Genomic DNA, 230686 nt, shown 5'->3' on the forward strand with positions numbered 1-230686 from the left:
GCAGTCTTGTGAGCACAAGCCGTTCTTTTGCTCGCAAGGACCTGTTGTGCTCGTTTTGCTCGCGTTAGAACTGCGGAGCCGAAACACGGGCTTAACGCTCGTCGGCCTCGAAGGGAAGGCCTGATGATTGACGTCCTGGTGGTCGACGACGACTTCCGCGTCGCTGAGATAAACGCGAAGTACGTGGGAAAGGTTCCCGGGTTCCGGGTGGCCGCCCGCGCGCACAGCGCCGCCCAGGCCCTGGCCGCCGTCGAACGCGGCGGCATCGACCTGGTCCTGCTCGACCACTACCTGCCGGACCGGACCGGCCTCGAACTGGTCCATTCCATGCGGGAGCAGGGCCACGGCACCGACGTCATCATGATCACCGCGGCCAGTGACGTGACGACCGTCCAGCAGGCGATGCGTCTCGGCGCCCTGCACTACCTGGTCAAACCGTTCACCTTCGCCGCACTGCGCTCCCGGCTCGATTCCTACGCCGCGCTGCGCCGCACCGTCGACCGGGTGGGCGGCCGGGGCCTGACGGGCCAGGAACAGGTCGACCGGATCTTCGGCGCCCTGCGGACGGCCCCCGCCCCGTCCGCACCGGGCCTGCCCAGCGGCCACTCGGAACCCACGACGGACCTGATCTGCGGTGTCCTGCACCACTCCGAGCATCCGTTGTCGGCCCACGAGGTGGCCGCCCGCACGGGCCTGAGCCGGTCCACGGCGCAGCGCTACCTCCGCCACCTGGAACAGGCGGGCCGCCTGCGCCTCTCCCTCAAGTACGGCGACACCGGCCGGCCGGAGCACCGGTACGCCTGGGTGGCACCCTAACCCTCCCGCGTCCCGCGTGGCCGGACGCCGCTCTACACGGCTCCGGCGCCGGTCAGCGACCGGACCTCGGTCTCGGCGTACTTGGCCTCGTCCGCGACCTCGTCCGAGGTGACCGTGCCCAGCCAGCCGGCCAGGAATCCGAGCGGGATGGAGACGATCCCCGGGTTCTGCAACGGGAAGTACTGGAAGTCCACGCCCGGGAACAGCGAGCCGGGGCTGCCGGACACCACCGGGGACAGCAGCACGAGCCCGAGCGCAGGGAGCAGCCCGCCGTAGACCGACCACACCGCACCACGCGTGGTGAAGTGTCGCCAGAACAGGGAATACAACAGCACCGGCAGGTTGGCCGACGCGGCGACCGCGAAAGCGAGCCCGACCAGGAAGGCGACGTTCAGATCGCGCGCCAGCAGTCCGAGCGCGATCGCGACGACGCCGATACCGACCGCCGCGAACCGGGCCACCGCCACCTCGCTGCGCGCCTTGCCGCGCCGTCGCCGCAGCGACGCGTACAGGTCGTGCGCCACCGAGGCGGACGAGGCCAGCGTGATGCCGGCGACGACCGCGAGGATCGTGGCGAAGGCGACCGCGGCGACGACCGCGAACAGAACCGTTCCCCCCGTGGAACCCGTGCCGCCGCCGAGGTCGAGGGCGAGCAGGGGCATCGCGGTGTTCCCCGCCGCGTTCGAACTCCGCAGGGCCTCCGGTCCCACGACGGCCGCCGCCCCGAACCCGAGGACGATCGTCATCAGGTAGAAGCCGCCGATCAGACCGATGGACCACACCGTCGAGCGCCGCGCGGCCCGGGCGGTGGGGACGGTGTAGAAGCGGGACAGGATGTGCGGCAGGCCTGCCGTCCCCAGCACCAGCGCCAGCCCGAGGCTGATGAAGTCCAGCCGGGCGGTCCAGCTCCCGCCGTACTTGAGGCCCGGCGCGAGGAACGCCTTCCCCTCACCGCTGCGCTCGGCCGCCATGACCAGCAACCGGTCGAAGTCGCCGTGGAAACGCAGCAGGACGAGGACGGTCAGCACGACCGTCCCGCTGAGCAGCAGGACCGCCTTCACGATCTGGATCCAGGTGGTGGCCCGCATTCCCCCCAGCGTCACGTAGACCACCATGAGCGCCCCGACCCCGATGACCGTCCAGGACTGGGCCGCACCGCCCGTCCGGCCCAGCAACAACGCCACCAGGCTGCCCGCGCCGACCATTTGCGCCACCAGGTACATGACGGAGACCGCGACCGAGGAAGTTCCCGCCGCGATCCGCACGGGGCGTTCACGCATCCGTGCGGCCACCACGTCGGCCAGCGTGAACCGTCCGCAGTTTCGCACCAGTTCGGCCACCAGGAACAGCACGACCAGCCACGCCACGAGGAAGCCCACGACGTACAGCAGCCCGTCGTAGCCGTACAGCGCGATGAGCCCCGTCACCCCGAGGAAGGATGCCGCCGACATGTAGTCGCCCGCGACGGCAAAACCATTCTCCATCGGGGAGAACAGCCGCCCACCAGCGTAGAACTCCTCCGCCGAACCCTGCCGCCTGCGGCTCACCCACGTGGTGATCCCGAGGGTGACGGCCACGAAACCGCTGAACAGCAGCAGCGCCAGCGTCTGATGGCCTCCGGTCACGAGGCACCTCCCTGCACACCGCGCGCCAGCTCCTGGGTGTCCCAGCGCAGCTCCAGCGCCGCCCGGTCCCGACACAGCCGCGCGTGCCGCGCGTAGGCCCACGTGAGCAGGAACGTGGTGAGGAACTGCCCGAGCCCCGCGAGCATGCCCACGTTCACCGCCCCCACCACGGGCCGGGCCATGAGTCCGGGCGCGGCCGTCGCCGCGACCACGTACGCCACGTACCAGACCAGGAAGGCGACCACGCCCGGCACCACGAACCGCCGGTACCTCCCGCGCACCTCCTGGAAGGCCGCGCTGCCCTGCACCTCGACGTACACGTCGCCTGCCCGCAGCGCCGAAGCGCTCTGCTCCCCCCGAGCCGGGGGCACGGCCGGCCCCGGCATGCCCGGGCCGTCCAGTTCACCCCAGCCGGACGCCAGCGCGTCGTACCAGGGATCTTCGTACCTCACGTCGCGTGCGGGCGCTCCGTGGTCTTCCCCGCGCTCGGCCGGGCTCTCGGGACCGTCCCCTGCTCCGCCGGAACGATCGTTGCTTGACTGCATGCCCAAGGATGGACAGATCGGGAACATCCCCGACTCTTCTTCCCGAGCAAATCACCCCATCTAGTGATTCACCCCGCAGGAGGCCGCACCAGGCCCTTGCCGTAGGCGTAACGCACCGCCTGCGCCCGGTCCTTGAGGCCGGCCTTGGCGAAGAGGTTGTTGATGTGTGTCTTCACGGTCGCGGTGGAGACGTGCAGCGCGCGGGCGATCTCCTGGTTGGAGAGGCCCTCGGCGATCAACACCAGCACCTCGGTCTCCCGGGCCGTCAGCCCGTCGGGCGGCTCCGCGGCGGCCGGTTCGGACGCCGGCGGCTCGGGCCGCGAAAGCCGCTCCAGCAGACGGCGCTGCACACTCGGCGACAGACCCGCGTCCCCTGACAGCACGCTCTCCACGGCCCGCACGATCTCGTCGCCGCCCGCGTCCTTGGTCAGATAGCCGCGGGCGCCGGCCCGCAGCGCGGGGAACAGCGACTCGTCGTCCCCGAACGTGGTGAGCACGACGACCTGCGTACCGGGGTACTGCGCCCGGATCCGCCGCGTGGCCTCCACCCCGTCGCACCGGGGCATCCGGAGATCCATCAGGACGACGTCCGGGGCCAGTTCGCCGACCAGCCGTACCGCCTCCTCGCCGTCCCCGGCGGCACCCACGACCTCCAGGCCCGGCAGCAGCCCGAGCAGCATCACGATGCCCTCCCGCACCACGGTCTGGTCGTCGGCGACCACCACCCGTGCGGGCTTCTTCTCCCCCTCATCTCCCGTCATACGGGCACCTTCAGCGTCACCACGAACCCTTCGTCGTCCGGCCGCGCGTCCAGCGAACCGCCCAGCAGCTCGGCGCGCTCCCGCATACCCAGCAGACCGTACCCGCCGCCGGTGCCCGCGAGTTCGTCCGTCCGACCCCCTGAGTCCCTGACATTCAGCGTGACTTCGTGGGCGCCGTAGTCGAGTCGCAGGTGCACCTTGGCGCCCTGGGCGTGCTTACGGACGTTCGTCAAAGCCTCCTGCGCGACCCGGCGCACGGCCTGGGACGCCTCGGCCGGCAGAGCCCTGCGCTCACCCGTGACGGTGACCGCCGCGCCGTCGGCCGTGCTGACGAGCTCGGCGAGGAAGTCCTCCAGCGGAGTCAGGTCACCCCGCAGCGCGGACAGAGCCTGCCGGGTCTCCGCCAGGCCGTCGCGAGCCATGCCCCGTGCCGCCACCACCCGCTCGAGGATCTGCTCCCGTTCGGCGCCCCGCTCGATCAGCAGACGGGCCGCCTCCAGGTGTACGAGCTGCGCCGACAGGCTGTGGGCGAGCACGTCATGGATCTCCCGCGCGATCCGCGAGCGTTCGTTCAGCGCTGCCGACTCGGCCTCGGCCGCCCGGGCGGCACGCTCCTGCGCGAGCAGTCGCTGTGCGTTGCCCCGGGCCTCCGCGTCCAGACGCAGCACATACCCTGCGAGCGCCATGCCCACCACAGTGACGGCCGTGGTCAGCCAGGCGTCGGTGTCGAACACGGAATACGAGGCCAGGGCCACCGCCGCCACCGGCGTGGCCACCGCGAGCGGAAGTCTCTCCAGAGCGCTGACCGCGCAGCCGCACCAGATCACGAGGGCCGGCACCGCGAATCCGGTGGCCTGGGCGGCCACCGCGATGGCCAGAAGCACGGCCGTGAGCGCGAGGGAGGGTGCCAGCCGGTGGGCGTAGGTCGTCCGGAAGAACGCCCAGGCGACGAACCCGGCGCCGACGACCCCGGCCGCCGCCGCCAGTGCTCCCCAGATCCCGATGTGCTGGTGATGGAACGCGCCCCACAGGAGGGTGCCGAGCACCAGGGTCCGGACGGCCCAGGCGAGCATGCGCCGGGGCCGGGTGGTTCCCGCGCGGCCGAGCGCTTCGCGAGACGGCCAGCTTGTCCATGCGTCCCCGCTCACACGTGCTCCTTCCACGCCGGCCTCCTTTCGTCACCGTACGCCGGGGCGGGGCGGCTCATGTCGTCGAGCGACTGCGCCTGCCAGGCCAGCATTCCGCCGCGGACGAGCAGGGTCCCGGCGAGGCCGAGCATCAGGGCGGCGCTGTCCTGGTGCACGCCGAGCGCGGAACCGACGGCGAAGACACCGACCCGCAGAGCGATGCCCACACCCCATACCGCGACGCTCGCCTTGGTGCTCCTGGTCCAGACGGCACCGTCCTGAGCCGTCCAGACCCGGGTGGTCCAGGCCCAGCCGGCGCCGGTGGCCAGGCCTATGAGCAGCTCCACCGCGAGCAGCACGGCGGCTTCCGCGCGGTGGTGGCCGTCGAGGACACCGGGGTCGCGCAACGCGACGACGCCGAGGATCACCGGCAGCAGCCACCAGCGTCGATCCGTGTCGATCGCGCGGGCACGGAACTGCCGAGCGATCACGACCGCGGCGACGGCGACGATCACCAGCGCGTTGACGAGCCCGGGCATCAGAGCCTCCGTGAGCGAGAAGGTCATGCCGGGAGCGAGCGCTGCCGACGCCTTCGAAGTTACGGAAGTCCGCAGGTCAGGGGATCGGAGCGGGGGTGGATCGCGGGTGGAACCGCAGTGGGCTCTCTCTCCACCCACGGGTGGAGACAGGCGAGGGTTGGGGTGCGCGTCGACGGTGCGGACCGCGTCCCAGCGGCGCCGAGTCGTGTGGACCGTACCGGTCCCGGGCCTGCTGCCGGTCCTGTGCGCTCATGCGGGTCCCGGGTCCCGGGTCCCGGGCGCCGGCGCAGGTCCCGGTCCCTGCCGCGAGTCCCAGGTGCTGGTGCGGGTCCCTGCCGCGGCGACCCGGCCGGTCACCGTCGGCCCAGGACGGAGCCGGGCGCCCGGCCTGGTCCTCCGGCGAGCGGTCCCCACCCGGTGAGGCGGCCCCGAGAGAGCACACCGGTGCGCGCCCGCAGGTCGGCCGCCCCGTTGACGGGGCGGCCGACCTGCATAAACCCGGGCCCAAGCCGGGCGCAGCGGCTAGGCGTCGATGCGCGACCGGTCCAGCGTCGCCGCGGAGCCGGAGATGAACTCCTTGCGCGGCGCCACGTCGTTGCCCATGAGCAGGTCGAAGACCTGCTCGGCGGCCTCCAGGTCGGAGAGGTTGATCCGACGCAGCGTGCGGTGGCGGGGATCCATCGTGGTCTCGGCCAGCTGGTCGGCGTCCATCTCGCCCAGACCCTTGTAGCGCTGGATGGAGTCCTTGTACCGGACGCCCTTGCTCCGGAACTCCATGAGCGTGTCCCGCAGCTCGCGGTCCGAGTACGTGTAGACGTACTTGTCCTGACCCTTCTTGGGCTGGATCAGCTCGATGCGGTGCAGCGGGGGCACCGCGGCGAAGACCCGGCCCGCCTCGACCATCGGCCGCATGTAGCGCTGGAACAGCGTGAGCAGCAGGCAGCGGATGTGGGAGCCGTCCACATCGGCGTCGGTCATCATGATGATCTTGCCGTAGCGGGCCTGCTCGATGTCGAACGTACGGCCCGAGCCGGCTCCTATGACCTGGATGATCGCGCCGCACTCGGCGTTCTTGAGCATGTCGGTCACCGACGAACGCTGCACGTTGAGGATCTTGCCGCGGATCGGCAGCAGTGCCTGGAACTCGGAGTTCCGCGCCAGCTTGGCCGTACCGAGCGCGGAGTCACCCTCGACGATGAACAGCTCGCTGCGGTCGACGTCGTCGCTGCGGCAGTCGGCGAGTTTCGCCGGCAGGGACGAGGACTCCAGGGCGGTCTTCCGTCGCTGGGCGTCCTTGTGCTGGCGGGCCGCCACACGGGTGCGGGCGGCCGCGACCACCTTCTCCATGACGACCCGGGCCTGGGCGGCGGCGTCACGCTTGGTGGACGTCAGGAACGCCTTGAGTTCCTTGGTGATCACGTTGAACACGATCCGACGGGCCGCAGAGGTACCGAGCACCTCCTTGGTCTGACCCTCGAACTGCGGTTCGGCCAGGCGCACGGTGACCACCGCGGTCAGGCCTTCGAGGGCGTCGTCCTTGGCGATGTCGTCCTCGGCCACACGCAGCAGCTTCTTGGCGCGTACCGCCTCGAGCAGCGTCTTGGTGACGGCTTGCTCGAAACCGGCGACGTGGGTGCCGCCCTTGGGCGTGGCGATGATGTTGACGAACGAGCGCAGGGTGGTGTCGTAGCCCGTGCCCCAGCGCATCGCGACGTCCACGCCCAGCTCGCGGGTGACCTCGGTGGGGGTCATCTGGCCGTGCTCGTCCAGGACCGGGACCGTCTCCTTGAAGCTGCCCTGCCCGGAGAAGCGGAGGATGTCGCAGACCGGCTTGTCGCTGGCGAGGTACTCGCAGAACTCGCTGATGCCGCCGTCGAAGCGGAAGGACTCCTCGCCCTTGCTGCCGCCCTCGCCGAGGCCGTACTCGTCACGGACGACGATCGTCAGGCCCGGCACCAGGAACGCGGTCTGCCGCGCGCGCTGGTGCAGCGTCTCCAGGGAGAGCTTGGCGTCCTTGAGGAAGATCTGCCGGTCGGCCCAGTACCGCACGCGCGTGCCCACGCGGCTCTTGGGGATCTTCTTGGTCTTGACCAGCCCGCTGCCGGCCTCGAACTTGGCCTCGGCGCCGTTCCCGCGGAAGGCACCCGGCACACCGCGCCGGAAGCTGATGGCGTGGGTGTGGCCGCCACGGTCCACCTCGACGTCCAGCCGGGCGGAGAGGGCGTTGACCACGGAGGCGCCCACGCCGTGCAGACCGCCGGAGGCGGCGTAGGAGCCGCCGCCGAACTTGCCGCCGGCGTGCAGCTTGGTCATGACGACCTCGACGCCGGAGAGGCCGGTCTTGGGCTCGACGTCCACGGGGATGCCTCGGCCGTTGTCGCGCACCTCCACCGAGCCGTCGTCGTGGAGGACGACGTCGATGTGGTCGCAATAGCCGCCGAGGGCCTCGTCCACGGAGTTGTCGATGATCTCCCAGAGGCAGTGCATCAGGCCACGACTGTCGGTCGAGCCGATGTACATGCCAGGGCGCTTGCGCACGGCCTCGAGGCCCTCGAGGACGAGCAGGTGCCGCGCGGTGTAGTTGGAACCGTCCCGGTCTGCTCCTGCCAGCAGCGCTGTGGACGGCACGGACGTATCGGCGGTCACGCGGTTCGCTCCTCGCTGAATTTCAGGTGCCCCCTATTGGGCAAGGGGGCGGCTTCGGTCGCCGCACAGAGGGTACCGAGGCCTGGTAGAGCCGGTGTAACGCCACCCTCTTCGGAAACTCAGACTAGTCCAGGCTCGCATGCATGTTCGATCCCTCGATGGGGTGAAGTACACATCACGTTCCCTTGGAGGCATGAACCATTTAGGCTCCGGGCACGTCCTCATGAACAACCGGCAACCCAGCCGGGAGGACTGAGACACTAGACAGCGCGAACCCGTAAGCACCTAAGACACGCAATACGGCACATTCGCCGCCAACCGGCAGCAGACAGCCGCCCCGAAAGATTTTTTCGAGGAAAAGCCACGAGCGGGAACGTTTTCGGGCTGGTTGGATGTTGACCCTGGTACGACAGCTCGTCGAGCTAGAGAAGAGGCGACGTGACTACTGTTCTGACCCCCGCGAGCCCGTTGACGGCCGCCGATCGCTGCGACCGCTGCGGCGCCCAGGCATACCTGCGCGTCGTCTTGCTCAGCGGCGGAGAACTGCTCTTCTGCGCCCACCACGGTCGCAAGTTCGAGCCGGAACTCAAGAAGATCGCCGCTGAGATACAGGACGAGACGGAGCGGCTGACCTCCGCTCCCGGCAACGCCGCCGAAGAAGAGCGCTGAATCTCGCACACCCGACGAGCCAGCCCCGGCACAGGCCGGTGAACGGGCGGTCGCTCCCCACCAGGAGCGACCGCCCGTGCTCATACCCGTATGCAGGGCCTCAGGAGCCCGTGTGGGCCCCTCCCGGTCCGCCCGCGCGCAGCCGCAGCGCCCTGACGATCTCCGAGACGCGGGTGTAGACGCCGGGATTGCCCGGCCTCCCGCACCCGCTCCCCCAGGACACGAGCCCGATCAGCCGGCCTCCGGCCACCAGCGGGCCGCCGCTGTCGCCCTGGCAGGCGTCAGGGCCTCCGGTGGCCTCTCCGGCGCACAGCATGGTGCCGGCCCGGTAGGTGCCGTCGAAGCCGCCCGGATAGGCGCGGGCGCACTGATCGTCCGGCAGTACGCTCACCCGTGCGGCGTGGAGCCGGCGCGGATAGGCACCCCCGCCGGTCGTGTCCCCCCATCCGGAGACGAGGGCCCGTGTGCCCGGCGTGTACGCGGCGTCGCCCGGCCCCGCCATGGCGACGACCGCGCTCCGGGGCAGCGCCTCGGCGAGAGTGAGGACGGCGAAGTCTCCGGAGTTGGTCGAGGCCTGGTAACCGGGGTTCACCCAGACGTCCCGTACGGCGACCTCCTGGCCCTCCCCCGACAGCAGGTCCGTACGACCCGCGATGACCCTGAGATCGCCCACCCGGTCGGGAGGGTCGCCGAGGACGTCCTCCGCCATGCAGTGGGCCGCGGTGACGACCATGGTCCGCGCGATCGCGACACCGCCGCAGAACTGCCCCGCCCGCGTACCCCCGAATCGGTCACGGCTGGCCACCGCCACCGTCCACGGGGCCTGGGAGACATCAATCGGGAACCCTCCGACCACCACGCTGTCGGCGGCGGCCGGGGCGGCGCCCACCAGGGGTATGGCGGCCATCGTGGCCGCCAGGGCCAGCGGCCGGATCAGTGCCCGGGCAACGAGACGACGCATGCAGGCTCCTCACTCTGCGCTCCTACTGGACACCCAGAGTCATCCAGGGAGCCGTCGCGCGCAGCACGAGGCGCCCACCCGCGCAGCACGGCGAAGGCCCGGCTCCCATGAGGGAGCCGGGCCTTCGCCGTCGTACGACCTGAACCAGTCGACCGGACTAGTCGAGGTAGTCGCGCAGCACCTGCGAACGCGACGGGTGGCGCAGCTTCGACATCGTCTTGGACTCGATCTGCCGGATGCGCTCTCGCGTCACGCCGTAGACCTTGCCGATCTCGTCGAGGGTCTTCGGCTGACCGTCGGTGAGACCGAACCGCATGGAGACGACGCCGGCCTCGCGCTCGGACAGGGTGTCCAGAACGGAGTGCAGCTGCTCCTGCAAGAGCGTGAAGCTGACGGCATCGGCGGGGACGACGGCCTCGGAGTCCTCGATGAGGTCACCGAACTCGCTGTCGCCGTCCTCACCCAGGGGGGTGTGCAGCGAGATGGGCTCGCGGCCGTACTTCTGGACCTCGATGACCTTTTCCGGGGTCATGTCGAGCTCCTTCGCCAGCTCCTCCGGGGTGGGCTCGCGGCCCAGGTCCTGGAGCATCTGGCGCTGCACGCGCGCGAGCTTGTTGATGACCTCGACCATGTGCACCGGGATACGGATGGTGCGGGCCTGGTCGGCCATGGCGCGGGTGATCGCCTGACGGATCCACCAGGTGGCGTACGTGGAGAACTTGTAGCCCTTGGTGTAGTCGAACTTCTCGACCGCGCGGATCAGGCCGAGGTTGCCCTCCTGGATGAGGTCCAGGAAGAGCATGCCGCGGCCGGTGTAGCGCTTGGCCAGCGAGACCACCAGACGGAGGTTGGCCTCCAGGAGGTGGTTCTTGGCGCGGCGGCCGTCCTCGGCGATGATCTCCAGCTCGCGCTTGAGCTTGGGGGCGAGCTTGTCGGCGTTGGCCAGCTTGTCCTCGGCGAACAGACCCGCCTCGATGCGCTTGGCCAGTTCCACCTCCTGCTCGGCGTTGAGCAGGGGGACCTTGCCGATCTGCTTCAGGTAGTCCTTGACCGGGTCGGCGGTGGCACCGGCCGCGGCGACCTGCTGGGCCGGAGCGTCGTCCTCGTCCTCGTCGGACAGGACGAAGCCCGCGTTCTCCGTGCCCTCGGGCTCGTCGGTAGCGGCCTTGGTGTCCTCGAGGACCTCTTCCTCGAGGACCTCGCCGTCGTCCTTCTTGCCTGCCGTCGTCTTCTTCGCGGCCGTCTTCTTCGCGACGGTCTTCTTGGCGGCGGTCTTCTTGGTGGCCGTCGCCTTCTTGGCCGCGGCCTTCTTGGCGGGTGCGGCTTCCTCGTCGGGGTCGACGGCCGGCGGGTCCGCGGGCGTGGCGGGGGCAGCTGTGGCGGTGGCCTTCCTCGTGGTCACCGTCTTCGCCGCGACCGTCTTGGTGGCGGTGCGCTTCGCCGGGCTCTTCGCTGCGACGCTCTTTCGGGTGCGCTTGGGCTCTGCGGCACTGACCATCAGCGTCACACCCTCTTCCTCAAGAATCTGGTTGAGGCTGCGCAGTACGTTCTTCCACTGAGTGGCCGGAATCTGGTCAGCTTCGAAGGCCCGACGCACATCGTCGCCGGCGATCTGCCCCTCAGCCTTTCCCCGCTCAATGAGCGCCATGACAGAGACGGACTCGGCGATCTCCGGCGGGAGCGTACGGGATGTGCTGGCCGACACGAACAACCTCTCGGAACGTTGGAAAACGGCTTCCGGCCCCGTCCACTGCGGACGGGAGCCGACCACCGGCCTGGGGATGGGCCGACGGCGCGGGCGGGGGCCGGGAAGATGCACAGCGCCTGTCATGGCGTCCGTATTCCCTCCGCGGCTGTCACCTCTTAGGTCATCGCGCTGTTTCCACGAGCGTTACGCCCAATCTTCGTGGCCCGAGTCACACCCCGTAAGCGGTCAAAAACGGTCAGATAATGACATATGGATCATCCCCGGCTTCGTTCCCGGTTGTCCTCACCACCATGGTGCGCCTTCAGGAACGCGACCCTCGCGTCACCGGACAGCGCTGGACCCCGCCGGATCCCGCCGGACCCCACCGGCTCCAGAAGGATCCGGTGGGGTCCGGCGACGGCGGAGACCAGGGCTCCCGGGTCGCGCGGACCGACCCGGCGCGCCACGAGGACCGCGACGGCGCCGCACACCCGCGGCCGCACCGACTCGACGCGGATCAGTGCTCGCGCGGTGCGGGAACGACGCGCTCCACCTCGGGGTGGGTCGTCAGCAACTGACGCATGGCAGCCTCCGCCGCCGCACCGTCGGCGGTTCCGAGGGCGTCGACGATCCGCGCGTGCTGCGCGAGGGACGCCTCGTTCGGGCGGTCACAGCCCGTGACCGGGCCGCCGGAGACCTGGAGGGCCGCCGAGACGATGCCGGACAGGTGCTCCAGCATGCGGTTGCCGGCGATCTGGATGAGGAGTCCGTGGAACTCGTTGTCGGCGCGCGAGTAGGTCAGCGCGTCGCCCTGCGCCATGGCGTGACTCATGATCTCGACCATGTCGCAGAGGCGCTGCTGCACCTCCTCGCGCCCGTGGCCCGCGGCGAGGCGCGCCGCCAGCGGCTCGATCGTCCAGCGCAGTTCGCTCAGCTCCCGGCGCTGGTCGTCGCGCTGCGGCCCGAAGGCCCGCCACTCGATGATGTCCGGGTCGAGGAGGTTCCAGTCGCTGACGGGACGCACGCGCGTGCCGACATTGGGCCGGGCACTGACCAGCCCCTTGGCCTCGAGGACACGGAGCGACTCACGGACGACGGTGCGGGAGACCTCGAAGCGCTGGCCGATCTCCTCGGGCACCAGCGGGCGGTCCGCGCCCAGGTCACCGGAGACGATCATCTGTCCCAGCTGCTGAACGAGTTGGCCGTGGAGCCCGCGGCCACGGCTGCCGGCGGCCCGCCGGCCGACGCGGCCCAGATCCGGATCCGTGCCCTCCCAGGAGGGCGCGCCGACGCGATCGGTCACCGGCGCGTCGGTGTACGGGTAGCGGTCGAGATCGCCCGGGCCTGCCAGACCTGAGTCGGCGTTGCGGGCGGCGGTCATCATGGTGTGCGCAAGGGTACTCACGGATCCTTTGTCGGCGTCGTCTCCAACTCCCTTGAGGTCTTTGGTGAAAAGCACACGAAAGGGTGATCGCTCACCCCGTCGCAATTGACGCCTTATCGGAAAGAAATGGGCTTTCGGTGAGGAGTTGTGCGCACATAGGGTCCTGAAACGCACGGGCGATCGTCATCGGACCCTGGTGCGCAGCGCGGTACGCAGATACGCGCAGAGCAGTGCCGCCAGCGACAACATCAGTGCTCCGCCCATCGGTTGAGCGAACATCCGCAGAGCGGCGACCAGGTAGCGCTCTCCTCCGAAGGGCCACTGCAAGAGCAGAAGTTCACGCATCCGCATCGGTAGCCCGGCCGCCATCCGCGCACCCGAGCCCTGGAGCGCCCTGTGCACGAGCGGTACGAGGAGGACGGGTACGGCGAGCACGGCGGCCAGACCGGCCGAGGTGGAGCGGAACACACCGGCCGCCAGCACACCGGCCCACGCGCAGCCGAGGACGAGCGTGAACCAACTCGCGGTCAGGGAGAGCCAGTCCGCGGGAACTTGTGCCAGCTCCCGTCCGTAGAGGAGATAGAGCACTTCGGCGTTGCAGCCCACCGTGATGAAGGCCAGCAGCAGTGCGGTGGCTCCGGAGACGAGCAGTTTCGCGGTGAGCAGCCCCAGCCGGCGGGGCACGGTGCCGCGGTCCGCCGCCAGGGCGGGGTGGCGGAACTCGTCCCCGAAGGCCAGCGCGCCGAGCAGGCCCGCCGCGAGCGCCGCGGGCGGCAGTGGCAGCTCTCGCGGCCACGCGGCGAACAGCCGCTCCTGCGGTGTGTGCCCGATCCGGGCCAGCACGACGGCGGTCAGCACGGACACCACCAGCGCGGCACCGCAGGTGAGGAAGCCGGTGCCGATTCCACTGGACCGCCGGATCTCGTAGCGAAGGGGGCGGAGGGGGGCGGGGGCGGGGCGGACGGAGATCGGGGGCGGGAGGGGGGAGAGTGGGTCGGGTGCGCAGTCACCGTCTGCCGGTGAAGTGCTTGCAGGCTGCGGTTTCGTTGTGACGGGATTCCTGGCGCCGGGCAGGCGGCGAGTACGGGAGGCGGGGATGCTCGCCGACTTACCGCTCCGGTTGCCGGTCTTCGCCGCCTCCCCCTTCGTCGCCTCTTCGGGCATCGAGGTCGGAGAGTCGTCCGCGCTCGACCCGTTCGTCGCCTCGGACGACCGCCGGGTTACGACTTCGCTGACCACCTTGGTCGGGATCGCTGGCCGGCCGGCCGCGGTGGCTTCGTGCCCGGTCTTCGGCTGCCGCTCCCTCGAGGTGGAGCCCTGCCGTGCGGCGCCCTGAGCCGTTGCCGCGCTGTCCGGCGCCGGGGCACCCTCTTCCGACGCGGGCACGCCGAACGCGGGGGCGCCCGTCGGCGAGCCGGACTCCGCCGACCGCCATTCCGTCACCGGCAGGTGGAGCTCGACGGTGCTCGGCTCGGAGTTCAACAGGTCGCGTTCCGCGGTGACGGGCCCGGAGGCCGACTGAGCGCGTCCCGTGCGGCTCGGCTCGACCGCCGACGGGCCTCGCTCCGCGGAGCCACGCTCGGGCGTGTGCCGGCCGGACTCCGCCGTCGGCCACCGCACCGTCGGCAAGTCGGACTGGGTGCGCTCCCGATCCCCGGTAGGCGTCTCGTCCCCTGCGGTTCGCCGTCGCTCCCCCGCCGCGACGGCGGACTCGGTGTCGGCGGCGGTTTCCGGTGTGTCAAGGCTCGACCCGATTCGGTCCTGCTCTGCCACCGGAGTGTCCGCCGTACCTTGCTTGCGCTGCACCGACGGCGAGGCTGCCGCCGCTCGTTCGGCTGGGCCGCTGGTGCGGGTGGTTGACTTCCGACCCTCCGGTGAGGAGTCCGGCCCCGCGATGTCCCGCTGTGCCGGTCGCGTCCCGGTCGGGGGCGCCGCCTCACTCCCGTCGGATTCGGCGCCAGGTCCCATGTCACCGACCTCGTCCGCCAGTTGATGGACAAGGATGCCGTGGCGGAAGGCGGTCTCGCCGACGTCGGCCGTCGTGCTGCCGTACACCGAAAGACGGTTGCCACCCTCCCGTACGACTTCCACGGACCGGCGGGCGGTACGGGCCTCCTTGGCGAGGAGAGCCGCGAGGCGCGCCGCGTGGGGGCTGCGGACGGCCACGCGGGGACGCAGCCGGGTCCGGGCGAACGCACGGGCTTCCTGGTCGGCGACAAGCCTGCCGCCTTCCAGAGTGACGACCCGGTCCGCCGTGCGCGCGGCCTCCTTGGGGTCACTGGTGGTGAGGAGCACGGTGCCGCCCTGCCGGGCGTGGGCCCGGAGCATGCCGTGCAACCATTGCGCCTCACGGACGGAGAGGCCGTCGGTGGGAGCGTCCAGGACGAGCGTGTGCGGGTCGGGCAGCAGGGCGCAGGCCAGGCCGAGTCTGCGGTCCATGCCCTGTGACAGGGTGCCGAGGCGTTCCTCGCGAAGGCTGACGAGACCGACCACTTCCAGGACGTCGTCGGCGCGCCGTGCGGGAAGTCCCGACGCCGCGCACAGCATGCGCAGATGGCCACGGACCGAGCGGGCCGGATGCCCGGGCACGTCCCCGAGCAGCACGCCGACCTCACGTGAGGGGTGGGCGATCCGGTGCAGGGGCCGTCCCTTGAAGTAGGTGATGCCACGGCCGCCTTGAAGCTCGAGCATCAGCCTCAGCGCCGTCGTCTTACCCGCGCCGGGGCCGCCGAGGAGCACGGTGACGTGGCCGGCGCGCGCCTCGAAGGAGACGTCGTCGACGGCGGGCGGGTGCGCCTTGCGGGGGTTGCTGGTAAGTCCGAAGGCCTGGATCACCTGCAGCAAGATAGCGTGCTATGTCCGCTTTTTTGGTGTATAGCGCGGTTTGAAGCCGAGTGCCGTGCCGATCAACCCGTTCGTGTCCGCCGTTCGACGGAACCAGGCACCCTCACGCGAGGGATCTGCCCAGCGGCGCCCGAGTGACCACGCCACCGTCCGCCTCAGACCTCGGGCCGCAGCATCGGCGGGTTGAGCAGGGTGGCTCCGCCGGCGCGGAAGAGCTGCGCCGGGCGGCCGCCCTGGCGGGTGGTCGTACCTCCCGTGGGAACCAGGAAGCCAGGGGTGCCGGTGACCTTGCGGTGGAAGTTGCGCGGGTCGAGGGCCACACCCCAGACCGCCTCGTACACCCGGCGCAGCTCTCCGACGGTGAATTCGGGCGGGCAGAACGCCGTGGCCAGCGACGAGTACTCGATCTTGGACCTGGCCCGCTCCACCCCGTCGGCGAGGATCTGGTGATGGTCGAACGCGAGCGGCGCCACCGGCTCTCCGTCGCGGCCGTAACCGCCCTGCTGCAGCAGTTCCTCGACGGGTGCCCAGCGCGCGTTGCTGGCGTCTCCACCCGCGCGCGGCGCCGGCAGGTCGGGCGCGAGTGCGAGGTGCGCGACACTGACCACCCGCATGCGCGGGTCCCGCTTGGGGTCGCCGTAGGTGGCGAGCTGTTCGAGGTGGGCTCCGTTGTCCTGGGCCGGGACGGAGGGATCGTGTGCGTGCAGCCCGGTCTCCTCGGCCAGCTCGCGCGCCGCCGCCTGGGAGAGGTTCTCGTCGTCCCGTACGAAGCCGCCGGGCAGCGCCCAGCGCCCCTGGAAGGGGGGCTCGCCCCTGCGTACCGCCAGCGCGCACAGGGCATGGCGGCGCACGGTCAGCACGACCAGGTCCACGGTGACGGCGAAGGGCGGAAACGCTGACGGGTCGTAGGGCATGCGGCGATCATAGTCGTCTGCCTGACGATAAACACTCCCTTCCTGGGCTGCGTCACTGGTGGGTCCGCTTCGTTCCGTTATCCGTTCCTCTCCTTCTCACCGTTGTCCCTCCGCGCCCGCGCCGCGACTGCCGGGACGTGAGGTTTCGGTGGCCGACTGCCGCGGAGCCGGACCGGAGCCGGTCGGCCGACGCCGTCCATTCGCCGCCCCAGCCGTGCGCGGGCCGTCGCCGCCGTCAGCCGACCGCACTCGGCGGCGTCGTCGCGTACCCGTCCGCGCACTTTGCGTCGCTCCCGGCTCCTCCGCCGGATGAGCGACCGCACGCGGGGCCGGGGGGACGATTCGCGCAGGTGCGGGCCGAGCCGACTCTGTCGTATCCGACCCCGGGTGCTCGGAGGGTTCCGCCGGCGTACACCCCGGTCGTTCCGCGTGTCGTTCCGCGCCTTGGCCGCGGAGGCAGCGGCGAACGGCCTCCGGGTCGAGTCCCTCGTTGCAGGCTTGGTGCAGCAGCCGGGCGAAGAGGTAGTCGGGATCCGCGCCGAGCGCCATGGCCAGCGCCTCCCGGGCCTCCAGTTCGTCCCCCACCGACCACGCGACCCAGCCGGCAAGGGTCAGCGGTGCGGCGGCGTGCTCGCCGTAGGGGCCGACGCAGCGGCGGGCCAGGGTGCGCCAGAGCCGGAGAGCCGGCCCGGCCTCGTCGCCCTCCATCCATGCGGCCGCCCGATCGCGTGTCGTCCGGTCCTGGAGCCCGAGGACGAGCGTCGCCGCCTCGTCGTATCCGACCAGGTCGTCGTCGCGCAGGTCGGCCGGATGCGCGCCGGTGACGGGCGCCGCGGCGGCGAAGCGGCGGATGATCCGCTCGGCGAGGGCGAGGGTCTCGTCGGCGACGGCCGCACGGCTCGCCTCGTCCAGAATGCGAGGCACCAGGGACATGCCGGCCGCGTCGAGAGCGATCTCCTGCTCCAGGGCGGCGGTGGTCTCCCAGGGCTGGAGCCTCGCCCGCAGTTCCCTCAGGGTGCCGCGGACCTGGATGCCGGCGTAGGTGGCCGCGGCGGCGAGTACGGAGGTGCCGGGGAGGCCCATCGGCGAGCCGTCCTCGGGGCAGCAGCCCTTGGTCGGACAGCAGTAGCTCCAGAAGCGTCCGTCGGAGATGCACAGCGCTTCGATGACCGGCACATCGAGGTCTCCGCACTCGGTGCGCAGCCGATGGGCCAGCCCTTCGAGCCGCCGTTTGACGTCCAGACCGGATTCACCGGGAGCCGGTTCCTGACAGACGTAGGCCACCATCTGCTCGGGCCGGGCTCCGCGTCGCTCGCTGCCGATGACGAGGCCGCGGGCGAGTTGTCGGGCGGCCGCCTGCCAGTCCTCCTCGGCGGCCGGGATGCCCAGCCGGGCCCGGCCGCCGAACCTGCCCCGCCCCTCGCGGTCGTGGAGGGCCACCAGCACCATGCTGTCCTCGGGGCGGTAGCCGAGCAGGTAGGGCAGTGCGTCTGCCAGCTCCGCCGGGGTACGCAGGGTCACCTGCGTCTCGTGCGCGGACGCTGCCCCCGAGGGCTCGCGCCCCGGGATGTCGCTGCCGTCGAAGGGTCCGGTCGTTTCGCTGTGATTCGCCATGCGCAGACGATCTCGCGGAAGTGGATATTCCGGTTGATTCTGTGGATAAGTCGAATCAGGGACACGACAAGGTGATCGGCGTCGTCCACAGTCACGGGCCGCGGCCCCCCGCTTGTCGGTCCCGTCCTGTTGTATGGAACGCATGGAGCACACGAGCAACACGGACCTCCGGGCACAGGCCGACACCGTCCTCGCCCGGCTCGTCGGGGACGACACGGGCGCGGCCCGGCTGCGCGAGGACCAGTGGCGGGCGATCGAGGCGCTGGTCGCCGACCGGCGCCGGGCCCTGGTCGTGCAGCGCACGGGATGGGGCAAGTCCGCCGTGTACTTCGTGGCGACCTCTCTGCTGCGGGCGAGCGGAAGCGGGCCCACGGTGATCGTGTCGCCGCTGCTCGCACTGATGCGCAACCAGGTGGAGGCCGCGGCCCGGGCCGGCATTCACGCCCGGACCATCAACTCCGCCAACACCGAGGAATGGGAAGCCGTCCAGGGCGAGATCGCCGCGGGCGAGGTGGACGTCCTGCTCGTGAGCCCGGAGCGCCTGAACAATCCCGACTTCCGCGACCAGGTCCTGCCGAAGCTGTCTGCCGCGACCGGCCTGCTCGTCGTCGACGAGGCCCACTGCATCTCCGACTGGGGCCACGACTTCCGTCCTGACTACAGGCGGCTGCGCACCATGCTCGGTGACCTCCCGCCCGGCGTCCCCGTACTCGCCACCACGGCCACGGCGAACGCACGGGTCACGGCGGACGTCGCCGAGCAGCTGGGCACCGGTGGCACGTCGGACGCCCTGGTGCTGCGCGGACCGCTGGACCGGGAGAGCCTCAGCCTCGGCGTGCTGCGGCTGCCGGACGCCGCGCACCGCATGGCCTGGCTGGCCGACCATCTCGACGACCTGCCGGGATCCGGGATCGTCTACACCCTCACCGTCGCCGCCGCCGAGGAGGTCACGGCCTTCCTGCGACAGCGTGGGCACGTCGTGGCGTCGTACACGGGCAAGACGGAGAACGCCGAACGGCAGCAGGCCGAGGACGATCTGATCGCCAACCGGGTCAAGGCCCTGGTCGCCACCTCCGCGCTCGGCATGGGTTTCGACAAACCCGACCTCGGCTTCGTGATCCACCTGGGGTCGCCCTCCTCCCCCATCGCCTACTACCAGCAGGTGGGGCGGGCCGGCCGTGGCGTCGAACACGCCGAGGTGCTGCTGCTGCCGGGCAGGGAGGACGAGGCGATCTGGGAGTACTTCGCCTCCCTGGCGTTCCCCTCCGAGGATCTCGTCCGCCGCACGCTCGACGTCCTCTCGCAGGCGGGCAAGCCACTGTCGCTGCCGGCACTCGAGCCCCTGGTGGAGCTGCGCCGCTCTCGGCTGGAGACCATGCTGAAGGTCCTCGACGTGGACGGCGCGGTGCATCGGGTCAAGGGCGGCTGGGTCGCGACCGGGCAGCCGTGGTCGTACGACGCCGAGCGCTACGACTGGGTCGCCCGGCAGCGTACGGCCGAGCAGCAGGCGATGCGTTCGTACGCGTCCACCGACGAGTGCCGGATGGAGTTCCTGCAGCGGCAGTTGGACGACGAGGGTGCCAAGCCGTGCGGCCGTTGCGACAACTGCGCGGGACCGCGCTTCACCGCGGACATGTCCACGGCCGCGCTCGACGCCGCGCGGAGCGATCTGGGCCGTGCCGGGGTCGAGGTGGAACCTCGCCGTATGTGGCCGACCGGTCTGTCGGCCGTGGGTATCTCCCTCAAGGGGCGTATCCCAGCAGGTGAGCAGGCATCCTCGGGACGGGCTCTGGGGCGATTGTCGGACATCGGCTGGGGCAACAGGCTGCGTCCCCTCTTCGCTCCCCAGGCGCCGGACGCACCGGTCCCGGACGATGTGGCGCGAGCCGTGGTCGACGTGCTCGCCGACTGGGCCAGAGGGCCCGGCGGCTGGGCGCCGGGGGCGCCCGAGGCACAGACCCGTCCGGCAGGTGTGGTCACCATCGCCTCGCGCACCCGGCCGCAGCTGATCCACTCCCTTGGCTCCCGCATCGCCGAGATCGGCCGTCTTCCCCTGCTCGGTTCCATCGAGTACCTCGGAGACGCGCCGCGGATGCCGCGCAGCAACAGCGCTCAGCGGCTCAAGGCTCTCGACGGTGCGCTGACGGTTCCGCCGTCTCTGGCGTCGTCGCTCGCCGACGCTCCGGGTCCCGTCCTCCTGGTCGACGACTTCACGGAGACGGGATGGACCCTCGCGGTCGCGGCACGCCTGCTCAGAAGGTCGGGCGCGACAGGAGTGTTGCCGCTGGTCCTCGCAGTCCAGGGGTGACGGCTCGGCCACCGCCGGCAGCCGAGCGTGATCAGGCCGAAGGCCCAAGGCGTCACGGGCCGACGCTGTGGGTAGGGATATAAACCCCGCACCGCCCGATAACAGGCGGTGGCGCCAATTGCTCGTTGCCGCATCCCAGTTCGACAGGAAGAATTGAGATCCGCTCCCGCACGGCTCCCCCGTGCTCCGGTTGGGCTTCGCTGCGGTGCGCGCTCCCCCGAATCCGACCCTGCCCGCAGTGTGGGCGCGTAGCCGAAGGGAGGAACGTGACCTTCGGATTCGCCTCGTCCTCGGCGGCCTCGTTGTCGACGTCCGCATCTGCTGCTTCCGCCAGTCGCCTGCTCGAGCTCGCCGAGTGGGCTGCCGCCGGAATCCCGCTGCTGCGCAACCCCCGTGAGGTCGTCAGTGGGCTGCACGCCCGCCATCACCCGAAGCCGGGCACGGCGATCGTGGCCGTACTCGATCCGGACGAACGGCTGTGCGCCAGCGCCTCGTTCATACGCCGCCCGGCGCCCGCCGACGGCTGGATGTTCCGCAACGCGCTCCTGTCCCAGCTGCGCCGCGTCATTCCGCACGACCTGCGGCGCCGCTCGCCCGTGCGCACGGCCGTACTGCTCTACTGCCGCGACGGCGACGCGCGTTGGACCGAGGAGGACGGCGCCTGGATGTGGGGGCTGCGCGACGCCTGCACGCTGCACGGGCTGCGCTGCGGGGCGTACATCACCCTGACACAGGACGGCTGGCAGGTGCTCGGCGAAGGACGCGGCGGACGCCGGCCCAACGCCCACTCCGCACCGGAGCCCTTCGCCATGTCGGAGGTCCCGCCGCTCGCGCCACGTACCGGCGGTCCGGTCTCAGAGGTCCTGCGCCGCGCCGCGGCCCGCTGAGCTGCGGGGCTTCGGGGCGGGACATCCACAGAACTGTCAGCGCCCGCCGACCGCCCAGGGCTTACAGCTCACGCACCAGGGCAGTCGCTACGACGACTCCGACGAGTCCCGGGCGACAGGGTCCGTTCAGCATCCAACGTCCTGGAGATCGTCTTCAGGTCAGCCGAACACGCCCACCGGCCGAGCAGCCACCGGCCAATGCCGTCGGCTTGCATGGACCGCCGCGTACGCGTCACGGCCCCGACGGACGGTGGCGCGGCCGGTCGGGCCGATCCGCCCGACCCCGCTGCCCCACCCTGAGCTGCCGGAGAGCCGCCCCGACCGGGGCGGCCGCCCGCCATCAGGGCATGCCGAAAGCCGCACCGTGCGGATACCGACGACGCGGCTCCCTACGCCACCCCGGTGCCCCGCGGTGCCGGACGCGGCTCAGACGCCGGCGCCGAGCACCGAGTTGATCTGCTGCGGGTCGCCGCAGACGATCAACAGCGCACCGGCCCGGGAGTGGGCCAACGGAAGGGCGGTGGCAGCGGCGTCAGCGGGGCCCCCGTTGACAGCCACGACGACCACGGGGCGGGACGCGGCACGGGAGGCGATGGTGGCGTCCGTGTAGAAGACGTCATCACCGGCGTCGTGCTGCGCCCAGTAGGAGGTTTCGCCGAAGGACAGCTCGTGATCGGCCCACGGGTGCCGGGCACCAGTGGTGATCACGAGCACGTCGCCGGGGGCACGGCCCGAGTCCAGGAGAAGGTCCACCGCTTCTTCGGCCGCGTCGAGCGCGCCCTCCGCGGAAGCCGGGATCAGCTGGATCTGGGGAGTCGCCGCGGGTGCGGCGGTAGCGGCCGGGCCGGACGGGCTCGGCTTGACCGGAGCCGCCACGTCACGCGGCGTGCGCTGCGCCGGCGCCGCGGGCCGCAAGGGGCCGGGACGACCGGGGCGGGGCGGCGCCGCGGGGCGGGGGCCGGGTACGGGGCGAGGGGTCGGCGCGGTACGGCCACTGGCCGGAGCGACGCGGGGACCCTGGGCACTCTCGTGAATCTGAGGCTCCTCGGGAATGAGAGGCATGAGCTGATATTTATCAAACGTTGGTGCGGCACGGACGACCGGGTGGCACATCAGTGCGAGCGGAACCGTCAGAAATCGAAGCCGAGCTGGCCCTCGATTTCCGGAACGCTTCCATCCGCCCAGCTACGGGCCTTCTTGAGGTGCCGCCACTGGGGCAGCGCATCAAGATACGCCCATGACAAGCGGTGGTACGGGGTGGGCCCCCGCTCCTCGAGTGCGGCCTTGTGCACGGGCGACGGATACCCGGCGTTGTCCGCAAATCCGAAGTCTGCATGGTCGATACCCAGTTCGGCCATCATTTTGTCGCGCTGAACCTTCGCGATCACCGACGCCGCCGCGACGGCCACGCACGACCGGTCGCCCTTGATCACCGTGCGGACCTGCCAGGGAGCACCGAGGTAATCGTGCTTTCCGTCGAGGATCACGGCGTCAGGACGAGCCGGCAGGGCCTCCAGGGCGCGGACCGCCGCAAGTCGCAGCGCGGCAGTCATCCCCAGGCTGTCGATCTCGTCGTGGGAAGCATGCCCGAGGGCATAGGCCGTCACCCACGTCTGCAGTATCTCGGCCAGTTCCGTACGGCGCCTGACCGTCAGGAGCTTGGAGTCGGTCAGGCCGTCGGGAGCCCGGCGCAGTCCGGTGATCGCGGCGCAGACGGTGACAGGGCCGGCCCAGGCACCGCGACCCACCTCGTCAACACCGGCAATGACCTTCGCTCCGGTCGTGGCGCGCAGGGAGCGCTCGACGGTGTGGGTAGGCGGTTCGTACGGCATGGCGCCCTTAGCGTACGCCGCCGGGATCGGCCCGCGACACCCCGGTCGCCCGATAGCGGCCAAGATCGTCGGCGAGACCGGTCAGCACCCGTGCGGACGCAGCAGCGGGAGCATCAGCTGGTCGATCATCTCCTCGAGCTCCCGGTCGCTCCATTCGCTCGCGCACACCTTGGAGCGGTACATCATCATGGCCGGGATAGCGTCGAAGACATAGCCGTTGGCCGCGTCCGGACGCACCTCTCCTCGCCCTATTCCGCGGACGACGACTTCGCGGAGCAGCCTGACGGTAGGCTCCACCACGCCTCCGACGATCACGTCCTGAAAGCGCTCCGCCTGCATTTGATCGCACTCGTGAATGACCGCGCGCAGCGCGGCACCGGGAGCCGAGAACATGATCTGCCGCACCTGGAGGCACAGGGTGAGGAGATCTTCGCGGACGCTGCCGAGGTCCGGGGCCGCCTCGACCCGAGGCAGGCCGCTCTGCAGGGCGTCCGCGACGAGGTCCTCCTTGGAGGGCCACCGGCGGTAGACGGCCGCCTTGCCGGTCTGGGCGCCGGCCGCGACACCCTCCATGGTCAGGCCCTTCCAGCCGACCTCGCCGAGCTGCTCCAGGGCGGCGTCCAGGATCGCGCGCTCCAGTACCGCGCCGCGCCTGCGAGGTGAAGACGCCCTGGCGGGTTCGGCCGCCCAGCGCGAGGTAACCATCTGTGTTTCTCCAGCATGCATGGGGAGCGGGGGGGGTTACGGGGATCGGATCGGGCGCCGCGCGGCAGCAGAGGGGGACGCGATGCGGGGCGCACGAACTTAAGTGAACGCTTGCGTTCACTAGCGGGGACTCACTACCGTGGACGCGATAGTGCACGCGAGCGTTCACTAAAGCCTGTATGGGGGACCCATAGTGACGACCTCTCAGCTGCTCAAGGACCAGAAACCGGGCGTGGCCCGCCGGGAGGGGCATCCTGGCATCGCACTCACCGTCATCGCGGCTTGCCAACTCATGGTGGTACTCGACGCGACGATTGTGAACATCGCACTCCCGCACATTCAAGGCGCGCTCAAGTTCAGCACGACCGACCTCACTTGGGTGGTCAGCGCCTACACGCTCACCTTCGGCGGTCTGCTGCTGCTCGGTGCGCGAGCCGGTGACATCCTCGGCCGACGCCGGGTGTTCATGACCGGCATCCTGCTGTTCACGTTCGCCTCGCTGCTGGGCGGCCTGGCCCAGGAACCCTGGCAGTTGCTGGCCGCACGAGCCCTGCAGGGCGTGGGAGGCGCGATCGCGTCGCCCACCTCTCTCGCGCTGATCACCACCACCTTCCCCGAAGGCCCCGAACGCAACAGGGCCTTCGGCGTCTTCGCGGCCGTGTCCGCGGGCGGCGGGGCCATCGGTCTGCTCGCGGGCGGAATGCTCACCGACTGGCTCGACTGGCGGTGGGTGCTCTTCGTCAACGTGCCCATCGGCGTGCTCATCGCGTCGCTCGCACCGCTGTACATCACCGAGTCCGAACGGCACCCGGGACGCTTCGACATCACGGGGGCACTGACCTCGACGGCAGGCATGGCGCTGCTCGTCTACGGCTTCATCCGCGCATCCGAGGAAGGCTGGCGGGACGATCTCACGCTCGGTTCTTTCGGCGCGGCCGTGCTGCTGCTGTTCGCCTTCGTCTTCACCGAGATGCGGGCGAAAGAGCCGATCACTCCGCTCAGGATGTTCACCGACCGCAACCGCTGGGGCACGTACGTGATCATGCTGAGCCTGGCTGCGGCGATGTTCGGCATGTTCTTCTACATCGTGCTGTTCGTGCAGAACGTGCTGGGTTACAGCGCCGTCAAGGCCGGGCTGGCCTTCCTCCCCGTGACGGTGGCGATCGCCGTCGGCGCGGGCCTCTCCCAGCGATTCCTGCCGGCACTCGGCCCGAAGCCCTTCATGATGGCCGGCTCGGCGCTCGTGACGGTCGGGCTGGTCTGGCAGTCCTTCATCCGGCCCGACAGTTCCTACCTCGACGGCGTGCTGGGCCCGATGCTCGTCTTCGGTTTCGGCATGGGCCTGATCTTCGTGACGGTCACCGTCACCGCGGTCTCCGGTGTCGCCCAGCACGAAGCGGGCGCGGCCTCCGGGCTGCTCAACGCCATGCAGCAGGTGGGTGGTTCGCTCGGACTGTCGATCCTGACGACCGTCTTCGGCTCGGCCGCCAAGGACGAGACGAAGAAGCAGGTGCCCCGGTTCCTCACCGAGGGCTCGCCCGAGCAGCAGGCGCAGTTCGCCAGGACGCACCAGTTGCCCGCGCCCTGGGGCCACGAGGTCCTCGCCCACGGCATATCGACCGCCTTCGTCCCGGCCGCGGCGATGGCCGTGCTGGCGTTCCTCACGGCCTGGCTGGTGATCAAGGTCCGTAAGAGCGATCTCGACTCCCTCGCCGGCGTAGCGGGCCCGGGGATCGGCTGACCCACCCCCCGCCGCACGCGGCCGGACGGACAGCCGCGAAGGAACAGCCGGCACGTACGGCGGTCCGGCCGGCCGCACCCCGAGGAACCACGACCACAGCAGAGCCACTGCCAGCATGGGGAGCAGGACCAGCGTCGACCACTCACCGCAAGCCATCGCACACCCTCTCCGGTCCTCGCCACACCGCACCCGTCGCCTCGCCACCATCGACACCGGACGACCGGACATGCGGCGTGTACCGGAGGAACGGGCGGCAGTCACAGAGAGTTCCCACCGAGCACGGAGAGTTCACACAGCACGACATGGACAGCCGAGTCAGCCGAGTCCCGTCCTCGGCCCGGCCCCGCGGACAGGCGATCCGGCGCAGGAAGCGTCAGAACCCCGCAGGCACCCAGTCCGGCAGCGCCTCGGTCCGCTCCACCCACTCCGTGGGCGGCGTCCCCGCCTTCCCGGAGGCGAGCACCCCGCCCATGATCGCGCAGGTGGTGTCCACGTCCCCGCCCACCTGGGCGGTCGTCCAGAACGCCTTCTCGAAGTCACCGAGGCTCCGCGCGGCGGACCAGAGAGCGAAAGGAACCGTGTCGTGGGCGGTCGTGCGCCGGCCGCACCCCAGGACCGCCGCGACCGTACCCGCGTCGGCGTAGTCGAGCATGTCCCGAGCACGGCGGAGGCCCTGGCCGACCGCGCTCTTGGGCACCAGAGCGATGACACCGTCGAGCAGTGCGTCGGGCGTGGGCGGCCCGTCCGGCGAGCCGGCCAGCGCGGCGGCCGCGGCGACGGCCATGGCGCCGACCACGGCCTCCCGGTGCTGGTGCGTGGGGTAGGCCGAGATCTCGGCCTGGTGGGTCGCCTGCTCCGGATCGTCCGCGTACCAGGCGCCCAGCGGGGCGATGCGCATCGCCGCGCCGTTGCCCCAGGACCCCTGGCCGTTGAACAGCGCGGCGGCCAGCTCGCGCCAGTCCTCGCCCTCCCGGACGAGGCGCAGCAGCCGGTTGACGGCAGGGCCGTATCCCCGGTCGAAGTCGTGGTGCTCGGCGAAGGAGCGGGCCAGCGCGTCCTGGTCGACGCGCTGGTGGGCGGCGAGGACGGCGACCACGGAGCAGGCCATCTCCGTGTCGTCCGTCCACTGCCAGGGGCCCGCCGGCAGCTCGCGGCGCTTCAGCAGGGGGTAGTTCGCCGGAACGAAGTACTGGGAGCCCAGGGCGTCCCCCACGGCCAGTCCGCGCAGGCTCGCCAGAGCGCGCTCGAGGCGCCCGAGAGAAGAGGAGTCAGCGGTCATCGCACTGCCACTCTAATTCGTTGCTGACGGATCCAGCACCACAGGTGATGCGGCTGGGTCTGTTCGAGTACTGGGACCGCGACATCTTCTGCCACTCCGGCTGATGAAAGCCTCCGGATAGACAGGTGCATGGCCTGGTGCTTGCGGTGGTGGCGGTCGCGTGGACGCCGAGCGGACGTCTTCGTACGACTTGGTCGATACGAGGCCTCCCCAGAGAACGGCGGCGCTCGGCGTCTTCGCGGCCGCCACCACCGCAGAGGGTTGTCGGGCCTGCGGGTGTCGTAGGGACGCCTTGCAACTACCAGGCACCAGGTGCCTTATGCCAGAGCGGCGCCATGAGGCACCCGCAGCCCGTCAACCACTATCCGCATGATCACTCGTTGGAGTTGGTGGTGCGAGCCCTCCGCACGGTGACCTCTTGATAGACGCGAGCCCGAGCTCCCGAGTAGACCGAGGCCCGTGGGGTGAGCTGGTGCCACGAACACGGCTGATGAGGTGTCGGACCAGTCCCTGGCGGCTGAGTCCTGGAATTAGGTCGCTGCGTGGCCCGCATGCGCTCGTGACCAGCGCAAACACCCGCACTATGGGGAGGGAACAACTTGATCTACTGCGGTATCGACTGGGCCGAACGCCACCACGACGTCGCGTTGGTCGACGACACCGGGCAGTTACTCGCCAAGCGCCGTATCACCGACGATGCTGCCGGCTACCAGCTGCTCCTGGACCTGCTCGCCGAGCACGGCGATACGGAAGAAGCCCCGGTCCCGATCGCGATCGAGACGTCCCGCGGCTTGCTGGTCGCCGTCCTGCGGACCGGGAAGCGCCAGGTCTTCGCGATCAACCCGATGGCCGCCGCGCGCTACCGCGACCGCCACTCTGTCTCCCGCAAGAAGTCCGACCCCGGCGACGCCCTGGTCCTGGCGAACATCCTCCGCACCGACATGCACGCCCACCGGCCCCTGCCGCAGGACAGCGACCTTGCCCGCGCCATCGCCGTCCTGGCCCGCGCTCAGCAGGACGCCACCTGGAACCGGCAGCAGCACTCCAACCAGCTCCGGTCCCTGCTGCGCGAGTACTACCCATCCGCCCTGGACGCCTTCGCCACCTGGCAGAACGGCCTCTGCCGTCCCGAGGCACGCGAACTGCTCAGGCTCGCCCCCACGCCCTCCCGCGCCGAGCGGCTGAGCCGAACGCAGATCCAGGCCGCACTCAAGCGGGCCGGCCGCAAACGTGGCATCGAGGCCGAGGCCGACCGGATCCGCGAGGTCTTCCGCGCCGAGTGGGCCCACCAGCCGCCGCTGGTCGAGGACGCGCTCGGCAAGCAGATGCTCGCCCTCCTGGGCCAGCTGGAAGCCGCCTGCACCGCCGCCGACGACCTCGCCACGGCGGTGGAGGAAGCTTTCCCTCAGCACCCGGACGCTGAAGTCATCCTCAGCTTCCCCGGACTCGGCGTCCAGCTCGGCGCCCGGGTGCTGGCCGAGATCGGCGACGACCGAAAGCGGTTCGCCGACGCCCGCGGCCTTAAGGCCTACGCTGGCTCCTCGCCCATCACCAGGGCCTCCGGCAAGAAGTCGAGCATCATCCGGCGGAGGGTGAAGAACGACCGTCTCAACCACGCCGGCTATCTGTGGGCCTTCGCGGCCCCCAACGGATCCCCCGGGGCCAAGGCCCACTACCGGCGCCGACGCGACATCCACGGAGACTGGCACGCGGCCGCCCTGCGCAACCTCTTCAACCGCATGATCGGCCAGCTCTACCGCTGCCTGCAGGAACACGAGCTGTTCGATGAACAAACAGCCTTCCCCACCCAGCTCGCCACCGCCGCTTGACTCTTAGCTTCATGAGGTGTCTATCCGGTGACCCAGTACGGCACCGGCTCCCGCCAGCGCTCGAAGGGCCTGTCGAGTGTGTACCTGCCGTCCTCCCCGAGAACGAGCATCCGCATCTCGGCGTTCCCGGGATTCGACAGGGACTCGAATTCCGCCACCGTCCAGTGGAACCAGCGCATGCAGAACAGCCGCATAGCGAGCCCGTGGGTCACCAGGAGGACGTTGGGCGGATGGTCCGGGTCCTCGAAGCTGCGGAAGAGGCTCTCCAGGAAGCCTCCGACCCGGTCGTACACGTCGGCGCCGGACTCCCCCTGCGGGAACCGGAAGAAGAAGTGGCCGTAGGCGTCGCGGTAGGCCTTCTGGAGGCGTACGTCGTCGCGGTCCTGCCAGTTGCCCCAGTCCTGCTCACGCAGCCTGGGTTCCTCACGCACCCGTATGCGGTCGGGGTCCAGGTGGAAGGCATCGAGCGTGTCGTGCGTACGGCGGTACGGAGAGACGTACACGCTCACGCGCTCCTGGCCGAAGATTTCCCGGAGCGCCTTTCCGGTCTCCTCGGCCTGTCGCCGGCCGCGCTCGGTCAGCGCGAGCGCGTGGTCGGGTTCGCGTTCGTACACGGAGTCGTCAATGTTGCCGGTTGACTCGCCGTGCCGGACAAGGACGATGCGCCGTGGTCGTGCCATGCCAAAACCCTAGATCGAGTGGGAGGGAGTCATGCACTCGTACCGGCCCCGTACGGCGCAGATCACACGATTTTCTCGTCCGAGGCCGTCACAGGGCAGTGCTACGGCGACCCGGACAGTGCATTTGTCTTCCGGACCTTCTCCCCTCGCACTCAGACCGTCCAGGACGGTTCCAGCTCCACGATGTCACCCGACAGCGCCGCTATGTCCGCCTCCGTCTGGGCGCGCAGGGCCAGGCGCTCCACCCGCTCGGTGCGGTACTTGCCGTGCTCGGCCGCCGACCGCCACATCGACAGGATCATGAACTCCTGTGCGGGCGCCTCGGCGAACATGCCGCGGATCATGCCCGGCGAACCGGCCATCGCGGGATTCCAGACCTTCTCCTGCATGAGCGTGAAGTGCTCGACCCGCTCTTCGTTCACCCGGCACAGGGCCACCCGGATCAGATCGGCGTCGGTGAACCGCGGCTCGAAGCCCGTCTTCACATCGAAGCGGTACTCGAACAGCTTGACCTGCGGATCCGTGAACGAGCCGGACTGGGCGGACGCCAGGCGGTCGTGGGAGCGGGCCATGAAGGAGTCGTAGAAGGCACGGCTTTCCCAGAAGGCGAAGATGTGCGCCACGCCCTGCCGCTGCCGGCTCCAGCCTCCGCCCTGTCCCCGAAAACCCGGCTCCCCCAGAAGCCCCGCCCATTTCCGCTGCCCGCGCTCGAAGCCGCGGCGGTCCACCACGGTGCAGCGAATCCACTTGACCAGCACCGCGCCATCGTAAGGCCAGCGGACGTGGCGCCGGTCACGCTCCGGCCGAGATCGCCCGCGCATACGCACCCGCGCGCATGGCACGATGGACAAGATGCCCTGACTCCGCGGGAGTTGGGAGGAGAAGATCTTCAGGGGGGAAGGAACGCCCGGTGACCGGCTTCAGCAAGGGAATCCGCAAGATCGAGGTCGCGCTCAAGTGGGACCCCAGTCCGACGGGTCAGCCGCCCACCGATCTCGACATCGTCGCCGGGACCTTCGAGTCGGGCGACGCGTACGGCACTCCGGCCTATCTGGTGCACTTCGACAGCCGCTCGCCGGACGGCACCATCTACCTCGACCGGGACAGCAAGGACGGCAAGGGCTTCGGCTGGGACGAGGCCATGACGCTCGAACTCGACCGCCTCGGCGACCGCTTCGCGCGCGTGGTGGTCGGCGTCGTCATCCAGCAGCAGCTCGCGCACCGGACGTTCGCCGACGTCCTGGGTCCGGCCATGCGGATCCGCGAGGGCTACACCGTCCTCGCCGAGGACGACTTCGGCTCGGTCCCGGATGCCACGGCGGCGGTGATCGCCGAGTTCGTCCGGGACGGATCGGGCGAGTGGACGTTCCACGGCGGGGTCCACGGCTTCGACGAGGACCCCGCGGGCTTCAGCCGGGTCATGGGCAGGTCACACCGTTCCTGAGAACCGCCCGGCACGCACCCGCACAGAAGCAAGGGGCGCCGGCACGTGCCGGCGCCCCTTGCTTCAGGACCCCCTACGGAGGTCCGTCAGTCGTCAGCTGCAGCCGCTGGTCGAGCCGCAGCCCTCGCAGATGTAGCAGGAACCGGCCCGCTGCATCTTCGTACCGCAGGAGAAGCAGAGCGGAGCGTCCGCCTGGATGCCCAGCTGCATCTCCACCAGCTCGGCGCTGGTGTGCGCCTGCTTCGGAGCGGGCTTGGCCACCTCGGCCTCGGCCTTCGGCACGGCGACCGCCTTCAGCTCCTGGGCGCGCGGCGCCGACTGGGCCAGGCCCTCGACGTCGATCTCGTCGTCGGCCGGCTCGTAGGAGCCGGTCTCCAGGTGACGCTGGCGCTCCTCGGCGGAGTGGATGCCGAGCGCGGAACGGGTCTCGAAGGGCAGGAAGTCCAGCGCCAGGCGGCGGAAGATGTAGTCGACGATCGACTGCGCCATCCGCACGTCCGGGTCGTCCGTCATGCCGGCCGGCTCGAAGCGCATGTTGGTGAACTTCGAGACGTACGTCTCCAGCGGCACGCCGTACTGCAGACCGACCGAGACGGCGATGGAGAAGGCGTCCATCATGCCCGCCAGGGTGGAGCCCTGCTTGGACATCTTCAGGAAGACCTCGCCGAGTCCGTCGTCCGGGTAGGAGTTGGCGGTCATGTAGCCCTCGGCACCGCCGACCGTGAAGGACGTGGTGATACCGGGGCGGCCCTTCGGGAGGCGCTTGCGGACCGGGCGGTACTCGACCACCTTCTCGACCGCGGCACGGATCGTGTCCTCGGCCTTCTCGGTGATCTCGGCCTTCTCGTCCTCCTTCTTCTTGGCGGAGAGCGGCTGGCCGACCTTGCAGTTGTCGCGGTAGATCGCGAGCGCCTTGACGCCGAGCTTCCAGGCCTCGTAGTAGATCTCCTCGACCTCCTCGACGGTCGCCGTCTCCGGCATGTTGACCGTCTTGGAGATGGCACCGGAGATCCAGGGCTGGATCGCGGCCATCATGCGGACGTGACCCATCGGGGAGATGGCGCGCTCGCCCATGGCGCAGTCGAACACCTCGTAGTGCGCCGGCTTGAGACCGGGGGCGTCGATCACATTGCCGTTCTCGGCGATGTGGGCGACGATCGCCTCGATCTGCTCCTCCTGGTAGCCCAGGCGGCGCAGGGCCTGCGGGACGGTGCCGTTGACGATCTGCATCGAGCCGCCGCCGACGAGCTTCTTGAACTTCACCAGGGCGAGGTCGGGCTCGACACCGGTGGTGTCGCAGGACATCGCGAGACCGATGGTGCCGGTCGGGGCGAGCACGGACGCCTGGGAGTTACGGAAACCGTTCTTCTCACCGAGGTGCAGCACGTCCTGCCAGGCCTCCGTGGCGGCGGCCCACACCGGGGTGTCCAGGTCGTCCATGCGGACGGCCGTGCCGTTGGCGTCGGAGTGCTGCTTCATGACGCGCTTGTGGGCGTCGGCGTTGCGGGCGTAGCCGTCGTACGGGCCGACGACCGAGGCCAGTTCGGCGGAGCGGCGGTAGGCCGTACCCGTCATCAGGGAGGTGATGGCGCCGGCGAGGGCACGGCCGCCGTCGGAGTCGTACGCGTGGCCGGTCGCCATCAGCAGGGCGCCGAGGTTGGCGTAGCCGATGCCGAGCTGGCGGAACGCGCGCGTGTTCTCGCCGATCTTCTGGGTCGGGAAGTCCGCGAAGCAGATCGAGATGTCCATCGCGGTGATGACCAGCTCGACGACCTTCTGGAAACGCTCGGTCTCGAAGGACTGGCTGCCCTTGCCGTCGTCCTTGAGGAACTTCATCAGGTTCAGCGAGGCCAGGTTGCAGGACGTGTTGTCCAGGTGCATGTACTCGCTGCACGGGTTCGACGCGGTGATCCGGCCGGACTCGGGGCAGGTGTGCCAGTTGTTGATGGTGTCGTCGTACTGGATGCCCGGGTCGGCGCAGGCCCACGCGGCCTCGGCGATCTTGCGGAAGAGCGCCTTGGCGTCGACCTCCTCGATGACCTCACCGGTCATGCGGGCACGCAGACCGAAGTCGGTGCCCTTCTCGACCGCGGTCATGAACTCGTCGTTCACGCGGACCGAGTTGTTGGCGTTCTGGTACTGGACGGACGTGATGTCGTCGCCGCCCAGGTCCATGTCGAAGCCCGCGTCGCGCAGGACGCGGATCTTCTCCTCCTCGCTGACCTTCGTCTGGATGAAGTCCTCGATGTCGGGGTGGTCGACGTCGAGCACGACCATCTTGGCGGCACGGCGGGTGGCGCCACCGGACTTGATGGTGCCGGCGGAGGCGTCGGCGCCACGCATGAAGGAGACGGGGCCGGAGGCGTTGCCGCCGGAGGAGAGCAGCTCCTTGGAGGAGCGGATGCGGGAGAGGTTCAGGCCGGCGCCGGAGCCGCCCTTGAAGATCATGCCCTCTTCCTTGTACCAGTCGAGGATCGACTCCATGGAGTCGTCGACGGACAGGATGAAGCAGGCGGAGACCTGCTGGGGCTGCGGGGTGCCCACGTTGAACCAGACGGGGCTGTTGAAGCTGAAGATCTGGTGCAGGAGGGCGTACGCCAGCTCGTGCTCGAAGATCTCGGCGTCGGCGGGCGACGCGAAGTACTTGAAGTCCTCGCCGGCCTTCCGGTACGTCTTCACGATGCGGTCGATCAGCTGCCTGAGGCTGACCTCGCGCTGCGGGGTGCCCACGGCACCCCGGAAGTACTTGCTGGTGACGATGTTGACCGCGTTCACCGACCAGAAGTCGGGGAACTCGACGCCACGCTGCTCGAAGTTGACCGAGCCGTCGCGCCAGTTGGTCATGACGACGTCACGGCGCTCCCAGGCCACCTCGTCGTACGGGTGCACGCCGGGGGTGGTGTGGATGCGCTCGATACGCAGGCCCTTCGTGGCCTTGGTGCCCTTGGCTCGGGAACCTCGTGCCGGACCGCTCGCCGTCTCTGTCATGCCGCCTCCCTTATACGGGCAAAAAACGCCCTGAAGTGCCCCGTTTGTTCCCGTGGCACGGTGTTCTGTCTTGTGTCGCGGGCATCCTCAGCTGCCGCCCGCAACAGGTCTTGGGTCGCCGCCTTCCGGCCGGAACCCGGGTCTCCTCCCGGCTTCCGGCCCGCCGGTCAGTCGGCGGCGTCGGCGGGCACGGGGACGTGAGTCGTCCCGCCGCGCCCGCGATCGTCTTCCTGGCTCCCCGCCCGCGCGTCGCCGTCCGCGGCGGGGTCCCGCGTCGCCTCCCTCAGCTCCGCGATGGCGGCCTCGAAGTCGTCGAGCGAGTCGAACGCCCGATAGACCGAGGCGAATCGCAGATATGCGACGAGGTCGAGTTCCTGCAACGGGCCGAGTATGGCCAGACCCACGTCGTGGGTGGTCAGCTCGGCGCTTCCGGTGGCCCGCACCGCCTCCTCGACCCGCTGGCCGAGCTGGGCGAGTGCGTCCTCGGTGACAGGCCGTCCCTGGCATGCCTTGCGCACGCCGTTGATGACCTTGGTGCGACTGAAGGGCTCGGTGACTCCGGACCGCTTCACCACCATGAGCGAGCACGTCTCCACGGTCGTGAAACGACGGGAGCAGTCGGGGCACTGGCGGCGCCTGCGGATCGACGTGCCGTCGTCGGTCGTACGACTGTCGACCACACGGCTGTCGGGGTGCCTGCAGAAGGGACAGTGCATGATCTCCAACCCTCCTCACAGCAGACTCAAAAGCCTCGTCAGACCCCATGGGCCCCGCGAAGCAGCCCTAAGCATAGGCGATCGCGGAGCCTTCTCAGACCCGGGGGACCACAACTTGTGGGCTGCTGTAGCCATCCAACCACTAGATGTGGGGCTTGGCTCATACACAGAGGCAGACTCGCGTGTCGTGGGAGGGGAGCCGGCCACGCGCACGCGTCCGGCCCTGGTCGCGGGTACCCGCCGGCGACTCACCCGAACACGCGGACGCAGCACCGTATCTCTGTGGTGCTTACGGAGATACCGTGGGCGCCGCACGGAGGACGCGTGGGACTCCGGCACAGAACGGGCCCGGGTCCCGGTCGACGAGGTTCCGGATGGCAGACTGGGGCACGGCTCACGAGGCCGGGATCCCGGCGGTGAACAGTACAACAATGGGCGCTTCTACCCGTCGGGTACCGCGTTAGCCATACACCCAGGCACGTGATCGCGTCAGGTGAACCTCACTTTTTCACTCGAACGTGTGTTTGGCGCAACCTTTCGAAAGCAACTACCGTTGTCCAGCAGGGAGACCATCGAGAGGGGCCGACGTGACCACCACCGCAGACAGTGCCACCATCACTGCCCAGGACCGCCCCCAGGGCCGAGTCGAGCCGGTACACGCGATGAACGAAGCCACGAATCCCGAGGGACACAAGCGCTCCCTGCCGGGCCGACCTCCAGGCATCCGGGCCGACAGCTCAGGACTCACCGACCGGCAACGCCGGGTGATCGAGGTCATCCGCGACTCCGTCCAGCGACGGGGATACCCGCCGTCGATGCGTGAGATCGGCCAGGCCGTAGGCCTCTCCAGCACGTCCTCGGTCGCACACCAGCTGATGGCACTGGAGCGCAAGGGCTTCCTGCGCCGCGACCCGCACCGCCCGCGCGCCTACGAGGTGCGCGGCTCGGACCAGGCCGTGACGGTGCAGCCCACGGACACCGCCGGCAAGCCCGCCGCGTCCTACGTCCCCCTGGTCGGCCGTATCGCCGCCGGTGGCCCCATCCTCGCGGAGGAGTCCGTCGAGGACGTCTTCCCCCTCCCCCGCCAGCTCGTCGGTGACGGCGAGCTGTTCGTCCTCAAGGTCGTCGGCGACTCCATGATCGAGGCCGCGATCTGCGACGGCGACTGGGTCACCGTCCGCCGCCAGCCCGTCGCCGAGAACGGCGACATCGTCGCGGCCATGCTCGACGGCGAGGCCACCGTGAAGCGCTTCAAGCGCGAGGACGGCCATGTCTGGCTCCTCCCGCACAACGCGGCCTACGAGCCGATCCCGGGCGACGACGCGACCATCCTCGGCAAGGTCGTCGCCGTGCTGCGGCGTGTGTGACCGCTGCGGCGGACGGGCCTGTCGGCCTGCTCCCTGACCGGGCCCCGGAACCCCTGCGCCGGTTCCGGGGCCCACGTTTTTCGGCGCACCGCACACCGAGCCTCTACCGGGCGGTCGTGCAAGAGGTGGCCTGACCGTCTTCCGGTCAGGCCACCTTTCGATCACTGGGCAGCCATCTGCTCCGCTTCGGACGCCTTGGCCGCCGCGTCGATCGCGGACAGCGACTTGCGGACCTGGTTACGGTCCGTGGTGAACCAGAAGTCCGGCAGTGACGCCTTCAGATAGCTGCCGTACCGCGCGGTGGCAAGGCGCTGATCCAGTACGGCGACCACACCCCGGTCCCCGGACGCGCGTACGAGACGGCCGGCACCCTGGGCCATCAGCAGGGCCGCGTGCGTGGCGGCCACCGCCATGAAGCCGTTGCCCCCCGCGTCCTCCACCGCCTTCTGGCGCGCGCTCATCAGCGGGTCGTCGGGGCGCGGGAACGGGATCTTGTCCATGACGACCAGTTGGCAGCTGGGCCCCGGGACGTCGACACCCTGCCACAACGACAGCGTGCCGAAGAGACAGGTCTTCGGATCGGCCGCGAAGTTCTTGATCAGCTCGCCGAGCGTCTCCTCGCCCTGCAGCAGGATCGGGAACTCGGGAATCCGGGAGCGCAGCTCCTCCGCCGCGAGCTGGGCGGCCCGCATGGACGAGAACAGCCCCAGAGTGCGGCCGCCCGCCGCCTGGATCAGCTCGGTCAGCTCGTCGAGCATGTCGCCGCGCTCGCCGTCTCGTGCGGGGCGCGCCAGATGCTTGGCGACGTACAGGATGCCCTGCTTGCGGTAGTCGAAGGGGGAGCCGACGTCGACGCCCTTCCACTGCGGCAGGTCCTCGCCCTCCGTCCCCTCCGGGCCGAGCCCCAGGGAGGCACCCACGCCGTTGAAGTCACCGCCCAGCTTGAGGGTCGCCGACGTGAGGACGACGCTGCGGTCAGCGAACAGCTTCTCCCTCAGCAGCCCCGAGACCGACATGGGTGCGACCCGCAGGGAGGCACCGAAGCGGTCGTGGCGCTCGTACCAGACGACGTCCCACTCCGAGCCGTTCACGACTCGTTCCGCCACGTCGTGCACCGACTCCACCGAGGCCAGCGCCTGCTTGCGGACCGCGTCCTCGTCCTGGACCGACTTGTCGCGCGTCGCACCGATCGCGGAGATCACCGTACGAGCGGCATCGCGCAACGCCATCAGCGCATAGCCGAGATCCTCCGGGATCTCCTCGAGCCGGCCCGGCAGCGCTAGTTCCATCAGCCGCTCGAAGCCCTCCGCGGCGGTCTGGAGCTGGTCGGCGGCCTTCTCGTTGACGAGCTTGGCGGCACGGCGCACGGCCCGGTTGACCTGACCGGGGGTGAGTTCGCCCGTGGCGACGCCCGTGACACGGGAGACGAGTTCGTGCGCCTCGTCGACGATCAGCACCTCGTGCTGGGGCAGCACCGGGGCGCCCTCGATGGCGTCGATGGCGAGCAGGGCATGGTTGGTGACCACGACCTCGGCGAGCTTGGCGCGCTCCCGGGCCGTCTCCGCGAAGCACTCGGCGCCGTACGCGCACTTCGACGCCCCGAGGCACTCCCGCGACGACACCGACACCTGGGCCCAGGCCCGGTCCGAGACGCCCGGGGTGAGGTCGTCCCGGTCACCGCTCTCGGTCTCGTCCGCCCAGTCCCGCAGCCGCAGCAGGTCCTGGCCGAGCTTGCTGGTGGGCGCGGCGGCCTCGAACTGGTCGAAGAGACCCTCTTCCTCGTCCTGCGGCATGCCCTCGTGGAGGCGGTGCAGGCACAGGTAGTTCGACCGGCCCTTGAGCATGGCGAAGTCCGGGCGACGGCGCAGCAGGGGGTGGAGCGCGTCGACCGTGCGTGGCAGGTCCCGCTCCACCAGCTGGCGCTGCAGGGCGAGGGTGGCGGTCGCGACGATCACTCTTTCTCCGTGCGCGAGCGCGGGCACGAGGTAGCCCAGCGACTTACCGGTGCCGGTGCCGGCCTGCACCAGGAGATGGGATCCGTCGTCGATCACCTCGGCGACCGCTTCGGCCATGGTCACCTGGCCGGGGCGCTCCGTGCCGCCGACGGCGGTGACGGCGGCATGGAGGAGTTCGGGGAGTGAGGGCTTCGTCATAGCCCGACCACCCTACGGCCCGGCACTGACAAACGGGCGAGCACGGTGAGGAGAGGGGGCGGGATCACGGCCGGGCTCCTGGGAGGGGACGGGTGGGGCGGCGGGAACGGGGCGAGCGAGTGGAACTGGCGGAACGGGACGAGCGGACCGTACGGAGTGGCGAGCGGGCCGCCGCACCGCAGGTGCGTGCGTCATCACACGGCGCTACAGCACACCGCGCAGATTCCGGTCGCGGACCATGAGGGCGGCCCGTTTGTCGGGCAGGTCGACCTCGGCCGCGTACCGGAAGCCGGCGCTCAGGAACGCGGCGATGGAGGGGGTGTTGCGGAGATCGGGTTCCGCCACGACACGTGCGCACGCGGGGCGCCGGTCGAGGATGAGGTCGGCCACGGCCCTGAGCAGGGTGGACCCCAGCCCCCGCCCGCGGTCCTCGGCGCTGCCGACGAGGAGGTGTACCCCGGTGTCGTGCGGTCGGGCCGGATAGCGACGGGCCAGCGGATCGAGGTCCGCCCGGTAGATCTCCCAGTAGCTCATCGGGGTGCCGTCCAGCGCACCCAGACACGGCACGCTGCGTCCGTCGCCGTCGAGCTGGGTCCGCAGGTGGTCCTCGATCCGCTTCCGGGGTCCGGCCAGGTCCCAGAAGTGAGCGACGGCCGGGTCGTTCATCCAGCCGTGGATCAGCGGCAGGTCGCGTTCGACGCGCACGGGCACCAGATGGAAGGAGCCGACGGGGGTGTCGGCCGGCCCCCAGGTGTGGAGCCGGTCGAGGAGGCCGGGCGTTCCGGCGGTGAAGAGAGCGACGAACTCGGAGGGGAGATGCAGGTCCAGGGTGTCCTCGCTGTCCGCGTCGTCGTCCTCGACGGCGAACCGGCTGAACACGGCGGCCCTGGTGCGGGTGGATGCGGCTCGGGGGCCGGTGCGGCCCGGGTCGGCGGGGGCGGATCCCCGGTCGGCGTTCGCGTCGGTGGGAGGCACGGGCGCTCCTCTCAGGAGATGGAGTGGGTCATGGTCCTCGGAAGTGCGGGAAGCGGGGCGGTTCGGCGGTGGGCGCGGCTCAGGACTGAAGGGGGTTGGCGATGGTCACGTAGACGGACTGGGTGTCGACCGGGCCGACGAGTTCGTCGAGGCCGTGCAGCCGGGTGAGCAGGTTGGCCTTGCAGCGCAGGACAGGTGAGTCGAGCAGGAGACCGGGCAGGGAGGTGCGCCGTGCGCCGGGGCCCGAGAGGAGGTCGGTGAGGAAGCGGCGGAAGGCCGCGAGCAGCAGACGCTCGTCGGCGAGATGCTGTGAGCCGAAGGCGCCGATCAGTCCCAGCACGTTGTTGACGGCGAGGTAGTAGACGAAGCGTTCGTCGGTGACCTCGTCGGTGACGAAGGTGTCGCTGTGTTCGCCGATGCCGGGCAGCCGGGCGGCCAGTTCGGCTCGCCGGGACTCGCGGAAGTAGTACCCCTGGTTGTCGCGGTAGCGGCCGCCTGCGGGCCAGCCGTCGCGGTCCAGCAGGACCAGGGTGTTCTGCTGGTGGGCCTCGAGGGCGATGCCGGCCTCGCTGTCCAGCCAGAGCACGGGGCGGACGACTTGTTCCAGGTAGCGCAGGAACCACTCCGCCGCGACGGCTCCGACGGGGCGCCCGGTGCGTGCGGCAAGCCGGGCCATGAGCAGGGCGAGCCGGGACCGCATGGTTACGGCGGTGTGAGGCAACGGCGAGTCGGTGTCCGGCTCGGGGTGCGGCCGGGGCGAGACGAGTCCTGCCACGCAGGCGACGTCGTCGGTCGGGGCGAACGGATTGTGCCTGAGCAGCGCGTCGAGTCCGGGTACGGGCCGTCCGTCCCGGTCGTCGACGGCGAGCCAGGCCGGGTCGCGGACGATGTCGAAGCCGGGGTGTACGGCCTGCCACTGCTTGAGCAGGCCCGTGCGGAGCAGCCGGTGCACCTCGACTCCGCGGTGCAGCTCCTTGCGGAGGTTCTCGCGCCGGGAGTTGGTGATGCGCAGGCCCAGCGACAGTTTGAGCATGGCGGACGCCCCGGTCCGGTGGACGGTTCGCACGGAGGAGGTGGGGTGCCAGGCGAGGCCGATGGCCCCGAGGTCGTGGAGCAGTCCGGCGTCGAGCAGTGCCGCGACGCGTGCGTCGTGCCGTGCCTCGCGCGCCTGCCACGGGTGCAGGGGCAGGGCGGCGTAGCCGTCGGGCAGCGGCAGGGCGGTGCCGGCGAGGCGTCGCGTGAGGTGGCCGGCGCAGACGGGACGGCCGCGCTCGGTCCAGGCCGAGTCGGTGGCGAGCAGCGAGGGGGCGACGGCCATCCAGTGCAGGGGGAAGGAGCCGCGTAGTTCGGGTGAGTAGCGGCGGGCTTCGGCCTCGGTCAGGCCTTCCCGGCTCTTGGGGGTCGGGTGCAGGGGGTGTCCGAGGAGGAGGGCCTGCTCGGCGCCGAGGAAGAGATCGGGGGTGTCGGCGGGGCGTGCACGCCGGTCGCTGAGGAAGGTCGCGGTGCGGTGGAGGGAGTCGGCCACCCTGGCCACGAGGTCGCCACCGTCTCCGTGGCCCCCCGCGGAGGGGCCGGGCGGGGATGGCCGGCCTGCCGCGGCCGCGGAGGGAAGCGTCACGGGAGAGGATGCCGCCGCCGTCGAGGCGCTCGAACCCGGGGGCGGGGAGTCCGAGGCCCACGAGGTCTCCCGGGTGAGGAGCGCCGCGAGGGTGACGGCGTCGACGGGAGGGGCGGTCGGCGGTACGCCGGTGAGTCGGGGTGGTCCGAATCGGTGCCACCCGGTGAGGGACCAGTAGCGGACCGGGACGGTCAGGGAGACGCCGCTCGCGGGCAGCGGAACGAGGAGGGCGCCGGTCGTGGGGGCGGCGAGGTCGGTCTCGCGTACCCAGCACCGCAGAAGGTTCTCCACGGCGGCGGCTTGAGCGGCGGTGACGGGATCGGGATCCTCCAGCGGATCGGTGCCGGGCTCCGTGACTCGCGTCGGTGACACGCTCCGCCGTTTCTGCTGGGGCACCGACTCGGCGAGCGGGACGGGAGAGTTCGGGGCGCCGGAGTCTCCCTGCTCGTCGGGAGCACCGGAGCGGCCGTCCGGGTTGGGGGTGTCGGTCATGACGGCTCCTCGGGATGCGGGGACGTGCCGATGCCGGGCCATACCTGTCGTCCGCTCGGTCGGCGTCCCCGGCAGAGGTGACCGCCGGAACGGCGGAGTCGGGGGCCGCGTCGGCCGGCGGCGGGCGGGCGTGAGCGGGACGGCAGCGGAGTTGTCACGGGATTTCGGTGTCGGGCTGGACGTTCCTGGAGGGGTGAGGGTGTGCTGAGGCGCAATCCCCGCGGGCGGGGCCCGTGCCCACTGGGTGTGCTCGGTCCTCAGCCGCTGCGCTGGGCCGGGCCGTGGTGTCGGCGGTGGCGTGGATCGTGGTGGGTGTGGTCGCGGGCCACCGCCGCCACCGCGTCGGACAGGCGGTCCAGGACCGCTGCCGCCTGCTCCTCGCTGATCGTCAGCGGAGGGAGCAGCCGGACCACGGCGGAGTGACGGCCGCCGAGTTCGACGATCAACCCCCGTTGCAGGCACTCCCGTTGTACGGCCGCCGCGAGAGCCGGCGCTGCCGGGCGCGGGGTGCGGGTGGACTCCGGCCCGCTCGGTGCCGAGGACGGGCCGGCGGTCGCGGGCACAGGGTCCGGGGCGGAGCCGTCCGCCTCCGGGTCGACGAGCTCGACGCCGATCATCAACCCTCGGCCCCGCACCTCCCCCACGCACACGAAGTGACCGAGGTCGTCGCGGAGCCGGGTCAGCATGCGGGAGCCGAGGTCGGCGGCCCGGGCGGCGAGGCCGTTCTCGCGGACGTGGGTGAGGGTGGCGGTCCCGGCGGCCATGGCGAGCTGGTTGCCACGGAAGGTGCCCGCGTGGGCTCCGGGTTGCCAGACGTCGAGATCGTCGCGGTAGACGATCACGGCCAGGGGGAGGCTGCCGCCGATGGCCTTGGACAGCACCATGACGTCCGGGGTGACGCCGCTGTGGTCGACGGCCCAGAAGGCGCCGGTTCTGCCTACTCCGGTCTGGACCTCGTCGGCGATCAGCGGGATGGACCGGTCCTGGGTGACCCGGCGCATGCGGCGCAGCCAGTCGTCCGGTGCGGGGATCACCCCGCCCTCCCCCTGGACGGGTTCGAGGATCATCCCGGCGGGCAGCGGGACGCCCGACTTGGGGTCGTCGAGAAGGGACTCGGTCCACCGGGCGGCGGTCTCGGCGCCGCGTGTGCCGCCGATACCGAAGGGGCAGCGGTAGTCCTGCGGATAGGGCAGACGGGTCACCTGGACGTCGTGGGCGCCGCCGGAGGCGGCCAGCGCGCCTGCGGTCATGCCGTGGTAGGCGCCGGTGAAGGCGAGGATGCCGGTACGACCGGTAGCGACCCGGACCAGTTTCAGGGCGGCCTCGACGGCGTCCGTGCCGGCCGGGCCGCAGAACTGGACGCGGGCGCGTCCGGCGAGGCCGGGCGGCAGCGTGCGGAAGAGCTCGGTGATGAAGGCGTCCTTGACCGGGGTCGCGAGGTCGAGGACGGAGAGGGGGGCGCCGGAGTCGAGGACCCTGCGGACGGCTTCCAGGACCACGGGGTGGTTGTGGCCGAGGGCGAGGGTGCCGGCGCCGGAGAGGCAGTCGAGGTAGCGGCGGCCGTCGGCGCCCTCGATGGTGAGTCCTCGTGCCCTGACCGGCACGATGGGCAGCGCCCGGGCGTAGGTGCGCGCCGCGGATTCGCGCGCCGACTGACGCCGCAGGATCCCCTCGTGCACGGCCGGCGCTTGTCCGGGCAGCCCTTCGGCCACCGACTCCGTAACGGACACAGCTCGTTGTCCTCCCCGCTGTTCAGAGGCGTGTTGATGGCGGGGACCGGACTTGGGCAGCGGGCCCCCCACCGCTACAACCGCCGACCGCTCTACGGGTTACGGCCTGATTCGAAGTCATTTTCGCCGGACTTCAGGTCCGCCGTCCGGAACGGGGGTGGTGACGAGGAGACGTCAAGTCGAAAGATCCAGTAATGGTTGGCCAGGTCAGACGGCTTGTAGCCGAACCGTTGCCGATCCGTCGGAAGTCGCCCACAGCGAGCGCATAGTGTGTGATGCCGTTCCCAGTTGGCCGTGGGACCGGCGTGAACTCCCCGGGGGTTCGCCGCCGGTGGCACGGCCGAAGCGCCGAGTTCCTTCACCTCAGGGGGAGTCAAGACCATGCGATCCATACGGCCGCCGTTCACCGCTCGGCGAGGGAGGGGCAGCCGACGTACCTCCCCCGCGCTGGCGGCGGTCGCCCTCGTCTCGGCGCTGGCGCTGACCGCCACCGCCTGCAACGGCGACGACAAGGCCGACGGCAAGCCGACCGCCACCGCGACCGCGGCGAGCACCGGCGACGGAAAGATCAAGATCCCGGACGACCTCAAGGAGAGGCTCAAGGAGCACGGGATCGACGTCGACAAGTGGAAAGACGGCGCCTGGAAGAACTGGAACAGGGACGACTGGCTGCGCGAGGCCAACGACTTCATCAACCCGATCATCAAGGGTCTGTGGGACCCGGACCGGATGCGGGACGCCGACGACCCGGACAAGGGCGTCGACGACAACGACATCTCCGGTGACCAGGGCGTCACGGACCCGACGCCGCAGCCTGTGAGGGCGCAGGCCGTCGCGCCGCCGTACCACACCAGTGCCGCCACCTCGGGCAAGGTGTTCTTCGACTCCCCCGAGGGCACCATGGTGTGCTCGGCGACGGTCGTGAAGGACCCGGCCCACCCGGGCAAGTCCAACATGATCTGGACCGCGGGGCACTGTGTGCACGCCGGCAAGAAGGGCGGCTGGTACCGCAACATCGCGTTCGTGCCGTCGTACAACAACGCGGGCAAGTCGGCCGCGCAGCTGGAGGGCGCCAGCCGGGCCGAGGTCGCTCCGTACGGTGTCTGGTGGGCGGATGCCGCGCAGACCTCGCAGCAGTGGATCGACCAGGGTGGCGAGACGGGCGGCAACGGAGCCTCGTACGACTTCTCGGTCATCCATGTGACGCCGGAGCAGGGCAGTGACGGCAAGTCGCTGGAGGAGACGGTCGGCGGGGCGCTGCCGGTGAACTTCAATGCGCCGGCCGTGCCGAAGGTGCAGAGCATCACGGCGACCGGGTATCCGGCGGCGGCTCCCTTCGACGGTCAGCTGATGTACCAGTGCCAGGACAAGCCGGGCCGGCTGTCGATCGACAAGGCGGATCCGACGATGTACCGGATCGGCTGCACGATGACCGGTGGCTCCTCCGGTGGTGGCTGGGTGGAGACGGGCGCGGACGGCAAGCCGGCGCTGGTGTCCAACACCAGCATCGGCCCGGTCAGCTCGGGCTGGCTGGCCGGTCCCCGGCTCGGTGATGTGGCCAAGGGCGTGTACGACTCGGTCAGCAAGAAGTTCGCCGGGCGGTAGCCGCGCTCGCCGTGACAGCGCGAAGGCCCGCCGCCCCGAGGGGGTGGCGGGCCTTCGTGGTGTGCCGGGTCAGGCCGCGGAGACCGGCGCGTAGGGCGCCAGGTCCGCCGCCAGTTCCTCGTGCACCCGGACCTTGAGCAGGGTGCCCTCGGCGGTGTGCTCCTCGGAGAGCACCTCGCCCTCGGTGTGGGCGCGGGCGACGAGCTTGCCGTGGGTGTACGGCACGAGCGCCTCGACCTCGACCGAGGGGCGGGGCAGCTCGTCGTCGATCAGGGCGAGCAGCTCCTCGATGCCCCGGCCGGTGCGGGCCGAGACGGCGATGGAGCGCTTCTCCACGCGAAGCAGCCGCTGGAGGACCAGCGGGTCGGCCGCGTCCGCCTTGTTGATCACGACGATCTCGGGCACGTCGGTGGCGCCGACGTCCCGGATCACCTCGCGCACGGCGGCGAGCTGCTCCTCCGGGGCGGGGTGCGAGCCGTCCACCACGTGCAGGATCAGGTCGGAGTCGCCGACCTCCTCCATGGTGGAGCGGAACGCCTCGACCAGGTGGTGCGGCAGGTGCCGGACGAAGCCGACGGTGTCCACCAGCGTGTGCAGGCGGCCGCTCGGGGTCTCCGCGCGGCGGACGGTCGGGTCCAGGGTCGCGAACAGGGCGTTCTCGACCAGGACGCCGGCGCCCGTGAGCCGGTTGAGCAGGGAGGACTTGCCGGCGTTGGTGTAGCCCGCGATGGCGACGGACGGCACCTTGTTCCGCCGGCGCTCCTGGCGCTTGATCTCGCGGCCGGTCTTCATCTCCGCGATCTCCCGGCGCATCTTCGCCATCTTCTCGCGGATCCGGCGCCGGTCGGTCTCGATCTTGGTCTCACCGGGACCACGCGTGGCGAGGCCGCCGCGACCGCCACCCATCTGCCGGGACAGCGACTGGCCCCAGCCTCGCAGCCGCGGCAGCATGTACTGCATCTGCGCGAGCGCGACCTGCGCCTTGCCCTCTCGGGACTTGGCGTGCTGGGCGAAGATGTCCAGGATCAGGGCCGTGCGGTCGATGACCTTGACCTTGACCACGTCCTCCAGCTGGATGAGCTGGCCGGGGCTGAGCTCACCGTCGCAGATGACGGTGTCCGCGCCCGTTTCGATGACGACGTCCCGCAGCTCGGCGGCCTTGCCGGAGCCGATGTAGGTGGCCGCGTCGGGCTTGTCGCGGCGCTGGATGACGCCGTCGAGCACCTGCGCGCCCGCCGTCTCCGCGAGGGCGGCCAGCTCCGCGAGGGAGTTGTCGGCGTCCTGGGCGGTTCCGGTGGTCCACACGCCGACGAGCACGACCCGCTCCAGGCGGAGCTGGCGGTACTCGACCTCGGTGACGTCCTCCAGCTCGGTGGACAGTCCCCCCACGCGGCGCAGGGCGGCGCGCTCGGAACGGTCGAACTGTTCGCCGTCACGCTCGCCGTCGATCTCGTGGCTCCAGGCGACGTCCTCTTCCATCAGGGCATCGGCCCGAAGACCTTCGGGATAGGCGTGCGCGAGGCGCTGGGTGTCCTGGGAAGGGGAAGAAGAGGAGGTCATTGGATCCTTACGTCGATGGGAATGCCGTTACGGCGCGTCCGGGAGGTACCTGGACCGCTCGTGGTGTCCAACGCTCGGGTACCCCGGGAGATTCCCGTGTCCCGTGCGGCGCCGACCGAATGATGGTCGCACGGGACGGCACGTCTCGTCACCGGGTTATCGCCGGGTGTGCGCCTTGGTGGCCTGGTCGGGCGGTGCGCTCTTCCAGTCGGGGTGGCCGGGCATGGGCGGGGTCTTCTCGCCGTACAGCCAGGCCTGGAAGAAGCCGCCCAGGTCGCGGCCGGCGACGGCCGAGGCCAGCCGCACGAAGTCGGCGGTGGTGGCGGTGGAGTCCCGGTGCTGCTGGACCCAGAGCCGTTCCAGCCGCTCGAAGGCGGGCCGGCCGATCTCCTGCCGCAGGGCGTACAGCACGAGCGCGGCGCCGTCGTAGATGTTGGGCCGGAAGATGCTGATCTTCTCGCCGGGCACGGGCGCCTTGGGCAGCGCGGGCGGGCCGCCGGACTGGCGCCAGCGGTCGGAGGCACCGTAGGCGGCCTTCATGCGGTCCACCATGGGCCGCTTCGCGGTCTCCTCGGAGTACAGCGCCTCGTACCAGGTGGCGTGGCCCTCGTTCAGCCAGACGTCGGACCAGGTGCGGGGGCTGACGCTGTCGCCGAACCACTGGTGGGACAGCTCGTGCACCATGACCGATTCGACGTACCACTTGGGGTAGGCGGGCTCGGTGAACAGTTCCTTCTCGAACAGCGAGAGGGTCTGGGTCTCCAGCTCGAAGCCGGTGGACGCCTGTGCCATGAGCACGCCGTACGTCTCGAACGGGTACCTGCCGACCTTGTTCTCCAGCCAGGCGATCTGGCCGGGGGTCTTGGCGAGCCAGGGTTCGAGGGCCTTGCGGTCGGCGCTGGGCACGACGTCCCGGACGGGCAGCCCGTGCGGTCCCTGGCGGCGCACCACGGCGGAGCGGCCGATGGACACCTGGGCGAGTTCGGTGGCCATGGGGTGCTGGGTGCGGTAGGTCCAGGTGGTGGTGGTCCCGACCCGGTCCGCTCCGGCGGGCAGGCCGTTGGCGACGGCGGTCCAGCCGTTCGGCGCGGTGATCCGGAAGGTGAACATCGCCTTGTCGGAGGGGTGGTCGTTGCAGGGGAAGACCAGGTGCGCGGCGTCGGCCTGGTTGGCCATGGCCAGGCCGTCGGTGGTGCGCACCCACCCGCCCTCCTGGTTCTTGCCGGCGACGGGGTCGCTGGTGTGCCGCACGGTGATCCGGGTCCACAGGCCCCTGTGCAGGGAGTGGGCCGGGGTGACGACCAGGTCGTCGCCGGCCGTGGAGAAGTCGGCGGGGCGTCCGTCGACCTCGACGCTCTGGACGGTGCCGTGGGCGAAGTCGAGGTTCACGCGGTCGAGGTCGGCGGTGGTCCAGGCGTCGATGGTGGTGACGGCCTGCAGCGGCTTGTCGTTGGTGCCGGGGTAGGTGAGGTTCAGGTCGTACGAGGCAACGTCGTAGCCGGGATTTCCCAGGTACGGGTAGAGCCGGTCGCCGACGCCCAGGGGCTCGGCCGGGGCCGCGGCGGCGAGGAGGCAGACGGAGACGGCGGAGGCGAGCAGGGCCGCCTTCCGGTGCCGGGTGATCCGGGGCTTGGACCGAAGGCGAGGGGTGAGCAGCATGGACCACCGCTACCAGTGCCTCCGGGCGTTGCCGCGGAGCCGCGCACCCGACCCACCCGAACGGGTTGGGGAGCGAGGTCCTTCCTGCCGCATGCCGGGCGCCCGGGCCGAGGTCTCCGGTCGCCCTGCCGCGGGCCCGGACACAGCCGTCGGTCACCTCGCCGGGCCGGCGCGGGCCGACGGCTTGTCAGTGCTGGGCCCGGCCCACGTCGTACACCCCGGGCACGTCCCGCATGGCGCGCATCAGGCCCGGGAGTCGGGCCGCGTCGGGGAGCTGGAGGGTGTACGTGTGGCGCACGCGCTGCTGGCTGGGCGGTTCGACCGTGGCGGAGACGATCTCCGCGCCCTCCAGGGCGATCGCCTCGGTGAGATCGGCGAGCAGGTGGGGGCGCCCGAACGATTCAGCGACCAGTGTGACCCGGCATTCGGCGGTGTCTCCCCAGCGCACGCCGATCTCCGCACGCCCCCGGCTCTTCATGGGCGCCACCGCCGCGCACTCCGCGCGGTGCACGGTCACCACTCCCCCGCGGACCGCGAAGCCGGTGATCTCGTCGGGCGGTACGGGCGTACAGCACCGGGCGAGCCGTACAGAGGCACCTGGCAGGTCCGCGAGGACGTCGGCGCCGCGCGGCCGGGGCGCGGGGGCGGTGTCCGCGGGACCGGCGGGGGCGGCGGATTCGGCCGGCGCACCCGTGGGGCGTGCGGGAGCGGCTGCCTCCTGCCGTCCGGGGCGGGTGCCGCTCGGCTCCCCGGTGTCGGCGTCGCCCCCCGGGTGTGTCGCGAGCCAGCGCTGGATGGCGATGCGGGCGGCCGGGGTGTGGGCATGGTCCAGCCACTCGCGGGACGGCTCGGAGGCGGGGTCCTGGCCCATCAGGAGCTGGACGGTGTCGCCGTCCTTGAGGACGGTGCTGAGCGTGGCGAGGCGGCCGTTGACACGGGCGCCGATGCAGGCGTGCGCGTCCTCGCCGTACTGGGCGTAGGCGGCGTCCACACAGGTGGCTCCCTCGGGCAGGCCGAGGGTGCCGCCGTCGGGGCGGAACACGGTGATCTCGCGGTCCTGGGCGAGGTCCTCCCGCAGCGTGGACCAGAAGGTGTCGGGGTCGGGGGCGGCCTGCTGCCAGTCGAGGAGCCGGGAGAGCCAGCCGGGCCGGGTGGGGTCCGCGCGCTCGCCGTCGGCCGGGTCGTCGGCGCCCGGGGCGTACGGGTTCCCGAGCGCCACGACACCCGCCTCGGCGACCTTGTGCATCTGGTGGGTACGGATGAGGACTTCGACGACCTGGCCGTCCGGTCGGGCGACGGCGGTGTGCAGCGACTGGTAGAGGTTGAACTTGGGTACGGCGATGAAGTCCTTGAACTCCGAGACGACCGGCGTCATACAGGTGTGCAGTTCGCCGAGGACGCCGTAGCAGTCGGCGTCCTCGCCCACCAGCACCAGCAGCCGGCCGAAGTCGGCGCCGCGCAGCCGGCCCCGCTTGCGGGCGACGCGGTGGACGGAGACGAAGTGCCGGGGGCGGATGAGGACTTCGGCCTGGATGTCGGACTCGCGCAGCACACCGCGCATCTCCTCGGCGACCTCGGCGAGGGGATCGGCCTCGCGCGCGGCGTTCCCGGCGATGAGTTCCCTGGTGTGCTCGTACTCCTCGGGGTGGAGGATGGCGAAGACCAGGTCCTCCAGCTCGGTCTTGAGGGCCTGCACTCCGAGGCGCTCGGCGAGCGGGATGAGGACGTCACGGGTGACCTTGGCGATCCGCTCCTGTTTCTCGGGGCGCATCACGCCGAGGGTGCGCATGTTGTGCAGGCGGTCGGCGAGTTTGATCGACATCACGCGCACGTCGCTGCCGGTGGCGACGAGCATCTTGCGGAAGGTCTCGGGTTCGGCGGCCGCCCCGTAGTCGACCTTCTCCAGTTTCGTGACCCCGTCGACGAGATAACGAACCTCTTCGCCGAACTGTTCCCGCACCTGCTCCAGCGTCACATCGGTGTCCTCGACCGTGTCGTGCAGCAGCGAGGCCGTCAGCGTCGTCGTCTCGGCGCCGAGTTCCGCGAGGATGAGGGTCACGGCGAGAGGGTGCGTGATGTACGGTTCCCCGCTCTTGCGCATCTGGCCGCGGTGCGAGGACTCCGCCAGGACGTAGGCGCGGCGCAGGGGTTCGAGGTCGGCGTCGGGATGGTGGGCGCGGTGCGCGTCCGCGACATGGCTGATCGCGTCGGGCAGTCTGCCGCGTACGGCGGGGCCGAGCAGTGCGACGCGGCCGAGCCGCCGCAGGTCGATCCGGGGCCGGGACTTCCGGCGGGCCGCCGTGGGCGCCACAGACGGCGTCAGCGCCTGTGGCGCCGGGGGCGCTACCGGGCCAGGCGTCGCAGGATTCGTGGCCTCCGCACTCATGGGCACCTCCGGCTCGTGGACCGGTGGACGGGGCCCCAAGGGCGTACGAGGCTCAGGGATGGCGACGTTCCCCCGTCCGTGCCGGTGCTTGATGCTACCGAGCCCAACACGCCCGACCGACCGCCTCCGGGCGAGCGTGAAACGGATCACCCATTCGAGCGACCGCACCGAGGTTTAGGGTTTACGCCAAGTGCCCTTGAGTCGGCCGGGGTTTCGAACGACCCCGGCCGTGAGTACGTGCTGGTCCGTACGGGCGGGGCCGCAAGGCTCCCGGTCCAGCCGGATCAGCGGACGGCGTTTTCCAGCCATTCGGCGTCGATCTCGCCCTCGGCGACGATCACGGCGGGCCCGGTCATCTCGATCTCGCCGTCGGGCCGCTCGGTGATGACCAGGCGCCCGCCGGGCACGTCGACGGTGTACGTCGCCGGGGTGCCGGTGACGGCCGGGTCGGCCCCGTCGCGCCGCGCGGTGGCCACGGCGACGGCGCACGCGCCGGTGCCGCAGGAGCGGGTCTCGCCGGAACCGCGCTCGTGCACGCGCATGGCGACGTGGCGGGGGGCGCGGTCGACGACGAACTCGACGTTCACCCCGTCCGGGTAGGTGCCCGCGGGACTCACCGGCGGCGGGTCGAGCAGACGGCCGGCCTCTTCGAGGTCGGTCACGAAGGCGACCGCGTGGGGGTTTCCCATGTTCACGTTGCGGGCGGGCCAGCTGTGCTCGCCGACGCTCACCATGACGTCCCCCTCGGGGAGGCGGGCGCTGCCCATGCCGACGGTGACGTCACCGTCCTTCGCGATGTGTACGGACTTCACACCCGCGCGCGTGGCGATCGTGAGGTCCCCTTCGGCCACCTGACCGGCGTGCTGGAGGTAGCGCGCGAACACACGGACGCCGTTGCCGCACATCTCCGCGATGGAGCCGTCGCTGTTGCGGTAGTCCATGAACCACTCGGCCTCGGCGGCCATGGCCCGGGCCTCCGGGTGCGCGGCGGACCGTACGACGTGCAGCACCCCGTCGCCGCCGATGCCGGCCCGGCGGTCGCACAGGGCGGCGACGGCGGCCGGGGTCAGGTCGAGGGCGTTCTCGGGGTCCGGGACGATCACGAAGTCGTTCTCGGTGCCGTGACCCTTGAGGAAGGCGATCCGCGTGCTCATTCCTCGATCGTACGGGAGCGCTCCGCCGGGGAGCCGATGGGACGGGGACGGTGGGAACCGCCTCAGCGGAGTCTCGCCACGCGCCAGACGGCGAGGACCACGACCAACGCGACCAGCAGGACGTAGCCGAGGACGACCCGCCAGTCGGAGCGGCGGCCGGAGCCGCGCGGCGGCAGGCCGGGCCAGGTGTAGCCCACCCGGCGGGCGGCCATCATGCCCCAGCCGGCGGCGCACGAGCAGATCAGCAGGCCGAGCATGGCGATGACGGCACCGCTGTCGCCGAAGTCGAAGGCGAGCGGGAAGGCGAACATCAGGGACCCGACGGCGGAGAGCCCCACGATGGGCGCGAGCTGCCAGATGCGCAGCCGGCGCTGCGGGCGCAGCTCGACCTCGACCTCCGGGCCGCCCGGGTACATCTCCTCCGGCGACGGCCCGTCGGCGGTGACGCCGACAGGCGTCTCGTCGGGTCCGTCGTCGGCCAGACGGTCCTCGGCCAGACGGTCTTCCGCCAGCCGGTCGTCCGTCAGTGGATCTCCGTCCAGAGGATCTCCGGTCCGACGGTCCTCGACGTGCTCCCGGTCGTCACCCTCAGTGGTGACGTGCTCGGCGCTTTGCGCGGTGTCGCGAGGGCCGGCCTCCATCGCCACGCGCCCTCCCAACTAGGCTCCACTTGGTCGATCGAAGCTCGATGATGGCACGACGCCGAAGGCCGGGATGACCGGCGGCGCATCCCGATGCCATCACGTGATCAGGCTGTGACCGGTCGTTCGACCAACGTCAGGGCCAGCCGCGGCAGTTCCCCGCGGTCCGCCGAGGCCCCGCTCAGCCAGTGCACGCGGGGGTCCCGCCGGAACCAGGAATCCTGCCGGCGCGCGAAGCGCTTGGTGGCACGGACGGTCTCGGCCCGCGCTTCCGCTTCGGTGCACTCCCCCGCGAGCGCCGCGAGCACCTGCTGGTAACCGAGCGCACGCGACGCCGTACGCCCCTCGCGGAGCCCCTGCGCCTCCAGGGCGCGCACCTCGTCCACGAGGCCCTCGTCCCACATCCGGTCCACCCTGCGCGCGATACGGTCGTCCAGTTCCGGACGAGCCACGTCGACGCCGATCTGGACGGTGTCGTAGACGGAGTCGTGCCCCGGCAGGTTCGCGGTGAACGGCTGACCGGTGATCTCGATCACCTCGAGCGCCCGGACGATACGGCGGCCGTTGCTCGGCAGGATCGCGCGGGCGGCCTCGGGGTCGGCGGCGGCCAGGCGGGCGTGCAGCGCACCGGGGCCGCGCAGCGCGAGCTCCTCCTCCAGCCGGGCCCGGACCTCGGGGTCGGTGCCCGGGAACTCGAGGTTGTCGACCGCCCCGCGGACGTACAGGCCGGAGCCGCCGACGAGGATCGGCCAGCGGCCCTCGGCGAGCAGAGCGTCGATCCGCGCGCGGGCCAGTTTCTGGTACTCGGCGACCGAGGCGGTGACCGTCACGTCCCAGATGTCCAGCAGGTGGTGCGGGACGCCGCCGCGTTCCTCGGGCGTCAGCTTGGCGGTGCCGATGTCCATCCCCCGGTACAGCTGCATCGAGTCGGCGTTGACGACCTCGCCGTCGAGCTGCTGGGCCAGAAAGACGCCGAGATCGGACTTTCCGGCCGCGGTGGGACCTACGACGGCGATGACGCGCGGGGCGACGGATGCACTGCTCACCGCACCAGTCTCGCAAACCTCCGGACGGGCTCTCGAACGAGTTACGTGACGGCGTGTGAACCGGGTCGTTGCCCGTGGCGAGGTGCCGCCTGCCCGGACTCCCGGAGGCGGTGACCCGGGCGGCGCAACCCTACGCACCGGGTGACGCGGGAATTCGCCCGCACGAGTACCGTATGGAGTGGATATGGGCGTGTTTGCACGACTCCTCGGCAGGTCGAAGGCGACGCAGGAGCCGTCGGCCGCCGAGGCCCCGGCCGGTTGCGAGCCGGACGAGGCCGAGGCGGCAGCGGAGTCGGCGGAGGCGAAGGGAGCCGAACCGGCGGAGGCGCGGGGCTCGGCCGAGGAGGAGCGTGAGGGCATGCCGGCACGGATCGAGGCCGGTACGGAGGACGACGCTTCCCAAAGCACCGGCATCCCCAAGCAGCAGTCCGCCGAGGAGGCCGCCGACAACGAGGCCGGCGACGGCGCCCGCAGGTGACTGTCCCGTGAGGGAAGGTCCGTGAGGGAAGGTGGACCATGAGTCTGATGGACAACGTGAAGGCCAAGCTCGCGCCGGCCAAGGACAAGGTGTCGGATCTCGCGCGACAGCACGGGGGCAAGGTCCAGCACGGAATCGACAAGGCCGCGAAGGCCGTCGACGAGCGGACCAAGGGCAAGTACAGCGAGAAGATCCACGCGGGCACGGGCAAGGCGAAGGAGGCGATGGACCGCCTCGCGCACAAGGACGGCACGCACACGACGGCGACCCCCACCGACCCGGTGACTCCCACCCGGCCGGAAGGCCCGCCGCCGACCTCCTGATCCTGACGGTTCAGGCCCGCTCGCCGGTCTCCGTCGGTACGACAGGGTGATCGTCCCGACGGAACGGTGACCGCCCCGGCAACACGGTGATCGTCCCGGCGGGCACGCCGACGGCGGGAACCGGCCGAGAGGACGACTGGCGGACGGCCGCGGAGCCGAACGGCTCCCGGCCGTCCGGCATGTCCGCTAGGACCAGGTGGCGACCAGGTATCCCACGCCGTACGGCGCGTCCTCGTACAGCAGGTTCCCGCCGAGGTCCGCGCCCTCGGCGGCTCCCGCGAGGACCTGCCAGGGGGCGCGGCCGGCGGCCTTCAGCTCCTGTGCCAGCTCGGCGTCCAGCGCCCGGACCCCGGCCACGTCCGCCGCACCCAGCACCCGCGCGACCTCGGCGTCGAAGGGCGCCGCCCGCTCGTCGAGGTAACCCGGTGCCTTGACGGAGCGGCAGGCGCTGGCGTCTCCCATCACCAGCAGCGCCACCCGTCCGGCCCGGGCGCCGATCTCCCGCCCCACGTCGACGCACCGCTCGGGCGCGAGCGGTTCGCCGATGCCGAGCCCCTCGATCGGGGCGTCCGCCCAGCCGGTCCGTTCCAGCAGCCAGGCGCCGACGGCCAGCGACGGCGGCAGCTCACGCTCGGCGACGGTCTCCGGCGCGGCGCCCAGCCGGACGTCCAGGTCGACCCCGAACCCGCGGAAGGAGCCCGGGGTGCCCTGCGGGAACGGACCGCGCCCGCTGTGCTCGGCGGGACCGAGGACCACCAGCAGATCCGGGCGGGCGGCGGCGAGCACGCCGAGCGCGTCCGCGCACGCGGCGCGCGCCGCGTCCAGTTCGGGCGCGGCGCCGGCGGCGACCTCGGGCACGAGCAGCGGCGGACAGGGGCAGACTGCGGCGGCGACAAGCATGATCGGCAGCGTACGCCGTCAGCGACCGATCACCCCGGAGTGGTACTCGGGTCCGATCGGCCCCGAGTACCACTCCGGCTCGGTGAACAGGTCGCGTGCCGGGGCCGGTCCAGGCGCACGGAATCCGCGCTCCCCGCGTCCCGACTGCCGGCGAGTGCCCGGCTGTGTCCGGTCAGTCGCAGCCGCAGCCGCTGCCCGTGGCGACCGGCAGCGGCGCCGGCACACCGATCTTCGGCAGACCGAGCATGACGCCGGCCGGCTTGGCGGCCTCGGCGGCGTTGCGCTTCTCCCAGGCATCCCCCGCGCGCGTGCGGCGCACGTCGAGGACGGCGCCCTCGGCGAGGAGATGGTGCGGGGCGGCGTACGTCACCTCGACGGTGACCACGTCACCGGGGCGCACCTCCTGCTCCGGCTTGGTGAAGTGGACCAGGCGGTTGTCGGCGGCGCGGCCGGAGAGACGGTGGGTGGCGCCGTCCTTGCGGCCCTCGCCCTCGGCGACCATCAGCTCCAGGGTGCGGCCGACCTGCTTCTTGTTCTCCTCCCAGGAGATCTCCTCCTGAAGGGCGACGAGACGCTCGTAGCGCGCCTGGACGACCTCCTTGGGGATCTGGTCCTCCATCGTCGCGGCCGGGGTGCCGGGGCGCTTGGAGTACTGGAAGGTGAAGGCCTGGGCGAACCGCGCCTCGCGCACCACGTGCAGCGTCTGCTCGAAGTCCTCCTCGGTCTCGCCGGGGAAGCCCACGATGATGTCGGTGGTGATCGCGGCGTGCGGGATGGCCGCCCGCACCTTCTCGATGATCCCGAGGTAGCGCTCCTGCCGGTAGGAGCGGCGCATCGCCTTCAGGACGGTGTCCGAGCCGGACTGCAGCGGCATGTGCAGCTGCGGCATCACGTTCGGCGTCTCGGCCATGGCGGCGATGACGTCGTCCGTGAAGTCGCGCGGGTGCGGGGAGGTGAACCTGACCCGCTCCAGCCCCTCGATCCGTCCGCACGCGCGCAGCAGCTTGCTGAAGGCCTCGCGGTCGCCTATGTCCGAGCCGTAGGCGTTGACGTTCTGACCGAGCAGCGTGATCTCGGACACGCCCTCGGCGACCAGAGCCTCCACCTCGGCGAGGATGTCGCCGGGGCGGCGGTCCTTCTCCTTGCCGCGCAGCGCGGGGACGATGCAGAAGGTGCAGGTGTTGTTGCAGCCGACGGAGATCGAGACCCAGGCCGCGTAGGCGCTCTCCCGCCGGGTCGGCAGGGTGGACGGGAACGCCTCCAGCGACTCGGCGATCTCGACCTGCGCCTCCTCCTGGACGCGGGCGCGCTCCAGCAGCACGGGCAGCTTGCCGATGTTGTGGGTGCCGAAGACGACGTCCACCCAGGGCGCCCGGCTCACGATGGTGTCCCGGTCCTTCTGCGCGAGGCAGCCGCCGACCGCGATCTGCATACCGGGCCGCGAGGCCTTCCTCGGCGCGAGCCGGCCGAGGTTGCCGTAGAGCCGGTTGTCGGCGTTCTCCCGTACGGCGCAGGTGTTGAAGACGACGACGTCCGCGTCCCCGTCCGAGCCCTCGGGCGCGCGCACGTATCCGGCCTCCTCCAGCAGTCCGGACAACCGCTCGGAGTCGTGGACGTTCATCTGGCACCCGTAGGTGCGGATCTCGTACGTCTTGGATGATCGAACGTCCACTGCCGGGCTCCGGTCGCTGCTGCTGGTCATGCCTCAAGAGTAGGCGGTTCCCCGGAGCCCCTTTTCCCGCTTCCCGGAGGGGACGGCCCCGCTTCCGGGGCGACCGGCTACTCGTCCGGCACACGCAGGATCGCCAGGGTGATGTTGTCGGGGCCGCCCTCCGCGATGGCGGCCTTCCACAGCTCGAAGGCCGCCCGGCTGTCGTCGTGCTCGCGCATCACCTCGTCGATCGCCTCCGGCGGCAGCGGATCGGTCAGACCGTCGGTGCAGATGAGGTAGCGGGCGCCGGGCGTCAGAGGCTCGGTCGTGACGTGGGGGCGGACGGCCCGGTACGTGCGGGTGCCGCCCAGGCACTGGGTCACGATGGAGGTGGTGCGCCTTCCGGGTTCGAGCGGGGGGCTGTCGTCGACGCTCACCTGACGGAGCCCGTCCCCCGAGGCCGCGAGGACCCGGCTGTCGCCGACGTTGAACACCAGCAGCGAGTCGGGGAGTACGACGGCGCCGGCGACCGTCGTCCCCATGGCGGCGAACTCACCTCCCGCGTCGCCGCCGGCGGCCTCGTACACGGCACGGTTGCAGGCGTTGAGCGCGTCACGGACGGCGTCCTCGTCGCTCAGGGCCGGCCCGTTCATCGCGATCCGGCGCACGACCAGCGCGCTCGCCACATCGCCGCCGGGATGCCCGCCGAGCCCGTCGGCGACGGCGACGACCAGGGGTGTGCCGGTCGGGAAGACGAGGGTCTGCGGGCTCTCGGTCACCGTGGCGCACAGCGTCCACGGCCCGACCACGAGGCTGTCCTCGTTGCGTTCGCGGAGCAGCCCCGGATGACTCAGCGCACTCACCGCCACGTACCGCATGGAACGCCACCGCCTTCCGCGCGGGAGGCACCGCCGACCCAGTGGCCCTCTCCGGATCCGGATCGACCGCGAACCCCGGCCGAGCCGCCGCCACTGGTCCTTCCTTCAAGGGTAGGCCGCCCCGTGGATGCGCATCCGGTCGTCCTTCCGGCAGCACCCCCGTGCGCGCGTCGGTGCCGGAAACCCGGTGGAGGGTCCGGCCCGGCGGTGTCTAAGGTCGCGGGATGAGTACTCGTACCTTCCGCGTCACCGTACGCGGTGTCTTCGACGGTCTCACCGAGGCACAGCGGGCCTCGCTGCTGGTCGACGCCGCCCGACACGACGTCCTGAAAGCCGCGTTCACCGCCGAGGGACACCTCACCTACGACATCGCCGCCCGGCCGGCCTTCACCTTCCGCTTCTCCGACACGGGGGAGGAAGAGGAGGACATCCTGGAGGCGACCGAGCGGGCCGAGGAGGCGGTGAGGACCTGGCTGACCGACCGCGGCTACGGCTTCAAGAACCTGCGGTCCACCGCCGAGGACCTCTCCCAGGCGCCTCTGAGCAAGCGGCAGCGTCGAGCGGCCCGTTCACTCGACTCATAAACTTGCGCACTCAAGGAGGCAGCAATGAACGGAGGAACCGGCGGCCATGAGCGATGCCCTGGACGCCGCGCTGCGGCTGGTACGGGCGCAGGCGACGCTCGTACGACGGTTCGATGCCCGACTGAGCGGCCTGCACGGGGTCAGCCTCGCCGACTTCACCCTGCTGCTACGGCTGGGTGAGGCGCCCGGCGGCCGGATGCGCCGGGTCGATCTGGCCGAGGCGCTGGGGCTGACGGCTTCCGGGGTCACACGGGGACTGGCTCCCCTGGAGAGGATCGGACTGGTGACCCGCGAACCGGACGCCCGGGACGCGCGGGTCGCCTACGCCACGCTGACCACGGCGGGCCGGCAACGGCTCCGGGAGATGGTGGCCACGGCCGAGGAGACCGCCGGGGAGTTGTTCGCCGGCCCGGCGTGGGGCGGGGACGACCTCGCTCTGCTGTCGGGCCTGCTGACCCGACTCGGCGGAACAGGGCTTGCCGGGCGCTGAGTTCGGACCGCCTATCCGGGCGGCCTTCCGGTCGTCGGCACTGGAGACGGGAGCGGGTCGCCGCTTCCCGCAGACGGCGACCCGTTCACGGTTTCCGGTCAGCACTGACGTGAACTCGCCGTGTGGCACGTCACGTTGCGATGTGGCCGGTTTGTGAGAGGCCGGTGAGGGCGGCCATGGCATGCTCATGGCCCATCACCGAGTTACCGACTGGTTCTACCTGCGAGTAGGCCGTTCCTCGGTGCATGTCGAGTACCTCTCCGCCACCCCCCACCTCCTTCAGGAACAACCTTGCGCAGACGCATGAGGCACAGGCGTGTCCTGCTGCCCGCCTTCGCCGTGACCACCCTCTTCCTCGCCTCCGCCTGCTCCTCGCCGGCACCGCACGCCGGGCAGTCGGCGGCGGCCGAGCACGGCCAGCGGATCAAGACCGACACCGTCCCCGCCGACGACCACTCGGACCACTCGCTCACCGTCGCCGCCGCTCCCACCGCCACCGCGACCGCCACGGCCGGTCCGGGCACCGCCGGCCGGCAGGCGCACAGGACCACGCTCAAGGTCAGCTCGTACGACAGCCGCACCAGGCGCGCCGTCATCTCCGACAAGGCCAAGGGGAAGGGGAGTTCACCGAGCGCGACACCCACCCCCTCCGCCGGCTCGACCGCCCCTCCCCGCACGGCCGCCGTCGGCGACGTCATCGCCAGCGCGCCCGCGCCGGGCGCGCCGCACGGGCTGCTCGCCAAGGTCACCAAGGTGATCGGCGAGACCGGTCACGGCACGGAGGTGCAGACGGAACCGGCCGCGCTGAACGCGCTGCTCGGCGACGACACCGCGAAGGGCGACGTGCCGGTCGACCCGTCCGCGTTCACCGTCGACAAGCTGCTGCCCGATGTGAAGGTGTCCTGGTCCAAGGCCGGTGACGTGCACGTCGGCCCCAAGGGCGCGAAGGTGCCGCTCGGCAGCCTGCGGCTCGACGTGAGCGCCGAGATCCCCACGGCCAAGGACGCACCGGTCTCCGCCACCGCCTCCATGCACGGCTTCGTCCAGGTCGCACCGCAGGTCGACTTCGCCTACGGCGGCGCCGGGACCGACACCGCACCCGGGTCGGCGTACCTGGGTGTGTCCGGTGACTGGACCTCCGGCTGGGCGGTCAAGGGCCGGGCCGCCGCGGCCACCGGAACACCGCTGCGCATCCCGTTCGCCAAGCTGCACGCCGACCCCGTCCTCCAGGTGGGTCCCGTCCCGGTCGTCGTCAACCTGGACCTCACCTGCTACGCGCAGATCAGCGGCGACGGGCATGTCACCGTCGACGTCGAGCAGAGTCTCAAGGGCGACTTCAAGGCGGGCGGCACCTTCGGCCCGGCCAGGGGATGGACGCCGGTCAGCTCCTCGGACATGACGAGCACCCCGGTACGCGCGTCGCTCAGCTCGGCCGGAAGCGTGAAGACGGCGCTCGGCGCCGAGGCCTCCGTCGGTCTCTACGGCACCGTCGGCGTCACCGCGGACCTCGCCCCCTATCTGCGCGGCGAAGCCGCCGGGACGGTCACCGCCGCCTCCGACGGCAGCCGGCCGACGGCCGAGGGCACCTGGGCCGCGTACGGCGGCGTCGACCTGTCCGGCACCCTGCGCCTGCAGCTGTCCATCTTCGGCACGCCGGTCATCCAGCGGAGCATCCCGCTGGGCGCCCTGCACCGCGAGTGGAAGCTGGCGGGCGGCTCGCTGGGGGCGTAGCGGTCACTCCGGCACCGTGAGCCGGGTTCTCGCGCCCGAGTCGCCTCCGGCACGCGAGCCCGGTTCCGGCACCGTGCGCGGCGCGTGAACGTAGCCGGACGGCTCAGCCCGGTATCCAGCCCTGGCCGCGCAGCACGGCCGACACGTCCGGCGCCCGGTAGTGCTCCCCCTTGAGGACCTTGCCGTCGGCCCGGCGGGCGACCTGCCCGTCCGGGCCGAGCTTGCTCATGTTGGCGCGGTGGATCTCGGCGATCACCTCGTCGAGGTCGATGCCGTGGACCAGAGCCGTGCCGTACGCCACGTAGACCACGTCCGCCAGCTCGTGCGCGAGCCGGTCCAGTGGGCCCTCGACGGCGACCTCGGCGACCTCCGCGGCCTCCTCGGCGAGCAGTTCCCCGCGGTGGGCGGCCAGTTCGGGGGACACCTCCGCGGGCGTGCTGCGGGTGTCGAGGCCGAAGGCGCGGTGGAACTCACGGACGAGGCCGGCGGGCGAAGTGGTCATACGCCGACTCTAAGGGCGGCCACTGACAGAGCCCTCGGGCCGTCCCGGCAGGGCCTTCCGGACCCGGAGTGACCTCGACCCTGGCCAGCCTCGCGCGTCGCCTGGCAGGATCGCCGCATGTCCAAGGTGTTCCCCCGTATCAGCAGGCGCCGGGCGCTGCAGAGCGCGACCGTCGGTGCCGTGGCCCTCGGGCTGCTGCTGTGGTGGCTGCTGCCCCTGGGCGAGAAGCCGCCGAGCGGGACGATCGTCTTCAGCACCGGGACGTCCCGGGGTGTCTACCAGGAGTACGGCGAGCGGCTGCGCAACGAGATGGCCGAGGACATGCCGGACCTGGAGGTGAAGCTCCTCAAGAGCGCCGGTTCCCAGGAGAACGTCCAGCGGGTGGCCACCGGGAAGGCGGACTTCACCATCGCGGCGGCCGACGCCGTGGAGACGTACGAGCTGCGGCACGGCGAGGGCGCCGGGCGGCTGCGCGGTGTCGCCAGGCTCTACGACGACTACGTGCAGCTCGTCGTGCGCCGCGGCTCCGCCATCAAGAGCGTCGCCGACCTGCGCCACAAGCGAGTGGCGACCGGGCAGCCCGACTCCGGCGTCCGGTTGATCGCCGACCGCGTGCTGCGGGCATCGGGAATCGACCCGCGCAAGGACATCACGCCGGTCGCCGACGGCATCGACATCGGGCCGGGCCGGCTTCAGCAGGGGAAGATCGACGCCTTCTTCTGGTCGGGCGGCCTGCCCACCAAGGGGCTGGTCGCGCTGGCGAAGAAGTCGGCGTTCACCTTCGTGCCGATCGACGACGAGCTGATCACGAGGCTGCACGACGAGGGCCAGGAGGCCCGCTACTACCGGGCGGCCAACATCCCCGAATCCGCCTACCCCGCCGTGCAGCAGGGTCTTCAGGTACCGACGATCGCGGTGTCCAACGTGCTGATCACCCGCGCGGACGTCGATCCGCGGCTGACCGAGTGGGTGACCCGTACGGTGATCGACAGCCGTGACGGCATCGGCGCCCACGTCCACTCGGCACAGCTGGTCGACCTGCGTACCGCGATCTACACCGACCCGCTGCCCCTCCAGGAGGGCGCCCGGCGCTACTACCGGTCGATGAAGCCTTAGCCGGCGTTCCGCCGCGGGTGTCCGCCTCCGGCCATCACCCACCGCGCGCCGGCGGGCACGGCCCGGCCTCTCGCAGCCGGTTCCCCGACCGGCCATCGCCCCACCGGACCGGCCTCGAACCGGACAGGCCCAGGAACCTGACAGGCCCTCGGACCGGTCAGACCCGCTGCCCGCTGTCCGCGTTCCGCGGTACCGAGACCGTCACCCGCAGCCCGCGCGGCTCGTGGTGGCTGTAGTCGATCGAGCCGCCGCCCGCCGCGAGCAGGGCGCGCGTGATCGACAGGCCGAGGCCCGAGCCCTTGACGTTCTGGTGCCGGCCGCTGCGCCAGAAGCGGTCGCCCACACGCTCGAGTTCCTCGCCGGTGAGTCCGGGGCCGGTGTCGGTGACGACGACCGTGGAGGTGTCGCCGTCCGCGGAGACGCTGACCTCGACGGTGCCTCCTTCGGGTGTGAACTTCACGGCGTTGTCGATCACCGCGTCCAGCGCGCTGGACAGGGCGATCGGGTCGGCCCAGGCGGTGAGGGGCGGGCGGTCGCCGGTGAGCCGGACGTCCTTGGCGTCGGCGGCCGGTGACCAGGCGGCCACCCGCTCCTCGGCCAGGGCTCCGATGTCGGTCAGCCGGAGGTCCGCCTCGGCGTGCTCGGCCAGCGCCAGGTCGAGCAGGTCGTCCAGGACCTGCGCGAGGCGCTTGCCCTCGGTGCGGACCGAGGCGATCTCCTCGTTGCCCTCGGGGAGCTCCAGGGCGAGCAGTTCGATGCGCAGCAGCAGCGCCGAGAGCGGGTTGCGCAGTTGGTGCGAGGCGTCGGCGACGAAGGCGCGCTGCTGCTCCAGCACGTCCTCGACGTTGTCCGCCATCTCGTTGAACGAGCGGGCCAGCCGTCTGAGTTCCGGCGGGCCACCGCCCACCGCCACGCGGGACTTCAGGCGTCCGGTGGCGATGTCGTGGGTGGTGGCGTCCAGGATCCGTACGGGGCGCAGTACCCAGCCGGTCAGGCGCAGCGCGGCGCCGACGGCGAGCAGCATGGCCGCGATCTCGCCGGCTCCGATGAACAGCCAGCCGCGCAGGATCTGCGACCGCATCTGCCCGGTGGGCGAGTCGGTGACCACCACCGCGACGACGTCCCCGTCCCGGATCACGGGGGAGGCGACGACCAGCCGGCTGCGCTGCCAGGGCCACACCTGCCTCGGGTCGTGGCTGCGGCGGCTGAGCAGCGCCTCGTCGAACGCCTCGCGCACCTCCCCCGCGGGCGGTACGAACCAGTCGCCGGGTGCGTTGGCCATCGCCGAACCGTTGCGGTAGAAGACACCCGCGCGTATGCCGTAGACGCCGTAGTAGCTCTCCATCTCACTGCGCAGGGTCTCCCACCGCCCGTCGGTGGTGGTGCGGCGGGAGCCGCTGGGCCCGTCGCTGACGAACTGGGCGAGCGCGGCGAAGCGTGCCGTGTCGTCGATCCGGTCCACGACGACCCGCTGCTGCTGGCCGGCGGCCCAGCTGACGGCCAGCGGGACGCCGAGGGCGAGCAGGACGGCCGCCAGCAGGACGATGAGCAGCGGGAGGAGCCGTGTACGCACCCGTCCTCGCTAGGCGGCCGGAGCGACGAGCCGGTAGCCGACGCCGCGCACGGTCTCGATCAGCGCGGGCATGCGCAGCTTGGCGCGCAGGGAGGCGACGTGCACCTCCAGGGTGCGACCGGTGCCCTCCCAACTGGTGCGCCAGACCTCGCTGATGATCTGCTCCCGCCGGAAGACCACTCCGGGCCGCTGGGCGAGCAGCGCGAGGAGGTCGAACTCCTTGCGGGTCAGCTGGACGACCGAACCGCCCACGCTCACCTGGCGGGTGGGCAGTTCGATGCGTACGGAACCGAGGAGCAGCGCGTTCTCGGCCGCCGCGGCCACGTCCTCGTGGACGGTGCGCCGGCTGACGGCGTGGATACGGGCGAGCAGCTCGCCGGTGTCGTAGGGCTTCACGACGTAGTCGTCGGCGCCCAGGTTGAGCCCGTGGATGCGGGAGCGCACGTCGGACCGCGCGGTCACCATGATCACCGGGGTGCTGGTGCGCTTGCGGATCTTGCCGCAGACCTCGTAGCCGTCCTGGTCGGGCAGGCCGAGGTCGAGCAGGACCACGCCGAAACCCGCGCCCTCGGGGACGAGCGCCTGAAGGGCCTCCTCGCCACTGCGCGCGTGCGTGACGTCGAAGCCGTGCCGCGCGAGGACGGCGGACAGCGCCGCGGCGACGTGGTTGTCGTCCTCGACGAGGAGCAGTCTCACTCCGTCCCCCTCCGGTTCAGCGGTCGTACGGTCTCGGTTCTCTTGCGCCGTGTACTCGACGCACGCGCGCGTGCACCATGGCAGTGACGCCGATTGGTAAGGACGGCGTCAAGAGCGTTCGGGTTGCCCGCCGCTTCCGTTATCCGGCCGATACGCACACAGGTCACAAGTGCTACGACATGTGTCCGCTTGCTATCGGATCGTGATGCTCAGATCTCCCTCAGATGTGATGACGCAGGTCACAGCCGCTCACTACTGTCCTCGGAAACCGAGGAGGACGGAGCCCGAGAGCGATGACCAATGTATCGGTGGCCAAGGAGGACGCGGCCGCATCCGACGAACTGGTCGTCCTGAAGAGCGTCAACAAGCACTTCGGCGCGTTGCACGTGCTCCAGGACATCGACCTGACGATCGCCCGCGGCGAGGTCGTCGTGGTCATCGGGCCCTCCGGGTCCGGAAAGTCGACCCTGTGCCGCACCATCAACCGTCTGGAGACGATCGATTCGGGCGCCATCACGATCGACGGCAAGCCGCTGCCGCACGAGGGCCGCGAACTGGCCCGGCTGCGGGCGGACGTCGGGATGGTCTTCCAGTCCTTCAACCTTTTCGCGCACAAGACCGTGCTCGAGAACGTGATGCTGGGCCAGCTCAAGGTCCGCAAGACGGACAAGAAGCAGGCCGAGGAGAAGGCGCGGGCCCTGCTCGACCGGGTCGGCGTGGGCACCCAGGCCGACAAGTACCCCGCCCAGCTGTCCGGCGGCCAGCAGCAGCGTGTGGCCATCGCCCGGGCACTGGCCATGGGCCCGAAGGTCATGCTCTTCGACGAGCCGACCTCGGCCCTCGACCCCGAGATGATCAACGAGGTCCTCGAGGTCATGCAGCAGCTCGCCCGTGAGGGGATGACCATGGTCGTCGTCACCCACGAGATGGGCTTCGCACGATCGGCTGCAAATCGTGTCGTCTTCATGGCGGACGGCCGGATCGTCGAACAGGCTGCGCCCGACCAGTTCTTCAGCAACCCGCGCAGCGACCGGGCCAAGGACTTCCTGTCCAAGATCCTGCACCACTGACGGCACGCCCCGGTCGCGTCCTACGCGCCACAGGGACCTCGTTCCTCACCACTCAAAGGATGTTCACCATGAAGCTCCGCAAGGTCACCGCCGCCTCGGCCGTCCTGCTCTCCCTGTCCGTGGCAGCCACCGCGTGCGGCGGCGACAAGAAGGACGACAACAGCTCCTCCGGCGGCGGCAAGAAGATCACCATCGGCATCAAGTTCGACCAGCCGGGCATCGGCCAGAAGACCCCGCAGGGCTACGCGGGCTTCGACGTCGACGTGGCGACCTACGTCGCCAAGAAGCTCGGTTACGGCGCGGACCAGATCGAGTGGAAGGAGTCGAAGAGCGCCGACCGCGAGACGATGCTGAAGCGCGGGGACGTCGACTTCATCGCCGCTTCCTACTCGATCACCCCGGAGCGCGAGAAGCTCGTCGACTTCGCCGGCCCCTACCTGCTGGCCCACCAGGACGTGCTGGTCCGCGCGGACGACAAGTCCATCAAGTCGCCGAAGGACCTCAACAACAAGAAGCTGTGCTCGGTCACCGGCTCCACCTCGGCGCAGAACGTGCACGACAAGCTGGCTCCCAAGGCTCAGCTGCAGGAGTACCCGACCTACTCCGCCTGCCTGACCGGTCTCCAGAACAAGGCCATCGACGCCCTGACCACGGACGACTCGATCCTCGCCGGTTACGCCTCGCAGTCGCAGTTCAAGGGCAAGTTCCAGCTCGGCGGCTTCAAGATGACCAACGAAAACTACGGCATCGGCGTCAAGAAGGGCAGCGACCTCAAGGCCAAGATCAACAAGGCCCTGGAGTCGATGGTCTCCGACGGTTCGTGGAAGGCGGCCGTGGCGAAGAACTTCGGCCCGGCCAACTACAAGAACGAGCTGGCCCCGAAGATCGGCGACGTCAAGAGCTGAGGCAATGCCCCCGGCGCGCCGCCGCTCCTGACGGAGGCGGCGCGCCCGGGCATCCCTACACGCGGAAGCGCGGGAGATCGTGTTCGACTTTCTTGAAGGTTACGACGTACTGGGCGCCTTCTGGACAACAGTGCAGCTGGCGCTGCTGTCCGCCGTGGGCTCCCTGGTCTGGGGCACCCTGCTGGCCGCCATGCGGGTCGGCCCGGTGCCGCTGATGCGTGGTTTCGGCACCGCATACGTGAACATCGTGCGGAACATCCCGCTCACGGTGATCATCCTGTTCGCCTCGCTCGGCCTCAACCAGACGCTGAACATCAGCCTCGGTGCTGACGACGTCGTCGCGGTCAACTTCCGGCTGGCCGTGCTGGGCCTGATCCTCTACACGTCGGCCTTCGTGTGCGAGGCGATTCGATCCGGCATCAACACGGTGCCGGTCGGTCAGGCCGAGGCGGCCCGGGCCATCGGCCTGAGCTTCACCCAGGTGTTGTTCGTGGTCGTACTCCCGCAGGCCTTCCGCGCGGCCATCGGCCCTCTGACCAACGTACTGATCGCGTTGACGAAGAACACCACTGTGGCCGCGGCGATCGGCGTGGCGGAGGCGGCGTACCTGATGAAGGAGATGCTGGACAAGGAGGCGCTGCTGCTGCAGATCTCCGCGGTCATCGCCTTCGGGTTCATCTGCCTCACCCTGCCGACCGGCCTGATCTTCGGCTGGGTGGGCAAGAAGGTGGCGGTGAAGCGATGAGTTCGGTCCTGTACGACGCCCAGGGTCCCCGCGCCAAGCGGCGCAACATCCTCTACACGGTGTCCTTCGCCGTCGCGGCCGCGGCCGTCGTCTGGTGGGTGTATACGGCCCTCGACGAGAAGTCCCAGCTCGACTGGGTGCTGTGGAAACCGTTCTTCAGCTCCGAGGCGTACACGACGTACATCTGGCCCGGCCTCCAGAACACCCTGAAGGCCGCCGCCCTGGCAATGATCATCGCCTTGCCGTTGGGTGCCGTCCTCGGCATCGCAAGGCTCTCGGACCATGTGTGGGTGCGGGTCCCGGCCACGGTCGTGGTCGAGTTCTTCCGCGCGATCCCGGTACTGGTCCTGATGATCTTCGGTAACGAGCTGTACAGCCAGTACACGAACGTCAGTTCCGACGACCGCCCGCTGTACGCGGTCGTCACCGGCCTGGTGCTGTACAACGCGTCGGTGCTCGCCGAGATCGTCCGCGCGGGCATCCTCGCCCTGCCGAAGGGCCAGTCCGAGGCTGCCATGGCGATCGGCCTGCGCAAGAACCAGGTGATGCGGCTCATCCTGCTGCCGCAGGCGGTCACCGCGATGCTCCCGGCGATCGTCAGCCAGCTGGTGGTCATCGTGAAGGACACCGCGCTCGGCGGCGCCGTCCTCACCTTCCCGGAGCTGCTCGCCTCGGCGAACACGATGAGCGGCTTCTACGGCGCCAACACCATCGCCTCCTTCACGGTCGTCGCCGTCATCTTCGTGGTCATCAACTTCTCGCTGACCTCCTTCGCGAGCTGGCTGGAGCGCCGGCTGCGGCGACGCAAGAAGTCGAGCGGTGCGGTGCTCGGAGCCCAGGACGTGGCCGACATCGCGGGCACGGCCTCGACCGGAACCGCGGCCTGACACCCGTTCAGACCCGAATGCACCACCCGGAGGCAGTGGCATGATCGCCACTGCCTCCGTTCGCTTGACGCAAACTCTGCCAATGGGTTGCATACGTTCTGTGATCGTGCACCCCGCTCCACCTTCCTGTTCACTTGTGACCGTCAGGGCATCGTCACGGGCAGGGGGCGCCGCGTCATGGACCCGGTGATCATCGTCGGAGCGGGGCCCGTCGGGCTCACGCTCGCCCTCGCGCTGGCGCGTCAGGAGGTGCCGACCGTCGTCCTGGACGAGGGGCCCGGCAAGGACGAACCCCGTCCGGCGCGCACCGTCGTACTGCGCGAGGACACGGCCGCCCTGCTGGAGCGGCTGACCGGGGTGCCGCTCGGGGAGCACGGCGTGCGCTGGACCGGATGGCGGTCCCTGCGGCGCAAGCAGGTGGTGACCGAGGTGGAGTTCGGCGAGGACGACCCCGCCGCCCCGCTGCACATCGCCCAGCACGTCCTCACCCAGGCCCTGCGTGCCGCCGCCACCGAGGAACCGCTGGTCGAGGTGGCGGTAGACAGCCGTCTGGACGCCATCGAGCAGGAACGCTCCGGCGTCAGCGCGCACACCCGCGGTGCCCACGGCACCTGGTGGCGCGGCAGCTACCTGGTCGGCTGCGACGGCACCCGTTCGACCGTGCGCAAACTTCAGGACATCCGCTTCCCGGGCCGTACGGCGGTGGAACGACACGCCGTCGCCACGCTACGTGCGGAACTTCCCTGGGAGGGTCGGGCGTTGTTCCATCGGACACCGCCGTGGCGGCAGTCCGGGCCCTCGGCCGCGGAGGTGACCGCCCGCCCCCTCCCGGACGGCGCCTGGCGCCTTGACTGGCTGCTGCCGCCGGGCAAGGACCTGGTGACGCCCGAGACCCTGGTGGCCCTGGTCCGCGAGACCCTCGCGGGCTGGTCCGGCGGTTCCACCCCGGTGTACGAGCTGCTGGACACCGGGGTCCACACCGTGCACCACCGGCTGGCCCGCCGGTGGAGGGTCGGCCGGGTCTTCCTCGCCGGGGACGCGGCGCATCTGCTGGGCGCGTTCGGCACCCAGGGGCTCGACGAGGGCCTGCGCGACGCCGACAACCTGGCCTGGAAGCTGGCCGTCGCCTGGCACCGCGGCCCGCGCGAGGCCTTGCTGGACAGCTACCAGGCCGAGCGACGCGCGGCGGTGGCCGCCCGGTTGCGCGCAGCCGACCAGACGCTCCCGATACTGCGCGGCGGAGGCGGGCTGCGTCACATCGTGCCGGGGGCAGCCCGGGGCCATGACGTCCTGCTCGCCGACGGTCATTTGGGGCGCGGGCCGCTGGGTGCGCCGGGGGCGTACGCCGACTCTCCGCTCGCCCCCCGCCACCTGGAGGCGGACATCGCCGTCGACACCCCGGCCGGCGCGCCGGTCACGGACGTACGAGTCACCGCGGAGGACGGCTCCTTCGTCCAACTGCGCGACCGGCTCGGCCGGGGCGCGCTGCTCGTCGCCCTGATCGCACCCGGGACGGGCGTGTGGGAGCGCAAGCACTGGGTCTCCGCCGGTGTCATGCCGCGGCTCGCGGCGGCCGTGACCGCACTGCCGCACCCGGCGGAGCTGCTGGTGGCGGAGAGCTACCCGGGTGCGCCGGCGCACAGCGTGCTGCTCGTACGCCCCGACGGCCACCTGGTCACCGCGCTGAGCGGGGTCCGGCCGGCCGACCTGTACGCGGCGGCCGAGGCCGCGGTGGGCGGCGAGGTGAAGGAACCGGCGGAGGCCCCCTCCGGCGCGCGCTGACCGTGAGCGCTGTCACCCTCTGTCCACATGGTGACGGTGAGTTGACCGGGCTACGGCGGCGTGCTGTACTCCGGATCGTGACCGACACCTGTGTGCGCCTGTGGCGGAGGGTCCATATGGACCTCGTCCGCTACGCGGGCTGCGTGTGTCGTCCGTCCTGCTGAATTCGCATCTTCTTCTTCCGGGCGCCGTCGCGCGCCTGTCCCGCGAACCTTCCTCAGGACGGTGTACGTGTCTGTCTCCTCTCCTTCCGCGTCCGCTGCCGTCGGCGCCGCGCCCAGCCAGGCGGACCTCCTCGACTTCGTACGGCGCACGGCGGCCGACGCCGAGCTGATCGCCTCCCTCCCGCTCGATCCCGAGGGCCGCACCTGGGTACGGCTGGAGGGGCCCGGTGGCAGTGAGGCCTGGCTGATCGGCTGGCCGCCCGGCACCGGCACCGGGTGGCACGACCACGCCGACTCGATCGGCGCCTTCCTCACCGCGTCGGGTGAGCTCAAGGAGTACTCGCTCGCCGCCCGGCTGCCCACCGACGGCTGGAAGACCCTGGAACTCGACGAGGACGTCGACCGCGAACGCCGGCTGTCCGCCGGGAACGGCCGTACCTTCGGCCACCACCACGTGCACGAGGTGCTCAACGAGTCCACGGACCGGCACGCCGTCTCGGTGCACGCCTACTACCCGCCGCTGCCGCGCATCCGCCGCTACAGCCGCACCGGCCAGGTACTGCGCCTGGAGCAGGTCGAACGCCCGGAGGACTGGCAGTGAGCGACGCCACGAACGCACGACCGACGGGCACGGCCGGAGCGGCAGCGGGTACGGGCGGTCAACAGCCGGTCGGCATCGACGCATTGCTGGATCGTGTCCGCGCCGGATACCAGCGCATCGAGGCGCGAGAGGCGCACGAGGAGGCGCGCACCGGTGAGGCGCTGCTGGTCGACATCCGTTACGCGGCACTGCGTGACCGGGACGGGCTGATCCCCGGCGCGCTCGTCGTCGAACGCAACGAACTGGAGTGGCGTCTCGATCCGCAGGGCAGCCACCGCGTGCCCGAGGCCACCGGGCACGAACTGCGCGTCGTCGTGATCTGCAACGAGGGATACGCCTCCAGCCTCGCCGTGGACTCCCTCCGGCAGTTGGGCCTGCACCGGGCCACGGACCTGGTGGGCGGCTTCCAGGCGTGGCGGTCGGCGGGCCTGCCGGTGGAGCCGGCATCCCGCTGAAGGCGGCCCCAGGCATACGGAACCCCCGTGCGCGGCACGGGGGTTCCTCACTTCTCCGACCTCGGGCCTACTCCTGCGCGGTGGCCACCGTGACCGCCCGTACCCGCAGCGCCGCCCGGCCCGGCACCGCGCTTGCCACGAGGGCCAGGAGGCCGGCGATCCCGACGACGGTGACGTAGAGCAGGGGCGTGACCGAGGGGGCGGCACGGCCTGTCATGCCGAGACTGAACGCGGTGAGCACCGCCAGTGCGATTCCGCTGCCGAGCGAGGTGGCGAGGAACAGGACGGACAGCACCTCGGTGCGCAGCATGCGCAGCACCTGACGCCGGGTGGCTCCGGCGAGGCGCAGCAGGGCGAACTCGCGGACACGTTCCGCGACGGACATCGCGAGTGTGTTGACGACGGCGATGGCGGTGAAGGCGAGGACGAGCCCCATGGCCAGGTAGTTGACCTCGGCGTTCGCCTGCTGCCGTTCGGCCTGGAGACCGTCGGCGGCGGCCGGAGAAAGAATTTCCAAGCCCGGGAACTCACGCAGCGTAGTCGCGAGTTCTCTCTGTGTACGGGTCGTGGCGACGAGGGCGGAGGAGGCGAGCGGGTTGTCGACGTGGCGGGCCACGAGGTCGTGGGCGAAGGTGAGATCGCCGAAGCCGAGACCGCGGGCGTAGACGGCGGCGACGGTGAGCGTGGCGGGCGTGCCGTCGCCGAGGGTGAGTTTCAGGGTGCTGCCGGGCTTCAGGTGGTGCTGATCGGCGGCCAGTTCGCTGACGGCGAGGGTGCCGGGGGCAAGTCGGCCGAGGGAGCCGGCGGTGACGTCGGGGTCCCAGGTGCGGGTCAGGCCGGCCGGGGTGACGCCTTGTGCGGAGTACTTGTCGAGGCCGATGCGGACGGTCGTGCGGACCACCTCGGTGACGGTGTCGTGCCGCGCGCGCAGTCGTTGTGCGGCCTCGCCGGGGACGCCGGGGCCCTGTGCGGCGACGACCCAGTCGGCTCGCACGCCTTCGCGGGCCTGGGTGCGGGCGGCGTCGCCGAGCGTGGACTGGACGAACAGGACGGTGCAGGTCATGCCGATGAGCAGGGTGAGGGGGGTGACGACGGAGGCCATACGGACGGCGTTGCCACGCAGGTTGGCGGTGGCGAGGCGGCCGCTGTGCCCGGTGAGCCGGAGCGGGCCGGCGAGCAGCAGGGCGGCGGCCCGGACCAGGAGGGGACCGAGGAGGGCGACGGAGGTGGACAGGACGACGACGGCGAGGAAGGTCACGGGCGTCGAGGCGGGTTCGGTGCGCAGGGAGGTGAGGAGGACGACGAGGACGACTCCGCCGGTGAGGAGCAGCAGCCCGGCGGCGATGCGGCCCCAGGCGGGGCGGGTGCGTTCGGCCCTGGCCTCGGCGAGGGCCTCGGCGGGGCGGATTCTGGCGACCCTGCGGGAGGCGATCCGGGCCGCGGCCCAGGCGCCGAGCAGGGTGGCGGCGAGGGCGGCGAACGGCGGGAAGACGCTGACGGTGTGTTCGAGGGTGGCGGGTACGGCTCCGAGGGCGACGAACCGGGAGTGCAGCCAGGCGCCCAGCGGCAGCCCGAGCAGCGCGCCGGTGGTGCCCGCCGCCGCGCCGACGATCAGCGCCTCCCGGCCGAGGAGCCTGCGGATCTGTCCGGGAGTGGCGGCGATGGCGCGGAGCAGGGCGAGTTCGCGCCGGCGCTGCTGGACGGTGAGTGCGAAGGTGCCGACCACCACGAGCACGGCCACGAGCAGTGAGGTGCCGCCCATGGCGCCGCCCATGCTGACCAGACGGGTGCGGGCGGCTGCCGCGTCCAGGAACTCGACGGGGCCGCGGGCATCTCCGGTGCTGACCCTGGCGGTGGTGCCGTGCAGCGTCTTCTCCACGGCCTGCCGAACGCGCTCCGGGTCCGCGCCCTTGTCCGGCAGCACACCGAACGCGCTGACCCGGCCCGGGTGTGCGGCCAGCCGACGGGCCTCGGTGGCGGTGAAGAAGAGGGACGTCTGGTGGCGTACGGCGGTGGCCGGGGTGGCGATACCGGTGATCCGGTAGCTGCGCGGGGCCCGTGTGGACTGCACGGTGAGACGGTCACCGGGGCGCAGACGGGCCCGGGCGGCGAGGTCGTTGTCGACGACCAGGTCACCGGCGGTCCGGGGCGCGCTGCCCGTCGTCAGCCGGTACGGCGTGAGCGCGGCGGATTCCCAGGCGTGCCCGTACGCGGTACGGCCGTCAGTGCCGGCCGGGGTCAACGGCTGTGCGAGGAAGGTGAGTTCGGGGACGACATGGGCCACGCCCGGGGTGTGCGCAAGTCTGCCGCCCAGTCGCTCGGGGATCCAGGCCCGCTCGGCGATGGGCTTCGCCTTGTGTTTGACCTTGGTCTTGCCGTGCTTGTGTTTGACGGTGGTCCGGTGGACGTACTGGTCGCCGGAGACGACGACGGGAGCCGCGGCGTAGCGCTCGGTGCGGATGGTGCCGCGCAGCCCGGTGTCGAGGAGGGTGCCGCAGGCGGTGATGAGGGCTGCGGCGCACATCAGGGCGAGGAAGGCGCCGAGGAATCCCGCCTTGCGGGCACGGACGGTCTTGAGGGCATAGCGCAGCATCATCGGGCGGGCTCTCTTCTGTTCTGTTGTGCGCATCGGTTGTGTCGTACGCGGTCGGCCTCGGCGGTGCGTGCCGTGGTCGGGGCGTGCGTACAGACTCGCTCGTGCGGTGGTGCGAGAGCACTGCGGTGGCCCGGCGTCTCGGGAGGGGGGTAACCCCACCATCCTCCGTCGGGGCCGGTGATGCCGGCTGACGCGGACGCGAAGGGGTGAGGGGGTGCCCGCGCGTTCAGCGCTGGGGGGCGTCGGCCGGCCGGCTCCGGCGGACGCCCGGCGCCGTCAGAAGTCCCCGTCCCCGAGGAAGTCCGTGTCCTCGCCCTCTTCCTCCAGGGCCTGGCGGACGACGCGGAGGGCCATGCCTTCGGGGTAGCCCTTGCGGGCGAGCATGCCGGCGAGGCGGCGGAGCCGCTTGTCGCGGTCGAGGCCGCGGGTGGCGCTCAGTTTGCGGGCGACCAGTTCCCGGGCGGTCGACTCCTCCTGCTCGGAGTCGAGTTGGGAGACGGCCTCGTCGATGAGTGCCGAGTCGACGCCCTTGGTGCGCAGTTCCCGGGCGAGTGCGCGCCGTGCGAGCCCCCGCCCGTGGTGCCGGGACTCCACCCAGGCGTCCGCGAACGCGCCGTCGTCGATCAGCCCGACCTCTTCGAACCGCGACAGCACCTCGTCGGCCACCTCGTCGGGGATCTCCCGCTTGCGCAGGGCGTCCGCGAGCTGCTTGCGGGTGCGCGGGGTCCCGGTGAGCAGGCGCAGGCAGATCGCCCGTGCCCGCTCAGCCGGGTCCCCTGAAGACTCCCCCCGCTCGGCCCTCGACGAGGAAGGGGCGCCTTCGTCCTCACCGGGCGCGTCCCCGAAGCCGCGTCGGCGCCGGCCGCGTGCCCGGCCGCCCCGCGTTCCGGCGGTGCGGCGGCCGGGCGCGCCGCCCCCGTGCGGCTCGTCGCCCGCGCCGGCCCGGTACCCGCTGCCATCGTCCTCATGGCTGTCCTGGCCGCGGTATCCGTCGTACGGGTGACCGTCGTCGTCCCCCGTCGGGGCGGAGTCCGGGCGGCCCCCGGTGCCCCTCCCCCGTGGGGCACCGGGGGTGGCGTACTCGTACTCGGCCCAGTCGGTTCGTCGTGTCACGGGTCAGCTCTTGGCTGCGGCGGCCTTGGGCTTGGTGGCCTTGGCGGCAGCGGGGGCGGGCACCGTCTTGGCGTCGTCGGCGGCAGCGGCGGTCCCCGCGGCGTCGGCACCCGGCTCGGCGGCGGGCTCTTCCGGCCGGACCCCCACGCCCAGCTTCTCCTTGATCTTCTTCTCGATCTCGTTGGCCAGGTCGGGGTTGTCCTTGAGGAAGTTGCGCGCGTTCTCCTTGCCCTGGCCGAGCTGGTCACCCTCGTACGTGTACCAGGCGCCGGCCTTGCGGACGAAGCCGTGCTCCACGCCCATGTCGATCAGGCCGCCCTCGCGGCTGATTCCCTGGCCGTAGAGGATGTCGAACTCGGCCTGCTTGAAGGGCGGGGCGACCTTGTTCTTCACGACCTTGCAGCGGGTGCGGTTGCCGACCGCCTCCGTGCCGTCCTTCAGGGTCTCGATACGGCGGATGTCGATGCGCACGGAGGCGTAGAACTTCAGCGCCCGGCCACCGGTCGTGGTCTCCGGGGAGCCGAACATCACACCGATCTTCTCGCGGAGCTGGTTGATGAAGATGGCGGTGGTCTTGGACTGGTTGAGCGCACTGGTGATCTTCCGCAGCGCCTGGCTCATCAGACGGGCCTGCAGACCGACGTGGCTGTCGCCCATCTCGCCCTCGATCTCCGCGCGCGGGACGAGCGCGGCGACGGAGTCGATGACGATGAGGTCGAGGGCGCCGGAGCGGACCAGCATGTCCACGATCTCCAGTGCCTGCTCTCCGTTGTCCGGCTGGGAGAGGATCAGGTTGTCGATGTCGACGCCGAGCTTGCGTGCGTACTCGGGGTCGAGGGCGTGCTCGGCGTCCACGAAGGCGACCTGGCCGCCGGCCTTCTGGGCGTTCGCCACGGCGTGCAGGGTCAGGGTCGTCTTACCGGAGGACTCCGGTCCGTAGATCTCCACGACACGGCCGCGCGGCAGGCCGCCGACGCCGAGGGCGACGTCGAGTGCGGTCGACCCGGTCGGGATGACCTCGATGGGCTCCCTCGACCGCTCGCCCATGCGCATGACCGCGCCCTTGCCGAATTGCCGTTCAATCTGTGCGAGCGCGGCGTCGAGCGCCTTCTCGCGGTCGGTTCCTGCCATGGGTTCCACCCGGTTTGCTTGAGTCGATCGCTTCACGTCAAAGACGCTAACGCCTGGCACTGACAATGCGCCCCGACGCCGGCCCAGCCTGTGGACAACCGCGGGACCTTTCCCGACATACCGGGTCGAAATCCCCTACCGGAAGCCTTGCCTGAGTTTCTATAAGAATGGATGTTCGATTTTGGTGTCAAGCGCGCCACGCGGCCCCCGGGGCTGCCCCCCGATCGCTTCCCGGGCAGCCGGATGCCGCTACTCCCGGTGGCGTACCGAGGGTGTCTTCGACCGGACGACGACCGTGCGGACCGCCCCCGGGAGCCTTGGCCCATGAGGATTCCGAGGATTCCGAGGATTCCGGGGGTTCCGCGCACCGCCGACCGCGTATGTCACGTCACGGGGCTGCTGCTCGTCCTGGCCGGCCTGGCGCACCTGGTGGTGTTCGCCGTCGACGGCGGCCCCTGGGACGGTCCCGTCTCCTGGCGCAAGCCCGTCACGTTCGGGCTCTCCTTCGGAGTGACGCTGATCGCGATCACCTGGGTCACCTCGTACCTGCGGATCGGTGAGCGGCTGCGGACGGTCCTGCTGCTCGTCCTCGCCGCCGACTGCGTGGTGGAGGTGGGCGGCATCACGCTCCAGGCCTGGCGCCGGGTGCCCTCGCACCTGAACATGGAGTCGCCCCTGAACACGGCCGTGTCCATGACGCTCGCGGTGGGCGGCGGTGTCCTGGTGGTCCTGCTCACGTTCTTCGCCGTCGCGTCCTTCCGGCACCGGCCGACGGGCCCCGCGGGCATGCCGCTCGCGGTGCGCTCCGGGTTCGCGCTGCTGCTGGTGGCCCTGGCCTCGGGCGCCGCGATGATCGCGCGCGGTGTCGTCCTGACCCGGACCGGACACCAGGAGGCCGCCTACCACTCGACGGCTCCGCTCAAGCCGCTGCACGGCGTGAGCCTGCACGCGGTCCTCGTCCTCCCCCTGCTGGCCTGGCTGCTGTCCCGCACGCCGTGGAACGAGCGGACGCGCGGGCGGATCGTGACCGCCGCGACGGGCTGCTACGCGACGGCCGTCGCGGCGGCGGGCGTGTGGGCGGCGGCCACCTACTGACGCCGCCGCGCGCATCCGTGCGGGTACGTGCCGGGCCCCGCACCCCGGAGGGAGCGGCCGCTACGACGGCTCCTCGGTCCCGGGCCGGCCCGCCCACAGCCGGCGTACGCGCACGAGTACACCGGGGCTGCTCGACCTGCTGCCGCGGTGACCGAGGACCCGGGGGTCGTCCGTGACGTCGTACCGCTTCACGTACGCCCCGAGGAACGCCTGCAGGGTGGCCACCGCGGGAATGGCGATCAGCGCGCCGACGGCACCGAGCAGGGCGGTGCCCGCGATGACCGAGCCGAAGGCGACCGCCGGGTGGATGTCGACCGTTTTGGAGGTCAGCTTGGGCTGGAGCATGTAGTTCTCGAACTGCTGGTAGACCACGACGAAGACCAGCACCCACACCGCGTACCAGGGATTGACGGTGAACGCGATCAGCATGGGCAGCGCGCCCGCCAGGTACGTCCCGATGGTCGGGATGAACTGCGAGACCAGGCCGACCCACACGCCGAGCACGGGCGCGTACGGCACACCCAGCGCCTCCAGCAGGATGTAGTGCGCGACCCCGGAGATGAGCGCCATGAGGCCGCGCGAGTAGAGGTAGCCACCGGTCTTGTCGACGGCGATCTCCCAGGCGCGCAGCACCTCCGTCTGGCGTGCGGGCGGCAGGACGGAGCACAGGGCGCGGCGCAGCCGGGGCCCGTCGGCCGCGAAGTAGAACGAGAACAGCGCGACCGTCAGCAGCCGGAAGAGCCCGCCGAGCACCTGCGCGGATACGTCGAGCACGCCCGCCGCGCTGTTCTGCGCGTACTTGCGCAGCCAGTCGGAGTGGAGCAGGCCCTCCTGGACGTCCACCCGCCGGAGCTCGGTGTGGAAGGACTGGTTGATCCAGTTGATCAACGAGTCCAGGTAGTCCGGAAAGCCCTCGACCATCTTGATGATCTGTCCGGCGAGCATGGAGCCGAGCAGGGTGACGAACCCGGCGGTGACGACCGCCAGCCCGAAGAAGACCAGGAAGGTGGCGAGCCCCCGGCGCATGCCGCGGGCGGCCATCCGGCTCACCGCGGGCTCTATCGCCAGGGCCAGGAAGAACGCGATCAGGATGTTGATCAGCAGTGCGGTCAGCTGGTGGAAGGCCCAGCTGCCCAGCTGGAACGCCGCGATCAGCGCGAGCGCGAGCACCATGGCGCGTGGCAGCCAGCGTGGCATGCGCGCGGACGGGGCGACGGTGCCGGCGGCCGGGGGCCGGTCGGGCGGCGTCGCGCCGGTCGGATCTGCTTGCCGGGCGGGCGGCTGGATTTCCTCGTCAGTGGGTGCCACGCGCCCAGTCTCGCCGACTCCACCGACAACCGGCGCCCACCTGCGTCTTTCGTGACCGAGAAGTTCCGTTCGGTCGCGGCTGCCGTGGCCCGGACCAGGGCATTTCAGTCAGCTTTCGGCCGTGCGGCCGTCAGCGGCTATCCCCCGGCACGTTCATGACCGTACAGACCACGCGCCATACGTCCTTGGCGTCCCAGCCGGCGTCGAGCGCCTGGTTCACGGTGCGTCCACCCAGGTCCGACATGACGTGATCGCGCGCGAACGTGTCGGCGTACCCCGGACCGAAGTGCTCCGCCATCCGCTGCCAGAAGACCGTCAACCGCATGACACCAGTATCCCGCCCCTGAGAGTGGGCCCCGCCCGGGACCGCTTGCCGAGACCGCTTTCCGCCCTACGGTCTGACGCATGGCCGAATCAGGACCTACCCAATCCCCCGCCGCGCCCCCGACGCGTTCCCCGCTCTTCCGCGCCGAGCAGTTCGTGTGGCTCACCGCGCGCGTGCTGGAACAGCGTCTCTTCGCGTACCACTTCCTGCACGGCGCCCCGGACGCGGTGGAAACGGCACTGGACGCCTACCGCGACGAGGACGGCGGCTACGGGCACGCGCTGGAGCCCGATCTGCGCGGCCCGGTGAGCCAGCCTCTGCACACCGCCCACGCGCTGCGCGTGCTCGACGCCATCGGGCGCTGCGCGGGACAGCGGGTGGAGCGGGTGTGCCGCTATCTGACCTCCGTCTCCACGCCGGACGGCGCACTGCCGGCGGTCCGTCCCGGCCAGCGCGGATATCCGACGGCACCGTTCGTCCCGGTCGTCGACGATCCGCCCAGCGAGCTGCTGGCCACCGGCCCCGTCGTCGGGCTGCTGCATCGCAACGAGGTGTGGCACGCCTGGCTGTTCCGGGCCACCGACTTCTGCTGGCGGGCCGTCGAGTCCCTGGAGAAGTCCCATCCCTACGAGGTGGAGGCCGCCGTGGCCTTCCTGGACTCCGCGCCCGACCGCCCGCGCGCGGAGGCGGCCGCCGACCGGCTGGGCCGCCTGGTGCGGAAGCAGCGGCTCGCGGCGCTGGACCCGGACGATCTCGGCGCGTATCCGGTGGCGCCCGGGTACGCCCCGGGCGAGCACCACTTCCCGCACGACTTCGCGAAGAGCCCGGCGTCGCTCGCGCGCGCGTGGTTCACCGACGGCGAGATGGCCCGCTCGCTGGACCACCTGGCCGCCGAGCAGCGGGAGGACGGCGGCTGGCCCGTCCGCTGGCGCCAGTGGGCGGCCGCGCCCACGCTCGAGGCACGGCCCATGGTGACGATCGAGGCGCTGCGCACGCTCAGGGCGTACGGCCGCTTCGTGGGCTGAACAAACCCCTGCGCCGGTCGGCCCGGAGCCCCGCCCGGCCGAAAAGGTCCGCCCGGCCCCGCCCCGTGTGCCGGCCGCGCCCCGCCTCAGCCGCCGACGGCTCGCACGGCCGCCGTCACCAGCACGGCCGCCGCCACGACCAGCAGGAACGGCGCACGCAGCACCAGTGCCACGGCGGCCGCTCCGAGACCCGCCGCCCGCGCGTCCAGGACGAGCGCGTGCCCGTCGGCGAACGTCTGCTGGGCCGTGAGCGCGGCTAGGAGGGCCACCGGCAGCAGGGCGGCGAGCCGTCGTACGAAGGGCCGTTCCATGGCGCCCGCGGGCACGAGCAGCCCGGCGAGCTTGACGGCGTAGCAGCCGAGAACGGTCACGCCGATCGCCATCCAGACGTTCACCGGTTCTCCTCCACATCTTCGGGTCCTTCGGGTCCTGGGGATACGGCCGCCGCGGCCCGTCGCTCCGGCCCGCCGCGGCGCCCCTCGACGAACAGCGCGACCGGCGCCGCCAGCGCCGCCACCAGGACGGGCACGCCGGCCGGCAGGACGGGCAGCAGGGTGAGACCCAGCAGGACCGCGAGGCCCGCGACCGCACGTTCGGTGGTGGTCTTGAGCATCGGCGCGAGCAGCGCCAGGAACACTGCGGGCCCGGCCGCGTCCAGGCCCCACGCGCGCGTGTCGCCGATGGCCTTGGCGCCCAGCGCGCCGAGCAGCGTGGTGAGGTTCCACAGCACGTACAGGCTGAGCCCGGTGACGGTGAAGCCGATCCGGGCCGCACGCCGCGTCGGCTGGGCGAGGGTGACCGCGGTGGTCTCGTCGATCACCCACTGGGCGGCGAACGGCCGTACCGCGCGCGGAAGGGCGAGCACCTGCGACAGGCGCAGCCCGTAGAACGCGTTGCGCACCCCCAGGAAGAAGGCGCCGGCGGCGGCCGTGAACGGGTTCCCGCCGGCGGCGAGTGCTCCGACCAGGGCGAACTGCGAGGCGCCGGTGAAGACCAGGAGGCTGAGCGCGCAGGTCTGGAGGAGGCCGAGTCCGCTTCCCGCCGAGGTCACCCCGAAGGCGAATCCCGACAGGCCGACGGCCACGCCGACGCCGAGCGCGTCCCTGACGACGGACGCGTCCGGTTTCTCCGTGCTGTCGGCGGTCATGTCCGCCGTTGCTGTTTGCTCTGCCACGCCTCGCACGCTACGGGCGGACGTCAGCGCGGGTCTTGTACGTTCTTGCGCTCGCGCTGGTAGGCGCCCGGGGGCACGCCGACGATCCGCGCGAAGTGCCGGTTGAGGTGGGGCTGGTCGGTGAAGCCGACGGCGACGGCGGCCTCGGCCGGGACCGTCCCCGCGTCCAGCAGGAGCCGCGCGCGGCGCACCCGCGCGTCGGTCAGCCAGGTGTGCGGTGGCATGCCGTAGGCGTCGCGGAACGCCCGCAGCAGCGCGAACGGGCTCGTGCCGAAGTCGGCGGCTAGCTGTTCCAGGGTCGGCGGCTCGGCCATCCGCTCCTCCAGCACGGCACGCGCGCGTGCGGCGATGCGGGCTCCGGCGCTCGGTGTCCGCCGCTGGGGCCGCGGGCCACCGTTCAGCCGCAGCAGCCGCGTCACGGCGACCCGCAGCAGGGTGTCGGCGGCCAGTGCGTTGCCCTCGTCGGCGGCGCGGAGCACCTGGTGGACCAGGCGGACGGTGTACGGATCGTCGAGGACGGGGCTGACGAATCCCGGGCTGCCCTTCAGTGTGCTGGTCTCGGCGGCTATCGCGGAGACGACCTCGGGCGAGGGGTAGAGGGCGCCGTACCGCCAGCCCTCCGGGACGCCGGCCCGGCCGGTGTGCGGGGTGTCGGGGTTGACCAGCGCGAGGGCTCCGGCGCCGGCGGACACGTCGGAGCCGCCGTGGTGGAAGACCTCCATCCCGTCGGCGATGGCCGCGATCACGAAGTGCTCGTGGGTGTGGCGGACGAAGGTCTTGCTGACGTACCGGGCCCGGAGCAGGTCGACACCGGGCAGCTCCTCGTACCGCCAGTGCCGCGCCCGTTCCAGCGACCGCCCCGAGCCGGGCCGACCAGAGTCGGGGCGATGGGGACCGAGGCGATCCGAAGCGAGCCGATCCGAAACCGGCCGATCGGAACCGGGGCGATCCGACGCCGGTCGATCCGAGGCGGACCGGTCCGAACCGAGCCGGCCCCCGGTCGGCCGGTCCTCGCCCCGTCCACCTGTTCCCTCCATGCACTCATTCTCCGCCCCACCACCCGTGACCAGCCTCCGGCCCCGCCTCGGCGCACGACATCAGCCCAGGTCAGCGCGATTGTCAGTGACCGGGTGCAGGATGGGAGGCATGGTCAGCTCCGCACACCGAGCCCTCGACGGCTTCTCGCCCGCGACCCGCGGCTGGTTCACGGGGGCGTTCTCCGCGCCCACCGCGGCCCAGGCCGGCGCGTGGCAGGCCATCGGGGCGGGCTCGGACGTGCTGGTGGTCGCCCCGACCGGCTCCGGCAAGACGCTGGCCGCGTTCCTCGCCGCCCTGGACCAGCTGGCCTCCAGCCCGCCGCCGGCCGACCCGAAGAAGCGCTGCCGGGTGCTCTACGTGTCTCCGCTGAAGGCGCTGGCTGTCGACGTCGAGCGCAACCTGCGCAGCCCGCTGACCGGCATCCGTCAGGAGTCCGTGCGCCTGGGGCGGCCCGAGCCCGAGATCAGGGTCGGCATCCGCTCCGGCGACACCCCGGCCGCGGAGCGGCGCGCCCTGTCCACGCGCCCGCCGGACATCCTCATCACCACTCCCGAGTCGCTGTTCCTGATGCTGACCTCGGCGGCGCGGGACGCGCTGACCGGCGTGGAGACGGTGATCCTGGACGAGGTGCACGCGGTCGCGGGCACCAAGCGCGGCGCCCACCTCGCGCTCTCCCTGGAGCGGCTGGACGAGCTGCTGCCGAAGCCCGCCCGCCGGATCGGCCTGTCCGCGACCGTCCGCCCGGTGGACGAGATCGCCCGGTTCCTGTCGCCGCGCCGCAAGGTGGAGATCGTCCAGCCGGAGTCGGGCAAGGAGTTCGACCTCTCCGTGGTCGTCCCGGTCGAGGACATGGGCGAGCTGGGCGGCGCCCCGGCGGCGGACGCGGCCGAGGGCGGGGAACGGCCGTCGATCTGGCCGCACGTGGAGGAGCGGATCGCCGACCTGGTGCAGTCCCATCGCTCCACGATCGTCTTCGCCAACTCCCGGCGGCTGGCGGAGCGCTTGTGCAACCGGCTGAACGAGATCGCGTACGAGCGGGCGACCGGCGAGACCCTGGACGAGCACCACTCCCCCGCCGAGCTGATGGGCGGCTCCGGTGCCGCGGCGGGCGCGCCCCCGGTGATCGCCCGGGCGCACCACGGTTCGGTGTCCAAGGAGCAGCGCGCCCTGGTGGAGGAGGACCTGAAGGCGGGCCGGCTGCCCGCCGTGGTCGCCACGTCCAGCCTCGAGCTGGGCATCGACATGGGCGCCGTGGACCTCGTCGTCCAGGTGGAGTCCCCGCCCTCCGTCGCTTCCGGTCTGCAGCGCGTCGGCCGCGCGGGACACCAGGTCGGCGCCGTCTCCACGGGTGTCGTCTTCCCCAAGTACCGGGGCGACCTCGTGCAGTCCGCCGTCGTCACCGAACGGATGCGCACCGCTTCCATCGAGTCCCTGCGGGTGCCCGCGAACCCGCTGGACGTGCTCGCGCAGCAGCTGGTCGCGATGACGGCGCTGGACACCTGGCAGTTCGACGACCTGCTGGCCATGGTCCGCCGTGCGGCGCCCTTCGCCTCGCTGCCCGAGTCGGCGTTCACGGCGACCCTCGACATGCTCGCGGGCCGCTATCCGTCCGACGCGTTCGCGGAGCTGCGCCCGCGCGTGGTGTGGGACCGCGTGACCGGCGAGATCAACGGCCGCCCGGGCGCCCAGCGGCTGGCCGTCACCTCCGGCGGCACGATTCCCGACCGCGGCCTGTTCGGGGTCTTCCTCGCCGGTTCCGACCCGAAGAAGGGCGGCGGCCGGGTCGGCGAACTCGACGAGGAGATGGTCTACGAGTCCCGGGTGGGGGACGTCTTCACGCTGGGCACGAGTTCCTGGCGGATCGAGGACATCACCCGCGACCGGGTCCTGGTCTCCCCCGCGCCGGGTGTGCCGGGCCGGCTGCCGTTCTGGAAGGGCGACCAGCTCGGCCGCCCGCTGGAGCTGGGCCGGGCGGTGGGAGCGTTCCTGCGCGAGGTCGGCTCGCTCTCCAAGGACGACGCCCGGCTGCGTCTGCTCACGGCGGGTCTGGACGCCTGGGCGGCGGACAACGTGCTGTCGTACCTGGACGAGCAGCGCGAGGCCTGCGGTCATGTCCCGGACGACCGGACCATCGTCGTGGAGCGCTTCCGGGACGAGCTGGGCGACTGGCGGGTGGTGGTCCACTCCCCCTTCGGTGCTCAGGTCCACGCCCCGTGGGCGCTCGCCCTGGGCGCCCGTCTGTCCGAGCGGTATGGCATGGACGCGCAGGTCATGCACGCCGACGACGGAATCGTGCTGCGCCTGCCCGACGCCGACCTGATGGGCCTCGACCTGCTCGACCAGGAGCCAATGAAGGCGGGCACCGAGTACGACAGCGAGCAGGCGCCCATCGGGGCGGCGGACGTCCTCTTCGAGAAGGGCGAGGTCGACCAGATCGTCACCGACCAGGTCGGTGGCTCGGCCCTGTTCGCCTCCCGGTTCCGCGAGTGCGCGGCGCGTGCGCTCCTGCTGCCACGCCGCAATCCCGGCAAGCGCACCCCGCTGTGGCAGCAGCGTCAGCGGGCGGCGCAGCTGCTCCAGGTGGCGAGCGAGTTCGGGTCGTTCCCGATCGTCCTGGAAGCGATCCGCGAATGCCTCCAGGACGTCTTCGACGTCCCCGGGCTCGTGGAGCTGATGGGCGACATCGAGTCCCGCAAGGTCCGCCTGGTCGAGGTCACCACCCCCGAGCCGTCCCCGTTCGCCCGTTCCCTCCTCTTCGGGTACGTCGCCCAGTTCCTGTACGAGGGCGACTCCCCGCTCGCCGAGCGCCGTGCCGCCGCGCTCTCGCTGGACTCCCGGCTGCTGGCCGAACTCCTCGGCCAGGCCGAGCTGCGTGAACTGCTCGACGCGGAGGTGCTGACCGAGCTGGAGCGCGAACTCCAGTGGCTGACGGAGGACCGCCGGGTCAAGGACGTGGAAGGGGTGGCCGACGTGCTGCGGCTGCTCGGCCCTCTGACCGATGCCGAGCTGGCCGAGCGGGGCGCGGATCCGCAGTGGGCGCGGGAGCTGGCCGGTGCCCGCCGGGCCATCAAGGTCCGTATCGCCGGTGCCGACCACTGGGCGGCGGTCGAGGACGCGGGCCGGCTGCGCGACGCGCTCGGCACGGCGCTGCCGGTCGGTGTCCCCGAGGCGTTCACCGAGCCGGTCAAGGACCCGCTGGGCGACCTCCTCGCCCGCTATGCCCGCACCCACGGCCCGTTCACCTCGGCCACCGCGGCCGCCCGCTTCGGTCTCGGGGTCGCCGTCACCGAGGGCGCTCTGCAGCGGCTCGCGGCGAGCGGCCGGGCCGTCCAGGGCGAGTTCCACCCGGCGGGCATCGGCCAGGAATGGTGCGACACGGCCGTGTTGCGCCGTCTGCGCCGCCGTTCCCTGGCGGCGCTACGGCACGAACTGGAGCCGGTGCCGCCGGCCGCGCTCGCGCAGTTCCTGCCGCAGTGGCAGCACATCGGCAAGGGCCACGGTGTGCGCGGTGTCGACGGACTGGTGCGCGCCATCGAGCAGTTGCAGGGCGCCTCGGTGCCCGCCTCCGCGCTGGAGAAGCTGGTCCTGCCCTCCCGTGTGGCGAACTACACCCCCGCGATGCTGGACGAGCTGACGGCCGCGGGCGAGGTGATCTGGGCCGGCGCGGGTTCCCTGCCCGGCAAGGACGGCTGGGTCTCCCTCTATCTGGCCGACGCGGCTCCGCTGCTGCTCCCGCCACCGCACCCGCTGGAGCTGACCGCGCTGCACCAGTCGGTCCTCGACGCCCTGTCCGGCGGCTACGGACTGTTCTTCCGTCAGATCGCCGACCAGGTACGCGCCACCACCCATCCCGACGCCACCGACCCCCAACTGGCCGACGCCCTGTGGGACCTGGCCTGGTCGGGACGGCTCACCAACGACACGCTGGCGCCGATGCGCTCCCTGCTGGGCTCGGGACGCACGGCGGGCTCGACCGCCCACCGCGCCAAGCGCAGCGTCCCGCGCGGCCGCTACGGCTCCCTGACCGCCGCCGCCCGCACCGCCTCCCGTACCGGCCCGCCGACCGTCGCCGGCCGCTGGTCCCTGCTCCCCGCCGCGGAACCGGATGCCACCGTGCGCGCACACGCGCTGGCCCGTCTCCTCCTCGACCGGCACGGGGTGGTCACTCGTGGTGCGGTCGCCGCGGAGGGCGTCGAGGGCGGTTTCTCGGCCGTGTACCGCGTGCTGTCCGTCTTCGAGGAGAGCGGCCAGGCACGGCGCGGTTACGTGGTCGAGGGTCTGGGCGCGGCCCAGTTCGCCATGGACGGAGCGGTGGACCGCCTGCGGGCCGTGTCCAACGCCCGCGAGAGGGGCGAGACCCTGCCCGCCCCGGCCACCGCGAACGGCTTCGCGCTGCCGGGCCTTCCGGACGGCTTCACCGGTCCGGGCTCCGCGAGCGGGTTCCTGGACGCGAGCGGTGCGGACACCGACGGCGCCCCGCACGGTCACCCGTCCGAAGCTGCCTTCGACGGCGCCGACGGGGGGTTCGCGCACCCCGGTCTCGACGGTGACTTCTCCTGGCCGCCGGCGGACCGGCCCACCGCCCGCGACGAGTACGTGTCACCCCGGGATCTCGCCGACCCCTTCGCCTCCCCCGGCTACGGCGGTCCCCGAGGCGGCGGCCCCACCGGCTACGGCTCGGCCGGGAGCCGGAGTCACGGCAACAGCCGTCCGTCCGCGCCCGATCCCCGGGCCGTGGTCCTCGCGGCGGCCGACCCGGCGAACGCCTACGGCGCGGCCCTGCCCTGGCCGGAGGCGCCGACCGGAGCCGGACACAAGGCCGGCCGCAAGGCGGGCTCACTGGTCGTGCTGGTGGAGGGTGAGCTGACGCTGTACATGGAGCGCGGCGGCAAGACACTGCTGGCCTGGCCCGCCGACCCGGACACCGCCGCCACGGACGACCCCCGCCTGCGCACGGCCGCCGAGGCCCTGGCCGTCGCCGCCCGGGCCGGCTCCCTCGGCACCGTCACGGTCGAGCGGATCAACGGCGCCCAGGCGCTGACCTCCCCCGTGGGCCCCCTGCTGGAGGCCGCCGGGTTCGTGGCGACCCCGCGCGGCCTGCGCCTGCGCGCGTGACCGGCACCGGGCGCCCCGCCCGCCCCACCGTGGCACCCTTGACGCATGCCCGAAGGTGACACGGTCTGGCAGGCCGCGAAGCGGCTGCACGACGCCCTCGCCGGCCAGGCGCTGACCCGCAGCGACTTCCGGGTGCCGAAGTACGCGACGGTCGATCTCACCGGCCGCAGGGTGCTCGACACGATCCCGCGCGGGAAGCACCTGCTCACCCGGTTCGAGGGCGGCCTGACCCTGCACACCCACCTGCGCATGGAGGGGGCGTGGAAGGTGTTCGGCGCGGGCGAGCGCTGGCGGGGCGGACCGGCGTACCAGATCCGGCTGATCCTGGGCACCGCCGACCGCACGGCCGTGGGTTACCGCCTGCCGGTGCTGGAGCTGCTGCGCACGACCGAGGAGGAACAGGTCGTCGGCCATCTCGGGCCCGATCTGCTGGGTCCGGACTGGGACCCCGAGCGGGCCCGGGCCAACCTCCTCGCGGACCCGGCCCGGCAGCTCGGCGAGGCTCTCCTGGACCAGCGCAATCTGGCCGGGATCGGCAACGTGTACAAGAGCGAGCTGTGTTTCCTGCTCGGCGTGACCCCGTGGCTGCCGGTCGGAGCGCTTCCGGCGGACCGCCTCGAGAAGCTGCCCGCCCTCGCCCAGCGGTTGCTGGAGATGAACCGCGAACGCCCGGTCCGGCAGACCACGGGCCTGCACCGGTACGACCTGTTCGTCTACGGCCGCGCACCCCGCCCCTGCCTGCGCTGCCGCACCCCCGTCCGCGTGGCCGACCAGGGCGACGGCACCCAGGACCGCCCCACCTACTGGTGCCCCACCTGCCAGGCGGGCCCCGCACCCGGCCCGGGAGCGCCCCAGCGCTGGCGGGACCGCTACCCCCGCCGCACGGGCTGACCGCCCACCCCGCCCGGCCCCGGCGCCCCGACACTCGAAGCCAACGGCTCGCGGCCGTCGACGCCCGCGGTCACCTGGCCGTTCAAGCACACTCCCGCTCGGCGCCCCTCGACCCGCGAGCGTTCATCCCCCACCCGCATACCAATTGACGATCCGTCAGAAATGCTCGTACGGTCCCCCCATGGCTCTCACGGCGTACGACCTCAGCGGGCGCACCGCGTTCGTCACCGGGGCCGCCGGCGGTATCGGCCGGGCCTCCGCCGTCCTGCTCGCCGAGGCGGGCGCGACCGTGCACTGCGCCGACCGCGACCCGGACGGCCTGCACGGCACGGCGGCGCTGATCAAGGACCGCGGCGGCACGGCCCACCCGCACGTCCTCGACGTCACCGACCGGGCCCGGCTCGCCGAGGCCGTCCGGTCCTGCGGACGCCTCGACGTGCTGGCGGCGATCGCCGGCATCATGCACAGCAGCCCGGTCCTCGACACCCGGGACGAGGACCTCGACCGGGTGCTGAACGTCAACTTCAAGGGCGTGCTGTACGCCTGCCAGGAGGCGGCCCGGCTGATGCTCGCCAGGGGCACCGGGGGAAGCATCGTCACGATGGCGTCCGGCGCGGTCGACACGGGCGGTGCCGGTCTGCTCTGCTACGGCGCGGCGAAGGCGGCCGTGGTACAGCTGACGAAAACGCTGGCCACCGAGGTGGGCCCGCACGGGATCCGGGTCAACGCGATCGCGCCGGGCTGGGTCCGCACTCCCATGACCGACCGCCACGACCGCGAGGCGCAGGCGCACACCGAGACCGTGATGGCCCGCATGGCACCGCTCGGCCGGGTCGGCGAACCGGACGACATCGCGCACGCGGTGCTGTACCTGGCCTCGGACGCGTCGGCCTTCACGACGGGTCAGATACTTCGCCCGAACGGGGGTGTGGCGATGCCCTGGTGACGTCCCCCACCCGCCAGGCCGCACCCCAGCGTCCCTTCGACACCGCCCCGGAGGCTCGTCCCATGGGCGCGCAGTGCACCGGGAGGACGCTCAGCCCCCAGCCGCCGGCCACGACGGCTCCTTCCAGCACACCCGAGTCCTCTCCAAGGGCGAGCCGCAGCACGGCCCACCACCACGCCGCGCCGAGCCCGAGGGCGACCCCCCAGCGCACCGCCCGCACTCGCCCCACCATGCCGCCACCACCTCCAGCCGGACGCTAGACCGCCGCCTGCCCCGGGTGGGAGGCGCATCACGGGGCTCATCGGTGCAACGCCGGACCACACGCCGTCGGCGCGCGGCGACGAGTCGGCGAGCGGGCGACGAGCCCCGGCCCGCTCGCCTACGCGTGCTCCGCCTGGAACATCCAGTGGTGCTTCTCGAGGTCCGCCGTGATCCCGATGAAGATGTCCTGCGACACTGGGTCCGCCTCGCCGGTGCCGTTCACCCGTTCCCGCATCCGGGTGATGACCGCGCCGAGCGCGTCCACCATCGACCCGACCGCGTCCCCGTCCTTGATCCAGCCGGCCGGCGTGGCCCCGATGCCGCTGCCGGAGGCCACCGTGGCGGCACGACCGTCGGGCGGGACGCCCAGCGCGGAGGCACGCTCGGCCACCGTGTCGGAATGGACGCGCGCCGAGTCGACGACCTCGTCGAGCTGGAGGTGGATGGACCGGAAGCGCGGGCCGACGACGTTCCAGTGGATCTGCTTGGCGACGAGCGCCAGGTCCACCAGGTCGACGAGAGCGCCCTGCAGCGCCTGGGAAACGGTCTTGAGGTCCGCGTCGGCCAGCGGGCTCTTCACGACGTACATGCCACTTCCTCCGGTGCTCGGGCGGGCTCACGTCCCTCCACGATGACCGCAGCACCCGGCACCGGCAACGCGAAAGCCCCGGCGGGCTTTCCAGGTTCACCTGGGGAAACCGGCCGGGGCCTCACTCGTATCGGGTTGCTGAGCCGCGCACGCGAAGTTCACGCGGCGACGACATCGACCGCCTCGGCGGGCGCCTTGATGGTCACCCGTTCCGGTTTCACACCGGTCACCGACACGGTACCCAGCATCGGACGGACCGACGTGGGCACGGACTCGGTGGCCGCGGCGGACCGCGCCAGTTCGGCGAGCGCCAGCTCGTCGCTCACTTCCCGCATGAGTTCCGACATCCGTACGTCCAGCGCGTCGCAGATGGCGGAGAGCAGTTCGGAGGACGCCTCCTTCTGCCCCCGCTCCACCTCGGAGAGATAGCCGAGTGAGACTCGGGCGGACGAGGAGACTTCGCGCAGAGTACGGCCCTGGCGTTGGCGCTGCCGACGCAGCACGTCACCCAGCAGGCGACGGAGCAGAATCATCGGTGGCTCCCTCCTCGGACCGCGTAGCCGCATCCTTCACGCCCCACCGTACCGCCTTGCGCCGCGGCCGTGCGGGGAGCGATGTCGTGTTCACTCAGGGCTGCAAACATCAAAACCCCCCGTTCCGTTCCGTATCCTGTGCCCGCTCATTCCCGGTCTGTTCGCCCGCAAGCCGCTCCAGGAGCTCTGCGAGTACGCTCCGTACACTCTCCATACGAATTTCCGCACGGCTGCCGTTCAACCGCAGGGCCTCGACTTTTCCGCCACCGGCGCAACCGGGACGGGCGGTCAGGGGCCCGTCGACGGCCACGAAGACCGTCCCGACGGGCTGTCCGTCCTGCGGATCGGGGCCGGCGACTCCGGTCGTCGCGATGCCCCAGTCGGCCCCCAGGGCCTTGCGCACGCCTGCCGCCATCTGGCCCGCGACCTGCGGATCCACGGCTCCGCGCTGCGCCAGCAGAACGGGGTCGACGCCCAGCAACTCGTGCTTGAGCCCGGTGGCGTAGGCGGTGACCGAGCCCCGGAAGACCTTGGAGGCCCCGGGCACGCTCGTGATCTCCGCCGCTACCAGGCCACCCGTGAGCGACTCCGCGACGGCGAGGGTCTCGCCCCTCACTGTCAGTAGTCGCACCACTTCGGTGGCCTGTGCAGTCACGCTTCCGTCTCCTCCAACGCCGCCGCGCGCTCGGCCATTCCCTGCCGGCGCAGGACAATGGCTTGTCTTACGTAGTCGAGGCCGGTGACGACGGTGAGGACGACCGCCGCGGCCATCACCCAGAACCTGAGGGTGGCCAGCCAGCCCGTCAGCGCCAGGACGTACATTCCGACAGCCACGCCCTGGGTGAGCGTCTTGATCTTGCCCCCGCGGCTGGCGGGAATCACGCCGTAGCGGATGACGAGGAAGCGCAGCAGCGTGATGCCGAGTTCCCGGCCGAGGATCACGGCCGTGACCCACCACGGCAGGTCGCCGAGGCCGGAGAGACAGATGAGCGCCGCCCCCATGATCGCCTTGTCGGCGATGGGGTCGGCGATCTTCCCGAAGTCGGTGACCAGGTTGTAGGTGCGCGCCAGGTGCCCGTCGAACAGGTCGGTGATCATGGCGATGGCGAAGGCCGCCCAGGCCAGCGAGCGCCAGGCCGGGTCGTAGCCGCCGTCGGCCAGCATCAGCGCCACGAAACCGGGGACCAGGAGCAGCCGGAGCATGGTCAGCAGATTGGCGACGTTCCAGACACTCGCCTGGTTGACGGCCGCTGCCGCGATCTTCGCACCGCGCGCGGGCCGGCCGCCGCTCTCCGCGCCGGCGCCCGCACCCCCGGCGTCCGTGCCACGGCCGTCGGGGCCGGTGACGGAAGCGGGGGCGGACCCGGGGACCGCGCCGGCGGCACCATGGGCAGATGGGGAGACCTCGGAGACGACGCCCTCGGCGGCGGAACCCCGCGCGCCGTGCGCGCCGGAGGAGCCGCCCGCGGCGGATGCCGGGACTCCGGTCATCTGCCCGCCTCCTCGGTACACACGAGCGAGCCGGTCAGCGGCTCGGCCACCAGATCGACACCTTCCGTGCCGACCACCTTCGCCTCGACCATACGTCCGACGCTCAGGCCTTCGCCGCTCGTGAGCAGCACCTGGCCGTCCGTCTCGGGGGCCTGGTGCTCGGCACGGCCGTACACGCCCTCCTCGTCGTCCACCGACTCGACCAGCACGTGCACCGTCTGGCCGACGCGCTCCTCGGCGCGCTGCGAGACGAGTTCCTCGGCCAGCCGGGAGATGTGCGCCAGACGCTCGGTGACGACGTCCTCGTCCAGCTTGTTCTCGTAGGTGGCGGCCTCCGTGCCCTCCTCGTCGGAGTACCCGAAGACACCGATGGCGTCCAGGCGGGCGCCGTTCAGGAAGCGCTCCAGCTCGGCGAGGTCGGACTCGCTCTCGCCGGGGAAGCCGACGATGAAGTTGGAGCGCACACCGGCCTCGGGGGCCTTGCTCCGGATGGTGTCGAGCAGCTCCAGGAAGCGGTCGGTGTCGCCGAAGCGGCGCATAGCGCGCAGCACGTCGGGAGCGGAGTGCTGGAAGGACAGGTCGAAGTACGGCACGACCTTGGGCGTCGAGGTCAGTACGTCGATCAGCCCGGGGCGCATCTCGGCCGGCTGGAGGTAGCTGACCCGCACCCGCTCGATGCCGTCGACGTCCGCCAGGTTGGGCAGCAGGGACTCCAGCAGGCGGATGTCGCCCAGGTCCTTGCCGTAGGAGGTGTTGTTCTCGGAGACCAGCATGATCTCCTTCACACCCTGCTCGGCCAGCCAGCGGGTCTCGTTCAGCACGTCGCTGGGGCGGCGGGAGATGAAGGAGCCGCGGAAGGACGGGATGGCGCAGAAGGAGCAGCGCCGGTCGCAGCCGGAGGCGAGCTTCACCGAGGCGACCGGGGAACCGTCCAGGCGGCGGCGCAGCGGGGCGCGGGGGCCCGAGGCGGGCGCCACGCCCTCCGGGAGGTCGGTGGGGCCGTGGCCGGGCAGCGCGACGGCGGCGGCCGATTCCTGCCGCTCGGCAGGGCTGATCGGCAGCAGCTTGCGGCGGTCGCGCGGGGTGTGGGCGGCGTGGATGCCGCCGGACAGGATGGTCTGCAGGCGGTCGGAGATGTCCGCGTAGTCGTCGAAGCCGAGCACGCCGTCGGCCTCGGGCAGCGCCTGGGCCAGTTCCTTGCCGTACCGCTCGGCCATGCAGCCCACCGCCACGACGGCCTGGGTTCTGCCGTGGTCCTTGAGGTCGTTGGCCTCCAGCAGGGCGTCGACGGAGTCCTTCTTCGCGGCTTCCACGAAGCCACAGGTGTTGACCACGGCGACGTCGGCGTCCGCGGCGTCCTCGACGAGCTGCCAGCCGTCCGCCTCCAAACGGCCTGCGAGCTCCTCGGAATCCACCTCGTTACGAGCGCAGCCGAGAGTGACGAGTGCGACGGTACGGCGTTCAGGCATGGGCTCAAGACTACTTTGTCTCACGGACAGCCCACGTCGACGGGGTTGGCCGATCTTGGCCGACCCCGTCACACCGGCTCCCCCAAGGCCTTATCCGACCTCGGGGTCGCCCTTGGTGTACGTGAGGCGCTCCACGGCGCCCGGCCGGAAGTCGTCCTCGATCTTCTTGCCGTTGACGTAGAGCTGGATGGCGCCGGCGTCACCGAGGATCAGGTTGATCTTGGTGCTGTCCTGGAAGGTCTTGGACTCGCCCTTCTTCAGCAGTCCGTCGAAGAGCATCCGGCCGTTGTGGTCCTTGGCCGAGATCCAGCTCCGCCCGTTCGGCGCGCTGACCTGGACGGTCACCTTGTCCTGGGGGGCCGCGGCGATGGCGCTGTCGGAGGGCTCGCCGCTCGGCGCGGCGGGCTTCTCCTTCTTGGGCCTGGGCTTGGCGGACTTGCTGACGGAGGGCTTGGTGCCGTCGGCGACCTGCGACTTCGCGTCGCTGCCGTCGCCACCGCCCTTGAACGCGGTGAACCCGACGAAGCCGATCACGACGACGATCGCGGCGACCATGGCCGCGGTCCAGTTCGGTCCGCGACGCTCGGGACGGATCCGCTCCGCCTCGAACAGGGGTGCGGCCGGGGTGGGTGCGGGACGGCCGCCGTGCTCGGCGTCGAACTGGGCGATCAACGGCTCGGGATCGAGGTGGACGGCCCTGGCCAGCGTGCGGAGGTGCCCACGGGCGTACACGTCGCCGCCGCAGGGCGCGAAGTCGTCCGCTTCGATGGCGTGCACGATGGCGATACGGACACGAGTGGCGCTGCTGACTTCGTCCACGGTGAGCCCGGCCGCGATCCGCGCCTGCTGGAGGGCACGGCCCACGGAGATTCGGGGTTCCCGGGACTCGTCGTGGAAGGGACGCTCGTCTTCAGGGGAGTTGCCGAGGGACACGGGGGCGCCTTTCGAGCGTGTAGCCACCTGTGCTGGAAGCTCAGTCTAGGGGGGGTACGAAAGGGTGGGGCAACCGGGCGGTCTGACTTTGTACGCCATCGGAATGGCCGGACATTCCGCTGGCTGGACAGGCAGGTACCCCGGGTTGAGACCCTTACCGGTCCTCTCGCTCAACTTGACGTACGACAAAGGGAAACGGTTGCTCGCCGATCTCTAACAGGTGCATCACGGCGATGCGGCCACCCGGCGTACGAGGATCCCGCCCGTAGGCGTGACCCGTCTCGGCCGAACGGCCCTTCGCCCTAACCGTCAGACTCCCCGCGAATCACCGCGAGCACGCCGTCCAGCTCGTCAGGCTTCACAAGAACGTCACGTGCCTTGGACCCCTCGCTGGGACCGACGATGTTGCGGGACTCCATGAGGTCCATGAGCCGCCCGGCCTTGGCGAAGCCGACACGCAGCTTCCGCTGGAGCATGGACGTCGACCCGAACTGGGTGGAGACCACCAGCTCGGCCGCCTGGCAGAGCAGGTCGAGGTCGTCGCCGATGTCCTCGTCGATCTCCTTCTTCTGCTTGGTGCCCACGGTGACGTCGTCCCGGAAGACCGGCGCCATCTGGTCCTTGCAGTGCTGGACGACGACCGCGACCTCTTCCTCGGTCACGAAGGCGCCCTGCATCCGGGTGGGCTTGTTCGCGCCCATCGGCAGGAAGAGGCCGTCACCCTTGCCGATGAGTTTCTCGGCGCCGGGCTGGTCGAGGATGACCCGGGAGTCGGCGAGCGAGGAGGTGGCGAAGGCCAGCCGGGAGGGCACGTTGGCCTTGATCAGACCGGTGACCACGTCGACCGACGGGCGCTGCGTGGCGAGCACCAGGTGGATGCCGGCCGCGCGCGCGAGCTGCGTGATGCGCACGATGGCGTCCTCGACGTCGCGCGGGGCCACCATCATCAGGTCGGCGAGCTCGTCGACGATCACCAGCAGGTACGGGTAGGGCTGCAGCTCCCGCTCGCTGCCCTCCGGCGGCTTGACCTTGCCCTCGCGGACGGCACGGTTGAAGTCGTCGATGTGCCGGTAGCCGTACGCGGCGAGGTCGTCGTAGCGCAGGTCCATCTCGCGGACGACCCACTGCAGCGCCTCGGCGGCCCGCTTGGGATTGGTGATGATCGGCGTGATCAGGTGCGGGATGCCCTCGTAGGCGGTCAGCTCGACCCGCTTGGGGTCGACGAGGATCATCCGGACGTCCTCCGGGGTCGCCCGCATCATGACCGAGGTGATCAGACAGTTGATGCAGGACGACTTGCCGGAGCCCGTCGCACCGGCGACCAGCATGTGCGGCATCTTCGCGAGCGAGTGCATCACGTACCCGCCCTCGACGTCCTTGCCGAAGGCGACCAGCATCGGGTCGTCGTCCTCGGCGGACTCCGCGAGACGCAGCACGTCGCCGAGGTTGACCATCTCCCGGTCGGTGTTCGGGATCTCGATGCCCACCGCGGACTTCCCGGGGATGGGACTGATGATCCGTACGTCGGGGCTGGCGACGGCGTACGCGATGTTCTTGGTGAGCGCGGTGATCCGCTCGACCTTCACCGCGGGGCCGAGCTCGACCTCGTAGCGGGTGACCGTCGGCCCGCGGGTGAAGCCGGTGACGGCCGCGTCGACCTTGAACTCGGTGAAGACCTGGGTGAGCGAGGCGACGACCGCGTCGTTGGCGGCGCTGCGCGCCTTGCCCGGGCCGCCGCGCGCGAGCAGGTCCAGGGACGGCAGCGCGTAGGTGATGTCGCCGGACAGCTGGAGCTGCTCCGCGCGCGCGGGCAGGTCGCGCGGTTCGTCCGGGGCCTTCTTGGTGAGGTCGGGGACCGGCCCGGAGGCGAGCCTCTCCTGCTTGGGCCGTGCGGCGGGGACCGGCGGGGGCGCGGCCGGCGTCTCCGGCTCGGACGCGTCCGCCGGCTTCGGTGCGGGCGCGGGCGTCGGCACCGGTGTGGTGTCCTCGCGGTCGCCGACGCCGACGCCCTGGGTGAGGTCGGCGACGAGCGGGGAGGGCGGCATGCCGTGCAGGACGGCACCGTCGAGCGCGGCGGCAGCCGCCGCCGCGACGTCCACGGCGTCCATCTGGCGCCGCGGATCGGGCTGGGGCACCGCGGACCGCCGGGGCCGGCCGCGACGCTGCGAGAGAGCCGCCGCCTCGGCGCTGTCGGGGTCGTACACCCCGGGGGCGCTCGTACGCTTGCGGGGGCGCGCGGGGAGCGCTTCGCGCCACTGCTCGTCGTAGCGCTCCTCGTCCTCCGTGAAGTCCGCGTCCTCGCGGTCGGGGAGGACGCCCAGGGTGACGCCGAGCGCGCGCAGGCGCTGCGGGATGGCGTTGACCGGGGTGGCGGTCACCACGAGCAGCCCGAAGACCGTCAGCAGCACCAGCAGGGGTACGGCGAGGACCTCGGTCATGGTGTACGTCAGCGGGGTCGCCGCCGCCCAGCCGACGAGGCCACCGGCGTCCCTTATGGCCTGCATGCCGGCGCTGCGCGCGGGCGAGCCGCAGGCGATGTGGACCTGGCCGAGCACGCCGACGACGAGCGCGGACAGGCCGATCACGATCCGGCCGTTGGCCTCCGGCTGCTCGGGGTGGCGCACGAGCCGTACGCCGATCACCGCGAGCAGTATCGGCACCAGCAGGTCGAGCCGGCCGAAGGCGCCGGTGACCAGGATCTCCACCAGGTCCCCGACCGGACCCTTCAGGTCGGCCCAGGTGCCGGCGGCGACGATCAGGGCGACACCGAACAGCAGCAGCGCCACGCCGTCCTTGCGGTGGGCCGGGTCGAGGTTCTTCGCGCCCTGCCCTATGCCGCGGAAGACGGCGCCGACGGCGTGCGCCAGCCCGAGCCAGACGGCGCGCGCGAGCCGGTACACGCCCCCGGTGGGACTGGGGGCCGGCTTCGGCGGCGCGGCCTTCCTCGGCGCCCGCTTGGCGGGCGCCTTCTTGACCGGTGCCTTCTTCGCGGCGGCCTTCCGCGCCGGAGCCTTCGCGGGAGCGGCCGCCTTCTTCGCGGGCGGCTTCTTGGCTGCGGAGGGACGTGAGGCCATGGGTGTGAGGTTACCGGGGGAGACGACAGCGGACACGTGTGCCCACAGCTTCACCCGTTCGTGTCGCCCCTGCCGAGGCACGGAACTGACACACGCTCATGGGCAACTGCGCTCCGCCTGTACGTCAGTTCGTGGCCGGCAGGGACGCACCACCGGGACCCGCGCCCGGCTCCAGCGCGTCGAGGGCGCGGCGCAACCCGGTGAGTTTGCGCTCCAGATGGGCGGCGGTGGCCACCGCCGCCGCGTCCGCCGAGTCGTCGTCCAGTTGCTTGGACAGCGCCTCCGCCTGCTCCTCGACGGCCGCGAGCCGCGCGGACAGCTCGGCGAGCAGCCCGGCGGACTCCTTGCCGCCGACCGCGCCCTTGCCGCCGCCCTCCAACTGGAGCCGCAGCAGAGCCGCCTGCTCCCGCAGCTGGCAGTTCTTCATGTACAGCTCGACGAACACCGAGACCTTGGCCCGCAGCACCCACGGGTCGAACGGCTTGGAGATGTAGTCGACCGCGCCCGCCGCGTACCCGCGGAACGTGTGGTGCGGGCCGTGGTTGATCGCCGTGAGAAAGATGATCGGGATGTCCCGGGTCCGCTCGCGCCGCTTGATGTGCGCGGCGGTCTCGAACCCGTCCATGCCCGGCATCTGGACGTCCAGCAGAATGACCGCGAAATCGTCCGTGAGCAGCGCTTTGAGCGCTTCCTCCCCGCTCGATGCCCGCACCAGCGTCTGATCGAGCGCAGAGAGGATGGCCTCCAGCGCCAGCAGATTCTCCGGCCGGTCATCGACCAGGAGGATCTTGGCCTTCTGCACCATGGCCCGCCCTCCTCGCCCCGGCGGTACACCGGGCGCCGCCCCAGGGGACGACTCCCTTTCGCCGCCCGTCCTTGTGCCGGTCATCGTAGCCGCACCCCGCCCGTCGCCACACCCTGTCACCGTGATGTCACTGTGCACATAGCGGAAACGCGGCAGGAGCCCGGATGGTTCCCGGAATCCGGGATTCCCACACGTTCGCCACCCACATCATCCGACAACTCCGTGTGCACACCGAAGGTTCCCGCCGCGTTCACGTCCGGTGCGCGAGGGGCGGTCACCGCGCCCGTGCCGGTCACTGCGGGCGCATCCACTGCTGCATGACCGCCAGCAGGTGGTCCGGGTCCACCGGCTTGGTCACGTAGTCGGAGGCACCCGACTCGATCGCCTTCTCCCGGTCGCCCTTCATCGCCTTCGCCGTCAGCGCGATGATCGGCAGCCCGGCGAACTGCGGCATCCTGCGGATCGCCGTGGTCGTCGCGTAGCCGTCCATCTCCGGCATCATGATGTCCATCAGGACGACGGCCACGTCGTCGTGCTGCTCCAGCACCTCGATGCCCTCGCGGCCGTTCTCCGCGTACAGCACCGACAGCCCGTGCTGCTCCAGCACGCTGGTGAGCGCGAACACGTTCCGGATGTCGTCGTCGACGATCAGCACCTTCTCACCGCCGAACCGTACCGCGCGCGCCGGCTGCGAAGTGCTCTCCGGCCCGGCCGACAGCCACTGCTCGGCCCGCGGCTCGCCCGACGGCAGGCTGCGGCGCCGGCGCCGGAACAGCGCGGCCGGGCCGTTCTGCGTCTCCCGGTACGACTTCACCTCGGCCGGCGTCTCGACCTCCGGCGCCGACAGCTCCAAGGACCGCTCCGCCTGGGACGCCACCAGCTCGCCGGCCGCCAGCGGGGCCACGGACTGCTGGTAGCCCTGCGGCGGCAGCTCGCTCGGGTGCACCGGCAGGTACAGGGTGAACGTCGAACCGCGGCCCGGCTCGCTCTGGGCGTGGATCTCGCCGCCCAGCAGCTGCGCGATCTCCCGCGAGATGGAGAGGCCGAGGCCCGTGCCACCGTACTTGCGGCTGGTCGTTCCGTCCGCCTGCTTGAACGCCTCGAAGATCACCCGCATCTTGCTGGCCGCGATGCCGATACCCGTGTCGGTCACCGAGAACGCGATCAGCTCGCCGTCCGGATCCGTCAGCGAACCGGCCTCCAGCAACTGCTCCCGGATCCTCTGCGGCACGTTCGAACCGGCGGGCCGGATCACCAGCTCCACCGACCCGGAATCGGTGAACTTCACCGCGTTGGACAGCAGGTTGCGCAGCACCTGCAGCAGCCGCTGCTCGTCGGTGTGCAGGGTCGCCGGCAGTTCCGGGGACACCCGTACGGACAGGTCCAGGCCCTTCTCGGCGGTCAGCGGCCGGAAGGTGGCCTCCACGTAGTCCACGAGCTGGACGAGCGCGATACGCGTCGGCGAGACGTCCATCTTGCCCGCCTCGACCTTCGACAGGTCGAGGATGTCGTTGATCAGCTGCAGCAGGTCGGAGCCGGCGCCGTGGATGGTCTCGGCGAACTCCACCTGCTTCGGGGAGAGATTGCCCTCGGCGTTGTCCGCGAGCAGTTTGGCCAGAATCAGCAGCGAGTTGAGCGGCGTGCGCAGCTCGTGCGACATGTTCGCGAGGAACTCGCTCTTGTAGCGCATCGACACCGCGAGCTGCTCGGCACGCTCCTCCAGGACCTGCCGGGCCTCCTCGATCTCGGTGTTCTTCACCTCGATGTCGCGGTTCTGCCGGGCCAGCAGCTCGGCCTTCTCCTCCAGCTCGGCGTTGGAGGCCTGCAGCGCCTTCTGCCGGTTCTCCAGCTCGGCCGAGCGCTCCCTGAGCTGCTCGGTCAGCTCCTGCGACTGCTTCAGCAGCTGCTCGGTCTTGGTGTTGACCGAGATGGTGTTGACGCTCGTCGCGATCATCTCGGCGATCTGGTTGAGGAAGTCCTTCTGGATCTGCGTGAACGGTGTGAACGACGCCAGCTCGATCACACCGAGGACCTTGCCCTCGAACAGCACCGGCAGCACGATCACCTGCGCGGGCGGCGCCTCGCCGAGCCCCGAGGAGATCCTCAGGTAGCCGCTGGGCGCGTTCTCCACGAGGATCGCGCGCTTCTCCTCGGCCGCCGTGCCCACCAGCGCCTCACCGGGCCGGAACGACGTCGGCATGGAGCCCATCGAGTAGCCGTAGGAGCCCAGCATCCGCAGCTCGTAGTCGTCCTCGCCGCCGGCGATGTCCTTGCCCTCCATGAGCGGCATCGCCACGAAGAACGCGCCGTGCTGCGCCGAGACCACCGGCGTCAGCTCGCTCATGATCAGCGAGGCCACGTCCTCCAGGTCCCGGCGGCCCTGCATCAGCGCGGAGATACGGGCCAGGTTGCCCTTGAGCCAGTCCTGCTCCTTGTTGGCGATCGTGGTGTCGCGCAGGTTGGCGATCATCTTGTTGATGTAGTCCTGCAGTTCCTGGATCTCGCCGGACGCGTCGACGTCGATCTTCAGGTTCAGGTCGCCACGGGTCACCGCGGTCGCCACGCGCGCGATGGCCCGCACCTGCCGGGTCAGGTTCCCGGCCATCTCGTTCACCGACTCGGTCAGGTCCCGCCAGGTCCCGTCGACGTCACGCACGCGCGCCTGACCGCCGAGCTGCCCCTCGGTGCCCACCTCGCGGGCCACGCGCGTGACCTCCTCGGCGAAGCTGGACAGCTGGTCGACCATCGTGTTGATCGTCGTCTTCAGCTCGAGGATCTCGCCGCGCGCGTCGATGTCGATCTTCTTGGTCAGATCGCCCTTCGCGATCGCCGTCGTCACCATGGCGATGTTGCGCACCTGACCGGTCAGGTTGGACGCCATCTGGTTCACGGACTCGGTGAGGTCCTTCCACGTGCCGGCCACTCCGGGCACATGCGCCTGGCCGCCCAGGATGCCGTCCGTGCCCACCTCACGGGCCACCTTGGTGACCTGGTCGGCGAACGAACTCAGCGTCTTCACCATGATGTTGATGGTGTCGGCGAGCTGCGCGACCTCACCGCGCGCCTCGATCGTCACCTGCCGCGTCAGGTCACCGTTGGCGACGGCCGCGGCCACCTGGGAGATGTTCCGCACCTGCATGGTCAGGTTGTTGGCCATGAGGTTGACGTTGTTGCTGAGGTCCTTCCAGATGCCGGTGACACCCGGCACGTGCGCCTGGCCGCCCAGGATGCCCTCGGTGCCCACCTCACGGGCCACCCGGGTCACCTGCTCGGCGAAGCTGGACAGCTGGTCGACCATCGTGTTGACCGTCGTGACGAGTTCGAGGATCTCGCCCTTCGCGTCGACGGTGATCTTCTTCGACAGGTCGCCCTTGGCGACCGCCGTCGTGACCTCGGCGATGTTGCGCACCTGGATCGTCAGGTTGTTCGCCATGAAGTTCACGGACTGGGTGAGGTCCTTCCAGGTGCCGGAGACACCCTGCACCTCGGCCTGCCCGCCGAGCATGCCCTCCGTGCCCACCTCGCGGGCCACCCGCGTGACCTCCTGGGCGAACGACGACAGCTGGTCGACCATCGTGTTCAGGGTGTTCTTCAGCTCCAGGATCTCCCCGCGCGCGTCCACGGTGATCTTCTGGGACAGGTCACCGCGCGCCACCGCGGTGGCGACCTGGGCGATGTTGCGCACCTGGGCGGTGAGGTTGCCGGCCATGCCGTTCACGGAGTCGGTCAGATCCCGCCACACACCGGCGACGCCCGGCACCTGCGCCTGCCCGCCGAGGCGGCCCTCCGTACCCACGTCCCTCGCGACCCGGGTCACCTGGTCGGCGAAGGCGGACAGCTGGTCGACCATCGTGTTGATGGTGTTCTTCAGCTCGAGGATCTCCCCGCGCGCGTCGACGTCGATCTTCTGCGAGAGGTCACCGCGCGCCACGGCCGTCGTCACCTGGGCGATCTGCCGCACCTGCGAGGTCAGGTTCCCGGCCATGAAGTTGACGGAGTCCGTCAGCTCCTTCCAGGTGCCCGACACCCCGTCCACCCGGGCCTGCCCGCCGAGGCGGCCCTCCGTGCCCACGTCCCGGGCCATCCGCGTGACCTGGTCGGCGAACGACGACAGCTGGTCCACCATCGTGTTCACGGTGTTCTTCAGCTGGAGCATCTCACCGGACACGTCCACGGTGACCTTCTGCGACAGGTCGCCGTTGGCCACCGCCGTCGTCACCTGGGCGATGTTGCGCACCTGCCCGGTGAGGTTGCGGAACGCGGTGTTGACGGAGTCGGTCAGGTCCTTCCAGGTGCCGGCCGCGCCCGGCACCTGCGCCTGCCCGCCCAGTTCACCCTCGACGCCGATCTCCCGCGCGACCCGCGTCACCTCGGCACCGAACGCCGACAGCTGGTCCACCATGCCGTTGACGGTGTTCTTCAGCTCCAGCATCTCGCCGGCCACGTCCACCGTGACCTTCTGCGACAGATCACCGCTGGCCACCGCGGTCGTCACGGCCGCGATGTCCCGCACCTGCGTGGTCAGGTTCCGGAACACCGTGTTGACGGAGTCCGTCAGGTCCTTCCAGGTGCCCGCCGCGCCCGGCACGTTCGCCTGCCCGCCGAGCCGCCCCTCGGCGCCGACCTCGTTCGCCACACGCGTGACCTCGTCCGCGAAGATCCGCAGCGTCTCGGTCATCTGGTTGATCGTCTCGGCCAGCTGCGCCACCTCGCCGCGCGCCGGGACCGTCACCTTCTGCGACAGGTCACCGTTGGCGACGGCCGTCGTGACCTGCGAGATCCCGCGCACCTGTGCGGTGAGGTTGCCGGCCATCGTGTTGACGGAGTCGGTCAGCTCCTTCCACACGCCGGCCACTCCGGGAACCTGCGCCTGGCCGCCCAGGATGCCCTCCGTGCCCACCTCCCGGGCCACCCGTGTGACCTCGGAGGAGAAGGACGACAACTGGTCCACCATCGTGTTGACGGTGTTCTTCAGCTCCAGCATCTCGCCCGCGACATGGACGGTCACCTTGCGTGACAGATCACCCTTGGCGACCGCCGTGGTCACCAGGGCGATGTCCCGCACCTGCGCGGTCAGCCGGTACGCCATGGTGTTGACGGACTCGGTCAGGTCCTTCCACGAACCCGACATGCCGCGCACCTGCGCCTGGCCGCCGAGCTTGCCCTCGGTGCCCACCTCGCTGGCCACGCGCGTGACCTCGTCCGTGAACGTCGACAACTGGTCGACCAGGTTGTTCACGGTCCTGCCGACCTTCAGGAACTCCCCGCGCAGCGGATGTCCGGTGCCGCCGTCCGGCGCCTGCGTCCGCAGCTCCATGCGCGGCGACAGATCACCGTCGGCGACCGCCGTCAGCACCCGGCCGACCTCGGACACCGGCCAGACGAGGTCGTCCACCAGCGCGTTGGAGTTGTCGATGGCGGTCGCCCAGGAGCCCTCGCAGGCTCCCGTCTCCAGCCGCTCGGTGAGCTTTCCCTCACGACCGACCACGCGCCGCACCCGGGACAGCTCACCCGTCAGATGCAGGTTCCGGTCGGCGACCTCGTTGAACACGGCCGCGATCTCCGACATCATGCCGTCGCCGGACACCGTGAGCCGTTTGCGGAAGTTCCCGTCACGCATCGACACGAGTGCCGCCAGCAGCCGGTTCAGGGCAGCCGTGTCCACGGCGGTGGTACCGCCGTTTTTGCCCAGGGACGGTCCGCCTTTCGCGCGCGTCTTCGTGCCCCGCGTCGCCGCGCCAGACTCCACTGTGTCCCTCCCGGAGGGGTAGACCGTTACTGCTGTGCTCGGCCGCTTCGGCCCGGCGTGCCGGTCGTCGGCATGCCGGTGACTTCCACGTACCCACTACTGCTGCGTATTTCTGCCAGACGAGATCCGGCCACACCAGGGGCTGCTGCCCGCCGCACACGAAACGCACGCAGGCCGACCGGACCTTCCTCAGAAGCCTGCCCAGTGTTTCACCCCGGCTGAACCAGGCCATAACAGTTCGGCAGCTTCGCACATCGTCCGCACACCCTGGGGGGTAAACACCGGCGACCGGCATCCGCTCGGACGGCGAAGGTAAGTAACCTTGCATGCGGCTGTCCAGCCGCACCGGTCCGACCGGCCTGGGCGGTGGCACGAGCACGAGCGGGCATCGGAGGGGCGGCCGCAGACCATGACCACCGGACTCATCCCCGGGGAACAGCCCCCGGAGCAACGGCCGACGGACGAGCTGATGCCGCAGCAGCGGCGCGAGCCGGGCGGCCCCGGAGACCTGCACGTCGACAACCGGTCGAGGAGTTCTGTGATCACCGCGCGCGCGGCCGCCAGCTTCGAGCCCGTCGGGCGATCGGTCGCGGTTGCCCGGTCCTTCGTCCGCGACACCCTCCAGGGCTGGGGCTTCGCCGACATCGTCGACGACGCGGTCGTCCTGACCAGCGAGCTGGTGACCAACGCGGTCGTCCACGCGGGGACGCACGCGGAGGTGCTGTGCCTGCGCACCGAGGACGGTGTGCGCGTCGAGGTCTCCGACCGCTACCCGGAGCGCGAGGTCCCGATCCAGAGCGTCGCGGCCCCCATGGGCAACCCCGACCGTGAGGGCGGCCGCGGCCTCCAGCTCTGCGCGGCCCTCGCGACCCGCTGGGGCGTCGACTACACCCCCACCCACAAGAACGTCTGGTTCCAGCTCAACCTGCCCGAACGCCCGGTCGGCACGCGCACGGCGGGCCCCGCCCTGCCGGTCGGCCTCCTCCCCCTGGCCGACGGCCGGGTCCGCGTCGCGGTTCTCCAGGTCGACCGCAAGGGCGCGATCTCCGCCTGGAACGAGGACGCCGAGGAAGTCTTCGGCTACCCGTCCGCCGAGGTCATCGGCAGGCCCCTCACCGAACTCGCGGCCTGGCCGCACACCCCGGGCACCGGCACCGGCGTCGCCGAGGCGCTCCAGCTCTCGCGCTGGGAGGGCAGCTACGGCATCCGCGGCGCCGACGGCCGGGTGATCCAGGTGTACGCCTCCCACCTCAGAGTCCGCGACACCGGCGGCGAGCCCTCCACCGTCTGCCTCCTCGTACGCGATCACGAGCGCGCCGTCCTGCAGACGCCGACGCGTGTCCCGGTCGGCGACCAGCCGCAGACGTCGGACGGGCAGAGCACCGACCCGTTCGAGGTGTTCATCGGCTCCCCCGCCCCCGACGACCTCGACGGCCTGCTCCAGCGCACGGTGGAACGCGCCCGCGACATGCTCGACGGCGACTCCGCGTTCCTGCTGCTCGCCACGGACGACGAGACGGAACTCGAGGTCCGCGCCTCGACCGGCCTGCCGTCCGCCCGCCAGCGCTTCGCCCGCGTCCCCGTCGAGGCCGGCCCCGGCCGCTACGGCTCCGCCCGCATGCCGGCCGTCCACGACGACCTCAACGCGGTCCCCGGCGCCGTGCCGCTGCTCTCCGGTACCGGAATGCGCTCGGTCGTCACGGTCCCGCTCAAGGTCGAAGGCCGCCTCACCGGATCCCTCGGCGTCGCCGCCGAGGCCCCCGGCCGGTACTCCAACGAGGAGGCTCTGCGCCTGCAGTTCGCGGCCGACCGGATCGCCCTGGCCGTCGAGTCGGCCCGCCTGGGCGAGCTGGAGCGGCTGCGCCGCGGCTCCCTGAGCTTCCTCGTCGAGGCCTCCGACCTGCTGGCCGGCACCCTGGACCGGGACCAGACGCTGGCCCTCATGGCCCAGATGACCGTCCCGACGCTGGCCACCTGGTGCGCGGTGTACACCATCGCCGACCAGGCCTCCGAGCCGTACCTGTCCTACGTCCTGCACGAGGACGAGGAACTCATCGACGGCATCAAGTCGTTGCTGTCGAAGATCTCCCCGCCGGACCCGGTGCCCACGCCCGGCGCGCGGGTCTGGACCGCGCCCGCCCAGGTCGCCCACCAGGCGGCCCTGCGCACGTCGATGCGCAGCCTCGGCCTCTCCGGCGGCCCCACGCGCCAGGTCGCCTCGGGCATCGGCCCGACACTGGCGACGGCCGGCGCGGTCGGCGGCGAGACGGTCGTCCTGCCGCTGGTGGCCCGCAACCGCGTCATCGGCATGCTGACTCTCGGCAAGCCCACCGACGAGCACTTCCGCCAGGAGATCCTGGAACTCGCCGAGGACCTGAGCCGCCGGGCCGCCCTCGCCCTGGACAACGCCCGCCTGTACTCGGAGCGTACGGCCATCAGCCAGGCCCTCCAGCGCAGCCTGCTCCCGCCCGGCACCCCGCACATCGACGGCGTCGAGGTCGAGGTCATCTACCGCGCGGCCGGCGAGGGCAACGAGGTCGGCGGCGACTTCTACGACGTCTTCCCCATCGGCGAGGGCGCGTACGGCTTCGCCATCGGCGACGTCTGCGGTACCGGACCCAACGCGGCGGCGGTCACCGGTCTCGCCCGGCACGCGCTGCGGCTGCTGGCCCGGGAGGGCCTCAGCGGCCCGGCCGTCCTGGAGCGCCTGAACTCCGCGATCCTCGACGAGGGCGACCGCAGCCGCTTCCTGACCCTCCTCTACGGCGAGCTGCGCCCGCAGGAGGACGGCAGCGCCGAGATGAAGGTCGTCTGCGCCGGCCACCCCCTGCCGCTGCGTCTGCGCCAGGACGGCACGGTGACCGCCGCGGCCGAGCCGCAGCCGCTGCTGGGTGTCATCGAGGATCTGGAGCTCTACGAGGAGCACGTCACCCTCGACCCGGGTGACGTGCTCCTCTGTGTCACGGACGGCGTCACCGAACGCCGTGAGGGCACGCGGATGCTGGGCGACGACGGTCTCGCCGACGTCCTCACCACCTGCACGGGACTGACGGCCGGTGCGGTCGCCGCGCGCATCATGCGCGCGGTGGAGCGCTTCGCGTCGGACGCACCGTCCGACGACATGGCGATTCTGGCGATGCGGGTGCCGGGAATCCACCAGGAGGCATAAGAAAAAGCCCCGCCCGAAAGGGCGGGGCTTTTCTGCTGGAGCCCCCAAACGGAATCGAACCGTTGACCTTCTCCTTACCATGGAGACGCTCTACCGACTGAGCTATAGGGGCCTGGCCTGTGAGGTTTCCCTCGCGGCGACGAAGAAACTGTACCCCGAACCGGCCCCGGTTCCCAAATTCGTTCGGTGACCGTTCAGAAGGCGGGCTGGAGCAGTCCGCCGAGTGCGTTGCAGGCGGAGACGATGCGCTGCATCTCCCGCTTGGTGAGGGAGGCGTCCACGGGCAGCGCGAGGGTTTCGTCCGCGGCCAGTTCGGTCTGCGGCAGCGACACGTACCGGCGGAATTCCGGCAGCCGGTGCACGGGCGTCTTCACCGGTACTCGGCACTCGACCCCCTTGGCGCGCACGGCCCGGGCGAAGGCGTCCCGGTCCGGCCGGCCGTTGCCGGGCACGCGCACCACGTACTGCTGGTAGGTGTGCCCGTCACCGCCGTCCGGGGTCCGTACGCCCTTGAGTTTGGTGTCGAGATAGGCGGCCCGCTCTCTGCGCTGCGCTATCTCGTCGTACGGCGCCTCGGACTCGCCCTGCTCCAGGATCAGCAGCCCGTGCCGCTGCCCGAGTGCGTGCAACTGCCCGATGTCCGCGTGCCGTCCGAAGCGGTGCACGACAACGACCGCGGCCGTACGCGCGGTTGTGGCGGCCTCTACCGCGTGCGGGTCGAGGCAGTAGGTCAGCGGGTCTATGTCGGCGAACACCGGCAGCGCGCCCGCCAGGGTCACGGCCTCGGCGACCTCGACGTTCCCGAAGGCCGGTACGACGACCTCGTCACCGACTCCGACGCCGGCGGCCCTGAGCATTGCTGCAGTTCCCATGACTGGGATGCTCGGTGCGCAACGTGAACGACACGTTACGCGAAACAGAAAAAGGCCGGACCCTGAACCGAAGTTCAGGGTCCGACCTTTTCACAATTTGTTCGGCGGCGTCCTACTCTCCCACAGGGTCCCCCCTGCAGTACCATCGGCGCTGTGAGGCTTAGCTTCCGGGTTCGGAATGTAACCGGGCGTTTCCCTCACGCTATGACCACCGAAACACTATGAAACTCTCAACCGAAACGCCCACACACGGGGGCGACCTGGTCGTGGTTTCAGAACCAACACAGTGAACGCGAGCATCAATGGACAAGCCCTCGGCCTATTAGTACCAGTCAACTCCACCGGTTGCCCGGCTTCCATATCTGGCCTATCAACCCAGTCGTCTACTGGGAGCCTTACCCTCTCAAGGAGGTGGGAATACTCATCTCGAAGCAGGCTTCCCGCTTAGATGCTTTCAGCGGTTATCCCTCCCGAACGTAGCCAACCAGCCATGCCCTTGGCAGGACAACTGGCACACCAGAGGTTCGTCCGTCCCGGTCCTCTCGTACTAGGGACAGCCCTTCTCAATATTCCTACGCGCACAGCGGATAGGGACCGAACTGTCTCACGACGTTCTAAACCCAGCTCGCGTACCGCTTTAATGGGCGAACAGCCCAACCCTTGGGACCGACTCCAGCCCCAGGATGCGACGAGCCGACATCGAGGTGCCAAACCATCCCGTCGATATGGACTCTTGGGGAAGATCAGCCTGTTATCCCCGGGGTACCTTTTATCCGTTGAGCGACGGCGCTTCCACAAGCCACCGCCGGATCACTAGTCCCGACTTTCGTCCCTGCTCGACCCGTCGGTCTCACAGTCAAGCTCCCTTGTGCACTTACACTCAACACCTGATTGCCAACCAGGCTGAGGGAACCTTTGGGCGCCTCCGTTACCCTTTGGGAGGCAACCGCCCCAGTTAAACTACCCATCAGACACTGTCCCTGATCCGGATCACGGACCCAGGTTAGACATCCAGCACGACCAGACTGGTATTTCAACGACGACTCCACAACCACTGGCGTGGCTGCTTCAAAGTCTCCCAGCTATCCTACACAAGCCGAACCGAACACCAATATCAAACTGTAGTAAAGGTCCCGGGGTCTTTCCGTCCTGCTGCGCGAAACGAGCATCTTTACTCGTAGTGCAATTTCACCGGGCCTATGGTTGAGACAGTCGAGAAGTCGTTACGCCATTCGTGCAGGTCGGAACTTACCCGACAAGGAATTTCGCTACCTTAGGATGGTTATAGTTACCACCGCCGTTTACTGGCGCTTAAGTTCTCAGCTTCGCCCCACCGAAATGGAGCTAACCGGTCCCCTTAACGTTCCAGCACCGGGCAGGCGTCAGTCCGTATACATCGCCTTACGGCTTCGCACGGACCTGTGTTTTTAGTAAACAGTCGCTTCTCGCTGGTCTCTGCGGCCACCCCCAGCTCACCGAGTAAATCGGATCACCGAGCGTGGCCCCCCTTCTCCCGAAGTTACGGGGGCATTTTGCCGAGTTCCTTAACCATAGTTCACCCGAACGCCTCGGTATTCTCTACCTGACCACCTGAGTCGGTTTAGGGTACGGGCCGCCATGAAACTCGCTAGAGGCTTTTCTCGACAGCATAGGATCATCCACTTCACCACAATCGGCTCGGCATCAGGTCTCAGACTGTGTGCAAGGCGGATTTGCCTACCTTGCGTCCTACACCGTTACCCCGGGACAACCACCGCCCGGGATGGACTACCTTCCTGCGTCACCCCATCACTCACCTACTAACCGCTTGGTTCGGCGGCTCCACCACTCCCCTCAACTCCGAAGAGATCAGGGCGGCTTCACGGCCTTAGCATCACGATGCTCGATGTTTGACGCTTCACAGCGGGTACCGGAATATCAACCGGTTATCCATCGACTACGCCTGTCGGCCTCGCCTTAGGTCCCGACTTACCCTGGGCAGATCAGCTTGACCCAGGAACCCTTAGTCAATCGGCGCAAACGTTTCTCACGTTTGTATCGCTACTCATGCCTGCATTCTCACTCGTCAACCGTCCACAACTACCTTCCGGTGCTGCTTCACCCGGCAGACGACGCTCCCCTACCCATCACAGCACCCGTTGGGGCTTATTGCTGCAATGACACGACTTCGGCGGTACGCTTGAGCCCCGCTACATTGTCGGCGCGGAATCACTAGACCAGTGAGCTATTACGCACTCTTTCAAGGGTGGCTGCTTCTAAGCCAACCTCCTGGTTGTCTGTGCGACTCCACATCCTTTCCCACTTAGCGTACGCTTAGGGGCCTTAGTCGATGCTCTGGGCTGTTTCCCTCTCGACCATGGAGCTTATCCCCCACAGTCTCACTGCCGCGCTCTCACTTACCGGCATTCGGAGTTTGGCTAAGGTCAGTAACCCGGTAGGGCCCATCGCCTATCCAGTGCTCTACCTCCGGCAAGAAACACACGACGCTGCACCTAAATGCATTTCGGGGAGAACCAGCTATCACGGAGTTTGATTGGCCTTTCACCCCTAACCACAGGTCATCCCCCAGGTTTTCAACCCTGGTGGGTTCGGTCCTCCACGAAGTCTTACCTCCGCTTCAACCTGCCCATGGCTAGATCACTCCGCTTCGGGTCTTGAGCGTGCTACTGAATCGCCCTGTTCGGACTCGCTTTCGCTACGGCTTCCCCACCCGGGTTAACCTCGCAACACACCGCAAACTCGCAGGCTCATTCTTCAAAAGGCACGCAGTCACGAGATACAGCAAGCTGCATCCGACGCTCCCACGGCTTGTAGGCACACGGTTTCAGGTACTATTTCACTCCGCTCCCGCGGTACTTTTCACCATTCCCTCACGGTACTATCCGCTATCGGTCACCAGGGAATATTTAGGCTTAGCGGGTGGTCCCGCCAGATTCACACGGGATTTCTCGGGCCCCGTGCTACTTGGGTGTCTCTCAAACGAGCCGTTGACGTTTCGACTACGGGGGTCTTACCCTCTACGCCGGACCTTTCGCATGTCCTTCGCCTACATCAACGGTTTCTGACTCGTCCTACGGCCGGCAGACCGCAGAAGAGAGATCCCACAACCCCGCATGCGCAACCCCTGCCGGGTCTCACACGCATACGGTTTGGCCTCATCCGGTTTCGCTCGCCACTACTCCCGGAATCACGGTTGTTTTCTCTTCCTGAGGGTACTGAGATGTTTCACTTCCCCTCGTTCCCTCCACACTGCCTATGTGTTCAGCAGCGGGTGACAGCCCATGACGACTGCCGGGTTTCCCCATTCGGAAACCCCCGGATCAAAGCCTGGTTGACGACTCCCCGGGGACTATCGTGGCCTCCCACGTCCTTCATCGGTTCCTGGTGCCAAGGCATCCACCGTGCGCCCTTAAAAACTTGGCCACAGATGCTCGCGTTCACTGTGCAGTTCTCAAACAACGACCAGCCACCCATCACCCCGAACCAACAGGCTCGAGTTCACTGGGGCCGGCGACTGAAGGAAGAACATTCCCTCAGACACCCAACAGCGTGCCCGGCACGATCAGCCGATCAGATCTGCGTTCCACGCCCCGAGGGGCAGTACTAGCGCCTGATCCATCCTGGATCGTGCCGAATAATCAACGTTCCACCCATGAGCAACCAGCACCGGACATTCGCCGATGTACTGGCCTCTGACCGGGCAAGCCCGGTAAGAAGTGCTCCTTAGAAAGGAGGTGATCCAGCCGCACCTTCCGGTACGGCTACCTTGTTACGACTTCGTCCCAATCGCTAGTCCCACCTTCGACAGCTCCCTCCCACAAGGGGTTGGGCCACCGGCTTCGGGTGTTACCAACTTTCGTGACGTGACGGGCGGTGTGTACAAGGCCCGGGAACGTATTCACCGCAGCAATGCTGATCTGCGATTACTAGCAACTCCGACTTCATGGGGTCGAGTTGCAGACCCCAATCCGAACTGAGACCGGCTTTTTGAGATTCGCTCCACCTCACGGTATCGCAGCTCATTGTACCGGCCATTGTAGCACGTGTGCAGCCCAAGACATAAGGGGCATGATGACTTGACGTCGTCCCCACCTTCCTCCGAGTTGACCCCGGCGGTCTCCTGTGAGTCCCCATCACCCCGAAGGGCATGCTGGCAACACAGGACAAGGGTTGCGCTCGTTGCGGGACTTAACCCAACATCTCACGACACGAGCTGACGACAGCCATGCACCACCTGTACACCGACCACAAGGGGGCGCCTGTCTCCAGACGTTTCCGGTGTATGTCAAGCCTTGGTAAGGTTCTTCGCGTTGCGTCGAATTAAGCCACATGCTCCGCTGCTTGTGCGGGCCCCCGTCAATTCCTTTGAGTTTTAGCCTTGCGGCCGTACTCCCCAGGCGGGGAACTTAATGCGTTAGCTGCGGCACCGACGACGTGGAATGTCGCCAACACCTAGTTCCCACCGTTTACGGCGTGGACTACCAGGGTATCTAATCCTGTTCGCTCCCCACGCTTTCGCTCCTCAGCGTCAGTAATGGCCCAGAGATCCGCCTTCGCCACCGGTGTTCCTCCTGATATCTGCGCATTTCACCGCTACACCAGGAATTCCGATCTCCCCTACCACACTCTAGCCTGCCCGTATCGAATGCAGACCCGGGGTTAAGCCCCGGGCTTTCACACCCGACGTGACAAGCCGCCTACGAGCTCTTTACGCCCAATAATTCCGGACAACGCTTGCGCCCTACGTATTACCGCGGCTGCTGGCACGTAGTTAGCCGGCGCTTCTTCTGCAGGTACCGTCACTTGCGCTTCTTCCCTGCTGAAAGAGGTTTACAACCCGAAGGCCGTCATCCCTCACGCGGCGTCGCTGCATCAGGCTTTCGCCCATTGTGCAATATTCCCCACTGCTGCCTCCCGTAGGAGTCTGGGCCGTGTCTCAGTCCCAGTGTGGCCGGTCGCCCTCTCAGGCCGGCTACCCGTCGTCGCCTTGGTGAGCCACTACCTCACCAACAAGCTGATAGGCCGCGGGCTCATCCTTCACCGCCGGAGCTTTCGACCCCCGCAGATGCCTGCAGGAGTGATATCCGGTATTAGACCCCGTTTCCAGGGCTTGTCCCAGAGTGAAGGGCAGATTGCCCACGTGTTACTCACCCGTTCGCCACTAATCCCCACCGAAGTGGTTCATCGTTCGACTTGCATGTGTTAAGCACGCCGCCAGCGTTCGTCCTGAGCCAGGATCAAACTCTCCGTGAATGTTTACCGGTAATCCGGTGCACACATCACGAGAGCGGAACCACCGGAGGAATAGTCCGATGGTTCACAGCGTCCTCGCTGTGTTTTTTCAAAGGAACCTCGCCCCGATCGTGATGACCGGAGACGGGGTATCAACTAATCTGGCGTTGATTTTTGGCACGCTGTTGAGTTCTCAAGGAACGGTCGCTTCCTTTGTACTCACCCTCTCGGGCTTTCCTCCGGGCTTCCCTTCGGTGTTTCCGACTCTATCAGATCTTTCCGATCCGATTTCCTCGGTGCTTTCCAGGTTCTCGCTTTCGCGTTTCCCTTTCCGGCGGTACCGACTTTATCAGAAGTTCTGAGCCGGTTTTCCCACCCCCTCCGGGCACCTGTGTCCAGCGCATGAAGTGCTGGGGTTCCCGGTCGGGCAGAGCCGTAAACGTACTGGAGCGGGGCGCCCCGATGCAAATCGAGGGGCCCCGCTCCAGGTTCACGCGGACGAGCGGTCGTCGGACCGTCAGACCTCGACCACCACCGGCAGGATCATCGGCCTGCGGCGATAGGTGTCCGAGACCCACTTGCCGAGGGTGCGGCGGATGAGTTGCTGGAGCTGGTGGGGCTCTACGACACCGTCCTGCGCCGAGCGCTCCAGGACCTCGGTGATCTTCGGCAGGACGTCGGCGAAGGCCGCGTCCTCGATGCCGGAGCCCCGGGCCTGCACGTGCGGGCCTCCGGTGATCTTGCCGGTCGAGGAGTCGATGACCAGGAAGACCGAGATGATGCCCTCGTCCCCGAGGATCTTGCGGTCCTTGAGGGCCGGCTCACCGACATCGCCGACCGAGAGGCCGTCCACGTAGACGTAACCGGCCTGGACCTTCCCGGAGATCTTGGCCTTGCCCTCGATCAGGTCCACCGCCACGCCGTCCTCGGCGATGACGATCCGGTCGTGCGGGACACCCGTGAGCGCGCCCAGCTCCGCGTTGGCGCGCAGGTGGCGCCATTCGCCGTGGACGGGCATCAGGTTCTTCGGGCGGCAGATGTTGTAGAAGTACAGCAGCTCGCCCGCGGACGCGTGCCCGGAGACGTGCACCTTGGCGTTGCCCTTGTGGACGACGTTGGCGCCCCAGCGGGTCAGGCCGTTGATCACCCGGTAGACCGCGTTCTCGTTACCGGGGATCAGCGAGGACGCCAGGATGACCGTGTCGCCGTCGACGATGCGGATCTGGTGGTCCCGGTTGGCCATGCGGGACAGGGCCGCCATCGGCTCGCCCTGGGAACCCGTGCAGACCAGGACCACCTGGTGGTCGGGCAGGTCGTCGAGCGTCTTGACGTCGACCACCAGACCCGGCGGGACCTTCAGATAGCCGAGGTCCCGGGCGATGCCCATGTTGCGGACCATGGAGCGGCCGACGAAGGCGACCCGGCGGCCGTACTCGTGGGCGGCGTCCAGAATCTGCTGGATGCGGTGGACGTGGCTGGCGAAGCTCGCCACGATGATCCGCTTGCGGGCACCGGCGAAGACCTGCCGCAGGACGTTCGAGATGTCGCGCTCGGGCGGGACGAAGCCCGGCACCTCGGCGTTCGTCGAGTCGGCGAGCAGGAGGTCGATGCCCTCCTCGCTCAGCCGCGCGAAGGCGTGGAGGTCGGTGAGCCGGTTGTCCAGCGGGAGCTGGTCCATCTTGAAGTCACCGGTGTGGACCACCATGCCGGCCGGCGTGCGGATGGCGACCGCGAGCGCGTCCGGGATGGAGTGGTTGACGGCGACGAACTCGCAGTCGAAGGGGCCGACGCGTTCGCGGTTCCCCTCCGCCACCTCGAGCGTGTACGGGCGGATCCGGTGCTCCTGGAGCTTGGCCTCGATCAGGGCGAGGGTCAGCTTGGAGCCGATCAGCGGGATGTCCGGCTTCTCGCGGAGCAGGAAGGGGACGCCACCGATGTGGTCCTCGTGGCCGTGCGTGAGCACGATGCCCTCGATGTCGTCGAGGCGGTCCCGGATGGACGAGAAGTCCGGCAGGATCAGGTCGATTCCCGGCTGCTCCTCCTCGGGGAAGAGCACTCCGCAGTCGACGATCAGCAGGCGGCCCCCGTACTCGAAGACCGTCATGTTTCGGCCGATCTCGCCGAGACCGCCGAGCGGGGTGACTCGGAGGCCGCCCTCGGGGAGCGGCGGCGGGGAACCGAGTTCGGGATGCGGATGACTCAAAAGACTCTCCTCACCACGCGCGCCACGTACCGGTACGGCACGTGGCGCGCATGACGTTCGTGCAGAAGCAGTTGTCGTTGTGGGGTGCGGGCACCGTGTCCCGCGTATGCAGTTGTTCTTCAGTTGTGAAGCCTGTGGGGCCCGCGCGGTGCGAAGTCTGTTGTCAGAGCTGTACCCCGCCGGCGGCAAGATCGATCTTGAGCTGTGCGATCTCCTCGGGCGAGCACTCGACCATGGGCGCCCGCAGGGGTCCGGCCGGCAGGCCCTGGAGGGCGAGCGCGGCCTTCGTCGTCATGACGCCCTGCGTGCGGAACATGCCGGTGTAGACCGGGAGGAGCTTCTGGTGGATCTCGGTGGCCTTGACGACATCGCCCGAGGTGTACGCCTCGACGAGGGCGCGCAGGTCCGGGGTGACGACGTGGCCGACGACCGAGACGAAGCCGACCGCGCCCACGGAGAGCAGCGGCAGGTTCAGCATGTCGTCGCCGGAGTACCAGGCGAGGCCGGACTGGGCGATGGCCCAGCCGGCGCGGCCGAGGTCGCCCTTGGCGTCCTTGTTGGCGACGATCCGGGGGTGCTCGGCGAGGCGGACGAGCGTCTCGGTGTTGATCGGGACGCCGCTGCGGCCCGGGATGTCGTACAGCATCACCGGCAGGCCGGTGGCGTCGGCGACGGTGGTGAAGTGCCGGTACAGGCCCTCTTGCGGGGGCTTGTTGTAGTACGGCGTGACGACCAGGAGGCCGTGGGCTCCGATGCGCTCCGCCTCGCGCGCCAGCTCGATGCTGTGGCGGGTGTCGTTGGTGCCGACACCGGCCACCACGTGGGCGCGGTCGCCGACGGCCTCCAGGACGGCTCGTACGAGGTCCGCTTTCTCCGCGTCGCTGGTGGTGGGGGACTCGCCGGTGGTGCCGTTGATGATCAGGCCGTCGTTGCCTGCGTCCACCAGGTGGGCGGCGAGCCGCTGCGCGCCGTCGAGGTCGAGTGCGCCGTCCGCCGTGAAGGGCGTGACCATGGCGGTGAGGACCCGCCCGAAGGGGGTCTGCGGAGTGGAGGTCGGAGCCATGGGTTACACGCTACTCGGTGCTCAACGCGTGGTCTGCCCTCGGGGTGTCGGGAAAGTCAGGACAAATAAGGAGCCCGGCACTGCCTGCTCGGGGGTTCAAGCAGTGCCGGGTCCGTTTGATCAGGCTAGATGAACTTCTCTAAATGCCGCAATACGGACACCTCACGAGGCTGACCCGTACATCCGTTTCGGGTGCGGAACAGGGCTTCGTTACGGGGCCACACGCCCGTTCGCATTGAAGGCGGCGTAGGTCAGCGGCATGAGCTTCGCCCACTCCGCCTCCATCTTCTCGCCGACCATCTCGATCTCCCGCTGCGGGAAGGACGGCACCTTGGCCAGCTCGTGCTGGGTGCGCAGGCCGAGGAAGTGCATCAGCGAGCGGGCGTTGCAGGTGGCGTACATCGACGAGAAGAGGCCGACGGGGAGCGCCGCGCGGGCGACCTCGCGGGCGACGCCCTCGGCGAGCATCTTCTGGTAGGCCGCGTACGCCTGCTCGTACGCGTCGCGCAGGGTGCCGCTGACCGCCTCGTACTGGGCGGGGGTGCCCTCGACGAAGACGTACTTGCCCGGGCGGCCCTCCTGGACGAGCTTGCGGGAGGCGTCGGGGACGTAGAAGACGGGCTCCAGCTCGCGGTAGCGGCCGGACTCCTCGTTGTACGACCAGCCGACCCGGTGCCGCATGAACTCGCGGAAGACGAAGATCGGGGCGCTGATGAAGAAGGTCATCGAGTTGTGCTCGAACGGGCTGCCGTGCCGGTCGCGCATCAGGTAGTTGATCAGGCCCTTGGAGCGCTCGGGGTCCTTCTTCAGCTCGTCCAGGGACTGCTCGCCGGCGGTGGAGACGCGGGCGGCGAAGAGGACGTCGGCGTCCGACGCGCTGGACTTCACCAGCTCGACGGTGACGTCACTGCGGAACGTGAGCGACTCGGTGGTCACGGGGGTTGGGGTCCTTCCCATCACTTCTGTGGTTCGCGCCCACCTTACGGGGCACCCGCCGGGGCCTGGTGCAGTACCTCGCCCCAGAAGTCACAGCGACTAATTTTTCGGACACGGGCACCTTTTGTGTCCTTCGAGCGTCTGTATCGGCAAGGACCGCACGTTCGATGCGAAAACCCGAAAGGAGAGGGAACCACCATGTTCCGTCGGCGTGAGCCCGTGCCCTTCGCCTTCCTGGCCGAGGCAGACAGGTTCCGCAGCAATGTCACTCCCCCGCCCCGTGGGCGGGCCTCCTTCGGGGAGGTGGCCGGGCGCTGGCTGCTGGGCCTGACCCTGGTCGCCGGGCTGATCGGCGCGCTGGTGCTCGCCATGCCCGCGCTGTCGGCGCCGGTCGGCAAGCCGGTTCAGCAGTCCCAGGCGTCGCAGGGGCACTGACTCTTCCGGACGCTCAAGGCTGGTGAGCGGGAACCCGGCCGGATAGCCTCACCGGGCACAGCCCACGCGAGGAGCGAGTGAGGACCAGCCGTGCCCCTGCCCTTTCTGACGGCCGAGCGCAGCTTCGAGACGGCATCCGAGAGCGCGCTGCCCCACGACGACCCGGAGCGCTGGCGGCGCCCCTACCGGCCCGGCCCGTGGCGTGTGGGCGCGGCCGCGCTGGGGTTGCTGCTCGCCTCGTTCGTGCTGTTCGCGGCCGTGCTCATCGCCCTGACGAATTCGTTCTCCTCCGACGGCCTCTCCTCCTCGGCGGCGGTCCTCGTCACGGGCCTGGCCGTCATCGCCGGCTCCCTGCGGCTGCTGCGCATGGGGGTGTGGGTCAGCGGGCACGGGCTGCGCCAGGTCGGCTTCCTGATGACGCGGACCGTGCCGTGGGCGCGGGTCGTCTCGGTGCGTACGGTGCAGCAGCCGGTGCGCTGGCTGGGGCTGCCGCGGACGGTGCAGGGGCAGGCGCTGGCGCTCGTCCGCAAGGACCGCCGGTCCGACGACACGGCGCCCCTGACGACCACGCACACCCTGGATTTCCTTGGCCGTCCGACGGCCTTCGACCGGGCCGCGGACACGGTGGAGGCGTGGGCGGCGGAGTACCGGCGCGGCTGAATCGTTTACCCAGGTACGGGAACCCTGGCGGCTCCCCGGCGGAAGGGGCTGTCGGCGCCGTCTCCTGAGTGCCTCGGCCACCGCCACACGGCCTGACGGGGTTCAACCCGGGGGCATGCGCGTCCCACGGCTCGTCGGCGCCCCCTGTGTGCCCTGCCGGCGCCGACGGTGGCGGCTACACCTGCAGGGTCCTGCCCGCGTGGAGGGCAATCGCCCGTTGCATCGCCTTGCGGGCTCGGGGGGTGTCGCGGGCGTCGTGGTAGGCGACGGCGAGGCGGAACCAGGAGCGCCAGTCGTCGGGGGACGCCTCGGTCTCGGCCTTGCGCCTGGCGAAGACCTCGTCGGCCGAGTCGCGGTCGATACGGCCGCTCGCGGTGCGTTTGAGTTCGTCGACGGGCAGGCCGCCCTCGGCCTCGAGTTCGGCGGCGAGCTGGTTGGCCCGGCGGACGAACTGGGTGTTCTTCCACAGGAACCACAGACCGATGACCGGCAGGATCAGCACGGCCACCCCGAAGGTGACGGTGAGGAGCGTGCCGGACTGGATGAGCATCACGCCGCGGCTGCCGACCAGGACGAAGTAGAAGACGAGGACGGCGGCCGTGACGAGGTAAGTGATCTTCGCGCGCATGGGAGTGGGTGTCAGCTCAGGTCCAGGAAGTTCTCCAGGCCGAAGGTCAGGCCCGGAGTGGTCACCACACGGCGTGCGCCGAGCAGGATGCCCGGCATGAAGCTGCTGTGGTGCAGGGAGTCGTGGCGGACGGTGAGGGTCTCGCCCTCGCCGCCGAGCAGCACCTCCTGGTGGGCCAGCAGGCCGCGCAGGCGGACCGCGTGCACCGGGACGCCGTCGACGGAGGCGCCGCGGGCGCCGTCCAGCGCGGTGACCGTGGCGTCCGGCGCCGGGGCGGTGCCGGCCGCCCGGCGCGCCTCGGCGATGAGCTGCGCGGTGCGCGTGGCGGTGCCGGAGGGGGCGTCCACCTTGTTCGGGTGGTGCAGTTCGACGACCTCGACCGACTCGAAGTACGGCGCGGCGATCTGCGCGAACTTCATCGTCAGCACGGCGCCGATGGAGAAGTTGGGCGCGATGAGCACACCGGTCTGCGGGGACTGGGCGAGCCAGCCCTTCAGCTGCGTGAGGCGGTCCTCGGTCCAGCCCGTCGTACCGACGACCGCGTGGATGCCGTGGCGCACGCAGAAGTCGAGGTTGCCCATGACGGAGGCGGGGGTGGTGAGTTCGACGGCGACCTGGGCGCCGGCCTCCGCCAGCGTCTCCAGCTTGTCGCCCCGTCCGAGGGCGCCGACCAGTTCCAGGTCCTCGGCGGCCTCGATCGCCTTGACCGCCTCGGATCCGATCCGGCCCTTGGCACCGAGGACCGCCACGCGCAGCTTGCTCATGTTCCTGCTTCCTTACCGGTGGTGAATCAGGCGACCGCGTCGTGCAGCCGGGAGGCCTGCTTGTCCTTCAGCGGGCCGATGACGGACAGCGACGGACGCTGCCCCAGGATGTCGCGGGCGACCGACCGGACCTCGTCCGGGGTGACCGCGGCTATCCGGCTCAGCATGTCGTCGACGGACATCTGCTCGCCCCAGCACAGCTCGCTCTTGCCGATACGGTTCATCAGCGCGCCGGTGTCCTCGAGGCCAAGGACGGTGGAGCCCCGGAGCTGGCCGATGGCGCGGCCGATCTCGTCGTCGGAGAGGCCGTTCTGCGCGACGTGGTCGAGTTCGTCCCGGCAGATCTTCAGCACGTCGTGGACCTGGCTCGGCCGGCAGCCGGCGTACACGCCGAACAGGCCGCAGTCGGCGAAGCCCGAGGTGTACGAGTACACGCTGTAGGCGAGGCCGCGCTTCTCCCGGACCTCCTGGAACAGGCGGGAGGACATGCCGCCGCCGAGGGCGGTGTTCAGCACGCCCATGGCCCAGCGGCGGTCGTCGGTGCGGGCGAGACCGGGCATGCCGAGGACGACGTGCGCCTGCTCGGTCTTGCGGCCGAGCAGTTCGACCTTGCCGGTGGCGCGGATGGTCCGGCGGCCGTCCCGGGGGGCGATCGGCTGGGCGTCCGCGTTCTTCAGGGCACCCGACTTCTCGAACGCGGCGCGGACCTGCCGTACGACCTTGCCGTGGTCGATGTTGCCGGCGCAGGCAACCACGAGGTGGGTCGGGTCGTAGTGCTTCTTGTAGAAGCGGCGGATGCGGTCCGCGGTGAGGGCGTTGACCGTGTCGACCGTGCCGAGGACCGGGCGGCCGAGGGCGTTGTCGCCGAACATGGTGTGCGCGAACAGGTCGTGCACGCAGTCGCCCGGGTCGTCCTCGGTCATCGCGATCTCTTCGAGGATCGCGCCGCGCTCGACGTTGACGTCCTCCTCGAGGATGAGCGAGTCCGTCAGCATGTCGCAGACGACGTCTATGGCGAGCGGCAGGTCGGTGTCGAGCACGCGCGCGTAGTAGCACGTGTACTCCTTCGCCGTGAACGCGTTCATCTCGCCGCCGACCGCGTCGAGGGCGGCGGAGATGTCCAGCGCGCTGCGCTTGGAGGTGCCCTTGAAGAGCAGGTGCTCCAGGTAGTGCGTGGCGCCGTTCAGGGCCGGGGTCTCGTCCCGGGAGCCGACGTGCGCCCAGATGCCGAAGGTCGCCGAGCGGACCGAGGGCAGGGTCTCGGTGACGATGCGCAGGCCGCCCGGGAGGGTGGTCTTGCGGACCGTGCCGATGCCGCCCGTGCCCTTGACGAGTGTTTGGGTACGGGCGACGGCCCGCGCCTCCGAAGAGGTGCGGGCCGTCGTCCTGGAGCTACGGGACGTCACTGGTCGGCGTCGTCCTTCGCGGTGTCGTCGCCTTCCTCGCCCTCGATCACGGGGATGAGGGAGAGCTTGCCGCGGGAGTCGATCTCGGCGATCTCGACCTGGACCTTCTGGCCCACACCGAGGACGTCCTCGACGTTCTCCACGCGCTTGCCGCCGGCGAGCTTGCGGATCTGCGAGATGTGCAGCAGACCGTCCTTGCCGGGCAGCAGGGAGACGAACGCACCGAAGGTGGTCGTCTTCACGACCGTACCCAGGTAGCGCTCGCCGACCTCGGGCATCGTCGGGTTGGCGATGCCGTTGATCGTGGCGCGAGCGGCCTCGGCGGCCGGGCCGTCGGCGGCACCGATGTAGATGGTGCCGTCGTCCTCGATCGTGATCTCGGCGCCGGTGTCCTCCTGGATCTGGTTGATCATCTTGCCCTTGGGGCCGATGACCTCACCGATCTTGTCCACCGGGATCTTGACGGTGATGATCCGCGGGGCGTTCGGGGACATCTCGTCCGGCGTGTCGATCGCTTCCATCATCACGTCGAGGATGTGGAGGCGGGCGTCACGGGCCTGCTTCAGGGCGGCGGCCAGGACGGAGGCCGGGATGCCGTCCAGCTTGGTGTCGAGCTGGAGGGCGGTCACGAACTCCTTGGTGCCGGCGACCTTGAAGTCCATGTCGCCGAAGGCGTCCTCCGCACCGAGGATGTCGGTGAGGGTGACGTAGTGCGTCTCGCCCTCGATCTCCTGGGAGATGAGGCCCATGGCGATACCGGCGACGGGGGCCTTCAGCGGCACACCGGCGTTCAGCAGCGACATGGTGGAGGCGCACACCGAGCCCATGGACGTCGAGCCGTTGGAGCTCAGCGCCTCGGAGACCTGGCGGATCGCGTACGGGAACTCCTCGCGCGTCGGCAGGACCGGCACGAGGGCGCGCTCGGCGAGGGCGCCGTGGCCGATCTCGCGGCGCTTCGGGGAGCCGACGCGGCCGGTCTCGCCGGTGGAGTACGGCGGGAAGTTGTAGTTGTGCATGTAGCGCTTGCGGGTCACCGGGGAGAGGGTGTCCAGCTGCTGCTCCATGCGGAGCATGTTGAGGGTGGTGACGCCCAGGATCTGGGTCTCGCCACGCTCGAACACCGCGGAGCCGTGCACGCGCGGGATGGCCTCGACCTCGGCGGCCAGGGTGCGGATGTCGGTGACACCGCGACCGTCGATGCGCTTCTTCTCCTTGATCACGCGCTCACGGACCAGCTGCTTGGTGAGCGAGCGGTACGCGGCGGAGATCTCCTTCTCGCGGCCCTCGAACTCCGGCAGGAGCTTCTCGGCGGCGAGCGCCTTGACGCGGTCCAGCTCGGCCTCGCGCTCCTGCTTGCCGGCGATGGTCAGCGCGGAGGCGAGCTCCGGGCGGACGGCGGCGGTGAGCGCCTCCAGGACGTCGTCCTGGTAGTCGAGGAAGATCGGGAACTCGCCGGTCGGCTTCGCGGCCTTGGCGGCGAGGTCGGCCTGGGCGCGGCACAGCACCTTGATGAAGGGCTTCGCGGCTTCCAGACCGGCGGCGACGACCTCCTCGGTCGGCGCCTCGGCGCCGCCCTGGACCAGCTGGATGGTCTTATCGGTGGCCTCGGCCTCGACCATCATGATCGCGACGTCGCCGTCCTCCAGGACGCGGCCGGCGACCACCATGTCGAAGACCGCGTCCTCGAGCTCGGTGTGCGTCGGGAACGCGACCCACTGGCCACGGATCAGCGCGACGCGGACGCCGCCGATCGGGCCGGAGAAGGGCAGGCCGGCCAGCTGCGTGGACGCGGACGCGGCGTTGATCGCGACGACGTCGTACAGGTGGTCGGGGTTGAGCGCCATGATCGTGGCGACGACCTGGATCTCGTTGCGCAGGCCCTTCTTGAAGGACGGGCGCAGCGGGCGGTCGATCAGGCGGCAGGTGAGGATCGCGTCCTCGCTCGGCCGGCCCTCACGGCGGAAGAAGCTGCCGGGGATCTTGCCGGCGGCGTACATCCGCTCCTCGACGTCCACCGTGAGGGGGAAGAAGTCGAGCTGGTCCTTGGGGTTCTTGGAGGCGGTGGTGGCCGACAGCACCATGGTGTCGTCGTCCAGGTACGCCACGGCGGAGCCGGCGGCCTGCTTGGCCAGGCGGCCCGTCTCGAAGCGGATGGTGCGGGTGCCGAAGGCGCCATTGTCGATGACGGCCTCGGCGTAGTGGGTCTCGTTCTCCACTAGCGTTTTCTCCTCGTCTTCGTCCCGTGGCTGCCCGTGTGGCAGGGGGACGGTTGCGGAGAAGCGCGCCGGGCTGTGCGGGCCGGTCTTCGATCGAAGCACCCGGGGCTCACTTCCCCCCGGGGGCCACTACCGAGGACCGGCGGCGGCGAGGTGCGCAACTCCTTGTTCATTGTCGTGCTGTGTCGTCCGTAATGCGTTGTGCTACCACACTACAAAGCGTGAGTGACACTCCGCACGTTTCCGTTCGTACGACGGAGGTCCCGTTCGCGTGAACCGGCCCCGCATACGGCAAAGGGAGCGGTCCCGAGCTTCCCGGGAACCGCTCCCTCCACGGCGTACTACTTGGCGCCCGCCGCACCACGGCGGATGCCGAGGCGGTCGACCAGCGTACGGAAGCGCTGGATGTCCTTCTTCGCCAGGTACTGCAGCAGGCGACGGCGCTGACCGACGAGGATCAGCAGGCCACGGCGGGAGTGGTGGTCGTGCTTGTGGGTCTTCAGGTGCTCCGTCAGGTCGGAGATCCGACGGGAGAGCATCGCGACCTGGACCTCGGGGGAGCCGGTGTCACCCTCCTTGGTACCGAACTCGGAGATGATCTGCTTCTTCGTAGCGGCGTCGAGCGACACGCGTACTCCTCATGGTGTGAATGGCCACCGAGTGCCCCCGGTCTACGTCTCGAGGGAACTTCCGTTACTCGGAAGGCGGGGTCCGCCGGGCGCGGCCTCCAGAACCTGGACGGTTCCGGGGGTGCGTACACGAACGGCCGTCACTCAGGGTACCAGGGGACGGCGGCCCGCTTTCCCCCCGTCCCGGAACCGCCCTGGTGGCGCACGGACCGCCACTAGGGTGAGCGCCGGGACCGTACGCACCCGGAAGGGGATCGCTGCAGGATGACGGAGACGGAAGCGGAGATCAAGGCGCGCAAGGAGCGGGAGCGCGACGAGCTCTACGCGCTCGACATCTCGGGCGTCGAGTGGCAGGGCGCGCCGGGCACGGAGGAGCACGAGGAGCGGGTCGAGATCGCGTACCTGCCCGGTGGTGCGGTGGCGATGCGCTCCTCCCTCGACCCCGGGACCGTGCTGCGGTACACCGAGGCGGAGTGGCGGGCGTTCGTCCTGGGCGCGCGGGACGGGGAGTTCGACCTGGAGCCGACGGAGCGCAACGGGGGCCTCGCGGCTCAGTGACGTGAACACGGGAGGGGGGCGGCACGCGTGCGTGCCGCCCCCCTCCCGTGTTCCGCTGTTGCGCGGGCGTCAGCTGGTCATCGCCCGCGCCCGGGCGTACACGTCGAAGACGGCGAGGGCGAGCGGGATCAGCGTGAGCAGGACGAAGCTCTCGGCGATCTCCAGGAAGCGGCCCCAGAAGGGGGTGACACCGCGGCGCGGGGTGACGAGGCCGATCGCGGTGACCAGGACCGTGGCCGCGCCGACCGCCGCGGCGAGCCAGACGCTGCGGATGTCGAGGTCGGTGGCGTGGCCCTGGAGGGCGTCGATCAGGTAGCCGCGGGGCGGGTTCAGGGCGAGCCCGAGGCCGAGGAAGACGATCGCGGCGAAACCCGCGGCGAGGGTGGCGCCGACCTGGGCGGTGTAGCGGAACAGGTGCGCGCGCATCAGCATCGCGAGGCCCGTGGCCAGGGCCAGGAGCTGCGCCCAGGCGTTGCTGGAGAAGCCGAGGACGATCGACGCGCCCACGGCGACGAGGGCGCAGCCGCCGACCAGGCCGACGAGGAGTTCGTGGCCGCGCCGGGCCTGCGCGGCCACCCGCTCGGCGTCCACGGGCTCCTGCGCGGCGGGCTCACCGCTGTCGTAGCCGGCGCGCGAGGGGTTCGGCGGTTCGAAGCCGATGGGCAGTCGCGCGAACCGCATGGACAGTCCGGGCAGGAAGGCCAGCGCCACGACCGACAGCGGGGCGCAGATCGCGGCCGTCTCGATGGGCCGCAGTTCGGTGAGGATCGCGATGAAGCTGGTGATCAGGCCGATGGCGGAGGCGAAGACGAACGCCACGAAGGGTCCGTCGCCGCCCGGTGAGACGAGAGTGAGCACCAGGGCGGCGACCAGGACCGCCGTGCAGGCGAGCAGGAACTGCAGCCGTCCGATGCCCTCGCCGGCGGAGAGCGGCAGCAGCCCCGAACCGGCCACGCCGACGTTGGGCAGGGCGCCGAGCCCCAGGGCGACCGCGGATCCCCGGTCGTCGTACACACGCGCGCGTACGCAGGCCATGGTGACCAGCAGGATGCCGGCGACGCCCGCGATGATGCCCTGGAGGCTGTACATGTCGTGGCGGACCTGCGAGCTCCAGGCGACGAACGCGAGGAGCACGGGCAGGACGCCGCCCGCGACGAGACCCGCGGCGCGGGTGAGGTCGCCGCCCCACAGGGTGCGGTCGCGGGTGACGGCGGCGGCCACCGCCTCGGAGACGTCGTCGAGGACGGCGGGCGGCAGCGACTCGGCGAACGGGCGCAGGGTCAGCAGTTCGCCGTCGAGGATGCGCTGGGCCGTGAAGGACCGGGCGCCGTCGAGGACGGTGCCGTCACGCCGGACGAGGTGGTAGCCGACCGGGGCGCCCTCGGCGGGGCTCTGCTGCGAGAGGCGCAGGATCTCCGGATACAGGTCGGCGACGGGTACGTCGTCGGGCAGGGCCACGTCGATGCGGCTGTCGGGCGCCACGATGGTGACCCGGCAGAAGCCGAACCCCATGCCCGCCCCGGAAGGGGCTCCGGAGCCCGGTCCACCGGTCGCGCCGGCCGGCGCGGAGGCCGTCATGCTCACCTGCTGTTCCCCCTCGTCGGTTGTGGGGCGGCTCCCGGTGCCGCCGCGCACCCTTCCGCCCGTAAAGATCCTGTGCAGGTTGTGCGGCGCCCCGCGCTCCGCCGGCCGACCGGGCGGCCGCATCCGGGGTTCGCGGGGTGGCACCTGCTTCGAACCGTTGCCAAATGCCCGGGTTTTCCCAGAACGATTCGCAACTGCTCACGCATCTCACGGCACCCTACCGCCCGGCGTTGCCGGTGGTTGTCAGTAGGATCGCGCTTCGCGGTCCACGTCCGCCTGACACGGGGCGGCGGACGAAACATCTCGGTCCGGCAAGGGAATTGGTGCGTAGTGAGCCACATCGTCGTCAAGCGCCCGCCACGGGCACTGCCGAAGGAAGTGCCCACGGACGAGGTGATCCTGCAGGCTCCGCCGGAACTTCCGCGCGGACAGCAGGAAGGCGCGCTGATGCAGCTCCTGCCCATGCTCGGCATGGGCGGATCCGTGGTGTTCTTCTTCAACCCCCAGGCCCAGCCCTTCATGAAGATCATGGGCATGGTGATGGTGGCCTCGACGATCGCGATGGGCATCTCGATGCTCATCCGCTACCGCCGGGGAAACCAGGGGCAGTTGGCCGACATGCGCCGTGACTACCTGCGTTACCTGTCGCAGACCCGGCGCGCCGCCCTGGACACCGCGATGTCCCAGCGCGACGCCCAGTACTACCTGCACCCTTCGCCGGAGCAATTGTGGGCGCTGGTCGCCGAGGGCAGCCGGGTGTGGGAACGGCGTACCGCCGACGAGGACTTCGGGCAGGTCCGGGTGGGCCTCGGCCCGCAGGCCCTGGCAACCGCCCTGATCCCGCCGCAGACCGCGCCGGTCGACGAGCTGGAGCCGCTGACCGCGGGCGCCATGCAGCGCTTCGTGGCCACCCACAGCACCCTCGACGACCTGCCGATGGCGGTCTCGCTGCGCGCCTTCTACCACGTGACGATCAGCGGTGAGCCGGCCACCGTGCGGGGCACCGCCCGTGCCGTCGCCGGTTCCCTCGCCTCCCTGCACTCCCCCGAGGACCTGGTGTTCGCCGTCGTCACCGGACGCGAGTCGGCGCCCGAGTGGGAGTGGGCCAAGTGGCTGCCGCACGTGCAGGCCCCGGGCCTCGCCGACGGCGCCGGCAGCATGCGCCTGATCACCACCGACCCCGTCGAGCTGGAGGACCGCCTCGCCTCCCGCCTGGAGGGCCGCCCGCGTTTCCACCCCGGCGGCCCCCCGGTCCCCGAGCAGCCGCATCTGGTGGTCGTACTCGACGGCATCTCCCTGCCGCCGTCGTCGCTGCTGGCCAACCCCGAGGGTCTGCAGGGCGTGACCGTCCTGGAGGTCGTGCCGGGTGACCTCACCGCCGGCCGCGGCGATCTCTCCGTCGTCGTGACGCCCGCCGAGCTGCGCCTGGAGTCGGGGCACGGCATGGTCTACGAGGGGACGCCGGACGTCCTGTCGTACGAGGCCGCGGAGGCCCTCGCGCGTCAACTGGCGCCGCTGCGCGTGGCGTCGGGCGGGGACGACAACGAACCGCTGCTCGCCAACCTGGAGTTCACGGATCTGCTAAACCTGGGCGACGCGGCCTCCGTCGATCCGAAGCGGACGTGGCGGCCGCGCTCGCAGTCGGAGCGGCTGCGCGTGCCGATCGGTCTCGGCGAGGACGGCCGGCCCGTGATGCTCGACCTCAAGGAGGCGGCCCAGGAGGGCATGGGCCCGCACGGCCTGTGTGTCGGCGCGACCGGTTCCGGCAAGTCGGAGCTGCTGCGCACGCTGGTCCTCGGCCTCGCCGTGACCCATTCCTCCGAGACGCTGAACTTCGTCCTCGCCGACTTCAAGGGCGGTGCCACGTTCGCCGGCATGGCCCAGATGCCGCACGTCGCGGCCGTGATCACCAACCTGGCGGACGACCTCACCCTGGTCGACCGCATGGGCGACTCGATCCGCGGTGAGCTCAACCGCCGCCAGGAGATGCTCCGCGACGCGGGCAACTACGCGAACATCCACGACTACGAGAAGGCGCGCGCGGCGGGCGCCCCGCTGCAGCCGATCCCGTCCCTGGTCCTGGTCATCGACGAGTTCAGCGAACTGCTCACCGCGAAGCCGGACTTCATCGAGATGTTCGTGCAGATCGGCCGCATCGGCCGGTCGCTGGGCGTGCACCTGCTGCTGGCCTCGCAGCGCCTGGAGGAGGGCCGGCTGCGCGGTCTGGAGACGTATCTGTCGTACCGCATCGGTCTGCGGACGTTCTCCGCGGCGGAGTCGCGTGCCGCGCTCGGCGTCCCGGACGCCTACGAGCTGCCGAACGTCCCGGGTTCCGGCTTCCTGAAGTTCGGCACGGACGAAATGGTCCGGTTCAAGGCGGCGTACGTCTCCGGTGTGTACCGCACGAGTTCGCAGGCGGCCGCGGCGTTCGGCGGTCCGCTGCCCGTCGACCGCCGGCCGGTGCTGTTCACGGCGGCCGACGTCCCGGTGCAGTACGCGCCGATCCCCCAGCAGCGCCGGGAGGAGCCGGACGAGCGGCAGGACGACGCGCTCGCCGACACCGTGCTCGACGTGATCGTGCGGCGCCTGGAGGCGCAGGGCCCGGCCGCCCACCAGGTGTGGCTGCCTCCGCTGGACAGCCCGCCGTCGCTCGACGGGCTGCTGCCGGGGCTGGCGCCGGTCGCCGGCCGCGGCATGACGCAGCCGGGCTACGAGGGCGCGGGCCGGCTGGTCATCCCGGTCGGTCTCGTCGACAAGCCGTACGAGCAGCGGCGCGACCCGCTGTGGGTCGACTTCGGCGGCGCGGCAGGCCACATGCAGATCATCGGCGGTCCGCAGTCCGGCAAGTCGACGCTGCTGCGCTCGCTGATCGCGTCCTTCGCGCTCACCCACACCCCGCACGAGGTCCAGTTCTACGGACTGGACTTCGGTGGCGGCGGTCTGGCCGCGGTGGCCGGCCTGCCGCACGTGGGCGGTGTCGCCTCGCGTCTGGACCCGGAGAAGGTCCGGCGTACGACGGCGGAGGTGTACGGCGTCATGACCCGCCGCGAGGAGTACTTCCGCTCCGCGGGCATCTCCTCCATCGCGGAGTTCCGCTCCCGGCGCGCGCGGGGCGACATCTCGGTGGCCGACCAGCCCTGGGGCGACGTCTTCCTGGTCATCGACGGCTGGGGCAACTTCCGCACCGACTACGAGGCGTTGGAGCCGCTGGTCCTGGACATCGCCGCGCGCGGCCTCGGCTACGGCATCCACGTGATCCTGACGGCGTCGCGTGCCATGGAGGTGCGGGCGAACCTCAAGGACCACCTGATGAACCGCCTGGAGCTGCGGCTGGGCGACCCCATGGACTCCGAGATCGACCGCAAGGTCGCGGCGAACGTGCCCACGGGTGTCCCGGGGCGCGGCCAGACCCCGCAGAAGCAGCACTTCATGGCGGCGGTCCCGCGCATCGACGGCCTCTCCTCCGACACGGACCTCGCGGAGGCGACGACCGCTCTCGCGGCGGAGGTCACCCGCCACTGGCAGGAGCCGGGCGCACCGGAGGTACGCCTGCTGCCCCGCGAGTTCCCGGCGACCCAGCTTCCCCCGGGCGACCGCTTCCCGAACCGGGGCGTCTCCTTCGCCCTCGACGAGGACAACCTCGAGCCGGTGTTCGTGGACTTCGAGCAGGACCCGTTCTTCCTGGTGTTCGGTGAGAGCGAGTCCGGCAAGTCGAACCTGCTGCGGCTGCTCATCAAGCGGCTCACCGAGCGCTACGACGGCAACGCCTGCAAGCTGTTCGTCGTCGACAACCGCCGCTCGCTGCTGGGCGTGACCCCGCCGTCCCACCTGGCGGAGTACATCCCGATGTCGAACCAGATGCAGCACCACATGGACGCGCTGGCGGACCTGATGCAGCGCCGCACGCCGACCGCGGACGTGACGCCGGAGCAGCTGCGCGACCGCAGCTGGTGGCGGGGCCCCACGGTGTACGTCGTCATCGACGACTACGACCTCGTGTCCACGTCGAGCGGCAACCCGCTGGCGGCTCTGACGGAACTGCTGCCGTTCGCCCGCGACGTCGGTGTGCGCTTCATCATCGCCCGCTCCACGGCGGGCGCCGGCCGCGCCGGCTACGAGGCCTTCATGCAGCGCATCAAGGAACTCGGCGCGCAGGGCGTGGTCCTCGCGGGCGACCCGGCCGAGGGCGACCTGCTGGGCGGCGTCCGCCCCCGCCCGATGCCGGCGGGCCGGGGCGTGTTCGTGTCCCGGAAGCGGGGGAAGCCGATGGTGCAGGTGGGGGCGGTGCCGGACGGCACGAACTGACCGAGGACGGCCCGGGCGCCGCCCCGGTGCCCGTCACCCCCGGCCCGTCGAGGGCGGGCTGGGGGCTGAAGTGGAGTTTTTGCACGTGCTGGGGACGGGCGCTGCGGCCCGTTCATCCATGTTGCTACGTTGTCCGGAACTGGACGGTCCGTAGTGAACGGCGATCACAGAGCAGGCACTGCGCGGAGGATGGATCACCCATGGCATGGGACGAGTGGGAGCAGCTCAAGTCGGACGCGCTGACGCGCCAGCAGGGTGGGACGACGCACATGCGGCTCAATCAGCTGCCGTCCGACCCGGGGGGCTCCGCCGCGGCGCCCAGCCAGACGGGTGACCTCAAGGTCACCCAGCACGATCTGACGAAGATCGGTGGCCAGGCCCACACCCTGTACAACCATCTGTGGGACAAGGCCCGGCTGTCGAACACCAGCGTGGACTCGGCGGCGGGCGACCTGACGAAGCAGGGTTTCGCACTCGGAGCCGGTCTGTCGCACGTGTCGATCAAATGGGACTCCCAGCTCAACTCGCTGCTGGACGCCTGTGCCCAGATCTCCAACCACATGCAGGTCACCAAGAAGATCCACGCGGGCGACGACGCGTACATCCAGCGGCAGATGAGCAGCATCGACACTCTCGACGACGGCTTCGACGAGCGTGTCGGCGGGCCCGGGAAGCACAACCCGGTCTACGGCTCGTCGGAATCGCCGAAGAAGAACTGATCACCACGCCTGACGGGGGCCCGACTCATGGATCTCGACGCTCTGCGCTTCGCCAATTTCAAGCAGCTCGACGATGCCGTCGAGGACTGGGGACACATAGTCCGCAACCTGAAGGACCTCGCGGAGGACGCCGAGAAGGGTCTGCACCAGGCCGCGAACAAGGCCGACTGGGCGGGCGAGAACAGTCAGGTGACCAAGGAGTTCATCGGCAAGACGGCCGGTGAGTTCCAGGACGCCCACACGCAGGCGCAGACCATACACAACATCCTGAGCGACACCGCCGGGGAGCTGAAGGGCTACCAGAAGCAGCTCAACGAAGCGCTGGACCGCGGGCTGAAGAAGAACCTGACGGTGATGGACACCGGCGACGGCTCGTTCACCGTGACCATGAACGTCCACCCCGACCGTGCCGCGGCCGGGTACACGCCGCCGGAGCACGACGAGCAGGACGTCACCGCGCTGAAGAACGAGGTCGAGAAGATCCTCACCGCGGCCACCAAGAGCGACAACTCGGCGAAGACGGTGCTCACGGCCATCGTGGACCAGACCGAGTACGGCTTCTCGGACGCGACCTACAAGGACCGCGACACGGCCGAGGCCGCCGTCGAGGAGGCGGACTCGATGGCCGCACTCGCCAAGAAGAACCCGGAGAAGCTGACGCCCGAGGAGTTCGACAGGCTCAGCGCCGGGCTGAAGAAGTACGCCGACGACCCGCTGTTCGCGGAGAGGTTCGCCACCGATCTCGGGCCGGACAAGACGCTCGAGTTCTGGGCGGGCATCAACGACCCGCACAAGGCGGCGCAGTTGGGCCAGGCCCGGGTCGACCAGTACGCGGACCTCCAGCGCAGCCTCGGTATGACGCTCGCCACCGCCTCGCACAGCGACTCGGCCGCCATGACCCAGTGGAAGGGCCGGATGATCTCCATCGGCGACGATCCGGTCGGCGGTCAGATGGGGCCCATGGGCTTCCAGGTCATGAGCAACCTCATGCGCGCGGGCGACTACGACGACCAGTTCCTCAAGAGCTACGGCACCTCCCTGATGGCCACCGAGCGCAAGCTCACCGGCAACGGCGAGCACGCCAACCTGGCCTGGCAGCACATGGGCGTGGACCCGTGGCTCAACCGCATGGGCGACGACAGCGGCGACGACCCGCTGACCGGCTATCTGAAGGCGCTGTCCAGCAGCCCGGACGCGGCCACCGAATTCCTGAACGAGGAGTACCTGCCCAAGGGCGGGGACCACAAGGAGGCCGTCTCCAACTTCACGTACCTCTTCGAGGACCGGGAGTGGCCCAAGGAGACCGACCTCAAGGGCGATGACATCCACCCCGGGCAGAACAACCTGGCGATGGCCATCGAGGCGGCCACGACCGGGCACCCGGCGGGCGAGCTGCCCACGGCCGACACCCCCGCGCACAACGCCCAGCAGGCCAAGCTCATGGCGAGCGTGGTCGCGTCGATCAGCGACGACCCGGACCGCCTGACCGAGCACAGCTACATGTCCGACAGCATCGGGCAGATGGCGTCGGAGTACCTTCCGGACATCAACCGCGCGTCCACCGACGTCAAGCCGGATCCGAACTCGGCCGACTGGAAGCAGATCGAGAAGCTGTTCCCCGTCGCGGGGTCGTCGGCGGCGATGGACCACGCCGACGTGTCCCGCTTCCTCATCGCCGTGGGGCAGAACCCTGAGGGCTACTCCGCAGTGGAGGTCGGCCAGAAGGCCTACATGGCGAACCTCATGGACTACCACATGAATCCGGACCTGCCCGCGGACCACCGGTACGGGCAGAACATGGAGAACACCATCACGGAGATCTCCCGGCGGTCGGCGGAGGTCGGGGGCTGTCTGGCGATCGGCCGGCAGGAGGCCGTGCTGGGCCCCGCGAAGGAAGCGGACGACGCCTACAACCACGCCGTCTCGCAGTGGCAGAACGTGGCGAACGGCGTCGTCGGCACCGGTATCGGCGTGGGGACGAGTTTCATCGCGACCCCGGCCGTGGGTGCTGTCGCCGGTGGTGCCGCCGGCACTGTCAGCAGTGTCGTCCTGGGCGAGCTGTTCCAGGACGTCGAGGGCAGCAAGCTGGAGGACAGCGGGCTCACCTCCGCCCAGCTCTGGGAGGACAGCCGCGAGCGCAACATCGCGCTGGCCCAGAAGGCGGCCACCGAGGCGGCCAAGGCCCACCACGTCTCGTACGCGGACCAGGTGGGCGAGTGGGCCCGGTACGGCACCCAGGACGGCTTCAACGACGCTTCGACCGACGGACGGCGCATGGCCGACGACCTTGAAACCGAAATCTCCTGACGAGGACCCGAAACCGATGCCGCAGTCCCGCTCCCGATTCCCGCTCCCCCGCGTCGTCGGCCTCCTGGCCGTCCTGGCCATCGGCCCGGCCGTGACCGCATGCTCGTCGGGAAGTTCACCGGCGAAGCGGGAGTACGCCACTCCCTCGTCGCTGTGCGGGACCGCCGTGTCCTCCTCGGCGCTGGAACCGCTTCTTCCCGAGGGCAAGAAGATCTCGTCCGTGAAGAGCGGTCCCACCGGCTTCGCCCGATGCCGACTCGTGGTCGACGGGCAGGTCGCCGTCACCAGCATCGTCGAGCAGTGGAAGTCGGGCACCACGCTCAGCGACGTCGCCTACGGCACCTACGGCATCAAGTCCGACAGCGTCGAGAAGGAGAACACGCGGTACGTCGTCACCGACGCGCAGGCGGTCGGGCGCATCGCCTGCGGGAGGCCGGGCAAGGACGGTCACGTCGTCTTCGCCATGATCCGCAAGGAGCACGGGACGGCCGGTGCCGCGGCCATGGAGAAGGTCATCACCGAGTTCACCGACACGGTGTCCACGTCGAAGCAGTGCGCCTGAGCCCTGGTCTCCCGGCTCAGAAGACCGGCAGCGCGCAGAGCAGGGCGTCGTTCCTGACGAACGCCCTGTTGCCGCCGACCGCGATCCCATGGTGTTCGGCGTCGGGCAGTTGGCAGGTGAAGCCTCCGTCGCCGGTCTCCACGTCGACGGCGTTCACGTCGGTCTTGTAGGCGTGGTCGATCATCCACACCCCGGTGCCCTGGAGGAGAATCCTGCTGTCGCCACTGGCGTCGCTGCGGGCGGTCCACTTCTTGCCGCCGTCGCCGGTGTCGCGGCGTTCGGGGAACATGCCGGCGAGCGCGTAGACGCTGTCGCCCGAGACGGTCGGCGGGCCCCACTCCGCAGGCGCCCGGTACATGTCCCTGGTCTCCTTGGACCAGATTCTCGTGCCGTCGGTGATCCGGTGTGCGGCCAGTGTCCTGCCGTTGACGTACACGACTCCGTCCCGGGCGACCGGGCTGAGCGCCACGTCCTTCGCCTGGTCGAGGTGCCTCCACGCCTCGCTGCCGTCGCGTGTCGCCACCACGAGCAGGTGACCGTCGACCGTCGCCAGCACCAGACGGCCGCTGTCGACGGCGGCCCGCACCGAGATCCTGCCGCGGAACTCCGGCGGGATCCGTGCCGTCCACCGGATCCGGGCGTCGGCGCGGCCCACACTGCGCAGCCGGTGGTCCTTGGTCATGACGTAGACGGCCTCGTCGTCGGCGGCCAGCAGGGCCGCCGCGTCGGCGTCCGCGGTCCACTTGGCCCGCCCCGTGGAAGGGACGAACGTACGCACCGTGCCGTCGGTGTCCAGGGCCACGACCAGGCGGTCGGAGAGGGACAGATAGTGGCCCGGCAGCAGATCCCGCACCTGCCACCGCTTCTTGCCGTCGACGACGTTGAACGCGCCGACACCGCCGTACACGCCGATCACGACGACGTCCCGCACCGGCAGCGGGTCGCGGGAGTCGGGGTCCGCCCCCACGTCGGCGCGCCACAGCGCTTTCGGTGACCCGCCGACGACGAAGTCGCCGTCGTCCGCGGACAGCAGGCGGGCCTCGGGCGTCCGCACGGCCGGCGGGATCCGGAACGGGTCGGCCGCGCGGTCCGCCCGGTCCTGCCGGAGCAGCCACCACGCGGTCGTACCGCCACCCGCAGCGAGCACCGTGCCGCCGGTGGCGAGGCCGGTGAGCAGGCGCCGTCTCGTCACGGTCGCCACCGTGCCCGTCGCAGGCGGTGCGGTGAGCCGGTGCACCTGCCGCTCGCGTTCCCTGATCTCGTCCGCGACCGGGCCGCGCCGCCACACCCGGTCGCTGTTCTTCGGCGGGGCGAACGCCGTGACGATCTGGGCCGGACCGGGCCTCGCCGCGGCGTCCTTGGCCAGGCAGGGGGCGACGAGCGCGTGCAGTCGGGGAGACAAGCCGTTCCAGCGCGGCTCGCCGTGCACCACCTCGTACTGCACGGCGGCCACGTGCCCCGCCTCGAACGCCCGCCCACCGGTGGCCGCGTAGACGAGGACGGCGCCCAGGGAGAACACGTCCGCGGCGGGCGTCACGCGCCGCCCCAGGACCTGCTCGGGGGCGCCGTACCCCGGCGTGACCGGGATCTGGCCGGTGGTGGTGAGCGTCAGACCGTGTTCGGGGCGGGCGATGCCGAAGTCGATGACCCGGGGCCCGGTCGACGTCAGCACGATGTTCTGGGGCTTGAGGTCACGATGGACGAAGCCCACGGCGTGGATGTCCGCGAGGGTCCGGGCGATCGACGCCGCCAGGGCGCGCACGCCCGTCTCGTCGAGCGGCCCGTGCGTGTCGACCGCCTGGTCCAGGGTCGGGCCGGCGAGGAACTCGGTGGCGATCCAGGGGCGCCCGCCCTCGGTCTGCGCGCCCAGCACGGCGGCCACGCCCGGGCTTCGTACCGCCTGGGAGGCGAGCGCCTCACGCACGAAACGCTGGGCAAGATTGCCGTCGTGGGCGAGTTCCGGGCGGAGCACCTTGATCGCGGCGACGGTTCCCGCGCCGTCCTCGCCCACGTACACCTTGCCCATGCCGCCCTCGCCCAGGACGCCGAGGAGGCGGTACGGCCCGAGCCTGATGGGGTCGCCGACTCCCAGGGGTTTCATCACCGACCGCCTTCTCGTCTCGTCATGGGAACGTTCACTTGAGAGGGAAGGCCGCGAGGAACTTGCCGCCGAGCGCGATGATCACGCGGGCCTTCTCATGGGCGAGGAAGCGGTCACCGGTGGTCCTGTAGGAGGCCGTGGGCGTGCGCGTGGAGAGGTCGATCGCCCAGAGGGCCGAGGCGCGCTTGCTGTACGCGTGATCGGTGCCGATCACCGGCGCCGCGGACACGTCCGCGTCCGCTCCCGCGCCGCCCTTCTCCTCCCACAGCGGCCGTCCGCTGCCCGGCTCGAAGGCGACGAGACCGCGGCCCTTCTCGACGGCGTAGACGACACCGCCCTTGACCGCGGGCGGGCCGTACGTGCGGCCGGGCCGCCGCGCCCGTGAGTCCCACGTCCGGGTGCCGTCGCTCAACCGCAGCGCCTGCAGGCGTCCGGTGCCCACGTAGAGGTGCTGGGCGTCCGTGGCCATCGGCAGCTGGACCCGCCCGGGTACGACACCGTCGAGTGGCCGCTCCCAGCGCACACTTCCCGTCCGGGTGTCGCGTACGACGGCGCGGACCTTGCCGTCGCTCGTCTCCTGAAGAGCCACGAGGCTGTCGCCGACGACACGCGCCGCGAGGAAGTACAGGCGGTCGGTGCGGTCCGGCCGCGGGGGCAGCGGCCTGGTCCACAGCTTCTTCCCGGTGCCGATGTCGACGGCGAAGACCGACCAGGACTGGGAGGCCAGGAAGTACTCGTCGTACTTCCCCGCGCCCGCCGCCGCGTACACGACCCCGTCGGCCGTGCACAGCACCTGGTTCTGCGTGATCACCCCGTTGAAGTCCGTCAGCCGCGCGAAGGGATCGCTCGCCGTACCCGTGTCGAGGTCGACGGACGCGAGGAGGAGCGGGAATCCGCCGGGCTTTCCGGCGTTGCCGTCGGACCCCGGTGGGGCCACCATCCGCACGAGCCGATTGCCGTCGGTCGCCACCTGCCAGTGGATCTCCATCCGGTCCGACGTCCATCGCACGGTCCCGGACGCGGCGTCGATCCCGCCCAGCCCCTTGCCGGCCACCAGCGAGACCAGGTTTCCCACGGCGAGCGGCTGGGCGGGCGGGACCGTTCCGTACGGCGGATCGGCGACCTGCAGCTGCCAGACCGAGTCGAGCTTCTTCTTCGGCAGCAGGCTGTTGCTGGGGCCCGGCGCGGGTGGTTCCGGTTCCGGCGAGGTACGCCGGTTCCATGCCCAGGCTCCCGCCCCCACGGCCGCCGCGCCGAACGCCACTCCGCCTCCTGCCAGCAGCAGCCGGCGACGGGGCATCGGGGCGGCCGGTACGACCGTCGTCCCCGCATCCGGTCGACGTGGCGCGGCGATCCGCTGAGGGACGATCTGCCAGACCTCGGTGGCACGGCGGGCGATCTCCTGGAGTACCGAGTCCGGCAGGTGTTCCGCGAACTCGCCCTCGCCGTCGTGGAGTTCGGCGGCGAGCTGAGAGGTGGTGGGCCGCCGGAACGGGTTCTTGTCCAGGCAGCGGCCGAGCATCGGCACCAGCGCTTCGGGGACGCCGTTCAGGTCCGGCTCGCCGTACCGGACGCGGTAGAGCAGATCGGCGGGCTGACCGTGCCCGAACGGAGCACGGCCGGTGGCGGCGAAGACGAGCACTCCGGCCAGCGCGAACACGTCGCTGGGCCACGTGGGGTCCTCGCCACTCGCCTGCTCCGGCGACATGAACGCCGGGGTGCCGACGGCGGCGCCGACTCCGGTGAGACGGTCGTCGCCGATCGCGCGGGCGATGCCGAAGTCGATGACCTTCGGCCCGTAGGCCGTGACCAGGATGTTGGACGGCTTGAGATCGCGATGGACGACGTCCGATCCGTGCAATCGGGCCAGCGCCCCGCACAGGGCGGCTCCGAGGGCGCGCACGGTCGTCTCGGGCAGCGGCCCGGCGATCCGGACCGCCTCGTCGAGGGGCGGGCCGAGTACGTATTCGGTGGCGATCCAGGGCGTCCCGGCCTGTGTGTCCGCGTCCACGACCCGGGCCCCGTGCTGCCCGCCGATGACACGGGCGGCGTCGGCCTCCAGCCGGAACCTGCTGCGCGCGCCGGGGTCCGAGGCGATGCCGGCGTGCATCGTCTTGACCGCGACGGTCCGTCCGCCCCGGGAGCGTGCCAGATACACCGTGCCCATGCCGCCACCGCCGAGGCGGACGACCGGGCGGTACGGCCCGAACGCATGCGGGTCGTCGTGAGCGAGCGGAGTGGGCATACGTGTGGCCGTCAGTCCTGGCGGGAGGCGGGCGGGGCGGCACGCGGAATGTCGGCTGCGAGTACGGCGGCGGACTGGTGGGCGAGGGCGGCGATCACGCGCCCCGGCAGCCAGCCCGGCCCGAACGACGCGGCGACTCCGGAGGCGAACCCCGCGTCGGCCGCCTCGTGCGCCGCCCCGAGTGGTGCGGGGGGAACGGCAGCCGACTCGGGCGTGCACACGTCGAGCAGCTCCACCAGTGGGGGCCGGTTCCCGGGGTCACGCGAGAGGCAGCGGCCGATGATCGTCCGCAGCGCGGACGGCAGTTCGGTGCTCTCGGGGGTCGTGTGGCCGGTGGCGGCGTACGCGAGGGTGGCGCCGAGGGCGTAGACGTCGCCCAGCGGACGGGGCCGGCCGCCGGCCGCCTGCTCGGGCGCGAGACTGCCCGGTTCCAGTCCGGGCAGACCGGAGCGGGCGGTGCCTTCCGGCGCGGCGGCCCGGGCCGCGCCGAAGCAGGTGAGGCGGGGTCCGTCGGCGGCGACCAGTACGGCCGCGGGAGAGACACCGGCGTGAGCCAGTCCCTGCCCGTGCACGATGGCCAGGGCCTCCGCCAGAGCCGCCCCCAGGGCCCTGACGGTCCGCTCGGGAAGCGGCCCGCCGTGCACGGCGAGGACGGTGGGGAGAGGGAGCGCGGGGAGATACGGGCGCGCGTGCCAGGCGGGTTCCCCGGGGCCGGCACAAGCGGTGGCGGGGGCCGTGAACCGGCCGAGAAGGTACCGGGAGGTTTCGGCTTCGGCCATGAAGCGCTGGTGATCGGCGCCCGGGAGGGGTGCGCCGAGGAGGACCGTGTGCTCGCCGTCGTCGCTGCGGGCGATGTACCGCCGCTCGGGTACCGGGACACCGCTGTGCGTGTCGTCCAGCCCGGTGAGCAGGACGTAGGGGCCGACCCGGCGTGCGGCAGGGTCCTGCCGCGCCTCGCGGACAGCCGCGCCTGTCGGGAGCATGTGATTCCCGGTCCTCTTCCTCGCGGGAACGGCCACTGCCGCCGGCCTGTGGGCCGACGACAGGGTGGGCGCCTCCCGCGCGCGCCCACCCTGGAGTTGCTTCTACGAGCCCCGGCCTACCGGAAGTAGCTGGCGGCCTTCTTGTCGCCTTCCATGTACGTACCGCCGGACTGGGCGACGACGTGACCGATGCCGGTCAGCGCCTGGTGGATGTCGTTCGCCTCCTTGTCCCAGCGGCCCAGCTTCTCGTTGAAGGTGTCCTGGGCCTGGCCCTCCCAGTACTGAAGGCTGCTCACGACCAGCCTGCGCAGCTCCTGCAGGTCCTGCTCGAGCTGGCTCGCCTCGTTACCGATCTTGGTCGCGGCGACGTCGAGCCCGTCATAAGTGACTGACAGACCGTCAGCGTTGTTGGCCATGCGTCTCTACCTCGTCTCACTGCTGTGTGTCCGTGGATGCCGGCTGCCCGGCGGAATGCGGTGTCTCGCTCGACTCAGTAGGAGTTGAGGGCGGACGTGGGAACGGTGGGAGCGCCGTCCTGCAGGTCGATCTTGGCGACCGCCGCACGCACCTCGTCTTCCTTGCTGTCCTTGATGTTGCGGGTCGCGGTCATCGCCTCGATGACGTCACCGAGGATGTTGCCGATGTTGCGCAGCGACTCGTTGATCTCGTACTGCTTGCGGTCGAACGCGGCGCGGCCGATACCGTGCCACTGGCCCTCGAGGCCGTCGATGACGCCCTGCAGCCCGTGCACCCGCTTCTGGATGCCCTCGTACTTCTCGACCATCTGCTTCTCGAGGTGGACTACTTGTGCGTCTTCGAGCTTCTGCTTGTTGCCGGCCATGTCAGCCCGCCCTTTCTCTGTGTGTCTCTTTCGTCCAACTGTCTCGGCTCACCGCTGCTCAGTGCGCTGCGGCGACGAGCGCGTACTGCACGCCCGCTCCGAAGATCGCAGGGTTACAGACGGCTGACGACGTCACCTGGCACGTCGTGCCCGCATGACGGCCACACCCGCACCGCCGATCACGATGACCGCGGCGGCGGCGCCGAGCGCGATCCAGAGGGTGTTGCTGTCGTTCGACGGCTCCGCGCTCGATCCTGCCGCCGAAGTCGCCCCGCCAGAAGCCTTTTCGGGGGCTTGTGACGCGGTTGATGCACTGGCGGAAGGGGAGGGCGAGGGCTTTGCGCCGGACTTGGCGAGGAGGTTTCCGCCGTTCTCCTTGGCCAGGGGGTCGACGTTCGCCGGGCCTGCGTTGTAGTGGGCATCGGCCAGGACGAGACGGGGGCGAATCATTCCGTAGCCCGCGTACTTGCTCGGCTTGTCCTTGGGCCATTTGCGTCCGGCAGTATCGACCATCGCACGCACGACCTGGTTCACCGTCCAGTTCGGGTGAGCCGACCAGATGAGAGCCGCTGCGGCTGAGGTCAGCGCGGTCGCCGGACTCGTGCCGTGACGGTTGTCGCAATATGCACGGAAGGTGGCGTCACACCAGCCGGGATAACCCTCACCAGGAGCCGCAAGGTCGACGTAGCCTCCGTAGGACGAGAACTTGGAGACCGTCAAGGACTTGTCCGCCGAGGCAACTCCGACGACGTAGGGATATGCGGCGGGATAGTCGATGTAGCCTTTCCCGCCCCCGCCGGCGTTGTTACCCACTGCCGCAATCAGCAACTTGCCTTTGGACGCGGCATATTTGACCGCCGCTTCGTCCTCCTCAGTGGTCATACCGCCGAAGGACATGCTGATGATCTTCGCGTCGGTGTCGGCCGCCGCCCTGAGCGCTTCCGCTGCTTCCGGGGTCTTCTCCTTCTCGGACTCCCCCTTGAGGCCTTCGAGCTCCACTCGGTAGGGCACGATCTTCGCTCCGGGCGCGAGACCCTTCAGGCCACCGCCCGCGCCCGTACCAGCGATGAGTTCGGCCATGCTGGTTCCGTGACCGGCGTAGTCGTCAGTGGCCTTGTAGGCGACCGACTTGGGTACTTCGTCCGCCAGCACCTGCCCCTTCAGGGACGGCGTTTCGGGATTCACGCCGGTGTCGATGACGGCGACCTTGACGCCCTTGCCCGTGCTCACCTTCCACATCTGCTCAGCCTCCATGGGGCCGAGGTACCACTGCTTCGACTGTTCGTCGTAGGCGGCGGCGTGCGGGGCGAGGCCCACGGTGACGGCGGCCAGGGTGCCGACGACCGCGGTCACAGCGCGTACTCGTCCACGACCGCGCGTTCCGTGGAACGTGGCCCGCCCGGCTCGTCGGCTGGTCCCTGACTTCATCGTTTTCGCTGTCCTCGCTCGCGCTCAGTCGACCACCGGCGGTACATCACGCCGGGGCTTGGTGGGCAGGTGTGTCTCTTCGTCCTCGACCAGGTAGTCGGGACGCGCGGTTCCCTCCGCGTCCTTCTCCTCCCTGGGCTTGCCGTCACGTCCGGGCCCGCGCACGAGGCCGGAACCGCCACGCGTCATGCCGTTGCGCTCGGCTCCGGCAGAGGAGTTCCGCCCGGTAGGCCTGCCGGTGACGGACTCGGACGTTCCCGTACGGCCGCGGGCACCGGTGGTGTTCGAGCCGGGTCGCCCTGCTGCCTCGGACGCTCCGAAGACGCCCCGCTGCCCGACTCGCCCGTTCGCGGAGCGCGAGTTGGCTGCCTGCTCACCGCCGACGACCGTGCCGCGAGGGATCCTGGCCCCGCTCTTGGACGACGCACCGCCCGTGTTCGTGGGTCGGCCGCCGACGACTCCGTTGGACCGGCCCGCCCCGGTGGATGGCCCGCCGCCCGTGCGCGACGCGGCCGTGCCACCGGCTCGCGGCGTACCGCCGGAGATGCCTCGGCCCATGGGCGTGGACTTCGACCCGGACGTGGCGCCCCTCGCGGCGGACTGGCCGGTCGACGTGGCGCGGCCCATCTGGTTCGTGGGCCCCTGGCCCGTGGTGCGGCCGGAACCGGGGTTGCCCAGGTTGGACGTACCCGCGCGGCCCTGCGCGGACGGCGGGGTGCGGTATCCACCCGTGCCGTTCAGGGGCCGCCCCGTTGTGCGGCCGCCGGGAAGGGGGGTCCCGACAGGGCCCGGGAACACGTTGGGCTGGCCGCCGCTCGTGGGCGGCGTGCCCGTGACCGGAGGGGTGTGGGTGGGCCCCGGCGCGGTCGTCGTGGGCGGAGGCAGTGTGCCGGTGCTGTCGATGTGCGTGCCGACAGGCTCGTCGACGTGCGGCACATTGCCCGGGACCTGGTGCGTGGGAGCAGGCGTGTTGCCGCCGGTGTCGTGCACGCTTCCGTGGCTCGTCGGCGCGATCGTCGTGTGGTGCGTTCCGACCGATCCGGAGGACACACCCGCGGAGCCGTCGGCGACAGAGCGCTCGGAACCGGAGCCCGGATCCTGCGCGTAGGTGCTCGGCTTCGGTACGCCCATGTTCGGCACGTCCTTGAACGTGGGCGCCTTCTCGTCCAGGACCTGCAACTGCTCCTTGGACACCGCGTAGTAGGACGCCAACCGGTTCATCTGGTTGATCGCCTCTTGGCGGTCCTTCTCCACCTTGACGGCAGCGGTGTAGTCCTCTTTGTTCGCTGCCTTCTCTGTCTCTGTGAAGTGTTCGGGGCGCTTGCGGCTCGCCCGCGTGTCTCGAGCCGGCATCGCCTTCCGGACGGATGCCAGTCCGACAGCGGCCGCGGTGATCTGGTCGCCCGCTCCTCCCGCGAAGCTGCTCAGGTCGTAGGTGCTCGACACCAGACCGGTGCCCCACGTGCGGAAGTCGTCGCCCGCTTTTCCGACCCATGGGACGGTCTCGAACTGCCCCTTGAGCTCGTCGGCCGCCACCTTGATGGCATCGCGTGCGTCCCAGAGCGCGCGACCGGAAGATTCCAGGTCCTCGGGATTCGTCCTGTCGACGAGGTCGAGCATCGCATTCAGGTCGTAGTCGTCGAATTCCGTACGACTGACCAGGGCCTCCTTGTACGGAGTGGCCTTCGCCACGCCGCGAATGGTGCCGTCTATGAATTCCCTGAGGAAGCCACCGCCATGAGGATGCTCCCCAGCACCCCGAGCGAGGTCCGTGAAGGTGTTCTGGCCGGAGACCCGATCCAGGTCCTCTGAGTGCTTGTCGGTCATCGTCACATCACCATGTCGTTGCCGCCGCCGGCGTGCTTGTCACCCGTCAGGCCCTGGACCTGCTTGATCTCCAACTGGATCTCCCAGAACCGCCGCCGCTGGTCCTCTTCGAGGTTGTCGAAGGTCCCCTTGGCCCCGAGGACCGCGATACCCAACGCCTCGATCTGCAGGTGCAGCGTCTTGGAGAGGTTGGTGAGCCTCTCGTGCACCGCGTTGAACGTCCTGTGCAGGGCGTCGGCCTCGTGGAAGCTTCCGCCCGTGCTGCTGAGAGCACCTTGCCTGATCGACTGATCGTGAAGCCGCGTCGGAGCACCCGGCGACTTCTCAAGATTCTGCAGGACCCCGTCGACCCGCTTGACGAACTTCTTCAGCGCGTCACCGCTGGCCTCCAGGTTCGCCGCCGACACGCCCCCGACCATGTCTTCCGGAAGCACGACGCTCCTCCCCGTTTCCCCGTACACCCATCGGCCCGACCGGGTCGAGGGGCGTTACTCGCTCGCCGTACGATCGCAAAGCGAGCCGCGCCTGACAACGCGTTTACCACTCTAGTCAACCTGCCCAACCGGTCCAACCAAGCATGTGTGTTAACTCGGTTACGAGACCGGCTGCGGTGCCATGGTTTGCCCGACTTGCCGGTTCGCAGCGAACGCACGCATGTGACGACCCACCAAGAGGCCGCCCTGCAACGGTCCTTCTGTAAGACGGATCACCGGATGCCGGTCACGAGGTCTCGGATCTCCATAGGATCTCCACACCTGGTCGGCGGTCCGCCGCCAGCAACACCTGCACTGGCTACGTGAGTTGCTCTTCACCCGAACGAGGACCCCACCCGCCTGGGTGACGCGCATCGGACGCTTGAGCAGCACGCGCGTGAACGTGAGGGCCTGTCGGCCGCACACGAAGGGGAAGATTTCACCCCTTCCTGAACTACCATCAGTTGCGAGAACCCATGAAACCGGCCTCTTTCACCCGCCGCAGCCATCACGCTGGGGCTGCTGTTGCAGTTTCCGTCCTGCTTCTCGCAGTCTCCAGTTGTAGCGAGAACGGTCGGGAACGCGCCTACACCACGCCCCGTTCGCTGTGCGGCACCACCGTGGACTCGGAAGAACTGTCGAAATTCCTCTCACCGGGCGAGAAGGTCGCGACGAAGAAGACGGTCGACTCCTCGACCGCTACTCGGTGCGCTGTTTCCGTGGACGGCAAACGGATCGTCTACACCGCGCAGGAGTGGTGGAACGACATGACCGTGTTCGAGTTCGCCCAGGGGATGACTCTCGACGAATTGGACCACCAGACCGACGACGGGCATTTCGCCTATTCGGGGAACCAGGCCTTCGGCAAGACACAGGACTGCCGCAACGGCAAGGATCAGGTTCTCTACACCGCCATTCAGGCCACCGGTTCGAAGCACCAGGACCCGGCGGCCATGAAGAAGCTGATCAACGCCTACACCAGGGCGGTGGAACGGTCGGACGCCTGCCGGTAGTCGGTCCCGCTCGTCAGGGTGTCACCGGCGCACCGCAGCCCCGTCCCCGTGCCGAGTGTTCCGCGAAGGCCCGCAGCGCCTTCCTCGCGTACTCGCGCTCGGCCTCGGGCACCCGCGTCCCGTCCCCCGGACCATCGCGGCGGACCACGAACACCGCCCGCTCGGCCCCGTCGGCCGGGCACGACGCGGATCCCCAGTAGGAGCCGTCCTGACGTAGCCGGCCCTTGGGGGCGTCGGCCGGGGTGGGGTCGGAGGTGTAGTGCTCCTCCGCGTAGCCGGCCTTGAGGCGCTGTGCGTACGGCCCGAAATAGGCCTGCAGGGAGTAGCGGTGACGGCCCAGGCCGTCGTCCCCCAGGGAGCAGGACTCCCAGGGGGCTCCGGCGCGTGTCGTCTCGCGGGCCGTGGTCACACCGGTGGTCCGGGGGATGCCGGCGCAGGTGCCGGTCGCCGTGGACAGGGGCTCGAACTCCTCCTCCGAGACCGGGAGTCCGACCGTGCGGAGCGGAGTCCGGCCCGGGCGGGTCACGCAGCCGTACGCGTCGACCGCCTTCTTCGCCGTGCCCGTGGCGATACGCAGGTGAGCCGGGCGGTTGGCGGGGTCGTCCAGTGTTCTGCCGAGGTCCGTCTCGACCGTCACCGTCAGGCCCCTGACCGGTTTGCCCGCCGGCCCCGGCCTGCTGCCCCTGCCGCACCGCAGGGTGAGCGTGGTCGTCGCTCCGCCGTCGTCGGAGTCCGCGGCGAAGAGGCCGGACCAGCCCTGTCCGACCGGCACCGGCAGCGTGTCCCCGGTGGAACCGCCGGCGAGGGGGACGGAGAGCCAGCCGTTCGCGCCGATGCGCCCGGTGTCGACGATGCTCACCTTCGCGCTGCCGCCGTCGGCCTCCGCGTTCACCTGGCAGGTGTCGATCCCGTTGCCGGATCTGCTGTTCACCTCCAGGTGGCCGTTCCCCAGCACCGCGCGCACGTCGGCGAGGGGAAGCATCCCCCCGCAGGCGCGCGCCACGGCGCGGTCGTTCTCGCCGTACAGCCAGAGACCGCCGCCGAGTGCGAGCAGTGCCGCCACCGACCCGAGTGCCGTGTTGCGGATGATCCGTCTGCGTGTCACGTCCACTGCTCCACCTCGCCCAGCAGTTCGGTGTCGTGGCAGTGCTGCGCCTTCGGCCATCCCTCCGGCGCGGACAGGTAGCTCTTCATCAACTGGTGTACGCGCGCAGACATTTGTGCGCGCTGGGCTCGGCTGAGGCGATAGGCGCCGTCCACCGCTCCGTCCAGGTCCGGGCGCACCGAGACGCGGTGGTACGTCGGCCCGGCCGCGCACTCCGACCGGGCCCAGAGGGCGAGCGTGGCGTCCGTGTCGGTGAGGGTGTCAGGCCGGTCGTCGAAGCCGGGGTACTCGCCGTCGCGCTCGTAGTCGCGGTACGCGCTGCGGCCCAGGTCGCCCGCCCAGCTGGTGGCGTCGGCGGTGACCGGCTCCAGCGGGGCGGGCTGCGGGTCGGTGTAGGCGCTCTTGTCGTCGTTCCAGCGCCGGGCCTGGCAGACGCTCAGCAGGCGGGACCGCTGGAGGTCGCCGGTCGCGGTCCAGGTGCCCCGCAGGGGTGCCGATCCTGCGCGGCTCCTGGCGGTCATCCACCGGCATTTCCCGATGCCGCGGCCCGGCTCCTCGACGCGTACGGAGCCGTAGTCGCCCGAGTCGACCGGACCCCCGTCGGCGTCGTGTTCCTCGTACGTGTCGATCACCCCGGCGGGGGGCCGGAGCGCGGACGCCGAGCCGCAGTTCGCCCGTTCCGCAACACCGGCCGCGACCTCGACCGCGATGCGGAACCGGGTGCGTACGGACGCCTTGTCCATTCCCACGGAGACATACATCTGCGTCGACGGGCGCGCCCGACCGGTCAGGCCCTTGGGGCACTCGGCGACGACCCAGAGCGGGCCCTCGTCGTCGCTGTCTCGGCCGGTCACGCCGGGGGCCTCGTGTCCCGGTGCGAGGAGGTCCTCGGTCTTCAGCTCGTACGGGAGGTGGTTGACGAGTGTCGCCGCCTCGACGTGCACACCCCCGTGGCCCGGCCAGTCCAGGGTGCAGTTCAGCAGGGAGCGGCTCTCCATGCCGGGCTGCAGCAGGGTGCCGTACTGGTCCAGCTTCCCCCGCACCGCATCCGGAACCCGTCCGGCCAGTTCGCCGTACGGCAGCAGGCCACCGCACGCTCGCCTCAACTGGACGCGGTTGGCCGTGAGATGGCCGCCCTCGTCCGACAAGGCCAACGTCAAACCGCTCGCGGCCACCGCGAGGGCCACGGCCCCCGCCAAGGGCAGGCGCAGTCTCCTCGGGATGCGTGCCGTCGCCTTCCTGACGGAGGTCAGCACGTGCCCTCCCGGACCGTCACGGCGAGCCGGTACCCCAGGTAGGTGAGCGTCCCCTCGCCGCCGGTGATGCCCGGCGGGGTGTAGTCGTCCTTCTTGGAGCGGGTGCGCTCGACCCGCGTGCAGAACGCGTCCCCCGCGCCGTCCGCGGTGACCGTGAAGGAGCCGCCTGCGGCCGTGGCGCCGGCGGCCGGCGTGACGGCCACGCCGGTCTCGGGGGCGTCGCCACCCGCGTTGCGGACCACCTTGTCCTCGATCAGCGACGCGTAGTCGTCGAAGTGGAGGGGGCTGCCCGACTCGTCCGTCTGGAACCGGTAGCCGTCCAGTTCGTCCGTGGCCCGGTGCACGGCGCTCGTCAGCTCACTGTCGTTCCACGACGAGTCGTCGGAGACGCCGAAACCCTGGACGGCCGTGTAGACGCCGAGGCCGGCCAGGGTCACGAGGACGACGCGGGCGACGACGAAGGCGGCGTCGGGTATCTCCGGGGCCGACGGATCGATGCTCGCGCGCCAGCCGCGTACCCGGTCGGCCTTCACGCAGGCCATGGCGAGGAGCACGGCGGACAGGGCGAGACCCAGGACGTTCAGCCCGGTCAGCGCGTCCACGTACCGGCCTCCGGCACCCGCCCGCGCCTGCGCCGCGCGTCCCGGACGGCCACGGCCGTGCCGCCCAGTCCCGCCACCAGGACCAGGCCGCCCACGACGACGTACGTCGCGAGCCTGGTGTTCCGCTCCTCCGCGGTCTCGCCGAAGCGCAGCGGAGAGACCGACGGGGCCTCGCCCCTGGCGACACCGTCCTCGGGTGCTGGGGACTCGACGGGGTGCGCCGGATCCACGGCCGTCAGCGCCCGCACCGGATCGACGACGCCCCATCCGACCCGCATGTCCTTGCCGGGGATGGAGCGTTCCGCGGTCTGTTCGATCTGGGCGACGACCTGCCGGGCCGTCCAGTGGGGGTACTTGGACTTCAACAGGGCGGCCACGCCCGCCACGTACGGGGCGGAGAAGCTCGTGCCGTTGTCCGAGCAGTGGCCGTTGCCGGGCACCGTGGAGATCATGTCGACGCCGGGGGCGGCGACGCCCACGAAGTCACCGGACTGCGAGAAGGGCGCGCGCTCGTTGTTGCGGTCGGACGCCGCCACCGCGAGGACGCCCGGGTAGGACGCCGGGTACGTGACCTTGACGTTGCCGCCGAGACCGTCGTTGCCGGCCGAGGCCACGATCACGACCTTCTGGCCGATCGCGAAGTCGACCGCGTCCTTGAGGACCGAGTCCTTGGGGTCGAGCGCGTTGGCGGTGTCCTGGGAGATGTTGATGACGTCCGCGCCCGCCCGGACCGAGTCTCTGATCGCTGTGGCCAGGGTGTTCGCCGTGCCGTCGCCCTCGGCGTCGTTCTGCTTGATCGGGATGATCGTGGCGTTCGGGGCGAGGCCGACGAAGCCCGTGCCCTTCGCCGGGCGGGCCGCGATGATGCCCGCCACGCGGGTGCCGTGCCCGACGGTGTCCGTGGTGCCCGAGTTGTTGCCGCGTTCGATCTTCTCGCCCTTGGAGTTCTTCGCGGGCAGCAGGTTCTTGCCCTTGGAGGCGTCCACGGCCTTGGTGAGCTGCGGGTTCTTGATGTCCACGCCGGTGTCGATCACGGCGACCTGGACGTTCTTGCCGGTGGACTGCGCCCACAGCTCGTCCAGGTTGACGCGCTGGAGCGCCCAGGGGCGGCCCGCGTAGGGCTTGGACGGGAACGTGCACTGGCCGTCGTCCGCCCTGGCCGGGGCCGCGGGGAGGGCGACCACCGTGGTCGTCGCGGTGAGGACGACGGCGCCGGCCATGGCCAGGATCCGGCCGGTGAGTCCCGGTGCCCCGGCCGCGGGCGTGTGTGCCTTCAGCATGTGTGCGTCTCCTCCGCCCGTCGCTAGGAGCCCTGCGGCTGGCGTGCCGCCGACTCCGACAGGCGCGGGCCCGTCGGCAGGAACCTGGACCACTCCAGGGGCACGGGCGTGGGCTTCACCTTCTCGTAGCCGAGGTGGGTCTGCGCGATCCGCGCCTCGCTCAGCTCCTCCTTGCGCTTCTTGGCGGAGGTGCCGATGCCCTGGTCGTCGGCGGCGCTGTCGCTGTTGGACTGCAGGGCGTAGCGCAGGCCCGTGTCGGTGACCAGGAAGACACCGCCGGCGCCGGTCTCGGTGCCCTGGAACTGCCGGTAGAGCTGGCCGGAGCCGGGGGTGACGTACGCGCTGGAGGAGCCGGTGGGCAGCTGGGCGGGGAAGTCCGTGCCCACCCAGGTGGACAGCGTCTTGACGCCCTTGGCGCCGACCGAACGCAGCACGTTGCAGACGGTGTTGCGGCCGCTGGTGGTGCTGGAGCCGTCGTTCACCGTCTTCGGCTTGTACGTCGGCCAGTTCTTGTCCGCCTGGAACGTGGTGCTCTCGCCGACGGCGCCGGGGCTGACCTTCTGCGCCTCACCGGCCTGGCCGACGCCGACCAGCTGGCCGCTGCCCAGCAGGAGGGTGGCCGTGAACTCGGAGATGCGGGCCACCTTGCCCGGCAGCACGACGTAGTACTGGAGGGTCTGCCCGTCGTACGCCTTCACGACCTCGCCGACCTTGTCGTACTCGCCCAGCAGGCTGCCGCTGCCGGCCTTCGCGCCGGGCGTGCCCTCGATCCTGGGGATCGAGACGGGGGTCCCCTGGTGCAGGGTGTCGAGCCAGTCCTGGGAGACGCGCTGCGGGGAACGGCCCTGAGTGTCGAGAGCCTTGAGCAGTTCCTTGTCGGTGGGGTCGGCGATCTTGTACGCCGTGCCGCGCGCGTCGACGACGTACTGGCTCTTCCCGTCCGGGCCGACGACGTACATCAGGTCGCCGCGGGTGAGTCTGTCGCGGCCCTCGGTCCTGGACCACTCCTTCTGCGCGAGGACGAACGCCGCCTTCTGGATGGCCCGTCCGCCGTCGCCGGGGCGTTCGCAGACCGCCCACCGCTTGGCGGCCTCCGCCTCGTCGGAGGAGGGCAGGCGGTCGGGGGCGTAGGGGATGCCGATGGTGGCGCCGTGCGGGGGCTTGCCGCTGTCGAGGATCTTCTCGTCGACGGTGATGACGTCGGCCTTGTCGGGATCCAGGAGGAGTTTCGCCGAGGCCATGTTGAGGACGGGGTGCAGCTGCGTCTGCTTGCCGGTCTTCAGCACGACGTACCGGGTGGTGGACTTGCTGGCGACGATGACGTGTTCCTCGGGTGTGTCCCAGCCCTTGGGCGCCGTCGGGCTGAACATGCCGACGGCGCCGAACACCGCGAGGACCACGGCGCCGACGACGAGGCCGGGCACGAGCGCACCCAGCGGTTTCGGGGCGCCCTCCTCGGTGCCCGACGGGGAGGGCTGGAGGAATGACGCGAGCGTGCGGCGCTTCGCGAAGGTGTAGGCGTTGAGTTCGTCCCGCCGTGATGCCATCTGTGTCCGCTCTCTCCCCGTTGCGGAGCCGTGGGGGACCTGTGAAGATCCGTCCCCCGCCCTCGTTGCCTCTGGTGCCTCGACTGTCAGACCCGGCCCCTACTATGCCTGTTGCGCGGACGTGCTTGTGGCACGGGTAGGGTGCTCAGGGCTTGAAGGGACCGGAGCACAAGGGTTTTCGGGAGAGTTCGGGGGTTTTGGAGTGATGGCTTCCGCAACGCGGACCCGGTCGCGATCGCAATCGGGGTCACGCTCGGGTGGCACGCGCCGGCAGGGTGGCCGCCGCTCTTCCTCCGCCCAGCCGGACACGCGGCCCGCATCCGCGTCCTACCAGGGCACTTTCACCCCGCATCCGGAGTCCCGTTCGGGGCGCGGCGGTTCGTTCGCGCTGCAGCGGCTGGTGCTGCTGGAGATCGCGGCCGCGCTCGTGGTGTGCGGATGGCTCGTGAACATGGTCGCGATGGTCGCCGCCGCCGTGGTCGCCGCGCTGCTCGTGGTGCTCGCGGTCGTACGGCGCCGGGGGCGTTCCCTGCCGGAATGGCTCGGCACCCTGCTGGCGCTGCGGGCCCGCAGGCGGCGGGCCGCGAGCACACCGCTGCCGCCCGGCACCGACTCCGGGCTCGCGCCCGCCGTGGAGTGCGACCCGACCCTGCGCACCTACAGCTACAGCCGCGGCGAGGACCGCGACCAGCGGCCGGTGGGCATGGTGGGCGACGGCGGCTTCCTGACGGCGGTGCTCCAGGTGGAGTCGGACGCCGACGCGCTGCGGGCGGAGCGCAGCCGCAGACCGCTGCCGCTGGCCCTCGTCCGGGACGTCCTCGAAGTCGACGGGATCCGGCTGGAGTCGGCGCAGATCGTCGTGCACACGCAGCCCGCGCCCGCGCTGCACCTCCCCCAGCAGTCGGTGGTGGTCAGCAACTACGCGCCGCTGCAGGCCCAGACCGGTTCCCCCGCGGTCCGCATCACGTGGATAGCGCTGAAGCTCGACCCCGAGCTGTGCCCGGAGGCGGTGGCCGCGCGCGGCGGCGGTCTGACGGGCGCGCAGAAGTGCCTGGCGCGTTCGGCCGAGCACCTGTCGAGCCGGCTGACCGGCGCCGGGTTCCGGGCGAACGTGCTCACCGAGGAGGAGCTGACGGCGGCCATCGCCACCTCCGCCTGCGCCAACCCGATGGTGACCGCCCAGGCGGCCCAGGTCGGCCGGGGCGAGGCGGCGCAGCGGCGCACCGAGGAGTCCAGCCGCAGCTGGCGCTGCGACAACCGCAGGCACACCACCTACTGGGTGCGCCGCTGGCCCCAACTGGGCGGCTCCGGTGGCTCGCTGGCGCAGTTGGTGGCCCAGCTGACCGCGGTGCCCGCGCTGGCCACGACGTTCAGCATGACGCTGGCCAAGGGCGCGCAGCAGGACGTGACCGTCACCGGTCATCTGCGGATCACCGGCCGCAGCAACCAGGAGCTGACCGACGCGCGGCGCGAGCTGGAGCGTACGGCGCGGCAGGCCAGGACCGGGCTCGCCCGGCTGGACCGTGAACAACTCCCCGGCGTACTGGCGACCCTGCCGCTCGGAGGTGCCCGCTGATGGCCATGACGACCTCTCCCACCCCGGCGGGCACGACCCCGTCGGGGCCGGGCCTCGGCGAGCGGCTGCGCACCGGCTTCGGCCTGCTGGGCCCCCGCCACCCGCGGCACGCCCTGCCCATCGAGCAGGCCGACGCGCTGTCCCTGCCCATCGGCGACGACGGTGTGGTGGTCGGCGACAACGCCGAGGGCCAGCCGGCCGTGCTCGGTGTCAACCGTCCGACGCCGTACGACATCGTGCTCATCGGCGGCCTGTGGACCGCACAGGTCATGGCGTTGCGCGCGGCGGCCACGGGCGCGCGGGTGGCCGTGGAGACGGGGCGGGCGCAGGCCTGGATGCCGATGGTGCACGCCATGGGCGGCGGGCAGAACGGCCTCGCGGTGTACGACGTCGGCCGCGTGCCCCCGCAGGGCGCCTCGGCGGGTACGCCCGTGCTCGTGGTCCGGGACTGCGGCATGCGGCCGCCACGCGGCCGTGTGGTGTCCGCGCCGTGGCAGTCCGTGCTGACGCTGCTGCCCTATCTGAGCCCGGTGGCGCCGCGGTTGATGCGTCAGGCGCGGCTGGTGGGCGTGCAGCGGGTGTCGCCGGACGAGGCCGCGGAGATCGGCCGGGTGATGGGGCTGCCGCGGCCGGAGCTGGAGACGCTGCCCACGCTGCCGGACGGTGTGACGCTGTGGTGCACGGAGCGGGACCGGCAGTACGTGGTGACCCGGGCGACGGACGCGGAGACCGGACTGCTGGGCGTGGCACGCCGGATGGACTGACCATCGTCCAACTTGGTCCGTTTTCATCGGCATTGCCGATTTATCGCGTGGATCGCGTGGTTACGGGGCCCTGCTGAGGGGGCGTCTTCGTCACGTTTCGGTATACGTACGCGTGTCTCGCGGCGGCCTCCGGCCCGATGTGACGCGTCGGACGGCCACGAAGGGGTGGCGGGGCCTGCCTGCCCCGCGGTTTTGGTGATTAGGCTGGGGCAGGGCACGTCGCGTGCTCCCGCGAGCCGGGGGTCGCGCGCTCCGCGGCAGCCGGGGTCCAGTGGCCCCGGCGGGAAGCCCGGCGAATCGTACGACAGGAACGGTCGCCCCCCAGGCATGGCATGAGGGTGCTCGACCACACCAGGAGGAACTGTGAACAGCGATCGGGACGGGATCCGCGGGGGCTGGGCGACACCCGACGACGACCAGACCGACGCGGAGTCCGGCATCGAGATGACGGGCGAGTTCACGATCGACTACGCGCCGCCCGCCTGGTACACGCAGAACGCGTCGGGTGCGTCCGGCACGTCGCCGTCGGCGCCGGTGCCGCCTCCCGCGGGCGCTCCCACCCCGCCTGCCGCGGCCGCCACCCCGGCCGTGCCTCCGCCGCCGGTCGGTCCGCCGGTGGAGATTCCGGACCTGCCGCCCGGCAGCGGCTTCCAGCCGGCCTGGGGGTCCGAGCCGGCCCCCGCCGCACCGCAGGGCCCCGCCACACCGCCGCCCGGGCCCACCCCTGCCGCTCCGCAGCCGCCGGCCGTTCCGTCCGAGGCCCCGGCCGCTCCGGCCGTCTCGTCCTTCACCTCGGGCGGAGAGGACGGCGACAACGGCGACCTCGTCAGCGGCGCGACCATGCGGATCTCCGCCTCCGCCCTGAAGCGGGAGATCGCGGAGCGGGCCGCGGCGGAGGAGACCTCCACCGCGCGGCCCGCCGAGCCCACCCCGGAGCAGCCCCCGGGTGACACCGCGTCGGCGGTGAGCGCGGCCGGTGCCGACGGTCCGGAGACGGACGCCACGGCCGACGCCACGGACGAGCCTTCCGCCGCGGTCACGGCCCACGAAGGCGCGCAGGACGACGCGGACGGTGAGGCGCGAGGCGGCGCGGACGCGACGGCCGAGGACGCGCAGGCCGATTCCGGCAAGGACGACGAGGAGTTCGGGCTCGCCCCGGCCCACGTCGTGACCGCCCCCGGATCCGCCTCCGGAGCCGACGACACGGCCGGTTCTCCGGCGGCAGCGGCGGACGCGGACGGCGTGCGGACCGACGGTGTGTCACCGGACGCCCCGGCGCCGAGCGCCCAGGCCCAGCCGCCGGCCCCGGAGAGCGCCGGCACCCCGACGGCCGAGGCGCCCGACGCGAACACCGCCCCGGCCCCGGCCGGCCCCGCACCGGTGACGGGCGCCGACGCGGCCCAGGCCGCCCCCTCCGCCGCCGAGGACGCCGCCGCGGCTCCGCACACCCCCGCGGCCACGAGCCCCGCGGCAGCCGCCCCGAGCCCCGCCGCACCGGAGCCCCGGGCCGCCTGGACTCCCCCGCCCGCGCCGCAGGACGGCATGCCTCCGCTGCCGCCCTCGTACCAGCCCGCCGCCCCGGCCCCGGCGGCTCAGTGGCCCGCACAGCCCGCGCCGCAGCAGCCCGGCCCGGTTCCCGGGCAGCCGCACCCCGCGGCCGCGCAGGGGCCCGTCGGCGTGCCCGGCCAGCAGCCGCCGTTCCAGCCGCAGCCCCCGCAGCCCGCGCCCGCCGCCTGGAACCAGCAGAACCAGCCCGCCCCGGCCCACCAGCCCGGCGCGCCCGTCCCGCCGACCGCCGCGCAGGCCGGACCCCAGCCGGCCCCGACGGGCCCCACCCCGCCCGGCGGCTACGGCTTCCCGCAGCCCGACGCCCAGCCCGCACCGGGTGGTTACGGTTTCCCGCAGCCCCCTGCACCGCAGCCGGCGGCCACCGCGCAGCCCGGTACCCCCGAGCCGCAGCCCGCGCCGGGTGGGTACGGCTTCCCGCAGGCCCAGCCGCCGCAGGTCGCCCCCAACGGACCCGCCCCGGCGGCCGGTTACGGCTTCCCGCAGCCCGGCGTCACCGACCCGCACGCGCAGCCCGGCGGTTACGGCTTCCCGCAACCCCCGGCGCCGCAGCAGCCCGCTCACCAGCAGTCCGCTCCCCAGCCGCCGGCACCGCAGCCGGCCGCCGCCCCACAGGCGCAGCCCGGCGGTTACGGCTTCCCGCAGCACCCCGGGCACCCCCAGAACCCGGAGCCCGCCCAGGCGCAGCCGCAGCCCCCGCACGCCCCGGTCGACCCGCGTACCGGGGCCGCGTGGCCGCAGCCCGTGCAGCACGACCAGCGGCAGCCCACCAACCCCGGTGCCGCCCCGCTGGGGTACAACGCCGCCGTGGAACTGTCCGCGGACCGGCTGCTCAACAACAAGCGGCAGAAGGCGCGGAGCGGCCGGCCCGCGGCGGCTTCCTCCCGGTTCAAGCTGGGCGGCAAGAAGGAGGAGGCCGAGCGGCAGCGCAAACTGGAGCTGATCCGCACGCCGGTGCTCTCCTGCTACCGGATAGCGGTCATCAGCCTCAAGGGCGGCGTCGGCAAGACGACGACCACCACCGCGCTGGGCGCGACCCTCGCCACCGAGCGGCAGGACAAGATCCTCGCCATCGACGCGAACCCGGACGCCGGCACGCTCGGGCGGCGGGTGCGCCGGGAGACCGGGGCCACCATCCGTGACCTCGTCCAGGCGATCCCCTACCTGAACTCGTACATGGACATCCGCCGGTTCACCTCGCAGGCGCCCTCCGGTCTGGAGATCATCGCCAACGACGTGGACCCGGCCGTCTCGACCACGTTCAACGACGAGGACTACCGGCGCGCGATCGACGTGCTGGGCCGGCAGTACCCGGTGATCCTCACCGACTCGGGCACGGGCCTGCTGTACAGCGCCATGCGCGGGGTGCTCGACCTCGCCGACCAGCTGATCATCATCTCCACCCCGTCCGTCGACGGGGCGAGCAGCGCCAGTACGACGCTGGACTGGCTGTCCGCGCACGGGTACGCGGACCTGGTGTCCCGGTCCCTCACCGTGATCTCCGGGGTCCGCGAGACCGGCAAGATGATCAAGGTCGAGGACATCGTGTCGCACTTCGAGACGCGGACCCGCGCTGTCGTGGTGGTGCCGTTCGACGAGCACCTGTCCGCCGGTGCCGAGGTCGACCTCGACATGATGCGGCCGCGGACGCGGGAGGCGTACTTCAACCTCGCGGCCCTGGTCGCCGAGGACTTCGTACGGCACCAGCAGGCGCACGGGCTGTGGACCAGCGACGGCAACCCGCCGCCGGTGGCCGCGCCGCCCATGCCGGGCCAGCCGCTGCCGGGCCAGCCGTACGCGCAGGGCCAGCAGCCGTATCCCCCGCAGCAGGGCCAGCAGCCGTACCCGCAACAGCCCGGTCAGCCGCAGCCGTACCCGCCGCAGCAGGGCCAGCCCTACCCCCAGCCGTACCCGCAGGCCGGGCCCGGACAGCCGTACCCGCAGGCCGCCCCGGGTCAGCCGTACCCGCAGGCACCGCAGGGTCCGTACCCGCCGGTGCAGGGCGAGCAGCCGCAGGGGCAGCCGTACCCGCCGCAGCCCGGCCACCCGCAGCAGGCGGCGCAGCCCGGGGCACAGCCTCCGCAGGCCCAGCCGCCGCAGCAGTAGGACACACGACGAGAGGGCGGCCGGTGCTGAGCACCGGCCGCCCTCTCGTGTCGTGTCCGTGTCCCCCGGTCGGTGGGCCGCCGGTGGGACGTGCGGCGCCTACTCCTCCGCCGCCACGATCTCCCGGCACCGCTTCACGTCCGCGGCCATCTGCTCGAGCAGGGCCTCCAGGGACGCGAACTTCGCCTGGCCGCGCACGTAGGCGAGGAAGTCCACGCCGACGTGCAGGCCGTACAGGTCGAGGCCGACGCGGTCGATCGCGTACGCCTCCACCGTGCGCTCGGTGCCGTCGAACTGCGGGTTCGTGCCCACGGAGATCGCGGCCGGCATGGCCTCGCCCTCGACGTGCAGATAGCCGGCGTAGACGCCGTCGGCGGGGATCGCGGTGTGCGGCAGGGTCTCGACGTTGGCGGTCGGGAAGCCCAGCTCACGGCCGCGCTGGGCGCCGCGTACGACCACGCCCTCCACGCGGTGCGGGCGGCCCAGGATCTCGCGGGCGCCCTCGACGTCGCCCTCGGCGACCAGGCGGCGGGTCAGGGTGGAGGAGAACGGCTGGCCGCCGCCGGCCTCGCCGCTGACGTACAGGTCGACGACCTCGACCTCGAAGTCGTAGATCTTGCCCTGCTCGACGAGGAAGTCGACGTTGCCGGCCGCCTTGTGGCCGAAGCGGAAGTTCGGGCCCTCCACGACCGCCTTCGCGTGCAGCTTGTCCACCAGGACCTTCACGACGAACTCGGCCGGCGACAGCTTCGAGAACTCGGTGGTGAAGGGCAGGATCAGCACCGCGTCCACACCCAGGTCCGCCATCAGTTCGGCGCGGCGGTGGTGCGCGGCGAGCAGCGGCGGGTGGCTGCCGGGCCGGACGACCTCGCTGGGGTGCGGGTCGAAGGTGACCACGACGGCCGGGACGCCCAGCTCGCGGGCCCGGTCGACGGCGTGCTTGATGATCAGCTGGTGGCCGCGGTGGACGCCGTCGTAGGAACCGATGGTGACGACGCTGCGCCCCCAGTCCTGGGGGATGTCCTCCAAGCCACGCCAGCGCTGCACTGTGACCGCTCCTCGAACCCGTGTCCGTGTCTACCTTGACCTCTTGTGCAGGTCTAAGGGTGCCATGCCGAGCGCTCCGGGCCCGCATCGGCCGGTGGGCTGTGACGGGGCGCACGTTCGCGGCGGCGACTCAGGCAGGTACGCGTACGCCCGCCAGGTTTTCGAGCATGCGCCGGGTGCTCGGGCCGACCACGGCGGCCCAGTCGTCCGGGGCGTCCGCCAGCCAGCGAGCCATCAGCGCGGCGAATCCGGGCACGTGCCGGCCGAGGTCGACCAGGCCCCGGTCGAAATGGGTGGCACCTTCGGGGGTGCGCACGAGGAGCAGTCCGGTGCGGTGGACGAGTCCGCGGGCCTCCTCCTCGTGGCCGTCCACGTGCTCGGCCGCCGCGTGCAGGACGGCGTCCAGGACCGACGGCTCCCGCTCGTGGGCGAACAGGAACTCCAGGAGTTCGCGGCGCAGCGGACGGCACGCCGGGGTGCCGACGGCGGCGAGGACGGTGGCGAGGGCCGCCCGGACCTGCTCGGGGCCGCCGTCCAGCAGGCCGGTGACGAGGGGCAGCAGGACCGGGCGGGCAGTGGGTCCGTGTGCCAGACGGCGGTCGACATAGGCGGCGAAGGGCCCGGCTGTGTCCGGTCGCAGCCGTACCGCCTCCCGGACCAGGACGGCCGTACGGCGGGCCAGGGCGGGGGTGGAGACGTCGGCGAGCGCCCGCAGGGCCTCTCCGGCGTCGGGGCCGCGCAACCGGGCCCCGAAGGCCTCCAGGACCGGCTCGGGATGGGTGGCCAGCGCGGGCACCAGGGCGCTCGGCGGGACCCGTGGGTCGCCCTCGGCGAAGTGCCGCAGGGCCGCCGTCAGATGCCGGTCGCGGGTGCGCGGGTCGCGGACCAGGAGGGCGAGGGCACCGCCGTGCAGGGTGCAGTCGGCGGGCCGGGCGAGCAGGGCGAGTGCGGCGTAGCGCAGCAGCTCGCGGTCCGCCTCGGAGTGGACGTGCGGGGCCGCGCGCAGCCCGAACGCGACCGCGGCGACCCGGCGGGCCGGGCGCTCGTCGTGCGCCCAGCGGTCCACGGCCCGGCAGAGGGCGGAGGGCTCGTCCTCGGCGAGGGTGGCGAGCAGTTCGTCGGCACGCCGGTGCGCGCACGACACCAGTACCTCGGTGAGCTCGTCCAGGGCGCCGTGCCGGTGGGTGTGCAGCAGCGCCTGCGCGGCGGTGGCCACGGTCGCGTCGGGCGTCGCGGGCAGCGGCCGCTCGTCGTCGAACCAGTGCGTCAACTGCCGCTGTACGACGGCGGGACGGTCGGCGAGCAGCCGGGACACGGCGTCCAGGTAGCGGGCGCCGGGCGCGGGCGGTGCCTGGTCCGCCAGCACCAGGCGGCGCAGCAGATCGAGCCGCTCGGTGTCGGGGACCGGTACGGCGGCCCAGAAGTCGGGGCCGAACTCGACGGGCACGGGGCGCTGTTCGCGGCGCATGGCGACGACACGGTCCGCGAGCGCGCGCAGCACCCCGGTGTACGGCGTCGCGTCGGGCATCTGGAGAAGGGTGTGCGCCAGCAGCCGTGCGGCCCACCAGGACTCCGGGTCCCTGTCCAGGGCGTCGGCCAACTCCGTCAGCCTGTGCGCGAGTTGTTCGGTGCCGTGCTGCTGGGCGAGGAGCAGCAGGGCCTGCACGACCGGGCCGACGCGATGACGCGGTACGGGGACGGTGCCGTCCTCCTCCGCGCGGCGGGGCCGGTGGACCAGGGCGTGCAGGGCCTCGTCGAGATCGAGGTGCGTGCCCTGGATCCAGTCGGCCAGTTCCTCGTGGGCGAAGCGGTAGCCGCCGCCGGCCGGGACGAGGAGGCCCTCGGTGAGGACGGCGGAGGCCCAGCCGGTGCCGCCGCCGAGCCGGGCGGGCGCGGGGCCCCAGGGGAACACGGCCTCGAAGGAGGCGCGGTCCAGTTCGCCCTGCCCGGGGCCGAGGCTGCGCCGGGCGGCCTCGTGCACCTGTCCGGCGACCCGGGCGGCGAGCCGTCGTACGGCCGTGCCGCGCAGGCCGCTCTCGGCGGCGAGGCGGACCGCCACGCGCAGGCACATGAGGTCGAGGTGGGCGGCGAACACCTCGTGCCGTCCGGCCGGGACGGCGGCGGCCGGGGCGTCCGGAACGGCGGCGAGGACCTCGGACAGCAGGCGCAGGGTGAGCGGGTGCCGGGCGTCGCGCTCGCCGAGCAGGCCGTCGGGGATGCCGTAGCGGGCGCGGGCCAGGCGGGCCTCGTCGTCGGTGAGCTCGGCGAGCCGCACGCAGGGCGGAAGCGGTGCGTCGCGGCCGGCGGTGTCGCCCGCCTCGTCCGGGGCGGGGTCGGTGGCCGCCGGGTCGGCCGGCACCTGCGGCGGGCTCACGTGGCCGACGGGGCCGCTCGGCGCCGGGGGCGGGCCGGGGCGGCGGTGCGGGAGGTGCAGCAGGTCGGCGGGGAACTCGGTGCCGGCGTGCTCCCAGTACTCCTCCCGGCAGGCGACGACCAGCCGTGCCCCGGTCTCCCGCAGCCAGTCCGCGGTCCTCCCGGTCCACTGCGGCAGCCGGTGGGCGAGGACGGGGGGCATCTCCTCGGGGCCGTCGAGGAGGAGCAGCAGGGGGCGGCCGGCGCGGGCGGCGAAGCGGGCCAGGTGTTCGGGGGTGAGGTCGCCAAGGTCGTCGGGGCGGGCGGAGCGGGAGGCGGCGACGATGCGGGCGGCGCGCTCCAGCATGCGGCGGGCCGCGTCGGCCACGGAGTCGTCGGTGGCCTCCAGGTCGGCGCCGCGCAGCCACAGCGTGGGCGCGGGCCGCTCGCCCCGGGCACGCCGGGCGGCGAGGGCCGCGAGTTCCGTCGTACGGCCGCTGCCCGGTGCGCCGACGAGACCGAGCACGCTCCGGTCGCCGTCGGTGAAGGCGGTCAACTCGGCCGTGACGCCGGCTCGTTCGACGGGCGGCACCGCGCCGGCCGCGGCACGGTGGGGGCCGTCCTGGGCCACCGAGGTGGCGGTCAGCTCCAGCATTCCGGCCGGGTTCAGGTCGCTGCCGTAGGCCGGGACGGTGGCCGCGTTGCGGGCGAGGAGACCGGCCAGGGGGCCGTCGGCGGGCCGCAGGGGCACCGCGAAGCCCGCGTCGCTCCGGTCGCTCCGCAGGGCGGTGCCGAGAACGCCGAGGACCGCGCCGGTACGGGCGTCGAGCACGGGTCCCCCGGCCGCCCCGCCGCCGAGCCGGAGCGCGTCCCGCCCGGCCGTGCCGATGGCCAGTTCCAGGGCGTCCTCGAGGAGGTGGAAACGGTCGGTGGCGGTGTACGTGACCTGGGTGGCGGCCAGTACCCGGGCCTCGCGCCAGCAGCCCGCGGGGATGCGCACGTAGGTGCCGGCGTCGATGCGCTCGCGCACGGTCAGGGGCAGCGGGGGCACGCCCAGGCCCTCGGTGCGCACCAGGGCCAGGTCCAGGTGGGGCAGCGGGACGACGGCGTCGGCGTCGACCACGCAGGTGCGGTCGCCCGCCGCGTGGAGCACGAGCCGGGGCAGCCCGTCGACGGCCTCGTGACTGGTGAGCAGGGTGCCCTCGTGGTCGGCGAGGAAGCCGAGGCCGCGTGGCCGGCCGGCGAGGTCGCGGATCCGGACGAGGACGGTGTCGTCGGGGCAGGCGGTGTCGCGTGCGCCGGCCGCCGCCGCCCGCCGTCTGTCCCCCGCCGCGTTCGTCCGCGTCTCGTCCGTCGTCGTCCGCCGCGTACCGTCCGCCGTCGTCCGGCGCCCGCCTCCGGTGCGCGGGCCCCGTCCCGTCATGGCCGTACCTCCCCGCCCGTACACGTGCCTTGTTCACGACGGTAGGCGCGCGGTGATCGGCGGGACAGATCGCGCGGGGAACGCGCCCCCTTCCGCTCCCCCCGTTCACTCCGAGCGCCTGCCCGGACGGGTGAATAGGAGCGAGTCGCTGGATATCCCTAGGGAGGGGGGAACGAGGGGGGACCGTGGAGCGGCGGCAGGGGCTACCCCCGTGGCCGGCCGCCGCTCCACGGGCGACCGCCCAGGGCGGCGCCCGTGGCCGGCGGTGCGATGGGCGGGCGCGGACCGGAGGGGACCGTGCCGGGGACGGCCGGCGGCCGGCCCGAGCGGCCGAAGCCGTCGGCCGGAGAAGCGGCCGTCAGCCGAAGACGGCCAGGCTCTTCGCCTTGCCCTTGTGCTCTTCGACGAGGGCGAGCAGCCGGCCCTCGGGATCGAACACGGCGACGGGACCGCCGCCCGTGTATTCGCCGGGCAGTTCCAGCCGGACGCCGTTCAGCAGCAGCCGGGCCCGCTTGGCGTCGACCTCCCAGCGCGGAAAGGCGGCGGAAGCGGCGTCGGCGATCGGCATGACGGTCAGCTCCTCCTGGAGCCGGTCCAGCGTCTTCGCCGCGTCGATCTTGTACGGTCCGACGCGCGTCCGGCGCAGCGCGGTGAGGTGGCCGCCGACGCCCAGGTCCGCGCCGAGGTCACGGGCGAGGGCGCGGATGTAGGTGCCGGAGGAGCAGACCACGGACACGACCAGGTCCAGGACCTGGGTGCCGTCCTCGGCGACGGCGTCCCGGACGTCGTACACCGCGAAGGAGGAGACGGTCACCGGCCGGGCGGGGATGTCGAAGTCCTCGCCGTCGCGGGCCCGCTTGTACGACCGCACCCCGTTGATCTTGATGGCGCTGACCTTGGACGGCACCTGCATGATGGCGCCGGTCAGCTTGGCGATACCGCTGTCGATGGCGTCCCGGGTCACCCGGGACGCGTCGGCGGAGGAGGTGATCTCGCCCTCGGCGTCGTCGGTGACGGTGTTCTGGCCCAGGCGGATGGTGCCCAGGTACTCCTTCTCGGTCAGCGCGAGGTGGCCGAGGAGTTTGGTGGCGCGTTCGACACCGAGGACCAGGACGCCGGTCGCCATCGGGTCGAGGGTGCCGGCGTGGCCGACCCGGCGGGTCCTGGCGATCCCGCGCATCTTGGCGACCACGTCGTGCGAAGTGAAGCCCGACGGCTTGTCGACGATGACGAGGCCGTCGGGCGTGGTGTGCTTCTGGGTCATTCCGCGGCGTCGCCGTCCGTCTCGGTCGGGTCGGCCGTCTCGTCGGCCGGCTTGCGGTACGGGTCGGCACCGCCCGCGTACGCCGCGCCCGCGGAGGCCTCGCGGACCTTCTCGTCGGACTGCCGCGCCTTGTCGAGGAGGTCCTCGATGGTCCGGGCGGTGTCCGGCAGGGCGTCCGCGACGAAGGCGAGCGTCGGCGTGAACTTCACCCCGGCGGCGCGGCCGACCTCGGAGCGCAGGATGCCCTTGGCGCTCTCCAGGCCCGCGGCAGCGGCCTTCCGCTCCTCTTCGTCCCCGTAGACCGTGTAGAAGACGGTCGCCTCCCGGAGGTCACCCGTGACCCGGGTGTCCGTGATGGTGACGTGCGAGCCGAGCCGCGGGTCCTTGATCCCGCGCTGCAGCTTCTGGGCCACCACCTCCCGGATGAGGTCCGCCAGCCTTTTCGCCCGCGCGTTGTCGGCCACTGGTCCGTCTCCCGTTCTTTCTCTTGCTCGTGTTCTGTGGTCAGTCGTCGTCGTCGCCGTGGAAGCGCCGCCGTACGGACAGCAGCTCCACCTCGGGGCGGGCGGCGACCAGCCGCTCACACCGGTCCAGCACGTCGGTGAGGTGCGCCGCGTCGCCGGAGACCACGGCGAGGCCGATGATCGTCCGCCGGTGAAGGTCCGCGTGGTCCACCTCGGCCGCACTCACCGCGTACTTCCGCTGGAGTTCGGCGACGATCGGGCGGACGACGGAGCGCTTCTCCTTCAGCGAGTGCACGTCGCCGAGGAGGAGGTCGAAGGACAGGGTCCCCACGTACATGTGTGACCGGTTCACCCGCCGGTACGGGATCGATGGCCCCGGGACCGTGTGGCCGGGGACATCAAGAACCGTACAACGAAGCGGCCCACGCGATCGACGGATATTACGCTCCGTGAACCGCGCGCAGGGCCGCAAACGGCGCACCGGCCGACGGGACCGAGGTCCCGTCGGCCGGCACGCACCGTAGGCGTTACGCCCGCGGCTTCTCCCGCATCTCGTACGTCGCGATGACGTCGTCGACCTTGATGTCGTTGAAGTTGCCGAGGTTGATACCGCCCTCGAACCCTTCGCGGATCTCGGTGACGTCGTCCTTGAAGCGACGCAGACCGGAGATGGTGAGGTTCTCCGCGACCACCTTGCCGTCGCGGATGAGGCGCGCCTTGGTGTTGCGCTTGACCTCGCCCGACCGGACCAGGACACCGGCGATGTTGCCCAGCTTGGACGACTTGAAGACCTCGCGGATCTCCGCCGTACCCAGCTCGACCTCTTCGTACTCCGGCTTGAGCATGCCCTTGAGGGCCGCCTCGATCTCCTCGATCGCCTGGTAGATGACCGAGTAGTACCGGACGTCCACACCCTCGCGCTCGGCCATCTGCGCCGCGCGGCCGGCCGCACGGACGTTGAAGCCGATCACGATGGCGTCGGAGCCCATCGCCAGGTCGATGTCGGACTCCGTGACCGCACCGACGCCGCGGTGCAGGACGCGGATGTCGACCTCTTCGCCGACGTCCAGCTGGAGCAGCGAGGACTCGAGGGCCTCGACCGAACCGGAAGCGTCACCCTTGATGATCAGGTTCAGCTGCTGGACCTCGCCGGCCTTGAGCACCTTGTCCAGGTCCTCCAGCGACACGCGGCGCGTGCGCTTGGCGAACGCGGCGTTGCGCTCACGGGCGGCACGCTTCTCGGCGATCTGACGGGCCGTACGGTCCTCGTCCACCACCAGGAAGTTGTCACCCGCACCCGGGACGTTGGTCAGGCCCAGGACCTGGACCGGCGTCGACGGGCCGGCTTCGGCGACGTTGTTGCCGTTGTCGTCGAGCATGGCGCGCACGCGGCCGTAGGCGTCGCCCACCACCATCGTGTCGCCGACCCGCAGGGTGCCTCGCTGCACGAGGACCGTCGCCACGGCACCGCGGCCGCGGTCGAGACGGGACTCGATCGAGATGCCCTGCGCGTCCTGGTTCGGGTTGGCCCGCAGGTCGAGCGAGGCGTCGGCCGTGAGGACCACGGCCTCCAGCAGCGAGTCGATGTGCAGACCCTGCTTGGCGGAGATGTCGACGAACATGGTGTCGCCGCCGTACTCCTCGGCCACCAGGCCGTACTCGGTCAGCTGACCGCGCACCTTGGTCGGGTCGGCACCCTCGACGTCGATCTTGTTGACCGCGACCACGATCGGCACGTCGGCCGCCTTGGCGTGGTTCAGCGCCTCGACCGTCTGCGGCATGACGCCGTCGTTGGCCGCGACGACCAGGATCGCGATGTCGGTCGACTTCGCACCACGGGCACGCATGGCGGTGAACGCCTCGTGACCCGGGGTGTCGATGAAGGTGATCTTGCGCTCTTCGTCGTTGACCTCGGTGGAGACCTGGTAGGCACCGATGTGCTGGGTGATGCCGCCGGCCTCGCCCGCGATGACGTTCGTCTTGCGGATGGCGTCGAGCAGTCGGGTCTTACCGTGGTCGACGTGACCCATGACGGTGACGACCGGCGGGCGGACCACCAGGTCCTCCTCGTCGCCCTCGTCCTCGCCGAACTCGATGTCGAAGGACTCGAGCAGCTCGCGGTCCTCCTCCTCGGGGCTGACGATCTGAACCGTGTAGTTCATCTCGCCGGCGAGGAGCTGCAGCGTCTCGTCGGAGACCGACTGCGTGGCCGTGACCATCTCGCCGAGGTTCATCATGACCGCGACGAGCGACGCCGGGTTGGCGTTGATCTTCTCCGCGAAGTCCGTGAGCGACGCGCCGCGGGAGAGACGGATGGCCTCGCCGTTGCCGCGCGGCAGCATCACGCCGCCGACGCTCGGGGCCTGCATGGCCTCGTACTCCTGGCGCCTCTGCCGCTTCGACTTGCGACCGCGACGCGCGGGACCACCGGGACGACCGAAGGCACCCTGCGTGCCACCGCGGCCACCGGGACCACCCGGACGGCCACCGAAGCCGGGACGACCGCCGCCGCCACCACCGGGACCACCGGGACGACCGGCGAAGCCGCCGCCACCGCCACCGGGACCACCGGGACGACCGGCGAAGCCGCCGCCACCGCCACCGGGACCACCGGGACGACCGGCGAAGCCGCCGCCACCCGGACGACCGCCGCCGCCACCGGGACGACCGCCGCCACCGGGACCACGGCCACCGGGGCCACCGCCGCCGGGACGCGGGCCGGCAGCCGGACGCTGCGGCATCATGCCGGGGTTCGGGCGCGGACCGGCCGGGCCGGGACGCGGACCGCCCTGCGGGCGGGGCATGCCCGACGGCGACGGACGGGAACCGCCCGCAGCCTGCGGACGCGGACCGCCGCCCTGCTGGCCGGGAGCCTGCGGACGGGGACCGGCGCCGGGGGCACCGGGGCCGCCCGGCCGCGGGCCGCCCTGCGGACGGGGCGCCTGCGGGCGCGCCATGCCGGCGTTGCCACCGGACGTGAAGGGGTTGTTGCCCGGACGCGGGCCGGCCGGACGGGCGCCGGAGCGCGCCTGGCCACCACCACGCGGACCACCCTGGCCCGGACGGGCCGCCTGACCCTGACCCTGGCCGGGAGCCGGACGGCCACCGGGCTTCGGGGCACCCGGACGGGCGCCGGGACGCGGGCCCTGCGCGGCCGGAGCCTGCGGGGTCTGCGCGGCCGGAGCCTGCGGGGTCTGCGCGGCCGGAGCCTGCGGCGCCGGAGCGGCCGGCGGAGCGGTGAACTCCGGGGCGGCCGGGGCCGGACGCGGCGCGGGCTTCGGACCCGGGACCGGACGCGGGCCCGAGGCGGCCGGCGCGGGCGCCGACGGGGCCGCGGGCGCGGCCGGCTGCTGGGCAGCCGGGGCCGTCGGGGGCTTGGGAGCCGCCGGCCGCGGGGCAGCCGGACGGGCCGCCTGCGCCGGGGCGGGCGCGGCGGGCTTGGGGGAAGCCTTGCGGGGGGCGGGCTTGCCGGCGGACTTGCCGTTGCCACCGCCCTGGAAGGCGTCGGTCAGCTTGCGTACAACCGGCGCTTCGATGGTCGAAGACGCCGAACGGACGAATTCACCGAGTTCCTGGAGCTTGGCCATGACGACCTTGCTCTCGACACCGAACTCCTTGGCGAGTTCGTAGACCCGGACCTTAGCCACTTCGCTCCTTTGAGGTCCGGGTTGAAGCCGGACCGTCGCTAGTTCATGGGCGTACTCATCGCGTACTCATCGAGTGCTCATCGCAATCTCGACCTGCTTTCGACTCGCGAGGTACCAGGCCGCACGGGGGGTTCCGTACGACACGTCTTACGTCGTCGCCTGCTCGGCAACTGTTGTCCGCTCGACGTATTGGCGCAACGCCTTTGTGTCGAGCGCTCCCGGGACGCGCAGTGCCCGCGGGAACGCCCGGCGGCGTACCGCCTGGTCGAGACAGACCAGGGCGGGGTGTACATACGCACCCCGGCCGGGCAGCGTACCGCGAGGATCGGGGACGCATGCATCCTCGATCTTCACGATCCGCAGGAGATCGTTCTTGGCCGCCCGCTCCCGGCACCCCACACAGGTGCGTTCAGGGCATGCTCGGTCGTGCGTCCGGCCAGACACAGCTAAGTCTACCTCCCCGTACCGACCTCACCCCTTTGGGGGGGAGATCGAACGGATGTTGTCGTAATCGAAGCGGCCCGCGGCCGGGATCTATTCCCGGCCGCCGCCACTCACTGCTCCCGGCTCCGGGCCGGGCCCTGCTCCCCGACCTGCTCGGTGTCGGGACGGATGTCGATCCGCCAGCCGGTGAGGCGGGCGGCGAGGCGGGCGTTCTGCCCCTCCTTGCCGATCGCCAGGGACAGCTGGTAGTCCGGCACCGTCACCCGGGCGGAACGGGCGGCCAGGTCCACGACCTCCACCTTGCTCACCCGAGCGGGTGACAGAGCGTTCGCGACCATCTCCGCCGGGTCGTCCGACCAGTCGACGATGTCGATCTTCTCGCCGTTCAGCTCGCCCATCACGTTGCGCACCCGGCCGCCCATGGGGCCGATGCAGGCGCCCTTGGCGTTCAGGCCCGAACGGGTGGACCGGACGGCGATCTTCGTGCGGTGACCGGCCTCACGGGCGATCGCGGCGATCTCCACGGAGCCGTCGGCGATCTCCGGCACCTCCAGGGCGAAGAGCTTCTTCACCAGGGCGGGGTGGGTGCGGGAGAGCGTCACGGAGGGACCGCGGACGCCCTTGGCGACCCGGACGACGTAGCTGCGCAGGCGCATGCCGTGCGGGTAGGTCTCGCCGGGCACCTGCTCCTGCACCGGCAGGATGGCCTCCAGCTTGCCGATGTCGACGAGCACGTTCTTCGGGTCGCGGCCCTGCTGGACCACACCGGTGACGATGTCGCCCTCACGGCCCGCGTACTCGCCGAGCGTGGCGTCGTCCTCGGCGTCGCGCAGCCGCTGGAGGATCACCTGCTTGGCGGTGGTGGCGGCGATCCGGCCGAAACCGGACGGGGTGTCGTCGAACTCGCGGGGCTCCTGGCCCTCCTCGAGGTCCTCCGGGTCCTCCTTCGCCCACACGGTCACATGCCCGGTCTCCCGGTTGAGCTCCACGCGCGCGTGTCGGCGGCTTCCCTCGGTGCGGTGGTAGGCGATGAGGAGGGCCGACTCGATCGCCTCGACCAGCAGGTCGAAGGAGATCTCCTTCTCCCGAACCAAGCCCCGCAGGGCGCTCATGTCGATGTCCACGGCTACGCCTCCTCCTCTTCCTTCATGTCCTTCTTGTCCTTGCGGTTGAACTCGACCTGCACGCGCGCCTTGGCGATCTCCGGGAAACCGAGTCTGCGGGAGGTGGCCTTGCGGCCCTTGACCCCGGGGACCTCGACGTCGAGACCGTCCTCGTCGACCTCCAGGATCCTGGCGACCAGCTCGCCGCCCTCGGTCAGCTGGAACTTCACGAGCCGGTCGGTGGCGCGCACGTAGTGCCGCCGCTCGGTGAGGGGGCGCTCGGCGCCAGGGGTTCCGACCTCCAGGTCGTACGCGTCGTCGCCCATCGCGTTGGTCTCGTCGAGCTTCGCCGAGAGCGCGCGGCTCACATCGGCGATGGCGTCCAGATCGGCGCCGGCGTCGGAGTCGACGACCACCCGCAGCACCCGCTTGCGTCCGACGGAGTCGACAGCGATCTCTTCGAGATCCAGCCCCTGCGAGGTGACGAGCGGTTCCAGCAGCTCTCGCAGCCTCTCGCTCTGGGTGGTGCTCATCCGGGTGACTCCTCGGCCGCGTGTGCTGTTGTGGGATGGGTCGCGTGTCTGGTCAAAGGGTATCCGGTCGCAGGGAGTGTTGCCGTCCACCTGTGTACGGGCGGTGCCGGTGAGTGGCGCGTGAGGGGTGCGCGGGTACGGTGATCACGGGCGCGCCGCCCGAAGCCGTTCTTCCTTTCGTACGACTCCCCGAGGACGTCTGCTGTGCCGTACCCTCCGCCGCCGCGTACCCCCTCGGGGCCGCGCAGAAGATCCCTCCTCGTCACGGCCGCCGGTGCCGCCCTGCTGACGGGCTGCTCGGCCGGTTCGGACTCCGGCGACGGCCCGTCGGCCACCGCCCGCGCACGCGCGCTCGCGGCGCGCGAGAGCCGGGAGCTGCTGACGCACTACGACGCCGTACTCGCCGCCCATCCGGGACTGGCGGACCGGCTGCGCCCGCTGCGCGCCCAGGTCGCGGCGCACGTCGAGGCATTCACGGACAGTACGACGACGCCCACCCCGGCGAAGTCCTCGGCCGCCCCTCCCACCGTCCCGGCCGACGAGAAGGACGCTCTTTCCGGGCTGGCCGCCGCCGAGCGCGCCCTGGCCGACCGGCGCGCCGGGCAACTGCTGGACGTACCGGGAGAGCCGGCGCGGCTGCTGGCATCGGTCGCCGCGGCCGGGGCCGCGCACGCGTACCTGCTGACGAAGAAGGGGACGAAGTGAGCGGGAAGCACCGCGGCACCGAGCGGGCCGAGACCGCCGGCAAGGCCGAACTGACCGCGCTTCAGGCGGCGTTGGCGGCCGAACACGCGGCGGTGTACGGGTACGGCGTGGTCGGCGGCCGGATCGGCGAGCGCAGCCGCACCGAGGCACGGTCCGCCTACGACGCCCACCGGGCGCGCCGGGACGCCCTGGTCCGCGAGGTGCGCGACCTGGGCGGCGAGCCGGTCGCCGCGAGCGCCGCGTACGCGCTGCCGTTCCCGGTGCCGGACGCCGCGGCCGCGGCGCGGCTGGCGGCCCGGCTGGAGGAGCGGCTGGCCGGGGTCTACTCGGACCTGGTGCGGGCCGCGACGGGCTCCCGGCGCGGCTCGGCGGCCGGGTCGCTGCGCGAGGCAGCGGTGCGGGCGGTGCGCTGGAGCGGGGAGAGCGTAGCCTTCCCTGGGCTCGCCGAGCGGTCCTCGGCCGAGCAGCCCGGTGCCGCCGGCGCGAACCCGTCGGCCTCCGCCTCGGCGTCCCGGTAGGCGCCCGCGCGGCACAGCCGGGCAGCACCCGAACAGGCCGAACAGGAAGGGAACGACTCGCGCATGGCTATCGAAGCGCCGCGGCGGCTGGTGCGGGCGCTCGGTGAGAGCGCACCGGCCGGGGACGACTGGCTGGCGCGGCTGCCCGGGACGGCCGAGCGGGCCGTCGCCCGGCGCGGGTCGACCGTCGAGCGGGTCCAGGTGCCGGGCGGCCGCAGCAGCCTGGTGCTGCTGGTCCGGCGGGCCGACGGCACCCCGGCGGTCCTGAAGCTGGCCCCGCCGCGGGCCCGGCCCGAGAGCGAGCGGGCGGCCCTCGCGCGCTGGGGCGGCCTGGGCGCCGTACAGCTGCTGACGCCGGACCCGGCGGACACCGAGGAGGGTGTGCTGCTGCTGGAACGGCTGCATCCCGATGTGTCGGTGCGCTCGCTGCCGGAGGCGAAAGCACTGCTGGAGGCGGCGGGGACGCTGCGCCGGCTGTGGGTGGAGCCCCCGTCCGGCCATGCCTTCGAGACCGTCGCCGAGCGCACCGGGCGGCAGGCGACGGCCATGCGCGCCGGCGTCGACGGCGCCCCCGACACGGCACCGCTGGTCGACGCGGCCCTCGCGGCCCGCGAGGAACTGCTGAGCGCGCCGCCCGACCACCGGCTGCTGCACGGCACGTTCCGGCAGAGCAAGGTGCTGGCCGGGGAGCGGATGCCGTGGCTCGCGGTGGGCCCCGACCCGGTCGTCGGCGAGAGCGCCTTCGATCTGGCACGGCTGGTCCGGGACCGGGTCGAGGACCTGATCGCCGCGCCGTCCGGCCCGGCGATCACGCGGCGCCGCATCAAGCGGCTTGCGGAGTCCCTGGAGGTGGACCAGGACCGGCTGCGGGGCTGGACGCTGTTCCGGGCGGTGGAGTCGGGCGTACGGGCCCTGCGGGTGGGACGCCCGAAGGACGGCGAGCTGCTGCTGGAGTTCGCCGGCTGGCTGTGAGCCCCACCCGTCCCCGCGCGCGTGGACGCGGAGGACGCCCCCGGGAGATCCTCCCGGGGGCGTCCTCGCAGGTGCGCCGTTACGCGGTCAGGCGGGCGATGGCGTCCTCGACGGACAGTTCCTCGCGCTCACCCGTCTTGCGGTCCTTCAGCTCCAGCACGCCCTCGCCGGAGCGGCGGCCGGCCACCAGGATCTGCGGGACACCGATCAGCTCCGCGTCGGTGAACTTCACACCCGGGGAGACCCCGGCCCGGTCGTCCACCAGGACGCGGACGCCCGCGGCGGCCAGCTTCTCGGAGACGTCGAGCGCCAGCTCGGTCTGCAGGGCCTTGCCGGCGGCGACCACGTGCACGTCGGCCGGAGCGACCTCCTTGGACCACACCAGGCCCTTGTCGTCGGCGGTCTGCTCGGCCAGCGCGGCGACGGCGCGGGAGACGCCGATGCCGTACGAGCCCATGGTGACGCGGACCGGCTTGCCGTTCTGGCCGAGGACGTCGAGCTTGAGGGCGTCGGCGTACTTGCGGCCCAGCTGGAAGATGTGGCCGATCTCGATGGCGCGGTCCAGCTTCAGGCCGGTGCCGCACTTCGGGCAGGGGTCGCCCTCCTGCACCACGACGACGTCCACGTAGGCGTCGACCTCGAAGTCACGGCCGGCGACGACGTTCTTCGCGTGGGTCTGGTCCTTGTTGGCGCCGGTGATCCAGGAGGTGCCGGGCGCCACCCGGGGGTCGGCGATGTACGTGACCTTCTCGCCCAGTCCCTGCGGGCCGACGTAACCGCGGACCAGGTCGGGACGGCCGGCGAAGTCCGCCTCGGTGACCATCTCGACGGCCGCCGGGGCGAAGTGCGCCTCGACCTTGCCCAGGTCCACCTCGCGGTCGCCGGGCACGCCGACCGCGACGATCTCGCCGTCCACCTTGACCAGGAGGTTCTTCAGCGTGGCGGAGGCCGGGACGCCGAGGGAGGCGGCCAGCGTCTCGATGGTCGGGGTGTCCGGGGTGGGGATCTCCTCCAGCGCGGGCACGGCCGAGCCGTCCACCGGCTTGAGCTCGTACGAGACCGCCTCGGTGTTCGCCGCGAAGTCGCAGTTCGGGCAGTCCGCGAAGGTGTCCTCGCCGGCCTCGGCCGGGGCCAGGAACTCCTCGGACTTGGAGCCGCCCATCGCGCCGGCGGTGGCGGCGACGATCCGGTAGTCGAGGCCGAGGCGCTCGAAGGTGCGCCGGTAGGCCTCGCGGTGCAGGGCGTAGGACGTGCCCAGGCCCTCGTCGTCGAGGTCGAAGGAGTACGAGTCCTTCATGAGGAACTCGCGGCCGCGCAGGATGCCGGCGCGGGGCCGGGCCTCGTCGCGGAACTTGGTCTGGATCTGATAGAGGATCACCGGCAGGTCCTTGTAGGACGTGCACTGGTCCTTGACCAGCAGGGTGAAGATCTCCTCGTGGGTGGGGCCGAGGAGGTAGTCGCCGCCCTTGCGGTCCTGCAGGCGGAACAGCTCCTGGCCGTACTCGTCCCAGCGGCCGGTGGCCTCGTAGGGCTCGCGCGGCAGCAGGGCGGGCAGCGAGACCTCCTGGGCGCCGATGGCGTCCATCTCCTCGCGGACGATCCGCTCCACGTTGGCGAGGACCTTCTTGCCGAGGGGCAGCCAGCTCCAGATGCCGGCGGCCGTGCGGCGGACGTATCCGGCGCGGACGAGCAGCTTGTGGCTGAGGACCTCGGCGTCCGCCGGGTCGTCGCGCAGCGTCTTCGCCATCAACTTGGACATGCGCTGGACCGGTGCGTTGGCCATGGTTCTCGTACTCCTGCCAGGTTTTTAGGTGATGGCACAGGAGGTTAGCCGGGCTCGCCGCGCGGGCGGAAATCGGTTAACGCCTGCGCAGGGGCAGCGGGGCGCCCATCACGGCGTACGGCCGCGGCGCGCTCGGGAAATGGACCTGGCGGGCGAGGTCGACGTAACCGAGGGAGTGGTAGAGGCCGCGGGCGGGGCTGTCGACGTCGATCGCGGAGAGGATCGAGCGGGGCTCGGCGGCGGTGTCCGTGATGGTGGTGATCAGGCGCCGGCCGATACCGCGGTTCTGGTGGTCGGGGTGCACGTGCAGCTCGGTGATCACGAAGGAGTCGTCGAGCCAGCCGTCGTTGTCCCGGGCCCGGAGGTACGGCTCCACGACCGTGGACCACCAGTGGGTACGGGAGTTGGGCATGCCGTACACGAATCCGACGAGGAGGCCGCCCACGCTCGCGCCGAGGGCCCGCGCGCCCCGGTACTGCATGTGGCGCTGGACGATCTGACGGCGTACGGCGACTTCCTCCGGGCCGAGCCCGAAGGCGACGGCTTGGACGGTCAGGGCCTCGTCGATGCGGGCTGCGAGGTCCAGGGGGCCGATCACGAGGTCCATGCGGGGAGCGTACAGGGCCGTTCGGGTCGGCGGCCGGGCACGATACGTTCACCGGCGCCCGCGGTCACGCGGCGGGCCGGGCCCGCGGGAACGGTTACGCGCCGCTCGGCCGGCCTCAGAACAGCACGCTCATGAAGGCGCCGACCTCCTGGAAGCCGACCCTGAGGTACGTCCTTCGCGCCGAGGTGTTGAAGTCGTTCACGTACAGGCTCACCACCGGGGCGACGTCCGCGAGGGCGTAGCGCAGGACCGCGGCCATGCCCGGCGCCGCCAGGCCCCTCCCCCGGTACTCGGGGGCCACCCACACACCCTGGATCTGGCACGCCTGGGAGGTCGCCGCGCCGATCTCGGCCTTGAAGACGACCCTGCCGTCGTCGTCGACACGGGCGAAGGAGCGGCCGGAGCCGACGAGTTCGGCGACCCGGGCCTGGTACAGCAGGCCGCCGTCACCGGCCAGCGGGGAGACGCCGACCTCCTCGGTGAACATCGCGACGCACGCCGGCATGATCGTCTCCATCTCGTCCTTGCGGACGCGGCGGACGTACGGGTCCGGGGCGATGTCGGCGGGCATCCGGTCGGTGACCATGAGCGGCTGCTGGGCGCGGACCTCACGGGCGGGGCCCCACTGTGGCTCCAGCAGCCGCCACAGCTCCGCGGTGGGGCCGGCGGGGCCGACGATGGAGGAGCAGCGGCGGCCGGCCCGGCGGGCCCGGTCGGCGAAGGCCCGTACGGCCCGCGGGGTGGCGCAGATCGGGACCAGGTTGGCGCCCGCGTAGCACAGGGACGTGAGCATGCCGTCCTCGTACCAGCCCCACATCTCGCCGCCGAGGCGCCACGGGTCCAGTCCGGCGATCTGGACCCGGGAGGCCACGAAGGCGTTCGCCACCGGCTCGCGGTCGAGGACGGCGAGCGCGGCGTCAAGGTCGCTCGGTTCGAGCACCCGTGAGGTGGTCTGGGTCAACACGTGCGGGGCCTCACCCTGGGGGTTCTGCTGGTCCCGGCACTGTACCTCGCCCGATTGTGCCGCGCTTCGCCTCGTGTCCCGCCCGATGCCGCCTCCCGTTCGACTCACTGCTCCGGGGCCGCCGCGGGAAACGCACGCTTCCGGGCGACGGACATCCCGGCCGCCCGGAAGCTCAGAAAGGACCCCGGTGCGCGGACGGACACCGCGATCCGGCCGGCGGTCCGCTCGACCGTCACGTCCTTGCGCCCCGGCTGCTGCCAGCCACGCACCGTCAGGTCCGTCACGCCGGTGAAGGCCAGTAGCACTCGAAGCCCTCCCGGCCCTCGTGGGTGGTGAACCCGAGGGTGACGGAGCACCGCCGCTCGTCGAGGAGCACGTAGAACAGGTCGTGGGCACCCAGTTCGCGGGCACTCGGTGCGGACGGCGTCGTCGGCACGGCCGGTTCAGCGTTCAAAGAAGGTCTTCTCGCAGGGGGCGGGGACCGTCGAGTGCCGTCGGGCATCGACCTTGCCGTGAAAGAGGTGGGGACCGTCGTCCGAGCCGTCCGGGCCCAGCCGGAAGCCGCTCGGGGGCCCGGCGAGGACGTCGGCGCCGCCGGTGAACTCCAGGAAGGTGCCGCGCTCCGTCGAGGCCGTCACATGGATCCTGTGCTCACCGCCGGGGACGGGCGCCACCGCGAGGCGGGCCGTCACGGGCGGCTCCCAGGCGGTGAGCAGCAGGTCGGACACGGCCAGGAACCGGAGCCGGCACTGGACCGTGTCGACGCCCGGCCGCCGTCCACGCGTCGGGGAGGGGCGGCGGTGGCGCGGGCAGGTCCAGGCGGAGGCCGACCTCCGGGCCGCGCCAGGCGAGGTGGACGGAACGCAGCCGGACGCGGTCCAGCGGCGGGAGCCGCCTGCCGTGGAGAGGGGCCAGGACTTCGCCGTTGCGTACGGAGAAGCCCGCGGTCCCGGCCGGAGCGCTCCTGTCCGGGTGCGCGGGGGTGGCCGGGTCCCGTCCGCCGGGGTGGACGGGACTCATGGGTGGCGCGGTCAGTCCGCGACCGAGACCGACGGCTCGCCGGAGGCCACGCCGTCCTTCTCCATCTGCTCGGCCAGCTTCATGGCCTCCTCGATGAGGGTCTCCACGATCTTGGACTCGGGGACGGTCTTGATGACCTCGCCCTTGACGAAGATCTGGCCCTTGCCGTTGCCGGAGGCGACGCCGAGGTCGGCCTCGCGGGCCTCGCCGGGGCCGTTCACGACGCAGCCCATGACGGCGACGCGCAGCGGGACCTCCATGCCGGTCAGGCCGGCGGTGACCTCTTCGGCGAGCTTGTACACGTCGACCTGGGCGCGGCCGCAGGACGGGCAGGAGACGATCTCCAGGCCGCGCTGCTTGAGGTTCAGCGACTCCAGGATCTGCAGGCCGACCTTGACCTCCTCGGCCGGCGGGGCCGACAGGGAGACGCGGATGGTGTCGCCGATCCCCTGGGAGAGCAGGGCGCCGAAGGCGACGGCCGACTTGATGGTGCCCTGGAAGGCCGGGCCGGCCTCCGTGACCCCCAGGTGCAGGGGGTAGTCGCACGCCTCGGCGAGCTGCCGGTACGCCTCGATCATGACGACCGGGTCGTTGTGCTTGACGGAGATCTTGATGTCGCGGAAGTCGTGCTCCTCGAAGAGCGACGCCTCCCACAGCGCGCTCTCGACCAGCGCCTCCGGGGTCGCCTTGCCGTACTTCTGGAGCAGGCGGCGGTCCAGCGAACCGGCGTTGACGCCGATGCGGATCGGGGTGCCGTGGTCCTTGGCGGCCTTGGCGATCTCCCTGACCTTGTCGTCGAACTGCTTGATGTTGCCCGGGTTCACGCGGACCGCGGCGCAGCCGGCCTCGATCGCCGCGAAGACGTACTTGGGCTGGAAGTGGATGTCCGCGATCACCGGGATCTGCGACTTGCGGGCGATGGTCGCGAGGGCGTCGGCGTCGTCCTGGGTCGGGCAGGCCACCCGGACGATCTGGCAGCCGGACGCGGTCAGCTCGGCGATCTGCTGGAGGGTGGCGCCGATGTCCGACGTACGGGTCGTGGTCATCGACTGGACCGAGACCGGCGCGTCTCCGCCGACCGCCACGGTCCCGACCTGGATCTGCCGGCTCTTCCGGCGCTCGGCGAGCTTGGTCGGAACGGACGGCATGCCGAGAGAAATCGCAGTCATCTGCTGTGCAACCCCAAGTCGTGGATCAAGGTCCGGTCCCGTGGACGGCGGGCTCCAGGCTTCGAGATTACGTCACCGCCCGGGGCGACAGCACATCCCACCCGCCAAACCCACCCGATGGAAGGGGCCCGGAACCACGGGGTCCCGGGCCGCTTCCGAACAGCGTGGGGCTAGGAGATTTTGACCGGGTTAACGACATCCGCGATCAGGACGAGGATCGTGAAGCAGACGAAGATTCCGGCCACCACGTAGGCCACCGGCATCAGCTTGGCCACGTCGAACGGGCCGGGGTCCGGGCGGCGCAGCACCCGGGCCAGGTTGCGTCGCAGGGACTCCCAGAGCGCGCCCGCGATGTGCCCGCCGTCGAGCGGGAGCAGCGGGAGCATGTTGAACAGGAACAGCGACAGGTTGAAGCCGGCGAGCAGCATCACGAACATCGCCACCTGCTGGGAGGCGGGGATGTCGAGGGTGGCGATGTCGCCGGTGATGCGGGCCGCGCCGACGATGCCCATCGGGGAGTCCGGCTCGCGCGGGCCGTCGCCGAAGGCGGCGTCCCACAGGGCCGGGATCTTGCCGGGCAGGGCGGCGAGGGAGTCGACGGCGTCGCCGACCCGGTCGGTCATCCAGGTGACGGAGTCGCCGAAGTCCAGCTTGACCACGCCGGTGGCGGAGCTGAAGCCGAGGAAGCCGGCCTTGACGTACTTGCCCTGGACGTAGGTGCCGCTGGAGTCCTTCTTGGCGACCAGGTTGGTGGCGATCTTCGCGTGCAGGGTCAGCTGCTTGCCGTCCCGTTCGACGACGATCGGCACGGTCTTGCCGGCGCTGTCGCGGATGAGGTCCGAGAGGGTGTTCCAGTTCTCGGTGGGCCTGCCGTCGAAGGAGACGATCCGGTCCCGCTTCTGCATGCCGGCGGCCTGGGCCGGGGAGGCCGGGTCGGACTTCTTGCAGCTGTCGCGGTTCTCGCTCTGGGAGATGACGCAGGGCGAGACGGAGGCGACGGTGGTGGTCTGCTGCTGGATGCCGAAGCCCATGAGCACGGTGAAGAACAGGGCGACCGCGAGGACCAGGTTCATGAACGGTCCCGCGAACATGACGATGACCCGCTTCCACGGTTTGCGCGTGTAGAACATGCGCGTCTCGTCACCGGCCTCGAGTTCCTCGAAGGCCGCCGAGCGGGCGTCCTCGATCATGCCGCGCCACGGGGAGGTGGAGCGGGCGGAGACCCGGCCCTGGTCGTCGGGCGGGAACATGCCGATCATACGGATGTAGCCGCCGAGCGGGACGGCCTTGATGCCGTACTCGGTCTCGCCCTTCCTCCGCGACCAGACGGTCGGGCCGAAGCCGACCATGTACTGCGGGACGCGGATGCCGAAGAGCTTGGCCGTGGACAGGTGCCCCAGCTCGTGCCACGCGATGGAGACGAGCAGGCCGACCGCGAAGACCACTATGCCGAGGATGAACATCAGGGTCGTCATGCACGCGCCTCCGCGGTCGCCGTCGTGGCTGTGAGTTCACGGGCCCGGGCCCGCGCCCAGGTCTCCGCTTCGAGGACGTCCGACACGGTGAGTGAAGTTCCCGTGGCCGGGGTGCCGTGTTCCTCGACCACCCGGGTGACGGTCTCCATGATGCCGTTGAAGGGCAGCGCGCCGCCCAGGAAGGCTTCGACGCACTCCTCATTGGCCGCATTGAACACCGCCGGAGCGGTGCCCGCGAGCTGCCCCACGTGCCGGGCGAGGTTCACCGAGGGGAAGGCCTCGTTGTCCAGCGGGAAGAATTCCCATGTGGAGGCCTTGCTCCAGTCGAAGGCGGGCGCCGCGTCCGGGACGCGCTCGGGCCAGCCCAGTCCGATGGCGATGGGCCCGCGCATGTCGGGGGGCGTCGCCTGGGCGATCGTGGATCCGTCGGTGAACTCGACCATCGAGTGGACATACGACTGGGGATGCACGACCACCTCAATGCGGTCGAAGGGAATGTCGTAGAGGAGGTGTGCCTCGATGACTTCCAGACCCTTGTTGACGAGGGTGGCCGAGTTGATCGTGATCACCGGGCCCATCGCCCAGGTGGGGTGCGCGAGGGCGTCCTGGACGGTCACGTCCGCCAGCTCGGCCACGGTCCGGCCGCGGAAGGGGCCGCCGGAGGCGGTGACGACCAGCTTGCGCACGTCGGCGCGGGTGCCGGCGGCCAGGGACTGGAAGAGGGCGGCGTGCTCGGAGTCGACCGGGATGATCTGGCCGGGCTTGGCGAGCGCCTTGACCAGCGGGCCGCCGACGATCAGCGACTCCTTGTTGGCCAGCGCGAGGGTGCGGCCGGCCTCCAGGGCGGCGAGCGTGGGCGCGAGGCCGATGGATCCGGTGATGCCGTTGAGCACGGTGTGGCAGGCGGAGCCGGCGAGCTGGGTGGCCGCCTCCGGTCCGGCGAGGACCTCCGGCAGCGGCTCCCCGGGGCTGTACTCGGCGGCGAGCGCCTCGCGCAGTGCGGGTACGGCGTCCTCGCGGGCGACCGCGACGGTCCGCACGCGCAGCCGGCGCGCCTGCTCGGCGAGGAGGGCGACCCGGCCGCCGTTCGCGGAGAGGGCGGTGACACGGAAGCGGTCGGGGTTGCGCAGCACGAGGTCGATGGCCTGGGTGCCGATGGATCCGGTGGAACCGAGGATCACCACGTCCTTGGGGCCGTCCCCGGCGAGGGGGTCGTAGACGAGGTGCGGGTCGGCGAGGGGTGCCGGACGGGCGGGACTGTCGGTCATCCCCCCATTGTTGCCGCAAGCGCGCGCCGTCAGGACAGCGCGGTCCCTCGGGTGGGTGTGTGGGCGGCGGGCGTTGCCGGGTGAACCGTCGCACAACGCGTCGACAGCCGTGACTTGTGCGGCTTTTGCTCAGATATCGCGCTCGCATGAAGGCCAAGCCGTCGCACACACGCCCGGGTGCCGCACCGCCCCGTCGGCGGACGGGTGCGGCACCCGGGCGGCGGGGACTACTGGCCGCCGAAGGGACGGCGGGCGTTCTCCCGCTCGGAGGGTCCGGGGGTCGCGTCGGCGATCCAGGGGCCGTCGCCGGAGGGGTCGACGATGCCTTCCTCGAGCCACTGGTAGGCGCCGCCGAGGACGCCCTTGACCACCTTGCGATCGAGGTCGTCGGTGTTGGTCCACAGCCGGCCGAAGAGCTCCTCGACACGGATGCGGGCCTGGCGGCAGAAGGCGTCGGCGAGCTGGTAGGCCTCGCGGCCGTGCTCGCCCCGGCTGCGCAGCAGTTCGGCCCGGACGCAGGCCGCGCTCATCGCGAACAGCTCGGCGCCGATGTCGACGATCCGGCCGAGGAAGCCCTGCTTGGTCTCCATCCGGCCCTGCCAGCGGGACATGGCGTAGAAGGTGGAGCGGGCCAGCTTGCGGGCGGTGCGCTCGACGTAGCGGAGGTGGCCGGAGAGGTCGACGCCGTTCTTGAACTCACCGTACGACGTGGGCAGTTGGCCGGGTCCGGCGACCAGTTTGGGCAGCCACTTGGCGTAGAAGACGCCCGCGTTGGCACCCGCCCTGGCCTTGTCGGACAGGGACTTGTCGGGGTCGATGAGGTCACCGGCGACCGACAGGTGGGCGTCGACCGCCTCGCGGGCGATGAGGAGGTGCATGATCTCCGTCGAGCCCTCGAAGATGCGGTTGATGCGCAGGTCGCGCAGGATCTGCTCGGCCGGGACGCCGCGCTCGCCCCGCTCCCGCAGCGACTCGGCGGTCTCGTAGCCGCGGCCGCCGCGGATCTGGACCAGTTCGTCGGCCATGAGCCAGGCCATCTCGGAGCCGTACAGCTTGGCGAGGGCGGCCTCGATGCGGATGTCGTTGCGGTCCTCGTCGGCCATCTGCGAGGACAGGTCGAGTACGGCTTCCAGGGCGAAGGTGGTGGCCGCGATGAAGCTGATCTTCGAGCCGACCGCCTCGTGCAGCGCGACCGGCTTGCCCCACTGCTCCCGCTCGGCGGCCCACTCGCGGGCGATCTTCAGGCACCACTTGCCGGACCCCGCGCACATCGCGGGCAGCGAGAGCCGGCCGGTGTTGAGGGTGGTGAGCGCGATCTTCAGGCCGGCACCCTCGGGGCCGATGCGGTTGGCGGCGGGGACCCGGACCTGGTGGAAGCGGGTGACGCCGTTCTCGATGCCGCGCAGGCCCATGAAGGCGTTGCGGTTCTCGACGGTGATGCCCTCGGAGCCGGCCTCGACGACGAAGGCGGTGATGCCGCCCTTGTGGCCTTCGGACTTCGGCACCCGCGCCATGACCACGAGCAGGTCGGCGACGACCCCGTTGGTGGTCCACAGCTTGACCCCGTCGAGGACGTAGTCGTCGCCGTCGGGGACGGCGGTGGTGGCGAGCCGGGCCGGGTCGGAGCCGACGTCCGGTTCGGTGAGCAGGAACGCGGAGATGTCGGTGCGGGCGCAGCGCGGCAGGAAGGCGTCCTTCTGCTCCTGGGTGCCGAACATCTTGAGCGGCTGCGGTACGCCGATCGACTGATGGGCGGAGAGCAGGGCGCCGACGGCGGGGCTCACGGAGCCGACGAGGGCCAGGGCCTTGTTGTAGTAGAGCTGGGTGAGGCCGAGACCGCCGTACTTGGGGTCGATCTTCATGCCGAGGGCGCCGAGCTCCTTGAGCCCGGTGACGACCTCGTCGGGGATACGGGCCTCGCGTTCGATGCGGGCGGAGTCGATCCCCGTCTCGCAGAAGGCGCGCAGTTTGGTGAGGAACTCCTCGCCGCGCCGGACGGACTCGTCGTCGGGGAGCGGGTGGGGGTGGATGAGGTCGAGCCGGAAGCGCCCGAGGAACAGCTCCTTGGCGAAGCTGGGCTTGTGCCAGTCCTGTTGCCGGGCGGCCTCCGCCACCTGACGGGCCTCGCGCTCTGTGACGTTGGTGCGTGGGGTGGTGGTGGCGGACATTGAGGCTCACCTCGCCGCTGAGAGGGACGATTGGGACCGTTCGTTACCGACCAGTGCTACTGGATCGTTGGTACCCGAAACGGCCGCACCTCACCACCCCTCGCGGTCCGATCGGGTCGATGTCACGCCCGGAGCCGCGGGCGTCCCGGCCCGCGACAGGAACGGCCGCAGCCCCCGCACAGTGGGCTGCGGCCGTTCTGTCCGACCTGTCCGTGGCAGGTCAGAGCGCGAGACCGGTGAGGACCAGCACGCGCTCGTAGGTGTAGTCCTCCATGGCGAACCGCACGCCCTCGCGGCCCACGCCGGACTGCTTGGCGCCGCCGTACGGCATCTGGTCGGCACGGTAGGACGGGACGTCGCCGATCACCACGCCACCGACCTCGAGGGCGCGGTGGGCGCGGAAGGCGACCTGGACGTCGCGGGTGAACACGCCTGCCTGGAGGCCGTACTTGGAGTTGTTGACCGCGGCGAAGGCCTCGGCCTCGCCGTCCACCTTCTGCACGGTGAGGACCGGTCCGAAGACCTCCTCGCAGGCGAGGGTGGCGTTCGCGGGCACGTCGGTGAGGACGGTCGGCGCGTAGGAGGCGCCGTCGCGGTCGCCGCCGGTGAGCAGCGTGGCGCCGGCCTCGACCGCCTCCTTGACCCACGACTCGACGCGCTTGGCGGCGTCCTCGCTGACCAGCGGGCCGACGTCGGTCTTGTCGTCGTTGGGGTCACCGGTGACCTGGGCCTCGACGGCGGCCACGACGCGCGGCAGCAGCCGGTCGTAGACGGACGCGTCGGCGATCACGCGCTGCACGGAGATGCAGGACTGGCCGCCCTGGTAGTTGGAGAAGGTCGCGATGCGGGTCGCGGCCCAGTCCAGGTCGGCGTCGCTCGCGAAGTCGCCGAGGACGACGGCCGCGCCGTTGCCGCCCAGCTCCAGGGTGCAGTGCTTGCGCGGCACGGAGTCCATGATCGCGTAACCGACCTTCTCCGAACCGGTGAAGGAGATGACCGGCAGGCGCTCGTCCTGGACCAGGGCGGGCATGCGGTCGTTGGCGACCGGCAGGATCGACCAGGAGCCGGCGGGCAGCTCGGTCTCGGCGAGCAGCTCACCGAGGATCAGACCGGAGAGCGGGGTGGCCGGGGCCGGCTTCAGGATGATCGGCGCGCCGGCGGCGATCGCCGGGGCGACCTTGTGGGCGCACAGGTTCAGCGGGAAGTTGAACGGCGCGATGCCGAGGACGACGCCCTTCGGGAAGCGACGGGTGAGCGCCAGGCGGCCCTGGCCACCGGCGTCGGTGTCGAGGCGCTGGGCCTCGCCGCCGTTGAACCGGCGGGCCTCCTCGGCGGCGAACCGGAACACGGAGACGGCACGGCCGACCTCGCCCCGGGCCCACTTGATCGGCTTGCCGTTCTCGGCGGAGATCAGCTGGGCGATCTCCTCGGTGCGCTCGACCAGCCGCTTGCTGACGTGGTCGAGGGCGGCGGCACGTACGTGCGCCGGGGTGGCGGCGAACTCGTCCCGCACGGCGTACGCGGCGGCCACGGCCTCCTCGACCTGGGCGTCGTTCGGCACGCTGACCTTGCCGACGAGACGGCCATCCCACGGCGAGGTGACGTCGAAGGTGTCCTCGCCGATGACCTGGCGGCCGGCGAGCCAGAAGGCGTGGGTGGAAGTCATATGCGAGTCCCGGCCCTTCCGCGTTGGGGGTGTGCTTTCGGTTCGCTGTCCACGGTAGGGCGGGGGCGCCCGAGGGTCGCTTGTCCGAGTCGTAGCAGTCGCGACGGGGGGTACGCCGGAATGGCGGGGTCGGTGGGGTGGGGCGGGCGGTGCCGGACGGGTGGGGAGCCGGACGACGGGGAGCCGGACGGACGGGGAGCCGGACGGACAGGAAGCCGGACGGACAGGAAGCCGGACGGATGGGGTGCCGGACGGACAGGAAGCCGGACGGATGGGGTGCCGGACGGACAGGAAGCCGGACGGATGGGGTGCCGGGTGACTGCCATGCCGGACGAGCTGCCGTGCTGGACGACCGGCGTGCCGAGCGGGCGGGGTGCCGCGCCGATGGGGGCGAACAGGGCCAGGGGCCGGGGTGTCCCAGGGGGCGAGGTGCCTGACAGCCGAGGTGTCGGACGGGCGGGCTGCCCGCTGCCCGGGCTACTCCGTCGTCGTCGCCTTCAGGGCGAGCCACAGCTCCATCCGGACGTCGGGGTCGTCCAGGGAGCGGCCGAGGATCTCCTCGACACGGCGCATCCGGTAGCGCAGCGTGTGCCGGTGGACGCCGAGATCCGCGGCGGCCGCGTCCCACTGGCCGTGCCGCGACAGCCACGCCCGCAGCGAGGCGACCAGGTCTCCCCGTCCCGTCGCGTCGTGCTCGTGCAGCGCCCGCAGCAACCCGTCGGCGAACGCCTTCACCGCGTCGTCTGCCAGTAGCGGCAGCACGGAACCCGCGGCCAGCTGCTCGTGCTCCACGAACCCCCGGCCCCGCCGCCGCGCCACCGACAACGCCTGCTCGGCCTGTTTGTAGGCCGCCGCCGCGGCGATCGGCCCGGTGGGCGCGGAGAGCCCGACGACCAGCTCGTGCTCCTCCGCGACCGCCTGCTCGGGCACCGCCCGTGCCGCTTCGAGCGCCATCGCGTACTCCACGCACGCGGCCACCGCCGGGCCCCCGTCCGCGGCGAGCACCACCAGCCGCTCCCCCTCGGGCACGACCAGCACGGCCTCGCCGGAGCGCGCGGCGGCGGACTCCACGGTCTCCGTGAGGCCGCCCAGCGGATCACCGCCCGCGTCGGCGGCGGCGGGCACGGCCGCGCCGGACCTGGCCGCGGTGACGGGCGTCCGCGCGGCCGGCCCCGGCAGCGACTCGGCGACGATCATCCGGAAGGGCGCGTCGAGCAATTCGCCGTACAGGTCCCCGGCGACGGCCCGGGCGTGGTCGGGCTCGCCGGCGAGCAGCATGCGCAGCACCGCCGTGCCGATCCGCTGCTCGGCCGCCTGCAGGGAGCGCGACCGCTCGGTGACGAGGGTGAGCAGGGCGATGGCGGAGTGGACGGCGTAGCGCTCGGCGGTGCCGAGCGCGGCGGCCGTGCCGACGGCGAGCGCGGCACGCGGGCGGCGGCCGGTGCCCAGCGAGTGCAGCTCGACCCGGTCCTCGTGCTCGGGTCCGCCGACGACGGAGGAGGCGGGCGCGGACCGCTCCCGGAGCCGTTCGACCTCCGCGGTCAGCCGGGCGGCGCGCCTGCCGGCCCACTCCGGTGCGGCGGCGACGACTGCGCCCGAGGCGTCGTAGAGGGCGGCCCAGCCGTCCACCTGTACGGCGAGGGCGGTGAGGAGGCCTTCCGGGCCGGCGTTGAGGGCCTGCTTGGTCAGTTCGCGCTGGGCGGCGAAGCCTGCCGTGACCGCGCGGTACTGGTCGGCGGCGATCGCCGCGGACACGGCCTTGCTGATGGCGAGGAAGGGGGTGCGGCGGGGGACCTCCAGCAGGGGCAGGCCCTCCTGGGCGCAGGCGTCGACCAGGGCCTTCGGGATGTCCTCGTAGTTGACGCCGACGGCGAAGCCGAGTCCGACGACGCCCGCGCCGACCAGTCGCCGCACGTAGCGGCGCATGGCCTCCGGATCCTCCGCGTCCAGCTTGAGCGCGGTGATCAACAGCAGCTCGCCGCCCTCCATGTAGGGGACGGGGTCGGCCAGCTCGCTGACGTGCGCCCAGCGGACGGGCACGTCGAGGCGGTCCTCGCCCGCGCGCACGGTCAGCTTGAGCGCGGAGTGGTGGACGAGCGAGGCGAGGGTCGGGGGCATGGGGCCTTCACGGTGAGCCGGACATGGTGATCGAGGTGATCTTTTGGCCGCCGCGTATGAACGGCCTACGCCGATTCTGCCTCACCGTACGATCGGCCGCTGGCCCTCACGCCCGCAGGTCCACCAGCAGCGGCGGCGCGTGCTCGCCCTGCACGCTGGTCAGCGACAACACGGCGTGCCCGGGCGGCACCGCGTGCGCCAACTCGGACGCCGACCACCGCTCCCGCTCCACCTGCCGCACGGTGACGGCCTCCGTCGTCACCGCCCTGCCGGTCACCAGCTTGCGCAGCGCATGGATCGCGCGGGTCATGGGCTGGTCCGCGAAGACGGTGTGCTGGGCCACGTCTTTCGTCTCCACCCACTGGGTGCCCCAGGCGTCCGCGAACCGGCTGCCGTCCCATGTGGTGACGCCGGAGAACGCCATCCGGCACCCGACGGCCGCGTACAACGGCCCGTGCAGTGCCTCGGGGACGTCACCGACCGTGCGCAGGGCGAGGACCACCCCCGCGTTGCGGGAGCGCAGACGCTGCATGCGCCTGACGGACTCGGTCGTCACCGCACCCGTGGCGTCGTCCAGGACGAGGAAGGCGAAGTGAGCCCGGTTCCCTGTCGTCGCCACAGCGCCGAACTGGGCGAGCAGCAGCCGGCTGATGAGCCGTGACGCCTCCTCGTGGCCGCGTTCGGGCAGGTCGATTCGGACGCGCAGCGGATGGTGCGCGACGGCACGCAGGGAGAACGGCCGGCTTCCCGTCCTGTCCGCGCCGAAGAAGTCGGCGAACACCGGCCGGTCCAGGACGGCGAGGCGGTCGGCCAGCACCGGCGCGGGGTCGCCCGCACCGGCATACTGCCGGGCTCGGGCATCCAGTTCACGGCGCATCGTGGTGTGCTCCTCCGCGGCGAGCGCGGCACGCAGGGATTCCAGCGCCGAGGGCTCACCCTCCAGCAGCTCCCGCAGGACGGGCAGGGTCGGGAAACGCCCGTACGCGGTCTGGTACGGCCCGAGAAGCTGGGCGAGGGCCGTGGCCGCACGCTGTGAGCTCACCGTGTCCAGGTCTCCGACCAGTCCTTCCGCGAGGAAGGCGGCCGCCTCGTCCGGGTCGTCGGAGTCGGCGTACGGGTCCAGGTCGTACTCGGAGGCCGGATCCCCGAGGCGGACGACCACGTCGTAGGCGGAGTCGGGACCGAGCGGGGCCCCGGCGGCACAGACGGCGACGACGGCGCACCTTCCGGCCAGCGCCTGCAGGCCGAGGAATTCGACCACAGGCCGGACCAGATGGCGTGTCTTGCCGGAGCCGGAGGGACCGACGGCCAGCAGCGAGGTGCCGAGGGTGTCCGTTCCCAGAGCCGCCCCGGCTCCGCCGTAGGCGGCCGGGACGCGGTCTCCCGCTGTCCACTGCCCGATCCGCACCTGTCCGGCGAGCAGATCGTGCCGGTCGGACCGACCCGGCAGATCGCGGTCCCCCGACGGGTGGGTCCACGCAGCGGCTCCCTCGCGCAGCACCGTGTCGGTGAAGGCCGAAAGCCGTGCCCGGGCCCTGGCCATGGCCCACATGTGGCCGACCCTCGCGCAGTCCACGTCGTTCATGCGTCCAGCCCGCACCTCGCCGGTGAGCGCGTCCGCTGCCTGATGCTGGCCGGCTTCGCGCAGGTCGGGCCATTGCGAGGAGCGGAGGTCGACGGTCGGCCGCTCCACCTCGCCCGCCTTCGCGCGCGCGGCGAGCAGCTCCTTCGCGTAGGGCCACCAGCCGCCGATCCGGGCGAACGGCCACAGCACCAGCAGGGTGATGAGCGCGTACAGGCCGTCGGTGAGCAGTTCCGAGGCGAACACCGCGTAGTCGCCGGTAACGAGAACGATCAGGGAGAAGAGCGGGTCCTGAACGGGCAGGGGATCCCAGCCGAGGCCGAAGGCGCTGGGAAAGACGAAGGCCAGCGCGATGAGCGCACCGACCGCCGCGCTCAGGGCGCGGGCGGGCTGCGCGCGGCCGGTGACGACGTGCCGGATGATGTCGGGCCAGCTGCCCAGGCGCGCCATGGCGTAGACGAGGAGCCCGAAGAACACGCCGTCGGCGACCCTGATGGCCTCCCCGCCCTCACTGCCCTTGGGGGAGGTGGTGCCGGCCCACCACCAGTCGTCGGGGGTGAAGAGCTTCAGGATGGCCCACTGGTAGGGAATGCTTCCGTGCCTCCAGAGGGACCAGAGGAGGAGTCCCGCCACCAGGGGGATGAAGAAGCCGACGATGGTGACGGGGGCCAGCCGCCGTTCCTGACGGGAGATCTTCGGCCGGCGGTAGCGGTAGCGCCAGATGCCGGGCTCGACAGCCGGGCGGGGTGCGTCGAGCCAGTCGGCGACCGACGAGGGGGCTTGCGAGGTGTGCGGAGCGTAAGAGGGGGGTACCTCCGGTGCCCGCGTGGGCATGGGCGGTACCCCGCCCCCCTCAGGGGGAGTCGTCGGGCGGGGTACCGGGTTCGCATGCGTGCCGCGTGCGTCCCGTGTCCCGTCGCTGTCCATCCGTCCTGCCCCCTGACCAGCCGTTCCATCCACCATCAGCGAGCCAATCTAACGCCCCGGCAAGGGGAGTTCACCGCTTACGCGGCCGTACGTTCCCCACTTGGCCGCCGCGACCCCGACGGCCCCGGTATGTCCACCGCGGACAACCGTCCGCGCCGAAGACGCCCACATGGAGCATGCCCACCCACCATGCACGGACCTAGCCTGCGAAGAAAGATAGGTATGCGTCCGAAAACGCACCGCCCGGAACCGCCCGGGAACGCCCGGTACGCAAGATCATCAGGGAGCCCCCATGACCGCACTTCCGCAGGAGCGCCGCGTCGTCACCGCCATCCCCGGCCCGAAGTCGCAGGAACTGCAGGCCCGCCGCACCGCCGTGGTCGCGCAGGGCGTGGGCTCCGTGCTGCCGGTCTTCACCGCGCGCGCGGGCGGCGGGATCATCGAGGACGTCGACGGCAACCGCCTGATCGACTTCGGTTCCGGCATCGCCGTGACCTCCGTGGGCGCGTCCGCCGAGGCCGTCGTCCGCCGGGCCGCCGCCCAGCTGGCCGACTTCACCCACACCTGTTTCATGGTCACCCCGTACGAGGGCTACGTGGAGGTCGCCGAGGCCCTCGCGGAGCTCACCCCGGGTGACCACGAGAAGAAGTCCGCGCTGTTCAACTCCGGCGCCGAGGCCGTCGAGAACGCCGTCAAGATCGCCCGCGCGTACACCAAGCGCCAGGCCGTCGTCGTCTTCGACCACGGCTACCACGGCCGCACCAACCTGACCATGGCTCTGACCGCCAAGAACATGCCGTACAAGCACGGCTTCGGTCCGTTCGCCCCCGAGGTCTACCGCGTCCCGGTCGCCTACGGCTACCGCTGGCCGACCGGTGCGGAGAACGCCGGCCCCGAGGCCGCAAAGCAGGCCATCGACCAGATCACCAAGCAGGTCGGCCCGGACAACGTCGCCGCGATCATCATCGAGCCGGTGCTCGGCGAGGGCGGCTTCATCGAGCCCGCCAAGGGCTTCCTGCCGGCGATCCGCCAGTTCGCCGCCGACAACGGCATCGTCTTCGTCGCGGACGAGATCCAGTCCGGCTTCTGCCGCACCGGCCAGTGGTTCGCGTGCGAGGACGAGGGCATCGTCCCGGACCTGATCACCACCGCCAAGGGCATCGCCGGCGGTCTGCCGCTGGCCGCCGTGACCGGCCGCGCCGAGATCATGGACGCCGCCCACGCCGGTGGCCTGGGCGGCACCTACGGCGGCAACCCGGTCGCCTGCGCCGGTGCGCTCGGCGCCATCGAGACCATGAAGGAGCTCGACCTCAACGGCAAGGCGAAGCACATCGAGGAGGTCATGAAGGGCCGCCTCGACGCCATGGCCGAGAAGTTCGACATCATCGGCGACGTCCGCGGCCGTGGCGCGATGATCGCCATCGAGCTGGTCAAGGACCGCGCCACGAAGGAGCCGAACCCGGAGGCGACCGCCGCGCTCGCCAAGGCCTGCCACGCCGAGGGTCTGCTGGTCCTCACCTGTGGCACCTACGGCAACGTGCTGCGCTTCCTGCCCCCGCTGGTGATCGGCGACGACCTGCTCAACGAGGGTCTGGACATCATCGAGCAGGCCTTCGCGCGCATCTGAGCGACTGGTCCGCACCTCTGAAAGGGGTCCTGCGGCAGGCCGTGTGAAGAAGGTGTGCGAGGTGGATGTCGGGACGCGATTCCGGCTGCCCAAGCGCCCCGGCCTGCCGTAGGTTCTACCCAGATGAGAGATACACCCCGCCCACAGGGGACTGTGGGCGATTTCAGGGCGGGGCCTCCCCAGCTTCGACCTGGTCGTGCCCTCGCGCACACAACCGGCGCCTGACGCCGGGATCTCCTCACCGATCGGACGGTCGCCGCCCCAAACCCCCCGGGGCGCGCGACGTTCCGGTCCGGACGGCCGCCTCGGAACCATCCCCCCCTGTTCCGGGGCGGCCGACCTCCTTCCACCCGTGCACAGGCCCGGACCTGTGCACGGAGGGCCGTCTTCCGCCCCTCCGCCGGGTCCGACCTGCGAAGCTGGGCCGGTGTCGACCTCAGTCCGCCGCTCGCTGCTCCTCGGTGTCCCGGCCGTCCTCTTCGCCCTGATGACCTGGCAGGTGCTGGTCCACGGCCCGCTCCTGCGCCTGGACACCCGCCTCAGCGGGGCCCTCCGTCATCCGGACCTGTTCTCCGCCGCCCTGTCCGACCTCGGCAACGTCGAGGTCGCCCTGCCCGTGCTCGTGGCCGCCCTCGGGTACGCGGCCTGGCGGGGCCGGGCCGCCGGTGCGGCCCGCTGGTGGCTGCCGCCGCTGGCGGCGGCGGTGCCGATGGCGCTGGTCCCGGCGATCGTCGTACCGCTCAAGGACTGGACCGCCCGGCCGGGGACACCGGTGGTGCCCCCGGGGATCGGCTACTTCCCGTCCGGGCACACGGCGACGGCGGCGATCGCGTACGGCGGTGCGACCCTGCTCCTGCTCCCCTGGCTCCGCTCGCCGGCCGCCCGCCGGACGCTGGTGGCCGGCTGCGCGCTCCTGGTCCTCGGGGTGTCGTTCGGCCTGGTCCGCCGTGGCTGGCACTGGCCGCTGGACGTGGTGGCCAGCTGGTGCCTGTGCACCGTGCTGCTGACCACCCAGGTCCTGGTGGTCAGCCGAAGTAGGCGTCGAAGTTCTTCTGGAACTCCCAGTTCGCGAAGCGGTCCCAGTTCACCGACCACGTCATCAGACCGCGCAGCGCCGGCCACGTCCCGTGTGTCGCGTACGAGCCGCAGTTCGTCCTCTTCGTCAGGCAGTCCAGGGTCTTGGTGACCTCCGCCGGGGAGACGTGGCCGTTGCCCGCGTTCGTCGACGCCGGCATGCCGATGGCGACCTGGTCGGGGCGCAGCGGCGGGAAGACGCTGCCCGCGTCGCCGGCCACCGGGAAGCCGGTGAGCAGCATGTCGGTCATGGCGATGTGGAAGTCGGCGCCGCCCATGGAGTGGTACTGGTTGTCCAGGCCCATGATCGGGCCCGAGTTGTAATCCTGGACGTGGAGCAGGGTGAGGTCGTCGCGCAGGGCGTGGATGACCGGGAGGTACGCCCCGCAGCGCGGGTCCTGGCCGCCCCACTTGCCGGAGCCGTAGAACTGGTAGCCGTTCTGCACGAAGAACGTCTCCGGGGCCATGGTCAGCACGAACTTCGCGCCGTAGCGGGCCTTCAGGGTCTTCAGCGCCGAGATGAGGTTGACGATCACCGGGGTGGTGGGGTTGCGGAAGTCCGTGTCGCCCGTGTTCAGGGACAGCGAGTGGCCCTCGAAGTCGATGTCGAGACCGTCGAGGCCGTAGGTGTCGATGATCTTCGACACGGACGTGACGAAAGCGTCCCGGGCCGCGGCCGTGGTCAGCTGGACCTGGCCGTTCTGGCCGCCGATCGAGATCAGCACCTTCTTGCCGGCCGCCTGCTTGGCCTTGATCGCCGCCTTGAAGTCGGCGTCGCTCTCGACGTTCGGGCACTCGGTGACCGGGCAGCGGTTGAAGCGGATGTCGCCGGAGGTGACCGAGGTGGGTTCGCCGAAGGCCAGGTCGATGACGTCCCAGCTGTCGGGGACGTCGGCGAGGCGGGTGTAGCCGGAGCCGTTGGCGAAGCTCGCGTGGAGGTAGCCGACGAGGGCGTGGGCGGGCAGGTCCGGGGAACCGCCACCGCCGGCCGGGCTGGTCGTCGCCGTCACGACCGCGGACTTGGCGGACTCCCCCGCGTCGTTGCTCGCGGTGACCTGGAAGCCGTACGCCGTCGCGGCCGCGAGTCCGCTCACGGTGGCCGAAGTGCCGGTCACCGTCTGGACCTTGGTGCCGTCGCGGTAGACGGAGTAGCCGGTGGCGCCGGTGACCGCGGACCAGGACAGGCCGAGGGAGGACGAGGTGACGGCGGTGGTGCGCAGGCCGGCGGGCGGGGCGGGGGGCTGTCCGGTACCGCTGCCGCCGGGGCCGATCAGGGAGATGTCGTCGGCGTAGTAGGCGCCCGTGCCGTACCAGCCGTGGGTGTAGATGGTGACCTTGGTGGTCGTGGCGCCGGTGCGGAAGGTGGTGCTGAGCTTCTGCCAGTCGGGGGCGGACTGGGTCCAGGTGGAGACGTCGGTGGTACCGGTGCCGTTGGCGCCGAGGTAGACGTAGGAGCCGCGGACGTGGCCGGACAGGGTGTACTGGGAGTCGGGCTGCACGGTCACGGTCTGGCGCACTGGGCGTTGTCGCTGCCCGCCGGGGTGGCCTGCAGCGCCGAAGTGCCACTGTGCACGGGTGAGTTCACGGTCGTGCCGGCCGTGCAGGTCCAGCCGGTCAGACCGGATTCGAAGCCGCCGTTCCGGCTCACGTCCGCGTCGGCCGCGCGGGCGGCCGACGAGAGCGCGGTGATGCCGGGCACGGCCAGCAACGCGGCCGTGAGCAGGGCGAGGACGGACCTGGGGCGTCTGGTGCCGTGAGCGCGTCGGGGGCGATCCACAAGGGCCTCCGGAAGAGGGGGAGTTGAGGGCGTGGAGCGCCCACAACTTGGTCCAGACCAATCCTCTTGTCAAGGGGTCGGGGCGCTACCCGTCCTCCGTCCGCCCCCCGGCCGGCCCCGCCGCCGCCTCGTGCATCGCCAGTTCCAGCAGCGCGGGGTCGGTGAGCATGCCCGAACCGTCCGGCACGACCAGCCAGCGCACCGCCCGGGTCGCCCGGCCCGGGTACGGCACGACGATCCAGGTGCCGGGCCCGGCGGTACGGATGCCGGTGCCGAGCCAGCGGGCCGCGGTGCCGGGCGGCACGAAGAAGCCGACCCGGTTGTCGCCGAAGTCGACGAGCACCGGCCCGGGCCGGTCGAGGATGCGGGTGAGCACGTCCAGCGTCGGGTAGCCGAGCTCGCCCGGCAGGATCAGTACGTCCCAGGCCTTGCCCGCGGGCAGCAGGGCGACCCCGAGGGGGTTGCGCTCCCACTCCCAGCGGCAGGCCTCGGGGTCCGGTGCGACGGCTGCCAGCCATTCGACCGCCGTCTTCGCCCCAGTCATCGATAAGCCTCCCTCTCTCGTGCGACGCGGTGGCGTCGGGGAGAGAGAGGGAGGCTTTCCGCAGGGCATTACGCGACTTCCGCGCCCTCTTTCGAGTGAGGTGGGGCACACCCCACGGGATCAGCTGTCGAAGCCGAGCCCCAGCCGGTCCATCGTCCGCAGCCACAGGTTGCGGCGGCCGCCGTGCGCGTCCGCGCGGGCGAGGGACCACTTGGTGAGGGCGATGCCCGTCCAGGCGAACGGCTCCGGCGGGAACGGCAGCGGCTTCTTGCGCACCATCTCCAGCTCGGTCCGCTCGGTGCGCTCCCCGTCCAGCAGGTCCAGCATCACGTCGGCACCGAAGCGGGTCGCGCCGACGCCGAGGCCGGTGTAGCCGGCCGCGTACGCGACCTTCCCCTGGTGGCCGGTGCCGAAGAACGCCGAGAAACGGGAGCAGGTGTCGATCGCGCCGCCCCAGGCGTGGGTGAAGCGCACGCCCTCCAGCTGCGGGAAGCAGGTGAAGAAGTGGCCCGCGAGCTTGGCGTACGTCTCCGGCCGGTCGTCGTACTCGGCGCGCATCCGGCCGCCGTACGGGTAGATCGCGTCGTAGCCGCCCCACAGGACGCGGTTGTCCGCGGACAGCCGGAAGTAGTGGAACTGGTTGGCGCTGTCGCCCAGCCCCTGCCGGTTCTTCCAGCCGATCTCGGCCAGTTGGTCGGCGCTCAGCGGCTCCGTCATCAGCGCGTAGTCGTAGACCGGCACGGTGTACGAGCGCACGCGCCGCAGCAGACTCGGGAAGATGTTCGTACCGAGCGCGACCCGGCGGGCGCGGACGGCGCCGTACGGAGTGCGGACGGCCATGCCGGCGCCGTAGCTCTTCAGGGTCAGGGCGGGCGTGTGCTCGTAGACCCGGACACCGAGCCTGATGCACGCCTGCTTCAGGCCCCAGGCCAGCTTCGCCGGGTGCAGCATGGCCACACCGCGGCGGTCCCACAGGCCCGCCTCGAAGGTCGGCGAGTTCACCTGTTCGCGCACGGCGTCGGTGTCCAGGAACTCGACGCCGTCGGCGAGCCCCTTCTCCGTCAACTGGCGGTGCCAGTCGCCAAGTTCCCAGGCCTGGTAGGTCTCGGTGGCGACGTCGATCTCACCGGTGCGCTCGAAGTCGCAGTCGATGTCGTGCCGGGCGACCGCCGCCTCGATCTCGTCGAGGTTGCGGCGGCCCAGCTCCTCCAGCTTGCCGATCTCGTCCGGCCAGCGGCTGAGGCCGTTGGACAGGCCGTGGGTCAGGGAGGCGGCGCAGAAGCCGCCGTTGCGGCCGGAGGCGGCCCAGCCCACCTCACGGCCTTCCAGCAGCACCACATCGCGCTGCGGGTCGCGCTCCTTGGCGTTGAGCGCGGTCCACAGTCCGCTGTAGCCGCCGCCGACGACCAGCAGGTCGCAGGTGTCGGTGCCGGTGAGAGCGGGCTCGGCGGGGGGCTTGCCGGGGTCTTCCAGCCAGTACGGGACCGGCTGGGCTTCGGAAAGAGAGGCGATCCACTTGTCTTCACCACGGCTCATGGCGCTCGGGGCCATGATTTCAACTCCCTACAGGGGCTTATGCCTTTTGCTTGTTGCGGCGATTGCTGATGACCATCGAGGTCAGGACGAACAGTACGGCGAGGAGGAACATGGCCGTACCGATGACATTGATCTGCACGGGCGTTCCGCGCTGCGCCGAACCCCACACGAACATGGGGAACGTGACGGTCGAACCGGCGTTGAAATTGGTGATGATGAAATCGTCGAAGGAGAGCGCGAAGGAGAGCAGCGCGCCCGCGGCGATGCCGGGTGCCGCGATGGGCAGGGTGACTCGCAGGAAGGTCTGCGCGGGGCCGGCGTACAGGTCGCGGGCCGCCTCCTCCAGGCGCGGGTCCATCGACATCACGCGGGCCTTGACCGCGACGACGACGAAGCTGAGGCAGAACATGATGTGCGCGATCAGGATCGTCCAGAAGCCGAGCTGCGCGCCCATGTTCAGGAACAGCGTGAGCAGTGAGGCCGCCATGACGACCTCGGGCATGGCCATCGGCAGGAAGATCAGCGAGTTCACGGCGGAGCGCGCGCGGAAGCGGTAGCGGACCAGCGCGAAGGCGATCATGGTGCCGAGGAGCGTGGCGCCGACCGTCGCCCAGAAGGCGATCTGGAGGCTGAGGGAGAGCGAGCCGCACATGTCGGCGACACCGCACGGGTCCTTCCAGGCGGCAGTCGAGAACTGCTGCCACTCGTAATTGAAGCGCCCCTTCGGCTTGTTGAAGGAGAACACCGTGACGACGATGTTCGGCAGCAGGAGGTAGGCGAGTGTGCAGAGCCCGGCGATGACGACGAGATTGCGCTTGAGCCAGTTGACGAAGGGCATTTAAACCAGATCCTCCGTCCCGGACCGGCGGATGTAGATCGTGACCATGGCCAGGATCGCGGCCATGAGGATGAAGGAGAGCGCGGCCGCCGTCGGATAGTCCAGGATGCGCAGGAACTGCGTCTGGATCACGTTTCCGATCATGCGGGTGTCGGTGGAGCCGAGGAGTTCGGCGTTGACGTAGTCGCCGGCCGCCGGAATGAAGGTCAGCAGGGTTCCCGAGACCACACCGGGCATCGACAGCGGGAAGGTCACCTTGCGGAAGGTGGTCCACGGCTTGGCGTACAGGTCGCCGGCCGCCTCGTGCAGCCGCCCGTCGATCCGCTCCAGCGAGGTGTAGAGCGGCAGGATCATGAACGGCAGGAAGTTGTACGTCAGACCGCAGACGACCGCCAGCGGTGTGGCGAGGACGCGGTCGCCGGCCGTCCAGCCGATCCAGGCGGTGAGGTCCAGGATGTGCAGCGAGTTCAGGGCGTGCACGACCGGGCCGTTGTCCGCGAGGATCGTCTTCCAGGCCAGCGTGCGGATCAGGAAGCTGGTGAAGAACGGCGCGATCACCAGGATCATGATCAGGTTCTTCCAGCGGCCGGCGCGGAAGGCGATCAGGTACGCGAGCGGGTAGCCCAGCAGCAGGCACAGGACGGTCGCGGCGGCGGCGTAGAACACCGAGCGCAGGAACTGCGGCCAGTACTCGGCGAGGGCGTCCCAGTAGGTCGCGAAGTGCCAGGTGACCTTGTAGCCGTCCTCCAGGGAGCCCGTCTGCACGGAGGTGGAGGCCTGGTAGATCATCGGCAGCGCGAAGAAGACGATCAGCCACAGCAGGCCGGGCAGCAGCAGCCAGTACGGGGTGAACCGGCCGCGCTTGCGCGCGGGCTTCTTCGCGGGTTCCGCGGCCGCGAGGGGCGGGGGCGCTTCTTGGAGCGTCGACATGGTCACGCGGCCTCTTCCTCGACGGTCTCCACGCCGGCGTCGATGTCCTGGGCCGCGTCCAGGCCGAAGGTGTGGGCCGGGCTCCAGTGCAGGACGACGTCGGCGCCGGGCAGGAGACGGCCGTCGCGCTCGACGTTCTGCACGTACACCGCGAACTCGTCGCAGACCGGGGTGTCGATCACGTACTGCGTGGAGACGCCGATGAAGCTGGCGTCGGCGATCTTGCCGGTGAGGCGGTTGCGGCCCGCCGGGATCTCCCCCGCGTCGTCGGCGTGGGTGAGCGCGATCTTCTCGGGGCGGATGCCGACCAGCACCTTGCCGCCGGCCGTCGTCGGCGCCGAACAGCGCGCCTCGGGCAGCACCAGCTTGCCGCCGCCGGCCTTGAGCACGATGTCGTCACCGTTCTTCGTGTCGATCTCCGCCTCGATGAGGTTGGAGGTGCCGAGGAAGTTGGCGACGAAGGTGGTCTGCGGGTTCTCGTACAGGTCGGTGGGCGCGCCGAGCTGCTCCACGCGGCCCGCGTTCATCACGGCGACCGTGTCGGCCATGGTCATGGCCTCCTCCTGGTCGTGCGTGACGTGGACGAAGGTGATGCCGACCTCGGTCTGGATGCGCTTGAGCTCCAGCTGCATCTGGCGGCGCAGCTTCAGGTCGAGGGCGCCGAGGGGCTCGTCGAGGAGGAGCACCTTCGGGTGGTTGATCAGCGCCCGGGCCACGGCGACGCGCTGCTGCTGGCCGCCGGATAGCTGGTGGGGTTTCTTCCGCGCCTGCTCGCCGAGCTGGACCAGTTCCAGCATGTCCTCCACCTGCTTCTTCACGCTCTTCAGGCCGCGGCGGCGCAGGCCGAAGGCGACGTTCTCGAAGATGTCGAGGTGCGGGAAGAGGGCGTAGGACTGGAAGACCGTGTTGACCGGCCGCTTGTACGGCGGCAGGTGGGTGACGTCCTGGTCACCCAGGTGCACCGTCCCGGAGGAAGGTTCCTCCAGGCCGGCGATCATGCGCAGTGTGGTGGTCTTGCCGCAGCCGGAGGCACCGAGCAGAGCGAAGAAGGAGCCCTGCGGCACGGTCAGGTCCAGCGGCTGTACGGCGGTGAAGGCACCGTACGTCTTGGAGATACCGGAGAGGCGGACGTCGCCGCTGTTGTCTGGTGTCGTCTTCATCGTCGTCACGCCCCTGTGAGCTTCGCGAACTTCTCTTCGTAGGCCGTCTCTTCCTTCGGGCTCAGGGAGCGGAAGGCATGGGACTTCGCCTGCATGGCCTTGTCCGGAACGATCAGCGGATTGTTCGCCGCGTCCTTGTCGATCTTCGCAAGGTAGGGCTTCACGCCCTCGACCGGAGACACGTAGTTGATGTAGGCGGCGAGCGCGGCGGCCTGCTCGGGCTCGTAGTAGAAGTCGATCAGCCGCTCGGCGTTCGTCTTGTGCCGCGCCTTGTTGGGGACGCACATGTTGTCGGTCGACGTCATGTAGCCGCTGTCCGGGATCACGAAGTCCACGTCCGGGCTGTCCGCCTTGAGCTGGACCACGTCGCCCGCCCAGGCGACACAGGCCGCGAGGTCGCCCTTGGTGAGGTCGGACGTGTAGTCGTTGCCCGTGAAGCGGCGGATCTGCCCCCTGTCGACGGCCTTCTGCAGACGGGCGATCGCCGCGTCGAAGTCGTCGTCGGTGAACTTCGCCGGGTCCTTGCCCATGTCGAGCAGGGTCATGCCCACGGAGTCGCGCATCTCCGACAGGAAGCCGACGCGTCCCTTGAGCTTCGGGTTGTCGAGCAGGTCGGAGACCGACCGCACCTCGACGCCGTCGAGCGCCTTCTTGTTGTAGGCGATCACGGTCGAGATGCCCTGCCAGGGGTACGAGTACGCCCGCCCGGGGTCCCAGTCCGGGTCACGGAACTGGGGCGAGAGGTTGGTGTAGGCGTGCGGCAGGTTGGACGGGTCCAGTTTCTGGACCCAGCCGAGGCGTATCAGCCGGGCGGCCAGCCAGTCGGTGAGGACGAGGATGTCCCGGCCGGTGTCCTGGCCCGCGGCGAGCTGCGGCTTGATCTTGCCGAAGAACTCGTTGTTGTCGTTGATGTCCTCGGTGTACTTGACCGTGATGCCGGTCCGCCGGCGGAAGGTGTCGAGCGTCGGGTGGCCCTTGGCCTTGTCGTCGACGTCGATGTACTCGGTCCAGTTGGAGAAGTTCACCACCTTCTCCTGCGCCGAGTGGTCCTGGGCGGACATGCCGCCCGCGGTCTTGCCCGCGGCGGGGATGCCGCAGCCGCTCAGCGCCCCGATACCGCCGGCCGCGAGCGCACCGCCCGCGGACACCCGCAGCAGCGATCGGCGGGTCATGGCGGCCCGGCCGTTGCGCAGGCTGCGGCGCATGGCGGCCACTTGGGCCGGGGTCAGGCGGTCGGGCTCGTACTGCTCCATGCTCGTGGTGCCCTTTCGGGAGGGAGGGGTCGGCCTGGTCGGGGCCGGGTCTTCACACCCGGCGGCAGCCGCTGTCCGTGCCGTCCGGCTCGCGCCGGGCGCGACGGCTGCTACCGGTCCCCGAAGATCGTGCGGTGCCAGTCCTTGCGGGACTGTGCGGTGTTGTCGAACATTACGTGCTTGACCTGCGTGTACTCCTCGAACGAGTACGCCGACATGTCCTTGCCGAAGCCGGACGCCTTGTAGCCGCCGTGCGGCATCTCACTGATGATCGGGATGTGGTCGTTGATCCAGACGCATCCGGCCTTGATCTCGCGGGTGGCCCGGTTCGCCCGGTAGACGTTGCTGCTCCACGCGGAGGCGGCGAGGCCGTACGGAGTGTCGTTGGCCAGCCCGATGCCCTCATCATCACTGTCGAAAGGCAGGACGACCAGTACAGGACCGAAGATCTCCGACTGGACGATCTCGCTGTCCTGCGCGGCGTCGGCGATCAGGGTGGGCCGGTAGTAGGCGCCGGCCGCCAGGTCGCCCTCGGGCGCTTCGCCGCCGGTCACCACGCGCGCGCAGGCCCGCGCGCGGTCCACGAACCCGGCGACCCGGTCCCGCTGGACGTGCGAGATGAGCGGTCCGAGGTCGGTGCCGGGGGCGAAGGGGTCCCCGAGCCGTACGGTCTCCATCAGCGCGGCCGTCCGCTCGACGAAGGCCTCGTACAGCGGGCGCTGCACGTACGCGCGCGTGGCGGCCGTGCAGTCCTGCCCGGTGTTGATGAGCGCACCGGCCACGGCTCCGTGGACGGCGGCCTCCAGGTCGGCGTCGTCGAAGACGACGAAGGGGGCCTTGCCGCCCAGCTCCAGGTGCAGCCGCTTGACGGTGGCGGTGGCGACCTCGGCGACGCGCTTGCCGACCGCAGTGGACCCGGTGAAGGAGGTCATGACGACGTCGGGGTGCCCGACGAGGTGCTCGCCGGCCTCCCTGCCGGTCCCCGTGACGATGTTGACGACCCCGTCCGGGATGCCCGCGTCCGTCGCGGCCTGCGCGAAGAGCAGCGAGGTGAGCGGCGTCAGCTCGGCCGGCTTCAGCACGATGGTGTTGCCCGCGGCGATCGCCGGGAGGATCTTCCAGGCGGCCATCTGCAGCGGGTAGTTCCACGGCGCGATCGACCCGACGACACCGATGGCCTCGCGCCGTACGTACGACGTGTGGTCGCCGGAGTACTCACCGGCGGACTGCCCCTGCAGGTGCCGGGCGGCGCCCGCGAAGAACGCGGTGTTGTCGACGGTCCCCGGCACGTCGAACTCGCGGGTGAGCTTCAGCGGCTTGCCGCACTGGAGGGACTCGGCGCGGGCGAAGTCCTCGGCGCGGTCGGCGAGCACGGCGGCGAACCGGTGCAGCGCGTCGGAGCGCTCACCCGGGGTGGCGCCGGACCAGCCCGGGAAGGCCGCGCGTGCGGCGGCCACGGCCGCGTCGACGTCGTCGGGGCCGGCCAGCTCGTAGGTGTACACCTCCTCGCCGGTGGCCGGGTCGACCACGGTGTGGGTGCGGCCCGAGGTGCCCTTGGTCAGCCGGCCGGCGATGAACTGCGCGCCGTCGGCGAAACGGTCCTGTGCGGGAAATCGTTCCGGGGTGACGCTGCCCGGGTTGTGCATGTCGCTCTCCTCCGCCGTTCGCCCCGTCCCGGAAGGCGGGTGGCGTAGCTCCAGCTCGATTTGAGTGCCGATCCTGACAGAGCAAGTGCACTCCAACAAGTGATTCCGTTGTTGCCTTTTGGTTACGCGACGGAATCTGTCGACCAGGTGTCGAGTCGGGAAGGAAAAGGACGGACGGAGTGTCAGTGGTACGTGCCAGACTCGCGTGCATGGGGAAGATCGACGGGGTTGACGCCCTGATCAGGGAGGTCCGGGCGGGGGCGCGGATCAGGTATCTGCACTTCTGGGGGCACCGGCCGCGGCCGGACGGCACGATCGGCGCGAGCTGTCTCAGCCAGTGGTGGCCGTCACCGTTCGTGGTGGACGGCGTGCACTACGCGACGGCCGAGCACTGGATGATGGCCGCCAAGGCCCGGCTGTTCGGGGACGCGGAGGCGGAGCGCCGGGTGCTGGCCGCCACGCACCCCGCGGAGGCCAAGAAGGCCGGGCGGCTGGTCCGCGGCTTCGACGACGCGGCGTGGGAGCGGGAGCGCTTCCGGATCGTGGTCGAGGGCAGCGTGCACAAGTTCGCGGCCGACGACGCCCTCCGTATGTACCTGCTGGGCACCGGCGCCCGGGTCCTGGTGGAGGCCAGTCCCGTGGACCGTATATGGGGCATCGGCCTCGCCGCGGACGACCAGGCGGCCTTCGACCCGGAGCGATGGCGCGGCCCGAACCTGCTGGGCTTCGCACTGATGGAGGCGCGGGAGAGACTGGCGGGCGCGGGGGCCTGACGCGAGGGGGCGGGGGCCTGACGCGAGGGGGCGGGCCCCGGCGCGGGGCTGCCCTTCTCGGCTCGGCGTTGAGCTGAACCCGATCTCAGGCCCGGCGCCGGTGCGGCAGGGCCCCGGCCGTCGGGCCCGGCCGTCGGGCCCGACTTCGCCGCGACTCCGCCTCGGGTGACGACCGCGCGTCCCCGCCCCCGGCCACCCGCTCAGATGGCGAACGCGATGACGAAGGCGAACAGTCCGAGGACGAGGACGATGCCCGCGACTCCGCAGATGATGCCGGCCAGGGCCACGCCCGGGTTGGTCGCCTCGCCCCGGTTGGCCTTACCGCGGCCGATCGCGCCGAAGATGATCGCCAGGACACCCAGCACCAGGGCCACCGGCCAGAGCAGGAAGCCGACCGACGCCAGGATGCCCAGCACCAGCGAGGCCGTACCCATGCCGTCGCTCGGGGGCGCCTGCATACCGGGCCAGCCGTAGCCGTTCGGGGCCGGGTAAGGGCCGCCGTAGGGAGACTGGGGCTGCGGCTGCCCGGGGTAGCCGTATCCCGCGGGCCCGCCCGGATACCCGTACGGCACCTGTCCGGGGCCGTCGGGGGCGATGGGCGGCGGAGGTACCGCTTCGGCTCCCCCGTGCGGCGCGGCGGGCGCCGGCGGGGCGAAGGGGTTTCCGGTCGCCGCCGCGGACGGCGGGGCGAAGGGGTTCGCCGGGGCGGCGGGCGGCGGGTACGAACCGGCGGCCGAGGGAGCCGGCGGGGCGAACGGATTCCGCGGAGGCGCGGATGCCTGGGGCGCGGACGGACCGGCCGGGGAGACAGGGGGACCGGCCTGGGGCGCGGCGGGTCCGGACGGAGGTGCGTACGGGTTCGCCGGGGCTGCGTACGGGTCTGCCGCCGGCGCGTACGGATGTGCCGAGGGCGCGTACCCGTTGTCCGGGGCCGCGTACGGGTTGTCCCGGGGTGCCGTCGGACCCGCCGGAGTGGCCCATGGCGCGGGCGCGGCACCGGCGGCGCTTCCCGGCGCTCCGGGCGCGGATATGAGCGTCTGCTGGTCGTGCACGGACCCGGGGGCCGGGGCGGAGACGGCGGGGGTCGGCCCGGATCCCTGATGTCCCGCCGCGAAGGAGCCCGGCTGTCCCGCGGCCGCCGAGCCGTACTCAGGCGCGGCCGGCCGGTCCGCGGGCGGAACGGAGTCCCGCACGTCGCCGGAGCCCGGGACCGAGTCCCGCACCGGTGCCGGGGCGTCGGCCTCCTTGCCCAGGGACACCCGAGGCGGCACCGGCCCCGCTCCGGTGGGCTGCTCCGGTGGCGTGGACTGCGGCACCTCGTCGGACATGGTGGAAGACCCCTTTGGTGGACGTCCCGTCCGTGCTGGACGTCCCGTCATGCTACGGGCCGCCGGGGCCGGTCGCTGGCCGGGGCCTACGATGATCCCGCGTCATCGATCAGCCGATCACCGCGCCGCGACGGACCTCGCTCCGCAGGCGCCTGCCCCGGGGAGGACCCCATGACCGACAGCAGTTCCGTGCCCGCCGCCGGCACGCCCGACCGCGATCTGCGCACCTTCATCGCCGGACTGCCGAAGGCCGAACTGCACGTGCACCACGTCGGCTCCGCCTCCCCCCGCATCGTCTCGGAACTGGCCGCCCGCCACCCCGACTCCAAGGTGCCCACCGATCCCGAGGCCCTGGTCGACTACTTCACCTTCACCGACTTCGCGCACTTCATCGAGGTGTACCTGTCGGTCGTCGACCTCATCCGCACCCCGGAGGACGTCCGGCTGCTCACCTACGAGGTGGCCCGTGACCTGGCCCGTCAGCAGGTGCGGTACGCCGAGCTGACCATCACCCCCTTCTCCTCCACCCGTCGCGGCATCGAGGAGACCGCGTTCATGGCCGCGATCGAGGACGCCCGCAAGGCGGCCGAGGCCGAGTTCGGGACCGTACTGCGCTGGTGCTTCGACATTCCCGGCGAGGCCGGCCTGGAGTCGGCGGAGGAGACCGCGCGGCTCGCCACCGACGACCGGATCCGCCCGGAGGGCCTGGTGTCGTTCGGCCTCGGCGGACCCGAGGTCGGGGTGCCCCGGCCGCAGTTCAAGCCGTACTTCGACCGGGCCATCGCGGCCGGCCTGCACTCCGTCCCGCACGCCGGTGAGACGACCGGCCCGGAGACCGTCTGGGACGCGCTGAAGGAGCTGCGCGCCGAGCGCATCGGGCACGGGACCAGTTCCGCGCAGGATCCCGCGCTGCTCGCCCACCTCGCCGAGCACCGCATCCCGCTGGAGGTCTGCCCGACCTCCAACATCGCCACCCGGGCGGTCCGCACCCTCGACGAGCACCCGATCAAGGAGTTCACCCGGGCCGGGGTGCTCGTCACGATCAACTCGGACGATCCGCCGATGTTCGGCACCGACCTCAACAACGAGTACGCGGTGGCCGCCCGCCTTCTCGAGCTGGACGAGCGCGGCCTCGCCGACCTCGCCAAGAACGCCGTGGAGGCGTCCTTCTTCGACGCGCAGGGCAAGGCGCGGATCGCGGCCGAGATCGACGCGTACACCGCGGCCTGGCTCGCCCCCTGACCGGGGCCGCGGGGCACCCACCACAATGGGGGCCATGCAGACCGTGACCGCCGTGGCCCACCGCGGCGACCCCTACCGCTTCCGCGAGAACACGATTCCTTCGCTGCGTTCCGCGCTCGACCAGGGCGCGGACGCGGTGGAGGTCGACGTACGACTCACCCGTGACGGCGTGCCCGTGCTGCTGCACGACGCGACGCTGGAGCGGCTGTGGCGGCACGACCGGCCGCTGCTCGCGCTGTCCGCCGAAGAGGTGCGCGGACTCACGGCGGGCGGTGTGCCGACGCTGGCGGAGGCGCTGGCCGCGACCGGGGACAGCCGGATGATGCTGGACCTGTGCGGGCGGGTCGACCGCCGGATCGCGGACCGGGTGGTGGACGTGGTCCGGCAGACCGGGGCGCAGGACCGGGTCTACTACTGCGCGGGCGCCGAGGCGATGCTCGCCGTCCGTGCCGCGGACCCCGGTGCGGAGATCGCCCTGACCTGGACGAGCCTCGCGCCACCACGGGCCGCCGTCCTGGACGCGGTGCGCCCGCGCTGGCTCAACTACCGCTTCTCCCTGGTGAACCGGGAGCTGACGGCCCGGGTCCACCGCGGCGGCCAACTGCTGTCCGTCTGGACCCCGGACACCCGTCGCGCCATGCGCCGCCTGCTGGACCTGGGAGTCGACTCGATCACCACGAACCGGATCGACGCGCTGGAGGCGCTGCGCGACGGCGGCTGACGCGACGGTACGGCCGTGCGGCGCGCGCCGCACGGCCGCGGATCTAGCCGACGGCCGGAGCCGGCAGGGCCGTCGGCGCGCCGAGCGCCTCCAGCCGCTTGATCTTCTTCCGTACGACGTACAGCGGGAGGACGCCGAGGATCCCGAAGGACATGTCGATCAGGGTCCACCAGAAGGGGATCCCCCGGACCGGTCCGCACACGAGGGCGAGCGGGATGATCCCGGCGCAGGCGATCATCCCGAACTCGATCACCCAGATGTTGCGGACCGGGTCGCGGTAGGGGCCGTAGAAGGCGACCGCGATGACGAGGTGGGCGAAGGCGAGCCAGTCCGTCCCGTACAGCACGAACGGGTACTCGGCGTCGACCGTGTCGAGCCCGTCCCGCACCCGGGAGATCCACTCCATGAGCCCGGGCAGCAGGTCGGGTACGGACAGCGCCCGCAAAACGCTCTCGGTCCAGCGCAGTTCGTGCACCAGGGGGAAGGCGGTGGCCCCGCTGAGGACGAGGCACACCACGAAGATGACCAGCCAGACGCGAATGCCCTTGAGCAGGGCGGCTCTGTCGCTCATGGCAGCAGCGTACGCCTACATTTGAACGTGTTCAAAAACCAATCGCCAGGACACGGTCCGGTGTTGTCCCTGCGCGACGTGGAACCGCTCGGCAGTCCAGTCGTCCGGGTCCTGACCGCACGTCCTCGCGTCCCGGCAGGGCCGGACGGCACGGCGCGTGCAGCCGATCCCCATGGCCGCCACGTCCGGGGGCGAGGCCGGCGACAGCAGTGCGGCGAGACGGCCCGGTAACGGTCCGGGCCGACGAGGGTGCACAGGTCACCCCCATGTCCCGCCACCACACGAGCAGTTCCACCCTCGCCGGCGAGCGCGCCAGCCACCCCTGCCACTGCGCGGCCCACTCCGCTGTCAGAGCCCCACGATCCCGTTCCACCGTTTCGCGAATTCCACCCGTTCCTCGGACGTGATGTCCCGGGCGACGGCGAGGCGGGATCGCATGCCGGTGTCGGGGAAGATCAGGGCGTTGTCGGCGAGGGCCGCCGTGTCCTTGTCCTTGTCGGCGGCCAGGATCTCGCGGGCCGTCGGCACCGGGCAGACGTAGTTGACCCAGGCGGCGAGTCGCGCGGCGACCGCGGGGTCGTAGTAGTAGTCGATCAGGCGCTCGGCGTTGGCCTTGTGCCGGGCCCGGTCGGGGATCATCAGCGAGTCGGCCCACAGCTCGCCGCCCTCCTCGGGCACGACGAAGTGGATGTCGGGGTTGTCCGCCTGGAGCTGGATGACGTCGCCGGAGTACGCCTGGCAGGCCAGCACGTCCCCGCTGACCAGGTCCTTGGTGTAGTCGTTGCCGGTGAAGCGGCGGATCTGGCCTGCGTGGACCTCCCGTTCCACCTGGTCGCAGACCCGGTGGAAGTCGTCCGCGGTCCACCGGGTGATGTCCACCCCGTTGCCCTGCATGAGCAGCGCGAACGCCTCGTCCAGGCCGGACAGCAGGGTCACCCGCCCCTTGAGGTCGCTCGCCCAGAGGTCCTTCACGTGCCGTATCTCGCGGCCGAGCTTGCGCCGGTTGTAGGCGATGCCGGTGATGCCGGACTGCCACGGCACGGTGAACCGGCGGCCCTTGTCGAAGGCCGGCGAGCGCAGCAGCGGGTCGAGGTGTGCCGCGACGTTCGGCTGGGCCGCGCGGTCCATCTCCTGCACCCAGCCCAGGTGGACGAAACGGGCGCACATCCAGTCGCTGGTGACGATCAGGTCCCGGCCGGTCGACTGGTGGTTCATCAGCGCGGGGCTGATCTTGCCGAAGAACTCGTCGTTGTCGTTGATCTCCTCGACGTAGTCCACGGAGATCCCGGTGCGCTTCTCGAACGCCTCCAGGGTGGGCCGCCGGTTGGGGTCGTCGTCGTCCGTGTCGATGTACAGCGGCCAGTTCGCCCACTTCAGCTTCTTGTCGGCCGCGGACTCGTCTGCCACGGCCCGGTCGCCGGGCCCGACGTAGGCGGCGGGGACGCCGCAGCCGGTCAGGGCACCGAGCACGGCGGTACCGCCGAGCGCGGCCAGAAGGGAACGGCGGGACAGCGCGGAGGTACGGGAGGAAGTCTGGGGCACCCGGGAAGCATGCCGCTCCGCTCGGTGGACGGGCAATCGACGCAGCGTCGAGCGGGACGGGCCCTGTCCGACACCCTGTCGATCACCGCGCCGAGCCGGGCGGGAAGCAAAGCTCCGCGGCGAGCAGCGGAGCGCCCGCGCAGGGCAGACCGCCCGGCTGAGAAGCAGAGCCCCGGCTCACGGCACACAGCCCCGGCGAGCAGCCGAACCCCAGCACAAGGCACACAGCCCCGGCGAGCAGCCGAACCCCAGCACAAGGCACACAGCCCCGGCGAGCAGCCGAACCCCAGCACAAGGCACACCGCCCCGGCGAGCAGCCGAACCCCAGCACAAGGCACACCGCCCCGGCGAGCAGCCGAACCCCAAGCACAGGGCACGCCGCCCCCGCCAAGCCGCAGAGCCCTCCCGCAGACCTCCGGACGGGAAACGCGCGGCCCCCGGACGGGGAGGTGTCCCGTCCGGGGGCCGGAGCCGGCGCGGTTCCGCTCGAACCGCGGCGGGTCTACTCGCCGAGCGACGTCATGACGTGCTTGATCCGCGTGTAGTCCTCGAAGCCGTACGCCGACAGGTCCTTGCCGTAGCCGGACTTCTTGAAGCCGCCGTGGGGCATCTCGGCGACCAGCGGGATGTGGGTGTTGATCCACACGCAGCCGAAGTCGAGCTTCTTGGACATGCGCATCGCGCGGGAGTGGTCCTTGGTCCACACCGAGGACGCGAGGGCGTACTCGACGCCGTTGGCCCACTCGACGGCCTGGTCCTCGTCCGAGAAGGACTGGACGGTGATGACCGGGCCGAAGACCTCGTTCTGGATGATCTCGTCGTCCTGCTTGAGGCCGGAGACGACGGTCGGGGCGTAGAAGTAGCCCTTGTCGCCGACCCGCTGGCCGCCCGTCTCGACCTTGGCGTGGGCCGGCAGGCGGTCGATGAAGCCGGTGACCTGCTTGAGCTGGTTGGGGTTGTTCAGCGGGCCGTAGAGCACGTCCTCGTCGTCCGGCTGCCCGGTCTTCGTCTCGGCGGCGGCCTTGGCGAGCGCGGCCACGAACTCGTCGTGGATGGACTCCTGGACGAGGACGCGGGTCGCGGCCGTGCAGTCCTGGCCGGCGTTGAAGAAACCCGCCACCGAGATGTCCTCGACGGCCTTGGCGATGTCGGTGTCCTCGAACACGACGACCGGGGCCTTGCCGCCCAGCTCCAGGTGGACGCGCTTGACGTCCTTGGAGGCGGACTCGGCGACGGACATGCCCGCGCGGACGGAGCCGGTGATGGAGGCCATCGCCGGGGTCGGGTGCTCGACCATCGCGCGGCCGGTGTCGCGGTCGCCGCAGACGACGTTGAAGACGCCCTTGGGGAGGATCGAGCCGATGATGTCGGCGATCAGGACGGTCGACGCGGGGGTCGTGTCCGACGGCTTCAGGACGACGGTGTTGCCCGCGGCGATGGCCGGGGCGAACTTCCACACGGCCATCATCATCGGGTAGTTCCACGGCGCGACCTGCGCGCAGACGCCGACCGGCTCACGGCGGATGATCGAGGTCATCCCCTCCATGTACTCGCCGGCCGAACGCCCCTCCAGCAGCCGGGCCGCACCCGCGAAGAAGCGGATCTGGTCGACCATCGGCGGGATCTCCTCGGAGCGGGTCAGCCCGGTCGGCTTGCCCGTGTTCTCCACCTCGGCCGCGATCAAGTCCTCGGCGCGCTCCTCGAACGCGTCCGCGATCTTCAGGAGGGCCTTCTGGCGCTCGGCCGGCGTCGTGTCGCGCCAGGCCGGGAAGGCGCGGGCGGCGGCCTCCATGGCGGCGTCGACGTCCGCCTGTGCGGACAGCGGCGCGGTCGCGTACGCCTCGCCCGTCGCGGGGTTGACCACCTCGGTGGTCCGTCCGTCGGCGGCGTCCCGGAACTCACCGTCGATGTAGTTGCGCAGACGACGCAGCTCGGTGCTCACTGCCGGCCTCCTGATCTGGTTCGAGGGTTCGAGCTGTCCAGCGCGGTCAGCCTGTCCGGCTGTCCGATCACTGAGACACCCCACCCTAATCCGCCGACCCGCGTTTTCAACACCCCTGTCGGCACTCCTTCTGCGAAATCCGCAAGACTGGGAGTCGTAAACAACGAATTTCATCGCTACGGCCTTGCGAAACTGTCGAGACGTCGTGCAGAGTGAGGTCGTGGCCAGTCGAAGCGCAGACCAGAGGGACTCGTCCCGCGAGTCCAGGAACGGCACTCCCCAGCTGGATGCCGTCTCCCTCGCCATCATCCAGCAGCTCCAGGAGGACGGCCGCCGGCCGTACGCCGCGATCGGCAAGGCGGTCGGCCTGTCCGAGGCGGCCGTGCGCCAGCGCGTCCAGAAGCTGCTGGACCAGGGCGTGATGCAGATCGTCGCCGTCACGGACCCGCTCACCGTGGGCTTCCGCAGGCAGGCGATGGTCGGCGTCAACGTCGAGGGCGATGTCGAGTCCATCGCGGACGCGCTGACCGGCATGTCGGAAGTCGAGTACGTGGTGATGGCCGCGGGCTCGTTCGACATCCTCGCCGAGATCGTCTGCGAGGACGACGACCACCTGCTGGACGTCATCAACAAACGCATCCGGGCCCTGCCCGGCGTGCGCTCCACCGAGAGCTTCGTCTACCTCAAGCTCAAGAAGCAGACCTACATGTGGGGAACCCGATAACCGTGAGTTCAAAGGACCTCAGCAAGACCGCGTACGACCACCTGTGGATGCACTTCACCCGCATGTCCTCGTACGAGAACTCCCCCGTCCCGACCATCGTGCGGGGTGAGGGCACCTACATCTACGACGACAAGGGCAAGCGCTACCTCGACGGTCTCGCGGGCCTGTTCGTGGTCCAGGCCGGCCACGGCCGCACGGAACTCGCCGAGACCGCCTTCAAGCAGGCCCAGGAACTCGCCTTCTTCCCGGTGTGGTCCTACGCCCACCCCAAGGCCGTCGAGCTGGCCGAGCGCCTCGCCGACGAGGCCCCGGGCGACCTGAACAAGGTCTTCTTCACCACCGGCGGCGGCGAGGCGGTCGAGACCGCCTGGAAGCTCGCCAAGCAGTACTTCAAGCTGGTCGGCAAGCCCACCAAGTACAAGGTCATCTCCCGCGCGGTCGCCTACCACGGCACCCCGCAGGGCGCCCTGTCCATCACCGGCCTGCCGGGCCTGAAGGCCCCCTTCGAGCCGCTGGTGCCGGGCGCGCACAAGGTGCCGAACACCAACATCTACCGCGCGCCGATCTTCGGTGACGACCCGGAGGCCTTCGGCCGCTGGGCCGCCGACCAGATCGAGCAGCAGATCCTCTTCGAGGGCCCGGACACCGTCGCCGCGGTCTTCCTGGAGCCCGTGCAGAACGCCGGCGGCTGCTTCCCGCCCCCGCCCGGCTACTTCCAGCGCGTGCGCGAGATCTGCGACCAGTACGACGTGCTGCTGGTCTCGGACGAGGTCATCTGCGCCTTCGGCCGCCTGGGCACTACCTTCGCCTGCGACAAGTTCGGCTACGTCCCGGACATGATCACCTGCGCCAAGGGCATGACCTCGGGCTACTCCCCGATCGGCGCGTGCATCGTCTCGGACCGGCTCGCCGAGCCGTTCTACAAGGGCGACAACACCTTCCTGCACGGCTACACCTTCGGTGGCCACCCGGTGTCCGCCGCGGTGGGTCTCGCCAACCTCGACCTGTTCGAGCGCGAGGGCCTCAACCAGCACGTGCTCGACAACGAGGGCGCCTTCCTGCAGACCCTGCAGAAGCTGCACGACCTGCCGATCGTCGGCGACGTCCGCGGCAACGGCTTCTTCTACGGCATCGAGCTGGTGAAGGACAAGAACACCAGGGAGTCCTTCAACGACGAGGAGACCGAGCGCGTCCTGTACGGCTTCCTCTCCAAGGCCCTGTTCGACAACGGCCTCTACTGCCGTGCCGACGACCGCGGCGACCCGGTCATCCAGCTCGCCCCGCCGCTGATCTCCAACCAGGAGACCTTCGACGAGATCGAGCAGATCCTGCGCGCGACGCTGACGGAGGCGTGGACCAAGCTCTGATCCCGATCCGTCCGATCAGCTGATCAACACCGGCCCCGGTGCCACCCGTTCGAGTGAGAACGGCGGCCCGGGGCCGTGTGCTGTCCGGCCTCCCTGGTAGGGCTGCCTAGCGTTCCAGTGACCGATCGGCCCAGCCCTCGTTCCCCCGCACGGGGGAACGGACACCGGGAAAACGGATCAGAACCGAGGTGTTACGCCCATGGAGGCCCCGCCGGACAACGACGTGCTCTGGGCACGCTCCCTGCACTTCACCCACCCCGACGGCTCCCCCGGACTCACCGGTGTCTCGCTCGGCGTCCGGGAGGGCGAGATCCTCGCCGTCAGCGGCCCGCGCGGCAGCGGCAAGACCACCCTGCTGCGCTGTCTGTCCGGCCAGGTGCCGGTGCGGCGCGGCGAGGTCTGGTTCAACAGCGCGCCCGTGCACACCCTGGGCCCGATCGCCCGGGAGAGGCTGCGCCGGGACCGTTTCGGCTGGATCGACCCCGAACCGGTCCTGGTGCCCGAGCTGAACGTGTGGGAGAACGCCGCGCTCCCGCTGATGCTGCGCGGGGCCGGCCGCCGACGGGCCAAGGTGGCCGCGCTGGAGTGGCTGGAGCGCCTGGACGTCGGCGACCGGGTCCGCAACCGCCCGCACGAGCTGCGGCACTCCGAACGCCAGCGCGTCGCCATCGCCCGCGCCCTCGCCCCCGCCCCCACGGTCCTCTTCGCCGACGAACCGACGGCACCGCTGCACCGCGCCGACCGCGGCCACGTCCTGCGCACCTTGACCGCGGCGGCCCGTTCGCACGGCATCACCGTCGTCCTGGCCACGCACGACGCGGAGACGGCCGCCCTGGCCGACCGTACGGTCGCGCTGCTGGACGGGCGGAGCGTCCGTACCGTGCACCTGCCCGAAGCCGCCGGCACGGAAGGCCGGGCGGCGTGCTCGCTCTCCGTCTGACCCGCGCCGCCCGCCCCGCCGTACAGCTGCGCCGCCTGCTGGTGGCCGCCGCCTCGGCGGGCACCGGCTTCCTCCTCCTGTCCTGCCTCGGCTACGCCCTGGACCGCCCCGAGGCGGCGGGGGGCGGCGCGCTGCGCCTGGCCTGGTGCGCGGTGCCGCTCGCCGCCACCGTGTACTTCGCCCTCGCGGTGGCCCGCACCGACCCCGGCACCCGGCCACGCCCGGGGCTCTCCGCCGTCGGCCTCGGCCCGGCCCGTCTGATGGCGATCTCGGCGCTGACCACGGCCCTGTCCTGCACGGTCGGCTCGCTCCTGGCGCTGCTGTTCTTCCTGCATCTGCGCGGCGACCTGAAGGGGCTGCCCTTCGACGGCGCCGCCGCGGACTTCCTCGCCGCCGGCCGGCCCCTCCCCGTCCCCGCGGCCCTGACCCTGCTGGCCCTGGCACCCGCGGCCGCCTCGGCCACGGTCGCCCTCGCCTTCCGCCCGACGGACCCCCGCCCGGCTCCCCGGGGCGCGCTGCGGCTCGGCCGCTTCGGGGCGCACGGCCGCGCGGCGGCGAGGGACACGTTCGGGTCGTACGGCAGGTTCGGGACCGGCACCCGGGCACGGGCGGCCGGCACCGGGCCGGACGCGGCCGAGGCGCGCACCGCGGGCGGCCGTGCCACCGGGGCGACGGAGACCCCGCGCGAGCGCAGCCGGACGTCGGCGCTGGTGGGTGCGGACGGCACCGTCTCCGCGCCGGACGGCACCCTGCCGACGCCGGGTGCCGCGGCGGACGACGAGCCCACGGGCCAGGACACCGGCCCGGACGGCGCCGAGGCCACGCCCCCCGCGGTCACGGTCCCCGCGCCCGTCGGCAAGGTCCCCGCGGATCTGCCCTGGGGCATCGCCCTGCTCGCCGCCGGCCTGACCGTCCACGCGTACGCCGGCCGGTCCGGCCCCGCCCCGCCCCTCGTCACCCTGCCCGGCGAGGCCGTCACGGTGCTGCTCGGCTGGCTGCTGACGACCGTCGGTTTCGTCCTCGTCGCCCCCGGCCTCACCCACCTCTGCGGCCTGCTCCTGCAGTGCGCGCGTCCCGGTGCGCTCCGGCTGCTCGCCGGCCGTGTCCTGATGTCCGAGGCCGGCCGGATCGGCCGCCCCCTCGGCGTGGTCTGCGCGGTGGCATCGGCCGCTTACGCCATGACCTCGCTGTACTCCGGCTCGGCGCCCTCCTACGGCCCGCTGACCGCCCTCGGCGCGCTCCTGGTCGCCGGCTGCACGGTCGCGACCCTGCTCACCGCGGCTGTCGAGGCCCGCCAGTGCCGCGCCGACACCATCGCGGCGCTGCTCCGGCTCGGCGCGCCGGCCGGCATGCTGCGCGGCGCGGCCGCCCTGCGCGTGGCCGCCCTGCTGGCCCTGTTCGGCCCGCTCACCGTGGCGATCGCCGCCCTTGCGGCACTCCCGGCGGCCCGCTGACCGGCCCGGCCGGAAAGAAGGCCGCCGGCCGCCGATGAGTTCGGCGCGGGCCGCCGGTCTACCCACCGACCGCGAACACCGCGGCCGGAACACCCCGACGGGAGACGCCTCCATGTACCAGCAGATGATCTTCGTGAACCTGCCCGTGAACGACCTCGACGCCTCGAAGAAGTTCTTCACGGAGCTGGGCTACACGATCAACCCGCAGTTCAGCGACGAGAAGGCGGCCTCGGTGGTGATCAGCGACACCATCGTCGCGATGCTGCTCACCAAGCCGTTCTACTCGACCTTCACCAAGAAGGAGATCGCCGACGCGACGACGACCAGCGAGGTGCTGATCTGTCTGAGCGCCGAGAGCCGCGAGAAGGTCGACGAGCTGGTCGACCGGGCCATCGCGGTCGGCGGCACGGCGAGCGGCGAGACCCAGGACCACGGCTTCATGTACGGCCGCTCCTTCGACGACCCCGACGGCCACACCTGGGAGGTCGTGTGGATGGACCCGGCCGCGGTGCAGGGCTGACAGTCTCCCGGCCCAACAGCCGTGCCAGCATGGGCGGGTGCATCCGACACCCGCCCAGCCGCACCGCGCCGCCCCGGACCGCGAGATAGAGTCCCTCGCCGAGTTCGACGAGGTGGTCGCCGCGCACGGCTCACTCGCCCGGTTCCGTATACAGGCGGTCGACCTGACCGGCCGCACCGCCGACCTCCTCCGCCTCGACGCCACCGGCGCCGTCTTCCTCGGCTGCCCGATGAGCCCCGAGGCCGCCGCCCGGGTCCGGTCGTCCGGCGCCCTGGTCTTCCCGCCCGTCCCGGGCCTCCCCTTCGATCCGTACCGCGGCTTCGTCTACTCACCCGACGAACTCTTCGAGTCCCTGGCCGAGGGGTACGAGGCGACGCCTGACGCCCGGGCCTACGCCTGGTTCCAGCGGACGAAGGCCGACGGTGACGTCTTCTCCTCCATGCTGCGCGCCGTCCACGACGACGCCGTATCCGACGCACTGGACGAACTCCTCGTCGGCGCCCGGGTCGTGGGCGTCATGGGCGGTCACGCGATGGAACGCGGGACCACCGCGTACGCCGGTGCGGCCCGGCTCGGCCGCGAGCTGACCCGCGCCGGATACACCGTCGCCACCGGCGGCGGACCGGGCGCGATGGAGGCAGCCAACCTCGGCGCGTACACCGCCCCCTTCGCCGACCGCATGCTCGACGAGGCCCTTCGACTGCTCGCCAAGGCGCCCTCGTTCCGGCCGTCCGTCACCAACTGGGCGCGGGCCGCCTTCGAGGTGCGCGAACGCTGGCCCGGTGGCGGGGAGTCGGTGGGCATCCCCACCTGGTTCTACGGCCACGAGCCGCCGAACGCCTTCGCCTCGCACCTCGCCAAGTACTTCGCCAACGCGACCCGCGAGGACGGACTACTGGCCCGCTCCAACGCCGGTGTGGTCTTCCTGCCGGGCGCGGCCGGGACCGTACAGGAGATCTTCGACAACGCGACCCCGAACTACTACGAGTCGCGCGGGGAGCCGACTGCGATGGTGCTCGTCGACGAGGCGCACTGGACGACGGAGTTGCCGGCATGGGGGTTGCTGCAAGCGCTGGCGCGGGGCCGTGCGATGGAGTCCCGAATCGCCCTCGTTGACCGGATCGAGCACGCCGCGGACACGATCAAACGTCTGGGCAGTTAATAAGACGGCAAAGCCAACGGTTGTTGACGGCATATGCATTGACACTGCTTACGGAGCGCTTATAGACCTGTGAGCCTCTTGGGGGTGCTGGGGCCTCACCTCATCCCTCGCCCCAACACCCTGTAAACCCCCCGCAGTTATGCTCTGTAAAGGACAAACGTGTCCATAACTCGCCGCAGCGTACGCCGTTCCGTGCGCATCCTCGGTGTTGCGTCCGCCTCCGCCGCGGTGGTGCTGGGTCTGTCCAGCTCCGCTCTCGCGTGCAACATCCGTGACTTCAAGGCCGAAGCCAAGTGCGACGGCGAAAAGGGCCTCATCGTCGTCACCGACACCGACGCCTCCCGCGTCAAGGCCACCGTCACCGTCTTCCTGGAGGGTGACGGCGGCGTCGAGACCAAGGTGGGCGAGCAGGAGGTCACCGGTTCGAAGGAGGGGACCCAGGTCTCCTTCCCGGAGAACTGGAAGCCCGACGCGACCTACCGCGTCCACATCAAGGCCGGGAAGATCGTCGACGAGGACATCAAGCCCGACCTGGTGACCCAGTCGACCGCCTGCAAGACCGAGGAGAGCAAGTCTCCGACGCCGACGGCCTCCACCAAGCCGTCGCCGTCCGAGTCCACCCCGGCCGAGTCGGCGACGCCGACCCCGTCGGAGTCCGAGTCGAGCTCCGCCCCGGCGGGCACGTCGAGCAACGCGCCGTCCCCGGCGGCCGGTGACTCGAACCTCGCCGAGACCGGTGCCAACTCCAACACCGGCCTGATCGCCGGTGTCGCGGGTGCCCTCGTCGTCGTCGGCGGTGGCGCGGTCTTCTTCGGCATGCGCCGACGTGGAACGCGCGGCAACGGCTGACGCCCTCCCGTACGGCACCGCGGCCCGTCCTCCTATCCCCAGGGGGCGGGCCGCGGTCATGTCCGACGCGAGCGGGTCCAGGCCGTGAAGCGGGCCGGGCGGCCCGCCGATCAGTCGAGTACGACGATCTCCGCGGCGTCGAACTCCACGCCGACCGGGTCCCCGGCCTCCGGCGCGTCCCGGAGCGCGCAGGCCGCCTCCAGACGGGGCCCGTCCTGGGGCTGGAGGTGGACCGCCACATGGGTGCCCCTGAAGGTGCGGGCGGTCACCGTGCAGGGCAGGCCGGCGTCGGACGCCACGAGCCGTACCCCGGCGGGCCGGACGAGGAGCGTGCGGTTCCCCTGCGGCGAGCCGTCGGGGACCGGCACCTTGCCCCAGGGGCTGTCGGCGGCCGAGCCGACGACGGTCGCCGGGACCACGTTGTCGAAGCCGAGGAAGCGGGCCACGAACGCGTCGGCGGGCCGCTGCCACACCTCCAGGGGCGTCCCGGACTGCGCGATCCGCCCGTCCCGCATCACCACCACCCGGTCGGCCAGCGCGAACGCCTCGCCTTGGTCGTGGGTGACGGCGAGCACGGTCGTCCCCAGCCGGCCGAACAGCTCCCGCAACTCGACGACCAGCCGTTCCCGCAGGGAGCGGTCGAGCTGGCCGAGCGGCTCGTCCAGCAGGAGGATCCGGGGCCGGGGCGCGAGCGCCCGGGCGAGGGCCACCCGCTGCTGCTCCCCGCCGGACAGCGCGGCCACGGCCCGCCGGGCCGCCCCCGGCAGCCCGACCAGCGCCAGCAACCGGCCCACCTCGGCGTCCCGTTCGCCCTTGGCGACCCCGTGCATGCGCAGCCCGAAGGCCACGTTCGCGCCGACGTCCCGCTGCGGGAAGAGCTGGTGGTCCTGGAACATCAGGCCGACCCCGCGCCGGTGCGCGGGCGTGCGCGTCCGGTCGCGGCCGTCCAGCAGCACCCGCCCGGAGTGCAGCGGCTGGAGCCCGGCCACCGCCCGCAGCAGCGTCGACTTGCCACTGCCGCTGGGCCCGAGCACACACACCACCTCGTGCTCGGCGACGTCGAGGCCGACCGCGTCGAGCGCGGCCCGCTCACCGAAGCGCACGGTCGCGGCATCGAGGCTCAGCAGCATCAGAACTCCCCCGTCCGGTCGGTGCGCAGCCGCTCCAGCACCAGCAGCGCAGCGGCGCAGACCATCATGAGAATGGTCGAAAGGGCCATCGCCTGGCCGTAGTTGAGCTCTCCGGGGCGGCTCAGCAGCCGGGCCACCGCCACCGGGAGCGTCGGGTTGTCGGGACGCGCGATGAACACGGTCGCGCCGAACTCGCCGAGGGACACCGCGAACGCGAAGCCGGCCGCGACCAGCAGCGCCCGCCGCACCATCGGCAGGTCCACCTCACGCCACGCCCGCCAGGGGGACGCGCCGAGCACGGCCGCCGCCTCCCGCAGCCGCCCGTCCACCGCGCGCAGCACGGGCAGCATGGTCCGTACGACGAAGGGGGCGCCCACCAGCGCCTGGGCCAGCGGCACCAGGATCCAGGACTGGCGCAGATCCAGCGGCGGCTTGTCGAGCGCGATCAGGAAGCCGAAGCCGACGGTCACGGCGGACACGCCGAGCGGCAGCATCAGCAGCGCGTCGAAACCCCGTACCAGCCGTCCCGCGTCCCGGCGGGCCAGCGCGGCGGCGGCGAGACCTCCGATCACCACGGCGATGGCGGTGGCGGCGAGGGCGTACTCGAGCGAGGTCCACACGGCCTGCACGGGCGCCACCAGGAACGTACCGCCGTCGGAATCGGTCAGGGCCCGGTAGTAGCCGAGGCCCCAGCCGTCGAGGGAACGCCGGACGAGTACGGCGAGCGGCAGGAGCAGCAGCACCGCGACGGTGGCGAGGACCCCGGCGAGCAGCGCCCACTGCCCGAACCCGCGCGGCCGGCGGACGGTCGTCTTCGGGTCGACGAGCCGCAGGGCGGTCTCGCGCCGCCGTACGGTCCAGGCGTGCACGGCGAGGATCGCGCCGACCGCGGCGAACTGGACGAGGGTGAGGACGGCGGCCGTGGACAGGTCGAAGACCTCGGAGGTCTGCCGGTAGATCTCCACTTCGAGGGTGGAGAAGGCCGGTCCGCCGAGGATCTGCACGACCCCGAAGGAGGTGAAGGTGAACAGGAACACCATCAGGGCGGCGGCGGCCACGGCGGGCGCGAGCGCGGGCAGGGTGACCTTGCGCCAGGCCGTGAGCGGTGAGGCGCCCAGCATCCGGGCGGCCTCCTCCTGGCGGGGGTCGAGCTGGGACCAGAGCCCGCCGACCGTGCGGACGACGACCGCGTAGTTGAAGAAGACGTGGGCCAGCAGGATCGCCCACACCGTGGTGTCCAGCCGTACCCCCCACAGCTCGTCCAGCAGCCCGTTGTGGCCGACCAGCGCCAGGAAGGCGCTGCCGACGACGACGGTGGGCAGCACGAACGGAACCGTGACGACGGCCCGCAGCAGCTGTTTGCCCGGGAAGTCGAGGCGGGCGAAGACATGGGCGGCGGGCAGCGCGAGCAGCAGGGTGAGCGCGGTGGAGGCGAGCGCCTGCCAGGTGGTGAACCACAGCACGTGCCGGATGTCCGGCTGGGTGACCACGTCCACGATCCGCCCGAATCGCCAGGCGCCGTCCGCCTTCAGCCCGCGCGTGACGATCGCGGCCACGGGCCAGGCGAAGAACAGCGCGAAGAACGCGACGGGCAGGGCCATCAGGCCGAGCCGCGCCGCGCTCCCCCGCCGGGACACGGCTACCTCAGTACGAGCGACGTCCACGACTTGACCCACTGGTCGCGGTTGGCGGCGATCTTCCCGGGCGCCATGGTCTCGGGGTGCTCGGCGGCCGGGCCGTACTCGGTGAACTCGGTGGGCACCCCGGCTCCCCGCACCACCGGGTAGACGTACATGTTCAGCGGCATGTCCTCCTGGAACTCCTTGGAGACCAGGAAGTCGATGAACGCCTTGCCGCCCTTGGTGTTCCGCGCGTTGTCGAGCAGCCCGGCGAACTCGATCTGCCGGAAGCAGGTGCCGGTGGCGACTCCGGTCGGGGCGGTGCCGGGCCGCTTCTTGGCGTAGATCACCTCGGCGGGCGGCGAGGAGGCGTACGAGACCACGAGCGGGCGGTCACCGCCGGCCTTCCTGCCTCCGGTGGAGCCGGAGAACTCCTGGGAGTAGGCCTGCTCCCAGCCGTCGACCACCTTGACGCCGTTGGCCTTGAGCTTCTTCCAGTAGTCCTGCCAGCCCTGGTCGCCGTACTCGGCGGCGCTGCCGAGCAGGAAGCCGAGGCCGGGCGAGGAGGTGGCCGCGTTCTCGGTGACGAGGAGGTTCTTGTACGCGGGCTCGGCGAGGTCCGCGAAGGTCCGCGGCGGGGCCAGCTTGTGCTTGCTGAACCAGGCCTTGTCGTAGTTGACGCAGATGTCGCCGTAGTCGACGGGCGTGACCCGGTGCTTGTCCTTGTCCAGCTGGTACGGGGCGCCGACCTTGTCGAGGCCCTTGGCCGTGTAGGGCTGGAACAGCCCGTTGTCGAGGGCGCGGGAGAGCAGGGTGTTGTCGACGCCGAAGAAGACGTCGCCCTGCGGATGGTCCTTGGTCAGGATGGCCTTGTTGACGGCCTGGCCGGCGTCGCCGTCCTCGAGGATCCTGAGCTTGTAGCCGGACTGCTTCTCGAAGTCCCGTTGCACCTTCTTGGAGACGGCCCACGAGTCGTGGCTGACCAGGGTAACGGTCCTGCTGTCACCGGACGCCTTGCTCTCGCCGGAACCGCACGCGGACAGGCTGATCAGGCCGAGCCCGACCGCCACGGCCACCAAGGTCTTGTTGTGCACTGGATGTCCTCCTGGGGTTGGCCAGGAAGAGACGCGGCCCCGCCCGGGTCCCGCGAGGGGGCCCGGGCAGGGCGCAACAGCTTGAGTGAAAGACCGAACTTCCTACCCAGAATGACCTGGGCGAGGTTCAGAGGGTCTGCGGCCCGGTTGCCGCACTCTCAGCGCTGTGGCGCTCCCCTGTCGGAATATGAGGTTGTCGGAACGTGGCCAGATTACCGCTCGGTCGCGGCGAGCTGACCGCAGGCTCCGTCGATCTCCTGGCCACGGGTGTCCCGGACCGTGACGGGTACGCCGTGCGCGGCGATGGCCTCGACGAACGCCTTCTCGTCCTCCGGCCGGGAGGCGGTCCACTTGGAACCGGGAGTCGGGTTGAGCGGGATCAGGTTGACGTGCACCGGCTTGCCCTTGAGCAGCCGGCCGAGCCGGTCGCCGCGCCAGGCCTGGTCGTTGATGTCCCGGATCAGCGCGTACTCGATCGACAGCCGGCGGCCGCTCTTCTCGACGTAGTCGAACCCGGCGTCCAGCACCTCGCGCACCTTCCACCGCGTGTTCACGGGGACGAGGGTGTCGCGCAGCTCGTCGTCGGGGGCGTGCAGGGAGATCGCGAGCCGGCACTTGAAGCCCTCGTCGGCGAACCGGTGGATGGCCGGCACCAGCCCGACGGTGGAGACGGTGATACCGCGCTGGGACAGACCGAGCCCGTCCGGGGCCGGATCGGTCAGCGCGCGGATGGCGCCCACGACCCGCTTGTAGTTGGCGAGCGGCTCGCCCATCCCCATGAAGACGATGTTGGACAGCCGCGCCGGACCGCCGGGCACCTCGCCGTCGCGCAGCGCCCGCATGCCGTCCACGATCTGGTGGACGATCTCGGCGGTGGACAGGTTCCGGTCGAGGCCGGCCTGGCCGGTGGCGCAGAACGGGCAGTTCATCCCGCACCCGGCCTGCGAGCTGATGCACATGGTGACCCGGTCCGGGTACCGCATCAGCACGGACTCCACGAGCGTCCCGTCGAACAGCCGCCACAGCGTCTTGCGCGTGGTCCCCTGGTCGGTCGACAGATGCCGTACGACGGTCATCAGCTCCGGGAACAGCGCCTCCTGCAGCCTGCCGCGCGCCCCGGCGGGGATGTCGGTCCACTGCTCGGGGTCGTGCGCGTACCGCGCGAAGTAGTGCTGCGAGAGCTGCTTGGCACGGAACGGCTTCTCCCCGATCTCGGCCACCGCGTCCTTGCGCTCGGCGGGCGAGAGGTCGGCGAGATGCCGCGGCGGCTTCTTGGCTCCGCGCGGCGCGACAAAGATGAGTTCTCCGGGCTTAGGCATGGCTGTACCAGTGTCGCAGATCCAATTGGGTGACCTGCGGGTGTCGGGCTGGACACCTGTCGCTGGCGGTCGTCGTCTGTCGCCGCTGATCCCCCTCGGACGGCCCAGAGACGGCCCAGAAACAGCGCGGGATAACGCGTTGACCTGGCTGTGGAGGTGGGGTGTGATCACCCTATGGGTCCTGGCAACAGCGAGACGGATGCAGGCGTGGCCGACGACATGATCGTCGCTGGGCGGATCATCATCGGGCTGAAGACGCTACGTGATCACCTCGGCTGCTCTCTGCATGAAGCCCTCGACGCCTACGTCGCACGCTACGAGGTGCTGCGACGGGAACGTCCGGCCGACTTCACCAAGAGCCACGAGGAGTACTGGGCGAACTTCTACTCATGACCCAATGGACGCGATCTTGAAGACCGTCGTGGCGCGAGTCACCGTGGGTTCAAATCCCACACCCACCGCCAGGTGAAACGGCCCCTGACCAGGTAACCCGGTCAGGGGCCGTTCTCATGAGCGTTGTCCGCCAGTGACCGCTGCTCCCCGCTGTTTCCCAGCTGAACGGGCACGGGAAGGGCACGGCCACCTTCTGATCAGCCGGCATCCGCACCGCCTACGGGGACGACGTGATCGAGCAGTAGCTCCAGCGCGATCGGTCGGCGGGGGGCATACCGGCCGCTGGGCGGGCCCGGAGGGACGCTACCGTGCGGGGGCGGTTACTAGGGTTGCGGTACCTGGCTGCTGTACCGCACGATCCAAACGGGGTGACCATGGAACGGCATGTGCCGGAATCGCTGTTGATCGGTGATGACGAGGCGTCCGTGATAGCTCTGGCCGCCCTCCGCAGTGGCGCCCCCTACTCGGTGGAGGAGCGGGTACAACCCACTGGTGCGCATGCTGGCGTCTTCAGTCGCCGACTTCAGCGCATGCGGATGCGCGGATTCGAACCTCCTGGCCTGGAGCGAGCAGTGCAGCTCATCAGGGAATATGGCCGGCCTGTGCGCACAGCGCTGATCGATCCTGACAATCGGACACGGTTCACCCTGCTCTTCCTCACCGAGGACGGCAGCGCACTCGTGGCCTGCGCTAGCTGGCCACGGCCGCTGGTTGCCAGGAAGCCCCCGCTTTAGGAGTTCGATCCGAACCCCCTCCGGCTGCTGCAATCGATGGGCACGGCTGCCGGACAGAGGTGCTGGTGTACGTACCCGTCCGCCGTCGTTGATGTCAGCCGTGGATGTCAGGTCGCGATTTAGCCTCATTTGGCGATCACGTGTCGGCGGGCTCGGTGGCCGAGGCCCCCAGGATCGCAAGTGGCCAACGCTCGTATGGACCCAGAAACCCGCCCTCCTACGAGAGCATGGGGAAGGTCTCGGTGAGGGAGTTGGGCAGTTCGAGGAACGCCTTCCCGATGATCGGCCCGGTGAGGGAGTCCTTGCGGATCCAGGAGGCTCCCTCGTAGATGGTGTGCCCGCCTGTGCCGTACGGGGGGTAGCCGAACGGCATCTCGTAGCTTTCGAAGATCGGGGTGTAGTACCAGGTGCCGTAGGGGGTGCGCAGGCGTGCGTAGACCGGGTAGTTGCGTCCGCTGACGGGTGACTTCCAGGTCTTGAGGGGTTCGAACTGCACGGCTTCGCCGAACCCGTAGGAGGGGCCGCTGCTGGGGGTTGCGTACACGTAGCGGCCGATGTTCAGCAGCGGCTTGTTCTTCTGGTCGTACCACTGCCGGTAGGTGAAGATCGAGCCGTCGTTGAACTGGAGCGCCGACCACACGTACGCCGCCACCCACGGGAATTTCGCGATGGAGAAGTTCCCCCACTGGTGCTCGAACCACATCGAGCCGCTGATCCGTCGCGTGCGGTTGCCGATGGTGATGGTGCCGGTGATGTTCTGTTTCGGGGCGCCGTAGTAGTAGGAGAGCGAGGACATCGTCTGCGGGTCGGCCTGCCCGGTCCAGGGCGTGTTCTCGTTCTCCACGCCGTACGGCGTCATGGGGATGTAGCCGTACGGAGTGTGGGTCCTGAGCTCCACCTTCATGTTGATCTTCGCGTTGGTGTTGGTCGTCACGCTCGTGAAACTCAGCGACCAGATGTCGGCTTTGGCGCGGTGGATCGTGGTGAAGCTGGTGTTCCCGCCCTGTGCGCTGTAGAGGAAGTCGTTGAGCGAGTCGGATCCCGGAGGGGCGGTCGCGGTCAGCGGTTCGGGCAGGGTCCGTTCCGTCCAGACGAAGTCGTGCGTCTTGAGGTTGCCCAGGGAGAAGAAGAAGCGACGTTGCGTCTGGCCTGGGGAGACGCCCTCGTTGAAGACGTTGTAGAAGAGCCCGAGGTCTTCGCCGGTGTCCTGGTCGGTGACGTATCCGGTCCAGTAGTGCCACTCCTCCAGCAGGCCGCCGTTGTAGATGCCGGCCGCGTGCCACTTGTGGTCCTCGGGCAGGGTGAACAGAGAGTGGGCCGAGGTGGTGGCGAGGCGCTCCGGCTGGCCCGGATTCCCGGTGGCCTCGCCGCCGGTGGGCTCCATGTTGAGCGTCGTGCAGGCTGCCAGGGGTGTGGCAGCGCCCAGTGCCAGCGCGGAGCGCAGGATGCCGCGGCGGCTGGGCGGCCCGGCCGTGCCTTCACTGGCGCTCATACTGGGGTGCTTGGCGTCCGCGGTGGGTATGTCCGAGGTCGAGTTGTGCTGATCTGTCGGCTCCGTTTCAGCATCCGCGACCACAGTGATCACCAGGCGAGACGAGGCGTCCACATTTAGTGACGCATGCGGCTGAACCTATGCCAGCTGGGCATGTGCAGCATCTCGGGCAGCGGCATTCGGATGTCCCCGAGACGCATACAGCCCACATTCGCGACGAATTCGGTTAGGAGCGGTGGGCCCCCGCAGCGTCTCACTCCGGTCACCACTCCCCAGCTCCCATCCCGTACGCCGTCGACCCACACTCCGTGGAGCAGGCGTGGTTCATGGCGTCCAGGTGGAGCGCGCCACTGTACGAACGACCTGGACGCCAAGGGCCGCGTCTGCTCGGCTTTGCCTGGGTCGATGGCGTACGGGATGGGAGCCCCTAGCATCTGCCACGACGAGCCCGCAGTCGGCGACGGCGCCCCCTCCATCCCGGTGCCGGCCGATCCCCCGCCGGAGGCTCTGTTCTGACCGTGGCCGTGCATGCGGTGATCGGTTCATGGCCTCCGGCCCTATCCACATGTGGGCGCGCGTCGGCGCAGCGCGGGCGGAGCGGGCCGGAGGCAGGAGCGTTGCCCACAGCGGAGCCGGGAGCGCGCCCGGCGGAGCGGAGCGCAGCCGGGGCTTGATGAAGTAGGGAAAGTCTTACCGCGCTCTGCTCACAGAGCGATGTCCGCTCCCGGTAGATGCTTGTTTCGGTCCCAGCTGATGTCGAGGCCGACCTCACGGTCGCTCACTCTGGCGGTGCATGGGCGGCCGATCGAGTACTTCGACGTACATGATCCGGCCATCAACGACGTCCAGGCACAGCATGCCTCGCGAGGGCAAAAGCGGCACACACCGATGACCAGGGCCGTATGGCTGCCCCCGCGGATGAGCTGCGGTCTGGAAGCTCTGGCAAAAGTCATCGCCGCAGCCGCACTCGTCAACCAGACGAAGATCCCACGCACAGATGGCTAGCTCACGTTCTCCTTCGTTCTCCAGGAGAGTGATCAGCTCTGTGACGAGCCCCGGAAAGACGGCGCGGACAAGGGGGTAGTCCTGCTCCATGACCGGAGGGTAACTGGAGACGGGACAGTCCCTAAGGCCCACCGTCAAACATCACCTGGGACCAGAACCGTCAAGCATCAGCTGTGATCCGGCACTGATCACAGAGCGAACGGTTCGTAGGCCAGTGCTCGGTCCACGACCTTCTCGGCCGTCATCTGGGGGTCGAAGTCCCAGAAGATGTAGTCACTGACGTGTGGGCAGCCGAGTCCGCGGACCAGTGCTGCGATGATCTCGTCGGCTTCGGCCTCGTCGGCGTAGTCGGAGTCCATGAGCCGCTGAACAAGGCCGATGCCTGCTTCTCGGCTCATGCTGCGTGGTGTGGTCATGCGGCCTTGCCGCCGGGTTTCTGCCCGTGTTCGAGGGAGACCGGTGCGGCCTCGTTTCGGGCTGCTGTCGCTGCGAGGACGCGTCGGGCCAGTCGTGGGATCGTGCGCTCGGTGATCTGCTCCGGGGAGAGGAACTCGAAGCTCTTCAGCTCGTCGGGCTGCAAGGTGATCTGTGCCAGGTCCTCCTGGCTGAGCCGGCCGCCGTCGAACAGGTACAGCACCTTGTCGCCCTCGGCCTCATTCGGGGCCCAGTCGACCGCGAGCAGGCGCCCGATGGGCGGGGTGGTGATGCCCAGCTCCTCCTGGACCTCGCGGATGGCAGCGTGCAGCGGGGACTCGCCAGTCTCGACGTATCCGCCGGGGATCTCCCAGTAGTCCTTGTACGTGGGTTCCACCATGAGGACCCGTCCCGCGGCATCAAAGAAGAGCGCACCCGCTGCCATGCGCGGGTGCGCCATCTTCGCTTCCTGTGCATTCGGCGCCATGCAGCCGAGCGTACCCAGCTCAGACGACATGCGGCCTGTCGGCCAGGTCCGCCAGACTGCGGCTGGGCTTGCCTCGCTGGTTCCGCACCCAGGTGAGTACGAGCTCGCGCGCGAGGTAGTGGCTTCGTACCTGCTCGGGGGCCCAGCTCTCCGCTTCCAGGATCTTGGCCAGTGCGTCGTCCATGCGGTTGTGGGCGCTGAGGGCTCGGGCCACCTCGAGGTTGTGCCGGGTCCGGCGCTCGGTCGGCAGGCCGCTGGTGTCGATCTGCGGGCCCAGGTCGACGGCGACCTGCATGTCTCCCAGCTCTGCGGCGGTCGCCACTCGGTGGATGGCCACGTTCGTCGGGCCGAAAGCGGTCCAGACATGGTTGGCATCGGTTCCGAGGCGCTGCGCCGCCCGGTCGGCCTCCGTGATGAAGGCCTGAGTGGTTGCGCGGTCCTCCGCTCGGGCCGCTGCGATGGAGCCCGCGAGGAACAGTGTCCCGTAGATGGACAGAAACTCGGGGCTTGCATTGTCCATGCCGGGGCGGAGGTACTCGCCGGCGTCTCCGACGAGTTGTGTGGCGGCATCGAAGCGGCCGTTGGACAGCAGGCAGTGAGCCACGGAGCGGAACAGGGACCCGGTCACCACCGCATTGCCGGACTGCTGGGCTGCGGCCAGGCCGCGGTCGGCCGCGATCCATGCAAGGTCGGTCTCTCCGATCTTGGTGAGCACCATGGCCGCGCCCTGATAGGTCATCGCCATGAGTTCGTGCGCCTGCTCGCGTTCCCGGCCTTCGTAGGCCTGGGCCGCAATGAGCGCGTCGGCCAGCAGCAACGGCAGACGGCGGGTGGCGAACGCGTAACGGGAGTCCTGGTAGGCGTCCCAGACCTCACCGACGCTGGCACGGAGTTCGTCGAGCGAGGTCGCCTCGCCCTCGGTGGTGACCCCCAACAGCGGAGTGAGCTGGCGGTAGTTCATCAGCGCCGAGCGAAGCGCCGGCACCGTGCGGGTGCCGCTGTCGGCTGTCCACTCCAGCAGGGTCGGCTCGGCGAGCAGGTCGACCACACCCGCCGCCTGATCGAAGCCTGCAAGTTGCTCGATCCGCTGTATCCGGAGCGCCGCCTGTGGGCCTGGGCGCACATGCTCGGCTTCCGCGGCCACTTCTCCTCGAAGTCCCGCCGCTACTCCACCACCCTCGGCGCTCTCCGCCAGGCCCGCGCCGACTACCGCGCGGCGCAGGAGCACGCCGCCCTCGTCCTCGAGGACCAGGAGCCGGACACCGTCCTGGTCCTAACCGACTGGCAGCACGCGGGCCACGGCCACACGCCCGGTGAATCCGTCCTGGCCGCCACCATCGCCCGCGGCCTCCAGCTCAACCGTGAAACCGCCCGTGAAGCCCTGCAAGACCTGGCCCTGGAAGGAGCCGCCGCATGACCGTCCGCACGCTTCCCGAGCGGTACCTGACCCCGGCCGACGTCGCCGAGCTGCTCGGTGTTCCGGTCGAGACGCTCTACCAGTGGCGGCGCAAGCGCACAGGTCCTCCGGCCTTCCGCGTCGGCCGGCATCTTCGCTACGACCCTGTCCGGCTTCGTCAGTGGGTCGACGGGCTGACCGAGGTGGCCGCCTGATGCCCGGCCACGTGCAGGAGCGCTGGTACAAGACCGAGACGGGCCCGGACGGCAAGCCTATGAAGGTGAAGACCGACCGCTACGGCAGCGGCCTCCGCTACCGGGCTCGGTACGTCGGGCCGGACGGCACCGAGAAGAGCCGGTCCTTCCCCGACCGTCAGAAGCGCAAGGCGGAAGAGTGGCTGGCCGAGACGGCTGCCGACATGTCCCGCGGTCAGTACGTCGACCCAAAGGCCGCCCGGATGACCTTCCAGCAGTACGCGGAGCGCTGGATCACCGGGCAGACGACCGACCTGAACACCCGCATCGGAGTGGAGACCCGGCTCCGGCTACACGCCTTCCCTCGCATCGGGGCGCGCCCGCTCGGCTCCTTCCGCCCGGTCCACATCCGCGAGTTCGTGCGCGACCTGGAGAACGACTCGATAGGCGGCACCTACGCCCGCAACGCCAACGTCCGCGCGGTGCTTTCGGCCGCCGTGGATGACGGCCACCTCGCCCGGAATCCGTGCTCGGCGGCATCTGTCCGGCCGCCCGCCGTCTCGACCGCCCGGGTCGTGCCGTGGCTCCCGTCCCAGGTTCGTGCGGTCCGGGACGCTCTGCCCGAGCGGTACCAGGCCATGGTCTCCGTGGGCAGCGGCTGCGGTCTCCGGCAGGGCGAGATCATCGGTCTGTCGGAGGACGCCGTGCAGCTCGACGGAGACACGCTGCGGGTCACCACTCAGGTCAAGCTGATCCGGGGTGTCGCGGTCTTCGCTCCGCCCAAGGGCAACAAGGAGCGGGACGTACCGCTGCCGTCCTCGGTGGCGTCCGCCCTGCGGCAGCACACGAAGAGTCACCCGCCCGTGGGCATCAAGCTGCCGTGGGGCAGGCCGGACGGCCCGTTGACCGAGCGGCGCCTGATCTTCACCAACAAGGCCGCTGGAATCGTCTGGCGCAGCAACTTCAACACCCATGAGTGGAAGCCCGCTCTCGCGTCTGCCGGCCTCATCCCGACGCCCGAACCGGGTAAGCCGTACGCCTCCGCGCGGCAGCACGGGATGCACGCCCTTCGCCACTTCTACGCCTCGGTCCTCCTGGACTCGGGCGAGAGCATCAAGGCCGTGAGCGAGTACCTCGGCCATGCCGATCCGGCGATGACGCTGCGGGTGTACGCCCACTTGATGCCCAGCAGCAGCGAGCGAGCCCGCCGGGCCCTGGACGCGGTCTTCGACACGGCCCAGGAGCCCTGACGGCCCAGAGGCGGCCCAGCGGGCTTAGGACAGCCCCCTACCGGCGACATCATCGCTGGTGGGGGGCTTCTTCGTGCCCGCAGCACATCAGTTCTCCGGGCTTAGGCATAGCGTTACCAGTGTCGCAGATCCACATGGGTGACCCGGGGGTGTGGCCCGCTCGACCGGCCGCAGCAGGGGCCAGAGCGTGGCGTAGGCCCGCGTGCGGTGCGGCTGGGGCGCTCATAGGCTGACGGTGCTCGGGGCGACTGCGGAGGTTGGTCATGCCCCGAACCATCTGGTCAGGCGCCATCTCGTTCGGCCTGGTCACCGTGCCGATCAACGTGGTCGGCGCCACGGAGGACCACAGCATCCACTTCCACCAGTACCACTTGGAGGACATGGGCCGGGTGCGCTACCGCAAGGTGTGCGAGCTGGAGGACCGCGAGGTCCCGCAGGACGAGATCGGCAAGGGCTACGAGGTGACCAGGACACAGGTCGTCCCGATCACGGACGAGGACCTGAGCAATCTGCCGCTGCCCACGGCGAAGGCCATCGAGATCGACGCGTTCGTTCCCCTCGCGTCGATCGATCCGATCCGGATCTCCGACGGGTACTACCTCCAGCCGGCGGGCCAGGTCGCCGCCAAGCCGTACAAGCTGCTGGTGCAGGCCCTCAGCCGCTCGAGCAAGGTCGCCGTCGCGAAGTACGCGTGGAGCGGCAGGGAGCGGCTGGGCCTGCTGCGGGTACGCGACGGCGTTCTCGTGCTGCACGCGATGCGCTGGCCGGACGAGATCCGCGATCCCACCGAGCTGCTCCCCGCTCCGGTCGAGATCACCGACGAGGAGATCGAGGGCGCCCTCGCGCTCATGGACACCATGACCGCCGACTCCCTCGAAGGACCCGAGTTCCAGGACCAGTACACGGAGGCCGTCGCGCGGATCATCGAGGCGAAGCGCGGGAACAAGCCGCTCCCGGAGGCACCCGAACCGGAGGAGCCGGCGCAGGTGCTCGACCTGATGGCCGCACTGAACGCGTCCGTGCAGCAGGCGAAGAGGTCCCGGGGCGAGGGAGCGGGCCCGGCGGAGGTCCACGAACTGCCCCCACCGAAGAAGAGGGCGCCCGCCAAGAAGCAGCCGGCCAAGAAGGCCACGGCGAAGAAGACGACCACGAAGAAGGCACCGGGCAGGAAACCGCGCAGTGCCTAGTCGTCCGGCGGAGCCGACCGGCCGACTGACGTGATCGTGGGTGCGTACCCTCCGTCCGCCGGCTCGGGCCTGCTGACCGCCCGGGCCGGCGCGTGCGTTGCGCCGAGATACCTGCGGCCCGACCGGGTCCGGCTCGCGGCGCATGCGCCGGGCGACACCACGTACGACCGGCTCCGGCCCGTCGTACCGGCGGCGCCCCCGGTCGAGCGCACCCGGCCCGTCCCGGCGACGGGGTTCTTCGGAGCTGCCGCGGCGGCGGAAGACGCCATGCTCGTCCGGCTCGACCGACGGGGAGCCGAGCCCGGCGGCGCGGGCCGGGGCCCGCCCACGCCGTGGCCCCTCAGTCGTCGCCGGAGCTGTTGTTGCGGCCCCGGCTCCGGTTCTTCGTGGAGGTGCTGACGACTTCGGCGGCCACGAGGGTCACCTTCGCCACGACGCGGGCCCAGCGTGGGCCGCCTCGCTCCGCCCACACCACGCAGACGCATCCGCCGATGACGAGCGCCAGGACGCCGAGCAGCACAACGATCATTTCTCCCCCACCTGTGCGGTCAGGCCGCGGTCATGCCGGAAGCCTTGGTCGTTCCGGCAGACGCCGCACGTGCGCGATCGGTTCCCTCACCAGGTCACGGGCAGGGTCCGTGGACCGCGGATCAGGCCCTGGCGCTGGAACTCGACCTCCTCGGGGGGCACGGCCAGCCGGATCGCCGGGAAGCGGGTGAGTACGGAGCCGATCATCACCTCGGCCTCCATGCGGGCCATGATGGCGGCCAGGCAGTGGTGCGGGCCGTGGCCGAAGGCCAGATGGGCGGCGGTCTCGCGGTCGAAGTCCAGGCTGTCGGGGTCGGCGAACACGTCCGGGTCCCGGTTGGCGGAGACATACGCGTTGTAGACCACGTCGCCGGCCCGGACCAGCTGGCCGCCCACCTCCACGTCCTCGGTGGCGACCCTGGGGATGCCGACGCCGTTGCGGTGCGGGACGTAGCGGAACAGTTCGTCCACGGCCCGGGGCAGCAGTTCCGGCTCACGGCGCAGCCGGTCCATGTGCCCGGGGTGGGTGAGCAGCGCGTACATCATCGAGCCGCTGTTGTTGCGGACCGCGTGACCGCCGCTGACCTGGATCGCGGTGGCCAGGGAGATCGCCTCGTCGTCGGTGATCTCGCCGGAGGCCGCGGCCTGCGCCAGCACGCCGGCCAGGTCCTCGCGGGGATCCTCGCGGCGTTGCTGGAGCAGTTCGACGATGCGGGCCCGGGTGGCCTTCGCGGCCTCGGCGGCACGTTCCTTGGACTCGACACCCGCCGACAGCAGCGCCTCGCCCGTCTGCGCCCAGCGGTGCCAGTCCTTCTCGTCGACGCCGAGGAAGTCACGGATCACGGCGATCGGGAACGGCCCGTGCAGGTGCTCCATCAGGTCGGCCGGTGCGCCGGCGCGTTCCATCGCGTCCAGCAGTTCGGCGGCCCGGTGCTCGGCCAGCGGCCGCAGCCGCTGCATGCTCCTGCCGGTGAACGCACGCGCGACGACCCGGCGCAGCCGGTTGTGCCGGGGCGGGTCGATGTACTGCAGTCCCGCCGTCTGCGAAGCCACCGGCACGGGGCGCATGGTGGTGACATCGCGGCCGACGACCTCTTCCCGGGAGAAGCGCGGGTCGGAGGTGACGAAGCGGACGTCCTCGTAGCGGGTGACCAGCCAGGCGTACCCGTCGCCGTGCGGCAGCCTGATCCGGGTGACCGGTTCCTCGCGCAACACCTCGTCCAGGAAGGGGTCGGGGTCCAGCGCGGGCAGATCGTCGACGGGCCAGAACCTCACCGGCGGCGGAGGCGGGGCCGGAGCGGGGTCGAGGGGCATCGGGCACACTCCCTGCGGCGGGGCTGCGGCGGCGGACACACCGCCCTGCCAGGGAGTCTGCCGCGCACCGGCTCCGGGCGCCGACTTGTACTGCGGCATCCGGGTGCCGCCGGCTCCGCCCCGGGGAACCCTCCGGTACGGCGACGCCCCGAAGCCCCCGGCAACGGCGAGGAGCCCCGGCGCCCGAAGCCCCTGGCAACGTGGACGAGGCTCCTCCCGGCCCGCGGTACGGCGACGGCCCCGGAACGGTAGGGCGACGGGCCGCCCCGTACTCGTTGGTGCGCCGTCGAGCCCCGAGGCTCCTGAATCCG

At 70.9% G+C, this 230686-nt stretch carries 181 protein-coding genes, 1 tRNA gene, 3 rRNA genes, 2 pseudogenes and 1 riboswitch; of the genes and pseudogenes, 61 read left to right on the forward strand and 126 right to left on the reverse strand.

Annotation, left to right across the window (positions count from 1 at the left end):
• Positions 1–123: 123 nt before the first annotated feature.
• A complete protein-coding gene (locus BLW57_RS11185) occupies positions 124–816 on the forward strand; it encodes a response regulator (protein ID WP_073897668.1) in 693 nt (230 codons plus the stop codon).
• A 32-nt stretch (positions 817–848) separates the two neighbouring features.
• Here BLW57_RS11185 and BLW57_RS11190 read toward each other — a convergent pair whose 3' ends face one another.
• From BLW57_RS11190 to BLW57_RS11215, 6 genes are all read right to left on the reverse strand, one after another.
• Positions 849–2441 carry a solute symporter family protein gene (locus tag BLW57_RS11190; RefSeq protein WP_093474098.1) on the reverse strand — a complete coding sequence of 531 codons (1593 nt, stop codon included), beginning with the start codon at positions 2439–2441 and terminating at the stop codon, positions 849–851.
• The gene (locus BLW57_RS11195) at positions 2438–2893 is read right to left on the reverse strand and encodes a DUF485 domain-containing protein (RefSeq protein ID WP_093474100.1); all 456 of its coding nucleotides are present in this window, start codon (positions 2891–2893) and stop codon (positions 2438–2440) included. Before BLW57_RS11195 ends, BLW57_RS11190 begins: the two co-directional genes overlap by 4 nt.
• Before the next feature lie 161 nt (positions 2894–3054).
• Complete coding sequence (locus BLW57_RS11200; RefSeq protein WP_093474102.1) at positions 3055–3747, reverse strand: response regulator transcription factor; 693 nt, start codon at positions 3745–3747, stop codon at positions 3055–3057.
• On the reverse strand, positions 3744–4895 hold the full coding sequence (locus tag BLW57_RS11205) for a sensor histidine kinase (RefSeq protein ID WP_093474103.1): 1152 nt from the start codon (positions 4893–4895) through the stop codon (positions 3744–3746). The genes BLW57_RS11200 and BLW57_RS11205 overlap by 4 nt, the downstream gene beginning before the upstream one ends.
• Positions 4892–5413 carry a DUF1453 domain-containing protein gene (locus BLW57_RS11210; protein WP_093480653.1) on the reverse strand — a complete coding sequence of 174 codons (522 nt, stop codon included), beginning with the start codon at positions 5411–5413 and terminating at the stop codon, positions 4892–4894. The genes BLW57_RS11205 and BLW57_RS11210 overlap by 4 nt, the downstream gene beginning before the upstream one ends.
• Before the next feature lie 522 nt (positions 5414–5935).
• A complete protein-coding gene (locus BLW57_RS11215) occupies positions 5936–8059 on the reverse strand; it encodes a DNA gyrase/topoisomerase IV subunit B (protein WP_093474105.1) in 2124 nt (707 codons plus the stop codon).
• Between the two features lie 438 nt (positions 8060–8497).
• Between BLW57_RS11215 and BLW57_RS11220 the strand changes: the two genes are divergently transcribed.
• Positions 8498–8728: a DUF7455 domain-containing protein gene (locus BLW57_RS11220; RefSeq protein ID WP_093474106.1), complete on the forward strand. Its 231-nt coding sequence runs from the start codon at positions 8498–8500 to the stop codon at positions 8726–8728.
• A 100-nt stretch (positions 8729–8828) separates the two neighbouring features.
• On the opposite strand, the gene BLW57_RS11225 is transcribed toward BLW57_RS11220, so the two are convergent.
• The 6 genes from BLW57_RS11225 to BLW57_RS11255 all read right to left on the reverse strand — a co-directional run bounded on the left by BLW57_RS11225 (position 8829) and on the right by BLW57_RS11255 (position 18132).
• Entirely contained in the window at positions 8829–9689 is an 861-nt protein-coding gene (locus BLW57_RS11225) for a S1 family peptidase (protein ID WP_093474108.1), read from the reverse strand.
• 157 nt (positions 9690–9846) lie between these two features.
• The gene (locus BLW57_RS11230) at positions 9847–11394 is read right to left on the reverse strand and encodes an RNA polymerase sigma factor (protein WP_093480654.1); all 1548 of its coding nucleotides are present in this window, start codon (positions 11392–11394) and stop codon (positions 9847–9849) included.
• Between the two features lie 499 nt (positions 11395–11893).
• Positions 11894–12781, reverse strand: a complete 888-nt coding sequence (locus tag BLW57_RS11240; protein ID WP_093474111.1) for a FadR/GntR family transcriptional regulator — start codon at positions 12779–12781, stop codon at positions 11894–11896.
• A 162-nt stretch (positions 12782–12943) separates the two neighbouring features.
• Positions 12944–15604, reverse strand: coding sequence for an ATP-binding cassette domain-containing protein (locus tag BLW57_RS11245; protein ID WP_371127787.1), 2661 nt, complete (start codon positions 15602–15604; stop codon positions 12944–12946).
• A gap of 155 nt (positions 15605–15759) precedes the next feature.
• Positions 15760–16518: an NUDIX hydrolase gene (locus BLW57_RS11250; protein WP_093474112.1), complete on the reverse strand. Its 759-nt coding sequence runs from the start codon at positions 16516–16518 to the stop codon at positions 15760–15762.
• Between the two features lie 96 nt (positions 16519–16614).
• The gene (locus BLW57_RS11255; RefSeq protein WP_093474114.1) at positions 16615–18132 is read right to left on the reverse strand and encodes a DUF4192 domain-containing protein; all 1518 of its coding nucleotides are present in this window, start codon (positions 18130–18132) and stop codon (positions 16615–16617) included.
• 142 nt (positions 18133–18274) lie between these two features.
• Between BLW57_RS11255 and BLW57_RS11260 the strand changes: the two genes are divergently transcribed.
• Both BLW57_RS11260 and BLW57_RS11265 read left to right on the forward strand, forming a co-directional pair.
• Positions 18275–20440 carry a RecQ family ATP-dependent DNA helicase gene (locus BLW57_RS11260; protein ID WP_093474115.1) on the forward strand — a complete coding sequence of 722 codons (2166 nt, stop codon included), beginning with the start codon at positions 18275–18277 and terminating at the stop codon, positions 20438–20440.
• Positions 20441–20706: 266 nt separating this feature from the next.
• Positions 20707–21327: a hypothetical protein gene (locus BLW57_RS11265; RefSeq protein ID WP_093474117.1), complete on the forward strand. Its 621-nt coding sequence runs from the start codon at positions 20707–20709 to the stop codon at positions 21325–21327.
• A 426-nt stretch (positions 21328–21753) separates the two neighbouring features.
• Here BLW57_RS11265 and BLW57_RS11270 read toward each other — a convergent pair whose 3' ends face one another.
• The 3 genes from BLW57_RS11270 to BLW57_RS11280 all read right to left on the reverse strand — a co-directional run bounded on the left by BLW57_RS11270 (position 21754) and on the right by BLW57_RS11280 (position 23864).
• The gene (locus tag BLW57_RS11270) at positions 21754–22389 is read right to left on the reverse strand and encodes a hypothetical protein (RefSeq protein WP_093474118.1); all 636 of its coding nucleotides are present in this window, start codon (positions 22387–22389) and stop codon (positions 21754–21756) included.
• 68 nt (positions 22390–22457) lie between these two features.
• Positions 22458–23159: a ribonuclease HII gene (locus BLW57_RS11275; protein ID WP_093474120.1), complete on the reverse strand. Its 702-nt coding sequence runs from the start codon at positions 23157–23159 to the stop codon at positions 22458–22460.
• 81 nt (positions 23160–23240) lie between these two features.
• The gene (locus tag BLW57_RS11280; RefSeq protein ID WP_093474121.1) at positions 23241–23864 is read right to left on the reverse strand and encodes a TetR/AcrR family transcriptional regulator; all 624 of its coding nucleotides are present in this window, start codon (positions 23862–23864) and stop codon (positions 23241–23243) included.
• A 193-nt stretch (positions 23865–24057) separates the two neighbouring features.
• Here BLW57_RS11280 and BLW57_RS11290 point away from each other — a divergent pair, with 193 nt between their 5' ends.
• The gene (locus BLW57_RS11290; protein WP_093474123.1) at positions 24058–25605 is read left to right on the forward strand and encodes an MFS transporter; all 1548 of its coding nucleotides are present in this window, start codon (positions 24058–24060) and stop codon (positions 25603–25605) included.
• 373 nt (positions 25606–25978) lie between these two features.
• On the opposite strand, the gene BLW57_RS11295 is transcribed toward BLW57_RS11290, so the two are convergent.
• On the reverse strand, positions 25979–26884 hold the full coding sequence (locus BLW57_RS11295) for an ADP-ribosylglycohydrolase family protein (protein WP_093474124.1): 906 nt from the start codon (positions 26882–26884) through the stop codon (positions 25979–25981).
• A gap of 599 nt (positions 26885–27483) precedes the next feature.
• On the opposite strand from BLW57_RS11295, the gene BLW57_RS11300 reads away from it, so the two are divergent.
• The gene (locus BLW57_RS11300) at positions 27484–28713 is read left to right on the forward strand and encodes an IS110 family RNA-guided transposase (RefSeq protein ID WP_093474126.1); all 1230 of its coding nucleotides are present in this window, start codon (positions 27484–27486) and stop codon (positions 28711–28713) included.
• Positions 28714–28733: 20 nt separating this feature from the next.
• On the opposite strand, the gene BLW57_RS11305 is transcribed toward BLW57_RS11300, so the two are convergent.
• Positions 28734–29393 (reverse strand): histidine phosphatase family protein, encoded by a 660-nt coding sequence (locus tag BLW57_RS11305; protein ID WP_093474127.1) that lies wholly within the window; start codon positions 29391–29393, stop codon positions 28734–28736.
• A 152-nt stretch (positions 29394–29545) separates the two neighbouring features.
• On the reverse strand, positions 29546–30151 hold the full coding sequence (locus tag BLW57_RS11310) for a YdbC family protein (protein ID WP_093474129.1): 606 nt from the start codon (positions 30149–30151) through the stop codon (positions 29546–29548).
• 152 nt (positions 30152–30303) lie between these two features.
• Between BLW57_RS11310 and BLW57_RS11315 the strand changes: the two genes are divergently transcribed.
• On the forward strand, positions 30304–30837 hold the full coding sequence (locus BLW57_RS11315) for a TerD family protein (protein WP_093474130.1): 534 nt from the start codon (positions 30304–30306) through the stop codon (positions 30835–30837).
• Between the two features lie 93 nt (positions 30838–30930).
• Here BLW57_RS11315 and BLW57_RS11320 read toward each other — a convergent pair whose 3' ends face one another.
• Complete coding sequence (locus BLW57_RS11320; RefSeq protein ID WP_093474132.1) at positions 30931–33825, reverse strand: vitamin B12-dependent ribonucleotide reductase; 2895 nt, start codon at positions 33823–33825, stop codon at positions 30931–30933.
• Positions 33826–33992: 167 nt separating this feature from the next.
• On the reverse strand, positions 33993–34541 hold the full coding sequence (nrdR, locus tag BLW57_RS11325; protein ID WP_093480656.1) for a transcriptional regulator NrdR: 549 nt from the start codon (positions 34539–34541) through the stop codon (positions 33993–33995).
• A 587-nt stretch (positions 34542–35128) separates the two neighbouring features.
• Here nrdR and lexA point away from each other — a divergent pair.
• On the forward strand, positions 35129–35908 hold the full coding sequence (lexA, locus tag BLW57_RS11330; RefSeq protein WP_093474133.1) for a transcriptional repressor LexA: 780 nt from the start codon (positions 35129–35131) through the stop codon (positions 35906–35908).
• A 161-nt stretch (positions 35909–36069) separates the two neighbouring features.
• On the opposite strand, the gene BLW57_RS11335 is transcribed toward lexA, so the two are convergent.
• The 4 genes from BLW57_RS11335 to BLW57_RS11350 all read right to left on the reverse strand — a co-directional run bounded on the left by BLW57_RS11335 (position 36070) and on the right by BLW57_RS11350 (position 42876).
• Complete coding sequence (locus BLW57_RS11335; RefSeq protein ID WP_093474135.1) at positions 36070–38061, reverse strand: ATP-dependent DNA helicase; 1992 nt, start codon at positions 38059–38061, stop codon at positions 36070–36072.
• Between the two features lie 204 nt (positions 38062–38265).
• Positions 38266–39036, reverse strand: coding sequence for a GNAT family N-acetyltransferase (locus BLW57_RS11340; RefSeq protein ID WP_093474136.1), 771 nt, complete (start codon positions 39034–39036; stop codon positions 38266–38268).
• 79 nt (positions 39037–39115) lie between these two features.
• Positions 39116–41146, reverse strand: coding sequence for an IucA/IucC family protein (locus BLW57_RS11345; RefSeq protein ID WP_093474138.1), 2031 nt, complete (start codon positions 41144–41146; stop codon positions 39116–39118).
• 257 nt (positions 41147–41403) lie between these two features.
• Positions 41404–42876 carry a diaminobutyrate--2-oxoglutarate transaminase family protein gene (locus BLW57_RS11350; RefSeq protein WP_093474139.1) on the reverse strand — a complete coding sequence of 491 codons (1473 nt, stop codon included), beginning with the start codon at positions 42874–42876 and terminating at the stop codon, positions 41404–41406.
• 381 nt (positions 42877–43257) lie between these two features.
• Here BLW57_RS11350 and BLW57_RS11355 point away from each other — a divergent pair, with 381 nt between their 5' ends.
• Complete coding sequence (locus BLW57_RS11355) at positions 43258–44481, forward strand: trypsin-like serine peptidase (RefSeq protein WP_176985548.1); 1224 nt, start codon at positions 43258–43260, stop codon at positions 44479–44481.
• Positions 44482–44550: 69 nt separating this feature from the next.
• On the opposite strand, the gene hflX is transcribed toward BLW57_RS11355, so the two are convergent.
• The 6 genes from hflX to miaA all read right to left on the reverse strand — a co-directional run bounded on the left by hflX (position 44551) and on the right by miaA (position 52927).
• Positions 44551–46041, reverse strand: a complete 1491-nt coding sequence (gene hflX / locus BLW57_RS11360; protein ID WP_093474141.1) for a GTPase HflX — start codon at positions 46039–46041, stop codon at positions 44551–44553.
• A 156-nt stretch (positions 46042–46197) separates the two neighbouring features.
• Complete coding sequence (locus tag BLW57_RS11365) at positions 46198–47700, reverse strand: M1 family metallopeptidase (RefSeq protein WP_093474142.1); 1503 nt, start codon at positions 47698–47700, stop codon at positions 46198–46200.
• 187 nt (positions 47701–47887) lie between these two features.
• A complete protein-coding gene (locus tag BLW57_RS11370) occupies positions 47888–50086 on the reverse strand; it encodes a RelA/SpoT family protein (protein WP_093474144.1) in 2199 nt (732 codons plus the stop codon).
• A gap of 284 nt (positions 50087–50370) precedes the next feature.
• Positions 50371–51240, reverse strand: coding sequence for a diaminopimelate epimerase (gene dapF / locus BLW57_RS11375; protein WP_093474145.1), 870 nt, complete (start codon positions 51238–51240; stop codon positions 50371–50373).
• Between the two features lie 62 nt (positions 51241–51302).
• The gene (locus BLW57_RS11380; protein ID WP_093474147.1) at positions 51303–51881 is read right to left on the reverse strand and encodes a hypothetical protein; all 579 of its coding nucleotides are present in this window, start codon (positions 51879–51881) and stop codon (positions 51303–51305) included.
• Between the two features lie 107 nt (positions 51882–51988).
• On the reverse strand, positions 51989–52927 hold the full coding sequence (gene miaA, locus BLW57_RS11385) for a tRNA (adenosine(37)-N6)-dimethylallyltransferase MiaA (RefSeq protein ID WP_093474149.1): 939 nt from the start codon (positions 52925–52927) through the stop codon (positions 51989–51991).
• A gap of 184 nt (positions 52928–53111) precedes the next feature.
• Here miaA and BLW57_RS11390 point away from each other — a divergent pair, with 184 nt between their 5' ends.
• Positions 53112–53405 carry a hypothetical protein gene (locus BLW57_RS11390; protein WP_093474150.1) on the forward strand — a complete coding sequence of 98 codons (294 nt, stop codon included), beginning with the start codon at positions 53112–53114 and terminating at the stop codon, positions 53403–53405.
• Between the two features lie 38 nt (positions 53406–53443).
• Positions 53444–53728, forward strand: a complete 285-nt coding sequence (locus tag BLW57_RS11395; protein WP_093474152.1) for an antitoxin — start codon at positions 53444–53446, stop codon at positions 53726–53728.
• A gap of 186 nt (positions 53729–53914) precedes the next feature.
• On the opposite strand, the gene BLW57_RS11400 is transcribed toward BLW57_RS11395, so the two are convergent.
• The 3 genes from BLW57_RS11400 to BLW57_RS11410 all read right to left on the reverse strand — a co-directional run bounded on the left by BLW57_RS11400 (position 53915) and on the right by BLW57_RS11410 (position 57157).
• Positions 53915–54628: a class III extradiol dioxygenase subunit B-like domain-containing protein gene (locus BLW57_RS11400; RefSeq protein ID WP_093474154.1), complete on the reverse strand. Its 714-nt coding sequence runs from the start codon at positions 54626–54628 to the stop codon at positions 53915–53917.
• Between the two features lie 172 nt (positions 54629–54800).
• Positions 54801–56330, reverse strand: a complete 1530-nt coding sequence (miaB, locus tag BLW57_RS11405; RefSeq protein ID WP_093474156.1) for a tRNA (N6-isopentenyl adenosine(37)-C2)-methylthiotransferase MiaB — start codon at positions 56328–56330, stop codon at positions 54801–54803.
• A 77-nt stretch (positions 56331–56407) separates the two neighbouring features.
• Positions 56408–57157 carry a PP2C family protein-serine/threonine phosphatase gene (locus BLW57_RS11410; protein WP_093474157.1) on the reverse strand — a complete coding sequence of 250 codons (750 nt, stop codon included), beginning with the start codon at positions 57155–57157 and terminating at the stop codon, positions 56408–56410.
• Positions 57158–57381: 224 nt separating this feature from the next.
• Here BLW57_RS11410 and BLW57_RS11415 point away from each other — a divergent pair, with 224 nt between their 5' ends.
• The 3 genes from BLW57_RS11415 to BLW57_RS11425 all read left to right on the forward strand — a co-directional run bounded on the left by BLW57_RS11415 (position 57382) and on the right by BLW57_RS11425 (position 59962).
• Entirely contained in the window at positions 57382–57741 is a 360-nt protein-coding gene (locus tag BLW57_RS11415) for a DUF6204 family protein (RefSeq protein ID WP_093474159.1), read from the forward strand.
• Between the two features lie 46 nt (positions 57742–57787).
• On the forward strand, positions 57788–58231 hold the full coding sequence (locus BLW57_RS11420) for a MarR family winged helix-turn-helix transcriptional regulator (RefSeq protein WP_093474160.1): 444 nt from the start codon (positions 57788–57790) through the stop codon (positions 58229–58231).
• Between the two features lie 303 nt (positions 58232–58534).
• The gene (locus tag BLW57_RS11425; RefSeq protein WP_256339465.1) at positions 58535–59962 is read left to right on the forward strand and encodes a hypothetical protein; all 1428 of its coding nucleotides are present in this window, start codon (positions 58535–58537) and stop codon (positions 59960–59962) included.
• 103 nt (positions 59963–60065) lie between these two features.
• Here BLW57_RS11425 and BLW57_RS11430 read toward each other — a convergent pair whose 3' ends face one another.
• Positions 60066–60464 (reverse strand): pyrophosphohydrolase domain-containing protein, encoded by a 399-nt coding sequence (locus BLW57_RS11430; RefSeq protein ID WP_093474162.1) that lies wholly within the window; start codon positions 60462–60464, stop codon positions 60066–60068.
• A 117-nt stretch (positions 60465–60581) separates the two neighbouring features.
• Here BLW57_RS11430 and BLW57_RS11435 point away from each other — a divergent pair, with 117 nt between their 5' ends.
• A complete protein-coding gene (locus BLW57_RS11435) occupies positions 60582–61580 on the forward strand; it encodes a TAXI family TRAP transporter solute-binding subunit (RefSeq protein ID WP_093474163.1) in 999 nt (332 codons plus the stop codon).
• A gap of 157 nt (positions 61581–61737) precedes the next feature.
• On the opposite strand, the gene BLW57_RS11440 is transcribed toward BLW57_RS11435, so the two are convergent.
• Together BLW57_RS11440 and BLW57_RS11445 are read right to left on the reverse strand one after the other, a co-directional pair.
• Positions 61738–63153 (reverse strand): sensor histidine kinase, encoded by a 1416-nt coding sequence (locus tag BLW57_RS11440; protein ID WP_093474165.1) that lies wholly within the window; start codon positions 63151–63153, stop codon positions 61738–61740.
• A gap of 9 nt (positions 63154–63162) precedes the next feature.
• A complete protein-coding gene (locus tag BLW57_RS11445) occupies positions 63163–63849 on the reverse strand; it encodes a response regulator transcription factor (RefSeq protein ID WP_093474166.1) in 687 nt (228 codons plus the stop codon).
• A 293-nt stretch (positions 63850–64142) separates the two neighbouring features.
• On the opposite strand from BLW57_RS11445, the gene BLW57_RS11450 reads away from it, so the two are divergent.
• From BLW57_RS11450 to BLW57_RS11480, 8 genes are all read left to right on the forward strand, one after another.
• Positions 64143–64919 (forward strand): amino acid ABC transporter ATP-binding protein, encoded by a 777-nt coding sequence (locus tag BLW57_RS11450; protein ID WP_073897771.1) that lies wholly within the window; start codon positions 64143–64145, stop codon positions 64917–64919.
• Positions 64920–64987: 68 nt separating this feature from the next.
• Complete coding sequence (locus BLW57_RS11455) at positions 64988–65824, forward strand: glutamate ABC transporter substrate-binding protein (protein WP_093474168.1); 837 nt, start codon at positions 64988–64990, stop codon at positions 65822–65824.
• Positions 65825–65903: 79 nt separating this feature from the next.
• Complete coding sequence (locus tag BLW57_RS11460; RefSeq protein ID WP_093474169.1) at positions 65904–66569, forward strand: amino acid ABC transporter permease; 666 nt, start codon at positions 65904–65906, stop codon at positions 66567–66569.
• Positions 66566–67456, forward strand: coding sequence for an amino acid ABC transporter permease (locus BLW57_RS11465; protein WP_093474171.1), 891 nt, complete (start codon positions 66566–66568; stop codon positions 67454–67456). The genes BLW57_RS11460 and BLW57_RS11465 overlap by 4 nt, the downstream gene beginning before the upstream one ends.
• A gap of 177 nt (positions 67457–67633) precedes the next feature.
• Positions 67634–69238, forward strand: coding sequence for an FAD-dependent monooxygenase (locus tag BLW57_RS11470; RefSeq protein WP_093474172.1), 1605 nt, complete (start codon positions 67634–67636; stop codon positions 69236–69238).
• Positions 69239–69354: 116 nt separating this feature from the next.
• Complete coding sequence (locus tag BLW57_RS43085; protein ID WP_309506048.1) at positions 69355–69402, forward strand: hypothetical protein; 48 nt, start codon at positions 69355–69357, stop codon at positions 69400–69402.
• Between the two features lie 67 nt (positions 69403–69469).
• Positions 69470–70003 (forward strand): cupin domain-containing protein, encoded by a 534-nt coding sequence (locus BLW57_RS11475; RefSeq protein ID WP_176985549.1) that lies wholly within the window; start codon positions 69470–69472, stop codon positions 70001–70003.
• Positions 70000–70458 (forward strand): rhodanese-like domain-containing protein, encoded by a 459-nt coding sequence (locus tag BLW57_RS11480; protein ID WP_093474175.1) that lies wholly within the window; start codon positions 70000–70002, stop codon positions 70456–70458. Before BLW57_RS11475 ends, BLW57_RS11480 begins: the two co-directional genes overlap by 4 nt.
• Before the next feature lie 67 nt (positions 70459–70525).
• Here BLW57_RS11480 and BLW57_RS11485 read toward each other — a convergent pair whose 3' ends face one another.
• The 3 genes from BLW57_RS11485 to recA all read right to left on the reverse strand — a co-directional run bounded on the left by BLW57_RS11485 (position 70526) and on the right by recA (position 75298).
• Positions 70526–73054 (reverse strand): ABC transporter permease, encoded by a 2529-nt coding sequence (locus tag BLW57_RS11485; RefSeq protein ID WP_093474177.1) that lies wholly within the window; start codon positions 73052–73054, stop codon positions 70526–70528.
• 276 nt (positions 73055–73330) lie between these two features.
• Positions 73331–74167: a recombination regulator RecX gene (recX, locus tag BLW57_RS11490; RefSeq protein WP_093474178.1), complete on the reverse strand. Its 837-nt coding sequence runs from the start codon at positions 74165–74167 to the stop codon at positions 73331–73333.
• A 3-nt stretch (positions 74168–74170) separates the two neighbouring features.
• Positions 74171–75298 carry a recombinase RecA gene (gene recA, locus BLW57_RS11495; RefSeq protein ID WP_093474180.1) on the reverse strand — a complete coding sequence of 376 codons (1128 nt, stop codon included), beginning with the start codon at positions 75296–75298 and terminating at the stop codon, positions 74171–74173.
• A gap of 324 nt (positions 75299–75622) precedes the next feature.
• Between recA and BLW57_RS11500 the strand changes: the two genes are divergently transcribed.
• Complete coding sequence (locus tag BLW57_RS11500; protein ID WP_093474181.1) at positions 75623–76393, forward strand: hypothetical protein; 771 nt, start codon at positions 75623–75625, stop codon at positions 76391–76393.
• A 60-nt stretch (positions 76394–76453) separates the two neighbouring features.
• On the opposite strand, the gene BLW57_RS11505 is transcribed toward BLW57_RS11500, so the two are convergent.
• Positions 76454–77701 (reverse strand): AI-2E family transporter, encoded by a 1248-nt coding sequence (locus BLW57_RS11505; protein WP_093474183.1) that lies wholly within the window; start codon positions 77699–77701, stop codon positions 76454–76456.
• 130 nt (positions 77702–77831) lie between these two features.
• The gene (locus BLW57_RS11510; protein WP_093474184.1) at positions 77832–78026 is read right to left on the reverse strand and encodes a DUF3046 domain-containing protein; all 195 of its coding nucleotides are present in this window, start codon (positions 78024–78026) and stop codon (positions 77832–77834) included.
• Positions 78027–78106: 80 nt separating this feature from the next.
• Between BLW57_RS11510 and BLW57_RS11515 the strand changes: the two genes are divergently transcribed.
• Complete coding sequence (locus tag BLW57_RS11515) at positions 78107–79051, forward strand: hypothetical protein (protein WP_176985550.1); 945 nt, start codon at positions 78107–78109, stop codon at positions 79049–79051.
• 86 nt (positions 79052–79137) lie between these two features.
• Here the strand turns inward: BLW57_RS11515 and BLW57_RS11520 are convergent, their stop codons facing one another.
• From BLW57_RS11520 to BLW57_RS11530, 3 genes are read right to left on the reverse strand one after another with little or no spacing between them, the layout of a single operon-like run.
• A complete protein-coding gene (locus tag BLW57_RS11520; protein WP_093474187.1) occupies positions 79138–79446 on the reverse strand; it encodes an AzlD domain-containing protein in 309 nt (102 codons plus the stop codon).
• Positions 79443–80225, reverse strand: coding sequence for an AzlC family ABC transporter permease (locus tag BLW57_RS11525; RefSeq protein WP_371127788.1), 783 nt, complete (start codon positions 80223–80225; stop codon positions 79443–79445). Before BLW57_RS11525 ends, BLW57_RS11520 begins: the two co-directional genes overlap by 4 nt.
• Before the next feature lie 23 nt (positions 80226–80248).
• A complete protein-coding gene (locus tag BLW57_RS11530) occupies positions 80249–81076 on the reverse strand; it encodes an AraC family transcriptional regulator (RefSeq protein WP_093480659.1) in 828 nt (275 codons plus the stop codon).
• Between the two features lie 295 nt (positions 81077–81371).
• On the opposite strand from BLW57_RS11530, the gene BLW57_RS11535 reads away from it, so the two are divergent.
• The 3 genes from BLW57_RS11535 (at position 81372) to BLW57_RS11545 (ending at position 88215) form a co-directional block, all read left to right on the forward strand.
• Positions 81372–86378 (forward strand): ATP-dependent helicase, encoded by a 5007-nt coding sequence (locus BLW57_RS11535; protein ID WP_093474190.1) that lies wholly within the window; start codon positions 81372–81374, stop codon positions 86376–86378.
• A 45-nt stretch (positions 86379–86423) separates the two neighbouring features.
• On the forward strand, positions 86424–87269 hold the full coding sequence (locus BLW57_RS11540) for an Fpg/Nei family DNA glycosylase (RefSeq protein ID WP_093474192.1): 846 nt from the start codon (positions 86424–86426) through the stop codon (positions 87267–87269).
• Positions 87270–87450: 181 nt separating this feature from the next.
• Positions 87451–88215, forward strand: coding sequence for an SDR family NAD(P)-dependent oxidoreductase (locus tag BLW57_RS11545; RefSeq protein WP_093474193.1), 765 nt, complete (start codon positions 87451–87453; stop codon positions 88213–88215).
• A 379-nt stretch (positions 88216–88594) separates the two neighbouring features.
• Here the strand turns inward: BLW57_RS11545 and BLW57_RS11555 are convergent, their stop codons facing one another.
• The 9 genes from BLW57_RS11555 to BLW57_RS11595 all read right to left on the reverse strand — a co-directional run bounded on the left by BLW57_RS11555 (position 88595) and on the right by BLW57_RS11595 (position 103119).
• Positions 88595–89065: a Dps family protein gene (locus tag BLW57_RS11555; RefSeq protein WP_093474196.1), complete on the reverse strand. Its 471-nt coding sequence runs from the start codon at positions 89063–89065 to the stop codon at positions 88595–88597.
• Positions 89066–89223: 158 nt separating this feature from the next.
• A complete protein-coding gene (locus tag BLW57_RS11560) occupies positions 89224–89598 on the reverse strand; it encodes a helix-turn-helix domain-containing protein (protein ID WP_093474198.1) in 375 nt (124 codons plus the stop codon).
• Between the two features lie 109 nt (positions 89599–89707).
• Positions 89708–90253: a CinA family protein gene (locus tag BLW57_RS11565; protein WP_093474199.1), complete on the reverse strand. Its 546-nt coding sequence runs from the start codon at positions 90251–90253 to the stop codon at positions 89708–89710.
• Complete coding sequence (gene pgsA / locus BLW57_RS11570) at positions 90250–91089, reverse strand: CDP-diacylglycerol--glycerol-3-phosphate 3-phosphatidyltransferase (RefSeq protein ID WP_093474201.1); 840 nt, start codon at positions 91087–91089, stop codon at positions 90250–90252. Before pgsA ends, BLW57_RS11565 begins: the two co-directional genes overlap by 4 nt.
• A complete protein-coding gene (gene rimO / locus BLW57_RS11575) occupies positions 91086–92558 on the reverse strand; it encodes a 30S ribosomal protein S12 methylthiotransferase RimO (protein ID WP_093474202.1) in 1473 nt (490 codons plus the stop codon). The genes pgsA and rimO overlap by 4 nt, the downstream gene beginning before the upstream one ends.
• A gap of 90 nt (positions 92559–92648) precedes the next feature.
• Entirely contained in the window at positions 92649–93491 is an 843-nt protein-coding gene (locus BLW57_RS11580; RefSeq protein WP_093474204.1) for a helix-turn-helix domain-containing protein, read from the reverse strand.
• Positions 93492–93793: 302 nt separating this feature from the next.
• A complete protein-coding gene (locus BLW57_RS11585) occupies positions 93794–96565 on the reverse strand; it encodes a DNA translocase FtsK (protein ID WP_176985551.1) in 2772 nt (923 codons plus the stop codon).
• Between the two features lie 124 nt (positions 96566–96689).
• Positions 96690–97370 (reverse strand): response regulator, encoded by a 681-nt coding sequence (locus tag BLW57_RS11590; RefSeq protein ID WP_073897814.1) that lies wholly within the window; start codon positions 97368–97370, stop codon positions 96690–96692.
• 292 nt (positions 97371–97662) lie between these two features.
• Positions 97663–103119, reverse strand: a complete 5457-nt coding sequence (locus BLW57_RS11595; protein ID WP_093474205.1) for a HAMP domain-containing protein — start codon at positions 103117–103119, stop codon at positions 97663–97665.
• A gap of 409 nt (positions 103120–103528) precedes the next feature.
• Between BLW57_RS11595 and BLW57_RS11605 the strand changes: the two genes are divergently transcribed.
• A complete protein-coding gene (locus BLW57_RS11605) occupies positions 103529–106288 on the forward strand; it encodes a SpoIIE family protein phosphatase (RefSeq protein ID WP_093474207.1) in 2760 nt (919 codons plus the stop codon).
• A 36-nt stretch (positions 106289–106324) separates the two neighbouring features.
• Here BLW57_RS11605 and BLW57_RS11610 read toward each other — a convergent pair.
• From BLW57_RS11610 to BLW57_RS11630, 5 genes are all read right to left on the reverse strand, one after another.
• A tRNA-Thr gene (locus BLW57_RS11610) sits at positions 106325–106400 on the reverse strand.
• Positions 106401–106482: 82 nt separating this feature from the next.
• Positions 106483–107145: a DegT/DnrJ/EryC1/StrS family aminotransferase gene (locus BLW57_RS11615; protein WP_093474208.1), complete on the reverse strand. Its 663-nt coding sequence runs from the start codon at positions 107143–107145 to the stop codon at positions 106483–106485.
• Positions 107146–107259: 114 nt separating this feature from the next.
• Positions 107260–107376: ribosomal RNA gene (gene rrf, locus BLW57_RS11620) — 5S ribosomal RNA — on the reverse strand.
• 86 nt (positions 107377–107462) lie between these two features.
• Positions 107463–110583 (reverse strand): 23S ribosomal RNA (locus BLW57_RS11625).
• Between the two features lie 304 nt (positions 110584–110887).
• A 16S ribosomal RNA gene (locus BLW57_RS11630) occupies positions 110888–112413 on the reverse strand.
• Together the 16S, 23S and 5S rRNA genes form the textbook arrangement of a ribosomal RNA operon.
• Before the next feature lie 59 nt (positions 112414–112472).
• Between BLW57_RS11630 and BLW57_RS11635 the strand changes: the two genes are divergently transcribed.
• On the forward strand, positions 112473–112754 hold the full coding sequence (locus BLW57_RS11635) for a hypothetical protein (protein ID WP_176985552.1): 282 nt from the start codon (positions 112473–112475) through the stop codon (positions 112752–112754).
• Positions 112755–112909: 155 nt separating this feature from the next.
• Here the strand turns inward: BLW57_RS11635 and BLW57_RS11640 are convergent, their stop codons facing one another.
• From BLW57_RS11640 to thyX, 3 genes are all read right to left on the reverse strand, one after another.
• Complete coding sequence (locus BLW57_RS11640; protein WP_093474210.1) at positions 112910–114595, reverse strand: ribonuclease J; 1686 nt, start codon at positions 114593–114595, stop codon at positions 112910–112912.
• Positions 114596–114758: 163 nt separating this feature from the next.
• Complete coding sequence (dapA, locus tag BLW57_RS11645; protein WP_073890185.1) at positions 114759–115658, reverse strand: 4-hydroxy-tetrahydrodipicolinate synthase; 900 nt, start codon at positions 115656–115658, stop codon at positions 114759–114761.
• 210 nt (positions 115659–115868) lie between these two features.
• On the reverse strand, positions 115869–116615 hold the full coding sequence (gene thyX, locus BLW57_RS11650) for an FAD-dependent thymidylate synthase (RefSeq protein WP_093474211.1): 747 nt from the start codon (positions 116613–116615) through the stop codon (positions 115869–115871).
• A gap of 177 nt (positions 116616–116792) precedes the next feature.
• On the opposite strand from thyX, the gene BLW57_RS11655 reads away from it, so the two are divergent.
• Positions 116793–117029, forward strand: coding sequence for a hypothetical protein (locus BLW57_RS11655; RefSeq protein WP_093474213.1), 237 nt, complete (start codon positions 116793–116795; stop codon positions 117027–117029).
• A 90-nt stretch (positions 117030–117119) separates the two neighbouring features.
• Positions 117120–117689: a hypothetical protein gene (locus BLW57_RS11660; protein WP_093474214.1), complete on the forward strand. Its 570-nt coding sequence runs from the start codon at positions 117120–117122 to the stop codon at positions 117687–117689.
• 175 nt (positions 117690–117864) lie between these two features.
• Here BLW57_RS11660 and BLW57_RS11665 read toward each other — a convergent pair whose 3' ends face one another.
• From BLW57_RS11665 to rpsO, 5 genes are all read right to left on the reverse strand, one after another.
• Positions 117865–118317, reverse strand: a complete 453-nt coding sequence (locus BLW57_RS11665; RefSeq protein ID WP_093474216.1) for a tetratricopeptide repeat protein — start codon at positions 118315–118317, stop codon at positions 117865–117867.
• Between the two features lie 11 nt (positions 118318–118328).
• Complete coding sequence (dapB, locus tag BLW57_RS11670) at positions 118329–119081, reverse strand: 4-hydroxy-tetrahydrodipicolinate reductase (protein ID WP_093474217.1); 753 nt, start codon at positions 119079–119081, stop codon at positions 118329–118331.
• 26 nt (positions 119082–119107) lie between these two features.
• Positions 119108–120487: a M16 family metallopeptidase gene (locus BLW57_RS11675; RefSeq protein ID WP_093474219.1), complete on the reverse strand. Its 1380-nt coding sequence runs from the start codon at positions 120485–120487 to the stop codon at positions 119108–119110.
• Entirely contained in the window at positions 120484–122703 is a 2220-nt protein-coding gene (locus tag BLW57_RS11680) for a polyribonucleotide nucleotidyltransferase (protein WP_093474220.1), read from the reverse strand. Before BLW57_RS11680 ends, BLW57_RS11675 begins: the two co-directional genes overlap by 4 nt.
• Before the next feature lie 341 nt (positions 122704–123044).
• Positions 123045–123332, reverse strand: a complete 288-nt coding sequence (rpsO, locus tag BLW57_RS11685) for a 30S ribosomal protein S15 (RefSeq protein ID WP_033529274.1) — start codon at positions 123330–123332, stop codon at positions 123045–123047.
• A 264-nt stretch (positions 123333–123596) separates the two neighbouring features.
• On the opposite strand from rpsO, the gene BLW57_RS11690 reads away from it, so the two are divergent.
• Positions 123597–123890: a DUF397 domain-containing protein gene (locus BLW57_RS11690; protein ID WP_093474222.1), complete on the forward strand. Its 294-nt coding sequence runs from the start codon at positions 123597–123599 to the stop codon at positions 123888–123890.
• A gap of 69 nt (positions 123891–123959) precedes the next feature.
• Here the strand turns inward: BLW57_RS11690 and eccD are convergent, their stop codons facing one another.
• On the reverse strand, positions 123960–125468 hold the full coding sequence (gene eccD / locus BLW57_RS11695; RefSeq protein WP_093474223.1) for a type VII secretion integral membrane protein EccD: 1509 nt from the start codon (positions 125466–125468) through the stop codon (positions 123960–123962).
• A 336-nt stretch (positions 125469–125804) separates the two neighbouring features.
• Here eccD and eccCa point away from each other — a divergent pair, with 336 nt between their 5' ends.
• The 4 genes from eccCa to BLW57_RS11720 all read left to right on the forward strand — a co-directional run bounded on the left by eccCa (position 125805) and on the right by BLW57_RS11720 (position 133367).
• Positions 125805–129779, forward strand: a complete 3975-nt coding sequence (gene eccCa, locus BLW57_RS11705; protein WP_093474225.1) for a type VII secretion protein EccCa — start codon at positions 125805–125807, stop codon at positions 129777–129779.
• Positions 129780–129979: 200 nt separating this feature from the next.
• Positions 129980–130498, forward strand: coding sequence for a hypothetical protein (locus BLW57_RS11710; protein WP_093474226.1), 519 nt, complete (start codon positions 129980–129982; stop codon positions 130496–130498).
• 27 nt (positions 130499–130525) lie between these two features.
• Positions 130526–132805, forward strand: a complete 2280-nt coding sequence (locus tag BLW57_RS11715) for a hypothetical protein (protein WP_093474228.1) — start codon at positions 130526–130528, stop codon at positions 132803–132805.
• A gap of 16 nt (positions 132806–132821) precedes the next feature.
• The gene (locus BLW57_RS11720; protein WP_093474229.1) at positions 132822–133367 is read left to right on the forward strand and encodes a hypothetical protein; all 546 of its coding nucleotides are present in this window, start codon (positions 132822–132824) and stop codon (positions 133365–133367) included.
• Between the two features lie 16 nt (positions 133368–133383).
• On the opposite strand, the gene BLW57_RS11725 is transcribed toward BLW57_RS11720, so the two are convergent.
• The 8 genes from BLW57_RS11725 to BLW57_RS11760 all read right to left on the reverse strand — a co-directional run bounded on the left by BLW57_RS11725 (position 133384) and on the right by BLW57_RS11760 (position 143226).
• Positions 133384–135468 carry a protein kinase domain-containing protein gene (locus BLW57_RS11725; protein ID WP_176985553.1) on the reverse strand — a complete coding sequence of 695 codons (2085 nt, stop codon included), beginning with the start codon at positions 135466–135468 and terminating at the stop codon, positions 133384–133386.
• 34 nt (positions 135469–135502) lie between these two features.
• A complete protein-coding gene (locus BLW57_RS11730) occupies positions 135503–137713 on the reverse strand; it encodes a serine/threonine-protein kinase (protein WP_093474232.1) in 2211 nt (736 codons plus the stop codon).
• An 11-nt stretch (positions 137714–137724) separates the two neighbouring features.
• Entirely contained in the window at positions 137725–138696 is a 972-nt protein-coding gene (locus BLW57_RS11735; RefSeq protein ID WP_093474234.1) for a protein kinase family protein, read from the reverse strand.
• A 116-nt stretch (positions 138697–138812) separates the two neighbouring features.
• Complete coding sequence (locus BLW57_RS11740) at positions 138813–139112, reverse strand: WXG100 family type VII secretion target (protein ID WP_073890159.1); 300 nt, start codon at positions 139110–139112, stop codon at positions 138813–138815.
• Positions 139113–139186: 74 nt separating this feature from the next.
• The gene (locus tag BLW57_RS11745) at positions 139187–139537 is read right to left on the reverse strand and encodes a WXG100 family type VII secretion target (RefSeq protein ID WP_073890157.1); all 351 of its coding nucleotides are present in this window, start codon (positions 139535–139537) and stop codon (positions 139187–139189) included.
• 132 nt (positions 139538–139669) lie between these two features.
• Positions 139670–140890, reverse strand: coding sequence for a S8 family serine peptidase (locus tag BLW57_RS11750; RefSeq protein ID WP_256339467.1), 1221 nt, complete (start codon positions 140888–140890; stop codon positions 139670–139672).
• A 99-nt stretch (positions 140891–140989) separates the two neighbouring features.
• Positions 140990–142657: a hypothetical protein gene (locus BLW57_RS11755; protein WP_306822951.1), complete on the reverse strand. Its 1668-nt coding sequence runs from the start codon at positions 142655–142657 to the stop codon at positions 140990–140992.
• Between the two features lie 137 nt (positions 142658–142794).
• A complete protein-coding gene (locus tag BLW57_RS11760) occupies positions 142795–143226 on the reverse strand; it encodes a hypothetical protein (RefSeq protein ID WP_093474238.1) in 432 nt (143 codons plus the stop codon).
• Between the two features lie 515 nt (positions 143227–143741).
• Here BLW57_RS11760 and BLW57_RS11765 point away from each other — a divergent pair.
• Positions 143742–144278 (forward strand): hypothetical protein, encoded by a 537-nt coding sequence (locus BLW57_RS11765; protein ID WP_093474240.1) that lies wholly within the window; start codon positions 143742–143744, stop codon positions 144276–144278.
• A gap of 13 nt (positions 144279–144291) precedes the next feature.
• On the opposite strand, the gene BLW57_RS11770 is transcribed toward BLW57_RS11765, so the two are convergent.
• The 5 genes from BLW57_RS11770 to eccB form a co-directional block, all read right to left on the reverse strand.
• Complete coding sequence (locus tag BLW57_RS11770) at positions 144292–145383, reverse strand: hypothetical protein (protein WP_143051597.1); 1092 nt, start codon at positions 145381–145383, stop codon at positions 144292–144294.
• The gene (locus BLW57_RS11775) at positions 145380–146639 is read right to left on the reverse strand and encodes a hypothetical protein (RefSeq protein ID WP_093474243.1); all 1260 of its coding nucleotides are present in this window, start codon (positions 146637–146639) and stop codon (positions 145380–145382) included. Before BLW57_RS11775 ends, BLW57_RS11770 begins: the two co-directional genes overlap by 4 nt.
• Positions 146633–147241 carry a hypothetical protein gene (locus BLW57_RS11780; protein WP_093474244.1) on the reverse strand — a complete coding sequence of 203 codons (609 nt, stop codon included), beginning with the start codon at positions 147239–147241 and terminating at the stop codon, positions 146633–146635. The genes BLW57_RS11775 and BLW57_RS11780 overlap by 7 nt, the downstream gene beginning before the upstream one ends.
• Positions 147229–148461, reverse strand: coding sequence for a type VII secretion-associated serine protease mycosin (mycP, locus tag BLW57_RS11785; RefSeq protein ID WP_093480661.1), 1233 nt, complete (start codon positions 148459–148461; stop codon positions 147229–147231). The genes BLW57_RS11780 and mycP overlap by 13 nt, the downstream gene beginning before the upstream one ends.
• 83 nt (positions 148462–148544) lie before the next feature.
• The gene (eccB, locus tag BLW57_RS11790) at positions 148545–150068 is read right to left on the reverse strand and encodes a type VII secretion protein EccB (RefSeq protein WP_093474246.1); all 1524 of its coding nucleotides are present in this window, start codon (positions 150066–150068) and stop codon (positions 148545–148547) included.
• A gap of 205 nt (positions 150069–150273) precedes the next feature.
• Here eccB and eccE point away from each other — a divergent pair, with 205 nt between their 5' ends.
• From eccE to BLW57_RS11805, 3 genes are all read left to right on the forward strand, one after another.
• Positions 150274–151644 (forward strand): type VII secretion protein EccE, encoded by a 1371-nt coding sequence (gene eccE, locus BLW57_RS11795; protein WP_093474247.1) that lies wholly within the window; start codon positions 150274–150276, stop codon positions 151642–151644.
• The gene (locus tag BLW57_RS11800; protein ID WP_093474249.1) at positions 151644–152408 is read left to right on the forward strand and encodes a hypothetical protein; all 765 of its coding nucleotides are present in this window, start codon (positions 151644–151646) and stop codon (positions 152406–152408) included. The genes eccE and BLW57_RS11800 overlap by 1 nt, the downstream gene beginning before the upstream one ends.
• Positions 152409–152771: 363 nt before the next feature.
• The gene (locus tag BLW57_RS11805) at positions 152772–156080 is read left to right on the forward strand and encodes an SCO5717 family growth-regulating ATPase (RefSeq protein WP_093474250.1); all 3309 of its coding nucleotides are present in this window, start codon (positions 152772–152774) and stop codon (positions 156078–156080) included.
• A 99-nt stretch (positions 156081–156179) separates the two neighbouring features.
• Here BLW57_RS11805 and BLW57_RS11810 read toward each other — a convergent pair whose 3' ends face one another.
• From BLW57_RS11810 to rimP, 9 genes are all read right to left on the reverse strand, one after another.
• Positions 156180–157127, reverse strand: a complete 948-nt coding sequence (locus BLW57_RS11810; RefSeq protein ID WP_073890140.1) for a bifunctional riboflavin kinase/FAD synthetase — start codon at positions 157125–157127, stop codon at positions 156180–156182.
• Between the two features lie 130 nt (positions 157128–157257).
• Positions 157258–160902 carry a trypsin-like peptidase domain-containing protein gene (locus BLW57_RS11815; protein WP_093474252.1) on the reverse strand — a complete coding sequence of 1215 codons (3645 nt, stop codon included), beginning with the start codon at positions 160900–160902 and terminating at the stop codon, positions 157258–157260.
• 358 nt (positions 160903–161260) lie between these two features.
• The gene (truB, locus tag BLW57_RS11820) at positions 161261–162166 is read right to left on the reverse strand and encodes a tRNA pseudouridine(55) synthase TruB (protein WP_093474253.1); all 906 of its coding nucleotides are present in this window, start codon (positions 162164–162166) and stop codon (positions 161261–161263) included.
• A complete protein-coding gene (gene rbfA, locus BLW57_RS11825; RefSeq protein ID WP_073890134.1) occupies positions 162163–162630 on the reverse strand; it encodes a 30S ribosome-binding factor RbfA in 468 nt (155 codons plus the stop codon). The genes truB and rbfA overlap by 4 nt, the downstream gene beginning before the upstream one ends.
• A 40-nt stretch (positions 162631–162670) precedes the next feature.
• Positions 162671–162967 carry a DUF503 domain-containing protein gene (locus tag BLW57_RS11830; protein ID WP_093474255.1) on the reverse strand — a complete coding sequence of 99 codons (297 nt, stop codon included), beginning with the start codon at positions 162965–162967 and terminating at the stop codon, positions 162671–162673.
• Between the two features lie 190 nt (positions 162968–163157).
• The gene (gene infB, locus BLW57_RS11835) at positions 163158–166277 is read right to left on the reverse strand and encodes a translation initiation factor IF-2 (RefSeq protein ID WP_093474256.1); all 3120 of its coding nucleotides are present in this window, start codon (positions 166275–166277) and stop codon (positions 163158–163160) included.
• Positions 166278–166424: 147 nt separating this feature from the next.
• A complete protein-coding gene (locus BLW57_RS11840; RefSeq protein ID WP_093474258.1) occupies positions 166425–166721 on the reverse strand; it encodes a YlxR family protein in 297 nt (98 codons plus the stop codon).
• A 110-nt stretch (positions 166722–166831) separates the two neighbouring features.
• Positions 166832–167845: a transcription termination factor NusA gene (gene nusA / locus BLW57_RS11845; protein ID WP_093474259.1), complete on the reverse strand. Its 1014-nt coding sequence runs from the start codon at positions 167843–167845 to the stop codon at positions 166832–166834.
• Between the two features lie 2 nt (positions 167846–167847).
• On the reverse strand, positions 167848–168357 hold the full coding sequence (rimP, locus tag BLW57_RS11850) for a ribosome maturation factor RimP (protein ID WP_073890125.1): 510 nt from the start codon (positions 168355–168357) through the stop codon (positions 167848–167850).
• A 204-nt stretch (positions 168358–168561) separates the two neighbouring features.
• Between rimP and BLW57_RS11855 the strand changes: the two genes are divergently transcribed.
• From BLW57_RS11855 to BLW57_RS11865, 3 genes are all read left to right on the forward strand, one after another.
• Positions 168562–169062 (forward strand): hypothetical protein, encoded by a 501-nt coding sequence (locus BLW57_RS11855; RefSeq protein WP_093474261.1) that lies wholly within the window; start codon positions 168562–168564, stop codon positions 169060–169062.
• A complete protein-coding gene (locus BLW57_RS11860) occupies positions 169059–169580 on the forward strand; it encodes a ferritin-like domain-containing protein (protein WP_176985554.1) in 522 nt (173 codons plus the stop codon). Before BLW57_RS11855 ends, BLW57_RS11860 begins: the two co-directional genes overlap by 4 nt.
• A gap of 63 nt (positions 169581–169643) precedes the next feature.
• Positions 169644–170552, forward strand: a complete 909-nt coding sequence (locus tag BLW57_RS11865; protein WP_093474262.1) for an aminoglycoside phosphotransferase family protein — start codon at positions 169644–169646, stop codon at positions 170550–170552.
• A gap of 79 nt (positions 170553–170631) precedes the next feature.
• On the opposite strand, the gene BLW57_RS11870 is transcribed toward BLW57_RS11865, so the two are convergent.
• From BLW57_RS11870 to BLW57_RS11925, 13 genes are all read right to left on the reverse strand, one after another.
• On the reverse strand, positions 170632–172335 hold the full coding sequence (locus BLW57_RS11870; protein ID WP_093474264.1) for a proline--tRNA ligase: 1704 nt from the start codon (positions 172333–172335) through the stop codon (positions 170632–170634).
• A gap of 76 nt (positions 172336–172411) precedes the next feature.
• The gene (locus tag BLW57_RS11875) at positions 172412–172942 is read right to left on the reverse strand and encodes a GNAT family N-acetyltransferase (RefSeq protein ID WP_093474265.1); all 531 of its coding nucleotides are present in this window, start codon (positions 172940–172942) and stop codon (positions 172412–172414) included.
• A 115-nt stretch (positions 172943–173057) separates the two neighbouring features.
• A complete protein-coding gene (locus tag BLW57_RS11880; protein ID WP_093474267.1) occupies positions 173058–173906 on the reverse strand; it encodes a GNAT family N-acetyltransferase in 849 nt (282 codons plus the stop codon).
• Positions 173907–174010: 104 nt separating this feature from the next.
• Positions 174011–174190 (reverse strand): hypothetical protein, encoded by a 180-nt coding sequence (locus BLW57_RS11885; RefSeq protein ID WP_143051598.1) that lies wholly within the window; start codon positions 174188–174190, stop codon positions 174011–174013.
• Entirely contained in the window at positions 174187–174360 is a 174-nt protein-coding gene (locus BLW57_RS41355) for a hypothetical protein (protein ID WP_176985555.1), read from the reverse strand. Before BLW57_RS41355 ends, BLW57_RS11885 begins: the two co-directional genes overlap by 4 nt.
• Complete coding sequence (locus BLW57_RS11890; protein WP_093474270.1) at positions 174350–174634, reverse strand: hypothetical protein; 285 nt, start codon at positions 174632–174634, stop codon at positions 174350–174352. The genes BLW57_RS41355 and BLW57_RS11890 overlap by 11 nt, the downstream gene beginning before the upstream one ends.
• 303 nt (positions 174635–174937) lie before the next feature.
• Entirely contained in the window at positions 174938–176095 is a 1158-nt protein-coding gene (ispG, locus tag BLW57_RS11895; RefSeq protein ID WP_093474271.1) for a flavodoxin-dependent (E)-4-hydroxy-3-methylbut-2-enyl-diphosphate synthase, read from the reverse strand.
• A 170-nt stretch (positions 176096–176265) separates the two neighbouring features.
• On the reverse strand, positions 176266–177570 hold the full coding sequence (locus tag BLW57_RS11900; RefSeq protein ID WP_093474273.1) for a M50 family metallopeptidase: 1305 nt from the start codon (positions 177568–177570) through the stop codon (positions 176266–176268).
• Positions 177567–178838, reverse strand: a complete 1272-nt coding sequence (gene dxr, locus BLW57_RS11905; protein WP_093474274.1) for a 1-deoxy-D-xylulose-5-phosphate reductoisomerase — start codon at positions 178836–178838, stop codon at positions 177567–177569. Before dxr ends, BLW57_RS11900 begins: the two co-directional genes overlap by 4 nt.
• 227 nt (positions 178839–179065) lie before the next feature.
• Positions 179066–181006, reverse strand: a complete 1941-nt coding sequence (locus BLW57_RS11910; protein WP_093474276.1) for an acyl-CoA dehydrogenase family protein — start codon at positions 181004–181006, stop codon at positions 179066–179068.
• A gap of 220 nt (positions 181007–181226) precedes the next feature.
• A complete protein-coding gene (locus BLW57_RS11915) occupies positions 181227–182672 on the reverse strand; it encodes an aldehyde dehydrogenase family protein (RefSeq protein WP_093474277.1) in 1446 nt (481 codons plus the stop codon).
• Positions 182673–183149: 477 nt separating this feature from the next.
• Positions 183150–184790, reverse strand: a complete 1641-nt coding sequence (locus BLW57_RS11920; RefSeq protein ID WP_093474279.1) for a PucR family transcriptional regulator — start codon at positions 184788–184790, stop codon at positions 183150–183152.
• Positions 184791–184896: 106 nt separating this feature from the next.
• Entirely contained in the window at positions 184897–187299 is a 2403-nt protein-coding gene (locus tag BLW57_RS11925; RefSeq protein ID WP_093474280.1) for an ATP/GTP-binding protein, read from the reverse strand.
• A gap of 292 nt (positions 187300–187591) precedes the next feature.
• Here BLW57_RS11925 and gabT point away from each other — a divergent pair, with 292 nt between their 5' ends.
• Positions 187592–188926, forward strand: coding sequence for a 4-aminobutyrate--2-oxoglutarate transaminase (gabT, locus tag BLW57_RS11930; protein ID WP_093474282.1), 1335 nt, complete (start codon positions 187592–187594; stop codon positions 188924–188926).
• A gap of 487 nt (positions 188927–189413) precedes the next feature.
• Entirely contained in the window at positions 189414–190112 is a 699-nt protein-coding gene (locus BLW57_RS11935) for a phosphatase PAP2 family protein (RefSeq protein WP_256339813.1), read from the forward strand.
• Between the two features lie 400 nt (positions 190113–190512).
• Here the strand turns inward: BLW57_RS11935 and BLW57_RS11940 are convergent.
• From BLW57_RS11940 to BLW57_RS11975, 9 genes and pseudogenes are all read right to left on the reverse strand, one after another.
• Positions 190513–191517, reverse strand: a pseudogene (locus BLW57_RS11940) (fibronectin type III domain-containing protein); the annotation flags it as partial.
• Positions 191502–191777, reverse strand: a complete 276-nt coding sequence (locus BLW57_RS42265) for a hypothetical protein (protein ID WP_256339468.1) — start codon at positions 191775–191777, stop codon at positions 191502–191504. The gene BLW57_RS42265 and the pseudogene BLW57_RS11940, both read right to left, overlap by 16 nt.
• A gap of 85 nt (positions 191778–191862) precedes the next feature.
• Entirely contained in the window at positions 191863–192321 is a 459-nt protein-coding gene (locus tag BLW57_RS11945) for a hypothetical protein (RefSeq protein WP_093474283.1), read from the reverse strand.
• A 120-nt stretch (positions 192322–192441) separates the two neighbouring features.
• A complete protein-coding gene (locus tag BLW57_RS11950) occupies positions 192442–193872 on the reverse strand; it encodes an NAD(P)/FAD-dependent oxidoreductase (protein ID WP_093474285.1) in 1431 nt (476 codons plus the stop codon).
• A 22-nt stretch (positions 193873–193894) separates the two neighbouring features.
• Positions 193895–194695 (reverse strand): ABC transporter permease, encoded by an 801-nt coding sequence (locus BLW57_RS11955; RefSeq protein WP_093474286.1) that lies wholly within the window; start codon positions 194693–194695, stop codon positions 193895–193897.
• Positions 194696–195625: an ABC transporter permease gene (locus BLW57_RS11960; RefSeq protein WP_093474288.1), complete on the reverse strand. Its 930-nt coding sequence runs from the start codon at positions 195623–195625 to the stop codon at positions 194696–194698. It abuts the gene before it with no gap.
• A gap of 2 nt (positions 195626–195627) precedes the next feature.
• Entirely contained in the window at positions 195628–196794 is a 1167-nt protein-coding gene (locus BLW57_RS11965; protein ID WP_093474289.1) for an ABC transporter ATP-binding protein, read from the reverse strand.
• Positions 196791–198038 (reverse strand): polyamine ABC transporter substrate-binding protein, encoded by a 1248-nt coding sequence (locus BLW57_RS11970; protein ID WP_093474290.1) that lies wholly within the window; start codon positions 198036–198038, stop codon positions 196791–196793. The genes BLW57_RS11965 and BLW57_RS11970 overlap by 4 nt, the downstream gene beginning before the upstream one ends.
• Positions 198039–198148: 110 nt before the next feature.
• Positions 198149–199684: a gamma-aminobutyraldehyde dehydrogenase gene (locus BLW57_RS11975; RefSeq protein ID WP_093474291.1), complete on the reverse strand. Its 1536-nt coding sequence runs from the start codon at positions 199682–199684 to the stop codon at positions 198149–198151.
• A gap of 209 nt (positions 199685–199893) precedes the next feature.
• On the opposite strand from BLW57_RS11975, the gene BLW57_RS11980 reads away from it, so the two are divergent.
• Positions 199894–200457 carry an NADAR family protein gene (locus tag BLW57_RS11980; RefSeq protein ID WP_093474292.1) on the forward strand — a complete coding sequence of 188 codons (564 nt, stop codon included), beginning with the start codon at positions 199894–199896 and terminating at the stop codon, positions 200455–200457.
• 200 nt (positions 200458–200657) lie between these two features.
• On the opposite strand, the gene BLW57_RS42890 is transcribed toward BLW57_RS11980, so the two are convergent.
• Positions 200658–201785 carry a DUF4190 domain-containing protein gene (locus BLW57_RS42890; protein ID WP_143051599.1) on the reverse strand — a complete coding sequence of 376 codons (1128 nt, stop codon included), beginning with the start codon at positions 201783–201785 and terminating at the stop codon, positions 200658–200660.
• 75 nt (positions 201786–201860) lie between these two features.
• Here BLW57_RS42890 and BLW57_RS11990 point away from each other — a divergent pair, with 75 nt between their 5' ends.
• Positions 201861–203027, forward strand: coding sequence for an adenosine deaminase (locus BLW57_RS11990; protein WP_093480664.1), 1167 nt, complete (start codon positions 201861–201863; stop codon positions 203025–203027).
• A 34-nt stretch (positions 203028–203061) separates the two neighbouring features.
• Complete coding sequence (locus tag BLW57_RS11995; protein ID WP_093474293.1) at positions 203062–203748, forward strand: glycerophosphodiester phosphodiesterase; 687 nt, start codon at positions 203062–203064, stop codon at positions 203746–203748.
• A gap of 43 nt (positions 203749–203791) precedes the next feature.
• Here the strand turns inward: BLW57_RS11995 and BLW57_RS12000 are convergent, their stop codons facing one another.
• The 3 genes from BLW57_RS12000 to BLW57_RS12010 all read right to left on the reverse strand — a co-directional run bounded on the left by BLW57_RS12000 (position 203792) and on the right by BLW57_RS12010 (position 207803).
• Positions 203792–204319, reverse strand: a complete 528-nt coding sequence (locus tag BLW57_RS12000) for a hypothetical protein (RefSeq protein WP_093474294.1) — start codon at positions 204317–204319, stop codon at positions 203792–203794.
• Positions 204320–204667: 348 nt separating this feature from the next.
• The gene (locus BLW57_RS12005; RefSeq protein WP_093474295.1) at positions 204668–205861 is read right to left on the reverse strand and encodes a polyamine ABC transporter substrate-binding protein; all 1194 of its coding nucleotides are present in this window, start codon (positions 205859–205861) and stop codon (positions 204668–204670) included.
• Between the two features lie 502 nt (positions 205862–206363).
• Positions 206364–207803, reverse strand: coding sequence for a gamma-aminobutyraldehyde dehydrogenase (locus BLW57_RS12010; protein ID WP_093474296.1), 1440 nt, complete (start codon positions 207801–207803; stop codon positions 206364–206366).
• A gap of 205 nt (positions 207804–208008) precedes the next feature.
• Here BLW57_RS12010 and BLW57_RS12015 point away from each other — a divergent pair, with 205 nt between their 5' ends.
• The 7 genes from BLW57_RS12015 to BLW57_RS12045 all read left to right on the forward strand — a co-directional run bounded on the left by BLW57_RS12015 (position 208009) and on the right by BLW57_RS12045 (position 214819).
• A complete protein-coding gene (locus BLW57_RS12015) occupies positions 208009–208527 on the forward strand; it encodes an Lrp/AsnC family transcriptional regulator (protein ID WP_073890070.1) in 519 nt (172 codons plus the stop codon).
• A 2-nt stretch (positions 208528–208529) separates the two neighbouring features.
• The gene (locus BLW57_RS12020; RefSeq protein WP_093474298.1) at positions 208530–209894 is read left to right on the forward strand and encodes an aspartate aminotransferase family protein; all 1365 of its coding nucleotides are present in this window, start codon (positions 208530–208532) and stop codon (positions 209892–209894) included.
• Between the two features lie 199 nt (positions 209895–210093).
• Positions 210094–210834, forward strand: coding sequence for an ABC transporter ATP-binding protein (locus BLW57_RS12025; protein ID WP_093474300.1), 741 nt, complete (start codon positions 210094–210096; stop codon positions 210832–210834).
• On the forward strand, positions 210816–212288 hold the full coding sequence (locus BLW57_RS12030) for a hypothetical protein (RefSeq protein ID WP_093474301.1): 1473 nt from the start codon (positions 210816–210818) through the stop codon (positions 212286–212288). Before BLW57_RS12025 ends, BLW57_RS12030 begins: the two co-directional genes overlap by 19 nt.
• A 112-nt stretch (positions 212289–212400) precedes the next feature.
• Positions 212401–212808 carry a VOC family protein gene (locus BLW57_RS12035; protein ID WP_093480665.1) on the forward strand — a complete coding sequence of 136 codons (408 nt, stop codon included), beginning with the start codon at positions 212401–212403 and terminating at the stop codon, positions 212806–212808.
• 37 nt (positions 212809–212845) lie between these two features.
• The gene (locus tag BLW57_RS12040) at positions 212846–213970 is read left to right on the forward strand and encodes an LOG family protein (RefSeq protein ID WP_093474303.1); all 1125 of its coding nucleotides are present in this window, start codon (positions 212846–212848) and stop codon (positions 213968–213970) included.
• A 159-nt stretch (positions 213971–214129) separates the two neighbouring features.
• Entirely contained in the window at positions 214130–214819 is a 690-nt protein-coding gene (locus BLW57_RS12045; RefSeq protein ID WP_256339469.1) for an LAETG motif-containing sortase-dependent surface protein, read from the forward strand.
• A gap of 110 nt (positions 214820–214929) precedes the next feature.
• Here BLW57_RS12045 and BLW57_RS12050 read toward each other — a convergent pair whose 3' ends face one another.
• The 4 genes from BLW57_RS12050 to rlmN form a co-directional block, all read right to left on the reverse strand.
• On the reverse strand, positions 214930–215949 hold the full coding sequence (locus BLW57_RS12050) for an ABC transporter ATP-binding protein (protein ID WP_093474306.1): 1020 nt from the start codon (positions 215947–215949) through the stop codon (positions 214930–214932).
• Complete coding sequence (locus BLW57_RS12055; protein WP_093480666.1) at positions 215949–217550, reverse strand: ABC transporter permease; 1602 nt, start codon at positions 217548–217550, stop codon at positions 215949–215951. Before BLW57_RS12055 ends, BLW57_RS12050 begins: the two co-directional genes overlap by 1 nt.
• A gap of 38 nt (positions 217551–217588) precedes the next feature.
• Complete coding sequence (locus tag BLW57_RS12060) at positions 217589–218662, reverse strand: thiamine ABC transporter substrate-binding protein (protein ID WP_093474307.1); 1074 nt, start codon at positions 218660–218662, stop codon at positions 217589–217591.
• A gap of 81 nt (positions 218663–218743) precedes the next feature.
• Positions 218744–218851, reverse strand: a riboswitch (TPP riboswitch).
• A 23-nt stretch (positions 218852–218874) separates the two neighbouring features.
• Positions 218875–219981 carry a dual-specificity RNA methyltransferase RlmN gene (rlmN, locus tag BLW57_RS12065; protein WP_093474309.1) on the reverse strand — a complete coding sequence of 369 codons (1107 nt, stop codon included), beginning with the start codon at positions 219979–219981 and terminating at the stop codon, positions 218875–218877.
• 207 nt (positions 219982–220188) lie between these two features.
• On the opposite strand from rlmN, the gene BLW57_RS12070 reads away from it, so the two are divergent.
• Positions 220189–220374, forward strand: coding sequence for a hypothetical protein (locus BLW57_RS12070; protein ID WP_093474310.1), 186 nt, complete (start codon positions 220189–220191; stop codon positions 220372–220374).
• Positions 220375–221325: 951 nt separating this feature from the next.
• On the opposite strand, the gene BLW57_RS12080 is transcribed toward BLW57_RS12070, so the two are convergent.
• From BLW57_RS12080 to BLW57_RS12100, 5 genes are all read right to left on the reverse strand, one after another.
• Complete coding sequence (locus BLW57_RS12080; protein WP_093474312.1) at positions 221326–222600, reverse strand: lipocalin-like domain-containing protein; 1275 nt, start codon at positions 222598–222600, stop codon at positions 221326–221328.
• Positions 222601–223368: 768 nt separating this feature from the next.
• A complete protein-coding gene (locus BLW57_RS12085) occupies positions 223369–223695 on the reverse strand; it encodes a hypothetical protein (protein WP_093474313.1) in 327 nt (108 codons plus the stop codon).
• A 98-nt stretch (positions 223696–223793) separates the two neighbouring features.
• Entirely contained in the window at positions 223794–224003 is a 210-nt protein-coding gene (locus tag BLW57_RS12090) for a hypothetical protein (RefSeq protein ID WP_093474315.1), read from the reverse strand.
• Between the two features lie 14 nt (positions 224004–224017).
• Positions 224018–224506: an NUDIX domain-containing protein gene (locus tag BLW57_RS12095; RefSeq protein ID WP_093474316.1), complete on the reverse strand. Its 489-nt coding sequence runs from the start codon at positions 224504–224506 to the stop codon at positions 224018–224020.
• Positions 224507–224525: 19 nt separating this feature from the next.
• Positions 224526–225554 (reverse strand): XRE family transcriptional regulator, encoded by a 1029-nt coding sequence (locus BLW57_RS12100; RefSeq protein WP_176985369.1) that lies wholly within the window; start codon positions 225552–225554, stop codon positions 224526–224528.
• Between BLW57_RS12100 and repSA the strand changes: the two are divergent.
• The 4 genes and pseudogenes from repSA to BLW57_RS12120 all read left to right on the forward strand — a co-directional run.
• Positions 225549–225923, forward strand: a pseudogene (gene repSA, locus BLW57_RS12105) (replication initiator protein RepSA); the annotation flags it as partial. The gene BLW57_RS12100 and the pseudogene repSA sit on opposite strands and share 6 nt — an antisense overlap.
• A complete protein-coding gene (locus tag BLW57_RS12110) occupies positions 225920–226117 on the forward strand; it encodes a helix-turn-helix domain-containing protein (RefSeq protein WP_093474319.1) in 198 nt (65 codons plus the stop codon). The pseudogene repSA and the gene BLW57_RS12110, both read left to right, overlap by 4 nt.
• Entirely contained in the window at positions 226117–227346 is a 1230-nt protein-coding gene (locus BLW57_RS12115) for a tyrosine-type recombinase/integrase (protein WP_093474321.1), read from the forward strand. The genes BLW57_RS12110 and BLW57_RS12115 overlap by 1 nt, the downstream gene beginning before the upstream one ends.
• Before the next feature lie 263 nt (positions 227347–227609).
• Complete coding sequence (locus tag BLW57_RS12120) at positions 227610–228533, forward strand: non-homologous end joining protein Ku (protein ID WP_093474322.1); 924 nt, start codon at positions 227610–227612, stop codon at positions 228531–228533.
• Between the two features lie 340 nt (positions 228534–228873).
• Here BLW57_RS12120 and BLW57_RS12125 read toward each other — a convergent pair whose 3' ends face one another.
• Both BLW57_RS12125 and BLW57_RS12130 read right to left on the reverse strand, forming a co-directional pair.
• Positions 228874–229062: a hypothetical protein gene (locus tag BLW57_RS12125; protein ID WP_093474324.1), complete on the reverse strand. Its 189-nt coding sequence runs from the start codon at positions 229060–229062 to the stop codon at positions 228874–228876.
• An 86-nt stretch (positions 229063–229148) separates the two neighbouring features.
• The gene (locus BLW57_RS12130) at positions 229149–230375 is read right to left on the reverse strand and encodes a cytochrome P450 (protein WP_093474325.1); all 1227 of its coding nucleotides are present in this window, start codon (positions 230373–230375) and stop codon (positions 229149–229151) included.
• Between the last annotated feature and the right edge of the window lie 311 nt (positions 230376–230686).

Source organism: Streptomyces sp. 1222.5, from assembly GCF_900105245.1.
Lineage (GTDB): Bacteria > Actinomycetota > Actinomycetes > Streptomycetales > Streptomycetaceae > Streptomyces > Streptomyces albidocamelliae.

Excerpts from the sequence above, each read along its gene's own strand:
- BLW57_RS11185 (WP_073897668.1), top strand. The coding sequence starts at position 124 with ATGATTGACGTCCTGGTGGTCGACGACGACTTCCGCGTCGCTGAGATA.
- BLW57_RS11200 (WP_093474102.1), bottom strand. The coding sequence starts at position 3,747 with ATGACGGGAGATGAGGGGGAGAAGAAGCCCGCACGGGTGGTGGTCGCC.
- BLW57_RS11210 (WP_093480653.1), bottom strand. The coding sequence starts at position 5,413 with ATGCCCGGGCTCGTCAACGCGCTGGTGATCGTCGCCGTCGCCGCGGTC.
- BLW57_RS11225 (WP_093474108.1), bottom strand. The coding sequence starts at position 9,689 with ATGCGTCGTCTCGTTGCCCGGGCACTGATCCGGCCGCTGGCCCTGGCG.
- BLW57_RS11250 (WP_093474112.1), bottom strand. The coding sequence starts at position 16,518 with ATGCCCTACGACCCGTCAGCGTTTCCGCCCTTCGCCGTCACCGTGGAC.
- BLW57_RS11255 (WP_093474114.1), bottom strand. The coding sequence starts at position 18,132 with ATGGCGAATCACAGCGAAACGACCGGACCCTTCGACGGCAGCGACATC.
- BLW57_RS11260 (WP_093474115.1), top strand. The coding sequence starts at position 18,275 with ATGGAGCACACGAGCAACACGGACCTCCGGGCACAGGCCGACACCGTC.
- BLW57_RS11270 (WP_093474118.1), bottom strand. The coding sequence starts at position 22,389 with ATGCCTCTCATTCCCGAGGAGCCTCAGATTCACGAGAGTGCCCAGGGT.
- BLW57_RS11275 (WP_093474120.1), bottom strand. The coding sequence starts at position 23,159 with ATGCCGTACGAACCGCCTACCCACACCGTCGAGCGCTCCCTGCGCGCC.
- BLW57_RS11280 (WP_093474121.1), bottom strand. The coding sequence starts at position 23,864 with ATGGTTACCTCGCGCTGGGCGGCCGAACCCGCCAGGGCGTCTTCACCT.
- BLW57_RS11295 (WP_093474124.1), bottom strand. The coding sequence starts at position 26,884 with ATGACCGCTGACTCCTCTTCTCTCGGGCGCCTCGAGCGCGCTCTGGCG.
- BLW57_RS11305 (WP_093474127.1), bottom strand. The coding sequence starts at position 29,393 with ATGGCACGACCACGGCGCATCGTCCTTGTCCGGCACGGCGAGTCAACC.
- BLW57_RS11320 (WP_093474132.1), bottom strand. The coding sequence starts at position 33,825 with ATGACAGAGACGGCGAGCGGTCCGGCACGAGGTTCCCGAGCCAAGGGC.
- nrdR (WP_093480656.1), bottom strand. The coding sequence starts at position 34,541 with ATGCACTGTCCCTTCTGCAGGCACCCCGACAGCCGTGTGGTCGACAGT.
- BLW57_RS11335 (WP_093474135.1), bottom strand. The coding sequence starts at position 38,061 with ATGACGAAGCCCTCACTCCCCGAACTCCTCCATGCCGCCGTCACCGCC.
- BLW57_RS11345 (WP_093474138.1), bottom strand. The coding sequence starts at position 41,146 with ATGACCGACACCCCCAACCCGGACGGCCGCTCCGGTGCTCCCGACGAG.
- BLW57_RS11355 (WP_176985548.1), top strand. The coding sequence starts at position 43,258 with ATGCGATCCATACGGCCGCCGTTCACCGCTCGGCGAGGGAGGGGCAGC.
- hflX (WP_093474141.1), bottom strand. The coding sequence starts at position 46,041 with ATGACCTCCTCTTCTTCCCCTTCCCAGGACACCCAGCGCCTCGCGCAC.
- BLW57_RS11365 (WP_093474142.1), bottom strand. The coding sequence starts at position 47,700 with ATGCTGCTCACCCCTCGCCTTCGGTCCAAGCCCCGGATCACCCGGCAC.
- BLW57_RS11370 (WP_093474144.1), bottom strand. The coding sequence starts at position 50,086 with ATGAGTGCGGAGGCCACGAATCCTGCGACGCCTGGCCCGGTAGCGCCC.
- dapF (WP_093474145.1), bottom strand. The coding sequence starts at position 51,240 with ATGAGCACGCGGATCGCCTTCCTCAAGGGTCACGGCACCGAGAACGAC.
- BLW57_RS11380 (WP_093474147.1), bottom strand. The coding sequence starts at position 51,881 with ATGGAGGCCGGCCCTCGCGACACCGCGCAAAGCGCCGAGCACGTCACC.
- BLW57_RS11390 (WP_093474150.1), top strand. The coding sequence starts at position 53,112 with ATGGGCGTGTTTGCACGACTCCTCGGCAGGTCGAAGGCGACGCAGGAG.
- BLW57_RS11395 (WP_093474152.1), top strand. The coding sequence starts at position 53,444 with ATGAGTCTGATGGACAACGTGAAGGCCAAGCTCGCGCCGGCCAAGGAC.
- BLW57_RS11400 (WP_093474154.1), bottom strand. The coding sequence starts at position 54,628 with ATGCTTGTCGCCGCCGCAGTCTGCCCCTGTCCGCCGCTGCTCGTGCCC.
- miaB (WP_093474156.1), bottom strand. The coding sequence starts at position 56,330 with ATGACCAGCAGCAGCGACCGGAGCCCGGCAGTGGACGTTCGATCATCC.
- BLW57_RS11410 (WP_093474157.1), bottom strand. The coding sequence starts at position 57,157 with ATGCGGTACGTGGCGGTGAGTGCGCTGAGTCATCCGGGGCTGCTCCGC.
- BLW57_RS11415 (WP_093474159.1), top strand. The coding sequence starts at position 57,382 with ATGAGTACTCGTACCTTCCGCGTCACCGTACGCGGTGTCTTCGACGGT.
- BLW57_RS11420 (WP_093474160.1), top strand. The coding sequence starts at position 57,788 with ATGAGCGATGCCCTGGACGCCGCGCTGCGGCTGGTACGGGCGCAGGCG.
- BLW57_RS11425 (WP_256339465.1), top strand. The coding sequence starts at position 58,535 with ATGAGGCACAGGCGTGTCCTGCTGCCCGCCTTCGCCGTGACCACCCTC.
- BLW57_RS11430 (WP_093474162.1), bottom strand. The coding sequence starts at position 60,464 with ATGACCACTTCGCCCGCCGGCCTCGTCCGTGAGTTCCACCGCGCCTTC.
- BLW57_RS11435 (WP_093474163.1), top strand. The coding sequence starts at position 60,582 with ATGTCCAAGGTGTTCCCCCGTATCAGCAGGCGCCGGGCGCTGCAGAGC.
- BLW57_RS11450 (WP_073897771.1), top strand. The coding sequence starts at position 64,143 with ATGACCAATGTATCGGTGGCCAAGGAGGACGCGGCCGCATCCGACGAA.
- BLW57_RS11455 (WP_093474168.1), top strand. The coding sequence starts at position 64,988 with ATGAAGCTCCGCAAGGTCACCGCCGCCTCGGCCGTCCTGCTCTCCCTG.
- BLW57_RS11465 (WP_093474171.1), top strand. The coding sequence starts at position 66,566 with ATGAGTTCGGTCCTGTACGACGCCCAGGGTCCCCGCGCCAAGCGGCGC.
- BLW57_RS11470 (WP_093474172.1), top strand. The coding sequence starts at position 67,634 with ATGGACCCGGTGATCATCGTCGGAGCGGGGCCCGTCGGGCTCACGCTC.
- BLW57_RS11485 (WP_093474177.1), bottom strand. The coding sequence starts at position 73,054 with ATGATGCTGCGCTATGCCCTCAAGACCGTCCGTGCCCGCAAGGCGGGA.
- recA (WP_093474180.1), bottom strand. The coding sequence starts at position 75,298 with ATGGCAGGAACCGACCGCGAGAAGGCGCTCGACGCCGCGCTCGCACAG.
- BLW57_RS11500 (WP_093474181.1), top strand. The coding sequence starts at position 75,623 with ATGAGGATTCCGAGGATTCCGAGGATTCCGGGGGTTCCGCGCACCGCC.
- BLW57_RS11510 (WP_093474184.1), bottom strand. The coding sequence starts at position 78,026 with ATGCGGTTGACGGTCTTCTGGCAGCGGATGGCGGAGCACTTCGGTCCG.
- BLW57_RS11515 (WP_176985550.1), top strand. The coding sequence starts at position 78,107 with ATGGCCGAATCAGGACCTACCCAATCCCCCGCCGCGCCCCCGACGCGT.
- BLW57_RS11535 (WP_093474190.1), top strand. The coding sequence starts at position 81,372 with ATGGTCAGCTCCGCACACCGAGCCCTCGACGGCTTCTCGCCCGCGACC.
- BLW57_RS11540 (WP_093474192.1), top strand. The coding sequence starts at position 86,424 with ATGCCCGAAGGTGACACGGTCTGGCAGGCCGCGAAGCGGCTGCACGAC.
- BLW57_RS11545 (WP_093474193.1), top strand. The coding sequence starts at position 87,451 with ATGGCTCTCACGGCGTACGACCTCAGCGGGCGCACCGCGTTCGTCACC.
- BLW57_RS11555 (WP_093474196.1), bottom strand. The coding sequence starts at position 89,065 with ATGTACGTCGTGAAGAGCCCGCTGGCCGACGCGGACCTCAAGACCGTT.
- BLW57_RS11560 (WP_093474198.1), bottom strand. The coding sequence starts at position 89,598 with ATGATTCTGCTCCGTCGCCTGCTGGGTGACGTGCTGCGTCGGCAGCGC.
- pgsA (WP_093474201.1), bottom strand. The coding sequence starts at position 91,089 with ATGACCGGAGTCCCGGCATCCGCCGCGGGCGGCTCCTCCGGCGCGCAC.
- rimO (WP_093474202.1), bottom strand. The coding sequence starts at position 92,558 with ATGCCTGAACGCCGTACCGTCGCACTCGTCACTCTCGGCTGCGCTCGT.
- BLW57_RS11585 (WP_176985551.1), bottom strand. The coding sequence starts at position 96,565 with ATGGCCTCACGTCCCTCCGCAGCCAAGAAGCCGCCCGCGAAGAAGGCG.
- BLW57_RS11590 (WP_073897814.1), bottom strand. The coding sequence starts at position 97,370 with ATGGTGCAGAAGGCCAAGATCCTCCTGGTCGATGACCGGCCGGAGAAT.
- BLW57_RS11605 (WP_093474207.1), top strand. The coding sequence starts at position 103,529 with ATGACCACCGGACTCATCCCCGGGGAACAGCCCCCGGAGCAACGGCCG.
- BLW57_RS11615 (WP_093474208.1), bottom strand. The coding sequence starts at position 107,145 with ATGCTCAGGGCCGCCGGCGTCGGAGTCGGTGACGAGGTCGTCGTACCG.
- BLW57_RS11635 (WP_176985552.1), top strand. The coding sequence starts at position 112,473 with ATGGTTCACAGCGTCCTCGCTGTGTTTTTTCAAAGGAACCTCGCCCCG.
- dapA (WP_073890185.1), bottom strand. The coding sequence starts at position 115,658 with ATGGCTCCGACCTCCACTCCGCAGACCCCCTTCGGGCGGGTCCTCACC.
- thyX (WP_093474211.1), bottom strand. The coding sequence starts at position 116,615 with ATGGGAAGGACCCCAACCCCCGTGACCACCGAGTCGCTCACGTTCCGC.
- BLW57_RS11655 (WP_093474213.1), top strand. The coding sequence starts at position 116,793 with ATGTTCCGTCGGCGTGAGCCCGTGCCCTTCGCCTTCCTGGCCGAGGCA.
- BLW57_RS11665 (WP_093474216.1), bottom strand. The coding sequence starts at position 118,317 with ATGCGCGCGAAGATCACTTACCTCGTCACGGCCGCCGTCCTCGTCTTC.
- dapB (WP_093474217.1), bottom strand. The coding sequence starts at position 119,081 with ATGAGCAAGCTGCGCGTGGCGGTCCTCGGTGCCAAGGGCCGGATCGGA.
- BLW57_RS11690 (WP_093474222.1), top strand. The coding sequence starts at position 123,597 with ATGACGGAGACGGAAGCGGAGATCAAGGCGCGCAAGGAGCGGGAGCGC.
- eccD (WP_093474223.1), bottom strand. The coding sequence starts at position 125,468 with ATGACGGCCTCCGCGCCGGCCGGCGCGACCGGTGGACCGGGCTCCGGA.
- BLW57_RS11710 (WP_093474226.1), top strand. The coding sequence starts at position 129,980 with ATGGCATGGGACGAGTGGGAGCAGCTCAAGTCGGACGCGCTGACGCGC.
- BLW57_RS11715 (WP_093474228.1), top strand. The coding sequence starts at position 130,526 with ATGGATCTCGACGCTCTGCGCTTCGCCAATTTCAAGCAGCTCGACGAT.
- BLW57_RS11720 (WP_093474229.1), top strand. The coding sequence starts at position 132,822 with ATGCCGCAGTCCCGCTCCCGATTCCCGCTCCCCCGCGTCGTCGGCCTC.
- BLW57_RS11725 (WP_176985553.1), bottom strand. The coding sequence starts at position 135,468 with ATGAAACCCCTGGGAGTCGGCGACCCCATCAGGCTCGGGCCGTACCGC.
- BLW57_RS11730 (WP_093474232.1), bottom strand. The coding sequence starts at position 137,713 with ATGCCCACTCCGCTCGCTCACGACGACCCGCATGCGTTCGGGCCGTAC.
- BLW57_RS11735 (WP_093474234.1), bottom strand. The coding sequence starts at position 138,696 with ATGCTCCCGACAGGCGCGGCTGTCCGCGAGGCGCGGCAGGACCCTGCC.
- BLW57_RS11740 (WP_073890159.1), bottom strand. The coding sequence starts at position 139,112 with ATGGCCAACAACGCTGACGGTCTGTCAGTCACTTATGACGGGCTCGAC.
- BLW57_RS11745 (WP_073890157.1), bottom strand. The coding sequence starts at position 139,537 with ATGGCCGGCAACAAGCAGAAGCTCGAAGACGCACAAGTAGTCCACCTC.
- BLW57_RS11765 (WP_093474240.1), top strand. The coding sequence starts at position 143,742 with ATGAAACCGGCCTCTTTCACCCGCCGCAGCCATCACGCTGGGGCTGCT.
- mycP (WP_093480661.1), bottom strand. The coding sequence starts at position 148,461 with ATGGCCGGCGCCGTCGTCCTCACCGCGACGACCACGGTGGTCGCCCTC.
- eccB (WP_093474246.1), bottom strand. The coding sequence starts at position 150,068 with ATGGCATCACGGCGGGACGAACTCAACGCCTACACCTTCGCGAAGCGC.
- eccE (WP_093474247.1), top strand. The coding sequence starts at position 150,274 with ATGGCTTCCGCAACGCGGACCCGGTCGCGATCGCAATCGGGGTCACGC.
- BLW57_RS11800 (WP_093474249.1), top strand. The coding sequence starts at position 151,644 with ATGGCCATGACGACCTCTCCCACCCCGGCGGGCACGACCCCGTCGGGG.
- BLW57_RS11815 (WP_093474252.1), bottom strand. The coding sequence starts at position 160,902 with ATGACGGGACGGGGCCCGCGCACCGGAGGCGGGCGCCGGACGACGGCG.
- truB (WP_093474253.1), bottom strand. The coding sequence starts at position 162,166 with ATGACCCAGAAGCACACCACGCCCGACGGCCTCGTCATCGTCGACAAG.
- BLW57_RS11830 (WP_093474255.1), bottom strand. The coding sequence starts at position 162,967 with ATGTACGTGGGGACCCTGTCCTTCGACCTCCTCCTCGGCGACGTGCAC.
- rimP (WP_073890125.1), bottom strand. The coding sequence starts at position 168,357 with ATGAGCACCACCCAGAGCGAGAGGCTGCGAGAGCTGCTGGAACCGCTC.
- BLW57_RS11865 (WP_093474262.1), top strand. The coding sequence starts at position 169,644 with ATGGCTATCGAAGCGCCGCGGCGGCTGGTGCGGGCGCTCGGTGAGAGC.
- BLW57_RS11870 (WP_093474264.1), bottom strand. The coding sequence starts at position 172,335 with ATGGCCAACGCACCGGTCCAGCGCATGTCCAAGTTGATGGCGAAGACG.
- BLW57_RS11875 (WP_093474265.1), bottom strand. The coding sequence starts at position 172,942 with ATGGACCTCGTGATCGGCCCCCTGGACCTCGCAGCCCGCATCGACGAG.
- ispG (WP_093474271.1), bottom strand. The coding sequence starts at position 176,095 with ATGACTGCGATTTCTCTCGGCATGCCGTCCGTTCCGACCAAGCTCGCC.
- BLW57_RS11900 (WP_093474273.1), bottom strand. The coding sequence starts at position 177,570 with ATGACGACCCTGATGTTCATCCTCGGCATAGTGGTCTTCGCGGTCGGC.
- dxr (WP_093474274.1), bottom strand. The coding sequence starts at position 178,838 with ATGACCGACAGTCCCGCCCGTCCGGCACCCCTCGCCGACCCGCACCTC.
- BLW57_RS11910 (WP_093474276.1), bottom strand. The coding sequence starts at position 181,006 with ATGTCCGCCACCACCACCCCACGCACCAACGTCACAGAGCGCGAGGCC.
- BLW57_RS11915 (WP_093474277.1), bottom strand. The coding sequence starts at position 182,672 with ATGACTTCCACCCACGCCTTCTGGCTCGCCGGCCGCCAGGTCATCGGC.
- BLW57_RS11920 (WP_093474279.1), bottom strand. The coding sequence starts at position 184,790 with ATGCCCCCGACCCTCGCCTCGCTCGTCCACCACTCCGCGCTCAAGCTG.
- BLW57_RS11925 (WP_093474280.1), bottom strand. The coding sequence starts at position 187,299 with ATGGACAGCGACGGGACACGGGACGCACGCGGCACGCATGCGAACCCG.
- gabT (WP_093474282.1), top strand. The coding sequence starts at position 187,592 with ATGACCGCACTTCCGCAGGAGCGCCGCGTCGTCACCGCCATCCCCGGC.
- BLW57_RS11935 (WP_256339813.1), top strand. The coding sequence starts at position 189,414 with ATGACCTGGCAGGTGCTGGTCCACGGCCCGCTCCTGCGCCTGGACACC.
- BLW57_RS11945 (WP_093474283.1), bottom strand. The coding sequence starts at position 192,321 with ATGACTGGGGCGAAGACGGCGGTCGAATGGCTGGCAGCCGTCGCACCG.
- BLW57_RS11950 (WP_093474285.1), bottom strand. The coding sequence starts at position 193,872 with ATGGCCCCGAGCGCCATGAGCCGTGGTGAAGACAAGTGGATCGCCTCT.
- BLW57_RS11955 (WP_093474286.1), bottom strand. The coding sequence starts at position 194,695 with ATGCCCTTCGTCAACTGGCTCAAGCGCAATCTCGTCGTCATCGCCGGG.
- BLW57_RS11960 (WP_093474288.1), bottom strand. The coding sequence starts at position 195,625 with ATGTCGACGCTCCAAGAAGCGCCCCCGCCCCTCGCGGCCGCGGAACCC.
- BLW57_RS11970 (WP_093474290.1), bottom strand. The coding sequence starts at position 198,038 with ATGGAGCAGTACGAGCCCGACCGCCTGACCCCGGCCCAAGTGGCCGCC.
- BLW57_RS11975 (WP_093474291.1), bottom strand. The coding sequence starts at position 199,684 with ATGCACAACCCGGGCAGCGTCACCCCGGAACGATTTCCCGCACAGGAC.
- BLW57_RS11980 (WP_093474292.1), top strand. The coding sequence starts at position 199,894 with ATGGGGAAGATCGACGGGGTTGACGCCCTGATCAGGGAGGTCCGGGCG.
- BLW57_RS42890 (WP_143051599.1), bottom strand. The coding sequence starts at position 201,785 with ATGTCCGACGAGGTGCCGCAGTCCACGCCACCGGAGCAGCCCACCGGA.
- BLW57_RS11995 (WP_093474293.1), top strand. The coding sequence starts at position 203,062 with ATGCAGACCGTGACCGCCGTGGCCCACCGCGGCGACCCCTACCGCTTC.
- BLW57_RS12000 (WP_093474294.1), bottom strand. The coding sequence starts at position 204,319 with ATGAGCGACAGAGCCGCCCTGCTCAAGGGCATTCGCGTCTGGCTGGTC.
- BLW57_RS12025 (WP_093474300.1), top strand. The coding sequence starts at position 210,094 with ATGGAGGCCCCGCCGGACAACGACGTGCTCTGGGCACGCTCCCTGCAC.
- BLW57_RS12035 (WP_093480665.1), top strand. The coding sequence starts at position 212,401 with ATGTACCAGCAGATGATCTTCGTGAACCTGCCCGTGAACGACCTCGAC.
- BLW57_RS12050 (WP_093474306.1), bottom strand. The coding sequence starts at position 215,949 with ATGCTGCTGAGCCTCGATGCCGCGACCGTGCGCTTCGGTGAGCGGGCC.
- BLW57_RS12055 (WP_093480666.1), bottom strand. The coding sequence starts at position 217,550 with ATGGCCCTGCCCGTCGCGTTCTTCGCGCTGTTCTTCGCCTGGCCCGTG.
- rlmN (WP_093474309.1), bottom strand. The coding sequence starts at position 219,981 with ATGCCTAAGCCCGGAGAACTCATCTTTGTCGCGCCGCGCGGAGCCAAG.
- BLW57_RS12080 (WP_093474312.1), bottom strand. The coding sequence starts at position 222,600 with ATGAGCGCCAGTGAAGGCACGGCCGGGCCGCCCAGCCGCCGCGGCATC.
- BLW57_RS12085 (WP_093474313.1), bottom strand. The coding sequence starts at position 223,695 with ATGGAGCAGGACTACCCCCTTGTCCGCGCCGTCTTTCCGGGGCTCGTC.
- BLW57_RS12090 (WP_093474315.1), bottom strand. The coding sequence starts at position 224,003 with ATGAGCCGAGAAGCAGGCATCGGCCTTGTTCAGCGGCTCATGGACTCC.
- BLW57_RS12095 (WP_093474316.1), bottom strand. The coding sequence starts at position 224,506 with ATGGCGCCGAATGCACAGGAAGCGAAGATGGCGCACCCGCGCATGGCA.
- BLW57_RS12110 (WP_093474319.1), top strand. The coding sequence starts at position 225,920 with ATGACCGTCCGCACGCTTCCCGAGCGGTACCTGACCCCGGCCGACGTC.
- BLW57_RS12115 (WP_093474321.1), top strand. The coding sequence starts at position 226,117 with ATGCCCGGCCACGTGCAGGAGCGCTGGTACAAGACCGAGACGGGCCCG.
- BLW57_RS12120 (WP_093474322.1), top strand. The coding sequence starts at position 227,610 with ATGCCCCGAACCATCTGGTCAGGCGCCATCTCGTTCGGCCTGGTCACC.
- BLW57_RS12125 (WP_093474324.1), bottom strand. The coding sequence starts at position 229,062 with ATGATCGTTGTGCTGCTCGGCGTCCTGGCGCTCGTCATCGGCGGATGC.
- BLW57_RS12130 (WP_093474325.1), bottom strand. The coding sequence starts at position 230,375 with ATGCCCCTCGACCCCGCTCCGGCCCCGCCTCCGCCGCCGGTGAGGTTC.